The sequence below is a fragment of the Tunturiibacter psychrotolerans genome (assembly GCF_051013365.1).
Lineage (GTDB): Bacteria > Acidobacteriota > Terriglobia > Terriglobales > Acidobacteriaceae > Edaphobacter > Edaphobacter psychrotolerans_A.
The window spans coordinates 5,413,587-5,644,272 of sequence record NZ_CP132941.1 but is presented as its reverse complement, the minus strand read 5'-3'; the positions used below and the strand labels follow the sequence as shown (position 1 = coordinate 5,644,272).

The window sequence follows — 230,686 nt, the reverse complement described above, 5'->3', positions numbered from 1 at the left end:
TGGTTCCTATACATTGTGCGTGTCTTGAGCGGAATGGTGACGGGCTGCTAATAGCTGGCATGTCAGGTGCGGGAAAATCCACTTTATCTGTTGCCCTTGCGCAAAATGGATTCAGCTACGTCTCCGATGATTGGACCTATATGTCACGGCATCAGAGTTCTCTGGTAGCGTTCGGCACATCAGCTCCGGTCAAGCTGTTGCCAGATGCTACTAATCACTTTCCTAGTTTGGCGAACTATCGCGTACAGAAGTCAATGAATGGAGAGTTAGCCTACGAGGTGGACATCGCCGAAGCATTTACAGTCCGAGTTAAAAAAGCGTGCGAACCGCGATGGCTGATTTTTTTGGAGCGAATACCGAATTGCGAGGTTGAGTTTACTTCTGTGGCATCGAGCAAAGCCAGAAGCTATCTCAATTCTAGCGTAGAGAGATTGCCGACGGAGCTGTATGAAGCTTCTGCGATGCGGGATCTCACACTCGAAATGGTATCAAGACTGCCATGTTGGTTCCTCCGGTATGGAGGTGCTCCCCAGGTCGCCGCGGAATATCTTGTTGAGTTTGTCGCTAATCAAGCGCGGGAGATATTTGCGTGAAGCTCGATGCGATACCGTCTCCAGATCTTTTGCGAAGGTTCGTGGCAACGCCATATGTATTCACCGATAACGTCGGCCCCAGTCGACATTCTGTCCGATCAAATGAGTTGGGAATAGCATTGGCCGTTCGGCGCTCCTGGAGCACTCGTAGAGCTGAGAATTTGCCTACTGTGGTTTCGTGGCACCTTATTCGAGACGGGTTTGCGGCCAATACTAGTACCGAAATGACCCTTGTCTCCGCGGGAAACCTACGAACATTGATTGTTGGAACGGAAACTATCCTATGCTATGACGCGCAAAGATCGGAATGTCTGGGATTTGTCTCCTCTAGGACTACAATCCCACGCTTGTTCTCAGAATTAATCCCCGTCTTGCTGAAGATCTGAAGCTACCCATGTGACCGGCAAGCCTTTTACAAATAAGTGACAAATAGCACATTACGCAGTGACAACTAAACTAAGTGAGTCAAATAAGGTCAAGAGCGTTGGATATGTATGCGCTCCATTCTCGACATGAATAGCGGAAGTACCTTTGATGATCTTCCTAAACCCAGAAAAAAGTGGTGAGGTGAAATGAAAAGCCAGATTTCAGCAAAAGCAATTCTAGTGAGTATTTTGTCTGTGGGCTCATTTGTTGCGCCCGGATTTGCTTCAACCTCTGATGCTCCCGTTACGATCAATGTTTCGGTGAAGCGTTTCGCCTACGAGCCGTCAGAAATCACCCTGAAAAAAGGCGAACCAGTAGTAATCAAGTTGACAACCGAAGATGTTGCTCATGGTTTGAAATTCAAGGAATTGAACCTTAACACCAAGATCGAAAAGGGAAAAACAGCGGAACTCGCATTCACGCCCACACAAACCGGAGACTTTGTAGGACACTGCTCAGTATTCTGTGGATCCGGTCACGGCTCAATGACATTAACCCTTCACGTTACAGAGTGACAATGCGCAAGACTACTCCAATCTTGTTGCTCTCTCTAGTAGGAATGACTGGATGTAAGTCTGCTCCTCCCGGCCGAATAGAGGACAATGTTTTGACGTGGAGCAAGCACGCCTTATTCATTCGCAACCGCGCGCAACGTAACCCGCTCCAGCGTTCCGACGCAAACATCACTGCGGGGCGGGAAGCTTTTACACACTATTGCGTCGCATGTCATGGAATGGATGGTCGAAACACCGGTGTCCCGTTCGCAGACGCCATGTCGCCTCCCGTACCTCCGCTTAGCTCAAGCAAGATTCAGTCCTACACGGATGGGCAACTGAAATGGGTGATCGACTATGGTATTGCACCATCCGGCATGCCGGCTTCGAGGGGTATTCTGAGCGATGACGAGATATGGTCGATTGTTTTGTTTATTCGAAACCTGCCGCCCGCAGGTAGTCTCGGTGATCCAGCTCTTTATGACAAGTAATCAGTCATAAAAAAGCGCCAACATGAAAGAGTATGCGGCGAATGAATTATCAATTGGCAGAGGCAGTGATTGCCACATTTCGGAAAGAGTGCCCGAGCGGCCACTATGAGGCACTTTCCAAGTTTAATTGCCGGGCGTGGCAAGGGACTTACAGATGGTTGGATGCCAGTGGCCTCGCGCTTTATTTGTTGGATCGCCTCCAGGTGTTGGGCATTCAAGCAGCGATTCCTGAGCCTGTTTTGCTTCGCCTCCAGGAGAATGCGGAGGATAATCAGGCGAAGACCAAGGAGCTGTTTGAAGAGTTTATAGTGATTAATAGAGAGTTCAGGCAAGCGGGTCTGCGCTACGCCAACCTCAAAGGCTTTACTTTGGCTCCCGATGCGTTCAGAGAAGCCGGACAACGTCTTCAGCTTGACCTTGATTTCTTGGTAGATCGCTCTCATGTCTCTCGGTGCCAAAAGACGTTAGAGCAACAGGGGTATTTATTAACTGGGGAGGGATCCAACGTAAAGGAGTTTAAAGCCGGCGATGGACGGTTGCCCATCTTGAAAGATCTCTATAAACCGAAACTTCAACGTTGCGTAGAAATCCACTTTGACGATGTTAAGGAACCAGATGAAAGGGCGCGCCAGGACGATAGGTTAGTCAGAGCGGGCGTGAGGCGCTGGGAAGACTTAGAGCTACCAATCCTTGCTGATGGGGATCGATTTATTGCGCTTGCGCACCACTTATTCAAACACCTCAAAAGTGAATGGACGCGTGCATCATGGCTTCTCGAATACGCTAACTTCGTCAATTTTAACGAGGAGAATGATGCACTGTGGGCCGAGGTTCGGCGGTGCGCTTCGGAAAGCGAAGAAACCAAGCTGGCCATCGGGGTTGCGACTCGGGTTTCGCAGCAGATCTTTAGCATACGGCGGATGCCAGATACGCTGGCGTGGACAATTCAGCAACTGCCTCAAACGGTCAGTCTTTGGCTAGATCGGTATGGAAAGAGAGTCGTCTTTGCGACGTTCCCTGGAACAAAGATCTATCTATTGCTTCATCAGGCCATAGCTCGCGATGGAATTATGGGATCCCGAGAGGCTAAAAGACCATTTCCTTTACATAGGCCCGCAAGAATCACCGTTAGTAGTCAGAATACGAGTTTACTAGCCGATCTGCCCAAGGAACTCGAGGAATGCCGGTTCTTCCTGTTTAGGTTGTACTTCCATCTTGGGCAGGGCTGCTGTTACATGATCGAAGCGACCCGCTGGAGGAGGGAAGTCGCGCATTTACGAAAGACAGGTTTACACCAGGGTGATCTACAGATAAGAAGTCTCGATACTTAGAAGCAGGATTAAGGTGAAAGCTCTCCAGATGAGTGTGATCAAACAATTGAAATGGAGTGTGATCGCTCTTGGCTGTCTGGTTTTATCAACAGCCGCAGTGCATCCGCAGCAACTGCAGGTACCGAGTTTACCGACTGGACTACCTTCTGCGTCGCCTTCGACTACTACGACTCCTCTGTCACCGGACGCAAACACTTCCGACGATGGCGAGAGTGACCGGACAAAGGAGGGCACTGCAGGGAATAGTGCCAATCCAAACAGCGTTTTAACGGCCAGCCAAATTCTGATGATTGTTCAGACTCGTCCAGAGTTGGTCGTAGATCTGAAGCAAGTGATGGCCGACTACCTGCAACAAGGAGGAACGACTGTTCAAGTAGATTCCATTACCGACGACATGTTGTATCAGGGCATATCTTCGAATGCGGGACTGCGTGGAGCAATCAGCGTGTGGCTGCGGGCGCGCGGATACCTAGATGATCTCGATTTAGAAGGACAGAGCCTAGGCACACAAGCAATCGACGACACTACCCGCTCTCCATCATTGTCGGGGTCAGGAGCCATAGACTCTTCTGGAGGGATTGGTCTAACAGGTACGAACACAGCTGACTCCGGAAGACTAGAGACTCCTAACTCAGATGTGATGACAAGAAAAAATTCGCCGGTGTCGCGGGATGACGTAGGCCGTTCGTCTCAAAACAGGTCAGACCGGAATAGTGGCAGTACTACGGAAATCATTCATCAGACAACCCCCTACAATCTTCAGTCACTTCGCGATCTCTACTCCCAGGTTCCTGAGCAGACTTCGAAACTTAGACGATTTGGTTCGGACGTGTTCCTTGAACGTGGCTTGGCTACCACACAGATGTCGATTGATGTGGCCATCGGACCAGACTATATTTTGGGCGCTGGCGATGGCCTGATTGTCAATTTCTGGGGAGGTATCTCGCAGAGTCTTCCGAGAACTATTGATCGCGAAGGAAAGATCGTCCTCCCTGAAGCGGGTGCAGTTTCAGTAGCTGGATTGTCGATCCAAAGGGCTCAGGAGGTGGTCCAACAGGAGCTAAGTAAGCAGTTCAGGGATGCGAAGGTAGCCATCACCATTTCGCGATTAAGGACCATACGCGTCTACGTAGTTGGCGACGTGCAACGGCCGGGGGCGTACGACATCAGTTCATTGTCGACCCCTCTCAACGCACTCTATGCAGCTGGCGGCCCGACTCGGTTCGGCTCGTTGCGCATAGCTCGTCAGTACCGTGGACAAAAGCTGGTGCGCGAAGTCGATCTCTACGATTTTCTTCTCCACGGTATTCGATCTGAAGAAGATCGGCTCGAAGCGGGCGATACGATTCTAATTCCCCCCGTTGGCAAGCAGGTTGCAATCACTGGAATGGTCAAACGTCCGGCTGTCTATGAACTAAAGGATGAGAAAAAGCTGTCCGAAGTCTTAGACGACGCCGGAGGGCTGCTTGTGGCTGCTGCGGTGACCCGCACTAAGATTGAAAGAATCGATCCACAGGGTCATCGAGTGACGCTGAGTCTGGATCTGCCTGAAGGAACTACAAGGGAAGGATCGCAAGTAACAATAGATGGGTTTGTGGTCCAGGACGGCGATCGGGTTACCGTGGAACCGATTCTCCCGTATAGCGAGAAGGCCATTTACGTAGAGGGACATGTTGTCAGACCTGGAAAATTCTCGTATCACGATGGTATGAAACTAACCGACGTTCTTCGTTCTTACCAAGACCTTCTTCCGGAACCAGCCGATCGCGGAGAAATTATTCGGTTACTCCCCCCTGATCTACGCGCGGAGGCTATTTCGTTTAACGTTCCCGACGTCTTGTCTGGTAATGAAGAGATTAGCCTGCGGCCTTTCGACACGATTCGTATAGTAGGTCGCTATGAGGCTGATGCTCCAAAGGTTCAGATACATGGAGAAGTAATTCATCCAGGGGAATACGCCCTATCTCAAGGAATGACGGCTGCACAACTAGTTCGTATGGCAGGTGGATTCAAGCGTAGTGCGCTGCTTGATAACGCAGACCTCGCTAGTTATGACGTAAAGGACGGAAGAGAGGTCGTAAGCCGGAGACAGGCGGTGCGGATTGGAGCAGCAGTAAACAACTTTGATTCGAACTCCGATGCAACGTTGAAAGTTGGAGATGTGCTCACAGTCCACCAAATATCTGGGTGGAACGATATTGGAGCTTCAGTAAGCCTCACCGGGGAGGTCACTTACCCCGGGTCCTATGGGCTACAGGAAGGGGAACGGTTGAGCTCAGTGATAAAACGAGCTGGTGGCTTCCGATCAACCGCCTACCCCTCGGGGGCCGTTTTGATCAGACTCCAGGTGAAAGAGCTTGAAGATAAGAGCCGAAATGAATTGATACGTCAAATCGAGACAACGTCGGCGGGTGCGAGGCTGGCGCCTAGTCTCTCTGCGCAAGACGACGCCGCAACATTGCAGTTGCTTGTTCAACAGCAGAAAGAGGTAGTATCCCGGTTGCGCAATCAACCTGCGATAGGACGCCTCGTCATCAAAATAAGCACCGACATCGCAAGCTGGGAAGGCACACCTGCAGATATTGAAATGCGGAACGGAGATGTTCTGACTATACCTAAGAAGCCAGGTTTTGTCCTAGTTACTGGCCAGGTCTATAACGCTTCGGCTATTACTTTTGTTCCTGGGAAGACCGCGGGGTGGTATCTCCAGCACGCAGGGGGTAGTACAGAAGGCGGCAATAGAAAAGAGATTCTTGTCATTCGAGCGAATGGTCTAGTGGTCGGAAGGGGCTCAAACAATTGGCACGAGCCGGGAGTGCTTGACTCAAAGTTAGGCCCGGGTGATGTTGTTGTCGTCCCCCAAAAAGTGTTTGGTGGATCAGCGTTGTGGCGAAATCTTTTCGCTTCGGCACAGGTATTCTCTTCGATTGGATTCGCAGCTGCACTAGCACTGCATTAAAACTATCAATGCTCAACCTGCAGGTTACAACGATTCGTGTTACGTGTGGCTTGCAGCTTTTGGTAGTTATTTGACGACGAATCTACGAGCTACTACTGAGGTGTGAGCGATGCAAAATCTATTAGAGCCAACATCTCGAGCATTTCCACTAAGCCACGACATGAGTCCTACAGATGTTGTAAAGAGACAAACCTGGATTACGAACGCGTCGCTGTTTTGGAATAACCGGCATCTCATTCTCCGTGTGGCTGGGGCCGCCTTCGCACTTAGTATGGTAGTAGCGTTCATTTTACCCAAAGAGTACGAATCAGGGGCGCGACTTATGCCTCCCGAACAAGGTGGTGGCAACGGCGCGGCGATGCTTGCCGCACTAGTCGGTAAGAGTTCGGCGAGCGGCCTCGCAGGTCTAGCAGGAAGCCTCATCGGAGCGAAAAACAATAGTGCTTTGTTCGTTGCTCTATTGCACAGCGGAACGATATCTGGACATCTCATTGATAAGTTCGATCTGCAGCGTGTATATCACACACGATATCGAGACAGTACTGCTAAACGACTCGCACGTTTGACTAAAATAACCGAGGATCCCAAGAATGGTGTCATCACGATCGTTGTGACAGACGAAGATCGCAACCGAGCAAAAGAGCTAGCACAGGCCTACCTCGATGAGTTAAATGGACTAGTCGCTAGAGTCAACACTTCATCTGCTCATCGTGAACGTGAGTTTATTGAGCAGCGACTCAACACCGTCCAAGCAGAACTACAACGTGCACAGTTAGAACTCAGTGACTTCTCCAGCAAGAACACTACGATTGATTTAAAAGAACAGACCAAGGCTACCGTAGACGCCGGAGCGAAGCTTGAAGGTCAGCTAATAGCAGGCGAATCTGAACTCAGCTCGTTGCGTCAGATTTATGGCGATCAGAATGTTCGAGTTCGTGCGGCGGAGGCAAGGGACGCGATTCTGCGACGCGAGCTACAGCGTGCGAACGAACAGAGTATCCAGGGAACGGAAGGTCAGAATCTCGATGAGACTCATCCATACCCCGGGTTAAGAGAACTTCCTCGGCTGGGCGTGCAGTGGGCGAATCTCTATAGAACTGTCCGGATTCACGAGACGGTATTTGACCTGCTTTCAGAAGAATATGAGACGGCTCGCATTGATGAAGCCAAGTCGATCCCAACGGTCGGGATTATAGATTTCCCCAATCTTCCTGAGCGAAAGTCTGGTCCCCATCGATTGTTAATAGTTTTGATCTCGACCGTGCTGTCAATAATTCTGACGGCAATATACCTTTTGGCGAAGCGGTCCTGGCGGGAACTGGATGCGTTCGATCCTCGGCGTGAACTAGCGACACAGATCAGGTCGACAATTACCGGAAAATGGGGTCGAGGTAGAAATTGACGAATTATTGTTAGCTTCGCATTGGATTGCACCCTTAGAAGGGCTAAATCATATGACCAAAACATTATCCATCTCGATTGTGACGCCATCACTCAATCAGGCAAGCTTCATTAACGACGCTCTGGACAGTGTTGTTATACAGAACTATCCGAACTGCGAGCATTTAGTGATCGACGGGATGTCAACCGATGGAACTCTAGAGTTATTGCGGAACTTTCGGACTTCATCACCGGGCATAACATGGGTTTCCGAGCCTGATAGTGGTCAGAGTGAGGCCTTAAACAAGGGATTTCGACAGGCGACAGGAGATATTATTGGCTGGCTCAACGCGGATGACCGCTACCGGATGGGGTGTTTTGCGCGCGTGGCAAAAATGTTTGAGGAGGATCCGGAGCTCGACATTTTGTATGGAGATTATCGTGTCGTAGACGAATTTGGCGGGCTCGTTCGGATTAAACCAGAGATTGCATTCAGTGCCTTTGTTCTCTTTTATCACCGGGTGTTGTATATCCCGACCACCACCACGTTTTTTCGCCGTCGAGTGTTTGATGAAGGAAATTGGATAAATGAAGAACTCCAATATGTGATGGATCTAGAGTTTTTTATACGTTTGGCCATAAGGGGATACCGGTTCAAACACATTCCGGAGCTTCTTGCCGATTTTCGATTACAACCTGCCAGCAAAACCTGCCGCGAGCCAGACAAGCAGCGGTGTGAGCACAGACGTGTAATTTTCGCCACCGTGCCGTTGCTTCGTCGATTGAAATCTGAGCGACTTAAGAGAGCCGCGCTGCTTTTCTGTCGGCCTATCGCTGGCTTAAGAAGATACGGAGAAAAAGCAATCCGCGGCTCCTATTGGGCACAGTTACAAGCGAGCTCGTTCGACAAATTCGGATCGTAAGAGCAGAGTTATGAATATTCTCATCACAGCACTCTCATCATCAACTGGTCCATCCGGCATCTGCAGGCACGCGTATAGCCTCGTGTGCTGTGCGGCTAGCCGGAGAGAGATCTCAGAAGTCACCTTGGTCATCGGGAAATGGCAAGAGGAATATTTCAGGCATTCATTTCGGATAGAAGGCGCTAAGGTAAACATCATAGTAATTGACACTCGCAATGATGCGTTTACGCGTAATTGCTGGTATCTATGGGAGCTGCCAAAACTCTTAGATGCTGTGGCTGCAGACATTCTTCATCTTTCCTTTCCTGTGCCGATTCGCCGGAATGCGTTGAATTGTCCTGTGGTCGTATCGCTACATGATCTGTATCCTTACGATGAGCCGCATAATTTCGGCTTTCCGAAGGTGTTTTTCAATAGAGTCTTCTTGCAACGTTGCCTCGAGGAAGCTGATCTGGTCGCCTGTGTTTCTGAGACCACGTTGTCCCGATTGACGACACGATTTCCTCAGATTGCCCAACGGAAGAGCGTAGTAGTCCACAATTGCGTCAACATTAACTCCGATAGGCCAAGTGCTCCTGTTATTCAAGGGCAGCCATTTTTTTTAATGGTGGCTCAACACCGGGCGAACAAAAATATATCCCTGGCGCTTAGAGCATTCGGATCGCTATTGGAAAAGGGTAGGATCGAAAGAGGTACGTTGCTGGTTATATTAGGAAACCACGGTCCAGAGACAGCCGCGATCAAAGCCGTCATAGAGCGAGAAGTCTTGGAAGATCGCGTAAAGATGATGGACAGTGTGAGTGATGAGGAATTGTCATGGCTCTACAAGAGCTGTGACTTGTTATTAGCTCCGTCTTTGACGGAGGGGTTCGGTCTCCCTGTAGTTGAAGGGCTGCTTTGCGGAAGTCGTGTTGTATGCTCCGATATTCCGACGTTCCGTGAGATAGGAGGAGAGGCCTGTCACTACTTTGACCTCAACGCTGGGAAAGATGTGTCAGCCTTGGCCGCGGTTATTTGTGATGCGCTCGAGACGCCTAGGAGAATCTCAGAGAATCTGGATAGATTTTCGCTGGGAGAAATTGCCAACAAGCTCATGGTTGTTTATGTCGATCTTCGAGAAGGATCGATGCAGGCGGCGAAGAGAAATGAGACGGTGGCGCTTCACCCAGCTGGTTCTTGATTCGGCATGCCACCAGGGACATTTGGAAGCAGCCTCTGTCAGTTCGGTCCGGAATGTCTCTAACATGTCAGGGCTTTGTCATTTGATGATACGAATGAGATACTTGTGCGGATAACCGCCAAAGAAACCTCGCGATCCCGATAAAATAAAAGAAGTTGGGAGTCAGATCCGATTGAGATTCCTGAGGAGCAAAAAACGTGAGCTTGATTCTGGTTATTGAAGACGATCCTCGGATACAGAAAGCGCTTCATCGGCAATTCACCACTGAAGGTTATGACGTGCATGTGACCGGTGATGGCGCGCAGGGCTTAGCGACCTGTAAGAGCCTAAAACCTGCCGGTGTCGTTCTCGACCTCATGCTACCGAGCATGTCTGGCCTTGAGGTCTGCAAAGGCATCAAGAGCTGGTCCGCGACTACTCCAGTTGTTGTTCTTAGCGCAGTTTCTGAGGTTGCGGATAAAGTTTTGTTGTTGGAGTTGGGCGCAGACGACTATGTCACAAAACCCTTTAGTCCGCGCGAGCTCATGGCACGGGTACAGGCAGCAATTCGAAGAACTCGCAAGCCGGCAGCGATCAGCCGGGTTAGTTTTGGAAACGTGACAGCGGATTTTTCCGGGATGGAGGTTTTCAAAGACGGTACTCCAGTGGTCCTTACAGCGCACGAGATCAAGTTGCTCCAATATTTTGTCGAACATGCTGAGCGGGTCATTACGCGGGAAGAGCTGCTCAATGATGTCTGGAACTACACGTCATACCCGACAACGCGCACAGTAGACAACCACATTATGAAGTTAAGGCAGAAGTTGGAGGTGGATCCAGGAAAGCCTGTATACTTCCGCACTATCCATGGCATTGGCTACAAATTCGTCCGCGGAAACTGATCTCGCTGCCGCTCATGGGAGAACGAAGTTAATGGATAGGCTACGGATGAGAACGACGTTGCTTATCCCACTGGTCGTCCTTTCATTTGGTTGCACGCTACTCAGTCTTCTCGTAATCCGAACAATCGTTCAACAACAGACCAAGGCGGACCTCGCATCCGACCTCCGGCACTCAGTAAAGACCTACCAGAATATTCAACGTCAGCAGCGTGAACTGCTTGCGCGTGAATCTGCCCTTCTAGCCGACTTGCCTAGCCTAAAGTCACTGATGACCACCTACGATCCGAGAACGATCGCGGATGGTGGGATAGAGTTCTGGCAGGTGAGCGGATGCGATTTCTTCGCGTTGCTTGATCAGAACGGGAAGCTCATTGTGTCCTACAATCGAGGTGCGGCGCTAGATCGTTCAGGCGTGGCACATGGGCTTGAGGCAGACCGCCACAAACCAGGCGAGCCAATTCTGCTCTCTCTTGGCGACCGTATCTACGAGATAGCGACCCAGCCACTCTACTTTGGCCCAAAAGAGCACGGGACTTTTCTCGGATCCGTGGCTGTGGGATACCCCATTGACGAGTATGTTGCCCGCGAGGTAAGTGAAGCAGCTGCGGCGCAGGTTGCGTTCGCAGTTAACGGCAGAGTAGTAGTCAGCACGCTAGGTCCGGGATTACAACAACAGCTCATTGCGCGGGGTGGGGATCTGCTGCAGATACCGACCCAGGACAAGAAGATTCAACTTGGGAAGATGGAATATCTGGCGGCATCCGAACGACTCACGACTTCCGTTAGAGAGGAGAGTCCAACGGAGATTCCTCAGCTTGTTGTGCTTAAGTCCTTTGAACAGGCAACGCAATTGCTGAACCGAGTGAACCGTTGGGTGTTGGCGCTTGCTCTTGCAGCACTGGTTGTGGGGTCCGGAATGATGGCCTCGATTTTACGCAATCTGACGCGGCCTATCGGCACGCTGGTCGAAGGGACTCGGGCTCTCGCTCAAGGCAACTTTGACTATAAACTCAGTGAAGACGGTGCCTCGGAGATAAGGGAGTTAAGCAGGGCTTTTGAACGCATGCGTATTCAGTTACGCCGCACTCAGCGGGAACTTCTGGACTCGGAGAGACTTGCGACGATCGGAAGAATGGCAAGTTCCATCTCACATGATCTAAGGCACTATCTTTCCGCAATGTATGCGAACGCCGAATTTATGAGCGGCGTCAATATCTCTCAGTCGGAACGAGAAGAGCTGATGCTCGAAGTACAGACGGCCGTTCAGGGAATGACCGATCTTCTCGATTCGCTCCTTCTCTTTACTCAAACCGGCAGGGCACTCCATCCGGAATGCGAATCGATTACGCTCATGATCCAGAGAGCGGTTAATATGGTCCGCTCCCATCCTGCGGGCCGGGACGTCAAAATAACTTTGAACGGCCTATCTTCGCTCGAAGTGTGGGTCGACGCAAAAAAACTGGGACGTGCGGTTTACAATCTGCTCCTTAACGCATGTCAGGCCGCAAAGCGTGGTCAAGGTCCAGCTGCCGTGACTCTGACTCTCATCGAAAGTGAGCGGTCGATTCAGATCAGAATTGCCGACAATGGTCCAGGTGTACCGGTTCTTGTTCGTCAAAAGATATTCTTGCCGTTTGTAAGCGAGAGCAGGGAGAGCGGCACCGGGCTTGGTTTAACCCTTGCCCAACAAATTGCGCAAGAGCATGGCGGCGGGATTGAACTCGAGGAGACCACGGCAGGTAATACCGTTTTCACGATTAGCTTGCCAAGAGCTGCGTTACAAGCGCTTGGCGTCGCGGTTGAGAAGAAGACCTCGGTTGCACACATCCCCGTCCATGAAAAAGGTTGAAGAATGAGAGAGATCAGTTTCTTACTTCTCACTTGTCTGATACTAGTTGGAGTGTGCGCTTCATCGCCCGCGCAATCGACAATACTTGCTCAAGCTCCAGTACCTTCGTCCCCTTCACCAGCAAATGATTCCTCTTCAAAACTGGAGGAGAGACTGCAAGCAATATCGTTATCACTCGATGAAGCTAATCAGCAGCTCGAACAGTCTCGAAAGGAAATTCAACAGCTGCGACAAGAGCTCTCCCAGATCAAAGGGCAGCTCGCTGCAACCAAACCGGTTTCTGAAGAGTCGATCCACGGAAATGAAGTCGACACGGCAAGGACGACGGCTTCGACGATCGAAGATCTACAAGAGAGGCAGCAAACTCTGGAAGAGCAAGTCAAGCTTCATGAGCAGACGAAGGTCGAAAGCGGCTCGAAGTATCCCGTTCGCGTTACTGGTCTGATCCTTTTCAACTCTTTTATTAATAAGGGTATTGTCGATAATATCGATCTACCTGAGGTTGCCCTCGCCGGAAGCAACGACTCGGGCGATGGCAGTGCTGGGGCAAGTTTTCGTCAAACCATTCTAGGGCTGCAGGGTTTTGGACCTAGGGTCGCCGGCGCAAGAACTTCTGCCGACGTGAATCTGGATTTCTTTGGTGGACTCGCTTATGGCAGCTCTGCAACCTCAACCGGCATCGTCCGCATGAGGACTGCTAGCATCAATTTCGATTGGGATCACGATTCGATTCAGGCAGGGATGGTAGGGCCTTTGATCTCTCCTTTGTCGCCCACCTCTTATGCAACTGTTGCCGAGCCCAGCCTGGCTGGTGCGGGAAACTTGTGGACCTGGTCGCCTCAATTGCGCTATGCGCACCAGATCCCGCTCCATTCGACCAGGCAGCTGCAATTCGAGTTAGGTTTGTGGGATCCGCCGACCGCCGGTTACAGCACAAATCTGCTAGCTCGTGCTCCCAGCCCTGGGGAATATTCCAAACAACCGGCTTATGAATCGCGCATATCCTATGGGACTGCGACCAAAAACTCTTACGGGGATTCTTTCAACGAACATCCTTTTCAGATCGGACTGAGCGGATATTACAGCCGAGAGAATTATCCTTACGGAGAGAATCTGGACACATGGGCGGTTACAACGGACTGGCGAGTACCGCTCGGCGACCATTTTGAAGTTAGTGGAGAGGGATACCGTGGCTTGGGTCTGGGCGGGTTGGGCGGCGGGGTTTACAAAGACATTCTCATCGGTGTCAATCCTGTCACTGGAGGAAACTCGTATCGAGGCTTGAACGCAATTGGCGGTTGGACTCAGTTCAAAACGCGCTTCGGCCGGTCGCTCGAGGCGAACGCGAGTATTGGTCTGGATGACGGCTTCGCAGGAGATTTTCACAGCCTCCAATTTCCAGCGACTGCCACAGAAGTGCAACTGCGCGCACGTAACAAGATGGTCGTCGCCAACCTGATTTTCAAGCCCAAGACCTACATTATCTTCTCCCCTGAGTATCGAAGAATATGGACCTGGCCTATTTATGGTGCTAGTAACTCGGCGGACATCTTCTCACTTTCGGCGGGATATCAGTTCTAGGAGATTGAGAGAGTGCGTAAGTTGCCAAGGTCGAGAACCATCCCACTCTGGTGCCTTCTGGCGGCGCTTGCAGTGCCTCAGCTACGAGCCCAGGGCGTGGAGGTGTCAACAAAGATCCTCGTGCGTGCATCGTCGTCTCCAAGTACGAGGAAGGATCACGAGACACCTAGCGTCAGCAATGTAGTCATATGGCTATCCCCGTTGAAGCCAATGACTACGATATCCCCGTCTCCAGTGAGTCAACCGGTATACCGTCTCGTCCAGAAGCACAAAATGTTCACGCCTCATCTGCTGGTCGTCGCCACCGGAACCTCGGTGCAATTTCCTAATGAAGATCCCTTCTTTCACAATGTTTTTTCACTTTTCAACGGCAAGCGGTTCGATCTAGGCCTCTATGAATCGGGCACGACCCGTTCCGTGCGTTTCGATCGCGAAGGTGTCTCCTATATCTTCTGTAATATTCATCCGGAGATGGGAGCGGTAATTCTGGCGCTGAGCACTCCCTACTATGGGATCTCAGGAGAGAGCGGCACGGTTTCCATCCACAATGTGCCGCCTGGAAGCTACCGGCTGAATGTGTGGAGCGAAAGCGGTCAACCGGTCGATAAGACTATGGCTGAACGCATCGTCCAGGTTACATCTCAACCTTTACGACTCGACGACATCACGCTACAAGCCACAGCCGACGCGCTAGCAAACCATAAAAACAAATTTGGCGAGGAATATAAACCCAATCAGGAGACTCGATATTAGTGATCGGGTCTAGAACCGCTGCGCTGGTAATGTCCGCAAAATTATCAGGCTCTTCTAGCGAATGCTTCTTGTGAGGTTGTAGTAGATCACTGGCGTTACGACGAGACTGAGAAAGATAGAGAGTAGCAGACCGCCTATCACAGCTATAGCAAGAGGTTGAAGCATCTGCGAACCTGCACCAAGTGCGAATGCGAGGGGAAGCATTCCGCAGATAGCCGCAATGGCAGTCATGAAAATTGGCCGGAGGCGGCGCTGGGCGGCATGCAACATGGCTTCGCTAGCAAGATCGGTATCGGTCTGGCCGGCATTGCTCAACACTCCATCCGTGCGGTCGGAGAGAGTATTGCGGCCATGAGATTTTCTCTCAGTGCGATATCTATCGTCCGCATCGAGCAGCAAAATGCCATTTTTTGCAACGATACCAATGACCATAATAAGCCCCATGAAGCTGGCGACATTAAAGATGGTGCCAGTGACAAGGAGCGCAACCACGACACCGGTCATAGATAGGATTGAACTGGAAAGTATAGCGACGGGAGCAGCGAAGTTGCGGAACTCTGCCAGGAGAACGCCGAAAACGAGAGCGAGAGCCAGAACCAGCACTCGGGCAAGGTCACCGAAGGACTTCTGCTGCTCCTGGTAGGTCCCTCCATACTCTACTCGCACGGAGGGCGGCAGGTTGAGGGACTGAACGGTAGAGCGAACACGCGTCATGGCAGTGCCGAGATCGGAGCCTTCGAGGCGACCACTCACGAGAACAAGCTGTTGTAAGTTCTCGCGGCGGATCTCATTTTGCGGCGGAAGTTGACTAACTTGAGCGAGGGACCCGAGACTTGCCGTGCGGCCGCTACTTGAGTTGAAGACCGTGTTCTGAATGGAATCGAGCGAAATTCGTGAGTCGTCGGGAAGGCGAACTCGTATTGTATAGGGCCGGCCGTTGACGATCATTGGGTTGTTGGTGGGAAGACCATCGAGGATCGCAGTCGCGTCTTCAGAAACTTCTGTTGGTGTAAATCCGAGTCTTCCAGTTAATATTGGGTCGATCTGAAAGCTGGTCGCCGGGCCTGAGATTGTATTGTCGACACCGTTCTGGGTGTCAACTACGCCGGGAATCTTTGAGATAGCATCTGCAACCTTTGGCCCGATTTCGTGGAGAAGATTTGCGTCGGATGCAAAGAGCTTGACCTGAATGGGTTCGGGTGAGTTCGAGAGATCGCCAATCATATCTTGAAGGACTTGTGTGAATTCGACGTCAAGGGCTGGTTCCGTTTTCTTGATCTCCGCGCGAACGTCTGCGATCACCTCGTCGATTGAGCGTGAGCGGTGCTTCTTAAGTCGAACGGTGAAGTCGCCGGAGTTAGCTTCGGTGACGGCCGCAAGCCCCATCTGCAGACCGGTCCGGCGAGATGTTATTTCTACCTCTGGCGTATTATGCAGAATCTGCTCCACATGAAGCAGAATGCGATTCGTTTCAGAGAGTGAGGTGCCGGCTGGCGTCAGGTAGTCGAGGACGAAGGCACCCTCGTCCATCTCCGGTAACAAGTCTGTTCCAAGTGCACGATAGCTGAAATATCCAATGATGACGACGATAAGACAAGCCAGTCCAAGAAGAAATGGCCGCGCCAGAGCCCACATTAACAAGCGGCTATGGAGACGGAAGATTTTGCGCATGACCGGGCCAACTTCATGATCTTGAATTTGATCATTAACGACGGAGCGTGAAGCCGCGTTGGGAGACGCAACGTTTTGGTTGCTTCGCAGGAGATGCAACGAAAGAGCAGGAGTCCACGTGAGTGCCAGAGCCAACGAAGTGAGCAAAGCCGCCGTCATAGTGACGGCGAGCGCACGAAAGAAACTTCCAGTGACGCCGGTGACGGCTATGAGCGGAAGAAAGACCACGACCGGCGTGATGGTGGAGAAGACGAGGGGTGTTGTGATCTCGTGAAGAGCTTTCCGAATGGCCTCGATCCGGGGCTCTCCGCGGTCCCGGTGTACGACAATGTTTTCTACGACAACGATTGCGTCATCAATGACAAGGCCAATCGCCGCGGCAAGACCACCCAAGGTCATCAGGTTGAACGATTGGCCGATCAGCCAAAGGAACAGAATGGTAACCGCGATCGTGACTGGAATTACAAGCCCGGCTACTAACGAAGAGCTCCAGTCTCGCAGGAACAAAAAAAGGATGACGCACGCCAAAATCAGACCGACAAGGATCGCGTCGCGAACACTGGCAATTGCTTCCCGGACGAGTTCGGACTGATCATAAAACGGAACCAAGTGAACCCCGCGAGGAAGTCTCGTCTGCAACAACGCGATCTCCTGAGCGACCGCGTCTGCGACTTTAACTGTGTTCGATAAAGGTTGACGGGCGATGTTCAGGAGGACGGCCGGTTTGCCGTTTGAGGTGACGATTGTATAGACCGGCATTGTTGCAGGCTGCACTGCGGCTACATCTGCGACACGGATGGGAGCGCCGTTGAGCGTCGTTTTGATGACAAGGCTGGACAACTCGGAGCTGTTGTGGGCCTGCGCACCAATGAGGCCCAGGATCAGTTGGTGGTTCGCCTCGTAAAGTCCAGGTGAGTCAATGATATTCGATGCCTGAATACCATTGACGAGGTCGAGGAGAGTCACCCCGGCCGATTGCATACGGGCGAGGTTTGGAATGACGTGAAACTCCGGAACGTTACCTCCTTGGACGACGACAGTACTCACGCCATTGACGCGATTCAGAGGCGGTTTGAGATCGTAGGTGGCGATCTCCCACAGTTGAGTCTGCGATACCAAATCTCTTCCTGAAGCGTCGGCGTCTGTGGTTAGGGCATATCCGAGGATGGGAAAGGTAGCAAAAGTGAGACGGTTGGTGCTGATCCGTGCGGTTGTGGGCAGCGACTGTTGGACCTTAGAGAGAGCCGCATCGGTAAGTTGAAGCGTGCGGTACATGTCGACGCTCCAGTCGAAGAAAAGGCTGATCTCGGCTGAGCCTCGGCTGGTAGTGCTACGAACGGTGACCAGACCGGGGACGCTATTGATTGCATCTTCGATCGGCTTAGTTATTGTGACCTGCATCTGTTCGACAGGCATCACACCGTTGTCGACACCTATGACGACGCGAGGAAAGTTGGTATCGGGGAAAACGGAGATTGGAACCTGAATGGCTCCGTATATACCAGCGACTGTAAGGACGATCAGAAAAAAAAAGATAGGTTTCGAAGCGTAAGAGAGCCAGAAGTCTTTGGTAGGTTGGCGAAGAGCGGGAGTGACTTCGATCATTGGCGTCACTGTTCGTCCTTCTTTCCGGCCCCGGGCTTCGTGTCCGCGTCGGTAGTGTCAGGCTTGTCGGTAGCAGTTGCTCCGATCTTTACTTTTGTTCCATCATCTAGCCCATAGGCCCCCGTTGTTATTACAGTGTCGGCAGCGGTGATGCCGCTGAGGACCTGAACGGTCTCGGGAGTTTGGATGCCAAGTACGACTGTGTGTCTGCGCGCTGATCCGTCTGCAGCAACAACCACCATGACTGACTTTGTCGTACCGTCGGCTGCTGTTTGAACGGCTTCCGAAGGAATCAGCAAAGCGTTAGACATGGCACGGCCTGTGATGACAGCATGCACGGCTGTGCCTGCCTTAAAATAGTTCTTCGGATTTTCGACGCGAAGCCACACTTCAACAGTCGTGCTCCCCGGGTCGAGAGCGGGACTAATCAGGGAAATCTTGGCTGCTATGTGGTCGGCAACCCCCGGAATTGTGACTTCGGCAGGGGCTCCCTGGGTCAGTTGCTGCGATTGTATTTGGGAGATGTGCAGCTTGGCCAACAACGCCGATGTGTCCATGATGGTAATAACTGGTGTTCCGGCCGCAGCAGTCTCGCCTTCGAAAAGAGGACGGTCTGTGACGACACCACTGATCGGGCTTCGTATCTCCGTATAGCTCAGCTGAGCCTGGGCCCCCAAGTACTTTCCTTGAGCAGAGGCGAGTTGGCCTTGTGCGTTCTCCAACATGGCCTTGTGACTCACCTCCTGAACAGCTTCAAAATGTTGTTTAGCGATGTCATAGGCAGCTTGTGATTGCACGAGAGTCGCCTTCGCCGTATCGAGATCACGCCCCGGGATAGCTCCCTGGGCGAATAGTTGACTCCGGGCCGACACGATACTCTGATTGAGGTCGAGCGCGCCCTTAGCTTGGGTTAGATCGAGTTGCGCTTTTGTGTAGTCCTCTGGTGCGGTAGCACGAGTCGCCGTTTCGTAGGCTGCTTGTGCGGCTGTGTATGCGCCTTTGTTGTCGAGTGCAGCCGCCTCGAGATCCCTGTTTTCCAGAGTTGCCAACAATTGACCTGCTTTGACAATCGATCCTCGTTGCACATAAAACTTCCGAACAGGAGCTGTGATCTTGGGCGAGAGAGCTGCCTGCGCAAACGGTGCGAGCGTGGCGTCAGCCGGGATCTGTTCGGAGATACTTCCAAGCCGGGGATGAACAACCTTGACGGTAACTTCCGGAGCAATCGATTGCTCAGCTTTCTTGCATCCGGTTATTAGAAACGAGAGGGCGCCAAGAAGCATGGTAGTCAACGCATAATTGACTCTATATGTTCGGATAACTGCCATGGTTAGATTGTTCCTGTGAGGATCTGTAGATTGGCGAGTGCGGTCTCGTACCGGACGGTTCCGTCTTCACGCGCGAGCTCGGCGCTGGTTAGCGAGTTTTGCGCGTCTACGACTTCGAGAACGGTAGCCTCGCCAGCGGTATATCGCAAGCGCGTGAGCCGAAGGCTTTCTTGCGCCGTCTGAGCGCTGACTTGGAGCGATTGCAGTTGATCTCGTGCGACCGACGCTTCGGCGTAAAATTCATCAAGTTGCGCTATGAGACGGCGCTGCGTTGCCGTAAGTGCGGTCTTGGCAGCGTCACGCAAGATCTGAGCTTGCCGCACCCTATGTTGCGTCGAGAGCCAATCCCAGACCGGAATATCAAGAGTCGCCGTAGCAGAGTAGCCCAGATTACGGACGCCGTCCCTGCCGTTGGCAGCGAACTGTGCCGCGTCGATACCGTAGGTAAAGCTGAGGCCCAGATCCGGCAGATACGCCGCGCGCGCCGAGTTCACGTCAAGACTGCTGACGCGGAGAGAACTCATAGCACTTTGTAGCTCTGGGTTTGATCGAGTGGCGGCCGCCTCAACCTCGGTCCGGCTAGCGAGAGGCGCCGGAACAGGAGATATCGTGAGGGTGAACGGTGATCGCGGATCCGGGAAAAGCAAAACGCCTAGCTCAAGTCTTGTCTTTTGCACCTGCAGCGCAGCGTCGGCGAGATCTCTTTCGCGCTGCTGCTGTTGTAGTTGCGCTTTGACGACGTCCGCATGAGCTGCTTCTCGGGCGTTCTCCCTTAATTCCGTGAGCGCGGTAAAGCTTGAGGCCTCTTGCGAAGCGCGTTGAGCGACGAGCAACCTACGGTCGGCCGCCAGAGAGTTATAAAAGAGCCCAACAACTGCAGCCACTAATCCTCGTCGAGCTATCTCCAACTCGGCCGACGCTACTGCTGCTGTAGCCGCGGCGCGGGATACTGCGGTAATTTGCTGAAGGCCGACGGTCTCAGAGATGATTCCTTGGCTTGTGTACTCATGCACCGCGTTGTTGGCGATAAAACGTGGCGCAGAACCGATAGAAGGAGAGTCGATACTGGCGTTGTTTGATCCGGTGGGTCCGTTGGCGGGCTGCGTATAAATGAACTGATTATGGTAAGTAGCATTCGGCAGCAGGGACGCACGGGCAATTGAATGGTCGAGACTGCTGATCTGACTTGCTGCAACTGCTGCGGCAAACGCGGGTTCGTTGTTTCGAGCACGTAAGATGGCCTCGTCAAGCGTGATGTGCACGGATGGGTTTCCCTGTGGTGGGGCGCTGAGAGACTGCGTAGATGCAAGCACCGTCTCTTGCCCATAGAGGAGGACAGGGGCTTGAAACAGCAACAAAACGACCACTGTTAGTGGCCTGTTCTTGTTACTACGATCTCTTTCATGTAGACGATCTGCCCCTAAACGATTGATCATAACTAATTGCGCTCGACCACCAGCACGATAAAGGACTCCGGCACAACAGTGGGACGTGGGTGCGGGTTTTCCGGCGTTACGGCAGGCCTGGGGCCGAACTCTGCGCTGACAAGATAAATTCGCCCGCTTCTCGGATCGAACGCCATGGTGCGAGCGCCTTTTTTTGTCGGGAGCGATTGCAGTATCGGATAGTCGCTCTTACCGGCGTCAACTATAGTCAGAGTTCCATCTCCGTTCGATGAAAACGCTAGCTTGTGAACGGCATCGTAGGCAGCCGCATCCGGTCCGTCTCCGATGGCTGGTGTAGCAAGGCTCTTGCCAGATTTCGAATCGGTTACGGCCATCTTATTGCCATCGCAGACCGAAAAGAGACGATGTCCAGCGACATCAATTGCCATACCTGATGGGGAATCGCAGCCGGTAAGTTGCCAAGTCGCTGTTGTCGTAGTTGTCGCAGCGTCCAGCCGAACGATGTCGTTCTTGTCCTCGATATTTACAAAAACTGTGCCATCACCATCGACAGTAGGAAACTCAGGTTTTCCGGGAAGAGGAATAGTGGCGACAACGGTGCGTTGAGCTGTATTTATGACAGTTACATTTTTACTGCGACCGTTGAAAGCCCACACCGTCTTGGAGCGGGGTTCGAAAACTATGCCATCCGGATTCGTGCCGGCGGGAATTGATGCCACTTTTTCAAAAGATGCACGGTCAAAGACAACGACAGCATTCGCGCCACCATCGGAGATATAACCAAATTTACCTGTGTCGTCAAATGTAACGCCATGAGTCCCTTTTAGGCCGGAGATGTTGCCAACGAGCTTTCCGGTATTTGTATCTAGAATTTCGACGCGAGTACCATGCGTGAGATAAAGGCGGGGCATGGTTGGATCCACAGCGAGGTAGTCCCAGCCTCCCTCCCCTCCCACGGCCCATTTAGCCTGAAGCTGGAATGGCTTTTGAGCTATTGCCTGTTCGTGAGTTGAAGGGATCAAGGTTGCTGTGGTCAGGACCAGCTTTCCAAAAGTTGCCCAGATTTTCTGTCTGATCATAGGTCTCCGTATTTTGCTCTGCGACCAAGTTACGGCCGGTACGCTCACTGTCGCAGATGAACCTTAAGACATCCTGAAGAATAGGGAAGTGAAGAAATTTTTATCTAACAACTAGAGGATTCGGTCTCGTTTGGCGGCTTTTACGGAGCGATTCCGGTCGGAGTAGACAAAGAGCGATCAAGAGGTAGTCGGACAACTACCGTAGTTCCTGAGCCCGGTTTGCTTCGAATTTCGATTGTTCCTTTTGCTTTATTAGTAATAGCTCTGCAAATGGTAAGTCCAAGACCGGTACCACCAGTTCGTCGACTGCGCGAGGAATCATTCCGGTAGAAGCGGTCGAAGACGTATGGAAGAAATTCTTTTTCTATACCACTACCTTCATCGGCGATAACCAATTCAAGCCAACCGCCGGCCGATCTCCCTATCACGCGTATAACATCTCCTGCTTCGCTGTGCTGTAGCGCGTTCATCAGCAGATTGGAGCAGAGTAATTCCAACTCGTCTCCCTCTATGTCCAAGGTAAGAGCATTGGGAACCGAAATCTCGATGCCAACCCTGTTTAGCTCGGCGAATGTCTCGAGCTGCGTGGCCACATTCTTTACGGTCTGGGCTAGGTTTGTCGGATGAATACTTGAATGATCTACCGTGCTTGTCGTGTTGCTTTCAACGCGGGCAAGGGTGAGCATCCTCACTACGATCTCTTCCATACGCCGACAGTCGATCTGACACCGTTCGAGCCCGGCCTGATACTCACTCGCGGCTCTTGGTTTCATCGAGAGCAGTTGAAGAGACGACTTAATAACTGCGACTGCCGTCTTCAACTCGTGCGTGGCATCGCTGACAAATTGATGTTGCTGTTTGAAGGATCGTTCAAGTCCCTGCATTGCAGTCTCTAGCGCCGTCGCGAGTGGAGCCAACTCCGTTGTTTCACGAATTCGATCCGAAGGTGCAAAACGCCACGAGTAAACAGAAAGGCCGGATGCTTGTGCCGCAAGCTCGTTGAGAGGGGCGAGCCCCCTGCGAAGCAACCAGAACATGACCACTCCTGTAAGAATGACAAGAATCAAGCTCGTCGCTCCATAAAATAAAACAGCATTCCACACCGCTTGCCATACAGGACTTATCGGAGAACCGTAAACGATCGTCACGCGCCGCCGCACTCCTCCGTTTTTATCTCCTGGATCTACTACCCGTAAACCGTCCATTCGAATTGTTCGATAGCGCGCGCCATGCACGCGGATCTCTTCGAACTGCTTTGACGATGTGGCCAAAACGTTGGACCCGCTTGGAATCTTCCATGCCGGAGAGTGGCCCAGGATGCGTCCGTTTTCATCCCAGACTTCATAGATGTCGACATTCGGTAGATTGATCTCGCTGCCGTCGAGCATAACGCTATCTTGAGCGTCCTCGGCATCCTGAACAGCCCCAAGAAGCGAATCAGCACGGCCGCGCAGCATGATATCGAAGGTGCGAAATCGGGCGTGTCGTTCGTACAGAACTACGAGGGCGGTTCCTAAAACTGCCGAAGCGAGTTCAACGAGAAGGACCGAAACGATGAGCTGTGTTTTTATGGACCGAAACCTCATCCGCGTGGCTGCTCTCTTAGAGATAATCTGTATCCACGGCCTCGAAGTGTTTCAATGCTCGGCTCTGTGGCGTCCCAGTCCAGTTTCCGGCGCAGATTGGAAACGTGTGCCTCAATCACGTTCGAATGATGCTCCCAGTTGTAGTCGTAGAGATGCTCAAGGAGTTCCCGCTTGGAAACGATTACCTTCGGTCGATGCATCAGATATTCGAGGATGTGGTATTCCATCGGTGTTAGATCGATCACGTGCCCCGCTCGAGTGACCGATTGCTGAAGCGTGTCGAGTTCAACGTCCGAGAGTCTCAGTAGAGGATGTGCAACACCTTTGCCTCGTCTAATCAGCGCCTTGGAACGTGCGATTAGCTCGCCGAGATCAAAGGGTTTAGCCAGGTAGTCGTCGGCGCCTGTATTAAGGAGTTCGATGATCGATGTTGCCTCTCCGCGCGCAGTCAAGATCAGCACCGGCGTTAGGTCGCGGTCGGCACGAAGCTTCCTGAGGACCCCCTGACCGTCTAGCAAAGGAAGCATCAAATCCAGAATGATGAGATCGTAACAACGATTACTTGCCAACGACGAACCCATCTGACCATCCGAGGCACAGTCAACAGCGTAACCAGGAATCTCGCGAAGAGCTGCCGCCACGTTCTCCGCTAACCTGACCTCATCTTCGACAAGAAGAATACGCATGGAGAGAGTATCGCCGATGGATGCTTAAGCCAACCTTAAGGATAGGCTTCAGCGATGGATATAAGATGACTGCTTCCCGTCATACTCTGGAGCAATGCGAGCTTTTGTGAGCCGAGCTTCCCACGCCCCACTGCAACGTAGATACTGTCAGGATGCGATCACCAACAGCAGCTAAACTCGGAGAAATCGGCTTGCCCGCACCGATACGCGAACTGGCCTTACGCAGGTGGGACGTAATCGTAGTTGGGGCAGGCCACAACGGGCTTGCCTGTGCAGCCTATCTGTCAAAGGCAGGCAAGCGCGTGCTCGTGCTTGAGAGCCGTGACCGAGTAGGCGGTGCCTGCACGATTGAAGAACCTTTTCCCGGGGTGCGCATGTCTCCATGCGCCTATCTCGCGGGCCTGCTGCATCCACTGGTTGTCTCAGAGTTGGATCTGCCCGGACGGGGTTTTCAGTGGACTCCCGCGATCAATGGGCTCTTCGTTCCGTTCCTCGATGGCACTAGCGTTCAACTGTGGGACGATGATCAGCGGTGCGAGGAAGAGATTCGCAACTTTGCTCCCAGAGACGTAGAGGGTTGGCGTGCGATGAACGACGTCATTCGCAGGTTGCGCGATGCTTTGCGTCCTGAGGGCGACAGGGACATGTGGATCGGCGAACCTCCCACTCGCGAACAAATCGAAGAGAGACTTAACGATGACCAGGAGGCGAAACATGTCCTCTTCGACTGGTCGATGGCCGAATTCGTCGAACGCTATCTGAGTGATGAACGTCTACAGACTGCATACCTGGGTCAAGGAGTAATCGGTACGAATGCGAGCCCGTTCACTCCTGGCACGGCTTCCATCCGATTTCATCATTCTTCAGGCCGGCTCAGCGGAATGCCTGGCATGTGGGGCTACGTCAAAGGCGGCATGGGCATGGTCTCGTTCTACTTCTGCGACGCCGCACGTGAAGCAGGAGCAATCGTAGCGACTGGCGTTCCCGTCGGGCAGATCATACCTGGACAAGGTGTCGTCCTCGAGGGTGGTGAGCGTATCTTTGCTCCAATTGTGATCTCGAATGCTGATCCGCGGCGAACGCAGAAGCTGCTCGGAACGGCGGCGGATCTTCTGTGGAGCAAGTGTGTCGAGAAGGTTCCAATTGAGGGTTGCACTGTGAAACTGAATGTCCTGCTGCGTGAGCTGCCTGACTTTACAGCCCGTCCGGGACAGAATCAACCACACCATTACGGGCAGATAAATGCACCACTTACCAAAGCTGAATGGAAGGCCGGGTTTGTCGCCTCGCAACTAGGCGAACTACCAGACTACTTATGGTGCGAGCTGTACTTTCAGAGCATCCACGATGCGACGGTTACCCCAGAAGGGCTGCACACTATGAGCATCTTTGCGCAATACGTTCCCTACGCATTTTCGCGTGGTACGTGGGATGAACGACGCGAAGAAGTTCGCCAACTTGCACTTGGATCGCTCTCACGCTTCTGTTCCAATATCAACAATGCGGTGCTGGACTCTCAGGTCCTAGGCCCTCCGGATATCGAACGCAAGGTGGGTCTCACGGGCGGTCATATATTCCAAGGCGAATGTCTGCCCCCTTATATGTGGTCTAATCGACTGTCCGTACGGACGCCGATGCAAGGCGTCTACCTCTGCGGAGCGTGCACACACCCAGGCGGCAGCGTTATTGGAATTAACGGACGTAACGCTGCAATGGTTGTATTGAAGGACACCGGAACATCCGACGACAGGCTTTCACGTTTCTGACGCGTGAGGTGTGTCGCAATGTGATTTAAGCCCTCAGAAAACGTCTTTGGAATGCGGAAAGTACGGGTTCGATTCCCCTTGGCGATACCACACCCTCCCCGACCTCACCTTTCGGCTGTTGCCAACTCAGGTTCTTTTAGTGCGTGCTCTCTGCGCCGCTGAAAGCGATCAAGATATAGGTACACCACTGGCGTTACGTAGAGAGTGAGGGACTGGGAGAGCAGTAAACCACCGACGACTGCGATCCCTAGTGGGCGTCGCGCCTCTCCCCCGACGCCGTGACCCCACGCAATTGGAGCAGCGCCCAGTAGAGCTGCCATGGTCGTCATCATGATCGGACGGAAGCGCTGCAAACAGCCTTTATAAATTGCCTCCGCGGGTAGCATTCCTCTTTCGCGCTCGGCAACTAGCGCAAAGTCCACGATCATAATCGCGTTCTTCTTCACGATGCCGATCAGCAGAATGATCCCCAGGAACGAGTAGAGATTCAGGTCTTGTCTGAATGCAAGGAGCGTCAACAACGCGCCGATTGCTGCGGGCGGCAGCCCCGATAAAATCGTAATGGGGTGGATGAAGCTCTCGTACAACACGCCTAGCACGATGTAGATCACCATCACTGCGATTATTAAGAGAAGTCCCAGACCGTCCAGCGAGCTCTGAAACTGCGCTGCCGTCCCACGAAAAGTAAAGTTCATCGACGCGGGGAGTCCCGACCGGGCTGTTGCTCGCCTTACTGCATCTGTTGCTGCACCGAGGGACACGCCCGGGCGAAGGTCAAAGTGAAACGTCACTGAAGGGAACTGTCCCAGATGATTCACCGTTAGCGGAGCCACCGTCTGGTTTAGAGTGGTTATTGTCGACAACGGCACCAGTCGCCCCGTATTGGACGCCACGTAAATGCTCCCTAGCGACGCAGGATCGCCCTGATACTCGGGCGCCACCTCTAGCACGACATCGTACTGCTGCGAGGCTACGGTGATCGTATTCGCACGCCGGTTACCATATGCGTCGTACAAGGTATTTGCGATCTTTTCCGGATCTACATTCAATGACATTGCAAGGTCGCGACGGATATCCACGTTTATGCGTGGCGCGCTCATCTGCAGATCTGTCGAGACATTCGTCAGCTCTTTTACCCCTTCCAGCGTCTGTTTTAGCCGCGGTGCCCAACGATAGATATCTTCTGCATTTGGCCCCGAGAGTGCTACAGAGTACTGCGATCGCGTCTCGTTCTCGCCGAGGTCAACAAGATCCGCCGGCTGCAGATACACTTTCAGCCCTGGTATTCGATCAAGTCTCTTCTGCAGATCCGCGATGATTGTCTTCACGTTTGGACGGTGTGGATCAGTCTTCAGATTCACCCATAGCCATCCCTGGTTTTGAGCGAAGACGCCAGATAGATTGCTGTCCATCCACGGCGTTTTAGCCAACTCGCGATTCACTTGTTCCCCATACGCGATCATCTGAGCAAACGAGTTGTCCTCGGCAGACTCCATCGTTCCCGAGAACCCCCCGATATCCACCGCAGGCATAAAGCTTTTCGGCACTATTATGAATAGCCATATAGTCATCGCTGTCATTGCAAAACTTAAAGCTAACACTGCTCTTGCATGCTTCAGTACCCAGTCGAGCGACCGTCGATAGCCAGTCTCTAGTGCTCCGTAGTTGCGCTCCGACCAGCGATGAAACCAGTGGTCGTCATTCTTTTCCGTATTTAGAAAGCGGCTGCAAAGCATCGGAGTCAGCGTAAGCGCCGAGATGCCGGACAACAGAACCGACACGGAAATTGTCACTGCAAACTCGCGCAGCAGGCGCCCAAGTACACCGTTCAAAAAGAGAATTGGGACAAATACAGCGACCAATGACACGGTCATTGACAGGATGGTGAACCCGACCTCATTTGCGCCGCCGAGCGCCGCCATCATCTTCGATTTGCCCATCTCGCGATGACGCACGACGTTCTCGATCATCACGATCGCATCATCAACGATGAAGCCTACCGATAAGGTCACCGCCATCATCGAGAACATGTCCACCGTATAGTTCAATAACCTCATCACAATGAACGATCCTAGAATCGAGATCGGGATTGTCGCGCTTGCAATCAGGGTCGACGAGAGCGTGCCAAGGAACGTAAAAATCACCAGGACTACCAGTACGATCGTCAATAGGAGGGTGCGGTTTACCTCAGCGATCGAATCGCGCACAATTCTTGAGTCATCTGAGACGCGTCCAAAGGCCACTCCCGGCGGGAGGGTATCAATCAATCCACGCACTGCGGCTTTGACCGCATCCGCCACCTCCACCGTATTCGCGCCGGGCTGCTTACGCACCGCCAGAATCACGCTGCGCTGCCCGTTGATCCAGAAGGTCCGCTTGTCGTTGCTCGTGCTGGTGAGGACCGTTGCCACCTGGTTCAGACGCAACGGCATACCTTGCCTATAGGCGACTACCAGATCAGAAAACTCGCTCGCTGTCGTCATCTGGCTCTTGGCTTCGAGCGAGTAGTCGCGCGTTGCGCCGTACAGTGTGCCCGTCGGCAGACTTGCGCTGTTTGATGTCAGCGCTGTACGAACCTGTTCAAGATCAAGCCCATAAGCGGCAAGTCGAGCAGGATCGGCCTGAACTCGGATCGCGGGCCGCTCCGGGCCATATACCTCTACCTGCGAGACGCCGTTCACCATCGAGATCTGCTTTGAGACGATTTGCGTTGCGTAACGCGAAAACTCCTCGTAAGCCATCGTTTGCGAGTGGAGTTCAAGCCAGACAATCGGGTTGTCCGTCGGGTTGACCTTGGAGTACGACGGTGGTGCCGGCATCCCCGTGGGAAGAACTCCTCCTGCGCGCGAGATTGCCGCCTGCACGTCTTGAGCGGCCGCATCGATGCTGCGATTCAGCGCAAAGTGCACCGTGATGTTCGTACTACCAAAGGTGCTCGATGAGGTCATTCCTTCGATGCCGGGGATGCGGGAAAATTCACTCTCGAGAGGGGTCGCTACCGTCGCGGCCATCGCATCTGGATTAGCCCCCGGTAGCTCCGCCGAGACATAGATCGTCGGATATTCAACCTCCGGCAGATTGCTGACTGGCAACGACAGATAACTTAACAGTCCGAACCCCGCGATTGCGGCGATAAGGAGCGTCGTCGTAGTTGCACGCCGGATGAAGAATTCGGAAGATCGCATGTCAACCCTCGTTGAACGGCTAAGAGAAAATACGTGGTCGGCGGGTCGATTCGTCAAGGAGAGAGATCATTGCCTGTCTCCGATCGTGGTTACTCGTGCGCCCGGGGTGAGACGAAGTTGGCCCTCCGTTACTACCGCGTCATCTGGTCGCAGACTACCGCGCCCCAGCACGGCAAGTGAAGTTACACTGCCGTTTGCAGCCTGCTGCTTGTAGCTTCGTTCTACTGTTACGGGCACCATCGTCGCGACGTTCGCCTCCACTCGCCACGCATATCGTCCATCGACACCTTGCTGCACCGCCGACTCCGGCACGACAAGTTTTCCGTTCTCCACTCGAAGCCGCAGCCGCACATTGACGAACTCCCCCGGCCACAACTCACCGTCGGCGTTCGCGAAGCTCGCCTTGAGCCGAATTGTCCCGGTCGCCCCATCCACTGTGTTGTCGATAAAGTCGAGATGACCCTTCGCCATTGTCCCCGTCCCCGTACCCGCTTCCACCTCGAGCGGTCCCTGCGCGCTTAAGCGTTGGATATCTACCAGTGCCTGCTCTGGAATCCCAAAAGTCACGTGAATCGGGGCAAGCTGCAGGAGCGTCACCAGTGTTGTGTCGTTCTCCCGTATTACGTTGCCAGCCTTTACCATCGCGGCCCCAGCACGGCCGGAGATCGGCGCTACCACATTGGCAAAGTTCATCTGTAACTGGGTCTGGGCCAGTCGCGCTCGATCAGCGTTGACGGCGCCCGCTTCGGCCGCCACGGCCGCCTTGTCCGCGTGCAGACCCGCGCTCGCCGAATCACTTGTCGAAACAGCCTCGCTGACACTCTGGCCTGAGAGGACGCCCAGCTCGCCCAGCTTCTTCGCAGTTTCTGCTTCGGACCTGCGCTGCTTCTCTGAAGCCGCGTCCCGCGCCGCCACCGCTTCCGCCTGCTGCTCCATCGCCGAGTCACGATCCAGCTCTGCCTGCTGCTGCGCCTGCTGACGATATAACGTGTCGCGATCGACGGTGAACAGAAGCTGTCCCTTCGTGACCTGTTGGCCTTCGGTGAAGGCGACCGTCTTAATCTGGCCTCCAATACGCGGCTTCACCTCCACGCTCTCGATCGCCTCCACGTTCCCTACGGCTGCGATTTCAAGCGGTACATCTTCAAGCACAGCCCGCGTCGTACGTATTGGCACGCCTTCAGAAGGCGTCGTGTTCGCGTGCGCTACCACACGAGAGCACGACGTGACCGGCAAGATGAGCAGCGTGCACAAAGTCGTCCAGAAATACTCTCTACGCATTGTGGTAGCACCTCAGCTTCAGCATCCCGCAAGCTGCGCTACATCGAAATCGATATGCAGCCAATGATGCAGAATTTGCAGGGAGCGCACGACGCTCCTAGCAGGTGAATACGGTAGATCTTCAAAAAAACCAGTTGCGGACAGGGACGAAATTTAGCGCCTTGGGCGGGTATGTCAAACCCCAGAACGCCATAAGCTGCGCATTGGCTGCAAATTGGCGTCGTTCGCTGCAAATCAGTTGTTCACAGCGATGAGAACAGCCGATCCTGATCTTTGAGTAAACTGGCGCGATGATCCATAGGCGGCGTAGATTCAACTTCAGCAGCACTCGCCAAGATCACACGAGAACAAGAGGAGGCACATGGACGCTTTGACAACTACTCCCGCTGATTTGCCTCCAATCGCGCTGTCCAACCGCGAGACGCGGCGGTCATCCACACCGCAAGCTCCTCGAGCTTTCAACGGGTACTTTGTCATTATTCCTCTCGCGACCGCGCTCGCGCTGCTGACGGCGCTGGAGTGTGGCGGCTCCCTTATGCATCCCGCTTCGCTCGTTTATGGTGCGTTGCTCTGGGGTTGGTGGGCGATCTTCGCCTGCGTTTTGGGGAGACTCGCGCCACATCTTCCGCTCGTCTCGAACCTCTCAGTTAGAGGAGTGCTCACTCATCTGGCCATAGGCTCTGCGCTCGCCCTTTCGCATCTTTACTTTTTGTGGGCGATAGGATTTCCCCTGGGCTGGGGTCCCGAGGGCTCAAAGTTCATGTGGGGATACCTCTTCAACATCAACCGTTTCGGTATCGAGTTCCTTATATACGGGTTCATCATAGGCATCACCGGAGTTCTTCAATACCAGTTGCGTGCGCAGCGCGAGAGTATGCGCTCACTTGAACTTGAGAGGCAACTCTCTACCGCACACCTTCGTGCACTCCAGGCACAGCTCGAACCGCACTTCCTTTTCAATACGCTCAACGCGATTACAACCCTCGTGGAGTTCGGCCGCCAACAGCAGGCTGTCGAGGTACTCTCTCACCTCAATGCGATCCTCAAGAGCACGCTTAAGCGCTCGACTCCGGAGAAGGTGCCACTCGCGCAGGAACTTGAGATGATCGACAACTACCTGGCTATTGAGCAGGTTCGCTTCGCAGACCGCTTGCGGGTGGAGATCAAGGTCGATCCCGGCGCGCTCGATGGACTTGTTCCTTGCTTTCTCCTCCAGCCCATCGTCGAAAACGCTATCCGCCACGGAATTGCGCCGTCCATCAACGAGGGAGTCGTCGTGGCGTCGGCCCGCCGCGAAGGTTCGACACTTCACCTACGGGTACGCGACACGGGCTCGGGCGCAGGTGGGTCGGATACCGGAATGCCGACCGATACCGATTCTGCATCAATACTGGTTCGCCCTCACGATGGCCACGGTATCGGTTTACAGAACACTCGCGAGCGCCTCGTTCACTTCTATCAGGAAGACTTCCAAATGCGCGCTGAGCCGCACAGCGAGGGCGGATTCGAAGTCGCCATCTCAATCCCTTATGAGCCAGTAGCACGATGAAAATTCGCGCTCTGATCGCAGGCGACGAGCCGCTTGCCCGCGAGCGCCTGCGCTTCCAGCTCGGTAGCGACCCTGACGTCGAAATCGTGGGTGAATGCAGGAATGGTGACGAAGTCGTCTCCTTCCTTCGTGTCCGGCCCGACTCTATGCATGTCGACGTTCTATTTCTTGATATCCAGATGCCCGGACGAGGAGGCTTCGAGGCGATCGTGCAGATACGACGGGCCTTGCAGAGCGAGCAAAACAACGCGAAGCAGATACCAATTGTGGTATTTGTAACCGCACACGACCAGTATGCAATCCGTGCATTTGAGGTTCATGCGCTTGACTACCTCACCAAACCCGTCGAGCCAGAGCGTCTCACCGCTACCCTCGCGTGCGTTAGAGAACGCATCGCATCGAATCATGCGCTCCACAACCAGGAGCGCCTGCTAAAAGTTTTATCGGATCTCTATCTTCACCCGGCCTCAGCTTCCAGTGCGCCTGCAAGAGACGTCCAGACCGGATCTCAGTCGGTAGCTTTAGCAAAGTCCAGAACGCCTGAGTATCCTAAACGTCTGCTGATCCCCAATGGCCAGAAGGACGCGGTCGTCAACATCCATGAGATCGAGTGGATTGAGGCCGCTGATTATTACGCGTGCCTGCATGTTGGGGCGAAGAGCTTCATGCTGCGTGAGAGCGTCAAGCAACTCGCCATCATTCTCCGTCCCGGGCAGTTTGTTCGCATCCATCGTTCTACGATCGTCAATATGGACTACGTCCGCGAGATCGCTCGCGAGGGCCGTAGTGAAGGCGCTGTCATTCTGACCAGCGGGTTACGCCTCCGAATGAGCAAAACCGGATGGCAAAACCTTGTCGCCGCCAGTCGCACTCGTTAGACCGCACCACAGATTATTTGTTATTTGCTTCCGCCGGGGATCACGCAGGAGAAGCTTGAGCTATCGTCTGGGTTTCCGTGGCCTGCGTATTTGGCGACCTGTGGATAGGGACACAACGGCCGTGTCATCTGCACCTTTTTGTCCGTTGTGTATTTCGTGGCGACCAACTCCGTAGGTGCTTTCCCAGTTTCAACCCAGTCCTCGAGCAGGTTCAGCGCTCCGGCACCTTTAGCAGTCGGAATTCCCAACTGACCGAATGCACTCGGCCCAGGACCGCCCGCACAATGGGCCATTCCTGGCACCATGTACAGCCTCACCGAACTCTCCGCCTGAGCCGGGCCTAGCTTGGCAACGACACTGTCATAGTAGGCAATTGTATTCAGAGGTGAGATCGCGGGATCATTCCAACCGTGATACAGGATCAGCTTGCCCCCACGCGCCGTGAATCGGCTGAGGTCGGGGTCCGTTGCATTGAGCGGTTCGGCCATCTTCTCGTTTGCCGCGCGTAGCGATGCATCGACGTTGGCTGTTAGTCCGCTCCAGGTTGGGTCGTCATAGACCATGTAGCGGAAAAAATTCTGCACGTAGTTGCTTTCGCTCGGGGCATTCCCAATTGCCCAGGCCTTCCAGCTGGACTCGTCGCCGGGCATCAGTCCGGGAAAGATCAGCCTACCTTCGCTGTCGTTGCCTCCCGCGTAGAGCTTTCGCAGTGCGCTGACCTGCGGCGCGGTGAGGCAACTCAGATCATCGCCCGACTTGCACAGCAGAGTACCCGGGTCAAAGTGGCATGCACGCGGATCGTTCAAGATCCCGTCCTTCAGCCCATCCTGAGCGTCGCATGCCGCGAGGACAGCAGCGGTAATCGCGGGCAGCTTGAGAGACGAAATATAAGCGGCCGGATCTGCCACAAGGGAATGCCCAACGTCGAGACCCGAGGTTACTAGATGGGTCCAATCGTTCGCAGGAGCACCTGCCAGAATGCCGTCGTAGTCCTCGGGATAGCGCTGCGCTTCCATCAAGGCCTCACGGCCACCATCCGAGCAAGCGTCGAAGTAAACCTTCTTGGGCGCCGTCTCGTAGAATGCTGCGACGATGGTCTTCGCTCGTTCGGTTGTGAGGTGCAGTCCGCGAAATCCGAAATCCTTGATCTTTTCAGGATGCCGGTAGGCCCAGCTTGCATCCTCCGCGTCGGCCTGGTGGCCAGTATCTGTACCGGCCGTTGCGTAACCCTTTCGAAGATTGCCCGCCATTCCTTCGTAGTAGATTGTGCCGGCGAAGCCCCCATTGCCCACATCGAGTAGCCTTTGGTTCCAGCTCTGCTGCCCCTTTGCTGCCTGCTTTTCGGGCAGCCATACCTCGAACAGGATGTGAGAGTCGGAGGTTGGGTGTAAAACGCCTGTTACTCGGCAGAAGGCTGGGAGGTCCGAGAGGGTTGGGCCATAGGGCGGTTTAAGCGAGCCCGGAGCCATAGCTTCTGCCCGGGTGATCGTCGTATCCGGCATGTTCAACGACGCAAGACTCGCGCAGGTCGCAGCGCGTCCGATGGCAGAAGATACGAGGAGGGTCAAGGAACAGAACAGGATACGTCGCATAATTTCAGCGAGTCTATCACTGGCGTGTACCAGCGACGCAAACGAGCCGCTGGTACACCGTCTGTTTCATCCCAACCATGCTTAGGCGTAGCGCATTCGTTCCAGATCGGCGATCAACCCGGGGCCGGTTGGGTCCCAGCCCAGCTGTTTCTTCGTTTGCGCGCTTGAGGCTGGCATATCCCAAGCGGCGAACGGCGCCAGCCATCCGAAATGAGCTGCTGCCTCGTCTGGAGACAGACCAACCACCGGCACCTTCAGGCCTCGGCCAACAACTTCGGCGATGTCCCGGACTGGTACTCCTTCTTCTGCGACCGCGTGGTATCTGGCTCCTGCTTGCCGCTTCTCCAAGGCGAGCCTGTAGAGACGGGCCGTGTCGAGGACGTGAGCTGCGGGCCAGCGGTTGCGCCCGTCGCCTACGTACGCGGAGACGCCTTTTTCGCGAGCCACCGCTACTGCATAGGTGATAAGGCCCTGCTTGATCGTGTCGTGAACTTGAGGAAGGCGCACAACCGACACGTTGACACCACGCGCTGCAACGGAAGCTCCCGCTAATTCCGAAGATTTACGGGGATTGGGGTGGTTGGGATCGAAGTGATCTTCGGTCGCGGGTTGACCCGGCACAGCGTTTCCCATTCCTGTTCCAGAGGTGATAACCAAGGGGCGGTCAGATCCGACGAGCGCGTCGCCGAGAGCCTCGATGGCGCGCCTATCCTTCTCACAAATCGCCACAAAATTCGAGAAGTCGTGGTCGAAGGCCAGGTGAATCACTCCATCCGACTTGGCAGCCCCTTCGCGCAGGCTCTCCGGGTCTTCGAGATTCCCTCGATGAACCTCGGCACCGGCGGCGATGAGGGACTGGGCTCCCGCATCCGACCGTGTCAGTCCAATTACTTGATGGCCGGCGTTGATGAGTTCCGGAACGACGGCTGAACCGATAAAACCTGTGGCGCCCGTGACAAAAATCCGCATTTCGCAATCTCCCTTGTTTCGTTAACTTAGGCGCATACGCGTCCTGTACTAAGCAAAGATGAGGATGATAGCGGTACGATCTATGCTGTCAGTCCGTAATACTGGCTTGATCGTCCGGAGGGGCTATGGATCCACTTTCAGATGTGCTGTCGCTGTTGAAACCACGCAGTTATCGGTCAGGTGGTTTTGACGTTGGCGGAGATCTGGCGATTAAATTTCCAAAGCATGCAGGGATCAAATGCTATGCCGTGGTCTCGGGCCAATGCTGGCTGTCCGTGGAAGGGCTCCCCGACGCGGTGCGTCTAACGACCGGAGACTGCTTCCTTTTGCCACGTGGGTTACCTTTCAGCCTTGCTACCGATCTAACGCTGACACCTGTAGACTTCCTCACATTTCTTTCTACGCGGCCCAACGGCAGCATCACCTCGCACGGTGGGGGCGGGAGTTGCTTTCTTGTGGGCGGACACTTCGTCCTTAGCGGCAGTCATGCGGACATTCTGTTAGGAGTACTTCCGCCCATCGTGCATATCCGGAAGGAATCGGACAAAGCGGCGATGCGCTGGTCTTTAGAGCGGATGATGCAGGAGTTGCGCGAGCCGCAGCCGGGCGGCTTTCTGATTGCACAACAGCTCGCAACCATGATGCTGGTGCAGGCCTTGCGACTCCATATTGCGGAAGGGCAGCGAGGAGGGGTCGGGTGGCTCTTCGCGCTCGCAGATAAACAGATGAACGCGGCGATCACCTCTATGCACGATGATCCGGCGCATCGCTGGACATTGCAGAAGCTGGCGGAGCGTGCCGGGATGTCGCGATCGATCTTTGCGCTCAAGTTCAAAGCTACTGTGGGGATATCTCCGATGGAATACCTGACACGTTGGCGGATGTTGCTGGCTGGGGACAAACTGACGAATTCTGATGATCCCATCTCCATCATCGCCCTTTCGCTCGGTTACGAATCGGAGAGCGCTTTCAGCAAAGCCTTCAGGAGAGCCATGGGTTGTTCACCGCGGCAACATCGACGTGGGCAGAATTTGGTTTCACCTTCTTATAGCGAGGCCGAACGTGCCCAGTCGAATCAGCTTGCACCGATCGCAGTTTGATAAACGCGATGCAGGACCATGGGCGATATACTGGTTGTGTGAGTAAGACTTTTTATATAGAGACGTTTGGCTGCCAGATGAATGCTCATGACTCGGAGAAGGTCATCGGTACGCTGGAGCAGCAGGGCTATGCCCGTGTTCAGGATGAAGATGCTGCTGGGCTTATTTTGTATAACACCTGCTCGATTCGCGACAAGGCGGAGCAGAAGGTGTTTCATCGGCTGAATGAGTACAAGAAGTTGCAGGGCGAGGGGAAGAAGTTCGCCGTGCTGGGGTGTGTTGCGCAGCAGGAGGGCGAGAAGATCTTTGAGAAGGCTCCCTATGTGTCGATGGTGGCGGGGTCGGCGTCGTATCGGAATCTGCCGGAGATGTTGCGGAGGCTCGAGGCTGGGGAAGAGCGGATTACCGGGCTCGATGACCGCCAGACAGAGCTGACATTTGAGACGGAGTTTACGGCGCGGTCGAATCCGCATCGCGGGTATATCACGATCATCGAGGGTTGCGACAAGTTCTGCGCTTACTGCGTGGTGCCTTATACGCGTGGCAAGGAGCGTAGCCGGACTGCTGCTTCCGTGCTAGTGGAGGCTAAGAAGATGGTGGACCTGGGGTTCACCGAGATTCAGTTCCTGGGACAGAACGTGAACTCCTATCGTGACCCTTCGGGGCGGATGTCGTTTGCGGAGTTACTGGTTGCCGTGGGAGAGCTGCCGGGGATTCGGCGTGTGCGGTTTACGACGTCGCATCCGCGCGACTTTACGCGGGATATTGTGCAAGCGATCGACGATACGCTAACGCTTTGTGACCATATTCATCTTCCGGTGCAGTCGGGTTCGACTGCGGTGCTGAAGGCGATGTCGCGGGAGTATACGCGGGAGTGGTATCTGGAACGGATGAGCTGGATCAAGGCTGCTAAGCGCGACATCAGCATTACGAGTGACATGATCGTAGGCTTTCCGGGCGAGACGGATGCCGATTTCGAGGAGACGATTACGCTGGTTGGCGAAGTGCAGTATGACGCTGTGTTTGCGTTCAAGTTTTCGCCGCGGCCAAATACGCCGGCGGTGACGATGGCCGACAGCATTCCGGATGAAGTGAAGTCGGAGCGGCTGAAAATTCTGATGGACCGCCAGCGGGAGATTCAGCGGAAGCACTACGGACGGCATCTGGGTGAGGTTCAAGAGGTAATGGTGGAGAGCTACAATCCTTCACGTAGTCAGGTTGTTGGCCGTAGTTCGCAGAACAAGACGGTGAACTTCTCGACGGCTCAGATTGTGCAAGCTCAACCTCCGATTGGAAGTTATCTGCCGGTTCGGATTACACAGACTTTGCCCAATTGCCTGGTGGGTGAAGCGATAGCGGATGCCGAGGTGCTGCCGCTGATTTCTTTGCAACGTGTTTCGGATTTTGTGGTGCTGAACTAATGAATCCTTCTACGGTTCAACCCGTCGTGCAGGCTCCTGATGAAGTGGAGATGCAGATTCGCGGGCTCATGATGGACCCTGTGACGAATATGCCGATCATCGTACTGAAAGACGTAGCGAGCGATCTGGTGCTTCCGATCTGGGTTGGAATATTTGAGGCGAATGCAATTGCGCTGGAGTTGGAGAAGACAGCTACGCCGCGGCCGATGACGCATGATCTGTTGCAGAACATGGCTCGTGGGCTGAATGCGGTGGTGCGCAAGGTTGTGGTGTCTGAGTTGCGCGACGATACGTTCTACGCGGTTATCTGGATGGATCACGCCGGTGAGACCGTGACGATGGATGCGCGGCCGTCGGATGCGATTGCGCTGGCGCTGCGGTGGGATTGCCCGATCTACGTCAATCGCGAGGTGCTCGAGAGCTCGAAGCAGGCTACCAGTAGTTCACCGAATGTGAACGCTGAGGAGATGCGGCGCTGGCTTGAGAATCTGAACGACGACGATATGGGCCGCTACAAGATGTAACTGTGGGAGTTACAACCAATTGCAGAGCGTAGCAACACGTTCGGCCCACTCATCTTCTGTGGGAAGGTGGGGCTGTAGGACGGTGTAATGTCTGCCCTGGAGGATGCTTTCAATTGCTGATCGGAGAGCAGGAGCCATGTTTTCTTCTCCTCCAGTGAGAACGGTGGCCCAGGGGGTGTCGAGCAAGATGTCGCTGACGCCTGATTCGCGATGGAGCAGGACAGGTATTCCGCGCTGAAGCGATTCGATGGCGGGTATTCCGTAGCCCTGAACGGCGGGCATGAGGAACAAATGGGCTTGCGCGAAGAGCTGCTCGAGATCTTCGTCGCGGACGAAGCCGTGAAAGTGGATGCGGTCGCCAATGCCGAGGTCCTGAGCCATGCCGCGTAGTGACGGGATGAGAGAGCCCTTGCCGGCAAGGTCGAGTCTCCAGTCGACGGTGGCGGAAAGAGGTTTGTCGGCGCGCTCGAGTTCGGCGAGGGCACGGATTATCCAGTCGATTCGTTTGTTTGGCTCAATGCGGCAGACGGAGAACATTCGGAGCTTGTCGCTTACCGGCTGGGCAGGTGGGATGGATACAGTGGTCTCGAGGCCGCCCATACGGGCGATCTTGGCGTTGATGTTGAAGTCTTTGCGGCATTCGCTGCGGAGAAATTCGCTGGTAACGATGGTGTTTCCACCTGAGCGCAGACCATAGCCAATGATGTGATTCGAGACAGCGATACGCAGCTTAGTAGAGAGGCCGCGGGAGTCCTGGTCGCCGAAGAGCGAGGGCGTGTCATGCATGAGGGTGTGAAAGCCACGCTGTCCGGCAAGGGTTGCGTGCAGTGCGGGTTGGTAGCCGGAGGCAAGCGGTTTGGGTGAGTTGGCGGGCTGTTGGTTGAAGTACGCGCGGAGCGACGCGATCTTTTTTCGTGCACCAGCTCCGGGCTTTAGTTCGACAACCTGCAAAGGGTGGGTGGTGTATTGAGCTAGATTGCAGCGGTCGAAGTAGGTGACGACGTGATTCGGCAGGTCGCGTTGATAGAGCCAACGGGAGAGTGCGGCGACGCTGCGTTCGGCACCGCCGAACTGCTCGATCTCCGTGATGATGATTGGGCGTGAGGCGCCTGGGGGTGTCTGCATGGACCAGTTGGAAGGTTCGAAATCAGCTTAGCAAGTGCGGCGGCGAGGGGCCAAATTAGCGTTGGCAAAGGTCGTTGAGGTGGGTGAAGAACTCGGGAAAGCTGATGGAAGCGGATTCGGCGCCCTGGATCACCGTGTCGCCGGTAGCGCGAAGGGCTGCGATGGAGAAGGCCATGGCGATGCGATGATCGGTACCTGAGTCGATCTCTGCTCCGTGAAGTTTCTGGTTGCCGGGTATCACGAGACCGTCTTCGTGTTCGGTGAGTTCGGCGCCCATGGCGCGGAGGTTTTTGGCGACCAGGGCGATGCGGTCGGACTCTTTGACGCGGAGTTCGCGAGCATCGCGAATGGTGATGCCGTCGCTGGTGTAAGGGGCGATGGCGGCGAGGACGGGCAACTCGTCGATGATCTGCGCGGCGAGGGCTCCTTCGATGTGCATACCGCGGAGACCGTTGGGGGAGACGTTGACCTGAAGGGTGCCTACGAGTTCGCCGTGATGTTCCTCGACGTTAAGGACCTTGATCTTGCCACCGAGGGACGTGATGACGTCGAGCAGGGAGGCCCGGGTCGGGTTCATTCCGACTCCGTCGAGGATGAGATTGGAGTCGGGGAAGAGGAGCGCGGCGCAGAGGAAGAAGGCTGCGGAGGAGATATCGCCGGGGATCGTAGCGTCGATTGCTTTGAGGGTTTGGTTGCCGGGGATGCTGAGCTTTGCAACATCACCTGACGCGGCGGTTGTGCGGTTGAGTGTGGCGCCGAAAGCTTTGAGTGCTTGCTCTGAGTGGTCGCGCGTGCGGATGGATTCGGTGAGGCTCGTTGTGCCGTTGGCCTGGAGGCCGGCGAAGAGGACGGCGGTTTTGACCTGAGCGCTGGGGATGGGGGTGTCGAAATCGATGGCTTGAAGCGTGGTGCCGTGAATGGTGATGGGCGCGTGGCCTTCGACGAGGTCGATTTTTGCGCCCATCAGGCTCAGCGGTTTGCGGATGCGCTCCATGGGGCGGTGGGTGAGGGAGTGGTCGCCGATGAGGGTGAAGGTGTGAGGATGGGGGGCGATGAGGCCGGCGAGCATGCGCATGGTAGAGCCGGAGTTGCCACAGTCGAGACGCGCGGAGGGTTGCTGAAATTTGCCGGCGGTGCCGGTTATCTCGATGGTCTTGTCTTCTTTTTGGACGACCGTTGCGCCGAGGGCCTCCATGCAGGCGAGCGAGGAGTGGGGATCGGCACCAGTTGAAAAGTTGGATAGGCGGGTGGTGCCCTCTGCGAGGCCTGCCAGCATGGCATAGCGGTGCGAGATGGATTTGTCGCCGGGGAGGGTCAGCGAGCCTTGCAGAGTAAGGGCGGGGCGGATTATCTGCGTGCTTGATTTGGAGGACATTTGCTACCAGCTTAAATGCTTTTAGGATTTGTGGGAGATGAGGCTGGGCAATTGTGGAGAGAACATGCGGGTGGCTCGAGTGCCTATACTTGAATCATGAAGGCTCCCATGGGGGAAGAGATCAGGTTTCTTTGGAACGCTACGCGTGGGAATAGATTGCGGCCTTGGCGAAGCCCCTATTTGCGATGGAGGCTGGAGACCTACTCTGGTCAACGCGCGGAGTCTGTGCGAGCGCGCGACTTCTGGAACCTGTTTTGGAAGGAAAAGAGACAGCTGGCTCGGTTTTTGCGGTGGACAAGGGAGATCAGAAGCTACTCCGAATCCGGAGAAAAATAGGAAGAAGGTGCCTTCCGGGCGTCTGAAATTCGTCCTCATTAAAAAACCGGACGATTTTACTTTTATTTGACACCTTACGTCGGCAAAGTTATTCCGTGTATCGCTATGATTGACGTATGAGCGAGTGGATCAAACTAAAGGCAAACGACGGTCATGAGCTAAGTGCGTATGTTGCACGGCCCACGGGAGTAACAGTTGGAGTTCTGATTCTTGTACAGGAGATATTCGGTGTCAACGCGCATATCCGCAGAGTGGCGGATGGGTATGCGAAGGACGGATTTCTTGTTGTGGCGCCTGCGATATTTGACCGGTTTGAGCCCGGCATACAGCTGACGTACCAGCCCGATGATATGAAGCGGGCATATGAGTTCTATGGCATGCTAAAACCCGAGACGACGCTGTTGGACGTGGCGGCGGCGTACGAGTGGGCGAATAAGGCTGGGAAGGGAATCGGTGTGATCGGCTACTGCTACGGCGGTCTGACGAGCTGGCTGGTTGCGACCCGCGGTGAGAGCTACAAGATGCACCCTGCCTGCTGTGTCGGCTACTATGCTGGCGGGATTGGGTCTGTTGCGAAAGAGAACCCGACCTGCCCGGTTATGTTGCACTTCGGGGCGAATGACAGCCATATCGGACAGGATCAGATTGAGGCGGTTCGGTCGGCTCATCCGGAAGTGGAAATCTCCATCTATGAAGGTGCGGGGCATGCCTTCAACCGCGACGTCGACCCGAACAGTTACCATGCTGCCTCGGCGAAGCTGGCGCGGGAGCGGTCGCTCGAGTTTTTGAAGAAGCATCTGACCTAAAAATCGTCCTAAATCCTTAGCACTGCTGGCTGCCCACGATTGCCGGGTTTGGCCAGCGGTGCTATCCTTATTGGGACACTAAGAGTGAACTAGAAAGAAGACTAGGAGTAGAAATAGCTGTGTTGGCATCCGCTAAAAAGACAGACATTATTGAGAAGTTCCGCACGCATGACTCAGACACCGGGAGTCCTGAGGTTCAGATCGCCATTTTGAGCGAGCGTATCGGCGAGTTGACGGAACACTTCAAGGCACACAAGAAGGACCACGGATCGCGCCGCGGGCTTCTGATGCTTGTGAGCAAGCGCCGCCGCTTGCTTGATTACCTGAAGAAGTGTGACGCAGACCGTTATCGCGAGGTCATCGGCAAACTCGGAATCCGCAAGTAACCGTACCGTCCCGGAGAAACCGTACAAACTATGGGAGCATATACGGCCTGTTCTCAGTCGGCTGCTAACTTCGTGCAAGGTCGGGTAAGACCTTGTCGCCGGGGTTGCTGACAGTGGGAGCCCGAGGCGTTGTCTCCATGGTTTTCAACCCCGGCGAAGGTCGGTTCATAAAGGACCTACTCCAGCGCAGCTCGCTGGCGGCTCAATAACCGCCAGTGTCGAGCTGCGCTTTTTCGCGCCCGATCAACGGATGACGCGATTCAAGCTTAATCGACAGAAAACGAGAGAAGAGAGGCAACATGAAACAGGATGTGATAGTTGAGCTTGCCGGCGGCAAGCAAATTAAATTCGAAACCGGACGCATGGCGAAGCAAGCCCCCGGCGCGGCACTTACTTCAAGCGGCGACAACGTAGTTCTGGCTACGGCAACTGCATCGCCCGATCCGAAAGAAGGGATCGATTTCTTCCCACTTACCGTCGAATATCGTGAATTTACCTATGCTGGCGGTCGTATCCCCGGTGGATTCATCAAGCGTGAGGGACGTCCGAGCGAGAAGGAGATTCTGACGAGTCGTCAGATCGATCGTCCTATTCGCCCCTTGTTTCCTGAAGCGTTTCGGAACGAGACCCAGGTCGTTGCGTTTGTCTACTCTGCCGACAAAGAAAACGATCCGGATGTGCTTGGCATCAATGGCGCCAGTTGTGCTTTGGCTTTGAGTGACATTCCTTTTCACGGACCAGTTGGTGCTGTTCGAATTGGATTGGTTGACGATCAGTTTGTTGTGAATCCGACATATGCCGAGCGCGCGCATAGCAAATTGAACATCATGGTCGTCGGTACGAAGGACGGAATCGTGATGATCGAGTCCGGTGCCAAAGAAATTGCTGAGAACCGTGTAGTCGATGCGATTGAGTTTGCTCATGAGCAGATCAAGAAGATTTGTTCGGCGATTGAAGATCTCGTCGCGCGCGCGGGTAAAGCGAAGCGTATTGTCAGCGCTGTGGAGATCGATCATGAGTATCTGAATGAATTGAATGCAAAGATCGGTTCGCAGTTGAAAGACGCTCTTGATACCGAGAAGCATCCGAAGTTCGAAAGCTATGCACTGGTCAAGTCGATCAAGGATGAATTGAAGAAGGGTTTGCCTGAGGACGATGGGGCTGCTGCGAAGAAGCTTAGCAAATACTATGAGCTCTTGCGGGAGAAGATCTTCCGCGACCAGGTTTTGAACGACCGTATCCGTCCGGATCACCGGGCTTTTGATAAGATTCGTGACTTGGGCATAGAGGTTGGTGTGCTGCCCCGTGTTCATGGGTCCGCGCTCTTTACACGTGGGGAGACTCAGGCGCTTGTGAGCGCGACCCTTGGTACAACGGATGATGCTCAGCGACTTGAGAGTTATGAGGGAGAGCAGAAGCGTCGCTTCATGCTGCATTACAACTTCCCGCCGTTCTCGGTTGGTGAGGTCGGACGTATGTCTGGCGTAGGTCGGCGAGAGATCGGTCACGGTGCGTTGGCTTCGCGAGCGATAGAAGCTGTGCTGCCCGCGGAAGATGAGTCGCCTTACACTTTGCGAGTGGTCTCGGACATTCTTGAGTCGAATGGATCGTCCTCCATGGCTACTGTGTGTGGTGCGTCGCTCGCGCTCATGCAGGCTGGAATTGCGATCAAAGGATCGGTTGCGGGTGTCGCGATGGGTCTGGTGAAAGAAGGCGATAACTACGCCATCCTGACCGATATTGCCGGTGCGGAAGATCATTATGGCGATATGGACTTCAAGGTCGCAGGTACGCGTAACGGAATCACCGCGCTGCAGATGGATATCAAGATCATGGGCATTACGCCGCAGATCATGCGGGAGGCTTTGGAGCAGGCTCGGAAGGGTCGGCTGTTCCTGCTCGATACGATGGATGCTGTGATCTCGGGTGCAAACCAGGAGAAGTCGCAGTTCGCTCCGCGGATTCATGCGCTGCAGATTCCTACTGATAAGATCCGTGATCTCATCGGACCGGGAGGCAAAGTCATTCGCGGCATCATTGATGCTACTGGTGTGAAGATTGACGTCGACGATTCAGGGCGTGTCAATGTTGCCTCGAGCGATGCTGATGGCCTTGCTCGTGCGATTCAGATGATCAGCGATTTGACTGCTGTTCCTGAGATTGGGAAGACTTATCTTGGTAAAGTAGTTCGGCTTGCTGAGTTCGGTGCGTTTGTCGAGATCTTCCCTGGAACTGATGGGCTTCTGCATGTTTCAGAGATTGCGGAACATCGCGTGAAGGAAGTGAAAGACGAGCTTCGCGAAGGTGATCAAATCCTGGTGAAGGTTCTGGCTATTGAAGGGAACCGCATCAAGCTTTCGAGAAAAGCTGTTTTGCGTGAGCAGCGCGCTAAGCTTGGTCTACCGGAGCCGGGTCAGATTGGTACGGATGGCGCGAGCGTCGCGGCTGGCGGCGCGGGTGGCCATGGTCATCAGGAGGTGGCCGGCGATGAGCTTGCCGGAGGCGATGATGACGCTGAGGACTTCGACGATGATGGTGACGAGTCTACAGAAGAACCTAACTTCAACCGCGCCGAGGGTGCTGTTCCTGTTCAAGCGGGCGGGGTTCCAGGGCCGAATGGGCCTGGTGGGCAGAGGCGGCCGGGTGGAGGAAGGCGTCGTCGCGGTGGTCGTCGGCCGGGTTCGGGTTCCGGTGCGCCTTCGGGCGGCGGCAATCGGTAAGGTAGCTTGATGTCCAGTGAGACCGCGCACTATGCGCGGTCTTTCTGTCTCTGGGGTGAGTCGTAATGATGAGACGCGCGGTGTGGATTGCGTTTGCGGCGGTTTGTGTCCTGTCCGCTACGTCCTGGATTGTTCCTCGTTCGGAGGGATTGCCTGCGTTGGAGTTGCAGGGGATTCGTTATGGGTTGATTGGGGTGTTTGCGTTTTTCGAGGCTCGCGGGCGGGTGCGATTCGGGAGCGTGGGGCTGCGGGTGGCGGCGGCCGGCACGGGGTTCTTTGGGGTGCCGATGGTAGTTGGGGAGTGGGCGCGGTTTGGTGTGCCTGAGATCAGCAGGTCGGCTCTGTTCGCTATGGTTCCTGTGGTTGTGGTGATCGTGGTTGCGGCTGGAGATGAAGAGCGTGGGGTTCGGCGGTTCCTGGTTCCGGCTTTGGTGGGACTTGGTGGGCTGCTGCTGTTGTTGCCGCTTCAGTTCTCGGGGTCGGCTCGCGGGCGGTTGATGCAGGCTGCGGTGTGTCTTGCAGTGGTTCTGGTCGGGTTGTCGAGTGTGTGGCTGCACCGGCTGCTGCGTGGATGGACTCTTTCGGAGGCATTGGCGGTTGTGTGTTTGAGCAATGCGTTGTTTCTGCTGGTCTCGATCGCGGTACGGGGCGAGTTGGTTTGGCCATGGAGCGAGTTGGCTTCGGTGGTGTCGCTTTCGTCGTTGGTAGATCTGCTTGAGGTGGTTTTGCTGATGTGGCTGTTGCGGGCGATGGTGCCTGTCCGTTTTGCCTCGCGATACCTGTTGATTCCGTTACTGACTCTATTCGAGGGTTATGGGCTGATTCGGCCTGGGCTTACGGTTCGGGTCGTTAGCGGAATGGTGCTGCTTGCGGCTGGTGCAGGAATGCTTTTGTTTTTGAAGGCTGGTGAAGAAGAGACGTTGCTGTCTCTTCGGTGATACTTTTCTGCGATGATTTTGCAGGGTACACTTCGGTCAATGGCTGCTTCCATGTACATTGTGGTCGAGGGCGAGGACCCTGGATTCGACATTTTTGTGAATGGACGTTTTCTGGCACGGCATGAGGATGCGCTGGAGCGTCTGGCTCTGAGGCTTGGGGTGCGTCCCCTGATTGAGTTCTTTTCGGCTGATGAGAACTCGATGTCGCTCCTCATTGAAGAGGGTGCGGGGAACCAGGAGCTGATGCGCCGTCTGCCTCCGCCCCAGTGGTATTCGCCAGCAGACGGTCTGAAGACGGTGCGCGCTCTTCTGAGGACGTTGGAGGCTGATCCGCAGCAACTGGGGACCGAGGGGGAGCAGGTGCTCTCGGAGTTGCTGGAGTATGCGTGCGTGCTCGAGAAGACGATGGACCGGAAGATGCGCTGGCATCTGGCGGTTAGCTGGCGGTAGTTTCGGCACATCTTCTTTATCAAATATACCCCCACCCCGGCTCAATGCGGTTAAGTTACTTTGTTTCAAATATATACGGAGAAGTTGGGCTGCAAAGTATTCAATCCAAACAACTTATACGTAAAGTATTCTTTCTAAATCGGTTATGGGCTTAACGTAGAAGACCCCGGTGGAATGCCGGGGTCTTTGCTATGTCCTGGATCAATTATAAGGACTTGGGTCTAACTCATACGCCACATGAATGTTCTGGATTGGAGCGGGTTTTCGTGATGTAGGGGCTTGACAGGATTCAGCCGGACCGAACCCTCCCTTCAGTGGGCCAACGAGTGCGGTCGAAATCCGGGCAGAGTCTCCGCAGGGATACAGTTGCCCACGAAGAGGAAATTCAGGGTGTCATGCCCGTTGGCAGGGAAGAGTTCGCGGTCGCTCTCGTTGAGCCAGAACAGGATTGCATCGGCCATGTCGTGAGCTTGTCTCGCGACTGTGCCAAGACTGCGTGCGATGGCTGGCTCGAAGGTATCTTCTTCGTCGGTGACCTGATGGGCAGACTCGTTCCTGCTCTCGAAGACGAACTCGCACCGCCGCCATACTGCCTGACTCTGAAGAACTGTCTCGGCGTATCGAGCTTCTTGTTTGAACAGAGCAACGATGCACAGCCTCACCAGGGAGTTCACGAGATCTCCGAGATTGCACAGTGCAGCGTGTTTGGGCATGCGGCTGATTTCGAAGAATGACGGTGTGTCTTGTGCGATCTGGATTGCTGCGCGGGAGGTGGTGCGGAGAGCGCTGCTGAGACGCATCGCAATCAGAACGAAACGGCAGTCTGCAGAATCGGTTACCTCGTGGGTTGCGAGTTTGCGGCAGATATCCTTGATTCGCTGGTGATGCTGTTCCAATTCGCGCTCAGCGCTGCGTACGGAGCGGCTGAACTCCGGAGATCCTAGCTGGTACCCTTTGATGGAATAATCGAGAGCGCGTTGTGACAAGCGTGACATCTCAACAAGCTGGACCCGCAAGACGTTGATGGGTTGATAGAGTTTCATTTCTTCAATCCTTCGACTTAGTCATTTGACTCCTTGGTCCTGGGCAATGCTGCAGAATTCAAAGCAATTGAGCTGATGCGGCAGTAGTGCGAAAACCCAAATACGAGTTACGTAAAGAGATGTTTCGAGGTGACGATGCTCTGCATTTAGTCTTTCAAAGCCATTGCGGACACTTGCGATGCCGTTGTGGGATCGATTGTTTTGCCGATCTCTGTGATTTTGGAAGCAGGGAAGCCACTTAGTTCTGCGTGGCGATGAATGACGGCTTCATCTTTGGCGAGATAGATGCAGAAGGTCTTGTCCGCAGCGACGAAGGATTCTACCCATTGAATATCCGGAGCGAGCTTGCGCAGTGCGTCGTTTGATTTGGCAGCGGCTTCCTTTAGTTGTTGCCGCTCGAGTGTTCCAACCTTTGGAATATCGCGTTCGATGACGTAACGTTTCATGCTTCCCTCCGTTGGTCCTCGGCATTGAGTTGCCTTGGATGTTCTCAAAGTACTGGGGAATGTGCCTTGCTACAAGGCGGCATATATGCCATTCTGCGTAGGTGATTCGGCCATCGGAGAGGAGGTTGCAAATGACTGGTCTCAAAGATGTCACGGTTTTGTTTCTCGACGAAACTTTCTCCTCCACAGCTACGGGTCCGATGGAGGTCTTTCGTCACGCGGGCACGTTGTGGAATGCATTCGCGGGGCAAAAACCTGTCTCTCGCTTTCGAGTGACGACAGCGTCGGTGGATGGACGCGCGGTGCGTTGCGATGGGCCGATTCATATCACTCCTGCAACATCTCTCAAACGGATCCGCAAGACCGATCTCATCTTCATTCCGTCGACGGGGTTGAGTGTAGAGGACGTAGTTGAGCGCAACGCAGAGGTGGTGCCGTGGCTGGAGCGCTGGCACAAACGTGGAGCTGCGATTGCGAGTGTGTGTTCGGGTGTGGGTTTGGTGGCTGCGACGGGGCTGCTCGATGAGAAGCGGGCCACGACGCACTGGAGCCTTGCGGAACGGTTTCGCGTGAAGTATCCCAAGGTACGATGGATGCCCGAGTTGATGGTCACGGAGGATCACAACTTTTACTGCGGCGGAGGTCTGAATGCTGCGCTCGATCTTAGCCTTTATCTGGTGGAGCGATTCTGCGGACATGAGGTCGCGGTCCAGAGTGCGAAGGCGATGTTGATCGAGACACCAAGGGCGTGGCAGTCAGGCTATGCGATCGTTCACTTGAAGACCGAACACTCCGATGGAACGATCTCAAGTGCACAGGACTGGTTCCATCAAAACTTCAATAAGGACTTTCCGCTTGAGGAACCGGCGAAGAAAGTAGGGATGAGCTTGCGCAACTTCGTTCGGCGATTTAAGCAAGCGACGGGAGATACACCTTTGATCTACCTGCAGAAGCTGCGAATTGCCGCCGCCAAGCGCCTGCTTGAGGGCGGCCATCGCTCGATGCAAGAGATCGGTGATGCTGTGGGGTATCAGGATTTGGCTTTCTTCCGCGAAGTATTCCAGCGACACACGGGGGTTTCCCCTAGTGCGTATCGGCAGAGGTTCGGGCTGTAGCCGGTTAGTGGCGGGTTTCGGTGGAGGCGGTGGTCTGTGTGGTCTGGTCGCCTTCGCCTAGTTTGCGGTGGAAGAAGTTGAAGACGAGGCCGTAGAGGGTGTGGGCGAGTTCGGGGTCGTAGCGGACTCCTTCGTCGCGCATGAAGGCGTGGGCTCCGTTGACCTCGTGCCAGCTGAACTTCTTTTCGAGTTCGTTGAGGCGGGCGAGGACGGCCATGCGGCCTTCGAGGGGGATGTGCGGGTCCTGGCGTCCCCAGATCATGAGGAGTTCGCCCTTGATGTCTGCGGCGCGTTTGAGGGAGTCGTCTCCGCCTTTGCTGAGAGAGCCTTTGTGAATGTCGGTGGCGTAGAAGCAGGCGGTGGCGAGGACGTCGGGGTTCATGGCGGCGCGGAAGGCGAGGTGACCGCCGATGCAGATGCCCATGGCTCCGAGGTGTCCGGTGCAGTCGGGGCGGGATTTGAGGTGGTCGAGTGCGGCGCGGGCGTCGGCGTCGTAGCTGGAGAGTTCTTTGGTGGTCTTGAGGACGTTTCCGCGGTCGGAGCCGGCCTGATCGTAGGCGAAGACGGTGCCGGCGGGTTCGAACTCGTGGTAGATCTCGGGCATGGCGACGATGTAGCCGTGACCGGCGAGCATGGCGGCGGTGCGGCGGATGGGCGCGGTGATCTGGAAGATTTCGGAGTAGAAGACGATGCCGGGATAGCGGCCGGGAGCGGCGGGGCGGACGATGTGGGTCCGCATTGGGCCGTTGGGGGTGTCGAGCGTGACGTATTCGTCGTTGACGATGATCATGTTTCCTCGGATGTTCGGTGGTTAGGTTTGGGGTTCAATGATCGTCCGTGGGTCTGCGGAGATAAGGGTAGCAAGGAATTGTTGATCGGGATTAAACAGTATGTCCGGCAGAGGAGCCTGCCGGACACGTTTGTTTGAGGCTGCGGAGTCTAGTGGTGGTGATCTCCGCCGTGTTCTTCGTAGTGGGCGTGGCTCTCTACGCGTGCAGATGCTGGGTGTACGTAGGGATGTGCGTAGGGGTGAACGTAAACGTTGCGGTTGTAGTAGGTACGGGTCCAGGGGTGGTGGTCGATGATGATGGCATGACCTCCCCAGCCGAAGCCTGCACCGTACCAACCGTAGACGCCGAAGGCAGGGCCGATGGTGACGGCGGGGCCGAAGCGTATTCCTGTGGTGATGATGAAACCGGGGCGTGGACGATAGAAGACGACCGCGGGACTGTAGACGGGTACGTAGAAGTAGGCGGGGTTGATAGGCTGGATTTCGATGTAGCCGCCGTTGTCGGCGACGGTGTCGTAGGCGTTGGGAACGAGGTAGCCGTAGTCGTGGGCGAGACGGCGCTGGCGTTGGACTGCGTCCATGACGTCGGGGCGTTGGCTGAGGACGGCGTTGCCGAGGGTGCCGGTCCATTGGGGGTCGCGGGCCATCATGTCGAGGACATTGGGGAAGGGCAGGAGGGCGAGGACGCTGGGGTCCCAGGGGAGATTGTCGGACTGGATGGCCTGGGCGAGGGGGTCGCCGGTCATGAAGCTGTGTTGCTGGGCCCAGGTGGCGGCGTCGGGGATCTCGTTCCAGAAGGTGGAGGCGGTGAGAACCTGCGCGAGAAGCGGGTCGGGATAGAGGGCGATGCGCTGGACTAGCTGGTCGAGCTGCTGGGGGGGCACTGGTGGTGGCGGTGCCTGCTGTTGTTGCTGATCGGGCGGGCCGGGTTGTTGTTGGTATTGGGGCTGGTCTTGTTGCGGGTAGGCTGGTGGATTCTGCTGGTAGGGCTGGGCCTGTTGCTGGTCGGGTGGAGGCGGTGGTGGCGCCTGACGTTCAATGGGGGCCTGGGCAAGGGAGACGACGCTGAAGGTCAGGAGAATCAAAGCTGGCAGCGTTTTGTGAATGGTCTTCATATCTTCGTTTATACCTGCGTTCCTTTGGCGCTTTGCGCACTCTTCCTAGACTCCATTTTGGAGAGGAAGTTGCTTATGACGCCTTGGTTTCGGCTGGCCTCCGCGAAGAACATTCAGGTCTTGTTAGTGGATACCCCTCCTGGGGTACTTTCTTGCGCAAAGTCTTGTGGTGAAAAGGCTTAAGTCTGGACTTCGGTATGTTGTGATATGTACCTGGTCTGGACTTGAGCCTTTTTGTCGGTTTAAATGCGAAAGCCCGGCGGGTGGCCGGGGTCGATCCTTATTCTTATGGGTTAAGTGTATCTGGATGAGTCAAGCTTTTGGTTGTGGAAATCGTTGCAAGTAATTGGTGAGGAGGGAGTAAGGGGGCCGAACATCTGATGCTGAAGTTAGAGTCCGTGAAGCTTTGGTGTTTGTGGTGGGTTGAAGAAAGCAATTCAGTCGTTCCGGCTACGCCTCCACTCCGGCCTTCGGCAGAGCGGAAGCGTCTGCGACGCGGCTTTGTCGTCACAACGTAGGCCCGTTGCCTTGGCGTGGCGCTTGTTCCGCGTAATTTCTCGCTTTTGGGATTCGCGAGCAGTGCGAAACCATATCTCAGGAGCGGGATGCGGAGCGTTTGGCTTTGTCGATTTCGCCGACGAGGAAGCGGAGGGGGCGGTCGGCGGCTTTGCTGATGCCGATGCGTGGGGTGGTTAGGATTTCGGTGGGATGGTGGCCGTCGTCGGCGATGTGGATGGCGGAGGTGGGTGAGGTTACGTCGAGGCCGTTGGAGTTTTGGCGGGTGATGTCGAGCGCCTGACAAAGACGGCCGGGGCCTCCGGTGAGGAGTTTGGGTTTTGTGTTGTGGGGAAGGCCGCGGAGATCGGCCATGGTTTCGAGGCCGTCGATTGGATCGAGGGCTCGGATGAGGACTCCTCCGGCTTCGCCGGGAAGATGCGCGGCGACGTTGAGGCAGTAGTACATGCCGTAGATGAAGTAGACGTATACGTGTCCTGATGGGCCGAAGAGAATTGCGTTGCTGGGAGTGAGACCGCGGGCGGCGTGGGATGCCGGGTCGATGAGGCCGAGGTAGGCTTCGACTTCGGTGATGCGGGCGGTGAGGCGCTCGCCTTGGAGGTCGCGGATGAGGAGCTTGCCGAGGAGGGCTCGGGCTACGATCTCGGGGGAGCGGGAATAGAAGGTTCTTGGAAGGAGCTTAGCGGTATGACGGTTATGTGGGGGTTGGCTCATCTTAGGCGTGAACGAGTTTGGATTAGGTGTTCCAAAGCATTCGCCCCATAAGTTTTTGCAAGTCGCTGAAGGAATAAAGGCTCGACCGACCTGATAAACGAGAGCATTCCTGCCAACTCAGCTATCTCCGCTCCGCTAAGCTGCCCTAGCATATATCTGTGGAATCTGGCTCGGATCGCCCTTTTTCGCTCCCTTCCAAGTGATACGAGTCCGTCATTCGTGAGAACGAGGCCAGTCACTCGTCTAAGACCTCTCTTGGAGGCATGAACAGTCTTCCCCTCGTTCAACATGAGTTTAGGTGATCGGATCTCCTTACATATCTCCATGACGCGCTCTTCCATTTGGCTCAACGCACCTTGTGTATTCGTTGAAAAGGACAGGTCGTCTGCGTACCGAGTATATGTAATGTCTGCTCCTGAGCAAAAAGCATTCATTGCAACGTCGAAGGCGTAGAGCAAGATATTCGATAAAAGCGGCGAGCTAGGTGCTCCAATTGAAAGCTGGAGAACATTTCCTCGCTTTTTACGCCAGAATAGAATTCTCGACAAATGTCCGATTTCTTCTTTAGTCCATACGCTGGCAAGAGGATTAAAGTGCATGAATTTTTCAAAATCGGAAGATTTGATTGATGGGAAGAAGTTTTTGAAGTCGAGCTTACAGAGGAAAGCATGGGCCGCGTGCGGCGCTGCATTGTCAAGAATGCTCTTCCCCTTACGGTAAGCGACTGCAGAGGGATGAATGGGGAAAGCTGCCAAGACGTTTTTCATTACCCAGTATTGGAGCGGCTTCACTTCCCGAGCAGGCTGGGCAATAGTTCGCTTTTTGCCAGGGGCTTTCTTTGCAATTTCGTAGACTTTATAGCGGTAAGGGGCAGACTTAATTAAGTACAGCAAGTCTGTAGGTGGCAAAGCAAGATCATTCGATAATCTATCCAGAAGACGACTCACCGTACACCCCCGGTAGGCCGCTTTGTGAATGCCTTCAACGCTTTGCTTTTTTCCGGCGTTAGCGGCAGATCTTGGCGAAGAAGTGCCCGGAGCCGCAATCTATCTGTCGGGTTCTTTGAGGCGTAAGAGACGTATTCGGGAGAGCCCGTCGAATTGATGTAGTAATCGACGTTTCCGTATCGAAATGGGGTAATGAGTTGGAGTTGCTCGAGTAGAAATAAATATTTCTTCAAGTCTTGCGGCATTACTTGTAAGCCAAGATCAGTAAGAAGCGTTTGGATCTCGTGTTGCAAAATTACTACGTTTAAAATGACGAGGTCCGCGATCAACAGCATGAGATGGCCATGGTCGCCACTTTGGAAAAGAGTCTTTTTTGGTTTTTTCGCCAGAAGGCTTCGGAGTGTTGTTTCGACCTCATCTAGTGTGTCTTTTGCTGTAACGAGGTCTATTTCGCCACGATCGCTGCCAGCGAATGAAAGCCACGGATATGACAGCACACTATCTGGTCTGATCTGCTTAAGGTGCGCTACCAGGCCATGATTAATGAATGATTGCTGCCCAGAGTAGGAATCTTCAATTACGACGACGAGCTTATCTTGGAGAAGTGCCATCTGAGAGAATGCGCCAAATTCGGCTATGGCGCCGGGGCTCTCCACGAACAGTAGAATGCAGGCCGAAAGTCCTGCCAAGTACTGTTCTAGCTCTAATAGGTCGTCAAATAATTTTCGAGACTGATACCACAGGTCAGCATTCTCCGCGAGTTGGATCCGCTTAAGGAGGGTAGGATCCTTTTTCGCCTTCTCTTCGAAAAAGTGTGCCCGTAGAGAATGTTTTAGGTCCGTTAGCGGACCACCGCACAGGAAGATATAGTCCGGTTGATTTTGGATTGTGAATGCGTTTGGTTCAACCGAGTCTGTAAACGTACTCACTAAGCGTCGCAGCTTTCCAATCGATACGTTGCTCTCTACCTCGAGATAAGCGCGGCAAGGGAAAATTTCTCAGCGCGTTTTGTCCCTACTTATACATCCAGTGGCGGCACCAGCGGTGAGGAAGTTTGCCTTGCTGCGCTGGTAAATGCTGCCAATCGTTACCAGTCCGGCGAAACGCCAGACTTTCCCCAAATCGATAAATCAATCTTTGAGGCTGTACACGTAAAGAGCAACTTCATTGTCGAGGACAATCAAATCTATGTCAATGGTGATCATCATTACCTAGCTAAACAGGAATTCTTTGGTGCGGAGTTCCTTTACGGTGTCGCGGAGTTTGGCGGCTTTTTCGAATTCGAATTTTTTGGCGGCTTCGCGCATGTCGGATTCCAGTTTGCCGATGTAGGTGTCTAGTTCTTGCTGGGTAGAGAAGTCGGGCATGCCTTCGGCTTCGTCGGTGAGGTCGGCGTAGTCGGCTTTGAGGATGCCGGCGAGGCCCATCTCTATTGGGCGGATGATGCTGGCGGGAGTGATGCCGTTTTCTTCGTTGTAGGCGACTTGCTTTTCGCGGCGGCGGTCGGTCTCGTTGATGGCGCGCTGCATGGAGTCGGTCATCTTGTCGGCGTAGAGGATGGCGCGGCCTTCGACGTGGCGGGCGGCACGGCCGATGGTTTGGATGAGAGAGCCTTGGGAGCGGAGGAAGCCTTCTTTGTCTGCATCGAGAATGGCGACGAGCGAGACTTCGGGGAGGTCGAGTCCTTCGCGGAGGAGGTTGATGCCGATGAGGACGTCGTACTCGCCTTTGCGGAGGTCGCGGAGGAGCTTGATGCGTTCGAGGGTTTCGATCTCGGAGTGCATGTAGCGGCAGCGGACGCCGACTTCGGTGTAGTAGCTGGCGAGGTCTTCGGACATGCGCTTGGTGAGGGTGGTGACGAGGACGCGCTGGTTTTTTGCGGTGCGGTCGCGGATCTCGGCGAGGAGGTCGTCGATCTGGCCTTTGATGGGGCGGATTTCGACCTGAGGATCGATGAGGCCGGTGGGGCGAATGATTTGCTCGACGACTACGCCTGCGGATTTTGTTAGCTCGTAGGCGCCGGGTGTCGCGGAGACGTAGATGATCTGGCCGGTGCGGGATTCGAACTCTTCGAAACGCAGGGGGCGGTTGTCCATTGCGGAGGGGAGTCGGAAGCCGTAGTCGACGAGGTTTTGTTTGCGGCTGCGATCGCCGTGCCACATGCCGTGGAGTTGGGGGACGGTGACGTGGGACTCGTCGATGAAGAGGAGATAGTCTTGCGGGAAGTAGTCGAGGAGCGTGGGTGGGGGTTCGCCGGGGAGGCGGCCGGAGAAGTGGCGCGAGTAGTTTTCGATGCCGTGGCAGTAGCCAACGGATTTGATCATCTCGAGATCGAAGCGGGTGCGTTGGTGGATGCGCTGGGATTCGACGAGGCGGCCCTGGTTTTCTAGTTCTTTTTCCCACCACTCCATCTCTTCGAGGATGGTGGCGACGGCGGTGGCTTTGCGCTCGGGTTGGACGACGTAGTGGGATTTGGGATAGATGGGGAGACGGGAGTACTTCTGCTTGACGGTGCCGAAGAGGGGATCGATCTGGGAGAGGGAATCGATTTCGTCGCCGAAGAGCTCTATACGATAGGCGTTTTCGTCGTAGGTGGGGTAGACCTCGATGATGTCGCCGCGGACGCGGAAGGTGCCGCGACGGAAGTCGACGTCGTTGCGATCGTAGAGGATTTCGACGAGACGGCGGGTGATGTCTTCGCGCTTTATTTTCTGGCCTTTTTCGAGCATCATCAGCATGCCGTAGTAGGCTTCGGGCGAGCCGAGGCCGTAGATGCAGGAGACAGAGGAGACGATGATGGCGTCGCGGCGCTCGAAGAGGCTGCGGGTGGCGGCGAGGCGAAGTTTATCCAACTCTTCATTGATGGTTGATTCCTTCTCAATGAAGAGATCGCCGGCGGGGATGTAGGCTTCTGGCTGGTAGTAGTCGTAGTAGGAGACGAAGTATTCGACGGCGTTGTTGGGGAAGAAGGTTTTGAACTCGTGATAGAGCTGGGCGGCGAGGGTTTTGTTGTGCGCGAGGATGAGGGCGGGACGCTGCAGGTCTTCGATGACCTTGGCCATGGTGAAAGTTTTGCCGGAGCCGGTGACGCCGAGAAGGACTTGATCTTTTTCTCCGGCGTGGATGCCGGAGACGAGCTCGGAGATGGCGCGGGGCTGGTCGCCCTGGGGCTTGTAGGTGGTCGAGAGCTGAAAGTCCATCTTTATAGGATAGTTTATGGAGAGGGTTGGATGCGAAGAGTGGCGCGATGCAGAGAGCAAATACAGGGATCCTTCGCTGCCCTCAGGATGACGGCATTTTTTTTGACAACACGGATTAGGAGGCTGGGATGAGTGTGGGAACGGAGTTGTGGCTGGTGCGGCATGGAGAGACGGAGTGGAGTTTGAGTGGGGCGCATACGAGCCGGACAGATATTCCGCTGACCGACCATGGGCGGAAGCGGGCAGAGGAGTTGCGGGATTATTTGAAGGGCACGAAGTTCGATGCGGTGTTTGAAAGCCCGATGCAGAGGGCTCGGGAGACCTGTGCCATTGCGGGGTTTGGGGATCAGGCTGTGGTGGAGAAGGGTCTGATGGAGTGGGATTACGGCGTGTATGAGGGGAAGACGACGAAGGAGATTCAGGCGCAGATTCCGGGATGGTCGGTGTGGAAGAACGAGATTGTTGACGGTGAGACGGTGGAGCATGTGGGGGAGCGCGCGGATGGGGTGATCGCTCGTGCGCTGGCGGCTGCTCCGCAGGGAGGGAAGGTGGCGCTGTTTGCGCATGCACATATTTTGCGGATATTGGCGGCGCGGTGGATTGGGTTGGACGCGACTGGGGGGAGTTTGCTGGCGCTGGGAACGGGGAGCGTGAGCCTGATGGGATGGGAACGGGAGACGCGAGTGATTTCGAGCTGGAATCGCGGGTTTGAGTGAAGCAGGCGAAACAAAAACATGCAACGGCAAGGGCAAATACAGGGATCCTTCGCTCCGCTCAGGATGACGACGAGAAGGAACAATGTCAAATGTAGTAGGAGCGATTCGTGGGGCTCTAGAAGTTTTTGATGTGCTGTGGTTGGAGGCCTACTCCTACGAAGCGGGCGGGTAGATTTTGGAAGCCGGGGATGTGGGTGAGGATGCGCAGGGCGAGCGGTGGTTTGATGGGTCCCTCGTCGCGGAGGACGCGGTCGAGGATGCGGTGGGCGAAGACCTGAACGCGTTGGGTGTTGCGGACGGCGGGTTCGCGATAGTCCTGTACCTGGCGAAGATGGTGTTGGGTGAGGGAGTTTGAGAGCAGAGCTTCGGTGAGGATGTTGGCGGTGGCTACGGCGTCCTGAAGGGCGATGTTGATGCCGATGCCGCCGACGGGAGACATGGCGTGGGCAGCGTCGCCGATGCAGAGCAGGCCTGGTGAGGACCACTCCTGGAGACGGTTGACCTGGATGGTGAGAAGTTTGACCTTGTCCCAGGAGTCGATCTCGGCGGTGCGACCGGCGAGGAAGGGAACGATGCGCTCGATGCTCTGCTGGAAGGCGGGGATGCCGGCTTGCTGGATCTGGGGGAAGGTGCCTTTGGCGATGATGTAGCCGATCTGGAAGTAGTCGTTGCGGTTGATGAGGATGATGAGGCGACCGAAGTTGATGTAGCCGAGGGCGTTCTCGGGGTCAGAGGGTTGGCGCGCGATTTTTAGCCAGAGGACGTCGATGGGAACGCCTTCGTCGTTGAGCGGGAGGTGTCCTGCGTCGCGGGAGATCGCGTGACGACCGTCGCAGCCGATGGTTATGGTGGCGGGGATCTCGACGGGGCCGTCGGGAGTCTTGGCGCGGACTCCTGTGGTGACTCCGTTTTCATTGATGAGGCCGGTGGCCTCCCAGCCCATGCGGAGGGTGAAGGGCGGATAGCGGGCGGCTTCGGAGGCGAGGAAGTCGAGGAAGTCCCACTGCGGCATGAGGGCGATGAACTTGCAGTAGGTGGGGACGTGGGAAAAATTGGCTATGGCGAAGCGTTCGCCGCCTACGATAGCGGAGAGCGCCGCGACCTGGGAGTGCGGGATGGTGAGGAACTTTTCGAGGAGGCCGAGCTCGTGGAGGAGATCGAGCGTGGAGGGGTGGATGGTGTCGCCGCGGAAATCGCGGAAGAAGTCTTTGTGTTTCTCGAGGACTGTAACCTTGACGCCGGCGCGGGCGAGGAGGAAGCCTAGCATGATGCCCGCCGGGCCTCCGCCGATGATGCAGCAGGTTGTGGCGAGCGGGTTGGGGTTGTTGGCCATTTGCTGATGAGGGTAGCAAGCGACCGGGAGGGCGTCAAAAGATTTGCGGCGGATTGGCGGCGATGAGGGAGGGCCAGTCGGTTGGGGAGTTGGCCAGGTGGTCGGGCGGGGCGTCGGCGAGGGAGTGGGGTTTGAGGCCGAAGGCACAGCCGATGCTGCGGGCGCCGCAGTTGCGGGCGGTGAGGACGTCGATGTCGGTGTCGCCGACCATGATGGTTTCGGTGGGGGTAATGGTGCTGCCGGCGAGGGCGGAGGCTTCCTTGATGAGGGCTTCTAAGCCGTGGGGGTCAGGCTTTTTGGTGTGGAAGCTGTTGCCGCCGTAGTTCTGAAAGAAGAAGCGGGAGAGGCCGAAATGAGCGCAGATGTCGCGGGAGGGGTGAACGGGCTTATTGGTGAGGACGGCCATGAGGGTTTCTGGATGTGTGGTGCGGATGGCTTCGAGGGCTTCGAGGACGCCTGGATAGACGTAGGTGTAGTCGAGTTTATGGACGCGGTAGTAGTTGAGGAAAAATGTGAGTGCTTCGGTTACATATTGCTCGTCAGTGGAGTCGCCTTCCGGGTCGCCGATGGCGCGTCGGACGAGCATGGAGGCTCCGTCGCCGATGTAGCCGGAGATGACAGCTTCGGGGAGGGTAGGCTTGCCGAGGTGAGCCAGCGTTGCGTTGACGGAGTTGCAGAGATCGACGCGGGAGTCGATGAGGGTGCCGTCGAGATCGAAGACGATGAGGCGGGGAGGGAAGGCAAGCGACATGGTTTAAGGGTAAACGATGGGCTCACAGACAAAAAAGGCGCTGCGGATGCGTTCGCAGCGCCAGTTACTGTTTGGGGTGGGCTATTTGATCTGGATATCGCCCGAGCCGGTGCCTACGCGGATGGTGGGGCCTCCGCCGCCTACGACCGCGCTGACGTGGTGCCGATTGAGGCTGCCCTGCATGGTCATGGGTTGGGCGACGCTGATGTTGCCGGAGCCGGTGTCGGCGTCGAGAGTGAAGTGGGCATTGCCGACGGAGAGCCGAACGCTTCCACTGCCGGTTGAGACCTTCCAGTCGCTGGTGGGTTGGCCTTCGGCTTCGATGTCGCCGGAGCCAGTGCTGGCCTTGAGGCCTCCGGAGATGCCGTGGAGGCGGATACTGCCGCTGCCGGTTTCGGCTTTGACGTCACCGGGGCCGGTTTGCTGAAGTTCGATGTCTCCGGAGCCGGTACCGAGATTGGTCATGCCCTGGACGCCGTGGACACGGACGCTGCCGGAGCCGCTCTGAGCTTTGACTGAGGCACCGACGTCCTGAATTTCGACGTCGCCGGAGCCTGTGGTGGAGTTGATGGCGGATCCGCGGGGGAGGGTGACCTCGTAGTCGATGCTGATGTTGTGGAAGAGGTCGTTGTTGTGACGTTCCCCGATGGTGATGTCGTTACCATTCTGGACGATCGGCGGGTTGCTGACGATCTGTTGAACGCGGCTGTCGGCGTCGCTGCCACCACTCATCCAGCCATGGCTGGAGTGGACGTGGCCGACGATGTGGATTTGATCTCCGGAGCCGGGATGGAGGCGGATGTAACCAGAGCCGGTGGAGATCGAGACGTTCGGAGAGCTGCCGGCGCTGAGGGTGCGCTCGAAGGTGCTGTCTGCTGCGAAGGCGGAGGCTGCGGCCAGGGAGAGAATTGCGACGGTGGAGGTGAGTAGTTTGATCGTCATGATGGTTCCTTATGTCGACTCTGGGGACTGCGGTTTAGATGTTAGCTCAACAGATATTAGTTGCGATCTTTGTTCGCTCAGACGGCGAATTTGAGTAGTGTCACTGGCCCTGCATGCTATTACTGAAGAATGACGGTGTCCCCGGGATTGAGGCCGGCGAGAATCTCGGTTTTTGTGCCGTTAGAGATGCCGGCTTTGATATCGACCTTTCTACGGCCGGTCTTTTGTTTGGGGTCGGGGATTTCGACGGAGGCATTGCGATCTTTGTCGTAGAGGACGGCCTGCTCTGGAACGGTGAGGACGTTTTTGTGTTCTTCGAGGAGGATCTCCGCGTTCGCGGTCATGTTGGCTTTGAGTTCGCCGCCCGGGTTGTCGATGGAGACGCGAACTTCGAAGGTGGTGACGTTATCTTTTTCAACGCCGAGTGGAGCGATCTTGGTGACCTTGCCCAGGAAGGTCTTGTCCTTGAAAGACTCTACTTTGATGCGGGCCGCTTGTCCGAGGTAAACCTTGCCGATGTCGGACTCGTCGACCTTGCCCTGCACGTAGACCTGATTTATGTCGCCGATGGTCATGACGAGGGTAGCGGTGGAGCCGAGGACGAGGATGGAGCTGACGGCGTCACCGATCTCGACGTCGCGGGAGAGGATGACGCCATCCATGGGCGAGGTGATGGTGGTGTAGCCGAGCTGCTCTTCGAGCTGCTTTAGGGAGGCCTTGTTCTGGGCTACCTGGGCCTCGGCCTGGCGTAGCTTCGAGGTATCCACGGTGATTTGGGCTACTGCTTTGTCGCGTGTGTTCACGTCGGCGAGGTACTTTTGCTGGGCGTCATCAAGCGCCTGCTGGGAGACGACTCCCTCCTTGGACATCTGGAGGTTCCGCTCGTAGGTGTGCTTGTACATGGGGAGATCGGGGGCTTCGGCGTTGACCTTGTCGTATTCGATGGAGGCTGCTGCGGCGCGGGCGTTGGACTCCGCTGCTGCGAGCTGGGCCTTCTGGGCAGCTACCTGATCGAGGATCTCCTGCTGGTCGAGTTGGGCGAGTACCTGGCCTTGCTTAACTTGGGCGTTGATGTCGGTGTCGAGACGAGTGACGATGCCGGAGGCTTTGGATTTGACTTCGACCTTGGTGATGGGCTGGACCTTGCCGGTGGCAACTACTGAGCGGGCGATATCTCCTCGCTCTGCTTTGGCAAGTTGGGAGGGCTCGAACTTTGTCGTGTTGCCGCGGGCGGCTGCGACGACGCCAAGAACGACAATAACGACAAGGGCGGTGAGGCCCGCCCAGAGCCAGGTCTTCCGTTTATTTTTACGCTGCGTGGCCAATGGTTGCTCCCGGTGTTGCTGGTGAGATGACTCTTCGAAGTGTGGTTACGCAGGAAGGCGCTGCGCGGTTCCGTTAGCTTGGAAAAAGTTTACGGTAAAGACGTGGCGATGTTGCTGAATCGACGTTTAGACGCGGAGACGTGGGAGGGAGAGAGCAGTGGGGCAGGGGAGGCGTATATGAATTTTATGCGTATTTGCGGAGGACACCCAGGACCTTGCCCTGAATGCTAACGTTCGCGGCAGGGGCGTAGATGGGAGACATTTCGGTGTTCGAGGGTTGAAGGCGAATCATGCTGCCTTCGCGGTAGAAGCGCTTGAGGGTTGCGTCGGAGCCATCGATGAGAGCGACGATGATCTCGCCTTCGCGTGCGGTGCGGGTGCGTTCGACCAGAACGTAGTCGCCGGAGACGATGTGCTCGTCGCGCATGGAGTCGCCTCGTACTTCGAGGGCGAAGACTTCGCGGTTGCCAATAATGTCAGAGAGAGAGATGCTCTCTGCGCTTTCGATGGCCTCGACAGGCTTGCCGGCGGCGATGCGACCGAGCAAGGGGAGACGGTCGGAGCCTTTTTTACCGCTGCGAACGGGGAGTACGTCAATAGAGCGGCTGCGGTTGTGCGCGCGCTGGAGCAGGCCTTTGTTTTGGAGATTGGTGATGTGTTTGTGCACGGTGGCGAGAGAGCTCAGTCCCAGACCGCTGGCGATTTCCTCGTAGGAGGGAGAGTAGCCGTTCTTCTGGGTGAAGCTGGAGAGGAAGTCGATAACCTCTTTTTGCCGCCGTGTTATAGCCATGCGGAGATTGTAGCGAATAAAAAGCGAATTGCAAGGAGCTTCTGAAAGATTTATTTGAGGGAGGTATTCAAGAGGGCTACAGGAGTTGGCTCGTAGGCGAGGGATATGCTGATTTCATGAAAATCATGGGGAACTGGCTTCGGATTTTTGGGTTGGGTGTGATCTGGGTGTTGGCGGTTTCGGTTGGGCGGGCGGAAGAGGGTGCGCAGAAGATTGCCGAGTTGGGAGAGTGCCCGTTGGCGAGCGGGGAGGTGGTGCTGGATTGCAGGGTTGGGTATCGGACCTTTGGTGTGATGAACGCTGATGGAACGAATGTTGTTGTTGTGCCTTCGTGGCTGAATGGGCGAAGTGACGAGCTGATTCCGTTTTTTGGCGAGAAGGAGACCGGGCATCGGTTGGTGGATACGTCTCGGCTTTTTGGCGTGGCGTTCGATGCGTTTGGGGATGGAGTGTCTTCGTCGCCTTCGAACAGCAAGCGGCAGCACGGGCCGGAATTTCCGGCATTCACCATGGAGGATATGGTGCGGGCGCAGTATCGCGTGCTGACGGAGGTGCTCCATGTCCGACATGTGCACGCGGCAGTGGGGCTGTCGATGGGCGGAGAGCAGGTGTTCGCGTGGGCCGTTTTGTATCCGAAGTTTTTGGATATGGCAGTGCCGATTGTGGGGACGCCGCAGGTGACGAGTTTCGATCTGTTGTCGAAGCAGGTTTTGGTCGAGGCGATTGAGTCGGATCCTGGATATATGGGTGGTCGGTATGTGACGGAGCCGGAGTTAAAGCTTGCCAATGCGATCGGGACGCTGATTGTGAGTGCGCCACAGTATCGAAATGCGGAGGTGCCGAGGGAACGGTTTGCGGAGTGGATGAAGTTGGTAGAGTCGCCACAACGACAGGACGCGAACGACAGAATGTGGCAAGCGAAGGCGATTATGCATCACGATGTGCTGCATGGAAGAACGTTGGAAGAGGTTGCGCGGGGAGTGCCGGTGAAGTTTCTGGTAATCGTGGCTGCGGAGGATCGGATGGTGACTCCGCAGCCTGCGCTGGAGTGGGCGAAGGCTGTTGGGGCAGAGACTTATATTTCGGCTGGAAGCTGCGCGCACTTGATCATGCAGTGCGATGCTGAAGCGGTGTCGTCGCGTGTGGAGCGGTTTTTGGCGCGATGACGCAGGGATTCCCGTTTTGAAATTCGCACGCAAAAGTTTGCGAAAGATCTCTTGTCAGGATCAAGTGAATGCACCAAGGTAATAAGACACCACGCCGTTGAGTAACGTGACTTCGGTTGGCGCGGATGACCTGAACATCTTGACTGTGCTTTGGGAGACGAAATGCGAGTTTTGATCGTGGAAGATGATGTAGCACTGGGATTGTTTCTTCAGAAGGGTTTGAAGCTGGAGGGGCACCAGGTGGATTGGGTGACTGATGGCGAGGCTGGACTGCGATATGCGGAAGAACATCGTCCGGACCTGATTGTGCTGGATCTGAGTCTTCCGCGGAAAGATGGAACCGAAGTGCTGGCTGAGATGAGCGGGCGTTTCGATGAGACCTCTGTATTGGTGTTGACAGGCCGTAGCCAGGTGGAGGAGCGGGTGAAGTGCCTGAACCTTGGCGCGGATGATTGCCTGCTGAAGCCTTTCAGCTTTCATGAACTGACGGCGCGGTGCCGCGCGCTGATGCGGCGACGGGAGCAGTTTGCCGATCCGGTGCTGCGGCATGGCGACGTGGAGTTGAACCGGATGGAGCGCAAGGTGATGCGCAACGGACAGCTGGTGGATCTGACGGTGAAAGAGTTTAGCCTGCTGGAGTTTTTGCTGAAGCGGGGTGGGCAGTGCTGCAGCCGGAGTGAGTTGCTGCGGGATGTGTGGCAGATGTCTCCCGATGCCGGGACAAATGTGGTGGATGTGTACATCAACTATCTGCGGCGAAAGCTGGCGGCGGCGAGTGCGGATGGCGACCTGGGGAACTCCGTGATCGAGACGGTGCGGGGAGAGGGTTACCGCATGAGCGCTGTGCGTAAACCGGTGGGACGAGTTGGGATGCTTCCCGCAAGTGCGGCGTTTGCCGGTGCGTGAGCTTGCGCAACAAAGTGGTCGCGCTGAGTTTGTGGAGCGCCTGGACATGGCCCTGCATGGTCTCTGCCAGCCTTTGACGGTGCTGCAGTGCAGACTGGCGATGGGCGAGCTGATTGGGGAACCAGATGCCATGCTGGAAGCGATTCGAGAGGCTTTGAAAGAGTGCGTGCGATTGAACCAAACCGTTGGAACGATGCGGACGATGTTGCAACAGGTGAAGGCGGATACGAATAACGAGAGGATAGGGTGACGAAGATGGGCATGGGACGGGAGTCAGTGCTAAACATGGAGACGGGCGAGGTGGCTGCCGCACGAACGGTGGTATTGGCGAGTGCGGATGCGGCACTGAGGCAGCGGCTGCGTACCTCTTTGACGGGACTGCGGTGGCAGGTGCGAGAGGCCAGTGGGGGAGCCGAGGCGATGGCACAGCTTGAGGACGCGCGGTCGGAGGCTTTGCTGGTGGATAGCTGGCTGCCAGACCTGGAGGTCGGTGAGTTTGCGAGTGTGATTCGGATGATGTACCCGGCGATGGAGCTACTTCGGGTGGATGGCGGCGTGGATGGCGGGGCGCGGAGCCCGCGACGTAATGAGTTGCTGCATGCGTTGCGCGAGGCCCAGAACGCTCCGCTGAACGATACGGCGGCCTGGGCGGCAGCTCCGGCTTCGGTGCCAGAGCCTTCTCCAGCAGCGGCCGGTGCGGGAACGAGGGCGCCGGTTCGGATGCCGTCTCCAGCGAGAAAAGATGTTGACCAGGATGGGGAGCGGGAGAGAGAAGAACAGATACGGCTGGAGTCGACGCGGCAGGCGCTGGCGGTCCTGTTGGGCCGCGAAGAAGCGGGACGGCCTGCGGCAAAGCACGAGGCGATGTTGCCAGAGATGATTGGCGCGAGTGAGCCGATGCGCGAACTGACACGGTTAATTCGGCTGGTCGCTCCGCGGTCGACGACTGTGTTGATCGAAGGGGAGACGGGAACCGGAAAAGAAGTTGTGGCGCGGGCGCTGCATCGCTTGAGTGAGCGAGCGGGCAAACCGTTCGCAGTGTTGAACTGCGCAGCGATTCCTGAGGCTTTGCTTGAGGCTGAGTTGTTTGGACATACACGTGGAGCTTTTACCGGGGCGGTGCAGTCGCGAACGGGAAGGATCGAAGCGGCGCATGGGGGAACTCTGTTTCTGGATGAGATCGGCGAGATGCCGTTGGCCTTGCAGGCGAAGATGCTGCGGTTTTTGGAGTGTGGCGAGTTGCAGCGGGTGGGGGATAACGAGACGATGCGCGTCGATGTAAGAGTGATCGCGGCGACGCATCAGCCGTTGGAGAAACTTGCTACCAGCGTCGGTGCGGAGAGGACCTTCCGACTCGATCTTTATCATCGGCTGGCTGTTTTTCCAATTGAGGTGCCTGCACTACGGGAACGGATGGACGATCTCGGGTTGCTTGCGGAGCACATCCTCGAGCAGATGGGCCAGGAGATGCCGAGAAAGCGGTTGACCCTTGATGCGGAGGCGAAGTTGTATGAACACTCATGGCCAGGCAACGTGCGAGAGCTAATGCATGTGCTGGAGCGTGGTGCGATTCTGGCTGGGGACAAAATGGAGATCGGAGAGGACGAGATTCGTTTCGGGCGAGCTACGCGAGGGTAGATCGCATTTTCGATACGATACCCGCGATTTCGAACCGCTTGTTTTAGCAAATCCAAAATTGAAGTTGATAAGAGCGCTCTCATTTGAGAGCGCTTTTGTTTGGTCGTACGACTGCATATGTCATGGCGTGGAGGTGCAGGACATGCAGACGACGACAGCGATGAGTGATGCGTTAGGACGATATCTGGATTTGACCAGTCAGCAGATGCAAACGACTGCGAGAAACATGGCGAATGTTGATACGCCTGGCTTCAAGACGCAGGGGTTCGACTTCGAAGCGGTGTTCGCTCAGCAGTTGAATGATAGCGCCGGCGCGGCGGGCCTTGAAGGCGTGCAAGCCCCGATGGAGGACGTCGATGGATTGGTGTCGCGGCCGGATGGCAACAACGTTTCGATGGACCGCGAGGGTTTGCAACTGGCGAAGGCACAAATGCAGTTCAAGCTGGGAACGCAGCTCTTGAAGGGTGAGTTCTCAACCGTGATGAGTGCAATTCATATGGATTCGAAATAGGCCATGAATATCTTTGGAGTGATGGATATAAGCGGTTCGGCGTTGAAGGCCGAGCGAGTGCGCGCCGAGGTTGTGGCTTCGAATATGGCCAACGCTGAGACGACGCGAACGACGGAAGGTGGGCCGTATCAACGCCACCATGTAGTGTTCCAAGCTCAAGATGGTGGGACGTTTCAGGATTCGATGGTGAACCAGTTGAGTGGCGGCTCGAGCATTAGTTCGGGGACAGGTTTCAAAAATATCTATAGCGGCGGGGTTATCGGTGGCTTGAGCGGTGATGTGACTGCCGCCGATCTTACGCCGGGCGGGGTTGAAGTAACTGGTGTGATCGCAGATGCAAGTAAGCCGCTGCAACGGTATGACCCATCGCACCCAGATGCGGGGCCGGATGGATTTGTGGCGTATCCGGATATCAATCCGCTGACGGAGATGGTGGATCTGATGGGGGCGACGCGGTCGTACGGGATGAACGCCTCGGCGATCACGGCGGAGAAGGGCATGTTCAACTCTTCGCTTGACCTTCTGAAGTAAGGCGATAGGCGCGGGGCGCGAAGACAAAAGAAACGTAAAGGAGGAATTGTGGTCGGATTGCCTGTTGGTCCTGGAGTGATGAGCGGAGTAGGGATGGGGGGCCTCGATGATGGCTTCCTGAGTGATGCGGGTGTCGCGGCGTCGAATGCGGGTGGTGCGGGCAGTGTGCCGTTTGCGGGAGTGTTGCAGTCGATGGTGAAGGAGACCAATTCCTTGAGTCAGAAGGCCTCTGACGCGGTGACCGGATTGTTAAACGGCTCAGGTGTCGAGGTCCACGACGCATTAATCGCGGGCCAGAAAGCGAATATGGCGTTTGAACTGGCGCTACAGGTGCGGAACAAGGCAGTAGGCGCTTATCAGCAGATGATGGGCATGCAGTTCTAAGAACTTAGGGTTCAGAGAGACGCTGGGGCGAGATGGCAGAGACAGAACAGGTTGGCGGGGCGGGGATTCAAAGAGCGGGACTGGCCGGCGCTGGTGTCGTTGGTGGGACTCCACTCGAGAAGGCGCAGGCGATGGTCTCGGCGATGCGCGAGCGGTTGATGGCGATGCCGGCGGCGAAAAGAACGTGGCTGATTGCAGCTGCGGTTTTTCTGGCTGCGGTGTGTGCCGCAATGGTTTGGTTTGCAGGCCGGCCGGATTGGCGTGTGCTCTTCAACGGGCTCGATGCAAAGGATGTGCAGCAGGTTTCGCAGGAGCTTGCGGCGGCGGGAATTCCTTACGAGACGACGGCGGATGGCGCCGGAGTGCAGGTGCCGGCAGATATGTTGGATAAGGCTCGGATGGAAGTGGCGGCGAAGGGGATGCCGCAGACCGGGCGCCTTGGTTTTGAGTTATTCGATAAACCGAACTGGGTGGGCAGTGAGTTTGATGAGCGTGTGAACTATCAGCGCGCTCTTGAGGGCGAGCTTGAGCACACGATTGGAACTTTGGGCGTGGTCAAGTCGGCTCGTGTGCATCTGGTGCTGCCGCAGCCCTCGTTGTTCACCGCAGAAGAGAGGGTGGCGAAAGCTTCGGTCGTATTGAAGCTGAAGCGGGATGCACTCGATCCGGAGCAAGCGGACGCGATCCGAAGTTTGGTGGCGGGGTCGGTGGAGAATCTCAGCACGGATCAGGTGACGCTGGTGGATGCTGATGGGCGAGTGAACTTCAAGCCGCGTTCGAGCAACGCGGCTGAGGCTGACGCTGAGCAGGCGATGGAAGCAAAGTTGGTCGCGATGCTCGAGCCGCTGGCGGGGCGCGACAACGTGCGCGCCACCGTGAACGTGAGCTACGACGAGGGCAGCGAAGAACGGACCGACGAGGTCTATGACCCAACCGAAGTGGCGACATTGAGTATGCAGAAGAGCGAACAGATATCGACCGGACGGGGAGGGCCTTCGGGCGTTCCGGGGACGGCTAGCAATTCGCCTGGTGCGTCGGCTGAGGGGGCAGTGGCGGGATCGCAGGCGGCGGCTGCACCAGGAACTCCTCCCTTGCTGCAGAAACAGGCTCAGGCTTTGCCGGTGTATCCGCAACAGAATGGAGCGCAAGGGCAGAGCATTCATCAGGAAAATGGCACCTACGGAGTTACAAAACATCTAGTGCATACGGAGCAGGGGCCGGGCCGGGTGCGGCGTGTGTCGGCTGCGGTGGTGGTGAACGATCGAAGTATGACCGAGGGTGCGGGCAAGCTGGAACATGTAGTGTGGAAGCCGCGTAGCGCGGAGGAGATGCATCGGCTGGAGGAGCTTGCGCAGGCTGCAGTTGGCTATGATGCGAGGCGCGGTGACCAGGTGGTGATGCAAAACGTGAGCTTCAGCACGAATGCTCCTGAGGTAAAGCCACCGGCCATGGACAGGCTGATGGAAGAGGTGCGCGGGCTGTTGCATACGCAACCGGGACTCGTCCGAACGGCGGTGATTGGTCTCTGCGGTGTGCTGCTGGTGCTGTTTGTGTTGCGGCCGGTTGCAAGCCAGATGAGTGCGACGTTACGCGAGCCAATGATGTTGCCGGCGGCGAGTGGCGAAGTGGGAGTGATCGGCGCGGGGGGAGAACAGTTGTTGCCGTTGCCCGAGGAATCGGCTGAAGAGATGCCGCGGTCGAGAAATAAGACCTATCAGTTGCAGCAGGGAATCTTCGAGCAGGTGTCGGAGCACATTCGTCGTGAGCCGGCGCAGAGCACGCGGTTGATCGAGGCATGGATTGGAACGTCTGAGGAGAGGTCGTAATGGGGACAGCGATGCAGTTTTCAGGTGCGGAGACGATGCGGCAGAATCCGCTGCTGTTGACACCAGAATCGGGGTTTGTGCCGGCTGACATTCCAGGGCTGCGCAAGGCCGCGATCCTGATGGTCGCGATTGGAGATGAACTGGCGAAGACGCTCTTTCAGAGTCTCTCGGAGAACGATGTACGTCGGGTGACCGAGGAGATCACGCGGCTGGGAGATGTTCCGGCAGCGCAGTTGACCCAGGTTCTGACCGAGTTTTACGGATTGCTGGAGACACAGCAGTACATGGTTCGCGGCGGACCGGAGTATGCGCTGAAGCTTTTGACGGAGGCATTCGGCGCTTCGCGGGCGGAAGAGTTGCTGCTGCAGGTAAAGAAGATTCGCGAACGTACGAATGGCGACATGGCGATGTTGCAGAATATGGACGCGCAACATCTGAGCAAGTTTCTCGAGAATGAACACTCGCAGACTGTCGCGCTGGTCCTGGCACATCTCGATGCGAAGCGAGGTTCGACGGTGCTGATGAATCTGCAGGGTGCGATGCGGGTGGATGTAGTGCGGCGCCTCGCGGAGATGCGGCAGTTCTCGCCGGAGATGGCGCAGACAGTTGCGATGGCGCTGCACAAGCGAATGGAGAAGATGGGTTCGAGCGGGAGGAAGTCGTACTCGGGCTTCAAGGCAGTCGCCGAACTGCTGAATCGACTGGATCAGGGCGAGAGTCGCGGGATCCTGGAGGAGATCGAACAGAGCGAACCGAAGGTGGCTATCGGGATACGCGAGCTGATGTTTGTGTTCGAAGACCTATGCACGGTGCCTGCCGAGAGTATTCGCGAGTTTGTCAGCGAAGTCGACAAGAAGACGTTGGCGATTGCGCTGAAGGGCGGCAAGGACAACGTGAAGGCTCACTTGTTCAAGGCAATGAGCTCACGTGCGGTCGAGATGCTGAAGGAGGACATGGAGGTAATGGGACCGGTCCGGATGAGAGACGTCAATGCGGCTCAGCAGGAGTTGCTTGCTCTGGCGAGGCAGCTTGAGAGCGAGGGACGGATGATCTTGAAGATGGAGGTGGAAGATGATCTCGCCGTTTGAGAGCGCAGGTGCAGATGCCAACGGCAGGGCCGCGGTGCGATTGCACGAGAGGCTCATGAAGTCGGGTACGAAGAACATATCGCGGCTTGAGTTTTATCCGTTGGATCGACCGACGCCCATCACTGATAGCGAAGGCGAGAACGAGATCGACGGCGCAGAGGTTTTTCCGCAAGAGAAAGAGCCAGTAGAGGGGCCGCTCCAGTCGCAGAGTGAACAGATGTTGGAGCGAATCGAGATAACGCGGACTGAGGCGATGGCCGAGGCTCGTCTTCTATGGCAGGCGGAGCTTGAAGAGGCGATCGCGGAGGAGCGGTCTCGGCTTCAAAGAGTTGAAGAAGAGTTTCGCGAACAGCGCACGAAATACTTTGCCGCTGTAGAGAGTGAGATTGTTCGGTTGGCACTAGCCATCGCGACCCGAGTGCTTCATCGTGAGGCTGAACTCGATCCGCTGTTGTTGACTGGCGTGGTAAAAGTGGCGCTAGAGAAGGTTGCAAAGGATAGTAGCGTACTGCTGCGAGTGCCAGCTAGCGAGGTTGAGAGGTGGCGGGAGGCATTTGCCGCGAATCAAGAATCCGCTCTGAAGCTGGTGGGAGATGAGCGGCTGGGAGTCAGCGAATGTGTGCTTGAAACAAACGTTGGCCGAGTGGAACTGGGTGTGAGCGCGCAGTTGGAGGAGATTGAACGAGGCTTCTTTGATCTGCTGCAGCAGAGGCCCGCATGAGAGGTGACACTCAGAGCGCCGTGGATACGGGTTCGAATCGTCTGGGCGTTTACATGACCCAGCTGGCGAATCGGCCAGCCTGGCGGTGGAGCGGGCGTGTGGTGGAGGCGAATGGGCAGACGGTCGAAGCCGAGGGCCCTTTATGTTCAGTGGGAGAGTGTTGCGAGATCGTCGATAGCGAGGGTCAAAGACATCGGGCGGAGGTTATCGGATTTCGCGGCAGGCATGTGCTGGCAATGCCTTTGAAGGAGACCCAGGGAATTCGCTATGGAGATGCGGTGCTCGCCATGGGTGTGACGCCGCAGATCGCGGTAGGGACGGAGATGGAAGGGCGAATCGTAGATGCTTTGGGGACGCCGCTTGACGGGCTGCCGACGCCGCGGGCGGCAGCGATGTGGCCGCTTGATGGGACTATACCGCACCCAATGGAGCGTGAGCCGATCCGAGAGCCCTTGCAGACTGGGCTTCGTGTGTTGGACGGAATGCTGACGGTTGGACGCGGGCAGCGAGTGGGGATCTTTGGTGGTTCGGGTGTGGGTAAGAGCACGTTGATCGGGATGATGACCCGGAATACAGCCGCAGATCTTACGGTGGTTGGGTTGGTGGGTGAGCGTGGGCGCGAGGTGCGCGAGTTTGTCGAGGATTCGCTGGGGGAAGAGGGGCGCAAACGATCGGTGGTGTTGGTTTCAACTTCGGATCAGAGTCCGCTGCTGCGGATGCGAGCGGCAATGGCGGCGACCTCGGTGGCGGAGTTTTATGCGGCACGGGGGAAACATGTTTTGCTGGTGCTCGATTCGTTGACGCGATACGCGATGGCGGCGCGAGAGTTGGGGCTTGCGGCGGGTGAGCCCCCAGCCAGCAAGGGGTATACGCCCTCGGTGTTTGCAAAGCTGGCGAAGCTGGTGGAGCGCGCGGGAAACTTTCGCAATGGAAGCATCACGGCTTTTTATACGGTACTGATGGAAGGCGATGATCAGCAGGATCCAGTAGTGGATGCGGTGCGATCGCTGCTGGATGGGCATGTGGTGTTGTCTCGGGCGATGGCCGCGAGCGGATGGTATCCACCGGTGAATGTCCTGGATTCGCTGAGCCGGTTGATGCCTGCGGTCACGGCGCCCGAGCATCGGGCGCAAGCCTCCACAGTGCGGAGACTGCTGGCGGCTTATGCGCGGTCAGAGGATTTGATTCGCATTGGAGCTTACAAAGCGGGGACCGATGAAGATCTTGACCGGGCGATGCAGGCGATGCCTATGTTGCGTCAGTTTCTTGAACAGAGAAGCGATGAGCGCGTGACGATGCAGGAGAGTGTGGCACGGCTAAACGGGATGGAGATTTAAAAGAATGTCGACACGGCTGGAGACCTTGCAACGATTGATGAATTTGTATGCTGCTGTGGAGCAGATGCATTCGACCGAACTGCAGAGGATAACAATCGCGGTTCATGAGGCACAGCGGGCGATTGAGATGGAGCAGAGTGTCGCACAGGCGGCGCGTGCAGATGGTCGCGAAGCGCTTTCGGCCGGAGATCGCGCTGGTTGGATGATTTCAGAAACCCAGCAGGAGACCGCAGGGTGGCGAACACAGAGATTGGAGAAGATTCGCCTGGAGCGCCAAGAGCTGAGCGATGCAGCCAGAGAGCAGTATGTCGCAAGCCGCTTGAAAAAAGAACAGATGAAACGAGTCTTCGAGGAGATGGAGAGGCGAGCGGCGGTGGAAGAGGGCCGAAGGGCGCAATCAACCTCCGATGATCTCTTCCTGTCGCGAAGGCGATGGACCGACGCGACAGAGATGGTGGAGGAGAAGCAGCAGATGAAGGCTTCCTAATAGTTTCGGGATGGGTTTGGTCAGTGGATTGCAATTGCATCGGCTGCACGAGATGGGCGAGGGACAGAGATGATGAGCACAGCGATTCTGATGTCGATGGGTGCGGAAGAGAATACGAAGCGCCCGGTTGCTCAGGAGTTAGATCGGTCAGAGGGAACCTCGTTCGCGCAGGCTCTTGATGCTCGCGTGGGTATCTCTTCGGAGACGGTGGGCAAGGGCCCTGCTGCAGGAGCGCCGCCTGAGTTTTGGAGTGCAAAAGCGGAGGCGACGGCCAAGAATCTGGTTGGCGTGCCTGAGGCGACGGCTGGTACAAATGCGTGGAATCTGGAGGCTTCAGTAGGAGGCTCTGCGGCGTTAGTGGAGAAGGTATCTGTCGCTGGAACACCGCACGAGGAGAGTACTCCCAGGCCGGAGTTGGTCACGAAGAATCTGATTGGCGTGCCTGAGTTGACGGCTGAGGGGAAGGCAAAAACGCTTACGGACCAGGTGGCCCCAAATGGAGGTGCAAGCAAAGAGATCGCAGCCGGCAAGAGTCGCCACTCGCAGACTGACGCTGTCGTCGAGCCGCAGGTTCGTGGGGAGACGGAAGATTCAGGAACGCAAGTTGCTGAACTGTCCGGGGACACGGAAGAGATCCCAGGGGAGACGCTCACGGGGCTGACCGTTGCTGCGGCCTTGAGCACACAGCTTGGAGAGGTAAATCCGGCGGAGGGGCAGAGGGACGAGAATCAGATTCTGATACCCGGTATCGAGACGCCTGTGACAGCGAAGGGAATTGCGACGACAGGCCCAGCACCGGAGAATGTCACCGCAAAAAAGACAATCAAAACGCAAGGAACTGACGCATCTGCGACGGTTGCTTCGAAGGATGGCACGACTGTCGTCCATGCGATGACAGGTGAGGCTAAGCCGGCACACGGCGTTGTCATACAGACTCTCGCTCCAGTGTCTGGTCAGATAGAGGCGCCTGTCGCGCTGATCGTCGCCCCGACTTTTTCACATAACGCTGTGAGTTCTGGCGTTGCAGATGGAGCGGCGCTCGTGAGTGCGACCGCGAGCAACACAACGGCGACTGCCGCAACTGCAGATGGCTCGAGTCACAAAAACTTTGTGCAGAGCATGAAGACTCCCGCGTCGAATAGTGAGACGGCACCCGTGGCTTCAGCGGATCCGACCGGAACCGCGAAGATTGACGTGAGAGCAGAGAGGGCATCGGCAGTAGCGGGGAGTCAAGCCGGCGATGGCGATGGTAAGGGACGAACTGCAGGCGAGTCTCCGGTGATCTTGATTCATTCGGTGGCTTCAGGGAGCGAACTTACGAGTGCGCCCGTGCCGCCTGGTGTGACAGGGTTAGTGAAGCTGCCAAATGGAGGGTCTGACGCTCAGACTTCGGGATTGAGTACTGGACTCAGAGAGCAGGATGGTTCAGGTGCGGCAGCGCGGTCTATGGAACCCATGCCACGAACTTTGTCGGCGACTCCAACGGCGCTTGAGGTGGGGATTCCTGATGGCACACACGGATGGCTGAAGGTTCGGGCCGAGATGACAGATGGGGGTGTCGTAAATGCTTCGGTGTCGGCGGCGTCATCGGCGAGCCAGGAGATGCTGCATCGGGAGCTGCCCTCGCTGACGGCCTATCTCCAAATGGAGAAGGTTGCGGTGAATTCGGTTGTTGTTCATCCGACGGCGGGCACAGGAACTGATTCGCTAGGCTACTCAGCCGGAACAGGAGGCGGAGCAAGTGGCCAAACGCCACAGGGAAATAACGAAGGAGGAGGGCAACGACAGAGTTCTGTGAATGCGGCCACGGAGGCCACAGAGGATGTCTCGAGCTATCAGGAGTTGCGGGGAGTTGGAGAGGATGGGACGCTACCGCTGACTGTCTATGAAGGCGGCGGAAGCTGGTTGAGCGTTAGGGCATAACGTGCAGATCAAATTTCAACAACTACATGAGATGAGGAGATAGAAGGATGGATTGGTCACAACTGAATTCGTTTGTAACATCGGGAGCGTCGTCGGCAGGAACGGTGGCTTCGGCCCTGGCTCCGAAGCAGGCGGCGGTTCATGCGACGCCGAAGGCGTCGTCGACCAACGGAACATCTAACAGCGGGTCAGCCAGCAGCAGTGCAGCGAGCGATCCATCGGATATTACGTCGGATGATTTTCTGACGTTGCTGGTGAGTGAGCTCCAGAACCAGGATCCTACGCAGCCGACGGACCCAAATCAATACATTACGCAGCTGGCACAGGTAAACAGCCTTGAACAGTTGATTTCGATTAATCAGGGGATTACGACTCTTGATGGCGCAGTGTCAGCTCCCAGCTCGGGCTCTGGTTCCGGCTCTAGTTCAGGGGCGAGCTCGGATGCAGTGTCTGCAGCTACGAGCGCCAACGCTGCGTCGGGTTTGCAGTCGATTCCGGGACAGAATGCGATATGGGGCGGCTCGACGGCGAGCTAAGACGCGATGGACAGCCCGTAGCGCCCGTTTAACGGGGTTCAGCGCGGTCAAACCGAACTACAACCAGAAAGAACAGGGAGAAAAAGATGGGAAATTTTTCGATTGCACTGTCAGGGCTTGAGGCTGACACGACGGCGTTGAACACGATTGGAAACAATCTGGCAAACCTAAACACAACGGCTTATAAGGGACAGACGACTTCGTTCGAAGATCTCTTTCATCAACAGCTTGGAGAGTCCGGCGCGGGCGATCCGATTCAGGTTGGGTCAGGAACCAAGGTTGGCTCGACTACGACGGACTTCAGCGAAGGAACACTTTTGCCGGATGCCAATGGGAACACGAGCGATATGGCTCTGGATGGAAATGGCTTTTTCATCGTGGAGCAAAACGGCCAGCAGTCTCTGACCAGGGCCGGTAACTTTACGGTTGCTAACAACGGCAGTCTGACGACCCAGGACGGTCAGTTTGTACTGGGTTATCCGGCTACAAATGGGGTAGTGAACACGAACACTAATCCCGCGCCGATCACGCTGCCAGTGGGCGCGACCGAAGGAGCTCAGGCAACACAGAATATTTCGGTGACCGCGAACCTGAACTCGGGGGCGACAGTTGGCACAACGTTTACGACGCCGATAAAGATCTATGACTCGCTCGGTCAGAGCCATCAGGCGACGATTACTTATAGCAAGACCGCCACGAACACGTGGAGTTACTCTGTGGCGCTTCCCGCCGGCGATGCAACCGGATCGGCGAATGCCACTGGCACTCTAAGCTTCGATACGTCGGGGAATCTGATTCCGCCGCAAACATCACCGACCTGGCCGACATCGAGTGCGGTGACCGTTGGAACTACTGTCGTTGACTCGAACGGCAATGTGGAGAAGGTGACCTCCATCTCGGGTACCGGCACTACTGGAGCTGCAGCCCCGGCTTGGGGCACTGCGCAGGGAGCAACTACCACCGATAACACTGGAGCCAATCAAGTTGTCTGGACGAACCTGGGGCCGGCGAGCACAGTCCCAGGGCCTATTACGTTTACGGGATTGGCAGATGGAGCCAGCAATCTCAGCTTCAACTGGAACCTGGATGGCGGCGGTACAACCCCGCTTATCAGCCAGTTGGCCTCTGCGAACAGCAACGGCGCGACTCCGCAGGATGGGTTTACAAGTGGTAACTACACGGGATTCACCGTGGATCCAAGCGGCGTGATTGAGGCTCAGTTCAGCAACGGCAATTCAGAGACGATCGGCCAGGTTGCAGTGGCGAACGTTGCCAACGTGCAGGGATTGGTCTCCGTGGGAGGCAATAACTTCCAGACGACCGAGGCCTCGGGGCAGTTCGTTGCCGGAGTGGCGGGAACCGGTGGGCGCGGAACGGTGGACGATAGTACGCTCGAGCAGTCCAACGTCAATATCTCAACAGAGTTTTCTAATCTGATTGTTGCGCAGAGGGCGTTCGAGGCCAATTCGAAGACGGTGACGACCTTCGATACGATCTCGCAGGATGTGATTGCGATGGTTCGGTAACATCTCCTGAAGCTGGTTGAGGCGGCTTAGCGGGTGCGGGACTGGAAGATCGGTCCTACCGGCTGGCCGCCTCGGCTGCTCTTTCCTCTTTGAGATCGAGCCTTACAACGCAACCTGAAAATTCGCTAATGTTCGCGGACTCTGAACTGGCCACCCGCTTGCAATCTCTTCAGGCATCATGGCTACTTCACCTACAGTTCTTGCTGGCGCCTCTTCTACGGTTCCTCCGGATTTCCCTCCTGCTGCAGCGGCAGCTCCGGTGGCGGCTAAGTTTCCACTCATTCCTTTGTTGATTGCTGTGGTGTTGGGAGTTGTTGTCGCCACGTTGGGTGTTGGCGGCGTTGTGTACTACCTGGTGCGGACTGGTCGGCTGCCTGGACGAGAAGGGGCAGCTCACAGGGCGGAAGCTGCAGCCCCGGCTGCGACCCATGCCATGGTGCTGGATCCATTACTGGTGAACCTCGCGGATGCAGGTGGGAACTCGTACCTCCGCATCGCGATGACTTTGCGTGTGGCAGATCCCGCGGAAGGGAAAGACGCGAGGCCCAAGGAAGAAAAGCCCAAAGATGGCAAGGAGAACAGTGATGCCGTCGCCTCGGTGCGCGACACGATGTTGACGGTGCTTGGGCAACAGACTGCGGACCGTCTACTGGCCGTTGATGGCAAAGAAAAGCTGAAGACAGAGTTGAAGACTGCGTTGGCCGAACATAATGCTGATCTGAAGGTGATGGATGTGTTTTTCACTGACTTTCTGGTTCAGCGCTAACACGAGATTTGACTCGCAGAAGAGACGAACGGACAGGGAGAGATGATGACGGGGACAGAGCTTGCGGTGGCCGGTATGGGAAGTGTTGGGACGAAGAGTCTGGATCTGGTGAAGACCTCGCCCGGTGCTCCGTGGATGACGCGGATTGAAGAACATCCATCTTGGGAGACACTGTCGCAGCTGCGGATCACGATGCGGGTAGGAGTTCCGTTGACTGGGTTCAGGGTGCGCGACGTGCTGACGTTGAAGGTAGGCCAGGTGTTTGAAAGCGGCTCACCTGAAACCGAAGATGTGCCGCTGATGGTCGGTCAGGTGCAGTTGGGTTGGAGTGAGTTTGAGGTGGTGGATCAGCGGTTGGGACTTCGGTTGACGCGTCTGGGGTAGGGGTGCAGGGAAAGTCGACAAAGTGTGTTGAGCGAGGAGCTGAGATGCGGTTTATGCAGGGTGTGAGACCACGAAATGTGAACGAAGCCGCGGCGTCCGAGGTACAGGGACTTGCGGGATGGGTGTTAGGTCTGGCGCAGAGTTGGCGTGAGCCTCGTGTCTCTCAGAAGAAACAGCTCCAGTTGGTGGAGACACTGCCGCTTGGCGGGAAACGGCAACTCATGCTGGTGACGTGCGCGGGGGAGAGTTTTCTGGTTGGGGGCAGCTTCGAGAGCGTGGAGACAATTGTTCGGCTGAGAGCTGAGTCTTCGACGAGCCTCACGGCGGATAGGGTGGATGCCCCATGCCGGTGAGAACTGCACTTCACCGGCTAGTGCTGGCGCTGACAGTGTTGGCGATGGCTTTGCCCGTGGCTTATGCACGGGCGGAGAGCAGGATGATGGCTGCAGCGGTGATGGCGCCGGAGTCATTCTGGGTTAGGAAGCCCGCAGGAAGCTCTATTGGGGTTCACGGTCAGGCTACGTCAAAGAGCAGCAAGTCCGGTGTTAAGGCGCATGGGGCTGTGGCGGACGAGAACACTTCGACTGCGGGGGCGAAGAAAAACAATTCGATCGCATCCGAGCTGGCGGGGAGCAAGAGCGTTCCATGGTCGATCGTCGTTGGGCTGACGCTGTTGACTCTGCTGCCGGCGTTGTTGCTGTCGATGACCCCGATGGTGCGACTCCTGGTGGTCTTTCATTTTTTGCGGCAGGCACTGGGGACGCAGACTGCTCCGTCCAACCAGATTTTGATGGGGCTTGCGTTGATGATGACGTGGTTCCTGATGCAGCCAGTTCTGCTGGAGGTCGAGCATACCGCGGTCGCTCCGTACAGCGCGGGGACGATAACGGGTGAGCAGGCACTGGACCTCGGAGTGGCACCTGTAAAGAGATACATGCTGCGCTATGCGCGGGAGAAGGACCTTGCTGTGTTTGCGTCGGCGGGCATGGCTGTGCGGCCGAACAAGAGAGAGGACCTGCCGATTCAGGTCGTAGTTCCGGCATACATCCTGAGCGAGTTGAAGGCAGGGTTTCAGATTGGCGCGATCTTGTTTCTGCCGTTTCTGCTGGTGGATTTGGTTGTAGCAAGTATTACGACCTCGATTGGCATGATGCAGCTGCCGCCGGTCGTAATTTCGACACCGTTGAAGATTCTGCTCTTCGTGATGATCGACGGGTGGAGCTTGTTGGCAGATCAGCTGATCAAGAGTTTCTAGAGCGGCGAGTTAGTGGCGATGGGAGCAGGGATGGGACCGGATCAGACGGTAGAGATTATGCGGCGAGTGTTGATTGAGGCGATGCTTTTGAGCGCACCTTTGCTGGTGGCGGCGGCCCTGGTGAGTCTTGCGGTGAGTTTACTGCAGACCCTTACCAGTGTGCAGGAGCAGACGCTGACGGCAGTTCCGAGGTTGGTGGTGGTCTTTGTCATCACTGTAGCGGTGCTGCCATGGATGGTGCATCGGCTGGTTGGCTTCACGGTGCGTTTGTTCACTGACTTTCACAAGTACCTGGGATAGAGGCGCAATGAATGGCGAAGTGAGTGGATTGCTGACAAACTGGCCTCAATACCTGACGGCAGCGGTGCTGGTGATGGTGCGGCTGAGCGGATTGATGGTGTTCGCTCCGGTCTTCTCTTCTTCGGCGATTGCCCCGCGGATTAAAGCCGGGTTTGTGTTTGCGATGACGATTCTGTTGGCGCCTGCGGTTGCGACGGTGCCTGGGGCGCGAGCGGTGCTTGACGGGAGGGCGTTGCTGGGCGAGTTGAGCGTTGGTCTACTGTTTGGACTTTCGCTGATGTTGTTGAATGAGGCGCTGACTTTTGCTGGGACTCTATTGGGGTTGCAGTTCAGCTTTTCGCTGGTGAACCTGCTGGACCCGAATTCAATGATCGAGACGGCGGTGTTGGGGCAGATGCTGAGCTGGCTGGGTGTGCTGGTGATCATCGGCTCGGGATTGGATCGTAGCTTGTTGGCTGCGGTGGTGAGGAGCTTTTCTGCTGTGCCAGTAGGGCAGGCGGTGATGCAGGCGAAGACTGGCGTGGCGCTGGCCATGATGGCGGGCGGGATCTTTCTGGCGGGAGTGCAGTTGGCTGCTCCTGTGATGGCGGCTGCATTGGCGGTGGAGGTGACGGTTGCGCTGGTGGCACGGTTGTCGCCTCAGTTGCCTTCGCTTGTGATTAGTGTCCCGGCTAAGACGATGGTGTCGTACGTGGTGTTGATAGCGAGTTTGGCTGTGTGGCCTGGATGGATTGAGCGGCACTTCACGACGTTGTTGGATGCTGCGGCAAAGCTGTTGGTGCGGGCATGAGACTGGCGATGGGGAGTGAAGCCGAACAGTCGGCGGCGTCTGAGATTTTGTGGGGAAACGTAATCGTGCTGGTGGGCTGTTGCTGCTTGAGAGGGCCACGTGGCAGATAAAGGCACAGAGCAGGCAACTCCACTACGAAAGAAGAAGGCGAAGGAGAAGGGCGATAGCGTTCATAGCCGCGAGTTGTTGTCGGCGATGGCAATGCTCGGCGGCATCATGATGCTTGGTGCGATGTCGAATGGGTTTGTGGCTGACTGGGGCAAGGTGTACCAGGAGAGTCTCCGGTCGGCTACGACAAATGTGAGCGGCTTGAATGGACAGAGCGGAGAACAGCTTTTCAATGTGGCTGTCCGCCGGATTCTCGTTCCCGCGCTTATGCCTGTGGGATTGGTCATGGCGGCCAGCTTTGCCGGGGCCTTGGTGTCGGGAGTGGCGCAAAGCGGTGGGGTGCAGATTTATCCGAGTGCAGTGGAGCTTAAGTTTTCAAAGCTGAATCCAGTCACAAACTTGGGAAACCTGTTCAGCTTGCGATCGGCGACGCGACTGGTGAAGTCGCTGGTCCCGGCGGCGGTCATGGTCGTGTTGGGATGGGGCGCTCTTAAGGCGTTGATGATTCCGATGCCGGTGATGAGTCTGCTGCGACTGCCTGCGACGTTTTCTGCGGCGTACGGGCTGGCGCTCGATGCGGCGTGGGTGACGCTGGTGTGGTCTGCGCTCGACTATGCGATCGAGTGGAGGAGCTGGAATCAACGGCTGAAGATGAGCAAGCAGGAGCTGCGCGAAGAGATGCGCGATGCGATGGGCAATCCGCAGATCAAGGCGAAGATCCGTCAGGCTCAGCGTGCGATGCGCAAGCGCAAGGTGAAGGCGGATATGTCGCGGGCGAGCGTGGTGATTACAAATCCCACACATTATGCGGTCGCGCTGGAGTTCAGCTTCGAGACGATGTCGGCGCCAACGGTGCTGGCCAAGGGGCGCGATCTGCTGGCCGCGGAGATTCGTGAAGAGGCGCGATGGGCTGGGGTTCCGATTATTGAGAATCCACCGCTGGCGCGGAGCTTGTACAAGATGGTCGAGCCGGGGCAATCGATTCCATTTGATCTGTACGCAGCGGTAGCGGGAATTCTGGCATTCCTCTATCGGCAGAAGGTAGAGGAGCGTGTGCGAAGGGATCGTCAGGCGAAAGAGAGAGAGCAGAAAGCGCAGTTGGCAAGCCGATTGTTCGATGGAAGAGGCAATGTTGGAGCGACGGGAATGGTTGGAATGCGTGGTTTTGGAGGTGGGATGTGAGTCAAACAGCGATAAAGAAGAGTGGTGGTTTTCACATGGCGAAGCTACAGACGTTGATGTTGCCTATCGCGGCTATCAGCATGGTGTTCGTCATGATTATTCCGGTGCCGAGTGTGGTGCTGGATATTTTGCTGGCGGCCTCCATTACGGCGTCGGTGATTGTGTTTTTGACGGCGGTACAGGTGCGGCGCGCGGTCGATTTCTCCGTGTTTCCGACGCTGCTTTTGCTGCTGACGCTTTTTCGGCTTTCGTTGAATCTGGCCTCGAGCCGGAGGATTTTGCTGCATGGACAGGAGGGAACGCATGCTGCCGGCGCGGTGATTGAAGCGTTCGGGCAGTTTGTGGTGGGCGGGAATTATGTGGTCGGGCTGGTTCTGTTTCTTGCGCTGATCGCGATTCAGTTTCTTGTGGTGAGCCATGGTGCAGTGAGAACGGCTGAGGTCACGGCGAGATTTACTCTCGATGCTCTGCCGGGTAAGCAGATGGCGATCGACGCGGATATGAACGCGGGTCTGATCGACGAGCAGGGCGCAAGGAAGAGACGACAGGCAATCGCGCGCGAGGCCGAGTTCTACGGCGCGATGGATGGCGCGGCGAAGTTCAATCAACGAGATTCGCTGGCGACGATTTTGATTACGGCGATCAATATCGTGGCCGGGTTGTTGATCGGTGTGTTACAGCATGGCACGGATCTGGCTACTGCGGTAAAGACCTACACGATTTTAACGGTCGGCGATGGTCTTGTGACGATGATCCCCAGTCTGCTGGTTTCGATCGCGGGCGGAATGGTGTTGACGCGGGCTTCGTCTGCGGGGTCGCTCGATGAAGAGCTGGGCACGCAGCTTCTGAAGGGGCGCAATACGCTTTGGATTGCTTGTGGTGTGTTGCTTGGATTGGCTTTGATTCCTGGATTGCCGAAGCTGTCGTTTGTATTGCTGGCAGTTGGCGTTGGATTGATCGCGCGGCGGCTTCCCGCGGCGAAGGACGCTTCTCTGCTGTTGGCGGAGGAGACCTCAGGAGTTACTGCGAAGGGCGATAAGGCGAAGGCGGCGGATGCAGCGAAGGGTGAGAATCTGGCCTCGTTGCTGAAGATGGACGAGCTGACGTTGGAGATCGGATTCCAGCTGATTCCCATGGTGGACGAGAAGCAGGGTGGACAGATGCTCAATCGCGTTCGCGCGTTGCGGAGACACCTGGCGACCGAGCTTGGGTTTATCGTTCCGCCGATTCATATTACGGACAACCTGCGGCTGAAGCCGCGAGAGTATGTTGTGAGTCTTCGTGGGATCGAGATTGCGCGTTGGCAGACAGAACAGAACTGGTTGCTGGCTGTGAACGCGGATCCAAAGGCGCGGGTGCTGCCTGGCGTGGAGACGAAGGAGCCGGCGTTTGGCGTGCAGGCCCGATGGATTCAACCGGGCTTGGAGGAGCAGGCTCTGGCTGCAGGTTATTCGGTAGTGGACCAGACGACCGTGATTGGAACGCACCTTGGAGAGTTGATTCGGAGGCATGCCCATGAGCTGCTTGGCCGGCATGAGGTGAAGCGTCTGCTGGACAGCTTGAATGACAGTCATCCGAAGTTGGTGGAAGAGCTGGTGCCGAAGCTGATGACGCTTGGCGAGGTCCAGCGCGTGTTGCAGCAGCTACTGCGGGAACAGGTTTCGATTCGCGACCTGGGGGCGATCCTCGAGGTTCTGGTGGAAGCGGCGCAGCAATCGAAGAACGTGGTGCACCTGGTGGAGAGTGTGCGGCAGTCGCTGGGTAGGGGCCTGGTGCATTCGCTGCTGGATGGTGAGGGCGGCCTAAAGGTGTTGGTTCTGGAGCCCGAACTTGAGAGCGAACTGCAGCAGACTTTCGACCCGCAGGGCGCCGGGTTGCTGCTGGGCGATGGAACACGGCCAGCGGGCATGCGTTCGGACTTTTTGAAGCGGTTGGTGGAATCTGTGAAACGCCTAACCGGAGGAGCGGCCACCTCGGCACTCCCCGTGCTTCTATGTCCGAGTCCAGCCCGTTATCACGTGCGACGTTGGCTGGAGCCGTTTCTGCCGAAGGTAACGGTGCTGGCGCCAGGAGAGATTCCTCCTGAGATTCGAGTACGGAGCATTGGCACGGTTGGGTAGAGATGGGCTGAAGAGAGATTTCGGGACGGTTCGGGGCAGATCAGGAATGGAGGAAGTATGAACACAGGGGGTTCGATGCCGATACAGATTGGACAAAGGTTGCCGAAGGGGAAGCTCTCCGGAGAGCAATGGGCTTCGTTGGAGGCTGCAGAGTTTGATGAGATGGCGGGTCTGAAGGAGACGGCCATATTCGCTCCGTTCACCGCAGAGGGTGTGACTGCGCCGGAGGGCGGCAGTGCAACGGAACGTGACCTCCTTTTGATGGAGCACTTGCCGACAGTACGCTATCTCGCGCGACGTATCCACGAACGGCTGCCTCAACATGTGGAGTTGGATGATCTGGTTTCGGCTGGGGTAGTTGGGTTGATCGATGCCTTCTCGAAGTTTGACCATAAGAAGAAGGTTCAGTTCAAGAGCTATGCGCAGTTCAGGATTCGTGGGGCGATCCTTGATTCGTTGCGGACTCTGGACTGGAGCCCGAGAGAGTTGCGACGTAAGGGAAGGGCCGTCGAAGAGGCGATTCGTGCGGTGACACAGCGGGTAGGACGAGCGCCGTCTGAGCAGGAGATTGCCCGTGAGATGGAGCTGACGCTGGCGGAGTATCAGGCACTGCTGGGTGACCTGAAGGGACTTGAGATCGGCAGTCTCCACATGGAACGGTCGGAGGACTCGGGCGACGAAGAGCTTGCTTACGTGCCTGGAGCACCGGAGGATGATCCGCTGTTTCGTTGCTTGAAGGGGGAGATGAAGCAGCGACTGGCGGATGCGATCGACGAGCTTCCGGAGAAAGAACGAATGGTGTTGACGCTTTACTACTACGAAGAGCTGACGATGAAAGAGATCGGACTGACTTTGGGCGTAGTGGAGTCGCGGGTCTCGCAGATCCACTCCTCGGCGGTGCTGCGACTGAGGGCGTCTCTTGCGAGTCTGCGGCCGGGAGATTCCGTCGGGGTTGTGAAGGCGAAGGCTTCGAAGCGCAAGACTGGAACACGGTGACGCTCGGATCGAGTTGTTGTGAGAGATCTCTAACCAGAGAAAGGGATACATGGGAAAGCAGCTTGGGCAGGGAGATATCGATGCACTGTTTGCGGCGGCTGGGGCGGCGAATGCTTCTGAGCAGGTAGAGGGGGCTGAGGCCGAAGTGCCTTTGGAGCAGTACGACTTTAGCAGTGCGGGCCAGATTAGTAACGATCAGATGCGTGCGATCAGTTCGGTGAATGATCTGTTTGCGAGGAACCTGATGCATACGCTGGGCGCATGGCTGAGGACTCCGTTCAAGATGAAGCTAGTGGCGGGTGAGCAGCTTCCCTTCAGCGAATTTCTGGAGCGGCTCTCGTCACCGAATTACATCTGCTCGATTCGGTTGGAGCCACTTGGCGCGGTTGGGTTGCTGGAACTGGAGCTTGCGCTGGCGTCGCCCATTGTTGATGTATTGCTTGGTGGCGTGGGACGGGCGTGGCCAGCGCGGGAGTTGACGGATATCGAAGATGCAATTCTGACGTCGGTCGTGCAGATGACGGTGAAGGAGTTGAACCTGGCATGGCAGTCGGTCGGGCTGGAGTTTGTCTTTGAGAAGCGAGAGACTGACGCAGCGGTGGCCCGGTTGTTGACCTCCGGGGAAAAAACGCTGTGTGTCAGCTTCGAGGCGCGTATGCCTGAGGCTCAGGGTGCGATGAACATCTGCCTGCCGGCAGTTGTCTTGAATGCAATTCTGCGACGGTTGATCTCTGAGGGGGATCGTCCCAAGAGACGATCGAAGGAGGCCCAGGCCAGGATGCGCGAGCTGTTGGCTGAGGTAAAGTTCGGCACCGCGCTGCAGTTTCCGTCAATGCGTCTAAAGGCGAGTGAGTTGGCGGCCTTGGAACCGGGCACGGTGTTGCGTCTTCCGTTAGCGAAACACTCGATCTCGGAGCTGCGTGTTGGCGGGCTGCAGCTTGGGAGAGCGCACCCGGTGCGGACTGGTGAGCATCGCGGGGCACAGCTAGAGGGGGACATCGACGGCGAAATCTTGAACGATGCCCTGGAGAGTCAGGGCGTGGTTGAAACCATGAGTGTGAACTAGGAGAGAACGGGTTATGGACAAGGTGATTGGCTCGGATGAGTTGGCTGGGATTGATCCAGGGATCGGGTTGTTGTGTGACATTGAACTGGATGCGACGCTGCAGTTCGGTTCCCGCGATATGCCGTTGCGAGAGGTGTTGCAGTTGGGGCCGGGGGATGTGGTGGAGTTGGACCGCCACGTATCGGAACCGGTCGACCTGATAGTGGGTGACAGAATTGTGGCTCGGGGTGAGGTGGTCGTTGTCAGTGGCAACTTCGCTCTGCGCATTACCGAGGTGGCGACGCCGCAACTGAGACTGGAGAGCATTCGATGCCTTTTCTAACGAAGAAGACGGGAGCGATGAGGGTGAGCGCACTGATGCCGAGTGCGTTGAGGGTAGGGAATGGAGTGGCCTGGCAGGAGGATGAGTATAGGCCGTCCAACGAGTTCGGAAGTTTTGCGGGATATGGGTTTCCTTCTCCTCAGGAAAAAACATCGCAGCGAAGGGTCTGCGGAAACTTGGAGTGTGAGAGCGGTTGGACGATGCCGTGGCGAAATCGGCGGAGGCCGATCTTCGAAGGACAGTGGGGATGCAGCGGACGTTGTGTGCTTGCAATGGTTCGGGCTGCGGTGCGTCGTGAACTTGGTGATACAGGAACGTCCGCAGCTTTGTCTCCGCATCGGCATAGAGTGCCGCTCGGCCTGCTCATGCTGGCGCAGGGATGGATTACACATCCGCAACTCCAAAAGGCGTTGGCGGCGCAGCGAGAGAGTGGGACTGGAAAGATTGGAGAGTGGCTCTTGAGCGAGTGCGGCGTGGAGGCTGAGCAGATCACGCGTGGGTTGAGCATGCAGTGGGGGTGCCCGGTGCTAACGACCGAAGGGTTTTCCCCGGAGTCGATGGCCCTGGTGATGCCAAGAATATTTATTGAGAAGTTCGGTTTGCTACCTCTGCGGGTCGCGGGCTCGCGAATTCTGTATCTCGGGTTTGCGGATAGGCTGGATGCTTCTTTAGCACTTGCGATGGAACAAATGACAGAGTTGAAGGTTGAGAGTGGAGTTGTGGAGGGTGCTCAGTTTGTGGCTGCTCAAAGTAAGCTTCTTGCTTGTGAAGGAGTTGATGCGAAGCTGGAGACTGTGGAAGATAAGGACTTCATGGCGGCGCGAATTACCGCAGTGCTGGAGCAGAAACAGCCGGTTGCGGCTCGCCTGGTTAGAGTTCATCAGGACTACTGGTTGAGGATGTGGCTAGAGAGTGGCACGGTCGGAAAGACGGGTAGTTTGCCCGTCTCGCATGAAGATGTGAAAGACCATGTCTTTACCATCCGGGGCCAATAGAACGGCGGGATTCTGATCTCATTGAAATAAAAAAGAGGGCCGGTTGGCCCTCTTTTGTGCGCGGCGAAATGTCTATCGTTGCATGAAACCCGGAGCTGGCGACATGGAAGGCGCGGCCATTGCGGAGGATGTGCCAGCGCTCATCTTGGACTCCTGCTGCGAATCCTGCTGGGGGCCTAGACCGAGCTTGATGATCGCTCTGGAATCGGGAATCAGCTTTGTCTGCCAGCCATTATCTTCCTGAAACTTCTGCATGGCTGATTCGGTCTGGGAGTCCCAGTGGCCTGAGGCTTCTCCGGAGAGATAGCCTGACTTGATGAGCGACGCCTGGATCTGAGTTGCTCGTGCGTCGTCAATGCCCCGTTGGCCTGCTGGCTTCGTTGCGGATTTGGAGTGTTTATTCGATAACCTGGGGGATGTAGGCCCGCGACGCGCGTGAGTGAATGCCAGGCATGGCATAGCGGCTGCGAGCAACAACGTCGAGGTTAGGAGTAGTTTGCCAAACTGCATAGTGAAACCATTACCTTGGGTTAAATATCGGACAGAGAGTGCAGGATCTGTCGTCAATGCTGAGGTTAGAGTATCCCGTTAGTAACGTGCGATGCAACAAAAAGGTTGACATGCGGGAATACATCTTTTGGGTGGTTTAGGCGCGTATTCCTCTGAAGAAGAGAAGGAGTAATGGTGGGACTGACCCAGTCACTCCTTCTCTGGTTCGCTTTCTACGGGAGAGTGCCACCTACGTAGGAGTTGAGGTTCTTCTGAGTTGCGGACTGAATGACAAAGACGACGTCGTCTTTGGATTTCAAAGTGGAAACGATGGCCCGATAACTGGCCTCGTCTGTTACCGGTTTGCGATTGATGGCGGTGATGATCGTTCCTTTGCCAAGTCCGATCTCGTCGGCAAAAGAACCAGGCCGCACGTTCGTAACGATGACTCCGCCTCTAATGCCGACCTTGGCCGACAGCGATGCGGGGATTGCCGATACAGTGATGCCGAGTTTGCCTTCGCCTGCATCGGTTTCCTGAGGAGTGGAGGTGTCATCCGGCTGGCCGGTGATATCCGCGTATGTCTTAGCGCGATCTCCGATAACGACGTTGGCGCTATTCTGCTTGCCGTCGCGAAGGTACCCGAGCTTTACGGTCGAGCCAACGTGGCGAGCAGAGATATCGTTGACCAGATCGTCGCCATCTTTGATGTTGCGACCGTCAATGGAGACGATAACGTCACCCGCCTGAATGCCAGCCTTTGCTGCGCCTCCGTTCGGTGTGACAACGCCAACGATTACGCCGCTTGAGAAGCCATATACGCGGTTGACAGCGGAGGATTGCGCGACCTGGAACTGAATGCCGATGGAGCCGCGAACTACCTTATGCTCTGGTCCGATGAGCATGTTGTAGACGCTTGCGATGATGTTGGCAGGCATTGCGAATCCAACGCCTTGAGAGCCCATGGACTGGGTGTAGATGGCGGTGTTCATGCCGACGACCTGACCAGCCATATCGACCAGCGGGCCGCCAGAGTTGCCTGGATTGATCGCAGCGTCAGTCTGGATGAAGCGCTGGAACTGGGTTTGTGAAACGCCGTTGGGGCTGGGCTCGTCAATGCTGCGGTTCTTGGCAGAGATGATGCCGGCGGTGACCGTTTTAGAGAGGGCGAACGGGCTGCCGATGGCGAGGACCCAGTCTCCGACCTGTGCGCCGTCGGAGTTGCCAAGTTTGACGGTAGGGAGAGGCTCCTTGGTATCGATTTTGATGACGGCGATGTCGGTGTCTTTATCGACGCCGATCACTGTGGCGGGACGTCCTTCATCACCGGGACCACCGTCAGGATCGGTGGAGAGCTTCACGTAGATCTTGTCGGCTTTGTCGACGACGTGGTTGTTGGTGATGATGTAGCCGCGCGAGTCCACGATAAAGCCGGAGCCGAGAGCGCGGCGTTCACCTGCAGCACCACCGTCGCCATCGTCGCCGCCCTGCCCACCGAAGAAGCGATTGAAGAAGTCCTGCATGTCGCCGGGGGACTGCTGGCTGTCGTCATCACTGTTTGGGTCATTGGGCTGGGGTAGACGTTGACCGCCGCGCCTACGTTTGTTGGCGGATGGCTTGGGTAGCTCTTCGGTGTTGATATTGACGACGGCTGGTCCTACTTGTTTGACGATCTGAGAGAAGCCATTGGAGAGCGCAACGGGAGATGGAATGACGAGTGGCTTCGCGTCGGTGGAGTTGACCTCGGACTGCTCTTTACCGCTGACGTTGCGCGTAAGAATGGAACCGGCCAGAATGCCAACGGACAAAGTCGCAAGCAGGGTGAACGTCGTGGTGAGGCGATGTGTGCGAATGCGTTCGAGCAGAGTGTTTTTCGGTGTGTCCATTAGTAGATCTTGACCTCAGTGTTATGTGTTGCTGTGCGCCGGACGTATGCGCGGCATGAAGTTTAAGTATAGTCGCTGCCTTAGGCTATCGTTTTGTGCGAGTCGGGGCGGGTTTCACTCTCTATTTAGACGCAAAAAAAAGACGAAAGTCTTCTTGGAGTTCAGATCGGATATATCGGGATTGGCGCGTCGGAGGGAAAAATCTCAATTGTGACGATTCCGATGAGGATGAGGGCAGCTCCAAAAAGCGAGCGGTGGCCCAGGTGTTCATGCAGAACCAGGAACGACGTGATGCAAGCGAAGACTGGTTCCAAGCTAAGGAGGATAGCGGTGTGGGTGGGAGGGAGATACTGTTGGGCCCAGCTTTGGATGGTGAAGGCCGCAGCTGTGGCCAGAAGACTGGTGACGGCAAGTGCTGTGATCAGACGTGGCGTGAAGGTTAGATGGGGTCTTCCGCCTAAGGGAAGGGTGATCGCCATCAGTAGCGCAGCCGATCCGATTTGAACAGTGGCGAGTTGGGCCGTTGGGATGCCTTTCGAGACATGGGCTAAGGAGAGAAGATGGGCGGCAAAGGCTACTGCGCAGAACAGGGTAAGGATGTCTCCCGGGCCGATGGTGCGGAAGAGGTTTTGCCAGGAGGTGCCTGCGGGTGTTGTGAGGAGGAGGAGACCGGAGAAGGCGAAGACGGCGCCAAGGGCGCTGGTCCAGCGGGGAGGTGGCGTTCCTGACGGACGAAGCGCGGGGAAGATAGTGAACAGAGGGACGAAGACAACGACTAGACCCGTGATGAGGGCGGATTTCGCTGCGGTAGTGTGCGCAAGGCCGGTGGTTTGGAATTGATATCCGGCGGCCAGGAAGAGGCCGACCATGAATCCGGAGATTATGCTCTGGCGTTTGATGGCGAGGAGTTGACGATGATTTATGATAGCCAGCGCGACGAAGGCCAGAGCCATTCTGAGCAGATTGAAGAGGAGCGGCGAGGTGTCTTGAAGGGCGTCTTTAACGAGGACGAAGGTCGCTCCCCAGATGATGACGACCGCCAGGAGCAGGAGATGAGCCAAGGTGGTGGGGCTTAATCGACGGGGCAACTAATTAGCCGTCCCGGTCGTGGGTTTGGCGGAGCGATTCGCGGTCGAGGTATAGACGGTTTCGCCGTTCACGATGGTGCGAAGGGGTTTTGTGTGGAGGAGTTGTTGGGGAGTGGCGGTGGTGATGTCGCGATCGAGAACGATGAGGTCCGCTAGATAGCCGGGTTCTAGGCGGCCCTTCTGGTGTTCGCGGAACTCTGCGAAGGCAGAGGCCTGGGTGTAGGCGTAGATGGCCTCGTTGAGTGAGATTTTTTCCTGCGGTTGAAAGGTCTGGGTGCCGGCCTCGTTCTGACGGGTTATGGCGGCGTAGAGGCCTCGGAAGGGATTGATGGACTCAACCGGGTAGTCGGTGCCGAACGCCAGAGTGACGTTGTGGTCTAGGAAGCTCTTCCAGGCGTAGGCGTATTTGGCCCGCTCGGTGCCGAGGCGGTCGGTGGCCCATTTCATGTCGGTGAGGAGGTGGGAGGGTTGCATGGAGGCGATGACCCCCTCGCTGGAGAAGCGGGCGAAGTCGTCAGGCAGGAGGACCTGGGCGTGTTCTACGCGGAAGCGGAGGGCCGCGGGGGTGGGGTCGGATGGGGACGGGGTGGTGACGATGTGGGCGTCGGAGTTGTTGGGGTTGGTGGGAGGAGGAGGCAGGGTTGCGACTTGGTCGGCAGCTCCGAAGGCGTTGAGGGCCATGTCGTTGGCGCGGTCGCCGATGGCGTGGAAGCCGAGTTGGAAGCCTGCGGCGGCGCGCTCGGAGGCTAGCTGGGTCAGATTGTCCTGCTGGTAGCGGGGGAGGCCGGAGTTGTTGGGGTCGTCGGAGTAGGGTTCGTCCATGGCGGCGGTGCGGGAGCCGAGCGAGCCGTCCATGAAGCCCTTGAGCATCGTGAGGTGGAGGAGCGGATCGTCAGAGGGATGGCTGGCGCGGCGCTCCTTGAGGATCGTCAGGGGCTTGTCGAAGGGCATCCACTCGGCGAAGCGGAGGTGGAGTTTGTGTGCGTCCTCAAGCTCTTCGAGGGCGAGGAAGTCCTCCCATTCGGAGTTGTCCTGGACGCTGGTGACGCCGTGGGCGAGGGCGTCGTTAATGGCTAGATTGAGGGCTTTGGTGCGCTCTTCGGGGCCGAGTGAAGGGATTTTGTTGAAGACGAGGTTGGTGGCGGCGGTTTCCCGGAGGATTCCGGTGGGGTTGCCGGAGGAGTCGCGGTCGATTTTGGCGCCGCCGGGGTCGGGGGTGTCGGCGGTGATGTTGGCGGCGGCTAGGGCGGCGGAGTTGGCGAGCGCCATGTGGCCGTCGACCCGGTCGAGTATGCAGGGGTGGCCGGCGGTGACCTGGTCGATGTCCTCGCGGGTGGGGAGTTTGGCGCCGGGCCAGAGGGTGTGGTCCCAGCCGCCGCCCTGAAGCCAGGAGCCGGGTTTGGCCTTGGCGGCGTAGATGCGGATGCGCTGTTGCATCTCGGCCAGGGATTTGATTCCGTCGAGGTTGATGGAGAGTTGTTGCTGGCCTGCGGCGGCCATGTGGGTGTGGGCGTCGTTGAAGCCGGGCATTGCGAAGGCGCCGTGGAGGTCGATGATTTTAGTCTTTGGGCCTTTTAGTTTGAGGATGGTGGCATCTGGGCCGACGGCCAGGATTTTTCCGTTGGCGATGGCCAGGGCCTGGACTTTCGCGGGGGTGGGGGAGGGATCGTCGGGGCGGAGGTGGGCGCCGGTGAGGATGTTGCCGTGGAGGTAGATGGTGTCAGGCGGCGTGTTCTGCGCGTGCGCGAGGGTGGTGAGGAGGAGGGTTGCGATGAGAGGGAAGGGTTTCACGAGTGGAGTGTATCGCGGAGTTGGACCTACTGGGGTTGTGAAGTGTTCGGGATTTCGGTTTGGGGACCCTCCCCCCTCCCCTTGAGGGGTATCTTGCAGGGAAGTCTCTTTGTTTCAACAACTTGCAGCCTGGGTGTGTCTGTAAAATATAGAAAGTAAGACGGTTACGCGCAAAATACTTGTTTTGTTGTAGATGCGTGGGCTACTTCGTGTCAATTTGTAAGTTAGAGACGCGGTTGTACTCTCGACAGGGTGTGTTTACCGGTTACTTCCATTATAGAAGATTGGCGGTAACTGATACGCCACGGGAATGTCCTCGTCTGGCGCGGGTTTTGTGAGTTTAGGGGCTTGACAGGTTTTGCGCTGGTCCATACCCCTACGGCACTCCGTGAGAACGAATCTCAGATTCAGAGTCGCAGTACGACAATTGTCATGTCATCGTGCTGCGGCGCGCCGGCGGCAAAGGCGTCAGCTGCACGAAACAAGTGTTGCAGCAACTCCTTGGCGTTCAGGTGCGCATGCGCTTGCGCCTCGGCGATCATTCGGTCTTCCCCCCACTCGTCTTCTGAGGAGTTCATGGCTTCGCTGATGCCGTCAGTGAACGCCAGCAGAATATCGCCGGGGAGGAGGTGAAGTATCTGCTCCTTGTAGAGCGCGCCGGCGAGCAGCCCGATGACGGGGCCGCCGTCTCCGAGGCGAAGCACCTGTAAAGCGCCGTCTTCTTTGCGCAGGACTGCGGGGGGATTGTGTCCGCCATTGACGTAGTGCAAGGTGCGCGATGCGCAGTCCAGTTCGGCGTAGAAGAACGTGGCATAGCGGTTGGAGTCGGACGCGTTGTAGAGAAGGCGGTTGACATTGGCCATCTTGGTTCCCAGATCGCCAGTGCCGCTCAGCACTTGACCGCGCAGGCTGGCGTGAAGGCTTGCCATCAACAGGGCGGCGGACATGCCCTTGCCACTAACGTCGCCAATCGCGATACCCAGTCGGTCGCAGCTGTGCGCCGTTGTTCCGCTGGCGGAAGAGATGTTTTCGCCGGACGCATGCCCTGCTTCGGCCAGCGAGCCATCACGGATGTCGATGAGGTCGTAGTAGTCGCCGCCTACTGCCTGGGCGGGCCTGCAGTGCGCGGCCATTTCTACGCCCGCAACGTTGGGGAGCGTCTGCGGGAACAAGCGCTCCTGCACCTCGCGGGCAATCTCGAATTCGCGTTCCAGCTTGGCGCGCGACAGGGCCTCCTCGGCCAGCGTGGGAATAAGCTTGTAGACGTTGACGAGTATGCCTGACGGCAAAGCCATGGTGCTGCCCATAGCAAATCCGCGTGGCAGTGATCCGCCCTCGAAAAAGCGTTTGCCTTTGCCCAGCACAATAGGATTTACCAGCAGAACCACCTCGTCCGCCAGTCCGTGATCGAGCAGCACGGAAATCAGGGACGAGCTGCCTGGGACAACCAGGTCCGGGCCGTTCCTGGATTTAATGCGTCGAACGCTATCCACGAGGTCCGATCCAATTGCCTCGAATGGACCCCATTCCAGACTCTCCGGTCGGTGGGTTACGACGTACTTGGTCGCCGCATTCAAGCGGTCCGCCATCGGACTTTTCGGTGCTTTCGGCCAGAAATTCGTCAGTATGTCGTAGGTTCGACGGCCAAGCAGCACGTCGCAGGTCTTGCCGTACAGCTCGTTCACTATCTGTAACCCAGCAGGGGAGCGATACGGCGCGGTCCAGTCGCCGTATGGAAAGTCGTCCTCCGGACCGCTGCTCGTCTGGATGACGCCATCGAGCGAGATATGCTCAATGATTTTGAGTTTACGCATATCGATCTCCTATAAATGCTCGGTTTGCACCTTCGTGAGGGACTACCCAGGACCGAATGAACGAAGAGCAAGAGCCGGCGGACAACAGTTCGACGAGGCTTTCACCGCCGAACGCGGCAAGTGACAGACTGTGTGAACTGTATTCAGCGAACAACGAGACAGCAGCTTCGAACAGTAACTAAGTATCGTATTGCCTTGCAACCAACATACTCGCCATCTGATTTCTGGACTGATGTACATGGTCAGCGGAACAGGAGGATACGAACTCCCAGAGCGATGAAGACGAAGGGGACCAGGATGGTCCCGGCGCGGTTCACTGCGTTGAGGATCATGGGGTGGTTGCCGAGCCACTTCCCAATGATGCACCACAGGGCGACAAGAGACGCATACGAGGTCAGGATCAAGAAAATGTGTTGGCGATTTACGCTGAAGAACGGAATATAAACCGCTACGTTATCTGCCCCGTTCGACAGTGTGACCAGAGCAATGGAGATGAGGCTTTGTCGATCCGGTTGTGTTGCTTCCGTTCCGTGTGGTCTAAAGAGCAGGACGAGGTGCTTTAGCCCTAACGCCAGAGGGACCAGACCTAATGCGCGAGTCCATGGATGAGGAATTGCCAGAGTCGCGAGAAGCCCAGCACAGCTGAGAAGGATGATCGCCAGGAAACCGAGATATTGGCCTGCCACGATGTTCCGCGTCGGCACGCGGCGCGCAAAAAAGAGTGTGAGGAGCACGATGTCATCGATGTTGGTCGCCGCGAATGTGGTGACGCTGGCGGTTGCGACTGCTGCAGTGGCGTTCACTCTTTCCGAGGCTAGCATATGAATCGCATTGCTCTGAAGAGAGCCGGGGAAGTTCAGACGTGTGTTAACAACATGAAAGCCTGTGACTGATAGATTAGGGTCGCCACGGCAAACTTCGAAGATCGTACGGCAGGATGGTTTGCGTTCGGTCCGTCAACTCCTTCTCCATTTTGTTCACCAGCGTATAGACACCTTCGACTTTCAGAAAGACGGGAGAAAAATCATGGCATTGCACGATACCGAAGAACTCAAAGCCGCCCCGAGCAATCAGGTCGAGTCCGATGTTCTGGACCATGAGACCCAGACTTACGTGTTCCCGGAAGGGAAGCAGAACCCGCAGACTGTCTACCAGACGATCCACGATCAGCTCATCCTCGATGGCAACTCGCAGCAAAATCTTGCTACCTTCTGCACGACCTGGATCGAACCGGAGGTAAAGCAGCTGATGGACGAGTCCGCGGATAAGAACATGATCGACAAAGATGAATATCCGCAGACCGCGGCGATTGAAGAGCGCTGCATTCACATGCTCGCCGATCTGTGGAACTCTCCTGAGGCCGCGAGCACCATTGGCTGCTCGACTACGGGATCAAGCGAGGCGGCGATGCTCGGTGGGCTTGCCCTGAAGTGGAAGTGGCGCAAACGCCGGCGTGCTCAGGGACAATCAATCGATGCGCCGAATCTTGTTATGGGGCCGGTTCAGGTCTGCTGGCACAAGTTCTGTCGCTACTTCGATGTCGAAATCCGCGAAGTTCCCATGGAAGGCGATCGTCTCCTGCTTACGCCCGAGGAGGTTCTGAAACGTTGCGACGAAAATACTATTGGCGTTGTCGTCACACTGGGCGTTACGTTTACTCTGCAGTACGAGCCGGTGCACGAGATCAGCCTTGCGCTCGACAAGTTGCAGGCTGAGACGGGACTCGACATCCCTATCCATGTGGACGGAGCGAGCGGCGGCTTTCTTGCGCCGTTTATCCAGCCGGGTCTTCTTTGGGACTTTCGCCTGCCGCGGGTGAAATCCATCAATGCTTCGGGTCACAAATTTGGTCTCGCGCCGCTTGGCGTGGGCTGGGCGCTGTGGCGCGAGAAGCAGGACCTGCCCACAGAGCTGATCTTCGACGTCAATTATCTTGGCGGCAATATGCCAACGTTTGCGCTCAACTTCTCGCGGCCAGGCGGCGATATTATCTGCCAGTACTACAATTTTCTGCGCCTGGGCAAAGAGGGCTATCGTGAGATCCAGACGGAATGCAGTGCGTTGGGGCGCTATCTTGCGGGCAAGATCGCCGAATTTGGCCCCTTCAAGATTATTTACGATGGGGAGGGCGGGATCCCCGGACTGTGCTGGGAGCTGAAGGATCCGTCTACTTCAAACTTCACTCTGTACGATTTCGCTGATCAATTGCGTGAGCGAGGGTGGCTGGTTCCTGCGTATTCGATGCCGCCCAACCGCGAAGATCTGGTGATCCAGCGGATTCTCATACGCCACGGCTTCACGCTGGAGATGGCGCGGGAGCTTCTTATTCAGATGCAGGTCGTTCTGGACGAATTCGCCCATCATCCACCAGAAGAAGTGCTGACCGTTTCGCTGGCGAGCGCCGAATCGAGCGCGCATGACCATTCCGGGCGTTAGTGTCTGTTCTTCCCGAAACGCCAAAGCCTCGATCGTTAGATGATCCGATCGAGGCTTTGGCGCTGGAGGGAGATTGTGTTCAGGCGACTAGTAGGGGCGGTAGTAGCCGTAGGGGGTTGGGTAGTAGCCGTACGGGGGCGGTGGCGGCGGGTAGCCGTAGACGACGGGGCGTGGTTGTTGCACGATGACGGGAGCAGGTTGTTGGATGTAGGTTGGGGCGGGAGCCTGGGCCTGGACTACGACTACCGAGGGGTTTTGCTGGGGGTACGCAGGCGCGTAGGACTGCTGGACCGGCTGAGGGTAGGATCGTTCGACCGGTGCGGGCTGCTGCTGGACGGCGGGGGTTGGATCCGCGTAGTTGAAGCGGGAGATCATCTCGGGCTGGTGTTGGACCTCAGACTTGGTGGGGATGCCTACGTCGTCGAGGAGTTTGACGGTGAGACGGGTCTCAGGCTTCAGGACCGGATAGGGGCCGCGGCGCGGGAGGTTGATGAGGTCGAGGGGCCAGAGGACGGGGATGAGCCACTCGACGGTGTCGCGGGTTGCGTGTCCGGTTCCGACGATTCTGCCGTTGGAATCGACTGGATTTTTTCCTGAGGATGCGATGACGCGGGTCGAGATGGGAATGACGGTGTCGTTTCCGACGACGATGCGGTCAAATCTGAGCTCCATCCAGCCTTTGCCGACGAAGTGGCCGGGGTCTTTGTAGTCTTCGAAGTGGCCTACGAGGTAGCTTCCGTAGGGGAAGACGGAGCGGCCGTACATCTCGACGTGGCTGACCTGGCAGAGGATGGCGTCACCGAGGTGAACGGTTTTGGAAGAGATTTTGTCGGAGACCATGCATTGCATGGAGGATCCGGCTGGAATGAGCTGCTCCGCCCCTGCGATGGAGATGGGCAGAATAAGCAGCAACGAGGCAAGGATGCGTTTCATGGGGGGCCTCCTCATCACACGGGATGGATTCCGTGTGCCTTACATCTTCGGTTCGCCGGATCGCGGGGGTTGATCTCGAGACGTGCCAGAATGTAGAGCGAGTTTGTTGCCGAAGATGTTAGCTTAATTTCTGGCGTATGCGTCTTAATTTTCTGGTGACTGAAATTGACACACCTCCTGTGGACTGAACCGAGTGTGCATGCCGATTTGCACCCCTCCGGGGTGTTAAATCGGCTATCGACGTTATCGGCACAAAGAGTGAATCTCATGAGTGCGTTATAAGACGAGCGTGAGAAATTCTGCGGTGTTTGCGGTGGAAACCCGGCGAGGTTCGAAAAGTTGCTTAGAAATTTGGATTGGGTTGAAACGCGACGAACGTGGGGGGTGTCCGCTTCGCTGCTCGTGGTGAGCTGTGACCAGCTTGGGTGGAAGTGGGAGTCAGTTCTTCGATTTGGTGATGGGGTAGCCCTGCCATAGGTACTCGAGAGCTTCGGGCAGCGTTTGTTGTTTTACGGCGTGGTCAACGTGGCCGGCGTCTTTGGCAAAGACAAATTGATAGTGATATCCCCTGGCCGCCAGCACTTTGGCCATGCGTTCGTTGGCAAGAACCCAGTCGTGCATGTCGTCGCGCATGATGTTGGGGTTGAAGAGGTCGCGGTCGCCTACCTCCATCCAGATTCTGATGGGTTTGGGTGGAGTGTTCGGGATCAGGTGTTCGTGGAACTCCCATGCGCCGTGGGGGGTGTCCGGGTTGGATGGCCACTGCTGATTGATGTAGGTGGCGGAGTAAGTGAGGACGCGGTGGTAGAGCTCGGGGCGATACCAGGCCATGATGAGAGCGCATGAGCCTCCGGAGCTGCCGCCCATGGTTGCGCGACCGTCGGGATCTTTGGTGAGTTTGACGTGATATTGCTTCTCGACGAGAGGGAGGACTTCGGTCTCAACAAACTCGGCGTAGCGGCCGGACATGGTGTCGTATTCGAGGCCGCGTTCGCTGCCTTGTGCGTCGCCGCTGCCGTTGCCGATGGAGATGGCGATCATGACGGGAATGCGGTGCTGTGCGATGAGGTTATTGATGGTGGTGAAGAGGGTGCTGTCGGGTCCGTCGGCGCCGACGATAAACGGTGCGGTGGTGCCGGGTACATATTGTTGCGGGACGTAGACGGCTACGTGCCGGGTGTAGGGCGCGGGGCGGCTGGTGGTGACGATGAGTTTGGCTGGGTCTTTGGGGTCGGGAGTGCCGAAGGTGCCGGGGTCGCGGGCGATGCCGGGGTAGAGCTTGCTGTCGGCGGAGCTCATGGTGAACTCGTAGATGTTTCCTTGCGGGACGTTCGGCTGGGGAGAAGTCTCGGGCGCGGGGGTGTGGGTTGGCCCGAGGATGAAGTTGCCGTCCGCGTGGGGTGAGGGTATGGCACCGTCGGGCAGCTCGGTTGCTGCGACGTATCCGCTGGTGTGAGGGTCGCGGGTGGGTGGGGTTGGGCGCTGGGCGATTGCAGCGGTGATATGGGTTGTGAGGAAGGCGGCGAGTGCCGTTGTACGGAGGATGCGAGGGGCGGTGGTGTTTCGAAGCTGAGTCTTCAACTTAGTCCTCGTGAACAGGGAGTTGGTCGGCGGTGGTTTGGAGGGTGTCGAGGAGGGTGAGGAGGATGCGGCGGAGGGCGGCTTCGCGGCCGGTGGGGTCGTACCACTCCTGCAGGGTGTGGATGCCGCCGCCGGTGCCGCCGCTGCCTAGGGCGAGGGCGGGGATGCCGCGGTAGAGGGGGATGTTGGCGTCGGTGGAGCCGAGGCGGAGTTCGGTGCGGAGGACGAGGTGGCGGTCGACGGCGCGGAGGGTGTGGAGGATGGGGGAGTCGTCGGGGAGGGTAGCGGCGGGACGGTTTCCTATGGTCTCGATGTGGAGTTTTAGTGGTGTGTTGGTGGTGGAATGTGTGGTGACGATGTCGTCGAAGATCTGGTGGACTTCGGTGGCGGCGGAGACGAGTTGGGTGGGGTCGGTGGAGCGGAGGTCGAGGAGGGCGGAGGCGGACTCGGGGATGGAGTTGATGGAGGTGCCGCCGGAGATGTGGCCGACGTTGAGGGTGAGGAGGGGGTCGGTGGGGAGGTTCATATTGGAGATCTGGGCGAGGGCGCGGCTGAGGAGGAGGATGGGGTTGGGGGTGCCGGCGTCGGCCCAGGAGTGGCCGCCGGGGCCGGTGATGGTGACACGGAAGCGCAGGCTTCCGAGGGCTCGGGTGATGGCGGCGGAGGTGCCTCCGCCTTCGAGGACGAGGGCGGCGGCGATTCGGGTGCGGTAGGGGCCGCGCTCGAAGAGATGACGCATGCCGCGAAGGTCGCCTTCGCCTTCTTCGCCTACGTTGGCGGCGAAGAGGATGGGGATGGGTGGGGTGATGTTGGCGTGGCGGAGGGCGGCGGCGATGGCGAGGAGAGCGGTGAGGCCGGCGGCGTTGTCGCAGATGCCGGGGGCGAAGATGCGGGGGGAGTCGGGGGCTTCGATGGGATCGATGGGGGTGTCGGCGGGGAAGACGGTGTCGAGGTGGGCGGAGAGGAGAATGCAGGGACGGGTTTCGCCGGGTTGGCTGTTTGATGAGGCGATGGCGGGTTGAGCGAAATACGGGGGTCTCTCCACTTCGCGGCGGACGGTGAGACTGTCCGCCGCTTCGGCCGAGATGACGTTATTGATGGGAGGTGAAGCAGGAGTTGCGTCGGGTTGGAGTTCGGCCAGGGCGTTGCCGGCGTCGTCGAGGTGGATGTTGGTGAGGCCGAGGTCGCGGAAGCGGTCGAGAAACCAGGCGGCGCGGGCGGATTCGCCGAAGGGTGGGGCGGGGATGCGGACTAGTTCGAGTTGCCACTGGCGAAGCTGCGGCTGGTGGAGGTGCAGCCAGTGAAAGGCTCGGTGGACTGCGGTTAGAGTGGCTAGGCGAGCGATGCGGCGCTGGGCGTTGACTGTGGCGGGCATCAGTACTCGACCTCGACGAGGAAGAGGCCGCGGGCGGGGGCGGTGGGGCCGGCGGCGGAGCGGTTGCGGGCAGCGAGGATTTTAGGGATGACGTTGGGGTCGAGGCGGGTGGCGGTTTCGACGAAGGTGCCGACGAGGTTGCGGACCATGTGGTGGAGGAAGCCGGAGCCGGTGACGCGATAGATGAGGAGGTCTTCGCGTTGATGCCAGGCGGAGTGGAAGATGGTGCGGGTGTTGTCGGTGGGGATGGGAGTGAGAGAAGCGGGTTTCTCCACTTCGTCGGCAAGTTCGCCGACTACGGTCGAAATGACAGTACTTTTTTTAGCGGAAGCGGAAAGGTCGTTCGTGACGACGCTCTTCGGGACGACGCGTTCCGGAACGGGCGTGTGGGTGAAGATGCCTTTGGGAGCGGGTGTGTGCGTGCTGGTTGATTCTGCCGGTGCGGTTTCCTGCTGCGATCTGGTTCGGGTGGTGAGGTCGGGGTCGACGGCGGCGAAGGAGGTGAAGTCATGCGTGCCGAGGATGTGGGCGGCGGCTTTTTGGAGAGGGGCAAGTTCAAGAGGGAAGCGGTAGGCCCAGACGTAGGGAGCGAGCATCGGTGGGCAGATACGGTCTTCGGGATGGGATTTGCAGGGGAGGATGCGGTACTCGTAAGTTTTGCGACGTGCGCTGTGGCGGGCGTGGAAGTCTTCGGAGACGGGCTCGACGGAGAGGATGCGGATGCTGGGGGGAAGGGCGCGGTTGAGGGCGCGATGAAGGTTGGCGGCGGGGATGGGTGCGGTGAGGGAGAAGGTGGCGACCTGGGCTAGGGCGTGGACTCCGGTGTCGGTGCGGCCTGAGCCCTGGGGGAGGACGGTTTCGCCTGTGATGCGGTGGATTGCCTGAGCGAGTGTTCCCTGAACGGTGGGGAGGGCTGGTTGAATCTGCCAGCCGTTGTAGGGGCTTCCGTCGTAAGTGAGGATTGTCTTCCAGTGAGGCATGGGCTGCTTTGGACGGTATCACGGTTGGTGGGTGGGGATGAGGTTATCAAGTTCAGCTGGCGGAAATGGCAGGGCCAAGTGCAGAACGACAAAGGCAACGACGAATACGAGATGGGGTGGTTTCTCCACTGCGCCGTTCACGATGGGACCGTGAGCGGCTCCGGTCGAAATGACGGCTTTGTTATCGGTTCGAAGACGACAACGACCGCAGATTTTCTGGGTGCGGAATGACTTCGGAGAATGGGAACGGCAGAGACAAGGACAACCGCAGATCCCCTGCGGGGATGACAACAAAAAAAGGCAAAGGCAGACAGAAGCGAGTGCGAGATTCCAACGACCGAGGTCGCGGGCTAGGGGTAAGGGTATGGGGTTGATATACTTGGCGCATCGTATCCGGAATGAACATTTGCCGCAGATGTTGGGAACGAAGCGAGCGATGAGTGCGTATCTGTGCTCAACCTAAGCAGAGCTTTTGAAAAGCGATGCCTGGTCAGCAGGATTTTTCCAGGTAGGTTTACGTGTCCGTTGTCTTTAAGAGTCGTTGGGAAGGTGCTGCGCGTCTGAGTAGAACTGCAAAATCTTAGCGAGACTGCAAAATCTGGTTGCGAGACTGACCCTCGCGTTTTGGTGCGGGGTTGGGAAGGCTGTGAGTCCGGTGAAGCGCCGGGCATTGCCGGTAAAACATCGAGAGGTTTCAGGAAAGAGTTGGAGAGCGAATCGTGAGATCAAAGAATATGCAGGGGGCGGCGAGCATTTCGTTGCTGCTGATGAGTCTGTGCACACAGCCGGGATGGTCCCAGCAGACGCAGAGTAGTCCGACGACGCCAGCCCAGCCGCAGGCGGTGGTGAATGACACGACGGGAACGCCAGGGCTGCCGCAGGCTCCGCAGCCGAAGCCAACCGAGCCGCTGTTTATGCGTCCAACGGCCGTCGACTACACGAAGCCGAAGAGCCATATCTGGAATCCGATTGCTCCGTACACGCCGATTAATGTTCCTACCTTCTCGATGGGGAACACGACGTTGGGCAATTTGTTGAGGGATGGGAAGATTTATCTGAGCCTGGCGGATGCGGTGACGCTGACGCTGCAGAATAACTACGATATTGCGATCTCGCGGATCAATCTGGATATTGCGGATACGGACCTGCTGCGTGCGAAGGCGGGATCGTCGCTTCGCGGTGTGTCGACGGGTCTGTTGACGAATACGATTGGCGGAACGACGACGACGATTACGACGGGCGGCGGACCGGGTGCGACGTCGGCGGGCGTGGGTGGCGGTGGTACAGGTGTGGGTGGAATCGTTGTGAGCACCAACGGCGGCGGACCGTTGCCGGAGAATCTGGACCCGGTGCTTACGGGACAACTGGAGTACGAGGCGTCGACGGCGCCACAGCTGAACACGCTGTTCAGCGGTGGATTGAATGTGTTGACTACGGATACGGCGACGTACAACTTTAATTATGCTCAGGGGTTTTTGACCGGCACGCAGTTGACGGTGGGCTTCAACAATACTCGCGTGACGACGGACAATCCGTTTAGCAACTATAGCCCTTCGTTGACGACGAGCTTTCGCGCTACGGCGACGCAGCATCTGTTGCAGGGGTTCGGCTGGGGCGTGAACGGACGTTTTATCGTGCAGGCCAAGAATGACCGGCGGATTACTGACTCGGCATTTCGGCAGCAGGTGCTGTATACGATCAACCAGGTGGAGAACATCTACTGGGCGCTGGTGAGCGCGTACGAAGATGAGCAGGCGAAAGAGCGTCAGTTGGCGCAGTCGTCGCAGTTGACCTCGGACAACCGGAAGCAGTTGGAGATTGGTACGCTGGCTCCGCTGGATGTGGTTAACTCGGATAGCGCGGTGGCGAGCGACAAACAGGCTCTTGTGGCTTCGAAGACGAACCTTGAGTATCAGCAGTTGTTGATGAAGCAGGCGATTGTGCGGAACCTGAACGATCCGGCACTGTCGCAGGCGCCGGTGATTCCGACTGACCGCGTGGCTCTGGACAGACTGCCGGAAGAGGACCTGCAGGTTGAGGATCTGGTGAAGGTGGCTTATGCCAACAACCCGCAGATTGAGCAGGCGGTGTTGAACATGAAGAACAACGAGATCACGATCAAGGCGTTCAAGAACGGATTGCTGCCGATCGTCGATGCGTATGCGTTCTATGGTGGCAGCGCGTTGGGGGGTGCTCAGAATCCAAATGCGATTAATTTCAATACGAATGCGCCTTATGCTCCAGGAACGTTTCCTTCGGTTGGTTATGGCGACGTTTTTCAAAATACGTTCAACAACAACGCGCCGGATAAGGGTGTTGGTGTGAATATGACGATTCCAATACGAAACCGAACCGCGCAGGCTGACCAGGCACGGTCGCAGATGGAGTATCGGCAGTCGGAGATGCGGTTGCAGCAGCTTTATACGCTGATTCGCATCCAGGTGACGAACCAGCAGTACGCGTTGACGAACGACCGGGCGCAGGTACAGGCGGCACAGGCGGCGCGTGACTTCGCGGCGCAGAGCCTGGATGCTGAGCAGAAGAAGTACAGGCTGGGCGCGTCAACGACTGCGAATGTGTTGCAGCAGGCGAGGAACCTGGCAACGGCGGAGAACAATTCGATCTCTGCAACGGCGGCGTATGCACGAGACCGGGCGCAGCTGTTTCAGCTGCTGGCCAATACGCTGGACCGGTATGGAATCAGTATCGAATCTGCCGTGCAGGCGGCTGGAGGTGGAGCGGGAATGCCAGCACCTGTGATTCCGGGGTTGACGGCTCCAAAGGGTCCTGAGGCACCGAAACCGATTGATGTGGCTCCGCCACAGTAGAGGACGGTGGATGGTAGAAGAGAGGGTTCGGGCTGCGGCTCGGGCCCTTTCGCTTTTCATGAGGCGATTGCGGTGAGGTGGGCACAGTTTGGATTTACGGGGGAAGCTAGAGGCGGCGGAATCTTCTGCGGGCTATTGCTGCGAGGCTCAGGATGCCGATGCCGAGCATCATGAGACTGGATGGTTCGGGAATTGCGATGGGGGTGATGCGCGAGACGCCAATGGTGAATGGGGTGTGCGGGTCAAAGACCTTCGCGGGGTAGCCGTCATTGTCATAGAGATGAGCGGGGCTGATTCCGAAGGAGCTGTCGAGATAGAGAAGGTCTTTCTCGGAGTCGATATGCTGCGCGTTCGGATGAATGTCGAGAAGATCGTTGTGGGCGTTGGTGTGGTGGTCGATCTCGAGGAGAATGACGCCCTCTAATCCATAGTCCTGACCCGAAGTTGTGACGCTGGTGAGATCGATGGCAGATGGGATGCGTGGATCTGGCTTGCCAGTGGGCGTTCCGATGTTGAAGGTGGGTTCTTGGGTGGTGGGGGTTGCTGCGGCTATGAGGATGAAGTTGTAGGTGTCAGCGTGGCCCGTAATGTTTGATGCGACCAGGGTGGAGGAGAGCATCAACAGACCGATCTTTGTACGCATGCATGGCCCTCGGTGACACAAACTGCCGTGCTCCGTAGGATGCGGTTTGTTATCGCGACCAAGCAGATTGGCTTAGTTCGTTTTTCGCTCGGTCAAAAAACATTCCCGAGCGAGCAAATCGGTGCTGATAACACGGGAGCAGAGAAGGTGCTTGAGGAGGCGTTCGCGATCTTGAGCGATGCACCGGAGTTCGTTGCGCGATGGTATCGACTGGCCGGAGTCTCGATTCATATCGAATTGGAAGTTCGACTAGACTAATGTTCTATGGGTCATGAGAGTTCTGAAGAGATCAGTGTGTACTTGAATGCGTTGGCGAAGGCTGCTTCGGCGTATCTGCGGTCTGCGATGCATCAGCCGGTGGAGTGGCAGGAGTGGGGCGAGGCCGCATTTGAGAAGGCCAAGGCTGCGGATAAACCGATTCTGCTGGATATTGGTGCGGTTTGGTGTCACTGGTGTCATGTGATGGATCGCGAGTCGTATGAGAGTGCAGCTACGGCGAAGATCATCAACGATCACTTTATTGCGGTGAAGGTGGATCGCGATGAGAGGCCGGATGTGGATACGCGGTATCAGGCGGCGGTGTCTGCGATCAGTGGGCAGGGTGGGTGGCCGTTGACTGCGTTTTTGACTCCTGAGGGGAAGCCTTACTTTGGAGGGACGTATTTTCCTCCGGCGGATCAGCATGGCCGGCCGGGATTTCAGCGGGTACTGCTGACGATGGCGGAGGCGTTTCAGAATCGGCGCGATGAAGTGAATGAATCGGCCGGAAGCGTGATGGCGGCGATTGAGCATAACGAATCGTTTATGGGAAGGAGTGGGAATCCGGGGCCGGAATTGGTGGCGAAGCTGGTCGCGTCGACGTTGAAGCAGTTTGATTCGCGGTCGGGTGGGTTTGGATCGCAGCCGAAGTTTCCGCATTCGGGGGCGATCGATCTTTTGCTGGATGTGGCGTCGCGGGTGTCGACGGTAGGAGCGGAGGATGGGCGTGAAGCGGCGAAGACGGCGGCGATGGTGACGTTGCAGAAGATGTCACGGGGTGGCATCTATGACCATCTGGCGGGGGGATTTCATCGCTACTCGGTGGATGAGCGGTGGGTGGTGCCGCACTTCGAGAAGATGTCGTATGACAACAGCGAGCTGCTGAAGAACTATGTACACGCGTTTCAGACGTTTGTTGAGCCGGACGCGGCGCGGGTGGCGCGGGAGATGATTCAGTGGATTGATGAGTGGCTGAGCGACCGCGAGCGGGGAGGATTCTATGCTTCGCAGGATGCAGACTACTCGCTGGAAGATGATGGCGACTACTTTACGTGGACTCGCGATGAGGCTGCTGCGGTGCTGACCGATGAAGAGATTGCCGTTGCGAGTGCGTATTACGACATCGGTGAGATAGGCGATATGCATCACAACCCGGCGAAGAATGTTCTGCATGTGCGGGGCACGCTGGAGGGTGTGGCTAAGGCGAATGCGATTACGCTCGAGGTGGCGAAGGAGCGTCTGGATGCGGCGAAGGCGAAGTTGTATGCCGCTCGGCTGAAGCGGCCTACGCCGTTTGTGGATAAGACGATCTATGTGGGCTGGAATGGAATGATGATCTCGGCCTATGTGGAGGCGGGGCGCGTGCTCGACATGCCGGAGGTGCGGGCGTTCGCGTTGAAGTCGCTGGACCGCGTGCTGGCGGAGGCCTGGGATGCGAAGGCTGGTCTGGCGCATGTGGTCGCGTATGGAGAGCAGGGTGGGAGTGGGGCACGGGTGGCTGGGGTGCTGGATGACTATGTGTTTTTGGGGCATGCGGCACTCGATGCGTGGGAGCTGACTGGGGAGTTGCGGTACTACACGGCGGCTGAGGCGATTATGGAGAGCGCGCTGATGAAGTTTTATGATCCGGTCGGGTGCGCGTTCTTCGATACGGAGAGTGCGGCTGAGGGTGAGACGAGGTTGGGGGCACTTGTGACGCGCAGGAAGCCGCTGCAGGACTCGCCTACGCCTGCGGGGAATCCTGTGGGAGCGGCGCTGCTGTTGCGGCTGGAGGCGTTGAATGGGCGGGCAGATTATGCGGTGAAGGCACTGGAGACGCTCGAGACTTTTGCTGGTGTTGTGGAGCACTTTGGGTTGTATGCGGCGAGCTATGGTCTGGCGCTGCAGAGGATGGTGCTGCGGGCCGTGGAGGTCTGTGTGATTGGGGACGATGCTGCGGCGAGAAGGCTTGAGGCCGTGGCGTTGGCGCGGTATGCGGTGAATAAGAGTGTGATTCGGCTGCGGAGGGATCAGCTTGCTGCGCTGCCTCCCTCGCTAGCGGAGACGCTGCCGCATCTGCCGGGGTTGGGTGGCGAGGGTAGCTTTGCTGTGGTTTGCACGGCGAAGGGATGTCAGCCGCCGGTGTCTGGGGTGGATGAGTTGATTGAGGCTATGAATAAGGCTTTGTGAGTTGTCTCTCCGATATCACTGCTTCGCTTGTGATATCGGAGAGGTGTCCTGCCGGACGGGCCCACTGCGCGTGGGGCGGTCACTTCGTGACTTGTGTACCTTGTTTGGGTGGTGCTTGTTTATGGGGTGCTCCCGTTGGTCGCAATCAAAAAGTGAATTTTGCTGCGCCTTGCAGGATGCGGGGAGGAGCTGCGCTGATGGCGTCGCCAAAGGTTGAGCTGCCGATGTCGCCGTCGACTGATGAAGGACCGCTGAACTGGGTGTGGTTGAAGACGTTGAAGGCCTCTACGCGGAAGAGCAACGCCTTAGATTCGGTGATGGCGGTTCTTTTGCCGATCGCCATATCGAAGTTGTCGGTGCCGGGACCGTAGAAGAAGCGGCGCTTTGCAGTGCCTGGTGTGCCGAGCGCGTTCATGCTGAAGGTGGTGGTGTCGAAGTAGCTGTTGCCGTTGCGGGGATTGTGGTTGAGCTTCAGGGAGCCGCCGTTGAAGTCGGGCTCGTCGATGCTGCTGTTGTTAATGCCGTTGGGATTGGTTCCGATGAGCGAGTTGTCGCCGTTGTTGATGACGGTGATGGGGAAGCCGGTGGCGAAGTGGGTGATGCCGGAGAGCGACCAGCCATTGGTGAGGCGGTTGGGATGAAGGAGCTGATCGAAGGGGAGTTGATATTCGTAGCTGATGACGAAGTTATGCTTCACGTCGAAGGATGAGATGGAGTAGCTGAGCGAGGGGTTGAAGGGGTTGACCTCTTCGCCGAGGTTCGAGGACTGGTCGAGCGATTTGCCGTAGGTGTAGGCGACGGAGAACTCGAGACGGCCGCTGGTGTGGCGGGCGCTGAGTTCGAGCGCGTTGTAGTTGGCGTGGCCGATGGTGGACTGGAGAGCGTTGCTGCCAAAGTTCGAACCGAGGGGGCCGCGGGTTCCGTTGACTTGGCCGCCGCCGATGGGGAAGTAGACGGTGTCTTCGCCGAGGGGGCCGCAGGTTGGGGTGCCGGGTTGGACCTGGCTGGGTTGGCTGAGGCTGAGGCAGAGTGCGGGGTTGCCGGGGTTGGGTTCGATGAGGACGAGCTGGCGGTGGCTGGAGGTGCCGAGATAGCTGGCGCTGAAGACGGTGTTGGGGCCAAGCTGACGTTCGATGGAGAGAACCCACTCCTCGGTGTAGGGGATCTTGTTGTGGATGTCGTAGCCGGGGATGCCTTCGATGGGTGTGAAGGCGCTCCAGTTGATGTTGGGGTCGGGGTTGCTGCGCGAGGAGTTGAGCGGGGCAAAGGTGTAGGGGAAGGGCTGGCCGTTGTTCTGGCCGCTGGCTGCGGTGGTGAACGGGGTTGCGAACAATGGCGGCGCGGGGCTGGTGTAGGTGGTGCCGTAGGGTGCGTTGGCGGCGAGGACGCCGATGGAGAGCGCGGGGATCGCGGTGTAGAAGTTGCCATAGCTGGCGCGGATGCTGGTGGATCCGGGGGCGCCGAGGATTTTTTGGAGGAAGCTTGAATCAGATTGTGGAGACCATGCGAGACCTACGCGCGGGGCGAAGCTGCGGTTGCTGATGGGAGCGAGAGTGTCGGGGATTCCGGGGTCACCGGGGTAGAGGATTCCTGGAGGCGCGCCGGGGAAGACGGTGGATTGCGCGCCGGCGACGAAAGTGGAGATCTGGTTGTAGCGCTCGCTCCATGGTGTGACGCGGTCCCAACGGAGGCCGTAGTTGAAGGTGAGGTTCGGGAGGACGTGGAAGCTATCCTGCGCGAAGAGGCCTGCGTATTTGTTGCGGGCGTAGAAGGGATTGAGCTGGCTCTGGTTGTACTGGCTGGGAACGCCGATGAGGAAGTCGGCGAAGTCGACTCCGGTTTCAGTGCCGGTGAAGACGAAGTTTCCGTTGAACTGTGCGATGGGAGTGCCGTTGACCTGGTCGGCGTGGAACTCGCCGCCGAATTTGAGGGTGTGCCGGCCGATGACCTTCGAGAAGACGTCGGAGACCTGGTAGGTGTTGTTGGTCTGGATGAGTTGATTGGCGGCGGCACCGGTGGAGTAGCCGTTGAAGTTGAGGTTCATGACGCTCTGGCCTTTGGGGTCGAGCGGGACGATGCTGGTGCTGCCGTCGGGGTTGACGAAGCCCTGGGAGGCGAGGCTTACGTTGCGACCGCCGATGGGCTGGCCGAGGTTGGTGAGGTTGCGCATAAAGCTGAGGTGAAATTCGTTGACCGACGAGGCGCTGAAGGTCTTGGTGTCGCCGAGAGAGAAGAGTTGGGCGCGGCCGGTGGTGAGTGCGTCGAAGCCGGGGACGCTGGCGCCGCTTTGCGCGACGGGGTAGGGGTCGTCGAGATTGAAGTCATCGATGAAGTAGTAGGCAGAGATGAGTCCGATGCGGGTGTTGACGTCGAAGCGTGCTCCGGCTTTGTCATCACGGACGGTTTGGTTGAAAGATGAGGTGGCGAAGGTGCCGGAGGCGGTGTTGGGTGCGGGAATGTATTGGAGGAGTCTTTGCGCGGGCACTGACCAGGCGCGTTGCGGGATGACGGCGTTGGGGAAGACGCATTGCACGGAGCTGGTGCAGCCTGGGACGTAGTAGGGCTCGCCTGAGGTTACGCCGTAGCCTAGTTTTTGGGTGAGGAGGTTTGCGAAGTAGGGGCCGCCTACCGCTCCGCTCAACATATTTCCACCGGGACCGTTGGTGAAGTCTGAGAGATTGCCGGTGCGGTCGGCGGTGGAGGGGACGCTGATGTTTCCTGTGTCGACGCCCTGGGTTTGACGTGTGCCTTGATAGTCGATGAAGAAGAAGGCTTTGTCCTTGTGAACTGGGCCGCCGAAGGTTCCACCGAACTGGTTTTGGCGAAAGGCGCCGCGCGTGGGGGAGAAGTAGTTGCGGGCGTCGAGGTCGGTGTTGCGGAGGAACTCGAAGGCGCTGCCGTGAAAGGCGTTAGTGCCGGACTTGGTGATGACGCTGATCTGACCACCGCTGAATTCGCCGTACTCGGCGTCGAAGTTGCTGGTGATGATGCGGAACTCGGAGATGGCGTCGAGGTTGGGGACGATGGCGGTGCCGCCGTTGACGTCTTCTTCGACGTCGCTGCCGTTGACGCTGAAGTAGTTGGCGAATTCGTTCTGGCCGTTGACGGAGACGGTGCCGGGGTTGAGGGTGCCGGAGGGATTGAGGATGGTGGCGCCTACGTCCTGCACGGTGCTGGAGGTGATGGAGGTGGCGGGAGCGACGCCAGCCTGGAGGGAGAGGAGGTCGGTGTAGCTGCGGCCGTTGAGCGGGACCGCTGTCATCTGGCGGCCTGTGATGACCTCGCCCATTTGTGTGCTGATGGTTTCGACGTGGACGGTGTCGTCGGTGACGCTGACGGTTTCCTTGACGCTGCCTAGCTCGAAGGCGACGTCGATGGTGAGGGATGCGTCGGTGTCGAGGACGATGTCTTTGCGCTGGTAGCTGCGGAAGCCGGGGGATTGGGCTTCGAGTTCGTAATGGCCGACGGGCAGGACGGGAAGGGTGTAATAGCCTTTGCTGTTGGCGGTGGCGTGGTAGGAGAGGCCTGTGCTGGTCTCGAGGATTGTGATCTCGGCCTTGGGAACGACTCTGCCGGAGGGGTCTTTGACGGTGCCGGAGACGCTTCCTGCGACGCTGGCCCAGGCGATGGAGGCACAGAGAACGGCAACGATGCAGAAAGCCTTGCTGATACCGAAACCGAGACGACCGAACTTGCTCAACATTACTTCTCTCCTGATCTTTCTAACCGCGCAATGAGTGAATGCGTCTACTGGATGGTGACGGGTACGTTGACTGTGGTCTGGATTGCTGAGGCTCCGGTGCCTGAAGTGCCGGTGACTACGACGGTGTAAGTTCCTTTTGCTGTGCCGGGGTCAGTTCCTGCGGAGCCGCTGCATCCGATGGCCATGAAGAGTGCGGCGGTGAGAGCTGCTGTTGTGATGAAGGCGAGCATGGCCTGAGAGCGGGTTCTGCGACGTGGCAGGGCTAGCAGGAAGAGACAGGCGAAGGTACTACCGCCGCCTGCGGCGAGCCAGCCGGGAGTCTTCGGTCTCGAGCTGCTTAGCGGGTGAGAGGGAGTGGTGTTGACGGTGAGAGAGGCTTGGCCGGTGCCGGTCATCGAGTTGGGATTGACGAAGCAGGCGGACTCGGTGAGGGTCGATGGCATGGTGCAGGTGAAGGCGATGGGTGCGGTGTAGTTGGTGGCGACGTCGACGTTGATGGGAGCGATGGCGGCAGAGCCAAGGGGAGCTGTGGTGCCGGGTGACGACAGGGCGAAGGTGGCGATGGTGATCGGGATGGCTGCGGAGAGCGATTCGGTGTATGTGGCGTCGCCTTGGTAGAAGGCGGTTAGGTTGCTGGTGCCCACGACTCCGTTGATCGGAGTAGAGAGGACGGCCTTTCCGTTGACGAGCGGCACGGGATTGCCGACGTTGAGGCCGTTGAGCTCGAACTGTACGAGGCCGGTTGGCTTTGCGGCGCCGGTGGCTGCATCGGCTACGTTGGCGGTGAGGGTGATGTTTCCGTTGGGGCTAACGCTGGTTGCCGATGCGGCGGCTGAGGTGGTGGAGGCTGAGCCGCCGGGCAGGACGAGGATCTCGCCCATCATGCCGCCGTCTTCGTGCTCGAGAATGTGGCAGTGGTAGACGAAGGTTCCGATGATGTTGGGGTCGCGGAAGTCCATGCGGACCTTGACGCTGGGATAGGGGCCGCTGCCGTTCCAGTAGGGAATGTCGACGGTGTCGCGGATGGCGGGGTCGTTGACGGGCTGGCCATTGACCTCAAGAACCTGGAAGTGGATTTGATGGATGTGGAAGATGTGATCTTCCTGGGCGCGGTTCTCGACGACCCAGTCTTCGACGGTGCCGGAGTGGACGGTGATGTTGGGTGGATGGTCCATGGTGAAGACGGTGGGGGTCTGGCCTACTTCGGTGATGAAGAAGGTGGTAGGGCTGAGCGGGTTGGTTGGGTCGAGGAGCGTCTCGGAGAAGTAGAGATTGCGTTGTGCGATGGGGGTTGCGCTGGCGAGTGCGGCGAAGCGGGTTACTTTGGCTGCTACGGACTTTGAGGGGAGATGCTTTGCGGCTGGAGTGACGGAAGAGCTTTCGACGCCGGTCTGGCTGACGATGTTTGCGATGGGGCGCGCGGGATCGAAGTCACCGTCTGGCCCGGTATTCCAGTACTGCGTGACCAGCTGTGCTTTGTCGCCGAGATTCGGCGTGGTGATGACGAACTCAGCGCGTGAGCCTGGAGGGAGGAGGATGCTGGTTTCGCTTTCGGATTGCTGGCCGCTGCTGCCTGCGGCGATGGGGTAGCCGTCGATGGCGACGATCTGGACTGGCTGGGGTGTTCCGTTGACGAGGTACTGCAGGTTGAAGATGGTGTCTGCGCCGGTGTTGGCTACGCGCCATAGCTCCTGCTGGCCGGGGTTGGTTTGTATGACCGCGGGGCTGTAGCCGGGATAGGTGACGGGGACGTAGTTAATCGAGAGGTCCCATGCGGGAATGTTGGCGTCGTCGAGCTCGGAGTTGGGGAGAAGCTGATCGCGCAGGACGAAGGTGCGCTCGGTCAGGCCGGCGAGGGAGGGGTTGACGTTCTGCAGGCCTTCGACGATGAGTGCGCCGGTGGCGCCGCCCTGGACCTGGCCTTCGCTGAAGCCGTGCGGATGAGGGTGGTACCAGTAGAGGCCGGGGGGCTCGTTGGCTGGGATCTGGACGTTGTAGTCGAAGGATTGGCCCGGCGCGACGAGGGTGTGGATTACTTCGTCCTGCCCGCATACGGGAGCAACATTGGTGCCGTGGAAGTGGATGTTGGTGGCCGCGGGGGACATGGCTCCGTTGCAGGCGCTGCTGGTGCTGATGGCTGGCGTCGCCTTCGCGGAGAGGGTCATGTTCATGCCGGCCATGTTGGCGGGGGTGGGGGGAGTCAGGTTTGCGGGTAGGTTGTTCTGGAAGTGAATGATGAGCTGATCGCCGGGATTCACGCGGAGAGTCGGGGCTTCAAGGCCTGTGCTGGTGACGTAGCAGTAGCGGAGGAGGCCCTGCGAGTCAGTCGTGGCGAGGAACTGCATGGTGACTTCGAGGACGCCATTCTGGCTTTTTAACTCAGGCGGCGCGGAGACGACGGAGCCCGTAGAGAAGCGTGCGCAGACCTGGTCGGCGGTGTCGGAGCCGGTCGCGGCAGGAGTGGAGCGCTTTGCGAGGTCTTGTGCTGATATTGCGCCATGCGTCGGGCGAGATTGCTGTGCGTCCGCGCTCGGGACGAGTGCGGAGAGCAGTATCAGGAGCAGAGAACAGAGGATATGGTTGGATCTCGGTAAAAGGTTTGTTGCAGCGTTCATTGACCAAGCCTCGAAAAAAGTGCAAGTTTCGTCTTTTGGCTGGGCGGAGAGAACCGTTCGCCATCGTGACGGTTAAATCTTTGCGGACAAGGGGGCCTTCAGCGGAGGAGCCCGTAGTTTAGCCGGGAGTGGTTCTTAGGTCCTCGCGGTCTCCGCCAAGAGTCCGCCGTGAGGATCCGATTTTATGCATGCTCAACCTTTTACCCGCGCAAACGTGGAGTCTTGAGGTTCATTCGGCTATGCCTTGTGAACTCCGACTGTAAGAGTCCGCAATCTGGTATAGCCGAAATATACGACAACATCGGTCGTAGATACAAGAGGCGTTTGTAAAATGATGGTGACGAGCGGTCCTGCGTGGTGGGCACAGGAAGGCGCTCGAGCCGGCTTGGTTTGCCTGGCGTGAGATCTTGGTCTAGGGTTAGCCGGTTAGTGGCTGTTGGGCGGGTGGGGCCGTCGGGTTGGGTGCGCGGAGGATGAGCATGTTGGCGGGATCGTTGCCGAGGGGGATTCCGTCCTTTTCGAAGGCGAGGATGATGCGGCGGCGGAGTTCGCGGAGGACGCCGTCGCGCTGATTGGCTCGGACGCGGATCTGGACGGGGTAGGTGACGGCGCGGCCTTCGATCTTGTCGACGCCGAGGATGACGGGGTCGGCGATGGCGATGTCTTTGAAGACAGAGTCGTGGCGGACGTCGTTGGCGACCTTGCCAAGGAGGGCGATGACCTTGTCGGGATTGGCGCTGGCGTCGACGGAGACCTGGAGAGTGGCGACGGCGTAGTCGCGGGAGAGGTTGGAGACGGTGGCGATCTGGCTGTTGGGGATGATGTAGAGGGTGCCGTCGGAGTCGCGGAGGGTGGTGCGGCGGAGGGAGAGGTCTTCGACCGTTCCTTTGAGACCGGCGAGCAGGACGACCTCGCCGACGTTGTACTGGTCTTCAATGAGGATGAAGATTCCGTTGAGCATGTCTTTGAAGATGGATTGGGCGCCGAGGCCTACGCCGACACCGACGATGCCGGCGGAGGCGAGGATGGGCTGGTAGGGGATATCGAAGATATTGAGAATCTGGAGAAAAGCGATGAACCCCAGGACGCCAATGGAGGTGGCGCGCAGGATGGAGGCCATGGTGCGGAGCTGTGCGGCGCGGTGGAAGTTGGCTACCTGATGGTCAGCACGCGTACGCATCTTTTTGACGAAGAAGAGAACGACGCGCTGCAAGATGAAGATGACCAGAAGAACGACGGCGATCTTGGGGAGTTTGTATTGAAGAAAGGAGATGATGTCGTTGTGCCAGTCGCGTTCGATGGTCTGGACGATACGCTCGTCTTGCGGGGCCATGGCCAGAAGGAGCATGATTACGGCGTCTCGCTTTCGGGAAAGAATACTGTGAACAGAATGCGTCAGCTGTTTGTAAGATGCAATTCAGGCAGGAATGGGCCGCGGTGGGATGGATGGAGGGCTGCTATGAGGGTGCTTCGATTGTCTGTGGTTGGAGCGGTTTTGATGGCGATGGCTTCAGCAAACGTGAGTGGGGGACAGCTTCAGCAGGTACAGAGCCAGCATTATCCTGGCCAGGTGCACCAGCCGGCCGATCTTGATCCAACCACCGATCCGCGCCGGTTGGAACAGCAGGAAGAGGTTCGAAGCACGGAGCGACAGAAGCGGCTGGTGGCGGATACCGATAAGTTGTTGGCGTTGGCGACGGATCTGAAACAGCAGGTCGATAAGACGAACAAAAATATTCTGTCAGTGGATGTGATCAAGAAGGCGGATGAGATCGAAAAGCTGGCTCATAGCGTCAAGGAGCGGATGAAAGGTTAGGGAGTAAGTAAAAGAAGCCTCTTACTTTATATGGAGTTTTGTGGCGGCGGTTTATTGGGGGTTGGGCTGGGTGAGAGCCGCCGCGGCGTTGATTAGCGGGATAGAGAGGCCGGGGAGGGTGACGGCCGAGTTTCGCATGGCGGTGACGACGGTTGCTGCGCTCCAGCCTGGATGCGCGGCGCGGAGCAGAGCGGCGACTCCGGCAGCGAGCGGGGCGGAGGCACTGGTTCCCATGGCCTGGACGTAGGGAGTGTGGCCGAGATTGAAGCAGCCATAACTGTGGGCAGAGTCGGCGGGGAGGCCGTCGGCGGTGTTGGGGAGGCCTGAGCTGCAGGCGCCCTGAATCCACCCGCTGACGCCAGTGTCGGGACCGTCGGGGTAGCTGCCGCCGGGTGCGGCGAGGGCGTTGAGCGGAGCTCCGTAGTTGCTGTAGTAGGCGAGTGAAACCGGGCCTGGGGTGCAGGTGGCGTTGGGTGTGGTGTTTTGGGCGCAGGCGGGGTTGGTGGAGGCAGCGATGGCCAGGACGCCGCGTGACTGGGCGGGAAGCTCGACGTAGCGGGTATTGGAGAGGTCGATACCGTCGTTGCCGCCGGAAGCGATGAGGACGATATTGGCCTGGGCGGCGGCGTAGGTGATCTGGTTGAACGCGGCGAGGAGGCCGGCTCCGTCTCCGGTGGTGAGGTCGGCGACGGCGCCGACGGAGAGGGAGATGACGTCGGCGCGGTTGGTGATGGCGTCTTCGATGCCCTGCATAACCCAGCTGAGGAGGCCGCTGGCTTCGCCCGCTTCGCACTGGTCGTTGGGATTGGTGTCGCCGGTGATGGAGGCGGGCATGCGCTGGAGCGCTTTGATGTTGAGGATGGTCGCCTGGGGGGCGACGCCGACGATCTTGCCGGTTCCGGGACCGATGGCTCCGGCGGCAAGCGAGGCGGTCCACGTGCCGTGACCCTGCTGGTCCTGGGGACTGCCGTCGTCGCAGACGCTGGGGTAGGCGGTCTGATCGACTTCAGTGAGATTGAGACCTATGTTGGGGGCTATGTCGGGATGGGATTGGTCGACGCCGCTGTCGATGACGGCAATGCGAATGCCTTTGCCCATGGTGGTGTCCCAGGGACCGTGCGCCGGGGCGCCGGGGGTGTTGTTTCCGTAGCCGCCGACCTGCTGGACGGCCCAACCCTGTGGGGTGGAAGTGTAGTAGGTATCGTAGGACGGCGGTGGGGGTGGGGGTGGCGGCGGGACAGTAATCGGAGCGGTCGAGACGATGGGGCCGTGGGTGGGGAGTCTACCGATGACCGGAGAGGTTGGGGTGAGAGGTTGTGCTCCGCTGTTGACGTCGGCGGCTTTGATCGCGACGGGTTTGAGGCGTAGACGAAGGGCGGAGATGATCCGGTCGTGGAGGACGTAGCTTACGTTGGGTTGGGCGGAGAGGTTGCGGAGAGTGGTGGCGTCGTCCTGCGACAGGGGAGACTGTACGGCGGCGATGCCGAGGTGTTCGTTGCGTTGGGTGAGGCGAGCGCCGGCAGACAGGACGTGGGCTTCCGCGTCGGCGGGGATGGTTGCATTGCGATAGAGGACGATGTAGCGGTGGGGAGCGACGCTGGTGGTGTCGATTTGCGCGGCGGCGAGTGGGGGAAGAAGTGGGAGAAAGAGAGCGGCCAGGCGCGAGATGATTCGGTAGAGCGGACGTGTGCCGACCGTTCGGAGACTCGGCTTTGCGAGAGCGGATTGGATGAGAACGGACACGCTGCACCTCGTTGTTGCGCTGAGTTATGCATCGGCGCCGCGAGAATTTGCATTAGTGCCAGTACAGTTGTGTGCTATTACTTTGGTCTGTCACTTGAGTGAAATCTGACTGATCCTGCTCGATTAACGGATAGATTGACCCTGTTTGATCGCACGTGCTCTAATTGCCGCCTTTGTGAAGCTAGTTGAAAGTTTGCGTTCTAAGGAGACCTTTGCATGGTTGGAGTAAGTTTTTTGGCGATGGCCGTTCAGCAGGTTCCCTATGCCCCTGCGGTTGTCGACGGTAGCGATGGACGAGTCTATCTGTGGATTGCTTTGGGCGTTGGGGTGCTGGCGCTGGTGGCAGCGTTGATGCTGGCACGGGCCGTGATTGCTTCCGATACGGGGACGCCGGAGATGCGGGCGATCTCGGATGCGATTCGCGAAGGGGCAGAGGCGTTTTTGCGGCGGCAGTACAAGACGATTGGGGCGATTGCCCTGGTTCTGGCGGTGGTTGTGTTTGTGGGGTATCGGCTTTCGCCGAGGACTTCACCCTATGCGCTGAAGACGGTGGTGAGTTTCCTGGTCGGGGCGGTGTGCTCGGGGTTGGCGGGCTTTACGGGAATGTATTGCTCGATTCGGGCGAACATACGGACGGCTTCGGCGGCGCGGACTAGCTTGAATAAAGCGCTGCAGATGGCTTTGCGTGGCGGTGCGGTGACGGGCTTGGTGGTGGTGGCGCTTTCGTTGCTGGGCGTGGGTGTGTTGTTCCTGTTCTTTGGGGGATTGGAACATCCGCAGGCGGTACCGTATCAGTTGGTGGGGTTTGGGTTTGGAGCTTCGCTGGTGGCGCTGTTCGCACAGCTTGGCGGAGGAATTTATACGAAGGCCGCGGATGTTGGGGCGGATTTGGTGGGGAAGGTGGAGGCGGGCATTCCGGAAGATGATCCGCGGAACCCGGCTGTGATCGCTGATTTGGTGGGAGACAATGTTGGCGACTGCGCGGGTCGTGGCGCTGATCTATTTGAGTCGACGGCAGCGGAGAATGTGGGCGCGATGATTCTGGGCGCGGCGCTGTATCCGGTGTTTGGCGTGAAGGGAATTCTGTTTCCGCTCATCGTGCATGCTATCAATTTGATCGCGAGCATTGTTGGTGTGTTTGTGGTGAGCACGCGTGAGGATGAGGATCCGATGCACGCGTTGAATAAGGGATTTTATGTAACCTCCGCGCTGGCGCTGGCGGGGTTTGCGGGTGCGGTTTATACGATGTTGAACGGGCCGCAGGTGCAGCCGATCTGGTTGCTTGGTTGCGGCGTGATTGGGCTGGTGACGGCGTTTCTGTTTGTCTGGATTACGGAGTACTACACGGAGGCGATCTATCGCCCGGTGAAGTCGATTGTCGAGGCTTCGGTGACGGGGCCGGCCACGAACATCATCAGCGGACTGGCTGTAGGCATGGAGACCCCGGCGATGCCGGTGGTGGTGATCTCGGCGGCGTTGCTGCTGAGCTACTACTTCGGTGTGCAGGGGCTGGCTGGTGTGGCGGGGATCAGCGACTATGCGAAGGGAATCTATGGCACGGCGATCGCCACGATGGGAATGTTGAGTTGCGCGGCATACATTCTGGCGATGGATACGTTTGGACCGATTACGGATAATGCCGGCGGGATTATCGAGATGTCGAATCAGCCGCATGAGATTCGCGACCGTACGGACAAGCTGGACTCGGCGGGGAATACGACGAAGGCGCTGACGAAGGGATATGCAATCGGGTCGGCTTCGCTTGCTGCGTTTCTTCTGTTCTCGGCTTACTTGGAGGAGATTAAAACAATTGTGACCGATAAGGTTGCACTTGCTGGCGGGTACATGCCGCCGGGATGGAGCTTTACGAATATCAACCTGGCACAGGTGCCGGTATTTGTGGGCGCGCTGCTGGGTGCGATGTTGACGTATCTGTTCAGTTCGCTGGCGATCAAGGCTGTGGGGCGGACGGCGCAGATGGTGGTGAAAGATGTGCGTGATCAGTTCAAGGAGAATCCGGGGATTATGCTGGGGACTTCGAAGCCGGACTATGCGCGCTGCGTGAATATTGTGACTGGTGCGGCGTTGAAGGAGATGGTGGTGCCAGGACTGCTTGCGGTGGGTTTGCCAGTGGCGGTGGGGTTGATCTTCCGGCACTTGAGTTCGAGCTATCAGGCTAACTCTGCGTTGTATGCACCGGGAGCGATTTTGCCAGTGCCGGCGATTGGCGGAGTGCCGGTGAATCTGGCCGGTGCTGAGGCGGTGGCTGGGTTGCTAATGGTCGGAACAATTTCTGGCGTGTTGCTGGCGATGCTGATGAACAATGGCGGCGGCGCATGGGACAACGCAAAGAAGTTTATTGAGACGGGACAGTATGGCGGAAAGAAGTCGGAGGCGCATAAGGCGGCAGTGGTGGGCGATACGGTTGGAGATCCATTCAAGGATACTGCCGGACCGAGCCTGCATGTGCTGATCAAGTTGCTGGCGACGATTACGCTGGTGCTTGCTCCGTTGTTTGTCTAAGCTGCGATGAGGATGGAGACGGGTGGCCTTTGGGTTGCCCGTTTTTCTGTGGATTTTTCTTGTGGCTGCGGGGCTGGAAAGGATCGCGGAGCAGAGCCAGGGATGGCGGCTTCCCGGTACAATCTTGTCTGCAGTTGTATTGCGCGGCGACTACTGAAGATGGTCTCAACGTAAAGGATGGGCGTATGGCAAGACAGTCTGGATCGAGTGTGCAGGAGAACAAAAAGGCGGCAGCAAGCGTGGCGGAGAGTTCGCTGACGCGTGAGCAGTTGGTGGAGTTCTATCGACTGATGTATCTGTCGCGGCGCACGGATGATCGTGAGATTGTTTTGAAGCGACAGCAGAAGATCTTCTTTCAGATCTCTTGCGCGGGGCATGAGGCGTTGTTGGTGGCGGCGGGAATGGCGCTGAAGCCTGGGTATGACTGGTTTTTTCCTTACTATCGGGATCGGGCGATTTGCTTGACGCTGGGCAATACGGTGGAGGAGCAGTTGCTGCAGGCTGTGGGTGCGGCAGATGACGTGGCGAGCGGCGGGCGACAGATGCCTTCGCACTGGTCGAGTAGCAAGTTGAATATTGTTTCGCCGTCTTCGTCGACGGCTACACAGTGTCTGCATGCGGTTGGGTGTGCGGAGGCGGGGAGATTTTTCACGAAGCATCCCGAGGCTGCGAAGAAGCATGAGGGGGACTATCGCGAATTTAAGGATGTGAAGTTTCATGGCGATGAGGTTGTTTATGTCTCGATCGGGGAGGGGTCGACGAGCCAGGGGGAGTTCTGGGAGTCGCTGAATACGGCTTCGAATGGAAAGCTGCCGGTGTTGTATGTGGTCGAGGATAACGGGTATGCGATTTCGACACCGGTGGAGGTGAATACGCCGGGGGGAAATATTTCGAAGCTGGTGGCGAACTTTCCTAACTTTCACTTTGCGGAGATTGATGGGACCGATCCGATTGCAAGTTATAAGGCGATGGTGGAGGCGGTGGCTTATTGCCGGTCGGGTAAGGGGCCTGCGCTGGTGCATGGGCATGTGATTCGGCCTTACTCGCACTCGCTGAGCGATGATGAGAGGCTGTACCGGTCGGTGGAGGAGTTGGACGCGGATGCGGCGCGGGACCCGATCTCGCGGATGCAGATGTGGCTGCTGCGTGAGGGGATTCTGGATGCGGACGGGATCAACAAGCTGGAGCGGCAGGTGGATGAAGAGGTGCAGCGGGCTGCGGATCGTGCTGTGATGGCGACGCTGCCGACTGTGGCTTCGATTACGAAGCATGTTTACTCCGAGGATTTGAGTTCGCTGGATGCGCGATTTGCGACGGAGCCGATGCCGACTGCGGACGCGACGGAGCGTACGATGGCGGATCTGATCAACTGCTGCCTGAAGGACGAGATGCGGCGGGACGAGAGGGTGGTGGTGTTCGGCGAAGATGTGGCCGATGCTACGCGGGATGGAGCGCTGCGCGCAGGGAAGATCAAGGGCAAAGGTGGTGTGTTCAAGCTGACGGCGGGTCTGCAGACGGAGTTTGGCAGTGATCGTTGCTGGAATTCGCCGCTGGCTGAGGCGAATATTACGGGCCGTGCGATTGGAATGGCGGTACGTGGGATGAAGCCGGTGGTGGAGATTCAGTTCTTCGACTACATCTGGCCGGCGATGCACCAGATGCGCAATGAGCTTTCCTTGGTGCGGTGGCGGTCGAATGGCGATTTCAGTTGCCCGCTGGTAATGCGCGTGCCTATTGGCGGTTATCTGACGGGTGGATCGATCTATCATTCGCAGTCGGGTGAGAGCATCTTTACGCATACGCCGGGGGTTCGTGTGGTGATGCCGTCAAATGCTCTGGACGCAATAGGGCTGTTAAGGACGGCGATTCGTTGCGATGATCCTGTGTTATTCCTTGAGCACAAGCGGCTGTATCGCGAGACGTTTGGGCGGGCGGCTTATCCGGGGCCGGACTATTGCATTCCGTTTGGGAAGGCGAAGACTGTGCGGCCGGGGAAGGATGTGACGGTGCTGACGTATGGCGCGGTGGTGCCTCGCGCGCTGCAGGCGGCGCAGAAGCTGCATCGCGATAAAGGCGTGGATGTTGAGTTGATCGATCTGCGGAGTTTGACTCCTTATGACTGGGAGGCGATTGCGGAGAGTGTGAAGAAGACCAATCGTGTGATCGTGGCGCATGAGGATATGTTGAGCTGGGGCTATGGTGCGGAGATCGCGGCGCGAATTGGGGATGAGTTGTTTCATGATCTCGATGCACCGGTAAAGCGCGTGGCAGCGATGGATACGTTTGTTGCGTACCAGCCGTTGCTCGAGGATGCGATTTTGCCGCAGCCGGAAGATCTGTATCGGGCGATGGCGGAGTTGGCTGCGTTTTAGCGTTCCTGACTTGGTGATACGAGTGCGGTCATTTGAGATTTTTTCGCAACTGCCGGGTGGGGTTGGTGTCTTTGATTGCAGACGTCAATCTGTGACTGGCTGCGCCGTGTGATTTCGGTGCAGCACAGTGAGGAGTTGTGATGCGATCTGGACGGAGATTTGCCGGGGTATTTTTCGGTGGCGCGCGGGTCTTAGTTTCGGGGTTGTTGTGTGTGTTGATGGTGGAGCAGCCGATGGTGGCGGCTGCTGCTTCAAAGAAGGCTGTGGTGCCTTCGGTGCAGCAGATCCAGGCGGAGCAGCGAGTACTGCACGCGCTAAACCGATTTACATTTGGGCCTCGGCCGGGAGATGTGGTGGCGGTGCAGGCGGTTGGGGTGAAGGCTTGGTTCGAGCGGCAGTTGAATCCTTTGAGCATCGATGATTCGGCGCTGGAGGCGCGGCTGGAGATGTTTCCGGCGATGCAGATGGAGCAGTCGGAGTTGATGCAGCGGTATCCGAGCCCGGCGGTGCTGCGGCAGATGATTGCGAAGGATGAGCCGCTGCCGAGCGATCCTGTGGAACATGCGATCTATGCGGATCAGATTGCGTTTTATAAGGCTGCGAAGGCGAAGAAGGAGGCTGAGCAGGCTGCGGCGTCTAAAGACGACGGTGGGGCGATGCTGATGTCGGATGGCTCGGTGGGCAAGGGTGCGGAGGAGATCAAGAGCAACGCCGCGCTGCCGGGGGATGGGGTGGATCCGGCTACGCCGGCGATGGCTACGCATGAGGAGCAGTTTTATTCAGGGTTGGATGCGGTGAAGGTAATCAACCTGCCGCCGGACCAGAGGATGCAACGGATTCTGGCGATGCCTCCTGACGAATTGGTGCGGTTTCGCAAGAGTTTGAGCAAGAGTGAGCTGCTGGCGGCGGCGCAGGGTCTATCGCCGATGCAGCGGGAGACGCTGGTTGCGCTGCAGGGCTCTCCGCGAATGATTGGGGCGGAGTTGCTCGAGACGCGGATGCTTCGGGACATCTATAGCGAGCGGCAGCTGGAGGCGGTGATGACTGACTTCTGGCTGAATCACTTCAATGTGTATATCAAAAAGAATCAGAATGAGCCGTTTTTGTTGCCGGCTTATGAGCGGGAAGTGATTCGCCCGCATGCGTTGGGTAAGTTTGAAGATCTGTTGGTGGTGACGGCTAAGAGCCCGGCGATGCTGATGTATCTGGATAACTGGCAGAGCGTCGGCCCGGATTCGCAGGCGGCGAAGAATGGTGGGCGGTTTGCGATGCTTGCAAAGAATCCGCAGGTGAAGCAGGCGCTGAAGGATCGCGGCCTGAATGAGAACTACGCAAGGGAGTTGATGGAACTGCATACGCTGGGTGTGCAGTGTGAGGTGAGCGCGGATCGTCCGGTGAGCATGCTGGATAAGACATGTGGGCGCGGGTATACGCAACAGGATGTGACGCAGGTCGCTGAGGTGTTGACGGGTTGGACGATCGATCAGCCGAATCGGAGTGGGACGTACCGGTTTGAAGAGCGGCGGCATGAACCGGGTTCGAAGATGGTGCTGGGGAAGAAGATTGGGGAGAAGGGTGAGGCTGAGGGGCTGGAGGTGCTGCATCTGCTGGCGACCAGTCCGGCTACGGCGCAGTTTATTTCAACGAAGCTTGCCGTGCGGTTTGTAAGCGATGCACCTCCGCAGGCTTTGGTGGATCGGATGGCTAAGGCGTATATCGCGAGTGGAGGAGATATCACTACGGTGCTGCGGACGATGTTCGATTCGCCGGAGTTCTGGTCGCCGGAGGTTTACAGGGCGAAGGTGAAGACGCCGGAGGAGTTTGTGGTTTCGGCGGTGCGTGCGGGCGGGGCGGAGGTGACGACGGCGATTCCGCTGTTCCAGGCACTGGAGAAGCTGGGGATGCCGTTGTATGGGATGCAGACGCCGAATGGATATAGCTGGATGGCAGAGCCGTGGGTGAACTCGGGCGATCTGGTGAACCGGATGAACTTCGCGGTGTCGTTGAGTAATGACCGCGTTGTTGGGGTGGAGACGGATTGGACGCGGTTGCTGGGAGGACCGAGTGCGTTGGCCGCTGGTGGTTCCGTTGAGAAAGAGAGGAAGCTGGAAGCAGTGCTTCTTGGGCAGGCGGTGAGCGATCGCACGAGAGAGACGGTACTGGCGCAGTTTCAGGATCAGACGGCGCAGCAGCAGGCGGAGAAGAGTTTTGGGATCAGAGCGAATGAGCAGGAGCCGATGGCTCAGGTGTTGAATGTAAGCTCGCCGAAGCGGGTGCGACCGCCGTTTGATAGAGAGGCTGCGGGGATTGCCGGTTTGTTGCTGGGTTCACCGGAGTTTCAACGGCGTTAGAAGCTGGAGTTGGTGTTCTCGCTCGGTGCTTTAGCAAATAAGTTGACGTTGTACCGATTTGGCAACTTCTCGTACGCGAATGCGTTTGTAACTACAGACGGCGGGAGCCGCTGAAGCGAAGAGGGGTCTAAGATGGCGAACATGAAGAATATGGCGGATCAGAGCGATTGGGGATGCGATCTTCATGGGCGGGACGCAGCGCGACGTGGAGTGACGCGGCGTGGGTTTATGAAGGGTGGTGCGCTGGCGCTGATCGGGACTTCGACGATTCCTGCGTTTTTGTCGCGGAGCGTTCTGGCCGAGGTGACGACGGCGGCGGCGAATAAGAAGAAGCTGGTGGTTCTGTTCCAGCGGGGTGCGGTGGATGGGTTGAACGTCGTGGTGCCCTACAAGGAGAAGAACTACTATGCGATGCGGCCTTCGATCGCGATTCAGGAGAAGGACGTTCTGGATTTGAATGGATTTTTTGGTCTGCATCCAGCGATGACCGTGTTCAAGCCTCTGTACGAGCAAGGTCATCTCGCGATTGTGCAGGCGGCGGGATCGCCTGATACGACTCGGTCGCACTTCGATGCGCAGGATTATATGGAGAGCGGGACGCCTGGGGTGAAGGCTACCGCGGATGGTTGGTTGAATCGCGCGTTGCAGGCGGAGATTTTGACAGGGAAACCGTCGGCGTTTCGTGCGGTGGCGCTGGGGACGCAGGTGCCAAGGACGCTGCAGGGAAAGATTTCGGCGATTGCGGTGAATAATCTGGCGGATTTTTCTGTCGCTGGAAAGGGACCTCAGACCTCGCCGATCAGCAACGCGTTTCAGGCGATGTACGACGAGAGCTCGGATGCGGTGCTCCACGGGACGGGACAGGAGACCTTTGAGGCGGTGAAGATGTTGAAGTCGGCGGATCCGTCGAGGTATCAGCCGGCGGCTGGGGTGGTTTACCCGAATACTCCGTTTGGAAATAGTTTGAAACAAGTGGCGCAGTTGATGAAGGCGAACCTCGGGGTGGAGGCGGCGTTCTCCGATATCGGCGGGTGGGATACGCATCAGAACCAGGGGAACGTGAATGGGCAGCTGGCGAATCGTCTGAAGGAGTTCTCGGAGACGATTGCTGCGTTCTGGAAGGATATGGGAGACGATGCTGAGAATGTGACGCTGGTGACGATGTCGGAGTTTGGGAGAACGGCTCGGCAGAACGGAACCGGTGGTACCGATCATGGACATGCGAACGTGATGTTTGTGCTGGGCGGCAGGGTGAAGGGCGGCAAGGTCTATGGGAAGTGGCCCGGGCTTGCGGAGGAGCAATTGAACGAAGGAAGGGATCTGGCTGTGACGACGGACTTCCGTCGGGTGTTGGGTGAGGCGGCGTACAAAACTCTTGGTGCGAAGAATCTTGAGTTGGTATTTCCAGGAGCGCAGGTTCGTCCGAGTGAGTTTTTGAACTACTCGCAGGCGTGAAAGGCGCAAATGTATCCGGCGCGTCAGTCTTCTGTTTATGGAATGTAAAAATAAACGAGATACAAGATAATGGAAAAAAGGCGGCAACTTTTCTTTAGATAGTGCGTCTTATTGGGTGTACCACATAAACAGTCGGGCTTGCAGTTCCCACAGTTCCGGCTTCCAATATCCGCAACAAAAGAACTCCCCCACCACAATGTAAGGCTCCCAGAATACCGGGAGCCTTCTCTCCTTTCACTTTCCTGTTGAGGTGTTGATCAGGCGAATCCGATCTTGCGGTCGAGGGCCATCGCTCCGGCTCCGTAAAAGAAGAGCATGATGGCGAGGACGGCCAAGGCGAGGATGTAGCCGTAGAAATCGAAGTCATGATGGATGCCGACGGTGGCGAAGGCTACCAGCATATTGACTCCAACCAGAAACGCAATCAAGCGGGTGAATAGGCCTACGACGAGGAGAATGCCGCCGATGAATTCGGTGTAGGCGGAGACGTATCCGAGCCAGTAAGGCATGCCGAGAGTTGTGACGTAGTGAGCGTAGTGGTGAAGGGCGCTCATTGGGTGAACCTTCTCATACCCGTACACCGTCATTGAGACGCCGAGAATCAGACGCATGAGAAGCGCGCCAATAGGTTGCAGGCTGTTAAGCCATTTCGTCATAGAAAAATCCTTTTGAAAAAGGGTATCGCGGAGGAGTGGCGGGCGAGATGGATCTTAGGGGACGGGTGCCGCGGAAGGTACGAGTTGGGGAGCGGGCGACGGAGGGAGGTATTGGTCGAGAAAGCGGGTGAGGCTTTGGCTGTAGAGGGGGTCGGATGGGGAAGGGAGTTCGACGGTTAGTTTGGGATCGGCTGCGGTGTGGAAGCTCGGGGCTGGCAAGGTGCTGCGGGAGAGGAGAAGCTTTGGGGTTTTGAGGGTGGAGAGTTGCGTGGCGAGGGGGAATTGCTCGTGAAATAGAAGGCCGAGCGGAATGAGTCGGGAGCGGGGGTCGCGTTGGGCTGCTTCGAGGAGATCGGCATCGGGGGCGTCCAGGATGAGTGCCGGGATGGCAGGGTGGTTGGCTGCTAGTTGAGTGGCGAGAGAGGCTCCGACGCCGGTTCCGTAGGGGATGATCTGTTGTTCGGAGATGGCGCGAGAGTTGGTGAGGTACTGCCAGGCGGAGTCAACGTCATGGGCCATGTTTTGTTGGCTGGGACGGGTTGGGGCGCTTTGGCCGTAGCCGCGGTAGTCGAAGGCGAAGACGTTAAGGCCCAGGTTGTGGAGCGCGGCGATGGTGGGGATGGCGTTGGCGAGGGAGCCGTCTCCGCTGGGGAGGAAGAGGGCGGTGGTGTTAGCGTAGCGGGCCCCGGGAGATGCGGGGATCCACCATCCGGTGAGCTGGGGAGTTGCGGATTCGTCGGGGCCAAAGTGGATGAGTTGGTAAGGGGCGCCGGCGATGGAGACGGGAGCGGCTGAAGTTCGCGTGGGGTGCAGGACGAGCTGCCATTGGCCTTGATAGAAGAGCAGGCAGAAGGTGAGATAGCCGCAGAAGAGAGCCACGACGATGGTGATGGCGATGGCTTTCACGAGCCAGAGTGGGCTGACGGCTTCAGGTGGAGCGCTAGTTGGCGGGGCGTGCTTGCTTGGTTTCGGAGTGGGGCGGGGCATGAGTGAGGCTTCTCTATCGACTTTAGCATTCGCGTTTGAGGTGGTGAGTCCTTTGAGTGGGAGTGAACCTCTAAGATGGAGATAGCGGAGGATTTCGAGTGGCGCAGTGGGTGAGATTGTGTGGTTTGGCGGAGGCTCCGCCGGTGGGACGAGTGATGGAGGCTGAGGTAGAAGGTGTTGCGGTCTGCCTGGCGAATGTGAATGGAGAGTTGTCGGCGCTGGATAACGTGTGTCCGCATCGGCAGGGACCGCTGGGGCAGGGCTGGATTGAGGGTGAGGCGGTGGTTTGTCCGTGGCATTCGTGGGCATTCAATGTGAAGACAGGGTTGGCGGAGTATCCGTCGCATGAGCGGGTGGAGGTGTTTCCGCTGCGGCTGGAGGGTGGAGATGTTTTTGTGGATATCGAATAGTGACCCGTTTGGGGAATCAAGGTCGGAACATCGACTTGATTGAGGAAAACTTTGTCTGTCAGGCGAGAGAGAACGGGTTACGCTGCATTTTAGAGACACGCCATTCGAAAGGGTGGCTCATCGAGAGGGAGTTCTGCCATGAAGTTGCGTTCGCTGTTCCTTGCTGTCGTTGCTTTTGTCGTTCTTGCCGGTGCCGTTGTACCTGCTAATGCGTCCACCTACCGTCATCATCATCGTCATCATCACCATCATCATCACAGCTAGAGTTTGAATAGAATGTGAAAGAGCTCGGCCATGGTGCCGGGCTTTTTTGCGTGCGAAGTGATTTGCCCTGTGATCAGCGTTTTGCAGCGTAAATGCTGATAGAATCTATTAAATCCACTCCAGACAGGAGAGGCAATGCAGGCAATACTGGCGCTAGAAGATGGGCGCGTTTTTCGGGGTAAGAGTTTTGGCGCGCGAGTGGAACGCTCGGGCGAGGTGGTCTTCAATACATCACTAACCGGCTATCAGGAGATCTTCACCGATCCCTCTTATGCGGGTCAGATCGTGGTTTTGACAAATCCACATATTGGAAACTATGGGACGACGCCCAGCGATGCGGAGTCGAAGAAGCCGTTTATTGAAGGCCTGGTGACGCGTGAGTTTTCGCCGATGAGCTCGAACTGGCGTTCGACGCAGGTGGCGGATGAGTATCTGGAGCGTTATGGGGTTCCGGTGATTGCGGAGATCGATACTCGGGCTGTGGTGCGGCATCTTCGCGCGAATGGCGTGATGCGCGGGGTGATTGCGTCGGGGGAGAATCTTTACGTGGATGCGCTGGTGGCGAAGGCGCGGTCGATCAAGAAGATGGAAGGCACTGATCTTGCGAGCATTGTGAGCACGAAGGTGGCTTACGAGTGGGACGCGAATGAGCCTAAGAATCAGACGGGCGATACGCTGCTGACTCCTGCGGTTGAGGGCGATGCGAAGCAGATGCATGTGGTCGCATATGACTTCGGGATCAAGGAAAATATTCTTCGGATGCTGACGAGAGAGAACTGCCGCGTGACGGTGGTTCCGGCGAAGACCTCGGCTGCGGATGTGATGGCGATGGAGCCGGATGGAGTGTTCTTTTCAAATGGACCGGGGGACCCGGAGCCGCTGGAGTATGCGCAGGAGAATATTCGCGAACTGCAGGGAAAGACGCCGATGTTCGGGATTTGCCTGGGGCATCAGCTGTTTGGACTGGCGCTTGGCGGGAAGACTTATAAGTTGAAGTTCGGTCACCACGGCGGAAACCACCCGATTATGAATCATCAGACGGGGAAGGTTGAGATTACTGCGCAGAATCATAACTTCAACGTTGATCCTGATTCGCTTCCAGACGATGTCGAGAAGACGCACACGAATCTAAATGATCAGACGCTGGCGGGTTTGAAGCACAAGACCGACCCGATGTTCAGTGTGCAATATCACCCGGAGGCTAGCCCCGGGCCGCATGACTCGCATTATCTCTTCAAGGATTTTCGGAAGATGATGGAAGAGTTCAAAAAATAGAGATTAAATAGCGCGGCTTTGGTCGCGCATTTTTTCGGCACAAAGAGATTGAGTTAGAGGAAGAAGAGAAGCCATGCCGCGTAGGAATGACATTGCGAAGATTTTGGTGATCGGCTCGGGGCCGATTGTGATTGGGCAGTCTGCGGAGTTCGACTACTCCGGAACGCAGGCTTGTAAGGCGCTGAAGGCCGAAGGGTATGAGGTGGTGCTGGTGAACTCGAACCCGGCGTCGATCATGACCGATCCTGAGGTTGCGGATAGGACTTACATTGAGCCGTTGAATACCGCATATTTAGAGGAGATTCTTCGCATTGAGAAGGAGATGCTCGATCCGGATGGGTTGGGCGTGAACGGTAAGTTCGCGCTGCTACCTACGGTGGGTGGACAGACTGCGCTGAATCTTGCTGTGGATCTGGCGGATTCGGGTGTGCTGGATAAGCTGGGGATCGAATTGATTGGGGCAAAGCTGGAGGCGATCAAGAAGGCGGAGGATCGGCTGCTCTTCAAAGACGCGATGACGAAGATCGGGTTGGATATGCCGCGGTCTGCGCTGATCAATAATCTTCGCGATGGGTTGGAGTTTGCGGCGAAGATTGGATTTCCTGTTGTGATTCGACCGTCGTTTACGTTGGGTGGTTCGGGTGGTGGAATTGCTTACAACCGCGAGGAGTTGATGGAGATTCTTTCGCGTGGGCTCGATCTTTCTCCGGTGCATGAGTGTTTGCTGGAAGAGAGTGTGCTGGGTTGGAAGGAGTATGAGCTGGAGGTGGTGCGGGACCTGAAGGATAACGTCATTATCATCTGCTCGATTGAGAACTTTGACCCGATGGGTGTGCATACGGGCGACTCGATTACGGTGGCGCCGGCGCAGACGTTGACCGATCGTGAGTACCAGGCGATGAGGGATGCGGCGATTCGTGTGATCCGTGAGATTGGCGTGGAGACGGGCGGGAGCAATGTGCAGTTTGCGGTGAATCCGCTGAATGGACGCATGACCGTGATCGAGATGAATCCGCGGGTGTCGCGGTCGTCGGCACTGGCGAGTAAGGCTACGGGATTTCCGATTGCGAAGATCGCGGCGCGGTTGGCGGTGGGCTATACGCTGGACGAGATTCAGAATGACATCACGAAGGCTACGCCAGCTTGCTTTGAGCCGACGATTGATTATGTTGTTGTGAAGATTCCGAAGTGGCAGTTTGAGAAGTTCCCTGGTGCGGATGAGGTTTTGGGGCCGCAGATGAAGTCTGTCGGCGAGGTGATGGCGATCGGCAGGACCTTCAAGGAAGCGATGATGAAGGCGGTGCGGTCGCTGGAGACTGGCAAGAAGGCTACGGCCGATGACATTGAGCCGCGCCGGTTGACGCAGCGGCTGGTAACTCCTCATCCCGAACGGCTGAGCTATGTTCGGTATGCGTTTGAGCGAGGGATGACGGTGCGTGAGGTCGCGCGCATGACTTCCATGGATCCATGGTTCTTGTACCAGATCAAGCAGATTACGGACGAGATCAAGGCTGTTGGCGGCGTGCCGATGGCTGAGGTGACGGCGGAGCAACTGCGTGCGGCGAAGCGGATGGGGATCTCGGATGAGAGGCTTGCGGCGAGCTGGGGTTTGACGGGCGCGGAGGGTACGGTGGCTGTGCGGGCGTTGCGGAAGAAGCTGAACGTGATGCCGGTGTACAAGATGGTGGATACGTGCGCGGGCGAGTTTGAGAGCTATACGCCCTATCTGTATAGCTGCTATGACGAAGAGGATGAGGCACCGCCGACGAAGAAGAAAAAGATTCTGATTTTGGGGAGCGGGCCGAACCGGATCGGGCAGGGAATCGAGTTTGATTACTGCTGTTGCCATGCGGCGTTTGCGCTGCGTGAGGATGGGTACGAGACCATCATGGTGAACTGCAATCCTGAGACGGTGTCGACCGACTATGACACGAGCGACCGGCTGTACTTCGAACCGCTGACGCTGGAGGACGTGCTTGGGGTGTATGAGCATGAGGCTTCTTCAGGTGCCGAGATTGGGATGATTGTGCAGTTTGGTGGACAGACTCCGCTGAACTTGTCGCTGCCGCTGAAGAAGGCGGGCGTGCCGATTATTGGGACATCTCCGGAGTCGATCGATCTCGCGGAGGATCGCAAGCGGTTTGGAAAGTTAATTGAGGAGTTGAAGATTCCGCAGCCTGAGGGCGCGATGGCGACGAGCGTCGAAGAGGCTGTAGCTGGCGCGAATCGAGTGGGGTATCCGGTGTTGGTGCGGCCTTCGTATGTGCTGGGCGGACGCGCGATGGTCATTGCCTATGACGATGAGGCGATTGTGCGGTACATGTCGACTGCGATTGAGTATTCGCAGGAGCGGCCGGTGCTGATTGATCACTTTCTGGAAGACGCGGTTGAGTGTGATGTGGATGCGTTGTGCGATGGCGAGGATGTGGTGATCGCGGGGATCATGCAGCATATCGAAGAGGCGGGAATTCACTCGGGGGACTCGTCGTGCGTGCTACCGGCGGTTGATTTGAGTGAGGATGTATTGCGCACAATTCGGGAGTACACGCGCAAGCTGGCGATGGCGTTGAGCGTGCGGGGCCTGGTGAATATTCAGTTTGCAATTCAGCGGGGCACTGTGTATGTGATTGAAGTGAATCCTCGGGCTTCGCGAACGGTGCCTTATGTTTCGAAGGCGACGGGAATTCCTCTGGCGAAGGTTGCTTCGCGGATCATGGTGGGGCGGAAGCTGAAGGATTTGCTTCCGGAGCAGGTAGCGAGTGGGAAAGACCTGGAGACGGGATCTCACTATTTCGTGAAATCACCGGTGTTTCCGTGGGGTAAGTTTCCGGGAGTCGACACGGTGCTTGGACCGGAGATGAAGTCTACGGGTGAAGTGATGGGAGTCGCTGATAACTTTGGTGAAGCGTTTGCGAAGGCACAGATTGCGGCCGGGCAAGTGCTTCCGCTGCAGGGGACGGTGTTCCTGAGCGTGAACGATCATGACAAGGAAGGCGCGGTTTCGCTGGCGCGGGAGTTTGTGGAGATGGGATTCCACGTGGTGGCGACGCATGGGACAGCGATTGTGCTGGAGCAGGCGGGACTGCAGCCGGAGCGCGTCTATAAGGTGAAGGAAGGTCGGCCGAATGTGGTTGATCTGATCAAGGGCGACCGGATTCAGCTAATCGTAAATACGCCGCATGGGCAGGATACTTTCTTCGACGAGAAAGCAATCCGAAGGGCTGCGGTGATGGCGAGGATTCCGACGATTACGACGCTGGCGGCTGCGCGCGCGGCGGCTGATGGGATCTCCGCACTGCAGGAAGGTACTTTGAGTGTCGTTGCGCTGCAGACGCTTCACGCGAACAGAATTGCGGGTGAGGTCAAAACTGCTGTTGCGGCGAAGTAAACGTCGGTGGCTAGCCTAGACATATGCTAGTAGGGGTCGTGGGCTAGCCTTGCGCCGATGGCGTAGCCGATTGTGGAGAGGGGGAGCCAGGTGCCGATGAGGAGGCCGTCCCCGCCCATGAGACCGCTGCCGTGGCGGAAGGTGAAGAAGGTGCGCCAGAGTTTGTCGACCGCTCCGCAGTTTTCGCAGAGGCCCTTGCCGGTGGGCAGATCGAGTACCCAGACGCAGACGATGGAAAATATGACCAGGCCTGAGATCCAGGTGTAGGGTGCGATGTCATTTCGCTGTACACGAGCTATGATTGCGCCGCCCAGCATCGGGATGAGGGCAGCCAGAAATGTTGTGAGTGCCTTGGGCGTTGTTGAGTCGGGATCTGGATGATTGAGGGAGACGGCTACGATGACGCCCACGAGCAAAACAATGGCGATGAGGGTGTGGGTGAGAAACCAAAAGGCTTCGCGGCCCAGGTCACCGAGAGATTTGCCCTGCGAGATGTCTCGTCCGTTTGTCATGGATACCAAAAGCTAGATTACTTCAATGGATGTTGTGGTGAGACGGCCTGTTGTTACGTCTTTCGGGTGATGGGATCGATGGCTTGAGCGCATGGTTGAGCAATTCGCTTTTAGAATAGAGGGATGCTTCTCGATGGTCTTCAACTACCGCTGACTACACCGTTTTATCCGGACGGGCGCCTCAATCTTCATAAGCTGGAACACAATGTAGCTCGTTATTCGAAGACGCCGGTAGCTGGACTGGTTGCGCTGGGTGAGACGGGAGAGCCGACGCTGTTGTCGGAGGAAGAGACGCGGCATGTGTTGCGGAGCTGCGCTGGGGCGGCTGCGGCGGAGAAGGTGCTGATTGCCGGCGTGTCGCGCGATAGCGTGGTGGGGACGTTGGAGCTGGCGGAGTCGGCCGCTGAGTTTGGGTATGACGTGGTTCTGGTGAAGCGACCGTCGATGCTTCGGGACAAGGGTCCAGAGCAACGGAAGGAACTGCTTGCTTATTTTCAGGCGGTGGCTGATCGGTCAGCGCTGCCAGTGCTGTTGTATAGCTCGGCTGCGGAGGATGGCGCGTGGTTGCCCGCGGAGGTTGTGATTGAGCTTGCGGGGCATTCCAAGATTCTCGGGATGGTTGAGGATGCAGGGGACCGCGAACGGATAGAGACGATCAAAAGAGGTACTGCAAATTTTAAGCGCGATGTAACTGTTACGTCTGTATTCGCTGCCGTTACAGGCAGGATGGTGAATCGCAGTGAGGACGCAGAGGCAAAGGACCTGATCTTGGCGACTTCGTTGACGGATGGTGGATCTGCTGTGGCCACGCCATCGAAGACAATACCAAAGACGCGAACAAAGGTGGTGGGATTTCAGATATTGGCTGGGACGACGGATGGGATGTTGGAATCGTTGCGAGGCGGCGGAGTGGGGGCGATGCCTGCGTTTGCCGCGGCTGCTCCCCAGGCCTGCTATGAGGTGCTGGCGGCGTGGAAGGATGGAGACGAGGGGCTGGCGCAGGAGAAGCAAGAGCGGTTGCGGGATGTGGCAGCGAGGATTGAGCGACAGCTGGGGGTCGCGGGGATCAAATTCGGATGTGATTTGAATGGGTACTACGGAGGGATGCCGCGTCTGCCGTTGTTGCCGCTAAGTGGGGAGGAACGGGGTGAGATTGAGGCTTTGATGCAGGGGATGCGGAATTAAGGCTTAGTGTTTTGGGGTGACGGGGATTCCCATGCCGCTAAGTTTGCTGCGGGCCTGCATGGCTTCGGGCGAGTTGGGGAAGCGCTGGATGAGGGTGCGGAGTTCGCGGGTGCCGGCTTCGTTCTCTTTTAAGCTGAAGAGCGCCATGCCCTTGTGGAGATGGGAGACGGGGACCTTGTTGCTGTCCGGGTACTGTTCGAGTACCGCGTCGTAGGCCTTGATGGCTGCGGGGTATTTGCCATCCTTGAACTCGATCTCGGCCTGGTAGTAGAAGGAGTTTCCAGAGAGTGGGTTGTCGGGATAGTACTTTACGACGTCGCCGAACTCGGAGGATGCGAGGGGATATTTGGCGGCCATATAGTCGCCGAGTGCGGTCTTGTAGAGCTCATCGGCGGGTGGGACGGCGGGGCCGGGGGCTTCGGCTGCCTGTGGGATGCCGGCTGAGGGTTTGCCCTTTTTCCCCGTGGGAGCTGCGGTTGTTGGAGGCGCTGCTGTGGTCGGGGTGGGTGGGAGTGTCGCGGAGCTAGTCGGCTGCGGCATGCCGGCACTCATGGACTGTTGTTGACTTTGAACGTCCTGCATCAGCTTTTGGAGGGTTGCGATGCGGGCCTTGATCTCGTCGACGGAGTCGTTGAGAGACTGGATCTGGCCGGAGACCTGATCTACCTTTCCGCCTTGCGCTTCCTGCTGGGTCTGGAGTTGCTTGCGCATCGCGTCGACGTTTGCTCCCATCTTGTTGATGGAGTCGGCGCTCTGTTGAATGAGGTCTTTCATGGCGCCCATGCGCTCGTCGTTCGACTGTTGAAGGCGAGCTACGGCGTCCTGCAGGGCCTGGATTTGGGTCTGCAGCTGCACCATGTCTTTGCTGACGGCGAATGCGGATGGCGCCGAGGAGAAGGTGACAGCTACGAAGAGAGCGGCAGACGCGAGGTGGAGTCTCGACATAGCGAATTTACGGTGGAGAGTTTGCTCGGGTTTGATCATGGTAGAGCGCTCGGCTTTCTGTCTTCCGTCGACCCCCGCGCTGGGATTGCGCGAGGACTAAAGAGTTGGGGTCAGGTTAGCAGAAACCCCTGTCCTTGAATCAGGACAGGGGAAGGGTAGTCTCGGGTTATGTTTCGGTTGGGTTAGCGGTCGAGGGAGAACTGGGCGCGGCGGTTTTGCTGCCAGCAGCTTTCGTTGTCCTCCGTGCAGAACTGTTTCTCTTTGCCATAGCTGATGACGCGCAGGCGGCTGGCCTGAACGCCAGCTGAGACGAGTGCGGTACGAGCGGCATTGGCGCGGTTTTCGCCGAGGGCCAGGTTGTACTCGGCCGAACCACGATCGTCGCAGTAACCGCCGATGACGACTCGAATGGCAGGATGAGCGGTGAGATAGGCGGCAGCTTTGGATGCGGCGGCGGTGGCGTCGGGGCGCAGATCGTAGCTGTCGTAGTCGAAGAAGACGTCCTGAACGTTCTCATGGAAGGCGGCATCAGTACCCATGTCATTATCTGCGGGTGGCGGTGCTGTTGGGGCGACCGGGACGCGCACGGTTACCCGAACGTTGGCTTCGGTGCTGCCGCCGTCGCCTTTGGCAGTGAGGTGGAAGTTCGTGGAGGTAGATGGGGCAACGGTTTGGGTGCCATTGGTGCTGACGTCGCCGATACCATCGATGGTGACGGAGGTCGCGTTTTGCGTACGCCAGTTGAGGACGACAGACTGACCGAGATCGATGGCAAGCGGGTCAGCAGTGATTGTGGCGGTGGGTGCAGCGGCAGGCGGAGCGGGTGCAGGACCGAGAGCATTTGGGTCAATGCCACTGGCTTTCTTATGGCACCCAGTAACGGCGCCAATGGAAATGAGAGTTGCTGCGATTACCAAGGTCTTGCGAATTCCTAGGTGCATTACGTTCATTTTGATATCTCCTGCTAGCGGTAATGTTTCAAAGATCTAGTTGCCTGCGAAGTTTTTCCGCAGAGACGATAAACTTTACTTCCAACTCCAGTTGGGCATGTCTGCGCCAGCACCGGTGAGTTCGTGTTTCTGTGTGCCGTCGGCAAGCATGGTCATGATCTTCATGTGGGTGGCTTTGCCGTCGGGTGAGTTTGCATAGACGATGTGACGGCCGTCGGGTGACCATGAGGGGAAGTCGCAGCGGCCGCCATCGTGAGTGAGCTGGATCCAGCGTTTCGTGGCGATCTCCATGACGTAGATATCTTGTCCGCCGGGAGCCCCGGGGCCGTATTTGCGATCCCAGGCGAAGGTAAGGAACTGCCCGTTGGGTGACCAGGAGGGCGAGGTTGCGTAGCCACCGTCGGTCATACGCTGGACGTTGGAGCCGTCGATGTCCATGACGTAAAGCTGAGGAAGATTGGTGCGGCCGCTGATCCAGGCGATCTGCGATCCGGTGCGTGGATTGAAGACGGGGGAGACATCGGGACCGCGAAAGTTGGTGATGCGGCGAGGGGAGTTTCCGCTGGTGTCAGAGATCCAGATCTCGGGATCGCCGCTGCGTGAGGAGGAGTAAGCGATGTCCTTACCGTTAGGCGACCATGCGGGAGAGAGGTTGGTTCCACCCACAGAGGCGAAGTTGACCATGCGATTCAGGACGAGAGAAAACATCCGGATCTGAAAGCCGTCGTGGCCAAGCGATGAAAAGGCGAGGCGTGAGTTGTCCGGCGAGATGCGTGGGGAGATCGAGACGGTACCGAGATGAGTGATAGGGTGCTGGTTGGCGCCGTCGTAGTCCATCTGCCAGATCTCTTTGTTCGCGCCTGCGAGCTTGACGTAGTAGATCTTCGATTCGGCGATGCCCTGGCTGCCTCCGCTGAGGCGGAAGATGATCTCGTCGGCGAGCCGATGAGCGATCTGGCGCGCAGAATCGTCGCTTGCGTCCTCGTTGTACTGCTTGGCGAGTACTTGTGGATATTGGAGGTTTTTGGCGTCGAAGAGGAAGCCGTTGCAGATGATCTTGCTGCCCTGAACGCTGAAGTTGCCGAAGGCGACCATCGCGGCGGATGTTGGCGCGTCTGCCCACTGTTGGATCTTGATTTCGGCGGGCGCGCCTGGATCGGCTTGCGGCAGGAGACTTTTGGAGACGATGTCGAAGATGCCTGCGTTGCCGAGGTCTGCGAATAAGGTCGTGTCGAAGGTGTGTTTGAAGGCCGCGGTTTGGGGATCAACGGATGCGGGCTTGAAGTCGGCGACAGCGATGCGAATGTTAGAGACACCGCTGGACGTCTCGGTCTTGAAGCCTTCTTGCGCATGCAAAGCTGAGGCGCCTGCAATTAGGAGGAGAAGAGTTTCAAGACATCCAACGTAAGCGCGCCAAAGCAGGGTCGTTCGTTTCAGTCTATGCATTCTGTTCCATGTTAGACGCAAAGTCGTCTATCTGGGGTGTCTTGTCGCAGATGTAGAGGGGAATCAAAGAAAATACTCGGCGTAAACAAAGATATTTTCATTGCGGATGCAGGTGAAAGGTGTATTCGACGGTGATGTGATCGCCCTGCGGCAGCGGGCCGAAGCCGTCGACACGCTGGACGGCGCGCATGGCGGAGAGGTCGAGAGTAGGGGAGCCGCTGGAGGTTTCGACGCGCGCGTTTGAGGGAACACCTTCGCGGTTGATGTCGAAGATGATGGTGGTGCTCTTGCCGATGGAGGTGCGTGGATCGGCCTCTGCGGTGTACCAGTTTTGGGCGACTTTACTGTTGACGATGTTGACGTAGTAGGCGAAGCGCTGGCCGAATGTGCGGTCTTCTACCGAGACGCTGGCGGTGCCGTTTTTTACCTCCAGCGTTGATTGAGCGATGCGAACGCCTGCTGTCTCTCCTGTGACTGCCTTTGTTGGTGGGGGAGTGACGGGCTGGATGTGTTTGGGCGGCGCGGGTGTGGGCTTATCGGCTGTCTTGATTGGCTTGGTGATTTTTTCCGAGATCGCGACTTCGTTGGGCGCCGGTGGAGGCTCGGTTCTTTCTTTGGTGATGACGGGGGCGGGACTTGGAGCCTCGGAGGTGAGGACGCCTGTATCGAGCGTGCGCTGTGTGGGCGGAAGAGGCAGCGAGGAGACCATGGTGGCCTGGATGGCTCCGGCGTTGGAGGCGTTCTCGCCCCAGTTGTGGCCACTGGTGTGGAAGAGAAAGGCCCAGCCGAGGATGGCGGCAGCGATGAGACCGTGAAACACGATCGAGCCGACGAAGTTTGCGCCAAGCTTGTCGTCGGTGTCGCTGTGGCGGTCGAATGTGAGAGTCGTAGCTATGTCACCCTCACTTTTGGATCGGCTGGGTGACGATGCTGATGTTGGTAATGCCGGCTTGCTTCACGGCGTCCATGACGGAGGCGAAGGCGCCGAAGGGTACGCGCTCATCGGCTCGCAGGTAGATGATGCGCTTGGAGGGATCGGCTTTGCCGGTGGATCTTAGGAGGGTGGGGAGTTCGTTGACGTTGACAGGCTTGTCCTGCAGGAAGACGTTTTGCTCGCGGTCGATGGTGACGACCATGCGTTCCTCGGTCAGCTGATTCACGGAGCGTGTTTTGGGAATCGCGACTTCGACGCCGGACTGCAAGACGGGTGCGGTCAGCATGAAGATCAGCAGGAGCACGAGAACGACGTCGACCAGCGGAGTGATGTTGATCTCGGCGAGCGCGGTCTGGGTGTGCCCTTTTGTAGAGAAGGCCATCGTTAGAAGGTCCTCCTACGCACTTCTTCCGGTTGTTGCTGCTGTTGCGACGGGCTAGGCGGACTCACCATGGCGGCGTTTTCGATGGCGTTGAGAAGCTCGCGGCCGAAGTCGTCCATGCGGGCGGCGAATTCGCGCAGGCGTGCGGTGAGTTGGTTGTAGCCGACGACGGCCGGGATGGCGACGACGAGGCCAGCTGCGGTGGTGATAAGGGCCTCTGAGATGCCCGGGGCGACGGCACGAAGGGTTGCTGCGCCTGCAGTGCCGAGGCCGTGGAAGGCATCGATGATGCCCATGACGGTGCCGAAGAGGCCGATGAACGGAGCGATAGCGGCGATGGTGGCGAGCCATGTCATGCGGCTCTCCATGGAGGTGAGAGCTTCGCTGGAGGCGGTTTGGGCGGCGCGTTCAAGTGCAACGGGGTTGCGGGGAAGACCGCGTCCTCCGTTCTGACGCTGGTATTCATCGTGAATCTCGGTGAAGACGGCGACCAGCGGGCTGGGTTTGAACTGGTCTGCTACGGCCGCGATCTCGCTGAGACGAGTCGATTTGCGAAAGGCGCGGAGGAAGCGCTGGCTCTGCGTATGAGCTCTGCTGAAGCTAGACCATTTTGAGAACATGATGGTCCAGGACAGGATGCTGGCGAGAAGCAGAATGACCAGGACGGCGAAGGCGACTGGGCCGCTGTTGTGAATCATCTCCACGAGAGCGCTGCTGTTTGCGGCCACGGGGGGCGCGGCAGAGGGGTCTTCCTGGAGGAAGTACATTGCAAAAGCGAGGGTACAAACCATAGTTGTTGTCCACCAGAGGTTAGTGTAAATCGTGGTTGGGGGAAATGAGGCAGGGAATCGAGCTGGGGCATCCGTTGTGGTGCGGCGTTGTGGCCAATTTGGACGTGTAAGTGATGGTTCACGGAGAGGTTTGCTATTCTCGCGATACGTGGTTGCCTGAGGGCCTTATGCTGCTGGAATTGCGCGCGGAAAACTATGCTGTGATCGACCGTGCGGTTGCTACGTTCGGAACCGGCCTTAATTTGCTGACCGGTGAGACGGGCGCAGGGAAGTCGATTTTGATCGATGCTCTGGCGCTGCTGCTGGGTGGAAAGGCGTCGACGGACTTCGTTCGTCACGGAGAAGAGAAGGCGGTGGTTGGGTGCGTCTTCGAGCTAACGCCGGGTGCGGCAGGGATTCTTGAGGCGAATGGGATCGATTCCGAGTCGGATCATCTTTTGTTGCGGCGAGAGATATTGGCCAACGGCAAAGGACGGGTGTTTGTTAACAATCAGCCGGCAACGGTAGGGGTTTTGCGGCAGCTCGCACCAGAGCTTGCGCTGGTTCACTCGCAAGGGGAGACGATGGGCTCGTTCGACCAGGCACAGCAGCGGACTTTGCTGGATCGCTTTGGCGGAGTGAATGTCGACGGTGTGGCGGAGGCTTTTGCCGCCTGGCGAGCGACCACTGACAAATTAGACGAATTGCAGTCGGCCGAACAGGATCGTCTCAGGATGGCGGATCTTTGGCGATTTCAGAGTAGGGAGATCGATGCCGCTGGGCTGAGTGCAGAGGATGAAGATGCTCAGCTTGAGGCTGAGAAACGGGTGTTGGGGAATGCGGAGAAGCTGTACACCGCTGCGATGAGCGCGCATGAGCTGTTGTATGAGTCGGAGAACTCTGCGGAGAGTACGTTGGGCGCGGCGTTGAAGCATGTGGAGGAGTTAGCGCGGTACGACGCGCGGTTTCAGGAGCCTGCGCAACAATTAGCCGCGGCAAAGGCGATTGTTGAAGATGTCGATACTGAGGTGCGTGATTTTGCGGATAATGTTCACGCTGCGCCGGGGCGATTGGAAGAGATTGAAGATCGGCTGGCGGCGCTCGATCGGCTGAAGCGGAAGTACGGACAGACGTTGAAGGAGGTCATCGACTTTGGTGCGGAGGCGGCGCGACAGCTGGCTGAGGTTGAGAATCGCGATGCGCTGCTGATTGAATTGAAGGCTCAGCAAGAGCGGGATGCGAAGGCTTATGAAGCTGTTGCGACCAAGCTTAGTGCGAGTCGTGCGGAGGCGGCGAAGCGGTTGGAAAGACTGGCCGAGGCGCAGATCAATGACCTTGCGATGAGCACTCGGTTTCATGTTCGGGTGACGGCGGAAAAGGGCTCGGAGAGCTGGACAGGACATGGGTGGGATCAGGTGGAGTGTTTGATTGCGACCAATGCCGGAGAGCCTATGAAGCCGTTGCATGAGATCGCTTCGGGCGGGGAGATGTCGCGGGTGATGCTGGCGCTGAAGGTGACCGTAGAGGAAGCGGGGTCTGGTGGAGCGGGGCGCAAGAAGAAGACGGTGCTTCCGCGGACGCTGGTCTTTGACGAGATCGATATCGGTATAGGCGGACGGGCGGCCGAGGCGGTTGGGCGCAAGTTGAAGACGTTGTCCAAAGGACAGCAAGTGCTGTGCATCACGCATCTACCTCAGATTGCGGCGTTTGGAGATCAGCACTTCCTGATCGAAAAGACTGAGAGAAAGGGGCGTACACAGACCGAAGTGCGCAGGATGGAGGATTCGGAGAGGACGCAGGAGATTGCGCGGATGTTGAGTGGAGCGAAGTTGACGGAGACGAGCCTGAAACATGCGGAACATCTGCTGGAGAGCAGTCGATAGATCTCTTGCACACATCCTGAAGACGCAGATCGGCATCCGAAGAGGCTGAAGCAGAAGGTAACTTTGGGAGATGTGAACATGCCGAATACCAACAAGTGCGCTATGAAGGATTGTCTTTGTAATGTAGCCGACGGTCAGAAGTATTGTTCTGCCTACTGTGAGGCTGCGAAGGGTGAGACTAAGCTTCAATGTGACTGCGGACATCCGGCTTGCGCCGCTCAGAAACTTTAGTCTGCCCGGGGTCAGGGACGCGTTGTGGGATGCTTGAGGTTACAAAAAGACTCCACTATTTGTGCGGGATTTGTGGCTTTGATGCCCCAGAATGTTGCACCTAGGATGGTTCAATTCTGTTCCGATACAGGTTTGAACGCGGTATACTGGGAGACGTGACTACAACCACCCTTGACCACGCTGCTGTAGCCGGAAGCGGCACCGAAACGAAAACTAAACGAGTTCTCCTTCTCAAGCCACGCGGCTTCTGTGCTGGGGTTGTGCGTGCAATCGACATTGTTCAGATTGCGCTGGAGACTTTTGGCGCACCTATCTACGTTCGCAAAGAGATTGTTCATAACAGCTACGTTGTGACTGACCTTGCCAAGAAGGGCGCAATCTTTGTTAACGAGTTGGACGAGGTGCCGGAAGGTGCGCGAGTGATTTACTCGGCTCATGGGGTTTCACCAGCTGTCCGTGACCGGGCGAAGGAACGCGGCCTGAAAGTCGTCGATGCGACTTGCCCGTTGGTGACAAAGGTTCACGTAGAAGCTATCAAGTTTGCCAAACAGGGGTATTCGCTGGTGCTGATCGGTCATCGCGACCATGATGAGATTGAGGGCACTCAAGGTGAAGCGCCCGATGTGACGCAGGTAGTGTCGACAGTTCAGGAGGTTGCCGATCTGGTTGTGCCGGATCCGAATCGTGTGGCGTATCTGACGCAGACGACCTTGTCGCTTGATGAGGCCAGGGACATGATTCAGGCGCTCAAGAACAAGTTTCCGAATATCGTGGGACCTCACTCGCAAGATATTTGCTACGCGACGGAGAATCGCCAGGTTGCGGTGAAGAACGTAGCTCACGGAGCAGATCTGGTGCTCGTCGTCGGATCGACGAACAGCTCTAACTCCAATCGCCTAGTGGAAGTTTCAAAGAATCTGGACACGAATTCGTACCTCATCGATACGGCAGATGCTATTCGTCCGGAGTGGCTTAATGGTGTCGATACGGTCGCTGTAACGGCAGGTGCTTCTGCCCCTGAGGTTCTGGTGAAGGATGTGGTCGAGTATCTCCAGTCGATGGGCTATGGTTCGGTCGATGAAGTTGAAGTGATGCCAGAGAACGTGCGTTTTGGCCTGCCGCCAGAGATTGTTCAGGCGATTGCATCTGCTCCACCGGTAAATCGGTAACGAGAGTCGTAGAACAGAGAGTCTGTTTTTCATGGGAATAACTGCAAGAAATCCGAAGGGCATCGATCAGCCAGCACAGCCTCGCTTTGGCCGGATGGACGTTGGCCTGGAATATATTACGCAGGGCATCTCGCGAGCGAAGGATTGGTTGTTCGACCAGCAACACCCCGATGGGTACTGGTGCGGCGAGCTCGAAGCCGACAGCATGCTGGAGTCGGACTACATCTTCATGCATACGTTGCTGGGCACTGGCGAGCCGGGGCGGATGGAACGCGCAATCAACGAAATTCTGCGCCATCAGAACGAGGATGGAGGCTGGGGTCTGTTTCCTGGTGGTCCGTCCAATATTAGCTATGGGGTCAAGGCGTATCTTGCTCTGAAGTTGATGGGATGGTCGAAGGATCATCCAGTGTTGGTGAAAGCCCGTGAGTGGGTCCTGGCTCATGGTGGCGTTGTAGAGTGCAATACGTTTACGAAGATTTACCTGTGCGCGCTTGGCCAGTATGACTATGATGCGGTACCTGCGATTCCGCCGGAGATCGTTCTCTTTCCAAACTGGTGCTATTTCAATATCTACGAGATCTCTTCGTGGTCGCGCGGGATTCTTGTTCCGCTGTCGATCATCTATGCGAAGAAGCCGTTCAAGAAGCTCGCTCCGGAACAGGGAATTGAGGAGCTTTTTGTAGGCGGACGCAAGAATGCAAACATGCATTTGCGCTGGGATAAGAAGAAGCCGCTGGGTTGGCGGAACTTCTTCCTGGCTCTCGATCGGATGATGCATTTGGCGGAGCGCGTGCATATTCGGCCGTTGCGCAAGGTTGCTCTGAAACGCGCCGAGGCGTGGATGCTGGAGCGGTTCGAGAAGTCGGATGGCCTGGGTGCGATCTATCCGGCGATGTTGAATTCTATTGTCGCGTTGCGGTGCCTGGGTCGGTCGGTGGACGATCCTCAGTTGATCCGTGCGTTGGATGAGTTCGAAAAGCTCGGTATTGATTGTCCTGATGGCACACCAGACTATGCGACGCCGACTTTCCGCATGCAGCCTTGCTTCCCTCCAGTGTGGGATACGGCGCAGGCGATGTACGCACTTGGAGAAGCAGGCGTTCGCAAGGATGACCCTCGAATGCTGAAGGCTGCGGACTGGATTTTGTCCAAAGAAGTGCGCCAGAAGGGCGACTGGGCTGAGAAGGTTAAGAATGTTGAACCGGGCGGTTGGTACTTCGAGTTCAACAATGAGTTTTACCCAGATGTCGATGATACGGGGCAGGTTCTGCTTGCGCTTAATTGCGTGGATAATCCACGCGAGCGGTATCAATACGATGCATGTCAGCGCGCTCTGAATTGGATTTGGGCCATGCAGTGCAAGAGCGGTGGTTGGGCGAGCTTTGACCGCGACAACACGAAGATGATCTTCCAGTACATCCCGTTTGCCGACCATAACGCGATGCTCGATCCACCGACGGTCGACATTACGGGCCGCATGTTGGAGATGTTGGCCCTGTATGGCGTGACAAGAAGCGATCCGCGCGTTGAAAAAGCTATTCAGTTCATCCTGAAAGAGCAGGAGCCTGACGGCAGCTGGTTTGGACGCTGGGGCGTTAATTATCTGTACGGGACGTTCCTGGTTCTACGGGGTCTTGAGGCGATGGGCTTCTGGAACCACGAGCCGGCGGTCCAACAGGCAGCCGAGTGGATTCGGATGGTGCAGAACGCGGACGGCGGCTGGGGCGAGACCTGCGGCACCTACGACGATCCAAATCAGCGTGGCATCGGACCAAGTACGCCATCGCAGACGGCGTGGGCAGTGCTTGGATTGCTGGCAGCCGGGGATACGCGTTCGGACTCGGTGGCGAAGGGTATTCGCTGGCTGGTGGATCGTCAGCATGAGGATGGGAGCTGGGATGAACTTGTTCCTGGCCGCAATGGCGAGAGCTACTACACCGGCACAGGATTTCCGCGCGTGTTCTATCTCGGATACCACCTTTACAAACAGTACTTCCCGCTGTTGGCTTTGACGACTTACGAGCGTGCAATGAAGAGCGGAGCGTCGCACTAAACCGCACGTCAAGAATTTCTCTGGAGGAGACACCTAATGGCAGTGCCAGTCTCGCAAGCCTGGACGGTTGCAACTTATGTTTTGAAGCAGAAGCTGATGGGTCGGAAGAAGTATCCGCTTGTGCTGATGCTGGAGCCGTTGTTTCGCTGCAACCTGGCCTGCGCCGGTTGTGGGAAGATCCAGTATCCCGCGCATATCCTGAAGGCGGAGTTGTCGCCTGAGGAATGCTTCAAAGCGGTCGAGGAGTGTGGCACTCCGATGGTTGCGATTCCTGGTGGGGAGCCGCTGTTGCACCCGCAGATGCCGGAGATTGTTGCGGGTCTGGTCGCGCGCAAGAAGTACGTCTATATGTGCACCAATGCTCTGCTACTGAAAGAAAAGCTGCACCTGTTCAAGCCGAGCAAGTATCTTTCGTTTTCGGTTCACGTGGATGGGCAGAGGGAGCATCACGACTTTTCAGTCTGCCGCGAAGGTGGGTACGACATCGCGATGGAGGGAGTCCGGGTTGCGGTAGAAGCGGGCTTCCGCGTTACGACGAACACCACATTGTTTGATGGTGCCGATCCTAATAGCGTGCGTGCACACTTCGATGAGTTGATGGTGGCCGGTGTGGAGAGCATGATGGTTTCGCCCGGATACACCTATGACAAAGCTCCGGACCAGAAGCACTTTCTTGGGCGTGCGCGGTCGAAGAAGTTGTTTCGGTCGATCCTTTCGAATCGCAAGAAGACATGGCGCTTCAATGCATCGCCCATCTTTATGGAGTTTTTGATGGGCAAGAAGGACCTGACCTGCACACCTTGGGGGATGCCAACGTTCAGCATCTTCGGTTGGCAGAAGCCGTGCTACCTGTTGCAGGACGGATATGCGGACAGCTTCAAGGAGTTGATGGAGACAGTGCAGTGGTCGAACTATGGGACCGAGAGCGGGAATCCACAATGCGCGAACTGCATGGTGCACTCTGGCTATGAGGCCAGTGGTGTGAACTACACCTTCAGTTCACTGAAAGGCCTCTTGCAGACTGCGAAGGGGATCTTCTTCAGCAAGTACGAAGATGAAGGCGCTATGAAGCTGCTGAATGAGTGGAAGCCAGCGACCCATGGGCCATTGGTGCAGATTGGTTCGCCTGTGACTAAGAGCACGACTGAACTTCAAGAGGTCTCAGGAGACTAACGATGGCGACCGAGACACAGGAATCTGCAAAGCTTGCGCAGTTGGCGCATGAGAATCCAGATGAGATCGAAGTAGCAGCGGGACGTGAGCGGGAACAGCTTGAGGGTTGGATTCCTGAACTGGCGAGCGACGCTGAGATCCACGAGGCACTCGAAAAGGCTTTTGATTACCGCGGCGATATTACGATTACGAAGAAGGATGGATCACAAGTGGTGGGCTATCTTTTCGATCGTCGGCGCGGAGAGTCTCTAGCGGACTCGTTTGTTCGTCTGATTCCAACCAACGAAAAGATACGGGTGAGCATCGCCTATGCGGAGATCGCGGCCATTGCATTCAGCGGTCGCGATACGGCGGCGGGTAAGACCTTCGAAGCCTGGGTGAAGAAGTACTGGGAGAAGAAGGCAGCCGGCGAACGGAACATCCAGATCGAGCCAGAGAAGCTGGACTAAGACTGCTGTCGGGCGTAGAGTTTGCCGGATACAGTTGCTGCTACCAGAATTGTCTGCCAGTTGGCTGGAAAGAGCGAGAGTGCGCGTATTTATTACGGGAGCGACGGGCTTCGTCGGAGGCCATGTGGCCAGGAGTTATGCAGCAGAGGGTGCAAGCCTTCGGTTGCTGACTCGGCAAACTAGTCGACTGGACTCGCTTGCTGACATTGATGCAGAGATGGTGACTGGGGATCTGCGCGAACCGGAGAAGTTGCGGTCTGCGTTAGTCGGTTGCGATGCCTTAGTGCATGTTGCAGCGGACTATCGCCTATGGGTGCGGGATCCTGATCAGATGTATGCGGCCAACGTGGCCGGCACGCGTGAACTTCTCAAGCTGGCATGCGAGGTTGGGGTGCAGCGTGTTGTGTATACCTCAAGCGTAGCTACGATGGGCTTCAAGAGCGACGGCACGATTGTTGACGAGGAGTCGCCTGTCTCGTTGGGGGAGATGATTGGCCATTACAAGCGATCCAAGTTTCTTGGGGAGTTGGAAGCGATTAAGGCCGCGAAGGCTGGCCAGCATGTCATGATCCTGAATCCAACCACGCCGATTGGACCGGGTGATTCGAAGCCTACTCCGACGGGGAGGATTATCGTCGATTTTCTCAATAGGAATTTTCCCGCGTATGTGGATACGGGACTTAATCTGGTGGATGTTGCCGAGGTGGCGCGCATGCATGTGGTTGCGCTGGAACGCGGGACACCGGGAGAGCGGTACATCCTGGGTGGCGAGAATCTTACCCTAAAACAGATTCTGGATCGCATGTCGGCGATTACGGGGCTGCCTTCTCCGACGATGAAAGTGCCGCATGCTGTTGCGATGGCATTTGCCTTTTTTGATGAAAACTTTACCGGCAAGTTGAGGGGCAAAGAGCCACGCGCAACCGTAGAGGCTGTGCGAATGGGAAAGAAGATGATGTTTGCTTCTTCGTCAAAGGCGGAGAGAGAGCTCGGATTTCAGGTGGTACCTATCTATAACGCACTGAGAGCGGCAATCGAGTGGTTCGTGACTCATGGGTACGCGCCGCCACTAGATGGACATGCCGCATGAAGGGAAACATCGCGATTGTTGCAGCACTGGAAGGTGAACTAAAGCCCTTTGTTCGTGGATGGGGCGCAGGAAAGTGGAAGAGAAGAGAGTCACGTGAAGGGTGTTCGGTGTGGGAGTATCGCCATACGAACGGGTGTTGGATAGCAGCGTGTGCAGGTATGGGTGGAGTGAGGGCGGCATTAGCCTTTGCTGAGACTGAGAAGGTTGCTGCAATTGATGCGGTTTGCTCCGTAGGGTGGGCGGGCGCGTTGGATGGAGCAATCAAGGCTCAATCCGTTTCGAGCGCGTCTCTGGTGGTCGATACCAGGACGGGAGAGCGGTTTCGGCCGGCTGACTCGCGACCTGAGTGGCCTGTACTGGCGACTACTACGCGGGTGGCTGATGAGCGCGAAAAGCAGCGCTTAGCTGCGAGTTATGGAGCTGGGCTAGTGGATATGGAAGCAGCGGCTATCGCCCGGATTGCGTTGGGGAAGGGCATTCCGTTCTATTGTTTCAAAGCAGTATCGGATGATGCCGCGGCGCGGTTGCCGAACTTGAATCCCTTTATTGCAGAGAGTGGACGGTTGAAGATGATTCCATTTCTGGCGCATGTTGCGGTGCGCCCTAGCTCTTGGCCGGGTTTGATGAAGCTGGGACGACATAGTTCTGCGGCGGCAAAGAATCTTGCTGAGGCGCTCTATGAATGGCTGGACCCGAGTGGTTCAGTGCGCAGCTCTAACGACGATTACACTGAGAAAAGAAATAGGTAAGGATCGGTTCATGTCACAAATAGTTCCAGAGACGATGCGTGCTGCGGTTTATCGCGGCATAAATGATGTTCAAGTTGAAACGATTGGAGTGCCCGAGATCGGCGCCGGCGAGGTGTTGGTGAAGATCCACACCTGCGGGATTTGCGGGACGGATTTGAAGAAGATTCATACGGGGTCGCATGATGCGCCACGTGTCTTCGGACATGAGATGGCAGGGACAATTGTGCGGGTAGGCGCGGGGGTTGAGGGGTTCGCTGTTGGAGATCGGGTTATGGCGTACCACCATATTCCCTGTGGCGAATGCTACTATTGCCGGAAAAAGACGTTTGCTCAGTGTCAGGTTTATAAGAAGGTCGGTTGCACGGCGGGCTTTGCGCCTGCGGGTGGTGGGTTTGCCGAATACATTCGTGTGATGGATTGGATAGTGCAGCGAGGGTTGGTAACGATTCCGGATGATGTGCCGTTTGAACAGGCCGCGTTTCTGGAGCCAGTCAACACTTGTTATAAGGCGATTCAGCTGCTTGATTTGCAGGCGGATGAGACGGTGCTGGTAGTCGGGCAGGGTCCGATTGGAATTTTGCTGGCTGCATTGGCTCGGCGAAGGGGAGCTACCGTGTTGACTAGTGATCTATATGCGGAGCGGCATGCGGTGGCGGCGAAGTTTGGGCTGGATCGGTCCATCGATGCTCGTGGCGACGTAGTTGCGGCGACGAAGGCGGCTACCGAAGGGCGTGGAGCGGATGTGGCGCTGCTGGCAGTTGGCAGCGATGCGCTGATCAAGGTTGCCATGGAGGCGATTCGACCAGGGGGGCGGGTGATGTTGTTTGCCTCGACGCAACATGGTGAGGCGCCATTCGATCCTGCGGCTGTCTGTATGGACGAGAAGACTTTGATGGGATCTTACAGCGCGTCAGTGGCGATTCAGGATGATGTGACACGAATGGTGTTTGAGGGGTATCGCAATGGGTTTGACCTGACCAACTTGATCTCGCACCGGTTTTCGCTGGAGGATGCTGTTGCTGCGATTGACCTAGCTTCGCATCCTCAGGCTGATTCCATGAAGATCGTGATTCAACCTAAGAGCTAGTCGCGGGTTCGCTTCTTGACCTCTACGTTGAGGCGCTTGATCTTTTGATTGAGAGTAGAGAGCGGGATCTTGAAGTATTCGGCGGCTTCGGTCTGGTTCCAGTGGCAGCGTTCGAGACGATCTGAGATGATGCGGCGCTCGATCTCCTCCATCAAATCGAAGAGGCTGGCGTTGGGCTGGTGATCGAGAAGGCTGGCGGAGTAAGTGCTGCCGGTGAGTTGTGTAGGCAGCAGGTCCGGGCTGATGGTGCGGGAAGTGGAGAGAACAACGCCGCGCTCCATGGCATTTTCGAGCTCGCGAACGTTGCCGGGCCACTCGTAGTCCATGATGATGCGCATCGCCTCGGGGGAGAGAGAGCGAATCTCGGTGCCATTCTCGTCGGCGTAAAACTTGAGGAAGTGGGCTGCGAGGAGGGGAATGTCTTCGCGGCGGGAGCGAAGTGGGGGAAGCTCGAGGCTGATGACATTGAGACGGTAGAAGAGGTCTTCGCGGAACCGCCCTGCGCGGACAGCGTCGTGCAGGTTGACGTTGGTGGCTGCGATGATGCGGACGTCGACCTGAATCTCCTGTACACCGCCAAGGTGCATGAAGCGGCGGTCCTGCAGAACACGAAGTATCTTGGCCTGCATGTCCATCCCCATGGTGCCGATCTCGTCGAGGAAGAGCGTGCCTCCGTTGGCGACTTCGAAGAGGCCTTTTTTCGCTGTGACCGCGGAGGTAAAGGCGCCTTTGACGTGGCCAAAGAGGGTCGATTCGAGGAGTTCGGACGGCACGGCACCCGTGTTGACCGGAACGAAGGGGCGATCTTTGCGCGGCGAGTTGGCATGGATAGCCTTCGCGATGAGTTCTTTCCCGGTGCCACTTTCGCCTTGGATAAGAACGGTGGAGCGGCTGGGGGAGACCTGCGCGATGAGATCGAAGAGGCGAAGCATCGGCTCGCTTTTGCCGACGATGTTCTCAAAGTTATAACGCTGCTTGAGGGTGCGCTTGAGTTGAACGACTTCTTCTTCAGCGCGATGACGGGCTACTGCGGCCCGAATGTCGGCGAGCAGCTTCTCGTTGTCCCATGGCTTCTGGACAAAGTTTTCCGCTCCGGCACGAATGGCATCAACGACGTTGCCTACCGTGCCGTAGGCCGTGATCATGATGACGGGAAGATTAGGCTGCATCTCGATGATGCGGGGCAGGAGATCGAGGCCGCTTTCGCCCGGTAGTGCGAGGTCGAGAAGAAGCAGATCGTATTCGTTGCGTGAGAGAAGTTCGAGGCCGGAGGGTCCGTCGCTCGCTGCGCTGACGGTGAAGCCCTCCAGGGTGAGAAGGGTATCGAGCGATTCGCGGATGGCTGCTTCGTCATCGATGATGAGAATACGCGGATCTCCAACGACTCGGGCCGTGCGTTGCAGGTGGAGGGTCTCGGCGGCGAGCTCTGTAGTCTCAGACATGCATCGCCTTTCTTTCTACAACCTCGGACTCACTCTTTGGCAGTTCTGCTGAAGAGGCAGGGCGTGTGCCGGAGGAGGGGAACTCCAACTGGAAGGCAGTACCGATGCCGATTTCGCTTTCGACGTGGATCTTGCCTGCGTGCTCCTGCATGATGCCGTAGCTGACAGCGAGGCCAAGCCCAGTGCCTTTATGCTCGCCCTCCTGGGGTTTCGTCTTGGTGGTGAAGAAGGGATCGTAGATCCGGTGGAGGTGCTCCTTCTCGATGCCATTACCGGAGTCCTGAATGCGGACCATGACGCGACCTGCGCCGTTGAAGGTTGCTATCTTGAGCGTTGCATTGGTGGTTCCAAACATTGCGTCTTTAGCGTTCAACATGAGGTTCAGGATCACCTGTTGCAGCTTGCCCTGATTGCCGTGAATGCGGGCAAGGTGTGGGTCGAAGTTGGTTTCGACTCGAATCTGTGCGGTCTTGAACTGATGCTCGAGTAGGGTGACGGTATCGCGAAGGAGTTCGTTTAGATTGAGGCTGGCAAACTCTGCTCCGCTGGTGCGAGAGAAGTTGAGGAGCCCGTTGACGATCTCGGAGGCGCGGAAGGTTTGCTGGGTAATCTTTTCGAGTACCGGGGCGAGCCGTTCATCATCGCGCATGTGCTTGGTGAGCATCTGGGTGTAGCTGGAGATGACAGCGAGCGGCGTGTTGACCTCGTGCGCGACTCCAGCGGCAAGTAGTCCGATGGAGGAGAGCTTTTCAGCCTGGGTAAGCTGAGCCTCAAGTTGGATGCGGTCGGTGATGTCGTCAACCAGAATGATTCGGCCTACGGCGACGAAGTTCCGGGTAACTAGAGGGGCGATGGCGATGTTGGCGACGCGCACGTTCCCATTGGGAAGCATGAGGCGGAACTTATAAAGAGTGTGGGTGCCATGCTCGTCACGCACACTGTTGAAGCGGGCAACGAAGTCAGGCGGAAGAACGGCTGAGATCGGTTGACGGAGGACTTCGGTGCGGGACTTCGAGTACATGCCCTCCATCTGAGTGTTCCAGCTTTCAATGCGGTCCTCGAGATCGACGGCGAAGACGCCGATGTTGATGGATTCGACGATATTTTCGTGGAATTCTTTGAGGCTTTCAAACTCGGTGATCTTTTGCTCGAGGCGGCGGTAGAGTTGCGCGTTCTGGATGGCGATCCCGATGTAACCGGCTAGAGATTCGAGCAGCTCCATGTCTTCACTGGAGAGGAAGTCTCCGTCGTCAGTGCGGCCCAGTCCAATGACGGCTACGGTGCGAGTGCCCGCGCCTTCGCGGTTGGCAACGCGGCAGGGGAGATAGTAGTTGAGGTCGAGGCGGCCCGCGCTTTGACGCTGCGCCTCCGGAAGACGAAGGACCTGCTGGGGATTCTCAAGGAAGATGTGGCTATTGGCACCGGGTCGATCAAAGTCCAGGAAGCGAACATCGAGGCTATGGAGTTCGGCAGACTTGAGGTTGGTGAGACCGTGAGAGGCGGCCAGATCGAAGTGTCTCGGGGTGAAGCTGCCTCCTTCGCTTTCGGAGGCGAGGAAGACAGCCACGCGAGTGACGAGCAGGGTCTGGGGGAGACGTTCAACGATAGAGTCGAGCAGGGCGCGGAGATCGGTTTGGGCGTTGATGCCGCGACCGAACTCGACGAGCGTCTCGCGGTAGTCGAAGCGTTTTTGATCGAAGACGCGGTCTACCCGTGCCTGAATAGCGCGCTTGAGTGGATCGAAGACGATTCCTGCGATGATGATGGCCGCGAGCAGTCCCCATACGCCGAGATTGGAGAGTCGGGTGTGAACGATCTCACCGGTGAGAGCGATGATGCCGAAGTAAACTCCGACCAGCGAGGCGGTAGCAAGGGTATAGGTGACTCCTCTCTTGAAGATGAGGTCCACGTCCATGAGTCGATAACGGACGATCGCCCAGCTGAAAGTGAGGGGAAGGACAACCAGAGAGAGACCGGCCAGCTTCGCTACCTGGCTATTGACGGACCAGTCGGCGAGGTAAGGAATGACGTAGAGCAGGGTGAACGGAGTGACGGCGATGAGGGTGCCGCGGGTGAGCCACTTGAGTTGCTGACGCTCCAAAGCAGACTCGGCCCAACGATATCGGTAGCGGAAGACTATAGCTGCGATGACGTAGTAGAGGGCGAGGTATCCGAGAGCAATTTGATCGAGTCGATGAAGGAGGACCTCAGTTGCAGACCAGAAGCGAATGGCCGTGTACTGGAGACCGATAAGGAAGACCCCGGGGAGATAGAGCAGCATACACCCGATGCGCCGGGCCATCCGTTTGCGTTGGTCTGAGGCGAAGTTGTCGGAGAAGCTGACCGCAAAGTGCAGGAAGAGGGCCGGCTGAAGTGCCTGCGCGGCCATGTTTCCCCAATAGATGAACCAGTCGAAGGTGCCTGGTTCCCCTGTCGATCGGAAGCTGTAGAGAACGAAGGAAGCAAGGCAGAAGACGTAGAAGTGGACGGACTTGGGGGCGGTCCAGCGCCGGAACAGAACGTAGATGCCAATGCACAGGTAAACGAGGGCGATGAAGCGAAGGCCTTGGTTGATGGAACGATCTTTGGGTTCGAGAATGACCTGGATGTCAAGCTTGGTTGCGCCGTGGAGGTCGATCGATTGGGGAACCGGACGAAGGATCGCGTAAGTCGCGTGTGCCCAGATGCCGCTGCGAAACATCTCCCGCGTGAGCGAGGCGACGCGGGGGGTAGGTTCTTCGTTGACGGCGACGAGTATATCCCCCGCGCGAATGCCGGCGCGGTGGCCCGGAGAGAGGGCTGGTACTCGCTCAGCCCGGAGACCGGCGGCGGCCTCGACCCACCAGATTCCATCGGTTGGGACGTCGAAGCCGCTCTCCCGATCAAAGTTCAGTGCTGCGAGAACACAGGCGGCAACCGTCGCGACTGCGAGGACGACAGCCAGAATTCGGGTTTGAGAGGCGTTATTCATCAAGAAAACCGACGATCTGGAAGATGGTCAGCACATCGAGGACCAAACCGATTTAGGCCTCGTTGCACAGTAAGGGAGGCATTTTCTCTCTTTGCGCCTACAGAAAATCATAACCTATTCCGTAATAATCGAGATGTCCCCAGAACTACGTCGCGATCAAGAATTTGTTCAATTCAATGTTCTGTGAACAAGGGATTTATCTCCAGATTCAAACCAACCCTGTGGAATATGTAAATTATGGCGAATGATTGTCGGCAGCAAATATTAACACTCTTGTAATATGAAAGATTATGCGACCGGTTAGTCCTTCGCGCTTAGATGAGGCCGTAGAAAAGTGACACGAAAAGAGAGTGGTCAGATTACTGAAGGTTTCGTTGTAGTTGGCGGGGTTAAGGTCCACTATCAGCGCGCGGGTTCGGGGCGGCCTCTTCTGCTGCTTCATGGTCTGGTGGGGTCGGCGAAAAACTGGCGCCTGAACATCGACTTCCTGTCGCAAGATTCTGACGTTTACGCGATCGATTTGTTCAATATGGGCGAATCGGAGCGGGTTCCCGGGCTCGACGCCGGACTTGAAGCCACGGCGGACCGGTTGGCGGCCTATATGGACTCGCTGGATCTGGATGAGGCCGATATAGCCGCCCATTCCCATGGCGGAGCGGTGGCCATGATGTTTGCGGCTCGGCATCCTGATCGAGTGCGCAGGCTTATCCTGTTTGCTCCGGCTAATCCGTTCTGCGATCTGGGACATCAGCTGATCCGGTTCTATCAGACAAGGTTTGGCATGTGGTTCGCGCGGCAGATTCCTTCTTTGCCCAGAATGTTGAAGGCGACCGCGCTCAGCCGAATGTACGGTGATCCTTCTCGGGTCTCGGTCGGAGCTCTAGAAGGGTATATCGAAGGGTTGCATATTCCCGGAACCATGGATCACGTCCTGCAGATTGTGCAGCGTTGGTTTGTGGACATGGGGTTGCTGCGTTCTGCTCTTGAACATCTGGTAGCCAAGCCTACGCTGCTGATATGGGGAGATCGCGACAGAGCGGTTGGCTTGAGTTCTGCGCAAGAGCTGCAGCGGATGCTTCCCCAGTCGAGCCTTATGGTGCTTCCTGGTGTGGGACACATCGCCTTTGAAGAGATGCCAGAGATTTGCAATGCGGCGATGCGGGACTGGCTGTCGAAGCCTTTAGCCTCTGAAGCGCGCGTAACGTCGGCCGTCATCAGGATTCGGTTGCGTTTGAAAATCGTTTGAACGAACGAGGCGCGGCTTAGCTCTTTAGGTCAGGCTGTATACGCTTTGCAACCAGAGACGGATCTCCTGCTGCATGAGGTCGAGCTTGGGGTTGGGTGACTCGGTCGTGCCTTGAAAGAAATGGTCTGCGTCTGCGATCCACACCAGACGCTTTGGTTCGGGGGCTCTTTCGAAGACGCCTTCAAGAACGTCGCGTGGGCCATATTGATCGTGATCCCCGCTGATGAATAGCTTCGGCTGCGTGCACTCAGGCAAAAATCTATAAGTGTAATCGCGGCCTTCGGCACGGACTGGAACGCCGAGTCCGATGAGACCCTTGACTCTCGGATCTCCACAACAGGCTCGGAGGCCAACGTTTGAGCCGAAGGAGAATCCGGCGAAGAGGATCGGCCTGTTGAGGTTGTGCTGGATCCAATCCAGAGCTGCGCGGACGTCATCCTGTTCGCCGTGGCCTTCGTCGTGGACACCCTCGCTGAGGCCTACACCGCGAAAGTTGAACCGCAGGACGGGAAGGCCGAAGGAAGATAGGGCCTTCATGGCGTGGTAGACGACTTTGTTGTGCATGGTGCCACCACCGGCCGGGTGTGGATGGCAGACGACTGCCGCGTAGGGAGCGTCTTCGCGGCCGGTATTGAGGAGGGCTTCAAGGCGGCCAGCGGGGCCGCGAAGATCGTCGATCGATCGTATTTGCGAGGTAGTGATTTGTGTCATCTTCTTCAGTTTATCGGGTGCGCACATTATCCGTTCTTTATGGACGATGCCGTATGCTGAAGGACATGGCGATTGACCCGATTGAACTTACTAAAAAGCTCGTAGACATTGAGTCCACTACGTACCACGAGGGTCTTGCCGGCGCTTTTCTTTACGAATATCTAGGGGCCCAACGCTACGAGGTTGAGCGGACGGAAGTCGAACAGCCGGACGTCGCCAATACTCCGGGAGCAGGCAGTGGAGAGCGCTTCAATGTGTACGCGGCCATGCACGGTGTCACTCCGGATGTAGTGTTGTCTACGCACATGGATACCGTACCTCCGTTCTTCGGTTGTACAGAGGACGATGAGTTTTTATATGGCCGTGGGACCTGCGATGCAAAGGGAATTATCGCGGCGCAGGTTGCGGCGGCGGATCGACTGCGTGAGGGGGGCGTGAAGGTTGGACTGCTGTTCGTGGTGGGGGAGGAGCGAGATTCTGCGGGCGCTGCTGTCGCTAATCTGTCTCCGAAGGGTTCGCGCTTTTTGATCAATGGGGAACCGACGGACAATCGTCTGGCCCTGGCGTCCAAGGGTGCGTTGCGGGTTGAACTAAGGGCGAAGGGCCGCATGGCTCATTCTGCGTATCCTGAGTTGGGAGAGTCGGCGATCGATAAATTGGTCGAGGCACTTCATGATGTTCTGGCGATGGCGCTGCCGGTCGAGCCGGAGATTGGCCCTTCCACTTTGAACATCGGCTTGATCGATGGCGGGCGTGCTCCGAATGTGATTGCGGATAAAGCTGAGGCGCATATTCTGGTGCGACTGGTGGGACCATCGGATGAGGTGAGGAGGTCAATTGTCGCGGCGGTGGGTGATCGGGCGGATGTTGAGTTCAGTCTTGATCTACCGTTCGTAAGAATGAGGAGGGTGGGGAGTTTGCCGACGATGATCGCAAAGTTTACGACCGATATTCCTAAGCTGACGGCATGGGGTGAGCCGTTCCTGTTGGGCCCGGGCTCAATTCATGTCGCGCATACACCACAGGAGAAGATTGCGAAACGAGAGCTGCTCGAGGCAGTCGATCACTATGTGGAACTCGCCACCAGTCTTGTTCAGAACGGATAGTTTGAGGACAAATGCAGTCACTTCGAAAGGTTTTGACCGTCTTACTGGGGTTGGGTTTAGTTGTATTTGTCGCCACCGTATTTGTGTATCGGAATATACCGAACCACAACACCGACCTTACTCACTTTGACACCCTCATCGTTCTGGGAAATCCTGCCGAGGCTAATGGAGCACCTTCACCGGAGCAGCGGGAGCGCACTCTGGAAGGAGTTCGCGAGTATAGGGCGGGCGTTGCTCCTCACCTGATCTTTACCGGAGGAGCTGCGCACAATCGGTTTGTCGAGGCCGACGTGATGAAGGATTTGGCGGTTGCACAGGGCGTACCAGCCAGCGACATCACGGTAGAAGATCAGGCCCAGAATACGATTCAGAATATCTACTATAGTGAGCAAATCATGGAGGCTCATCATTGGAAGAGTGCGGAGGTCATCAGTTCGCCGAGCCATCTTCCTCGTGCTGGACTAATCCTTGCGCACTACTCCTTTGCGTGGCGGACCTCTGCGGCCCCGTGGCCTGAAGAGTACTCGATGCTGCAGAAGATGTTGCATTTTGCAGTCGAGGCGGAATATTGCCTGAGACTGCGGATATTTGGCTTTCCATCTTCGCGCTTTCTGCCACAGCGAGCGTAATCCCTCCCTTGGCGGGCTATTGTCAGCCGGAGATGATGCGGAAGGGCAGGTTGTCTGGGTTGTCTTCGGCGAATACTGCGGTTTCGTCCGGATTGGCGGGATTGTAGTGAATGTTTACCAGCGGGTTGCCAGCGGCCTTTGACTCTGCTTCGCGATGGGTGAGGGCGACGCTGCGAAGGTAGCCGCCGTAGTACTCGCCATTTAGCTTGAAATGGAAGCCGGCTTCGATCTGATGCGGAGCACCTGTGGTGGCAATCTCCTCGTCGGCGTTCAGGATCTGCCAATGATTGATCTCGGCCTCAGTGTGTGGCCAATTGGCGGCAAGACGCAGCTTTTTGTCGCGGTTTCGGCGGCGAATCCGGCGGCTGATCGCTTCGATGAAAAAGATGCTGGCCATTGGTTATGCACTCTGATGCGGCAATTTGGGACCGCGTTTTCCTACGGGGCGTAGGGTTCTAAACTAGAACAATGGCAGCAGAGTTTACCCACCTTCATCTTCATACTGACTACTCCCTTCTCGATGGCGCCTGTGACGTAGATAAGCTCGCCGGGCATTTGAGCAAAATTGGCCAGACCGCGGCTGCGATGACCGACCATGGAAATATCTATGGTGCCGTGCACTTCTTTGACGCGATGCAGAAGAAGGGAATCAAGCCGATACTCGGTTGTGAACTCTATATCTGCAAGAACGACGATCATCGCGCTGCACCTGAAGGCGACAAGTATAACCATTTGCTTGTGCTTGCGGAAAACCAGGAAGGCTATCGCAATCTGGTCCGACTGACGAGCGAGGCGGCGCTCCACGGGTTTTATCGGAAGCCGAGGGTGTCGAAGGATTTTCTTGCTCGGCACTCCGAGGGGCTGATTGGTTTCTCGGGCTGTCTTGCGGGTGAAGTGAATCAGTTCCTGATGGAGGACAAGTACGATGAGGCCAAACGTACGGCGGGCTTCTATCAGGATCTGTTTGGGAAGGGGAATTACTTTCTCGAGATTCAGGATCATGGACTCGCGCCGGACAAGGCTGTTTGCGATGCATTGTTCAAGATGGAACGGGAACTTGATATTCCTCTGATCGCGACCAACGACAGCCACTATGTTGCCGCTGATGATTCACGCGCACATGAAATTCTGCTCTGCGTGCAGACCGCGGGCAGCATGAACGACCCGAAGCGTTTTAAGTTCGACACGCAGGAGTTTTACATCAAGAGCGCGGAGGAGATGCTGCGCACCTTCTCACAGAACCCAGAGGTTTGCACCCGGACGATGCAGTTTATCGAGCGGTGCAACGTCAAGATGGTGAAGGTCGATAATCCATTTCCGGACTTTGTCGTGCCGGAAGGTGAGACCCTGGACAGTTACTTTGAACAGGTGTGTCGTAAGGGTTTGGAGATGCGGCTCGAAACGGCGGTGGCGCATCTTCGTGACCGCGGCCACTTGAAGAAGACGATTCCTGAGTACCATGCACGATTGGATCGAGAGCTAAACATCATCAAACAGATGAAGTTTCCTGGCTATTTCATGATTGTCTGGGACTTTATCAAATATGCGCGCGAGCAGAATATTCCTGTGGGGCCTGGCCGTGGATCAGCTGCGGGTTCGCTGGTCGCTTACGTGATGCAGATTACGGATATAGACCCATTGCAGAATGAGCTTCTGTTTGAGCGTTTTTTGAATCCGGAACGTGTGTCGATGCCGGATATCGATATCGACTTCTGTATGAACCGGCGCGGTGAAGTGATTGAGTACGTCAATCGGAAGTACGGACGTGATCAGGTTGCGCAGATCATCACGTTCAACACGATGGCCGCAAAGGCGGCTATCAAGGACGTTGGACGGGCTCTGGATATGCCGTACGGCGAAGTCGACCGGATTGCGAAGATGATTCCGCCTACGATCGGCATCACGATTGATCAGGCTCTGAAGGATTCGCCCACGCTGGCGGGCGCGTATGAAGGCGATCCGAAGATTAAAGAATTGATCGATGCGGCGCTGCGACTGGAAGGGCTGGTGCGTGGTGCAGGCGTGCATGCTGCGGGTGTCGTGATTGCGCCGAAGCCGCTGACGGAGCTGGTTCCGGTGACGCGGGCAAAGAACGACGATATCGTTACAGCGTATGACATGAAGGCCGTCGAGAAGATGGGACTTCTCAAGATGGACTTCCTCGGTCTGACGACGCTGACGGTCATCGATGATGCGCTAAAGCTGATCAAATCGACGACCGGCAAAGTTGTCGATATGTCGACAGTGCCGCTTGACGATGTGACGACCTATGAGCAGATCTATCACCGAGCGCTGACGTCGGGGGTGTTTCAGTTTGAGTCGGGCGGAATGCGAGATGTGCTGCGGCGGTATAAGCCGAACACAGTGGAGGACCTGACGGCGTTGAATGCGCTTTATCGTCCGGGGCCTATTCAAGGTGGCATGATCGATGACTTCATCGAACGCAAATGGGGCCGGCGGGCGGTGAGCTACGAGTTGCCAGAGCTTGAGATGATTCTGCGCGAGACTTTGGGAGTGATCGTGTATCAGGAGCAGGTCATGCAGATCTCGAATGTGCTGGCGGGTTACTCGCTGGGTGATTCGGACCTGCTGCGACGTGCCATGGGCAAGAAAGATCCTGCGGAGATGGCAAAGCAGCGCGACCGCTTTATGAGCGGCGCGGCAGCGAACAAGCATCCGAAGGATACAGCCGGAAAGATCTTCGATTTGATGGCGCAGTTTGCCGGATATGGATTCAACAAATCTCACTCAGCGGCATACGCGCTGCTGGCGTATCACACGGCTTGGCTAAAGACGCACTATCCAGTGGAGTTTATGGCTGCGTTGCTGACGAGCGAAACGTCGAAGCCAGAGAACGTAGTGAAGTACATCTCTGAGTGTCGCGAGATGAACATCTCCGTGGTGCCGCCGAATGTGCAGGTTTCGGATGCAAACTTTACGCCGATTAATGGGGCGATTGGGTTTGGGTTGGCAGCGATCAAGAACGTGGGGCATAACGCTATTGAGTCGATTATATCGGCTCGGACGGCACTGCAGGCAGCAGGGAAGAAGGGTTTCTCGAGCCTTTGGGAGTTCTGCGAGAAGGTTGATCTGCGGTTGCTGAATAAACGGGTGCTCGAGTCGCTGATTAAAGCCGGCGCGATGGATGCGTTTGGTGGTCGGGCTGCGCTGTGCGCTGCTCTCGATAAGGCGATGGAGCGGGCACAGAAGTCGCAGCGGGATGAAGCGGCTGGTCAGCATGGACTGTTTGGAATCTTCGATGCTGACCTGCATCCGTCTTCCTCGAACAACGGGGAAGAGGCGCTACCCAGCGTAGCGGAGTGGGATGAACATACTCGCTTGCAGAACGAAAAAGAAGTGCTGGGATTCTTTGTTTCGGGACACCCGATGGACAAGTACCGCGAGAAGTTGCGGAACATGAAGGTGGTCGATACAGCAACTGCCTGCGAGATGAAGCCCGAGCCTCAGGTGTTTCGCCGAGGACGTAGTGAGGAGCCGCAAAACGAGATTTCGATTGCCGGTGTCATTACAGGGTTGAAAGTGGCGAAGTCCAAGCGCTCCGGGGAGATGTATGCACAGGCTTCGCTTGAGGATACGGTCGGGAAGATCGAGTTGATCGCATTTCCGCAGTCGTATGAGAAATTGGCAGAGAAATTGAAGATCGATGTGCCAGTGGTGGTCCGGGGCGTGCTGCGCGGCGAGGAGGATTCCGCGCCGAAGTTGGCGGTTTCCAGCATACAGGCGCTGGAGGACGTGAAAATTAAGCTGCCGGATTCGCTGCGGATCAAGGTGCCGCTGCACAATCCGGACGTCGCGCTGCTGGAGAAGCTGCATGCCATCCTGGTTGGTGCTCCGGGTAAGGGGAAGCTTCTGCTTGATCTTGAGGAGCCAGGGGAGTTTTGCGCGGTGCTTGAGCCTCACAACTGCCTGGTTGCCGCAGACCGACTTTTCATCGATCAGGTTGAGGAGTTGGTTGGCCGCGGAGGGGTTCGCATCATCGACTAGCGGGTGATGCCATACAATCGTTATAGGAAATCAGCGAAGCATACCTAGACAATGGCAGAACACGAGACCGGAAGAACAGCGCATTCCCAGGCAGTATCCGCACCAACTCCCGAAGCGTGGAAAAAGACGGAGCTGGCGCGGCACCCCCAGCGCCCCTACCCGATGGACTTCATCGCAGCATTGTTTACCGACTTCAGCGAGATCCATGGCGACCGTGCCTTTGGCGATGACGCGGCGATGAGCTGTGGCATGGCGCTGTTTCATGGCGAACCGGTGATGGTGATCGGAAATCTGAAGGGGCGCACATTAAAGGAGCGGGTCGCACGAAAGTTTGGCAGCCCTGATCCTGAGGGATACCGCAAGGCTCTGCGGGCAATGAAGATTGCAGAGAAATTTGGACGGCCAGTCTTTACCTTTATGGACCTTGCGGGGGCCTATCCCGGAATTGGAGCGGAAGAACGCGGCCAGGCCGAAGCGATTGCGCGAAACCTGCTGGAGATGTCGAGGTTGAGAGTTCCTACGATAGCGACCATCACAGGGGAAGGCGGCTCTGGCGGAGCTTTGGCGCTGGCCGTTGCCGATCGGGTGCTGATGCTCGAAAATGCGATCTATTCGGTCATCTCACCAGAGGCCTGTGCGTCGATCATGTGGAAAGACGCAAGCAAGAAGCAGCAGGCTGCTGCGGCTTTGAAATATACAGCAGTAGACGTCAAACTTCTTGGCTGTGTCGACGAAGTACTGCCGGAGCCATGGGGGGGGACCCAGAACGATCCCGAGGCTGCGATGGTATTAGTCGACGAAAGACTGCAGGATCATCTTACGACTCTTCGTGATCTACCGCTCGATACGCTATTGGAGCAGCGCTACACCAAGTTTCGTAATATCGCGCAGTTTTACACCACCGCTTAGCGGTGTACGACCGTTTCTGGAGTAGCCAGCGTTGCAAGCCATCAATTCGACACATTCAGGCCGCTCTGAGCGCACCTTGCAGCTGGCGCTCTTCTTAACATCTGCGACCTGGTTTCTCGCCTCGGATGTGCTGGCGGGGCGCGCAGCGCGTGGTATTTCGGGGCGGCTCAATATCGACGCCGCACGGCCATTGCTTGAAGCGTTTTTTCTTATCTTTTTGCTGGCGGTCGGATTCTCAATCTTACAGGCGATTGCACATCGAAGCTCCAGTCTCCGCGACGTCCTTGGTCTGCCAAAGCGAGCGACTTCGCTGCGAGAGTGGATTTTTGGGGTAGCTTTGGGTTGGGGCTGTGTCGTGTTGGCCGTTCTTCCGATGGCCTTGATGGGGAAGTTGGATGTCGAGTTGTGGGTGCAACCGCGAGCGGTCTGGCTGCTGGTTTTGAATCTTGGAACCCTCGTGATCGGAGCTCTGGCTGAGGAGATCGCATTTCGGGGCTACCCTTTCCGTCGTTTGATTGAAGCGGTTGGACCGGTCGCGGCGACCATCGGGATGTCGCTTCTGTTTGGGCTCGGACACGCTCTGAATCCTGGCGCGACCTGGACAAGTGTTTTCGTGACGATGTTGGCTGGTCTGCTTCTCTCAGTAGCTTGGCTGCGGACACATGGGCTCTGGCTCCCCTGGGGGTTGCATTTCGCCTGGAATGCGAGCATTGGGATATTGTTTGGCCTTCCAATCAGCGGAATCAATGACTTCGCGAGTGTGGTGCAGACGCGGGCCGTGGGCCCTCATTGGCTGACTGGCGGTGGTTACGGACCCGAAGGCGCGGGATTCACCGCGATTGTGCTGCTGGTTGGAGTTGTGGTCCTGGTGAGGATCACACGCGATTACGCATGGGATTACACACATAAGCCGATTGTTGCGCGTGGATATGCCTTGGAGGTTCAGCCACCTCCGGCTCATGTGGCGATGGAGCAACAGGCACCGTCAGCTGCTGCAACTTCGTTGGTCCAGATTTTGCCGGTGACGTCGCAGACTCGTTCGGCTGGGGATGAGCCTAAGCTTTAACTAAATCGACCACTGTTTTTCATTCCGGGACACTTTTGCCGATTTCAAGTGGTCTGGTCGAAATTTCGTAAAGCAGCTCTTGTCAAAAGGGGAAGAGAAGGCGCAAGCTGTTGTTATCTGAGGTGCTTCAATGGCACTCTTTCAACACAGATCGGCCCTCCTCATAGGTCTCCTAGCGTTGTCGTTGAAGACGGCTCATAGTCAGGTCTTTGTCGTCGGGGAAGGTACTGCGACTGCTGACATCTCCACGGATTTTTCTCCTACGCATGTCTCGCTTCCAGATACTGTGATGACTGAGCGTGGGCGCCGGGAATTGGTTAGAAACCTCGAGGCAGAACAGGGATTCGCTCATCGCGCACTGCCCGTGAGCGCGGCCGTGACGCTTCGCGCGAATGGACCGATTAGCCCTGGGGGCGCCGACTACAGGAAGCTGATCTACCAGAAGGGCGAGGCTGCGGCATTAGGCGACCGCGTGATCATTACGTCGCTGGAGATCAAACCGGATCGAATTGTGCTCGATCTTAATGGCGGACCATATGCGAAACACCGCTTTCTAAGCCATGTTCAGATCAATGACGCGCCGGTGACGCAAACGAACGGGCAGGCGGCTACCGGCTCGCGAATTACGCTGATCTTCGAAGGACATGTCCCAGAAATCTCCGCGCCTGAGGTAAAAGCGCTGTTGGAGCCGGTGATCGATTTCGGAGTGAAGACCTCGGAGCAGGCTTATGCGGATACACTGCCGTCTGCGTTGAAAGAAGCAATCGCTGCACATGAAGTTTTGGTGGGAATGAATCATCGGATGGTGCTGGCTGCGTTGGGCGCTCCCGAAAACAAAGTGCGTGAACAGCCCAGCGGCGATGCGAACGGAGCCCGATACGAAGAGTGGATCTACGGGCACGTTCCGCAGACGATTCGATTTGTGCGGTTTGTGGGAGATCGCGTGACCGTTGTGGAGATTGCGGCGTTAGGTAAGCCTGTCGAGATTCACGACAAAGACGAGATGGGTGGATACAACTCGACGGAGACTCGTGAGGTCGCGATGGGGGACAATCCCAAGGATGGAGAGGGAAAGAAAAGTTCACCGCCTACGCTCCTGAAGCCTGGAGAAGCGGCGTCAACTGGCAGCTCGAATAATAAAGTTCAGTTCCCTGATGACAACAAGGGGGGATCGTCGCAGCCAACTTCCTCCGGTCAGCCGCCTTCGAATAATCTCGCCTTGGCGCAACATTCACTCTAAGGCCTGCGTCGTGTAGACTTGTAGGAGAGCTTTAATCGCAGTTCTTCTCCTCCGATTCCCGCCGTGGTTCGTCCCGGACAATCATTACGAGAAGTACCGGATGATGAGGTTTTGCTTGCCCGCAAGGGGAAAAGCCAATCGAAACATCCGACGCGTGAGCCGAGATATTCGAGAACGTTCGTATTAGGGAGAGCATGCATTATGGCGAAGATTGCCAAGACCGGCGACCGAAAGAAGGTCATGGATACTAACAAGAGCACGGATTGCCCGAAGTGCTCCAAACCAACTCGCATCGTGAAGCGCGTGAAGGACCGTGAACGCGGTACTCCTGGCGGGGTGTATATTTCCTGCTCGGCGTGCGATTTCTTTGAGAAACTCTAAGCGAGTAATTTCGCAAACTATACAGGACGAAGAGCCCCGCGTGGGCTCTTCGTCGTGTCTGGGCCTGTATTTTGTGTTGCTTGCGGACGTGTTGAAAATTGCGACCAGCTTTGCACCAAAGTTGTACCTAGAATTTACCCGCGAAGACTTGACGATTGCTGCTTGAGACGGGCAGACTCGACGCTGGAAAGTAGGAACCCCGTTTTATGATGACCAGCTCGTCTGCACTTACCTCCTCTGCCTTTGCACCTCTCCCACATTTCAATCGCCCAACATTTCTCATGTGTCCGCCTGAGTTCTATGACGTGAACTACGTCATAAACCCATGGATGGCGGGGAATCTGCATCAGCCGTCCCGGGATGCTGCGTTTATGCAGTGGAAGAATCTGTACCGGCAGCTGCAGCGGGTGGCGGATGTGCGGCTTTTGCATGCGCGGGAAGGGTCGCCGGATATGGTGTTTGTGGCGCATGCAGCGGTGGTGCAGCACGGAGTTGCGGCAGTGTCGAGCTTCACTCATCCGCAGCGGCAGACGGAGGAGCGGCATCTGCGGAAGTGGTTGCAGGACGCGGGTTTTCTGCTGTGGGATACGCCGCGGGAGACCTGCTTCGAAGGGGAAGGCGATGCGCTTTTCGACGCTAATGGCGGCCATCTATGGGCTGCGCATGGGGTTAGGACCTGCCGGCATAGCCACAAGCATGTGGCGGATGCGTGGCATACGCGTGTGACTTCGCTGCACCTGGTGGACCCGCGGTTTTATCACCTGGATTTGTGCTTTGCTCCGCTGGCTGGAGGGTATCTGCTGTACTTTCCGGGGGCGTTTGATGCAGCATCGCTCAAGAAGATCGAAGCGGCGTATGGGGTAGATAAAAGGATTGTTCTCAGTGAGTTAGAAGCTACTCAGTTTGGCTGCAATGTTATCAATGTCGGGCGAGAGATCTTGATGGGGTTGGTGGAGACGGATCTGGCTAAGCGATTGATGGAGCGCGGCTTCGATGTGACAGAGATGCCGCTGAGCGAGTTTCAGCGGGGCGGTGGGTCGGCGAAGTCGCTGGCGCTGCGGTTGAGTGATTCGGAGCTGGCTTCGGGAACGGTTGGGGTGGAGTCGGCTACCTAAATTTTGGTTTTCGCCGGAGTTTTTTTTCTGACGTGGTGCCACAGCGTTTTTGCTGGGGGTTTCGCAGAAAAACGCGTTTTCGGCGTGGTGTTTTGGTGGTGTGATCGTGGTGATTTGTGTGGCTGACGTGGTGTTTTGACAGCGCACTTTTTGTCGACTAAAAATACGCCAACTTTCCCAACTATTTTTTCAGTGAGGTTTCGGACTGGGCTATCTCGCTGAGGATATCCTCGGCGGCTGCTGCCGGGTCTTTGGCCTGCGTGATGGGGCGGCCTATGACCAACATGGAGGCTCCCTGAGCGATGGCCTGGGCTGGGGTGGCGATGCGCTTCTGATCGTCGATGGCGGCGCCTGCGGGGCGGATTCCGGGGATTACCAGGAGGGTTTGAGGGCCTGTGGCTGCGCGGACCGCGGCGACCTCTTCGGCGGAGCAGACGAAGCCGTCGATGCCGGATTGTCTGGCAAGCTTTGCGAGCTTGAGTACCTGTTCGGCGGGGGAGGCTGTGATGCCTGTGGCTGCGAGTTGGGCGTCGTCCATGCTGGTGAGGACCGTGACGGCGAGGAGGCGAGGGGATCCGGGGGCTTTGGCGGCTTCGGCGGCGGCGGTCATCATGGCGGGGCCTCCGCTGGCGTGGATGGTCAGGAGGCTTGCTCCGGCTTTCGTAGCAGACCGGACTGCACCGGCTACAGTGTTGGGGATATCGTGGAGTTTCAGGTCGAGGAAGACGTCGAAGCCACGATCTCGTAGTTGGCGGATGATGTCGTTGCCGGCTGCGTAGTAGAGTTCCATGCCGACTTTGAACCATTGGCAGGTTTGGCCGAGGGAGTCGACTAGTTTCATGGCTTGATAGGCGTCTGGGTGGTCGAGGGCTACGGCGAGGCGGTCTTTGGGGTCGAGCATCAAACTAGTTTAACTTTTGTGCCCTTTTGATGGGGGAATAAAGTTGGAGTGTGATTGGGTGTGCGTCGCGGTTGCGTGCGCCGAGTTCGATTAGCGAATGCCATTGATGTAACGGAGCTGCATGAATGGGCATACAGCTCCGAGAAGCCGCACTCAACTTCTTCATCGTTTCTCGATGAGTTATTTTGGCGGGCATTTTACGATACGGTCGATGTGCACCCTAACTGACCAGCACTTGGAATGTCCCTCTATGGAGCATTAGTCGGCTTTCGATACGTTGCACATAGCGGAGCAATCCCTCGCCGCAGGTCCAATCCGTACTTCTCTACGAGCTTCTCCTGGAATTCTCCACATATTGCGTGGCCCAACTCATGCGTGACCGCGTAATCGAGGATGCTTCCGGGTGGCAGTCCAAATCTGCGCGCGACCATTGCCTGTCGAGAGTCCACTGTTTCAAAGAGTTCCTCTTCGAAGACGGTGACGCGAGCGCCCAGCTCGCTAAATGCGGGCGATTCAGGATCGCCGCCCAATTGTTTTATCGTCTGCCTCCAGTGTGCTGAACCTGCGAGCACGAATGTCCACTGGCCAATTCTTTCGGTTGGATATCTTTCGAGAACCTTTGCCAGCAAAGCGGCGCCAGTCAGACAGCGTGATGGGTCGTAGTCCGTTGTGCAGGAGAAAGAGAGGGCGGGCGAAAGAGAGGGAGGACGGTTCGGAAGGTCTATCGGCTGAATCTTGATTGAGGTCGTTTGTGCATTGAGCAAAGAGGCCCAGAGAAAAATCAAGGCAGAGAAGAGCTTCATGGCGGATCCTCGTCGGTACCCGCCTACGTTGCTCGCTTCGACCTGCTACCTCAATGCAAGGCAGGTCAAATGTGTGTCATTCAATAAAGTTTGTCTTATTACTGAGATAGCGGTGTTGTGATGTCTCGGCAGGGTCGACAACTTCTCTAAGTGCGTGACCCTATCCTCAGGAGAAGCTCAAAATGATAAACTTCGCTCGACAGGTGAGCCATGGCCGACCGCGCAGAGGTCTCGGGCTCAATACGGTTCGCTCCATTTGAGCTGGTGCTCGAACCGGAAGAGTTGCGCAGGAATGGAATACGGGTCAAGGTGTCTGGGCAGGCACTTCAGGTCCTTATTGTTCTGGCCTCGGAACCTGGACGACTCGTCACTCGGGAACACCTTCATAAGGTACTCTGGCCGGCGACGTCATTCGGCGATTTCGAGCACGGCCTGAACGCTGCCGTGAATCGACTGCGAGAGATTCTTGGCGACTCCGCCGTGAATCCTAAATACATCGAGACAATCCCGCGGCAAGGCTATCGATTTATCGCTGCGACGAATGTCGAAGGCGATCAGGTGACGTCACTTCCGCCTGTTGCTTCGACTGAACCTCCGAGACCGCCTGCAAAGCAACCTCTTCGAAGGTGGTGGATTGCGTTGGGCATCGCGGCATGTATCCTTATGGGCCTGGTAGGCCTTCGACTTAAGACCAGGTTTGAGGAAGCGTCACGCCTGTTGAGGATTCAGCGTCTCGCAATTGTTCCGTTTACATCACTGCCAGGGAATGTGACCTCGCCTGCCTTTTCTCCGGATGGAAGCGAGGTCGCATTCGGGTGGGACGGTGAGACGAATGGTGCCGGATACGATCTCTATGTGAAGGTGATTGGTTCCGAGAACCCATTGCGCATCACTCGGCATCCGTCGGAAAAACTATCGGTAGCATGGTCGCCGGCTGGGCACGCCATCGCGATCAGCCGCGTTTCAAAAGAGGGGGCTTCGGGTATCTTCCTCGTTCCACCGACCGGCGGGCCGGAACGGAAGATTTATTCTCGAAGCTCGACGTACTGGGGTGGGAATGAACTCAGCTGGTCTTCTGACGGCAAGTATCTCGCTTTCACGGATCACCCGGAAACCACCTACCAATCGATCATCCTTTATCTGCTTTCGATGAGCACATTGCAGGCGACGCCAGTGAAGACGGACTGCAAGGTTTCCGCCGTACCTTCCTTTGCCCCAAAAGGTGAACTGCTGGCATGGGTTTGTTTGGATAAGTGGGGAAGCGATTCTTTACGTCTACTGAATTTGGGCGATGGAACCACCACAGAGCTACTGAAGGGACATGAATTGATCAACGGCATCGCCTGGTCGAGAGGTGGCGACAGCATCCTTTTCAGTTCCCCCGCGATTGGAGGGGGTCTTTGGGAAGTTGGCCTGACTCACCCGGAGCGAGCGCAAAGACTACCGATTGGACATGACGTTTCGGATGTAGCCGTCAGTTCGTCCGGCCACCGGCTTGTCTATTTGCAAAGCTCGACCAATACCAATATCTGGCAGCTTGATCTTCAAGGATCTCCAGCGCATGCGCACAAGCTAATAGCCTCCTCGGCGGAACAGGAATCAGCCAGCATCTCGCCGGATGGCAGAAGAATAACGTTCGAGTCTGACCGCAGCGGAGCACTTGAAATTTGGGTCTGCGATGCTGACGGATCCAACGTCCTCCAACTGACCTCCTTCGGTGTTATTTCGACTGGCACGCCACGCTGGTCTCCCGACGGAGGTTTAATCGCTTTTGACTCACGACTAGGTGGCGAATCGAACCTCTACACAGTCGATCCGGCGGGAGGCATTCCAGCCAAACTCAACATCGATGTATCCGACAACTCTATGCCAAGCTGGTCACCAGATGGTAAGTGGATCTATTTCATGCAGGGTGATGACACTGGCCAACCTTCCGTCTGGAGGGTACCGTCGCAGGGCGGTCATGCTGTGCAGCTTGCGAGCGCTCCAGCAGCCACGCCTCTGGTGTCACCTGACGGTCAATATGTCTACTTCTTCCGAAACAAGAAGCTCTGGCGCATGATGCCAGATGGCTCTTCGCCCGAAGAGGTAAAAGGCATGCCGGAGCTAAGCTTTCAAGGTACTGAATGGTTTCCATCCAAAGCGGGAATCTATTTCATGTCGCACGAGAACGGCAAGACGACGATCGAGCTGTACGACACCAGAACTCAAAGGATCAGCCCTATCTTCTCTCTCGAGAAGCCCCCTCCGTATTGGATCGGCGCAATGCCGGTTTCTCCGGATGGTAAGTGGTTGCTGTTCCCACAAGTCGACGGGCATTCCAGCAATCTGATGATGGTTGAAAACATGCAGTAGAGACCGGGCTATGCTGTGCTGTCTGCCACCCCTCGTCTTTGGCTGTGGTTTTGGCGATAATAGAGTTCTATGTCGAAACGTGAATTTCAAACTGAAGTTAGTCAGCTGCTGCAACTGATCATCCACTCGCTTTACTCTCACCCTGAGATTTTTCTTCGTGAACTGGTGTCGAACTCGTCCGATGCGCTGGATAAGCTGCGTCATTTGACGCTGACCGATGACGCGTATAAGTCGCTGCCGTTTAACCCGCGCATTGATCTTGAGCTTGATGAGGAGAAGAAGACTCTGACGATCAGCGATACGGGGATCGGGATGAATGAGGAGGATCTGACTTCGAACCTGGGTACGATTGCGCGGTCGGGGACGAAGAACTTTTTGTCTCAACTGTCGGGCGATGCGAAGAAAGATTCGAATCTGATTGGGCAGTTTGGGGTTGGGTTCTATAGCGTGTTTATGGTCGCGGACAAGGTTGAGGTGGTATCGCGCAAAGCTGGAGAAGATCGGGCCTGGCGTTGGGTTAGCGATGGGAAGTCCGGATTTGATATTGAACCTGCGGAGCGGCCGGTTGCCGGGACTACGGTGGTGATTCACTTCAACGAGGAAGGGAAGCAGTACGCGAATAGCTGGCGGTTGCAGGAGATTGTGAAGAAGTACTCCAACCACATCGCGTTTCCGATCTTTCTGACTTACGACAAGAGTGAGTGGAACGAAGCGGAGAAGAAGTCGAATAAGGTTCGGACTACGGAGCAGGTGAATGCTGCCAGTGCGCTGTGGCGACGTCCGAAGAGTGAGTTGACGGATGAGGATTACAAGGAGCTCTACAAGTCGGTTTCGGGGGGATGGGATGATCCGCTGTTCTGGTTCCATACCAAGGCCGAGGGGAGTCTCGAGTACACGACGCTGTTTTACATTCCGGCGAAGGCTCCGTTGGATCTGTACCACGCTGAATATAAGGTTGGCGTGAAGCTGTATGTGAAGCGCGTCTTCATCATGGATGATGCGAAGGAGTTGCTGCCGACGTACCTGCGGTTTGTGCGGGGAATTATCGACAGCGAAGATCTTCCGCTCAACGTGAGCCGTGAGATTCTGCAGCAGAATAAGGTGCTGACGAGTATTCGCACGGCTAGCGTGAAGAAGATTCTTTCTGAGTTGAAGAATGTTGCTACGAATCAGCCGGAGAAGTACCTGGAGTTTATTACGGAATATAACCGTCCATTGAAAGAAGGGATCTACGGGGACTTTGCGAATCGCGACGCTTTGTTAGAGCTGGTTCGTTTCAAGTCGACGAAGGTGGAAGGATTAACCAGTCTCGCCGATGTGAAGTCGCGGATGAAGGAAGATCAGAAGAGCATCTACTACATCACGGGCGGAGCGGAGACGCTGCTGCGGACTTCTCCTTTGCTTGAGATTTATAAGAAGAAGGACGTTGAGGTTCTGATTCTCGATGATGACTTCGATGAGGTCATCTTCTCTGGTGTGGAGAAGTATGGAGAGATCGATCTGAAGGCTGTGAATAAATCTTCGACGAGTGAGGATTTGAAGAGCGAGGAAGAGCCTGGTAAAGCGGAGGATTTGAAGCCGTTGCTGGAGATGTTGAAGAAGACGCTTGGCGATCGCGTGAAGGATGTGCGGGCGTCGGTGCGGCTTGCGGATAGTCCTTCGTGCATTGTCTCGGATGAAGAGGAACCGTCGCTGAAGATGCAGCAGATGATGCGGGCGATGGGGCAGAAGGATATTCCTGCGCTGAAGCCTACGCTGGAGATTAATCCGGATCACGAGATTGTGAAGAAGCTGCTGGCGCGGTCGGATGACTCGGTGGCACAGGATGCGGCTTGGTTGCTGTTTGATCAGGCGCTGCTGATGGAGGGGGTTGCGATTCCTGATCCGGCGGCGTTTGTTCAGCGGCTTAATCGTGTGCTGAATCTTTCTGTTTAGTTCGGGTGGCGGTTGTTTGTATATGCAACCGCCACTGTTACTTATCGATTGCTGCAACGCTCTTAGGTGTTTGCCTGCTTGAGTGATTGTGCGAGTCTTTCGATTTCGGTTGCGTCTACGTCACCGATGACGAGGAATCGCAGGCCGTTAGACTGCCAGGTTTCGACGGTGAAGGCGTTGTGAGCGCTGGCTTCGGTGGAAGCAGGGAAGGGCAGAGTCTGGCCGGGCGATGCCTGGAAGATCAGAACAGAGATCTTGTGCTGACGCATGGCGACGATGAGTTGTGCGCCCGGTTGCTGATGAAGATAGACGACACGGCCGCCTAGCAGGGTGAACTCTGTCCCGGCCAGCTCTGGCACGTTGAAGGAGAATGGGATTCTACCCTGAAACCAGGGTTTTACGGTGTGGCGGTCGGTTGAGATGACGTCGAGAGGATTGGTGCTGGCGAGGGCGTTGACGTGGAGATCGGCGACTTCGCTGAACGCGTCCTGGCGACGGGAGTGTTGGGTCCAGGTGAAGGCTAGGAGAAGCGTTGCTGCGAGTGCGAGAGCCGCTGGGATGAAGCGAAGCACGTTTAGATGAGGGCGGCGGGGTGGAGCGACCTGCTGTTGCAGCTTTTTCCTGAACTCGAGTGTGGGAGCGTGGTGGCCGCGGGCTGCGCGAAGACCGTTTTTCAGCCTCGTCAGTTCGGCTATCTCGATGGCACACTGGGGGCAGGTCGCGATGTGTTCGTGCATTGCTGGGATCTGATCGGGCGCGAGTTCGCCGTCGAGGTAAGAGGCCAGGGTGATGGGGTTTTGATCACAGGGTACGGGCATTGATAGGCCTCCCCAACGGATTTGTTTTCTGTGGTTGTCGCAGGGCAGTGCGAGCGCGCGAGAGACGTGACATCACTGTTCCGATGGGCACGTCCAGGACTTGCGCGATCTCTCGGTAGGAGAGTTCCTCAACTTCGCAGAGGAGGATGATCTCGCGGTACGAGACGGGGAGCGCGGCGAGGGCATTCAGGACGGTCTGTTGATCCTCCTGCTTGAGGAGTAGAAGTTCGGGGGTGATGGTGTGTGCGGTCACGTCATTGCCCTGCGCCTCCTCCTCTTCGAGCGAAGAGGTGTTTTGCGCGGCCAATCCGGTGCGCGAGGTGTGGAATGTGTTTCGGAGGATGCGATACATCCAGGCTCTCAGATTGGTGCCTTGCTGGAAAGAACGGAATCCCTTGAGGGCTTTCGCGTAGGTCTCCTGTACCAGGTCCTCGGCGTCTGCGCGGTCGCCGGTGAGCCAGTGAGCGAAGTTATAAAGCTGATCGAACAGCGGCATTGCGAGCTGCTCGAAGAACTCAGGATTCATCCCTCTCCTTCTTTGCGGGCCGTGTTGACATTCTATTTGCCTGAGGCTGCTTTGAGGAAGCGGATGATGTCAGCGCGTTCGTCAGGTTTTGGGACTTGAAATTCCATGTCGTTATCGGAGACGAGAGAGTCGGGATCGGTGAGCCATTTGTTGAGCCTCTCGTCGGTCCATGTGATTTGTGAGGATTTGAGTGCTGATGAGTATTTGAATGTGGGAGTGCTTCCGGCTTTGGCTGCGTAGGCGTGGGGGCCTTCGCGGTCCTAATCGAGGGAATGACAGCCTGCGCAGCGCTTTTCGGCGATCAATGCCATCAGGGCTGATCGAACCCTGCTGAGAGTTGGATTGTGACTGAACTTGATCGTAGTGTATTGATGTTCTGCTCATGACAGCTCCTGGGACACAGCGATGTACACCTTGGGAACTGAGCGGAGCGATTTTTATTCCACTTAAAGTTTTCGAGGATGGCGTGAGTTTTTCTTCGTCTTCGATCCCGGGGAGCAAAGACGAAATGCTGGGGGCTCCGCTGCGCTGTTCACGATGAGACTGTCGAAATGACGATGTTTTTTTTGGTGGGAAAGAGGAAAAGCAAGAGCACAGACGAAATGGGTGGGGGGGCTTACGGCTGGAGTCCGTCCCATGACCAGCGTGGGATGCGGAGGCCATTCGGTACGTCGGCGGCGGAGTGGTGATAGCGGGACATCGTTGTTGTGGTGGCCCAGGCGAAGTAGTCGTGCAGCACCTGCCGCAAAGCATCGTCGCTGTCTAGTCCGACGTCGGTCAGGGCCAGGTCGAAACAGGCAATTGCGCGGAGATCCATTTCATCGTGTTCGCCGTTGCCGCTGTGCATCTTGACGACGGTGGTTTCGTCACCGTAGGAGTCGGAATACTCGGTTGGGCCGCCGAGCGCCTCGGCCCAGTAGGCGGCAAGTCGTTCAGTATGCTGGGGGTGGAAGCCGTGACTGAATGCATGAGCGACGACCTCGTCGGCCATCACGCGACGATGCCAGGCATCGGCAAGGCGGTGAAGACCGTCGTTACCACCCGCTGCCTCGAAGACAGTTTGCATTCGTCAATGATCGCAAGCCTTCCGTGTGTGTGCAAGACTGTTTGCGAGGAAATAAGTACCGTTGGAGTTTGAAGCTGTTCCTCGGGAGTGTTCATGTCCATTGCGTTCCGTATTGATCCCGCTCACACTGCTGTGCTCAGCATGGATTGTCAGGCCGGCATCGTCTCCATCTATACACAGGGTGATCAGGCGGCATTTCTTGCGCGTGCTGCTGGCGTCCTGAAGCATGCGCGCGCGTCTCGCGTTACCGTTATCCATGTTAAGGTTGGTTTTCGCCCAGGTCTTCCGGAGGTCAGTTCGGAGAACCAGCTATTTGGTGCGATCAAGGCTTCCCCACAACATCAAAAACTTTTTCAGGAGCCGCTGGGCAGCATCGACCCTGCGCTCGGTCCCGTGGAAGACGAGATTGTTATCACCAAGCATCGCGTTAGCGCCTTCACCGGCACCGATCTCGCTATGATTCTCCGCGCCAACGATCTCGACACGCTGGTCCTCTTTGGCATCTCTACCAGTGGCGTTGTCCTCTCAACGCTTCTTGAGGCCAGCGATGCCGATTTTCGCATCGCCGTTATCAAGGATTGTTGCGCTGACCGCGACGCGGATCTGCACAGTGCGCTCATGGAAAAGCTGTTTCCGTCGCGCGCCACTGTTCTCTCAGCCGCTGACTTTCTCAAGCTCCAGCCTGGTGAGTAAGTTTCGCGGCGTTATCAATGGGTTCGCGTTCGCCAGTGATGCGTTTTTTCGACTCGTTGCTGCGCCGGGTCGCATCGTATAGTCGGAGAGGGATCCTTGGGAAGGCGATGAAGAAGAAAGCGACGAGCAAACGGGTGAGCCTGTCGGAAGAGCAGTTTTACGCGATCGCGCGCGTGCTGGGTGATGCGCGGAGGCTTGGGATTGTGCAGCAGGTTGCGGCTTCGGAGGGGATGGAGTGCAGCGCGTTGCATGTGCATGAGGAGCTCAGCCCGGCGACTGTGTCCCATCATATGAAGGAGTTGAGCGAGGTGGGGCTGGTGGAGATTCGACGGTCCGGGCGGGAGGCGTATCTCTTTTTGTGCCGATCGGTGTTTGATGCTTACGTGAGGCGTCTCGCGTCTCTTTAGTTTTCGATGAATTGGGGAATCTCTGCGGCTCGTCGTGCATCTATTCGGTAGCTGTTGAATAGTTCGATAGATATCGAAATGAGGATTACGAAATGGGAAAGCTTACAGGTAAGGTTGCGGTTGTAACCGGAGCGTCGAAGGGAATTGGCGCAGCCATTGCGAAGGAGTTGGGGGCGCAGGGCGCCTCGGTTGTGGTGAATTACGCATCGAGCAAAGACGGCGCTGACAAGGTTGTTGCCGAGATTACCAAGGCCGGGGGCAAGGCGATCGCTGTGGGCGGCAGCGTTGCGAAGGCCGCAGAGATCGAGTCGCTTTTTGCTGAGACGAAGAAGGCTTATGGCAAGCTGGATATTTTGGTGAACAACGCCGGCGTGTATGAGTTCGCTCCGCTGGAGGGGATCACCGAAGAGGCGATCGAAAAGATGTATGGCATCAATGTCAGGGGGTTGCTGCTTGCCACTAAGGCGGGTGTGGCTCTGTTTCCACCAGAGGGCGGCAACGTGATCAATATCGGATCGGTCGCGAGTGACCAGACGCCTCCGATGTCGGCTGCGTACAGTGGCACGAAAGGCGCAGTCGATGCGATCACGCGTGTGCTGGCCAAAGAACTGGGGCCGAAGAAGATTCGCGTCAACGCAGTGAATCCTGGGCCTATCGTCACTGAGGGGTTCAAGTCGGCGGGAGTTGAGGGAAGCGACTTCGAGAAGGCGATGCTGCAGAGCACACCGCTCGGCCGTATTGGCCTGCCGGACGATGTCGCCAAGGTGGTTGCATTTATCGCTTCCGACGATGCGGGTTGGGTGACCGGTTCGCTGCTGCAAACTGCAGGCGGGTTGCGATAACGTCGACTTGTTAGAGGCGCTCCTAGCCAGTTATCTGGTTGGGAGCGCTTTTGTTTTTCGGTGTGCGGGATGTGCTTCCTTTATGCTGGGAGGCGACGATGCAGACAGTTTTGACGATTGCCGGGTTCGATCCCTCTTCGGGCGCTGGTGTGACGGCCGACCTGATGGTGTTTGCAGCGCATGGGCTGTTTGGGACTTCGTGCATTACGAGCCTTACAGTGCAGTCGACAGTGGGGGTGCAGGCGAGTACGCCGGTGGCGGCGGAGACGGTGCGGGCTACACTCGACTGTCTGGAGAGCGACCTGCCGGCGGAGGGGATCAAGATTGGGATGCTGGCTACGGCGGGGAACGTGGCCGCGGTGGCGGAGTTTCTGGAAAGGCTGCGGGGACACGGGGTGCGGATTCCGGTGGTGCTCGATCCGGTGATGAGGTCGAGCTCGGGCAGGGAACTGCTGGATGCCGAGGGAGTGGGTGTGCTGCGGGAGAGACTGCTGCCGCTGGTGGATTGGGTGACGCCGAATCTGGAGGAGTTGGGGATTCTGGCGGGGCGGATCGTGATGCAGCGTGGGGATATGCCGGAGGCGGCGAGGGATCTGCAGGCGATGGGGAAGGAGTTGAATGTGGTGGCGACGGGAGGGCACCTGAACCCGCCGGACGATCTGCTGATGCGGGCTGGTGGGGAGATGGATTGGCTGCCGGGGGAGCAGATAGTGAGCCGCTCGACGCATGGGACCGGATGTGCGTTTTCGAGTGCGCTGCTGAGCCGTCTGGTGTTTGGGGATGCACCGCTGGACGCGGCGGGGATGGCGAAGCGATATGTGGCGGAGGCGATTCGGACGGCAGAGCCGATGGGCAAGGGGCTGGGGCCTTTGAATCTTCTTTTTCCGTTGCGGGGTAGATAGCGGGCTGAGTGCATTGCGGCGGCGTGCTGAATTGGGAACGGCGGGGGCGTTTGGGTTTTGGGGTGGGTGGTGGAATGAATCAGCCGAGTTAAGTGCTGGATCTACATCGATCGGGTCATTGCGGGGTTCTGTCTGGGCTGTTTCGATAACCCAGAGGGTTCGTGTGTTGAGTCGCGTTGATGGGATATTCCGGATAATGCCGAGGCGGAGGTTCGCCGATAGGGATTAGGACGGAGGATTTGGTTCATGTCCACAGTACCGTTTCCCGGGGTCTTTCGACCCGAACTCGTAGACCGGAGCGCGTCGAGCGTTCCAACTCTTTCGCCGGGGAACCCCGCGCCGAAGAATGCAGACCTGACGATTCATCGGATCACCAGGACACATCATGGTCGTACGCTGCTGACGCTGGGACATGCGGCGGAGTATCTTGCGAACTCTCGGCGGTATTCCATTCAGGCGTTTGACAATAAATCGGACGATGAGGCAATACACATCCTGATGGGGCTGAGCCGCACGGTGTTTGAGGACTTTGCCCAACATCCGGCGTGGACTCGCCGTTTTTGGAATTGGGTTGTCGAGCAGGTAGTGCGGCTGTTGGATTAGCCAAGAGTGCTGCTAGGCTGGAAGGGTATGGCACTTACTCTGATTTTGAACGGCCAGTCCCGCGACTTCGAAGCGCTTCCTGAGTCCGCTAACCTTGAACAACTTGTGGTCGAGCTTGGACTGAAGGGCGACAGGGTGGCGATTGAACATAATGGCGCGATTGCGCCGCGCTCGAACTGGGCTCAGACGGTCTTGAGCGGCGGGGATCGGCTCGAGGTAGTTCATTTTGTCGGTGGTGGGGTGTGAGGGGTTACTTCGTTCGGTGCTTTATTCGCCACGAGGTGCTTTAGGAGGAATTCCCAGCGATCGCCGTAGTCGTCCCAACCGCCGAGAAGCCGGACTCGGCGCAGGGCGGCTTCGCTCATCTGTGATTGAAGGGCGGGATCGTCGGCGAGTCGCTGCATGCGGTCGGTGAGGGCGGCGACATCGCGCACGGGGACTACGAAACCTTCGACGCCACTGGTGAAGAGGTCTTCGCCGCCGGTGTTGGTGGAGCAGAGAACGGGGCAGCCGCAGGCGAGGGCCTGTCCCTGGACGAGTGCGAGACCCTCTTCAATACTGGGAAGGACCATGACGTGACTGGTGCTCATGAGGTGGGCAAGTTGCTCTTGCGGGAGGGCGCCGAGGAACTCGACGTTTTGTTGTGGGAGGCGGTCGAGAACAGTCTTCATGTCGGGGTGGATGGGGCCGGCGAGGCGCAGGCGCTTTGCGGGATGACGAAGCTGGGCGAAGGCCTCGAGGAGGTAGGGAACTCCCTTGCGGAGGGTGACCGAGCCGGCGAAGAGTACCTCGAAGCGATCCCGGGGAGGCTCTCCGGTGCGGGTGAACTTTTCGAGCCGAACGCCGTAGGGGATGACGTGCATCTTGCCGGTGGGTACGCCCATTTCGATGAAAGAGCGGGCGGCGAAGCTGGAGGGGACCGAGATGGCGTCGGAGGAGGCGTAGATCTTTTCTTCGCGGAGGATGTCGCGGATGTCGGTGACTGGGCGGTCGACGTTCCAGCGTTGATATTCCTCGGAGACGATGGTTTCCTGGTATCGCTGATGAGAGGATCCGCGGTCGCAGATGAGGAGGCCTCCGCGGGACTGGACTTCGAGGCCGGTTTTAAGGCTGGAGCCGGAGATGGCGATGACGGCGTCGGGTGTTTCGGCGGTCCGGATTCGGCGGAGGGTCCACTCGTCGAAGGCGAGCGCGTTAGCGTAACTTATTTGATCCATGACCCATGGATGGTGAATGCCAAAGCGTTGCATGAGGATTTCCGGGGTGTGAACCCAAGGGAAGGTTTCGACGATTTCGTGGGGTAGGCCTTCGCGTTTGAGACGTGTCCAGGGAAAGGTGGAATAGATGCGCTGGAGATGGCCACGGCGGTGAAGCTCGCGTGCAAGTTCGAAGTGGTGAAAGACCCCAAAGACCGTTTGGACGATTCTCATAGCGCCGGACGGCGATTGACCTCAGGCTCATCGTAACAAAAGGTCATAGCCTTGCTTGATTCGCTAACAATCTTAAGAATTGTTAAGACGATATTGGCCTCTATAGCGCCCTCCATATAATGGCATGCTACATGCCAAACATCCGAATACTCGTCTCCGTATTTTTCCTGTCTTACTTGCTCTGTGCTCAAGAACTGGTCACTCGATATTGGGCAGGAACGTTGCAGAATCAGGTTGGCGAGGCGATTAAAGGCGCAACGATCCGCCTGGTTGGAAAAGACGGCACTCTCGTCTCAAATACAGGGGCTGATGGACATTTTCAATTTCCTAATTTAACGCCGGGCGAGTACAGACTGGAAGTAACGATCGATGGAAATGTTCGCCGGTTCACCGAGCCGCTGAAACTCAAAGCGGATTCGTTGCCTGCTGTCGTCACCATCACGTCGGAGAACGTCGTTGCTGTCGCCTTTCGTTCGGATGAGGCTGCTAAGACGGGCGGGGAGAAGCTTTCGAGCCAGACTGTGAGCGCTATTCCACTGAACAAGCGCGACTTCAGCCAGTTGCTGTTGCTCGCGGCCGGGACCATGACCGATTCGAATGGCCAGACGAATTTCACCCAGCAGTTCGCGATCAATGGGCAACGGGGCGTTGAGGCTGTCTTCGCAATGGACGGCGCGGACACGAGCGATCCTGAGATGGGAGGTGCGACGTTCAGCAATTTTAACGTCGATGCTGTTGAAGAGATCAAGTCGGTCTCTGGGTGGATGCCGGCCGAGATCGGTCGCGGCGCGGCAGGCTTTACGAATATCACTACGCGTTCCGGAAGCGGTGGATTTCACGGTTCCGTCTTTGAGTTCTTGCGGAACTCTGCGCTGGATGCGCGGAACTACTTTGATCATCCGTCGATTGCAGAACCGGGGCGGATTCCGCCATTCCGAAGGAATGAGTTTGGCTTCACCAATGGCGGACCGATCATATTGCCTCATATCTATGACGGGAGCGGAAAGACGTTTTATTTTGGGCAATATCAGGGGTTTCGCCAGGTGCTGGGGACTACGCAGGTTTTGCCGGTGCCTACCGCTGAACAGCGTCTTGGCTTCGATACGACTGCGTTTCCAGGCGACACGCTCCAGATCACACCAACGCCTGAGATCGCGAAGATCCTGGCGCGCTATCCGTTGCCGAATAATCCAACGGGCTCCTATGGCATTAATACGTATGCGGCGTCTTCCAAGGTGGTCACGAACGCGAACCAGTTTTCTGTGCGCATCGATCAGGTACTTTCTCCAAAGGCGCACCTTACTGCAAGGTTCAACTTCAACAATCTCTTCGGGCCGACTACGAATCCGGACCAGACTGCGGTCGATCCCAGTTTTGGTGTGGTGTATGTCGATCATCAGCGCAACGGAGTTCTTACCTACAACCAGACTGTCTCGCCGCGCTTCGCCTTCGAAAGTTCTGTCAGCTTCACCAGAACTACGCCGCAGTTCGCTACTTCGAATCACACGGACCCGGCTGTGAAGTTCAACGATGGACTCTTTGAGGCTTTCAATTCGGCGGCGGGATCGGTTGCCTCCGCTTACGGCAATCTCTTTCAGGTAAGGCAGAACTTCATAGTTACTGCGGGGCGCCACCTTATCAAGGCTGGCGGCGAGTTTCGCGCCAATCGCGATACGACCTACTTTGGTACGAGCCCTAATGGGGAATACGATTTCGGCGGAGGGACCTCTTACTCACCTGTAAATATCACTTCGCAAAGTGGGATGCATACTATTAATGTTGGCGATCCTCTTCCGGATACACTGAGCGCTCTGCTTACCGGTAGCGCGTTCGTCTACACCACGGCGGTTGCGGCGCCATATGTTTCGGGAGGGAATCACATTGGGCCCGCTGCCATCTCGCGGTACGGCGGAGCGATCTATGCACAAGATACCTTCAAGATCTCCGATCGCTTTGTTCTCGACTATGGGATTCGCTACGAGCTCTACACTCCTATCACAGAACGCGCGCACCGAACGTCGGGGTTCCTGACAAACGGACTTCAGCAGGAGTATCTCGATAACCCGTACCCGGGATATCGATTCGATTGGGGTGGAGTTGCTCCTCGGGTTCAGCTCGATTGGAAGGTCAAGGACACCCTTCACATTCATGCTGGAGGAGGTCTGACGACGATTCCACCCAACATCTGGCAAGACAACTTTCTTACTGGAGCTGTGCCATTTGTTATTTATCCGCACATCACTGCTGCTGTGGGCTCGCCTCTTCTTTACGGCTTTAGGATTACCTCTGCGCAGCTTCCGACTTTCTACACACCCTCTGGACAGGATGTATTTGCCAGTGGCAACCCTAAGAGTGTCCCGTCTAACACGGTTCTCGACGTGGAGCGATATCAGCGGGATCTCGCCGCGCTCTCTCCGGGCTCTCAGTTCACGCCGTTGAACCTGACGGGGATCGATCGCAACTTCGGCAATGCGTATCTCCAGACGTGGACGCTCGGGGCAGAGCGCCAGATCGGAAAGCTTACAGCAGACGCGGCCTATGTCGGTACCGCATCGGTGAAACTGCCACGTTCGACATTTACGAATGGCTACTCGGGGGCTTCGCCAGGGTTCGCGCCCTATACCCAATTCGATAGCACCGGGATCGCAATCGGAGGGTTCGGGACTGAGCAGTTGATCACCGCTACGGCACACTCGACCTATCACTCGTTGCAGACGTCGCTCACGGGCACGCTTTTTCAGGGCGGTCCGGGCGTGCAGATAAGCTATACGTGGTCGAAGGCCATCGACGACACGAGCGGGGTGGTAGCAAACGGGAATACCACCGGCGCAATCTCCAGTCCGTATCCGCAAAATCCTTTTAATACTCATGCCGAAAAGGGTCCTGCCAGTTTCGATGTCACCCATGGATTTACGATGAGTCTTGCTCAGGATCTGCAGTTGGAGAAGGTTGAATGGCTGCAGCCGGTCAATCGAAAAGTGACGGCCGGATGGGAGTTGTTGAGTATCTCAACGATCAGCAGCGGCCTTCCGTTCACGGTTTACTCCGGCGTACAACAGACTGGCGCAGGTTCCAATGGCGTGGACCGGCCGAATCAGATCGCTAAGGCGCATCTTTCGACAGCCAGAAAGGTGCGCGAAGATTACTTTGGACAAGGCGCAAACAATGCCAGCATCTTCTCAATCCCTATCAATCAAATTGGCGGCAGCGGACCGAATCAGGGGTTCTTCGGATCTCTTGGGAGAGATACCTTTCGCGGGCCCGCGTTTTATGATTTTGACTTTTCACTCATCAAAGACACGCCGGTTGGAAGTCGAGCGGGCGGCGGGGAACTGTTCGATGTGCAGTTTCGTTCGGAGTTTTTCAACTTGTTCAATATTGTGGATATGGGACTGCCAGCGAACACCATTCGAGGGTCAGGCTTTGGCGTAATAAGTAAAACCGCGGGCACCTCACGGCAGATTCAGTTTTCGCTGAAGTTGCTTTTCTGAACTGCGGTTACGTGCGCGATTCGACCATGTTGTTACGCAGGACGCCACTGTACATAATATGTGTTATCGGACTTTATAGTAGTTGGACAGGTGTTGCGTATAAATCCCTCCAACTACCACCGACCCCGGGAAGTTTTGCCTGAGGCGTCCCGGGATGTTCGCGAAGGTAGTTGAAGACGCGAAGGCTCATTGAGGATGATCACGTCTGCCGATTGCAACGAGTCCATCTGTTTGCTGAGTTCTTCGTCCGTCGGCTTCTTTGTGTCCTTTCCCGTCGCAACCTCACTATGCACTTTGGCAAGGAAGGCCTTCTTGTCGGTCATTAGGAGCTTTATATCGTCGAGTTCTAGTCCCCTCTCAATATTCCATTGCACAAGTCGCAGACTGGGACCCGTGCCATTGAGATCGGGGCGAAGAGGCTTCATGCCGCCGAAGTACGCCTCATTGTTCACAAACGGGGTCGTCAATAATGTGTTCAGTTTGGCGCCCAAAGCAGGCTCAATCACTTCTTGCTCGCTAAGAGCCAGAAGTTCCGGGTAAGTTAAGAGGCTTGGTTGCGAATTGTGTATGTACTCCGGATTTCCATTCTGTGCCGACGCCGTCGGACAAGAGACTAACGTTAGGAGCAGGAAAAGATGAGCAACGACTGCAGAAAGGAAGACATTGTCTATCGGTAGGTGAGGCGCGCTCTTCCGATACGCGTTAGGTAAATTGTCAAATTTCGCCACAGATTCCTCCGATTCAAGGCCTACTTCGGCTCTTCATCCCATTCCGTGTGACATCAAACCATCACCGATGGCTAGAACAATGGTCAGCGCAAGTCGCAGGACATAAGTTGTCAAGTGCTCTTGTCGCTGAATGTTCTGTTCAAATATGAATGCCGGGGCAAGCGTCTTTTTGTGCCAAGGTCCTTGCAAAATTTCACAGAAATATCGGAGAGATGAATTGTTGACCAAGGATTATGTACTTGAGAGCAATTTAGCCAGTCGGGACCATTGCCCTCACTGCCGTTAGGCAGCCTGGTCGAGGCTCATCTTTTAGACTTCGAAATGTGCTTTACCTGAGAAATCCGAGACCTCTCAGGTCAATTGTTGCAGACAGGAGTCATGACGCCCGGATCATGTGAGGTCTGTTCCCTGCTGCGCCGCAAAACCAGGCTGATCAACGCGGCCGCAAAGGCTACGCAGGCCAGATACACAATAAAACGAGGTTGATAGGAGCCTGCGCTATCGTACCAGCGTCCGATCGCCATGGGACCTGTTGCGCCGCCGATGGCATATGCGGTCCAAGTCAAACCGTATAGTACCGAAAAATGACGACGGCCAAAGTAGTGCGCGAGCAGATACGGCGCGACGTCGGCTTCGCTGCCCAGACCCACGCCTAAAATCGCGGCTCCTACTAGCGCGACGGCCGATGTACCCGCGTGAGCAAGGATGAGAGCTCCCGTTGCCGAAAGCAGAAGGACATCCGAGACCTCTCAGGTCAATTGTTGCAGACAGGAGTCATGACGCCCGGATCATGTGAGGTCTGTTCCCTGCTGCGCCGCAAAACCAGGCTGATCAACGCGGCCGCAAAGGCTACGCAGGCCAGATACACAATAAAACGAGGTTGATAGGAGCCTGCGCTATCGTACCAGCGTCCGATCGCCATGGGACCTGTTGCGCCGCCGATGGCATATGCGGTCCAAGTCAAACCGTATAGTACCGAAAAATGACGACGGCCAAAGTAGTGCGCGAGCAGATACGGCGCGACGTCGGCTTCGCTGCCCAGACCCACGCCTAAAATCGCGGCTCCTACTAGCGCGACGGCCGATGTACCCGCGTAAGCAAGGATGAGAGCTCCCGTTGCCGAAAGCAGAAGGACAAATGTTTGAATCCGCTGCGGCGAGAAGCGGTCGATGAGAAATCCGATACATAGGCGGCCAATGATGCCAGCGCCGCCGCGCACAGACAGTGCGAGAGCAGCGCTCTGGGCCGCGATCCTGTGGTCTGTGAGAATCGCTGCCAGATTTGTCACCAGCCCATTTTCGCTGAACGCCGAGAGCATGATGATGCAGGCCAATATCCAAAAGGGTCCAGTACGAAGTGCTGCGGCGACGGTCATGCCGTCGGCGGTTGAGTGGTCTTCATGCGCCACGCCCGTATCGGGCCGATTGCGCACCAGCAATGCAGTTAGAGGCAAGCCCAACAGAGCGATGCCGCCCAGCAGCACATAAGCGCTTCGCCAGCCATGATTCAAGATCATCCATTGGGTAAGTGGTGGGATGATGATCGAGCCAACTCCACTGCCTGTAAGAACCATCGCAAGGGCGAATCCTCTGTGCTTGTGAAACCACGAGAGCACAGTGCGCGCATACGCAAATTGCGCGGTTCCGTTTGCCACCAGTCCTAGCACAAAAAATGTGAAATAGAACTGCCTGATGTCTGGTCCGAGTCGGCTGAGCGAGGCGAGCGCCAACGCAAAGATCAGGATCGACGGCAGGATGATGCGTCGAGGTGGAAAGCGATCAAGCAGAAGTCCAATGAAGGGCGAAACTACTGCGACGGTGATCGCCGCCAGAGCGAATGTGCCACCGATGGCTTCACGCTTCCAGCCAAACGCAGCGTGGAGCGGATTCAGGAAGAGGCTGAAGGTGTACGGGACGATGGGGGCGAAGCTTACCATCACCCCTGTAAATGCGGCAACCACCACGGCCCAGCCAATATAGTTACGAGAACTCTCGTTCACTGCTCGCGGGGTGATTGTCTCATTCATCGTTTGGCCGTATCCTCCGGCTAGCTGACCTTATTTCGTCTTGCTCAGAAACGAGATTTACTGATTCAATCGGCGTGTCATCGTAGTAAGCAGCTTCGGGCGCACATCGGGCCGCGTCCATGGGCATTCCGCGATGCAGATTCCGCAGGAGGCCGCCTCCGTGAAATAGGGAATGCACTTATCGAAGTCAACATACCACCGCTCAACGCCACGTACCATTTGCTTTTGCGGTCCAATCGCGCTGGGTGGACACGCAGCTGTGCAGATCTGACACGTAGCGCAGAACTCATCCGCTCCGAAGCGATCGGGACCGGTGGCGAGGAGTGGCATGTCAGTTGTGATTCCGGCGAGACGGACACCGGATCCAAAGTTTCGATTAATCAGCGATCCGTGCTTGCCCAGTTCTCCTAGCCCCGCAGCGATTGCCGGAGGAATTAGCGCTAGAGCGTTGGCAGAGGGGCCAGGATATGGTTTGGCGTTATAACCCTGCGAGCGAATCCAGTTCACCAACGCATACGAAGAGCGCGTTCCTTTTGCGTATTGGTCGCCAACGTCGCAGACACCCACGCCATTTGTCTCGTCGGAAGGGACTTCCTTGAGCCGCTCGTAGTTGTGAGCGAGGGCGAGCACGACAACCCACGGCTCGTTGATCTCATATCCCTCGAAGACATAGAGAGGATCCATGGCGGTGATACCTACGCCATCCGCCTCGTGGGCAAGTGCAAAACTAGTCAACTCTGCAGCGAGTTGCTCAGCTGGAGCTTCGTTGCGAGTGTCGGCGACAGGAACCAACTCCGGATAGGTGTAGGCCGCCTGAAATGCCTCGGCTGAACCAGGACATTTACGGGAGTTTTCGCGCGCTACGATCTGCAATGCCCCCCAGGGGTGCTGATCCGGCGGATGCCAGAAGAACGGGGAGGGTCTGCGAGGCGTGAACTCTCCCACGCCGTTGATTGGGTTGCCCGAAGTCTTAAGCAGCGCCAGGGTCTCCGGCTTGGGTCTATAGCTGCCACGTTTTGGCCGCCTTGGATTGGCTTGATTGTTCACTCGGCTCCTCGGAGAAAGAGAGTATAAGACCGATGGGTGCTGAACGGCATCGATCAAAGGATGGAGAGGGCCCGACGTGCCGGGCAATGTCAGCAGAGATACTGTCCTAGGCGCTGGTTTCGATAAGATGGAGATCGCGGGAAGCAGGTCTCTATGCCCTTTGCGATCTGTTCCACCACGCGCTATTCCCTGCTGGCATCTCAACCTCTATTAGTTCGGCCATGCTAATACATAAACTTCAACGCAAACTGCACTTGGCGTGGAGTACCCGCCGCAAGGATATAGTTGAATGTTGGCGAACTGATGTCGCTGTCGGGCAACCGGAAGTTCGTGCGGTTCAAGATGTTAAACAGCTCCGCGCGGAACTGTATATGCGTTGATTCTGTCACCTTGAAGTTCTTAAGAGCACCGAAATCCCAATCGGCAAACGCCGGGCCGACATTCACGTTGCGACCTTCTGTGCCAAACTGCCCCGCGTTGGCTGTGAGATCGAGTCGCTGGAAAGCGTTGTGATTGAGCCATGAATTAACCGTGCGCGGCCCATTATTGGGATTTCCGACGAGATTGGGTCGCTGCGCGGAAAATCCGGTGATCTCCGGCGCGGTACCTTGCGCTGCGACGTCGTTCGAGTCGAACACAGTGAACGGCGTGCCGCTCATCAATGTTCCTATGCCATCCAACTGCCAACCGCCTAATCCCCACTGGTACCAGTTCTGCGGATGGTTCCAGAACGGAAGCGCCCATACATAGCTCCCAACGAATCGGTTGCGCGCGTCGAACAGTGAGAGCCCACGCTCTGCTGCGAGATTGAACGGATCCTGAGCGAGATCGTTTTCGCCGGCGACTGGCTTCGCCGCCGATCCAGTTATGTTGAACGACGACACATCGTCGATCGTCTTCGACCACGTGTACGACACGAGAAATGACAGCCCATGGCTGAACCGCTTGCGCATCGACGCTTGCAACGCGTTGTACGACGAATTGGCAATGCTTGTGATTTCGCCGGTGGATGAAATCTTGCAACTGCTCGGCGAATCCGCGAGTGTGCAGCCTGAATAGAGCCGCCGTTGATCAGCATTGCTGGAATTCGAGATAGGCTGGCCGTTCACGGTTCCGGGGACGAATACCGCCGGGTTCGCTTCTACAAAGCGCGGCAGGCGCGTGCCCTTTGTGCCCACATATCCAATCTCGAACAGAAAATCGGAGCCGAACGACTGCTGCAGGTTTAAGTCCCAATCCTGCGCGTAAGGGAGTGTCAACGTCGGCGATAGAGTCAGGTTCGTGAGCGGCGTAGAAAACGTTCCTACGGCAGGAGGATGGCCGTTGAACGGATCCGCGAAGTCCGGCAGGCTTACCTGTGGCGTTCCGAGGAACGGAGGCGCACTGATTGGTGCCTGCAATGGACCGCCCTGTCCGGTGTAATAAGGCTCATAGAAAATACCGTATGTCGAAGTGATCAGCGACTTGCCACTACCGTTCGGGTCCCACGCAATGCCAAGCCGCGGCGCGAATGCCTTCAGATCGGTTTGGATCAGGCCTGCGGGGACACCGGGATCGCCGGGATATAACAGTCCCAACGGCGCATTCGGCATGACCTGGGATTTCTTCCCCGGCTCAAACAACGATACTCGGTTATGAATTTCTGTATAGGGGATGGGCAACTCGTAACGCAGTCCGGCATTGATGGTTACTCGCGGCGTGACCTTATACGTATCCTGCACGTACAGGTTTGCATTGTTGCCGCGAATACCACGCGAGAAATCGCCAATGCCCTGCAGGAAGACGACCGCCTGACCGGTGAGGAAGCTGGCGAACGCGTCCGTAACTGGGAATGGCGCGAATACGAAGAAGCCGTTGGTCGCAATTCCTTGCAGCACGTTAATTTGCTGATGCTGATATCCTCCGCCGAATTTCATTGTGTGCTTGCCGCGCACCCAACTCACCGATCCGGAGTAATCAAAGACGTTTTCGTAGGTGTTGCGAGGGCCCGTGATCGGATCACCAATCGTGGAATAGCCATTCACTTGGATGAATGGAGGTCCAGTAGCGATAGCGAGACTCGGTTGGTATTGGAATCCAAAGTCTGAGGGCGGCTGATGATCTTCGTGCTCGCCGTAGAGGAACTTATTGCGGAGAAACGAGAATCGCGCGACAGCGATAAGGTTCGGCGAAAAGGTGTGCGTCTCTTGTGCGACAAAGATCTGCGCCCGCTGGTTTTCGCCTATTGGGAAGCCTGGCACGCTGGCGCCGCCCGGCGATAGCGGATCCACCTGGGAGAGCTGGTTGAACATGTAATTGAAGTTCAGCATGTCCCTTTGAGTGAGATAGTCATCAACTTTGATTCCGAACTGATCGGTATTGTTGGTTAAAACTTGGGTGGTGGAGAAGAGGTTGGTGCCGTCGTTCGGGAGCGGGAAGAACTTCAGCAGATTTTTTGAAATCGGGTCGAACTGGTCTTGCGGCACCTGGTTATTAAGGTAGGGCGCATTGGCGAAGACGTTGAAAAGCTGGTTCTCAGGGTTATTGCAGAAGCCGTGCGAGAAGCCCTCCGGGCAGAGTTCGGAGAAGTCGCCTGTACGCTGCTTCAGCGACGGCACTGGGGTAAGTCCTGTTTCCCCTTGGCGATTGCGGAAGCCTTCATAGAAGCCGAAAATGAAGGCTTTATCCTTTTTGATGGGCCCACCGATTGTCGCACCGAACTGGTTTTGCTTCAGCGGCTCCTTAGACGGCCCCGAGTAAAAGTAATTGTTGGCGTCGACTGCGTCGTTGCGCAAGAACTCCCACAACGCCCCGTGAACATGGTTTGTGCCCGACCGGGTGATGATGTTTGTCGTCGATCCTAGCGCGTTCCCGAACTCTGCGCTGGCGCTATGGGTGATTATGCGGAACTCGCTGATCGCATCCACTGGAGGCTTGAGGACGAATCCGCCGTCGACACCATTGAAGTTGTTCGCGCCGTCGATGAGAAAGTTGTTCGATTCAGGCCGTTGGCCATTGACAGCATATGCCTGTCCGTTGCGCAGCGATCCGCCAGCTTCGGCTATCCCGGGCGTCAAGGGAACGACTCCAGGCTGCAACAGGCCAAGTTGCGAAAAGTTGCGGCCATTCAGCGGTAGATCTTCCAACTCGCGCTGTTGCACTACCTTGCCCATGCTGGTGACGGTTGGTTCAATCAGGTCAGCATCGGCGCTCACCAGCACTTGTGTCCTTTCCGATCCAACCGCGAGACGTGGCGAGACTGATGCCGTCTCGTTCACGTTGAGCGTGATGCCGTCCTGCACATATTGCTGGAAACCTTTCGCTGCGACCTGCAGGCGGTAATGTCCGACCGGGAGTTCCAGAAGAACGTAATTACCGTTGCGATCGGTGGTCGTGCTGCGCGAAAGGCCCGTTTCCACCTGCCGTGCCGTAACCGGGGAGCCCTGAATGACAGCGCCGGTTGGATCTGAAACTGTTCCGCGAATGTTTCCCGTGATTTGCTGAGCAGACAAACTGAGACAAGCAAAGACCACAAATACCAGTACGTTGCAAACGATTTTCATGTTGCTTTCGAGCCTCCCAGCAGACTTGGAACTACAAACAGAGTGACGCCGGTGCTTCGCGTGAAACCCGTTACATGAATCGTCGTTACACGTGCGCCAAGAACGTACCGCATAGCTAGAAGTTCCGTAAGCCAGAGAATCCTAGCGGAAATACCAGTGTTAGGGCACCTATGTTCAAGGGAAAGAAATTACTTGGCGGATTACATGGATGAACGTACTAGTTAAGTCGTTGTACTGTCTTCCCCTACGCGATGGATATTTTTCTCAACCCTTGGGTGGACCCTTCACCGTAATCGGCCGATGCATTTGCGTAAGACCGCGCGACTTATCCTGAGCGAGAGATCAGCATTTGCCTCCGGCTCCCGATACGAGCAAGTGCCCCATCGTCGTGCAGATTCTAGTAGCCATGCTCGTCCAGATGCTGACCCATTTGCGCGTACATGCCGGCATTGCGGGGCTGCCAGCTATCAAGGCTGTCCACATAACGGTTGTACACGCAGAAGGCCGCCGCGATGAGTACCGTATCGTGAATCTCCAGGTCGGACGCGCCCTCACGCCGCGCTCGCTCTCTTTCTTCCGCAGTTACGAGCTTGTCATCGCGCTGCACTTTTTACCCGCTCCGAAGCGAAAGCGCTGCTTGCGATTCCGATCGGTGAGTTTCGAAATCGGTCTTCACGCGTTGCACCGTATCGTCTCCGGCCACATGACCGGATGGAACCGCCACGCGGCTGGGTCTGGCAAAAATAGCAGTCGTTTTACGAAGAAACGTAGGTCGGAGTGAGGCTGTTGGGCTCGTGCAGCAGGACATGCGCCAGCGCGCATGGGCTTGGCAGTCTCCGGACGAAAGGCGAACGGGCCGCTGCTATTGGGCAGATCTCAGGAAGTGCGATATGCGCCATGGTGCCACATCTTACCGCACTCCCGACACATGGCTTCATCGCGTCGCTGTATGGTTGCCAAGCCGTCCACATAACGGTGGTACATGCAGAAGCCTCCACGGTGCACCTTGCTTGCAATGAAAGCAAGCATTTCAGCTTTGCAGATATCGCAGCGGCCTGAAAATCAGCCTTGACGCGGCGCACGAGTTCCTCATCTCCATCCAGATGTGCTGCGGCAATGGCACCGTGGATCGAGTGGCAGTACATAGTCGTTCAGATAGGACACGTAGGTCGCGATCAGTAACGAATAGTTGAACAAGCTTTGAATTTCGATGATGGACTAACCCGGGCGTGCCGGGCTACTCCAAGTTGGAGTGAGGTACTGCTTCCATCTTCCGAGCGATGTTACCGGAATGGTGTCATTTCCGTTGCCTCGAAGTGCACGAAATCCTGACCATTCGATTGCGTGTTCGTGTTAAGCGAGGTGTCTCTTTAATCCGAACTTGATAAGCTTACTCGAATGAACAGCCAGCGCCGCAGCCTGCTCAAATTCGCGCCAGTTGCCCTTGCCGGTTTCACCAAGCCGGTTTTTAGCCAGAGCGACTCAACCAATCCTGTGATGACTCCTTTGTTCTTCGACGTGCGGGCTTATGGAGCGACCGGATCGGGCAGAACTTTGGATTCCCCGGGCGTTAACAAAGCGATTGACGCCGCTGCGGCTGCCGGAGGCGGGACGGTCGTTTTTCCAGCTGGGACCTATCTCTGTTTTTCCATACGCCTCCGCAGCCAGGTGCACCTATATATCTCGCAAGGGGCGACTATCCTCGCTGCCGGTTCCCCACTGCCAAGTCAGACGACCGGTGAAATGGGCGGAACGTACGATGCCGCGGAGCCGAAGACCACATACGACGCCTACCAGGACTACGGCCATAACCACTGGCATAATTCACTGATCTGGGGAGAGGATCTTCACAACGTCGGTATTAGTGGTCCTGGCCTCATCTACGGCAAAGGGCTTTCGTTCGGCGGATGGATCAAGGGTGAACGCCGCGGCGACTACCCGATCTACGAAGCAGAACAACGCGGCGTTGGCAACAAAGCCATTGCATTGAAGAACTGTCGCAACGTCATTTTTCGTGATTTCAGTATCCTTAAGGGTGGTCACTTTGGCCTGTTGCTTACTGGCGTGGACAATCTAACCATCGACAACCTTACAATCGACACCGATCGCGATGGGATCGATCTGGATTGTTGTAAGAACGTGCACGTCTCGAACTGCACAGTGAACTCGCCCTGGGATGACGGCATCTGCCCCAAGTCGAGCTATGCGCTTGGTTATGCTCGACCGACGGAAAACGTCACCATCACTGGGTGCACTGTCACCGGCTACTACCAATTAGGCAGCGTACTCGACGGAAGCTACAAGATCTTCCCGTCGGGCGAGAACATCTATAGGACCGGGCGTATCAAATGCGGGACCGAATCGAATGGCGGATTCAGAAACATCACGATCACAAACTGCGTCTTCGAGGGTTGCAATAGCCTCTCGCTTGAGAGTGAAGATGGAGCCTTGTGTGAAGACATCACCATCTCCAACATCAGCATGCGCAACCTGATCTACGGGCCTTTGTTCTTTCGCCTCGGTGCGCGCCTTCGTGGGCCGAAAGATTCAACGAGAGTGGGATCGCTACGTCGCATCCTCGTCTCTAACGTCGTGTCCTACAACTCAGACGCGAGCATCGGGAACATCCTCTCAGGAATTCCGGGCTACCCGATAGAAGACATCAAGATCGCGAACTTCTACATGCAGCACAAGGGCGGAATAGGCTCCGAGCAGGCAAAGATCGTGCCGCCTGAGGGGGTGGACAAGTATCCGGATCCGGGTGTATTCGGTCCCATGCCAGCGCATGGATTTTTCCTGCGACACCTGCGCCACCTTGAGATGAGCCATGTGGAGATCGCTCCTATGGCGATGGATGGGCGGCCCGCGTTTGTTCTCGAAGATGTGGAGCGTGCGGACTTTTTAGCAATCACCGCTCCAACTTCACCGCCTGCATTCGCATTACGTCACGCTGGAGATATACGCGTCAATCTGAGCCGTGCCGCCAAAGACACGGTTCTGGGCACGGCAGTCAATCAAACGCTCTAGGTGCGACAGATCTGTTACCCGCTCGTAAGTTGTTCTGCTTCCGCCCACATCTGAATGGGCGCCTGAAAACATACCTGCCGGAAATCTTGCGTGGGGGCAGATTCGTCCCACAGGTTATCGCGGTAAAAACAGCGCCTCTCCTCAGTGGAAATCGCGTGTCGGCCGATATCAATGATGGGATTCGAGCCCAGAGAAGGCAGTTCGATACGGCCGCAACCACCCATAAGAGCTATCGGTATGCCGAGACACCGGACGGAGTTCAATCTCCCATAACCACGTTTCCGGGAACCGTGTCGACATTGTGGATCAAATCACGGGAGCCGCTCCAGGATTAAAGCGGTGCTGTCATAATCGCCCTCGAGCTTCAGGTTCACACCGTCGCCCATCAGCACGGAGCCCGATACGACCTCCTCCCCCGTGTACTTCTCCGGGTCCAATGGACGAAGGCGGTACATCGCGTCGGGGTCAATCCCGCGCAGGCGAACGGTGGGGTACGGGAGCCGCAGTCGCTGGCTATGCTGAAGTGCCAGCAGCACGGCCTGTGAGCCATCCTGTGCAACATATTCCATCTGCGATGGATCGCCTGTCAGCGGCGATGCAAGCCGATACAGCTTGCCTTGTTGGACCGTAGTACGAATGGTCTTGTAAAACTTTGTGAGCTTTGCCGAGAGCGCCAGGTCGGCATCGGAAAACTTCGTGAGGTTTGCGCCAATACCGAGCGCGCCCTGCATGGCCACAACAAAGCGATACTGAAGCGGAACCATGCGGTGATCCATGCTTGGCACGTCCGTCACCCACGCCACCATGGTCTGTGGCGTGTACGCCTGCGTGTAGCCAAACTGAATGTCCTGCCGGTCGAGCGCGTCAGTATTATCACTCGGCCAAACCTCATCCGTGCGCTCAAGAATACCGAGGTCCACGCGTCCGCCACCGCTTGAGCAGGACTCGATCTCGAGCTTCGGATGCTTCGCGCGAAGTTGGTCGATCACGTCATATAGATTACGCACAGCTTCCAGATAAATTGCCTTTTCCGCATCCGGATTGGGGTGTTCCGGCGAGGAACCTGGCGCCATGTTCCAGCCCGGTTCCGACCAGATGCGGTTATAGTCCCACTTTAGAAAAGCAATATCGTTCTCGCTCACCAGCTTGTCGAGCCAGTTGAACATCCACTCCTTCACATCCGGTCGGGCCAAGTTCAACATCAGTTGGTGGCGCTCTTCTGAGTGTTCGCGATTGGGAAACTGCATCGCCCATTCGGGATGCTGGCGGTAGAGATCGCTGTCTGGATTTACCATCTCCGGTTCTACCCAGATGCCGAAATCCATGCCGAGCGCATGCACCCGATCGATGACCGGCCTCAACCCCTGCGGAAACTTCTTCGGCGTGACCGTCCAGTCCCCAAGTCCGGCATGGTCGTCGTCACGCTTGCCGAACCAGCCGTCATCGATCACGAACCTCTCCACACCTACCTTCGCGGCGCGTTCGGCGAGCGCGATCTGCGTGTCGCCCGTGAAGTTCATCTCGGTCGCCTCCCAGGAGTTGTAGATGATCGGACGCGGCTTGGGCTCACGCGCTTCACCCCGTTTGGGCAGAATCTCCTGCAATTGAAGTTGGCTCAGGATGCGCGACGCCTCGCCATCGCCGCCATCCGTATAACCCGCATAGAACTTCGGGGTCTCAAGTGATGTGCCGGGTGCAAGCGTCCAATGAAAGTCGAACGGGTTGTAGCCGCCGGTCACCCGCGGTTGACGCAGCGAAGTATATTCGGTGACGATCTGCCAGTTGCCGCTCCAGCCAAGCTCGCCGAACCAGACCGGACCGGCCTCTTCGGTTGTCTGCTCCTCCTTGCCGATCGAAAACCACGGGTTCGCCTCGTGCGAGGTGTGTCCAGTACGGCTCTCTTGCACGCTCTTTCCGGTCTTCAGCGGTTCCTCGTTCAACTGGAATTCACCGCCCCACATTCCCGTCAGCCAGCGGTGCGTATAACCCGTGCCGGCAGGCAGGTTCCATGTAGCCGACGCGGCATTCTCAATGCCGAAGCTTCCTTTGCCTGTGTTTTCGATACGCGACCAGCGCGCCAGTACCCCCTCGGGAAAGGTCTGGTAGTACAGGTGTACGCGCAGAGGCTCATTCGTATCCTTCAGGACGATCTCGAGTTGCGAGCCAGTTACCTTTGCCGACTCGTATTTGAGGATCAGCGTCCGATCCCCGTTCGGCGAATTGACCTTAAGCGCTGTCTCCGGGAATATCCCTGCGCCGTATGCCGGATACTCCTGTGGCGTGGTGGCTGCCGGGGCATACTGGGAAGCGCGTTCAGGTAGGCTCTTCGCCACCGGCACGACACCGCGGTCGCTCAGCTTCGGTCCCCAGTACAGCGATTGCAGGATGCCCTGTTCATTGACGCCGACCACATAGGTCATCTTGCCGGCATTGAGATACCACTGCTGACGGTCCGGTTGGGACCGCACCGCCGTCTGGGCCGAGACAGGGCTGGGCACTAACAGACCCAACGACACGAAACTACAGCAGGCAACAGCAGCAAGCGCTTTCAGCACAAAGTCCTCCAGGCATGGAATCGTACGAGCAATCTACAACTAGAAACAACGATAATTAACTTACGTGCCTGAACCAGGAAGGGACAGGTAGCAACTGCTCCCCGTGTCGGGTTTCCGGAAGCTTTAGGCTGTAAGGTCGAAAAGGAAGAGCCATGCTTCGCCACTTAATCGTGTGGCTATCCGGTAGCCAATGAAAGCAACTGTCCAAGATCGAGGGGTGAGCTTGACTCTGTTCCTCGAGGCAAGGACGGAGAGATTGCGAGAGCATGCTTATGGCCCTCAAACCACACCAGAAATGAAGACTGTTCAGAATGCGGGAGCCGCTGCTGGTTGATCCACTGATAGTAGGCGGCCATGTCCGCGTCGATTAGGGAGCCAACAGGATCGAGTTCAAGGTTGGTTCCGCTTCCGGACAACAGCTCGTTCATCGGTCTCTGTCGTTGACGAGGAGCAAAGCGCGCGAACAAGCTAACCGGCTGAGCCCGTCGTAAGACTTCGCGCGTGGTCCATTGCACGAAGGTAGTACTGAATATCTGGGTCCCGGAGCCCTCTGTAAGCAACTTCACCTGGAAACGTTCGAGCACGTCGTCTCCTGTTTTGTCGATTCCAAGGTCTACGGAGGAGAGACGCGCCATATGCGAGCGCAGCTCCTCAGGGCCCATCCCCGGCTTTGCAGTCTCAGTCTGAATATCTTTCAGTAGCGCAGCACGTAAGGGTTCCATCTTCTGAAAGGAGACGCAGCTAAGCAACGAACTGTGATCCCCCGCGTGGCCTCCATCGATATACCAATGCCCATAGGGAACGGGATGTGCTTTTGCCCTGGCTTCGACTGCCGCGAGGAGGAGATCCACTCCATTTTCGGGCTTGATTTGATTGAAGTAGGTCCCGTGCTTTCGAAGATTGAGAAAGAGTGGCTCGTTCCATGAGGCAACACCCTGTCCGATGATCGCAATACCCAACCTGCGTACGGCTATTTGTTCGGGCGCTCCCTTTTGAAGGCGATTCCCGTAGGTTACTGCTGCCTCACGGAACGCGTCCAGTTGGTGGGTCGTCCACAGGTAGGCCGACAGCTGTTCGACAAACTGGGCTGGCTGGTTGATCCAATCAAATGTTTCAAGTTTTGGCGATAGTGACAGTTGCAAGAATGCTTGAAACCAATCTTTGAGCTGTGCGGGTGTGAGAGAGCTGAGCGTGAAAAGCTCATGATCGATTGCAGTGCGCTCTGCGGGAAACCTGAAGTCATAATCGATGACCTCCCGCAGAAAAACCGGCAAAAAGCTGAGGGGCAACTGTTGCAGCGTCCTCAGGTGAGTAACGGCGAGCTTCCGCGCCTGGGACGGATACCCAGCAAACTGTTCGGGTTTGAGATCGCTTGGCAACATACCTACAACAACTCGTGGATCGGGGTACCTTGTGAAAGCTTCGGCGAGAAGCCCATCAGAGCGCCAAGAGTGGGTACGAGATCAATCGATTGCAGTGGGCGATCATACACCATTCCCGGTCGAACACCTGCGCCAAGGCTCATCATCCAAGTTGTTCGCGAGGCTGGATCGCCCGTGCGATGGTGTTGAAATCCGTTGCCGCCGGCGTCCTCGTCAGCGTCTCGTCCAAAGTCCGGGAGGATAAACATGGTCGTATTACCGGCATATTCAGGTTCGGCCTGGACTACCTTCCAGAGCTCCGCACAGAGACGGTCCGTGCGTCGAATTGCCTCCACGTAAAGCGAGTAGGCGCCGGAGTGAGCGATGTCGATATCGTGCATCGTGATCCATAGCAGATTGGGCGACTCCTGCTGCATCAGCCGCTTCGCAACGTATACAGACAGCTCGTCCGGGCTCGAGACGGTTCGTGCATGCGCCATGAAATCGTCGACCGAGAGCTTCAGTATATTTTCCATCTGCTGGAGTTCGACTTCGCCCCCTTCAATTTGCGGGGCGTAGAGCGGGGTCTCATAGTTGTCGTGCAGCAAATGGTTATAGTCGGCTGTCGCTCCCGATGTTGCAGCGCTGAGTAGATGTTTTGGCAAAATAACTTTGGCCCCGAGGCCGGGTCCATAGGATCGATAGTCGCTCTCGCCGATTCGGTTAAAGCCATTGCTGGGGGCAATCACCCAGGTGCTTGACGCCGGACGATTGAGGTCTTTGCGAAAATACTCGAACACGGTTGGATGTTCGGGTGGAGCTGCCGAAAAGTTATTGAGTGTTTCATAGACACCAGTCGCCAGACTCGCAGTCGCCACGTAGTGGCCCAGTATTCCCTGGTTCATTACTTGTGTGAAGAAACTGGACTGCGGGGCCAGCTCCTGGAGCATGTGCGGAATGTTCTGCTGTCCATCTGGTGCGAACGTCTCCTGATCGCGAGCGCCTCCGCCAAATGTGATGACTATAATTTTTCGTTTTTTTGCCGCAGCCTCTCCATACACAAATGGGCTGGCGCTCGTGAGGGCGCTTCCAAGTGCGAGCCCGGCTGTCGTACGCAGAAATTCGCGTCTCGTGAGACCCAGATACCGGGCCACTTCGTGTCGTGCTGGAGACGCCTTGCTGAATGATGAAGCCTTCAACTGAGATCCACCTTATGACCTTTCGGTCTCTACTGTTCCCTACTTTTTCCCCGCAGAGGTACACCACTAAGGCTTATTGACAGATGCGGGCTTTGCCGAATACACAAACTGTTGCACCTCGGCCCTTTCCTTGTCGACTGCGGCCATATGTTGCGCCTGGAGTTGCTGATAGGAGGTAAATTCCTTTTGTGCCTGATCCTTCTGTCCGGCTCGGGCATAATATTGGCCGAGACGATAGTGAGCATCGGGAAGATTGGGATTGAGCTCCAGAGCTCGCTGATATTCCGGCAACGATTTGGCTGACTCGTGCTGGTCTGCGTAGAGGATACCTAACTGCAAGTGCGCGTCCGCAAGTGTTCCATCTAACGCAATGGACTTTTGCAGCAGGGACTCCACCGTGCGGTAGTCTACGCTCGTGTCTTCGAGACGTCTTCCCTTCCATAGGCTCACGGCGTAATAATACTGTGCCAACGCGTTGTTTGGCTGTAACTCCGAGTAGCGTCGGAACTTTTGGATTACATCGTCGGCATGATTTGGAGAACTAAGGTACGACTTGGAAAGAAACAGATAGCAGCGAGGATCGGTTGGATCCAGATCTGCTGCAGACAACAATGACTTGATTGACTCGTCGTACCTTCCTCGTGAGTACAGGGCCATTCCAAGCCCGATTAACAATCGCGGTGAGGTTGGGTAGCGCTTGGTTGCTTGCTGGAACACATCGATGGCTGGCTCGTATGTTCTGTGGAGAAGAAGCTCGCTTCCCCAGGTGAAAAGATTGTCTTCACTGGGATCCATCTGAGCAGCTACTTGGAACTCGTTCGCCGCCTCCAAGAATTTACCATTCTTCTCTTCGATTTGACCGAGCAGGTTATGGAGTTCGCCGGTGTTCTTCTGCTGCATTATGGTCTGAATCAGCTGCCGCGCGTCGCTGCGCCTTCCCACAAGAAAGTATGCGAGCGCGAGATCGTATCCGTTGTTATACGAGGAGGGATTGATTCGCTGAGCCTGCTCGAGAAGCGGAAGCGCCTCCGACATCCTATTTGCCTGGAGATAAAATTCGGCCAGGTTATGGTTCGCGTCGAAGTCCCGAGGCTCGAGCGCAAGGGCTTTACGAAACTGTGCCTCGGCCAATTCCAACTTCCCTGTTCCTGCAAGAGCCGTTGCCAGATTCGTTCTCGCAGCCGCTGAATCAGGTTTTAGTCGAGTGGCTATTTCAAGCTGCTCGATAGCTTTTTCGTCTTGCGATTGCGCAGCATAGGTTAAGCCCAGCAGTTCATGGACTTCAAAGCTCTTAGGTACGTGAGGTAAGAGGCTCTCTAGTTGTGTGGAGGCAGCTGCAAACTTTCCTGCACGATATTGGGCTACTGCGGACTGAAACTGTTGATCGAGTTTTTGGTCCGAATTCTCTTGGGTCCACCCGTCTTTCGCAGATAATGCTGAACAGATCAGAAGCGAGCCGCTGAGAACGACGAGTCGCAACCGGGGCCTATTGCTCACAGCTCACCTCTGTCATCGCGGCGCGAGCGACCGCCACACACGAGTAAACGTCGGGAAAAACAAATCCGGGAGGCACCTTTGCAGGCGCCTCTTCCAGATTTGTTCAACTTAGGATTAATAGTACAACTTGAGAGCAAACTGAATCTGTCGCGGATCGTATGGTGCATCGCGGGTCGATCCGATTTCACCAAAGGTGGAACTGGTGAAATTGCCTGAGTTTCCGATCGCTGTCACGCCGTTACCACCGAAGTTAGGCGAATTGAAGTTCGGATGATTCAGGATATTGAAGAACTCGGTCCGGAACTGCAGCGAGAAGCGCTCGCTGAGCTGCATGGCCTTGAATAATGAAAAGTCGAACCGATGGAATCCAGGCCCCGTGGTGGTTGACGGCCCAGCTCCCAGAATTGCACTTCCGGTTAGAGGGAAGCATCCAGCGGGTGCGACTGCTCCCAGCGGGCACGGTTGCTGGAAAGCTGCAGGATTTCCGAACCAACTGAGTTTGCCATTCGAGTCCTTGTGCAGGCCAAGCTTCTGACTCTGTCCAGGCACTTGAACATCGTTGCAATATGTTCCAGAGGTTGTGGCGGTTGGGCAAGTGAGGGTGATCGGTTGGCCGCCCTGGAGGGTTACGATCCAGTTCACGCTCCACCCACCGACAACAGCATTCCCGAGCTTGCCAGCGCCGGCCATGAACTTCTTATCTTTACCGAAGGGTAGCTGATATCCGCCGCTCAAATGGACCACATTTCGAATATCGAAGTCGGCCAACCCATAGTCGAATCTGGGGCCAAGTCCCGGAACATACGCTGCCCGGTATCCACTTGAATTACCGGTGCTGCCTCCGTTGAGGAGGTCGGCAGCATCAGATAACGTCTTCGAATAGGTATAGGTAACGAGGTAACTCAGTCCGCTTGAAAATTGTTGTTCAAGTTTGGTTTGCAGACCGCTGTAGTTGCTGAGTCCAAGAGTTTGCTGATATTGCGCATTCTGACCAAAATCTGGAAATGGAAGGAAAGGAAGCACACTGGTGTTGGCTGGTAACAACTGAGAGACATTATTATTACCGATACCAACCTGCAGGTTATTGACGTTGGTAAATACATACGCAACCTGGGCGGACATAGAGGAAGTGATCGCGTATTGGAGAGTGAAGTTAGTGCTGAGCGTAACCGGAGTGATGTATTTGAACTGAAGCCCTTGAAGACCCAAGCCTTTGGCATTCACCGCAAGAGGAGTGAAAGAGCTGCAGCTGAGACCGGCGCCAATCGGCGCGCTTCCGCCCGGACCTGCGGTCGCGCACGAGCCGTAGGGATTGGAACCACTGCTGAAGGGCGCGGAGTCAGTAGTTCCTTTGTAGTCGAAGTTGTAAACGAAGGGATAGTTCTCACCGATGTTGGGGCCGTACCCCTGATTCTCAAAGGCGTTATAAAAGAGTCCGACACCGCCACGGAAGACAAACTTCGGGGTAATTTGAAAGGCGAAACCCGCGCGCGGCGCGAAGTTGTTCTTTTGAGCCTGAGTAAGCCCCTTACCGTATCTGTTGGTTTCTCCAAGCGCAATTCCGTCTTTTGCCAACAGGTCAAGGAAGCCGTTGCCCGCGAGCAATGGATTATTTGCGGTAGAAGACAAGGACCTATCAGCCTTCCCTGACGCGGGGATTAGATATACCGGCGCTCCGTTTGGTGGACCGCTCTGAACAAAGTTAGCCTGGGCGCCATTCGATTCGGAGATGGGGCTGAAGTAGTCCCAGCGCAGGCCTAGATTGAAGGTCAGCCTTGGACTGATCTTCCAGTCATCCTGAAAGTAGAGAGCGGTGTACTTCCTGGTGTCGTAGGTTTTGCTGATATTGGAAGCATGGATCTCGTTCGCGCCTCCAACATAACCTACCCCCTGCACGTTTGGATAGTTCGAGTTTGGGTAGGTCGCTGCTGTTGGTGTCAGCAAGAACTGCGCACGGCCGGTCTGGTCGCCGGATTGGCCCGGAACACCAGCGAAATTGCCATTGAAGTCGAATTCACCTCGTGAGTAGGCGGGCTGCAGCGTGTTGAAGTGCACATTCTGGAATTCGATGCCCATCTTGAAGTTGTGCTTGCCATAGATCTTCGTGAAATCATCTGTGATCTGAAGAGTCTGACTCACCTCGTCCGAAGGTAGGAAGTCGTTGCTGCCCAACTCTTGTAGACCGCCGATGACGATCGCCGGAAGTCCACCGTTCTCGGAGTTTTGCGGAATACCCTGGATGCCGAATTTTGCAGGAATGCCCTGGGTGCTACCCTCCGGTCCGAATCGAGTGGTGTGCAGGTGGTTGAAACCAGCACGCGCCACATTGACAGTATTGGGAGTGAAGACGTGGGTCCAAGCGGCAACAGCCTGATCGGACTTCGCTGTCTGAAGGCCCTGCTGGAAGCTGCCACCGTCTGCAACACCGCCGAAAGGCCCTGGAATAAACTGCGGGTCGTCCACATAACTGAAGCGAACGAATATCTGTTCTTTTTGTGTGGGATTGTAATCACCGCGCACGTCAAAGGCGTTGCGATGCTCATACAGCCCCGGGCTTGTTACGTAGTTCGAAGTGATGCCTGAAGCGGTTGGCAGTGGATATAGATTAAGCAGACCGATTGCGTTCTGATCCAGGCGAAAGCCAGGAATCTGGTTCAGATTGCAACCCGCCAGGGTGAAGTTTTGCGTGCCTGCTCCGCACGAGCCAAACGGATCACGAACGTAGCCGGTCTGCGTAGCGACGAAACCTGAGACAGGATCGAGCACACCAGCTGTCACCGGACGCGTTGTTGCTGGGTCCATGATCGCGCCAAATGGTATTGACCGGCCTACATTGTCAATACGCGGCTGCCCCGACTGACCAGTGATGAGGTCAGAGAGATTTGTGTAGCCACTGTTCCTCTCCAAGTTGGTCGGCACAGCAAGACCGGACTGAGTATTCCCCTGGACGCGCCGGAAACCTTCATAGTCACCAAAGAAGAAGAGTTTGTTCTTGATGATTGGCCCACCAATGGTGGCTCCAAACTGATTAAACCTAAGCTCTCCTTTTTTGGTTTCGAAGTAGTCTGCCGCGTCGAGTACGTCATTGCGGAAGAACTCCCAGACCGCGCCATGGAGCCTGTTTGTGCCGGACTTGATCGTGGCGTTGAGAACGGCTCCGGCCGAACGACCGAGCTCGGCGCTAAAGTCTGCCGTCTGTACTTTGAACTCCTGGATCGCGTCCAACGGAGGGAGAATGACGAAGTTGGTTCCGTTCAGAAAGTCGACTGCGTTGGAGTTGTTGTCGATACCGTCCAACAGGTAGTTGTTCTGTGCCGGCCGCAGACCGTTTGCAGTAAAAGCTCCGGAGGCCGCGTTTCCGCGTGTGTCCGCCTGCGATGTGTTCACACCTGCACCAAGCTGGGCGAGAAACGTGAAGTTGCGTCCATTCAAAGGGAGACTATTTACGCTACGTTCGGTCATAACCTGTCCGACCGACGATTCGTCCGTCTCCAGCTGCGGTGGTGCCGTGTTTACCTCCACCGTGGTAGTCGCTTCACCGATCTTCAGTTGGACATTGACCTGCAGGTTCTGTCCGACAGCCACAGTCAGGTTTTTCTGACTGGTGGTGGAGAAACCCGGAGCCGTGACCGTCACGGTGTAGTGCCCGATCCTCACGGGAGAGAAGATATATACGCCTGTGCTGTTCGTCGTGGTCTCCAAGGTGATCCCCTGGTCCGTATTCAACAGGGTGACATGCGCATTGGCGACATTCGCATCAGCCGCATCCTGGACCGTGCCATTGATCGATCCTTCATCCACTTGGCCAAGTGAAGTTTGAGTCTGCATCAGCAAAAGACCCAAACATGTGACGGCTACGTAGCCGAGATATCTAAACCGACTCATTGTATTGCGATCAGAAGCCATCCGAATAACCTCAGTTTTTTCGTTCCATGGTCATTTGCGCGTTACCGAACTTGATTCGCTGAATGGGGGTATGGGCCGTGCGTTCTAAGGCGCGTCTCGAGGCGATGTAACCGGTTACTTCACTGCCGGGAGGAATCTAGAACAAACAAATAACTTCTGTCAATCAAAAGGTTGAAATTATCGTCGTCACGTCGATGGGCATGGTTTTGGGCTGAATCCAGCCTGGTGCTAACATTGCCGCAACACGGAACCCCTTTGAAATGACGCATTACGAAAGTGAGAATCTTCTTTTTTCCCGCCGTAGGCTCCTCAAAAGCCTAAGCGTGGCGCCGATGCTCTTCCATCCGACTCCTTTCTATGGGTCTTCCTTTTTGTTCAGCCGATCAAAGACCTTCCCAAGTTCGGATTCGAACTTCTCCTTCGCCGATATCAGGCTGACACCCCACTACCCGGCAAAATCTCCCCTGGAAGATATCCTCCGGCTGGTTGCCCCCGGTTCGGATGAGTACGTCACTGAGAAATACGCCTTTGAGATCGGAGTACAACTCAACGAGTGGAAGCGGGCACTTAAGGCATCAGCGCAAGACCTTTCATCTCTGACCCGATCGCTGGATTCTTCCATTGAAGCCTCGTCGTTAGTTCCTGTTGAGAAGAAGACCCTGCGCTCCGGACAGGGGATCGAAGTCGTACGGAGGCGGTTTGGGAATAGCGTCTTTCCGGGGCGTGCGCGATTTCTCCGGGAGGTCCAAGGCTGGCTGGGGTTGGTCTCTCTCGTGGAGACAGCGGAGTTCGAGATTACCAGCATCGAAGTGGTTGCGAACACTCCACTCACAGTCCGGCTGGAGATTCGATACGACATTGTTGGTGTTCGAAACGATCAACGTCGCGAGGAGCGGGTTGGATCGTGGCGCACTGTGTGGGCGCATGATGAATCCAGTAGTGCCCCCGAAGCCTGGAAGGCCCACCGATGGGAGGCAGGTGAGGAGACCCTGAGCGTTACGAATGGGCAGGTTTTTGTCGACGTTACGTCTCACGCTCTCGGTGGAACGGAGTCGTATAAAAGCCAGATGCTTCGAGGATCCGATTATTGGCGCACCGTCCTCGACGGCGCATGTGGAATTGATGTTTACGGCAACAACGGTGTAGCCGCGGGTGACTTCGACAACGATGGATTCGACGATCTTTATGTCAGCCAGCCGGCGGGACTGCCCAACCGGCTGTACCGCAACAGGGGCGACGGAACCTTTGAAGACGTAACAGAAAAGTCGGGCGTCGGAGTGTTGGACAATACCGCGTGCGCGCTCTTTGCCGACTTTCAGAACAACGGACTTCAGGATCTTCTGGTGGTTTGTGGCAGCGGTCCTCTGCTCTTCCTCAACAAGGGAGACGGGACGTTCGCTCTCAAGAGCGACGCATTCAAGTTTGCAAATGCTCCTCAAGGATCGTTCACACATGCGTCTGTTGCCGACTACGATGGCGACGGCCATCTTGATATCTACTTTTGTTTATACAGCTACTATTTGGGACTCGATCAGTACCACTACCCGGTTCCCTACTTCGATGCACGCAACGGACCGCCTAATTGTCTGTTGCACAACGAAGGGAATGCGACCTTTGTCGAGAAGACCGAAGCGGCCGGATTGAGCGTGGATAACAATCGTTACAGCTTCGCTTGCGCGTGGGGCAACTCTGGCGCCAGTGGCTTGCCTGACCTCTATGTGGCCAATGATTTCGGTCGGAATAATTTGTACCGCAACAATGGTGATGGAACGTTTAGCACAGTTTCGAGTTCTGCCCACGTTGAGGATGTTGGCGCCGGAATGAGTGCGAGCTGGGCGGACTTCGATGACGACGGAAAGCAGGATATTTATGTCGCCAATATGTGGTCTGCGGCGGGCCAGAGGGTTTCAACACAAAAGTATTTTCAGGAGAGAGCTCCTGAGGATATCCGGGCGCTTTATCGGCGGCATGCACGAGGCAATGCACTTTATCGAAACCTGGGGAATGGGGAGTTTCAAAACGCTAGCCAGCAAGCCGGGGTTGAAATGGGCCGCTGGGCCTGGTGTTCCGATTTTTGGGACTTCGACCACGACGGATACCCGGACCTGTACGTCGCCAATGGGTACATATCAGCGCCGGAGCAGAAGTTAGAACGGAGCGATCTGGGCAGCTTCTTCTGGCGGCAGGTAGTGGCAAAATCTCCTAATGACTCGACTCCATCTCTCGCCTACGAGAAGGGTTGGAACGCTCTCAACGAATTGATCAGGTCGGATACATCCTGGAGCGGCCACGAAAGAAATGTAGCCTTTGTGAATAATCGTGATGGCACGTTCTCCGAAGTTTCAGGCGTGCTTGGACTGGATTTTCCTGAGGACAGCCGCTCCTTCGTTCTCGCCGATCTCGACCATGACGGCCGCCTGGAACTCATTGTCAAAAATCGAAACGCACCGCAGCTACGGATTCTTCACAACGGGATGAAGGACCTCGGCGACTCGGTTGCATTTCGTTTGCGTGGGACTAAGAGCAATCGCGATGCGATCGGAACGGTTCTTACACTTGAAGCAGGAACGCTCAAGCAAACGAAGTATCTCCAAGCGGGCTCTGGGTTTCTGGCTCAGCACTCCAAAGAGGTGTTCTTCGGACTTGGAAAGCCGGAAGGGCCGATTCGGTGCACTATCCGCTGGCCTAGCGGTCTGTCTCAGAGATTCGAACACCTACCTGTAAACCATCGGCTTGAATTTGAGGAAGGTGCGGACACCTTTACCGCTAAGCCTTTCGGTCCCACAAGCTCTTCTTACGCGCAAGCGGCGCTGCCAACGGTGTTGGAACAGTTGCCATACCAGGTAGATACATGGCTGATTGAGCCCCTGTTGGCACCGGGGTTTTCCCTGCCCGATCTAACGGGCAACATGCAAAAACTCCGATCGTTGAAGGGTAGCTTCGTGTTGCTCAACTTTTGGACGACAACGGCGCCTCTCTGCCGCGACCAGTTGAGACTGCTTAATCGTCACGAGTCAGTGCTCGCCGCAGACCAAATAAAACTTCTGGGGGTAAGCATCGACGAGCTCGGCGACGTTGACAAGGCTCGCTCATTTGCAGCGCAGGAAAAATTCTCCTTTCCCGTTGTTTTTGCAACAGAAGATGTGGCAGGAATCTATAACATCATCTACCGTTACCTGTTCGATCGTCATAGGGATCTCGCAATTCCAACCTCCTTCCTGCTGGATAGAGAGGGGATGATCGTTAAGGTGTATCAGGGACCGATTAGCCCTGAGCGCCTGCTTGATGATGTAAGGACTGTCCCAACCACGACATCTGGTCGCATGCAGAAGGCGATGCCCTTGGGCGGAGTGCTCTACCGGGGAGGCTTCCAACGTAATGACTTCACGTACGGTGTAGCGCTCTATCAACACGGATACCTGGAACAGGCCGCCGAGTCATTTCAACAAGTTATTACCGCAAAACCGGATGATGCCGAGGGCTATTACAACCTGGGAACGCTCAACTTGCGGAAAAATGATTTCAAGCAGGCTCGACAATATCTTCAACAGACTTTGAAGCTGCGTCCAGATTATCCCGAGGCGTGGAACAATCTCGGAATGATGGCTGCGCAGGAGAGCCATCCAGACGAAGCCATCCAAAGCTTTCAACAGTCGTTGCTCCTGAGACCGACCTATGCAATCGCGCTGTTGAACCTGGGAAATGTCTACCGGCGGCAGGGGGCTTTTGAGAAGGCATTAGATTGCTTGAACCGTGCGCTCGCAATTGAACCCGACAATCCTGAAGTCAACTATAGCCTCGGCATGTTCTACGCCCAGCAAAGCCAGATGCAGAGTGCATCGGACTACCTGCAGAAAGCGGTTGAGCTGCGTCCGGATTATCCTGAGGCGCTGAATAATCTTGGAGTTCTCCTTGTGCGTGAGCAGGATTATGCAAAGGCAAAGGAGCGGTTCGAGACTTGCATTCGTCTCGCCCCGACATTTGATCAGTCCTATCTCAATCTTGCTCGACTCTATGTATTGCAGAATGACAAGGAAAAAGCTATTGAAGTCTTGCAGCAACTCCTGAAGATGCAGCCACAAAACGCTGGCGCGATTCAGGCAATGGAGATGTTGAACAAAACGCCTTGATGGGCGTTTCAAAGATGAGGTTGAGGGCAGGGTGTGGCTTTATAATCTCAGCCTATGAATCTTCCCCGCCGGCGTTTTCTCGGCTCATCTCTTTTTGTATTTGGCAGTACGTTGATGGAGACTTTGGCAACTCCACTTTGGCAGTGGAGAGATCCAACACTCGTAGAAGCCGCTGTTTCAAATCCCGCTCAACCTCAGGTCCAGTTTGTAAACGTCGCGCAGCAGGCAGGACTGAGTGTGCCCAATGTGTGGGGTGGTGTTGAACATAAGCGGTCCATCATTGAGGCTAAAGGAAGCGGCCTCGCGTTTTTTGACTACGACCACGACGGATGGCTGGATATCTATCTCACCAATGGAAATCGGCTCGACGCACATTGGCCGGCTGGAAAGGCGCCGACATCTCATCTCTACAAGAACAATCGAGATGGCACTTTTACTGACGTCACGGAGAAGTCAGGGCTGGGAGTCACAGGCTGGCAGACCGGCGTCTGTGTCGGCGACTACGACAACGATGGATGGGACGACCTGTTTTGCACTTTCTGGGGGCATAACATTCTCTTCCACAACAACGGAAATGGAACTTTTACGGATGTTACGCGCAAAGCCGGCCTACGCCAAGAGCAGGTTCGTTGGGGCGCGGGGTGCACCTTTCTTGATTACGATAGGGACGGTCACCTCGATCTCTTCGTATGCAATTACATTAAGCTGGATCCGGAGAAGATTGCCGCCGCAGCCGACACACACTATTGCCAATGGAAGGGGGTCCCTATCATGTGTGGCCCGCGCGGCCTTCCTGGCGACACGAACATCCTTTACCACAATAACGGAGACGGCACCTTCACTGACGTTTCGGAGAAGTCTGGCATTCTAAGACCTGGACCTCGCTACTCCATCACTTCCGTCTCATATGATTTCGATAACGATGGGTGGCCAGACATTTATGTCGCGGTAGATTCTCAGCCGAGCATTCTCTTCCAGAACAACCATGACGGCACGTTCACCGATATTGCTGTGATGGCTGGTTGCGCCTATAGCGACGGCGGCCACGAGCAGGCCGGAATGGGTGTCGCCGTCGCCGACTACGACTGCGATGGTTGGTTCGACATCTTCAAAACTAACTTTGCCGATGACACCTGCAATTTGTACCACAACAATGGCGACGGAACTTTCAACGACGTCACGTTTGCTGCAGGCGTCGGAGTCAACAATCGCTACGTCGCTTGGGGATGCGGGTTTATTGACTATGACAATGACGGTTGGCAGGACATTCTTCAAGTGAATGGACACGTGTACCCGGAGATTGATAACTACCACTTCGATCAAACTTTCAAGAATCAGCGCCTGATCTACAAGAACCTCGGCAATGGACGCTTCAAGGATGTCTCGTCGGAGATGGGACCCGGCATTACTGAACACTTCTCCAGCCGGGGCGCGGCCTTCGGAGACTATGATAACGATGGCGATATGGATGCGCTGGTCTTGAATATGAATGATCTGCCATCGCTCCTTCGCAATGACGGAGGCAACAAACAGAACTGGATCAAGATCAAGCTCGTTGGGACCAAATGTAATTGCACGGCTATCGGAGCGAGGGTGCGGGTTATCGCGGGTAAGCATATCCAGATGGACGAAGTTAATAGCGGTTCAAGCGTCATGTCACAAAATGACTTACGCCTTCACTTCGGACTCGGGAAGGTCGATACCGTAGATGCAATAGAAATTAAGTGGCCGACTACGCAAAAGATTGAACGATTCACGCAGGTCAAAGCAAATCAGATACTCACTATTCGCGAAGGGAATGGTATCGTCGGCAGCTCGAAGCCAGTTTCGCCGTAGAGTCTTTTGAAACTAAAGCTAGGCAGTCTTCGATACGTGAAGGTTCTTGTGTATTCATTGCGCTGTAGTACCAGTCGACTGCCCTTGCAGTACAACCAGGAATTGCTTGATCTCGCGCCTTTCGCTTTCAATAGCAGCAGCTTGCTTCTTTTCAATCTCATCATGACGCATGAACTCTTGTTTAGCCTTTGCCGGCTCATTCGTCCGGTCATAGGCCACTCCCAGCCGATAATGCGCCTCAGCTAATTCTGGATCCGCTTTGATTGCCTTCATGTAGAAGTCGATAGCCATTTCGTAACTACGTTGTGAAGAATAAAGAATTCCTAGTTGCAGGTAGGCTTCCGCGCAGTTGGAGTCGATCGTTACGGCCTTTGTAAGCAGGGCTTTTACTTGTTCCAAGTCTTGATTGTCTGCCGGTTGCTCCCGCCGTTTCCAAACAGCCATCGCATAGAGGTAATTTGCGAGAGGGTCTTCAGGCTGGTCGCGCACAAATCGCGCTAGCTTCTGCTCTATGCAGGGTAATCGGGTCGGCGCCGCTGTATCTATTTTGCCCATGAAGGCGTAGGGCTTCGGATCCGAAGGATCCAAATCGGAGGCATCACAGAGTCGACGGGCTGCCTCATCATAGAGTGCGCCTGCAAAGAGAGAAGTACCGAGTGCAGTTAGCATTCGAGATGATTTTGGATATGCTTCAGTTCCATCTCTGAAGACCTCTACAGCCTGCCAAACGGCCCGGTGCAGTAATAATTCCGAGCCCCATTCAAAGTAGTTTCGCTCGCTTGGATCCAGATGAACGGCCTCCTGATCTTCCCGGACGGCAGCCAACGGATCGCCAAGCTTCTCATCAAGTTCACCCATCAAGTGATGTAAGTCGGCAGAGTCCTTGTGAACTTGTAGTTTACGGACTTGTTCGCGGGCGCGCGAGAAGTCACCCGCTTCTTTGTAAGCCAGCGCCAGATCGTATGTGTTGTCATCCATCGTTGGATTGATCTGGTATGCAGCCAGCAACAACGGGATAGAGTCCTGGGGTCTGCCAGCATGGAAATAATATTCACCGAGCTGGTGATTTGCTTCGTAGCTCCCCGGAGCACTCGCCCGAGCGGCAATCAGTTTGCTCTCGGATTCATTCCCTATTTTTGCGCTGCTCGGCAGTGTCGGACCGTTCGATCTGGAACTCTCGGGTTTCAGAGTGAGAGTTTCACGCGCAAGATCTTCGCTGGTTCGCAATGCAGAGTCCGAACCGTGCCCTCCTACAGCTGTCCAGTCAACGACTCCCGCAATGGTGAAATTCGGCTTATCGGAAAACTCCAGCGCCTGAGGGGGAGGCCGCGAAGAGTCTGTTGAATTCAGCTGAATATCTCCAGGGACCTCGAGGATCAGATCGATAGTTTTCCGATCTCCCTTAGACAGCGCGAGAACGGCAGTAGCATGACTCTTTTGCCCTGATTTCTCGACACTGAGTAGATAGTGGCCCGTTGGGAGAGCGGTAAATGCAAAGGCGCCCGCAGCATTCGTTTTTGTCTCCACACGCTCGAGAACACCTTCTTGTTCAAGCCGTACCGATGCGTCACTAATCAAGTTGCCCGCTTGGTTGACGACGTTCCCTTGGATCGTGACTTCATCCGAGTGTTGCGCGTGAGCTTTCCTGGAAACTGACGTGAAAGACAATGTGCCAATCAACGCCATGATGACTGCGAAAAACCCCGGGAGACCCCTAGAGCCACCAATTTGAGAGGAGGGCCGCGATTTGTGAAAGCCATTCATGCCATTAATAATTCACTTACGTCGCTCATTCTACGGTGTCTCGCTTATTCTGTCCCCTATTGCATATTCACTAGCGGGACTGTCGGCTTTCTGAAACATGCGGTCTCCTGATGTGAACGTTGCTATCAACTAGGGACATGCTAGTCTCGCGGTTCACTCCGAATCCACGTCAGACTATCGCTTGTTGCTTGATGTGTCGATTTAAGTAAAACGCCTACCGAATCAGGACCGAATGATTAGTAGCTCTTCAAAGCTGTGGATCGACGTCTCTGACCGTTGTACCTGGCACTCAATCTTCGTACCCTATGGGACGACCGCATCCCTTTGGATGCAATCGGTTACAGAACAATCGAGATGACGTTCTAAGCTGGCGCGTTGCTTAGATTTCCAGCAAGTTTTTAGCGTCTGCAACGACAATATCGGTATGGCCTCGAACACATCTCAACCATTTTGGCGCAGGATGGATGTTCAGCGTTGGGCTATATTGACTGTGATCCCACTGAGAGGTGGAGCGTGGTTGCGATGCGTTGGTTTAGTCGAAATTGCATTTTGCCATTTAGGCGAATACAGAAAGGTGACGGATCCCCAACTTACACGTGAACATTCGAGAAGTAGCCAAAAAAGCTGGGGTCTCCACAGCCACAGTATCCCGAGTCGTTAATGGAACCGTTCCGGTCAGCGCTCAGATTGAGCGCCAAGTGCGCAGCGCAATAAAGTCTCTCGGCTATTATCCCAACACACACGCCCGTACCTTAGGTTCCGGCAGAAGCCATATGTACGGCCTCATCATCTCGGATATTGCGAATCCATTCTTCCCCGATATTGCGAAGTGTTTTGAGCGCATCGCGGTAGAGCACGGGCAGGAACTTCTGATCGCGAATACTGATTATCAACCAAAAAGAATGCAGGTATGCGTTCGCAGGATGCTAGAGCGCAAAGTGGATGGCGTCGCCATCATGACATCGGAGATGGATCCCAAACTCGTGCACTTGCTGAACAAGCGTGGCGTACCAATTGTCTTCCTCGACACCGGCCGGGTGGGACCAAATATCAGTAATATCTTCATCGACTACGCTAGCGGTATCGAACAAGCCATCGAACACCTGGTTTCATTGGGACACACTAAAATTGCTTTCGTGAGCGGCCCGTGCACCCTCTCGTCTGCCAAGATTCGCAGCAACGCCTTCACGCTTTCTCTTAAGAAGAAGGGGCTCAGGTGTAGCGCCGACTATATACAAACAGGCAACCATCGAATAGACGGGGGGCAGGTCGCGATGGCACGACTACTGAAATTGCGCGTACCTCCAACCGCCGTGATGGCTTCGAATGATCTGACGGCGATCGGGATGATGCGAGCGATTCACGCCGCGGGGCTGCGCGTGCCGGTCGATATCTCCGTGATGGGCTTCGACGATATCGAGATCAGCAATTTCCTACAGCCTCCGCTAACCACGATTCGTGTTCCACGTGTGGAGATTGCGATGAGCGCTTTCACAGCTCTCTACGCGGCCAGCCATAAACACGCGAGCAATGGGACAGAGTACCGGATCTCAACCGAACTCGTTGTGAGACAGACGACCGGTGTAGTGAAAAGTTAGATGCGCGGCCTTCGGCTTTTTGCCGGTCCAACGATATGCAATCCATCCCTTATGATCATCCACAAAAACCGATAGCGTTTGACGAGACACAGAGGCTAGCTAAGCTTTGAAACTCGGCCATGATGTGATCGTGGCTACCGGCGATCTCGCACAGTGGTCGGAAGTACGATCAAGTCGATGCTGAGAAGCTGGCACGCTACACTTACCAGGATCGCGATTCCCTAGAACGGTTCTGCTGTGACAGCGGTGAGGTTCAGATTAATGGCTTGGGAGCCAAGTCGTGGATGTGTTGCTGTTAGCCGAACTGTTCCTGCTTGTTCCTTCGCTCTTAACCAGACGGCACCAGTTCCTCCGATCAACGCAAAGGGATTGTCACCGATCAAGGTTGCTGGGCCCTCCAGTTTGAATACGACCGGATCGTTCGCATAGGTTCGCATGGCCCCGAACTCGTCCGTGACACGCATCACAACGCGTGTCGCGTCTACGCCATCAGCAAGGAGCGTTGTGTCATCCGCTAGCAAGACAAACTTCTGGTCGACGCCTAATCCAGACAGAGTCTTGGACGCAACCTGCTTTCCCTGCAGGTAGCCATCGATCCTGAGGTCACCCCAGCCATGCCGGTTGGTACGCTTTACCTGACTCCGATCGAGGATGAACGGTGGATATTTTAGGTGATCAAACTCTCCTCGGTCGGGATCGAGTTCCGCGATTAGATCCCACGGGTTGGTCGCCGCGCTGTCTGTGCGTTCATAGAACTTCAGGTGGTCACAATTCGAGCAGACGACGGCTTTGGTGAAGTTGATCGACTCGTCGCTGTTGGCCCAGTGGAAGGCTGGCTCGAGAACAATCTCCTCTGATGGGTCACACTGCGATTTGTAGAATCCCCCAGCAGGTTTCAGCTCACGGAAGATGTCCGTCACGCCGTGATAGCAGATGCGATCCCCTGCCCCGAAGTTCGCGTGCGTGTTGTAGTCAAAAGCACACCATCCGATGCCGCCCGCGTATTGCGGGTCGGATGCTAGTTGATTGTGGATGCGGGCGTGCCGCAACGTGTGTTCACGCTGGCGCTCGTCATCATCGGTCGTCTTGGTAGGAAAAGTGTGTCCAACGAACTCAGTGTTGAGATACAGGGGATGATTAGGCTTTCTCAACGGGAACCCGAAGTCGTTGATGGTGAAGACATCCTCCAAAAGCTCCGACTCCTTAAAGTTACGAATGCCACCGGTCTGGCGAGTAGTATCCAGCGCGTGGGCGAGTGCGTTGGTGCGCGTGTAAAAGCTGTGATCGTCTGGAGATTCGTTGATTCGCACGCCCCAGAGAATGATCGACGGATGGTTCCAGTCCCGTCGGACCATGCGCCCGACATTATCAATAGCGATAAGCTTCCACGGTTCGGGGCCGATGTGTTGCCAACCTGGGATCTCCTCGAGAACAAGTAGACCAATCTCGTCACAGCAGTCCAAAAAATGCCGCGACTGAGGATAATGCGAGGTTCGGACAATGTTGCAATGGAGGGTGTGGCGAAGAATCTTTGCGTCTTGGCGTTGCACGCGGGCCGGCATGGCCTGACCCACAAAGGGAAAAGTCTGGTGACGATCGAGGCCGCGCAGCTTGATAATTTTCCCGTTCAAAGAGAAGCCGTGATCGGTGAAGGTTGCGTCGCGGAAACCGATGCGGCGAGTGTCCTCGTCCATAATCTTTCCGGCATGCAGGAGGCGTACCCGAACGGTGTAGAGGTTTGGTGTTGCGATATCCCAGAGCTTTACCCCGTCAATCTCCTTGAGAGATAGCGTCTGCTTCGCGGGGTCATCGACCGTCTCCGTGCTGGAGTAAACAGCAGCACTTGTGGACGGGTCCGCTGCTGCGTTTGGATCGCCGCCAGACAATACTCGAATCGATTTGCTTGTCTTTGCGAGAATACGTTCACCATCGAGCAACTCGGCCTCAAGCACCAAATCACCGCGAGGAGACGCACCCGCGAGAAAGCAGTCCACCTCAAGTGTGGGCTTACCACTCAGCACGTTCTTCGGATGCGCAAAGATATTGTCCAGATAGAGGCTTGGAACCACGCGCAAAGAGACTTCGCGATAGATCCCACCAAAAGTCAGGTAGTCAATTTCGTTGCCGAACGGGGGAATATCGCTCCGCTCCGTGGAATCTACCTGCACGACGAGAACGTTCTCGCCGTCTTTCCGAAGATGCGGAGTCAACTCGAAAGAGAACGGCGTAAAGCCACCTTTATATTCGCCAAGCGAGACACCATTGATCCACACGGTTGAGGCCGTCATGGCACCTTCGAAGTCCACGAAGATATGTTTACCCGCAGAACCGGGTGGTGTGTTGAAGCGGCGACGATAGATCGAGATAAACTCATAATCCTTGTCGTCGAAACTGTGCCACGGAAGACTTATGTTCGTGTGCGGAAGAACAACTCGTTCGAAGGAAGAGTCATCGAACTCCGGAGTCTCGGCCCCAGCCACTTGTGCCGGGTGAAATCGCCAGCTACGGTTGATTGGCAAAATCGCTCGCCCATAGGTGGGAGGTTCATCGGCGAAAGCGGTAACGCCCGGCAGCGTCGCCGCCGCCAGCAACGTTCCCGTCCCCCGGAGAAAATCGCGTCTATCCATGAAATCAGCCATCCTAAGGTCTTTCGTCTCGCCGACAAGGCTGACTTATTCTAAAAGCTCAGCTTCAAGGCTCCCTGCATAACTCGAGGAGCTATTGGACCGATGCTGGTGATTTGGCCGAAGTTCGCACTGGTCGGGTCGTTGTTAGGCGTTGCAAAGCTAGCATGGTTGAACGCATTAAACAACTCCCAGCGGAACTGTACTCCATAACTCTCGCGCACCTTCCAGTTCTTCACGAACGCGAGGTCCGAGGTAGCGATTCCTGGACCGCGCAGGAGGTTCTTGCCCGAGTCACCGAAGGTGCCAGGCGCGTTGGTCACAAAGGCAGCAGCATTCACATAATGCGCCAGCCACTGCGCCTTGCCCCCCTGATGTACGTTCAGGGGGATCCCGGGCACAACATCCGCGCGATCACCGAATTGCAGTGACCCCGAGTTGTTGTTACCGTTGCCACCCGAAATCCCGAATGGCTGGCCAGATTGCAGGGTCACGATTCCGCTCAACTCCCACGCCCCGAGCAGCTCCCGCATCAGGACTCCATGCCCCTGCAGCTCTGGTGTCGTATAGACCAGGTGGCTCACCGAAACATAGGGGAAGTTCAACAGCGAGATGCCACGGTTGAACCTTATATTGAACGGATCCGGAACCTGCGGAGTGCCAAACGAAACATTGCCCGACCCTGCCAGGTCAATGGTCTTCGCCCAGGTGAAATTCGACTGGAACTGCAGCCCGTGCGAAAACCGCTTCTCCACTCCAACTTGCAGCGAGTTATAGGAGGCAGTGCCAATGCTCGCCAGAGTCAAAATATTGCTAAACGCTGGATAGATCGAGCGTGTACCGCCGGTTGCGAAGATGCCGGGATTCTGGTCGATCACAGTCTCCTGGTGATAGCTCTCGCTTCCGATATACGCCAAGTGGAGCGCAATGTCTCTTCCGAACTGCTGTTCGACCGACGCATTCCAGCTCTGAGTGATCCCAAGCCGGAAGTTGTTTGAGAAAATTGCTTGCACCGCTATGGGACTGGTTCCGAAGTTTGTGTTCGATGGGGGTACAAATCCTATGCTGGCAAAGGGTGGAAATGGACTTGTGGTCCCCAGGGAGCTGTATGGATCGTCGAACGATATGAAGTTTGTTGCTGTCGCGTCGAAGCCCAGTGTAGGGCTGAAAGGCGCGATGTCCGCAGCGTGGTTGTATACCGAATACGGAAGCGGGGCGGTAAAAAGTCCAAAGCCGGCGCGGAATGAAGTGCCCGGGAGAGAACGCGGCTGCCAGGCCACACCGAGACGGGGCTCGATGTAACCGTAGCTCGTCGGCATCAGAGCAGAGTTCACGCCTTTGTCACCCGGAAAGTTCAGCCCAAGCGGAGCGCCCGGAAACTTCTGGCTCTGCTGACCTGGCACGAACGCTGCACCCCGCCCTCCAGCCGAGGTCGGAGGCAGGTTGGGGTCCCATCGCACGCCTGCCGTCAGCGTCACTGTTGGACGGATACGATATTGATCCTGCGCGAAGAGGCCCAGGACGATGCCAGAGACATCGGCAATCTCACCAGCGCCCTGCGTGAACTGCGCTGCCTTGCCCAATAGAAAGTCCGCGAGGCCGAAGCCGGTGTAAGATCCGTTGAAATTAATGATCGGCTGGGTGGGGTATTGCGTAAGTTCCTTCGCATATTGATGCCAGAGGTCAACCCCAAACGACAGTGAGTGGTTGCCGATCGTCTTGGTCACCGCATCCGACACGCCGAAGCTCGTCCTTATCTCCTGCGAAGGTTCGGTGTAGGCCGTGCTGAAGCCATTGTTGACCGAGAGTCCCTCGAGATAGCACTGACCCGGCAACTCGTTTACCTTGATGTATCGCGATAGACAAACAGGTTGGCCGCTCTGATCGAATACCTGCGCCGAACTGTGTGCCGACTCCTGCGTCCAAAAACCCGAGACGACGTTCACCAGCGAAGGATTGATCGTCCAGGTATGAGTCAGGATCTGGTTGTAGTACTTGATCGGATTGTTTTGAATCGCATTGTAGGGAGTCTCCTGCAGTACGGAGAGGATGTTTCCGTTTACACTGCCCGCCGGTTGATCAAAGTTGTTGATATAGGTTCGCAACACAATATGCTGCTTGCTCGTGAGCTCCCAATCGAGACGGAATGTCCCCTCGTCAAGCGAGTTCTTGATACCGCCGCTTGCATAGTTCGTCAGGCCGCTCGCCGGGTCGCCGCCAAGCGGGAGTGCTGTCTTCGCGATCGTCACCGCAGCGGGGCTAAAGAGGGCTGGGTTTACCATGTTGTTCACGAACGGCCCCTGCAACTTGACCGGTACCGCACTGAAGTCTCCATTTAGCATTGCGGCTGTTGGAGTATAGGTAGGGTTGGTTGCTCCCTGGCTGCTCGAGCGAGTTCCCTGATAGTTCGCAAAGAAGAACAACTTGTTCTTGATTATCGGACCGCCCACATACCCGCCAAACTGATTGCGCCGTAAGGTATCCACGGTGTGAGAGAAGTAGTTGCCTGCGTTGAGGTCGCTATTGCGGATGAACTCGAAGGCCCCCCCATGCCATTGATTGCTGCCCGACTTCGTCTGAATGCTGACCACTGCGCCCGGAGAGAAGCCGTAGTGTGCGTCAAAGTTGTTTGAGATGACCCGGAACTCCTGCACCGCGTCCGAGTTCGGGAAGGGGGCCGCCAACAGCAGATAGGTATCCATGTTTTGTACGCCGTCCAGCAGATAGTACGTGCTTCCCTGTCGGCCGCCATTGGCTGAAGCGCCTGTCTCAGTGGGAAACGAGAAACCCGTTTGAAGATATCCCCCGCCGGTGTTAAGCACATTGGTCACACCTGGTGCCAGAAAGACAAGGCTCGACGGATCGCGGCCGTTCAACGGAAGTTGCGAGATCGCATGTTGGTCGACAACAGTGCTGATCTCCGCTGTCGTCGCATTGATTAGTGCTGCATCAGCTGACACCGAAATAGTCTGTTCTAAATCTCCGATCTGCAGCGGTATATTCAAAGTAGCCGACTGATTGACCGTCAACACTATGCCGGTCTCCACTGCTTTGCGAAATCCTGTCATTTCGACAGTCACGGTATAGCTACCCGGCGCCAGCTGCCCTATTGAATACACGCCCTGGTCGTTGCTCTGACCGGCTTGCGTCGCATTTGTCCCGGTGTTAACAACCGTAATGTGAGCGCCTGGTACAGCGGCTCCGGCATTGTCGAGAACAGTGCCGTTCAACGTTGCATTCTGAGCTAAGACCACGCGGCCGAAAAACAAAATACATAGAACCACGAAACTCCCAAATCCCCGAAATACTGACATACCGGTCTTCACGTTAGAGCCTCCAAAAGTGTTGCGAACAGATGCTTAAGCCGCTTTTTCGAAACGTGAGCGATGAAGAATATCCATCTGCTAATCGGACACACATTACTCTCTCGGAGCCACGGCGCGAATCAGTCGAAAGTAGGAACGGTCAACTCCAGGAGAAGATGCCGTACCACTTCCGGCCACAGGTCAAGACAACGCACACGACGATGGAGTTTGAAGTAGCCCGGCGCTGCATCGTTGAAGACGAGGCCTGCGGCACACGACGCTAAAGCCCTTCTTTGAGCTTCGACAAACCCGCGCGGGAAACCTCAACGTCATCTTCGGACTTCCCTCCACTAAACGCCGCTATCAAATAGCCCGCTCGCCCACGTGTGATCGCTCCGCCGTTCCAGCCAAACTCTCCTGTCATCGGCGATCTCACCTTGCTCACTGTCGTGCAGAGTATCTGCCATCTCAGCTGCTTTGGCATATGCAATCCCCAAGAGGTCCTACGGTCGCAACGCATGTATAACAGAACGGAAGAACGGTACGCTCTCACGCTTGCAATCCGAATCCGCCAAAAGTTGGAGTGAACCTCAATGCCATTGGACAACAGATCGTGACACCTAAGCAGGTACAGCCCGTGGGCCTACGCCGATGGAGTATTGCATGGCTTCTGGCAGCAGGAGTTCTTGTCAATTACTTTGACCGGGTTAACCTCTCGGTCTCTCATCTTGCGTTGTACTCAACCTTCGGCATCTCCGATATTGCATTTGGCTATCTCTCCGGAGCCTATAACTGGACATACGCTCTCTGTCAGCTTCCAGTCGGCTTGCTTCTGGATCGACTCGGCGTCAAACGGATCGGCCGCGTAAGTATCTTGCTCTGGAGTATGGCCTCCTTCGGAGCCGCAATCTCCCCCGGGGTCGGAAGCTTTTTAGGCGCTCGTCTTTTACTCGGCGTAGGGGAGGCTCCAACGTTTCCTGCAAATGCAAAGGCGATAGGCTATTGGTTCCCCCAATCCGAACGCGGCCTTGCAACGTCGCTCTTTGACGCCTCGGCCAAGTTCGCCTCTGCCATTGGGGTGCCCGTACTAGGCCTTCTGCTCTTACGTGTTGGATGGCGATGGAGCTTCGCCATGACCGGCGTTCTAAGCCTTCTCTACTTCGCTCTCTTCTGGAGGTTCTATCGCGACCCCAATGAAGATCCTGATCTGAGCCTTGAAGAACGAACCTACATTGCAGACGAATCGGAACAGCGCGCGGTAGCCGCCCCGCCATCCTCTTTGGGATACATGCTGCGACAACGAAAAGTTCTCGGTCTGGCTCTCGGTCTCGGATCGTATAACTATGTCTTTTACCTCCTGCTTACCTGGCTGCCTAGTTATCTTTCTTCAGCACTACACATCGATCTGCTGCATTCTTTTCTCTACACTGGAGTACCCTGGCTGATCGCAACAGGCACCGACCTCCTCGGAGGGTGGGGATCTGACGCGCTCATTCAACGGGGATGGAATGCAAGCCGCGTCCGCAAGACAGTGCTCGTCTGTGGAACCGCGTTCGGGCTCGGGATTCTGGGTGCTTCGAACGCACATACGCCGACACGGGCGCTCATCTGGATCAGCGTCTCAATCGGAGGCCTCGCCGCGGCAGCTCCGGTCGGGTGGTCGATCCCCTCCATGATCGCTCCGCTCGGCAGCGTCGGAACTGTTGGAGGTATCGTCAATTTTTCTAATCAGATCTCCGGCATTGCCGCTCCAATCATCACCGGTTATCTCGTCGCGGCGACCCACAGTTACGTCTGGGCCTTCCGCATCTCCGCCATCTACGTGGTCATTGGGGTCTTGAGTTATATCTTCCTGCTGGGAGAGATCAGGCAGATCGCTCCTGAGATCATCAGGCCCTAACGCGCGGAATATCTCTCCGTAAAGCCGGTTCTGGAATTGCGAACCTCGAAGCTCCCATCATGATCTGCACTCACTTCGAGAGAGTGCCCGTCCTCACCAGGAGGATTAGCAATATATTTTTCTGCGGTATTGAACTGTGTGCCACCTTCTTCCGAGAAGTGAAGTTCCCACAGACGTTCGAGTGCTGACGTATTCGTAATCGTCTTCAAAGTAGGGATAGAGCCGCCCTTCTTCGCACCGTTATCCATGATGGCAACGCGAGGACGGATCGCATCGATCAGCGCCGGACTATTGCTCTGATACCAGCCGTGATGGGACACAACGTCGATATCGATACGTCCAAGCCTATTGACCGGGCACATCAGTTCCCTTTCTTTATCCCAGGTCAAATCGCCGAGATCGAGAACCTTCAACTTACCGAAGCGAAGCAAAACTCCAAGCGACCGGCCGTTCTCGGTCTTATCGGCAGGACGAATCTCCGAGTCTTTACAGAACGAGTTCGCCTGACCTCCGCCCCTCACAGATTTGGAAATTAGATCGCCATCCGCGCTGACCACGATCACTTCAAGCCCATCGATCGGCAACGTATCACCCGGCCGAGCCACAATATGGTGCGCTCCCGTCGCAGCTAAAACCCTCTGATACTCAGCGTAACCATGTTCCGTAACTCCATGATCGAGCTCCCGGTTCGGACCGTGATCGATAAAAGTACCGATAGGAATCTGTGCAACCAGTTGCGGAACGCCGCCAACATGATCGTCGTGATAATGCGTGATGAGCAGGTAGTCGATTTTTTTCAGTCCCGCCTCCTTTGCCGCGGCGACAATCCTATTCGCATCTCGCCTATCGTTACCCGGCCAGCCTGTATCGATGAGCAGAGACTCCCCAGACGGCGAAACAAACAACGTAGCTTGACCGCCCTCCACATCGACAAAGAAGATTCTTAGCTTACCGTTCGTGGTGGCATGTGGAGCGTCTTGCGCCTGCACTCGCTCGCATACCGCTCCGGAGAGAAGCGCCACGGCTATCGAAATCACTGCTCCTTGTAGGAGACGGCCGACCCTTTGAATCATCTAGCTCTCCTTGATGCCGACGTCGTTCGCAGAAGGTTTGTTGATCGTGGCGCGCATGGCCCCAGTGGAGATTCCTCCGTCGACAAGAAGCGTCTGCCCTGTCACATAGCGGCTTGCCTCGGACGCGAGAAAAACAACTGCGCCGTCAAGATCGTGCGGCTCTCCCGGCCGCTTCAGCGGAATTCGGTCGACGAGATATTCAACCCACTCCTTGTTCTCGTACATCACGCGATTTTGCGCAGTCTCAAACCACCCGGGAGCAAGGCAGTTCACCGTAATCCCATACCTTCCCCAATCATCCGCCAAGCTCATCGTGAGCTGTCGGATGCCGCCGCGGCTCGCGCCATAGGGTGCAAGTCCCGCATAACCGAAGACGCTTGTGACCGACCCGATATTGATGATGCGACCGTACTGTTCCGTCTGCATCCGCTTTGCAATCTGCTGAGAGACGAAAAAGCTGCCGCGCAGATTTGTATCCAGTATCAGATTCCAATCATCCCAGGTCACCTCGAAGGCCGGCTTCCTGACATTGCATCCCGCATTATTCACGAGGATATGAATCTTCTCATAAGCGGCGAAAGCGGCCGCCGCCATCTGCTCGATGCTGCTCTGATCTCTCACATCCAACGCCAGTGGAACAACACGCCTGCCCATCGCTTCAATCTCGCCGACAAAAGGTAGTAGATCCTCTCTTCGTCGGCTCGTAAGAATCAAATCAGCGCCTGCTCCGGCAAGAGCCCGCGAAAGATACTGGCCCAACCCACGGCTCGCGCCAGTTACCAATGCCACCTGCCCCGTCAGATCAAATAACTTCGCGCTCACAGTGTCACCTACGCGTCCTTCTCGTCTTTTCGTATGCGAGGATCAAGCACAATCTTCATCAGGTTCGGTTCCCGTGCGTGCAGACGCGAGAACCACGACGATCCTTCCTCGAGTGGGGCAACCGCCGTAATCAACGGCTTTACCTTGATGACGCCCTCTGCGATCAGCCTGATAGCCTCTGGATACTCACCAGCCGATGCGCACGATCCCTGCAACCGTATCTGCCTCGACACAATCTTCTGCAGCGGCAATGCCACCTGCGGAGAGATATTCCCCACCAGAGTCACCGTGCCACCCTTCCGCACGCAGTCGATTGCCGTTCGGATCGTCTCCTCTCGCCCCACCGCTTCCAGCACAACATCCACACCGTGGCCCTTGGTGACACGAGCCATCTCGTCGATCAGCGCTGCCCCGGACATACATAATGTTGCATCGGCCCCCAGCTCCTTCGCGAGGCGTAATCGCGTCTCATCAACGTCTGAAACAAAGACCCGCGCTGCTCCCGCGGCCCTGGCTGCCTGCAGTAACAGCAGTCCAATCATCCCTGCGCCGATCACCAGAACCTCTTCATCGCCCGTCATCGCCGACACCGCAACTCCATGCAGAGCGACAGACACCGCTTCCAGCATCGCCGCTTCCACGAACGAAAACCTTTCCGGCAACTTGTAAATAATTCGAGCAGGCACCACAAGGTACTCCGCAAACGCGCCCGCGCGGCGATAATCTCCGCATGACACTCCCATCACCTCCCGGTGATCGCAGAGATTTACATCGCCCTTCAGGCAAAAACTGCACGCCCCGCAATAGACAGTCGAATCGAACGTTACACGGTCTCCGACTGACAGCCCGATCACCTCCGAACCAACGCCAGCAACAATACCAGCCGCCTCATGTCCCATCACGATGGGAGGAATCCGTCTGCCACTGGAACCATCGTAACCATGCACATCGCTGCCGCAGATACCGCAGGCCGCGACCTCTACCAACACTTCATCCGCCTCTGGCACCGGGCGCTCCATCTCGGTCACCTGAAGATCGTTATATTCAGAGAGTAGCAGTGCTTTCATCAGGCAATCTCCGCTATGCGAGTAACGAGCGCCTGTATCCTAGCGCTCACTCGCAGCCACCATCATAGAGAAGCTAGGCTGATGCAGCAAAGCGAGTCTCCACACAACGTTTCAAGCAATCGTTTGATTCTTTTTTCACCGCACTCCATCCTTCGGAGGATGCACAAATTCCACCACAGATATCCAATGTCGCAGAGGTTATCGATTGCTAAACCCAAGGCAGATCATCACACTCATATTTGTCACTCTGCTCGCTCCCATCCTTTTTGCCCAGTCGACAACTATCGGCCCGATCACGGTTGACGCAACCTCTCTCTATCTCGACCCAGCGCCGTCGTCATTTCAACCAGGATCTGCTCGGAGTCCTGACGGACACACCATCGGCTTGAATCAGCGCTATCTCACCCTCGATGGAAAGCCCTGGCTTCCCGTGATGGGCGAATTCCATTTCTCCAGAGTTCCAGCCGACGAATGGGAAGATCAGATTCTCAAAATGCAGGCTGCGGGGGTCAACATTATCGCGACGTACGTTATATGGATTCATCACGAAGAGGTCGAAGGCAAGTTCAACTGGACTGGCGACCGCGATCTTCATCGCTTCGCGCAACTCTGCGCCAAACATCATATGTATCTCTATGTCCGAGTCGGGCCATGGGCACATGGCGAGGCGCGCAACGGGGGCTTCCCAGACTGGCTGGTCGCCAAGGGACCGACACGCGTCAACGATCCGACCTACCTCAAGTATGTAACCGGGTTTTATAGGGCTATTGGGCAGCAGCTCCACGACCTTCTCTGGAAAGACGGTGGTCCTGTCATCGGCATCCAGCTTGAAAATGAATACGCCAATCGCACCGCGAACGGTGGAGAAGCGCACATACTCAAGCTCAAACAACTCGCTATCGCCAGCGGCCTCGATGTGCCACTCTACAGCGTGACTGGCTGGGATAATGCGGCCATCCCCTCCGGCGCGGTCCTGCCTGTTTTCGGCGGATATCCCGATGCACCCTGGGATGCGTCGCCCGGAAATCTTTCCGCCAGCGAAGTCTATACCTTCCGTTTTGGCAGCCGCGTTGCAGGCAACATGGGCATGATCGGCGGTAGCGCAACAGCCCACACCACCTCAACCGACACTCCCTTCATCACCGCCGAGATGGGGGCAGGCATCGAAGACACGTACCATCGGCGACCCGTCATCTCGGCCAATGACGTAGCCGCCATGTTCCCTGTCATGCTCGGCTCCGGTGTCAATCTCTACGGCACCTACATGTTTCAAGGTGGCGAAAATCCCGACGGCGAATTCTCTACCCTTCAGGAGTCGCAGGCAACCGGCTACCCCACCGATGTCCCCATCAAATCCTACGACTTTCAAGCTCCCCTCAGCGAATTCGGCGAAGAACGCGAGTCCCTTCGCAAACTCAAACTCGTGAATTATTTCCTCAACGACTTCGGCGATCAACTCGCTCCCATGATTCCGCACCCACCCTCCACACTCCCGAAGACACCTGCCGATCTCTCCGTGCCACGCTTGTCCGTACGTTCCAGCGGAGAACGCGGCTTCGTCTTCGTCAACAACTACGTTCGGGGCGCCGTCATGCCCTCACGCCCCTCCTTTCAACTGAAGATCTCTCTACCAAACAGCACGCTTCTTCTTCCCGACCAGCCCGTGGATCTTCCCACCGGCTCATACTTCGTCTGGCCATTCAATCTTCAATTGGGCGACGCTCATCTGCGCTACAGCACGGCCCAACTCTTCACGCGACTCTCCAACCCCACGGGCTCTACGTTTGTCTTCTTTTGTCTCTCAGGCATCCGCTGCGAGCTCTCCTTCGTAGACCAGCCTGGCATGACCATTCACGGAACCCACGGTCGCGTCCTGCGAGCTAATGGCGTCATCACGGCCACCGATCTGCCCCCTGCCCTCGACACCACACTCTCCCTGAGGTTCGAGGGCAGATCCCCCGCTCAAATCCTCATCCTCTCTCAGCAACACGCGGAAGACGCCTGGAAGTTACGGCTCAAAGGCGAAGAACATCTCGTTATAACCAAACAACAGTTCTTCGCCAGCGACTCGCAGGTCACGCTTCAGTCCGACAAAGACCCCGCCTTCCAATTCACCGTGATCCCAACCAGCCCCGCGTGGCCTTTTCCCGCCAGTAGAACCACCGTGCGGCAACAATCCAACGGCACGACTACCGTATCTGCCCATCTACCGGTTGCTCACCCAACTCTGGTACTCACACCGATCAAGCAGGCTGGAACGGCGGCCCCAGTAAAGATCGGTCCTCCACCATCGTGGCGGCCACAAGGGGTCCCTCAAGCCCCAGAGGAAGACACCTTCGACGCTGCTGCCGCAGTATGGAAACTCTCACTCGCCAACGCCTCGCTCAGTAATCTCGGCAATCTTTATTTACGTGTCGACTACGTTGGCGACATCGCTCGCTTGAGTAACGGCCACCATCTGCTCGTCGACAACTTCTTCAACGGCGATCCCTGGAAGATCGGCTTGAAACGATTTGTGAATCGAAATCAGACCGGCGATCTACTGCTTCAGATACTCCCACTCCGAGGAGACAGCCCCGTCTTCCTCGAAGACCGCATTCGCAAGACCATCCCGACCACCGGTCAGACTGAGCAACTACGCTCGGTTCAGCTCATCCCGCAATATAACCTCACGCTACCAACAACCCATGACTGATCTGCAAGCTGCAACCACCCTACCCCCGCCACGTTGGTCGCTCCCGAACTCACTCTTTCCCTCCGTTGGCCGCCGGCTAACCCTTGGCCTCGGTCTTATCGGCATCGGAAAACCATGGGGCCATACCAACGACTCAGTTCCTGATGAAGCCAGCGTCCGGCAGCTCCTTGAAACTGCATTTTCTTTGGGCATTCGTTACTTCGACACAGCTCCCTCTTACGGCGTCAGCGAGCAGCGATTCTCCAGCTTCCTCTGCAGTCTCACGCCAACTCAACGAGCATCTCTCACCATCGCCACCAAGTTCGGTGAGCACTGGGATGCAGCCGGTCAGCAGCCCTTCGTGGATCACAGCTATGACGCTCTCTTCCGCAGCCTGGACGAAAGTCTCCAGCGCCTCGGCAAGATCGATATCCTTCAACTGCACAAAACAACCGCCGCCGCCCTCCGCAGCTCCGACCTGCAACGTGCCTTCCGGCATGCGCAGTCGCTTGGAATTCGCAATCTGGGTGCCAGCGTCAGCGATCTCGAATCCACAGCGGTCGCCCTTGATCTGCAGAGCCTCTCCGTTTTGCAGCTGCCGCTGAATCCCTCTTCGCGTCAGTTCCATGAAGTTGTCAGACAAGCCACCGATGCGGGCATTCTGGTCGTTACGAACCGCCCCTTTGCCATGGGCAGCCTGCTATACGCGGAGCAGCCCATCACCAAGCACGCCGCATTCAACTTCCTCAACCGCTCCGCCTTCGACGGAGTCGTACTCACAGGCACAAAATCCGCGGAACACCTGCATGAGAACTGGACAGCCTTCCACCAGGCTGTACTCTGTGAGCCGACGCTGTAAAGATCGTTTATATATGAACCAGCCCACGCTGCAACGCCGACACCACAGCCTGCGTTCGGTCCTCCGCGTTCAATCTCATCAGGATCGCGCTGACATGGCTCTTTACAGTCGCCTCGGTAATGCCCAGAAGCTCTCCAATGCCCTTGTTGCTCTTGCCCGCTACCAGCAGTTCGAGAACCTGCCGTTCGCGTTGACTCAGATCGGAGTCCGGCATGCGTGAGGCGAGGGCGCGCTTGATCGGCGGTGGCAGAAATCGTCCGCCGGCATGTACGCGTTCGAGCGCCTGCAGCAACAAATCGTACGGCATGCCTTTGATGATGTACCCCTGCGTTCCGACTTCAAGCGCTTGATGAATATCCTCGTCGCCCTCGTAGGTCGTTAGCACAACGAACCGCGCCTGGGGATGCCGCCGCCGGATGGTGCGTATCGCCTCCACACCGCTCATCCGCGGCAGGCGAAGATCCATCAGAGTAACGTCAGGTCGATGCTGCTCATAAAGTTCCACTGCCTCTTCGCCCGTGCCTGCCTGAGCGACCGTCATCATCGTGGCCTGCCCATCGATAATTGCAGCTACCCCAACCCGCATCAGAGGATGATCGTCGACAATTAGCACTCGAATCTTTCGCGTCTCGGACATCCGTGTACTCCAGTCGTTGAAAATTTTACGCCTGCAGATTACAAAGCGATACTCTCTCTCCCAACGTGGTCTTCCTGCGCGCTACGTGTGCCTCAACAACTTCTCTGTCGCCATCCAATCAAGAAACAACTCCGGCCAATCCGCCACCGGCTTTGGATTGCTGCTACGGATGCCGAAACCGTGGCCTGTACCCGCATATATGTGCAGCTCCGTTGGCACCTTCAGCCGCGCCAGGGCGAGGTAATACTCTGCCAGCCCCTGCGAAATCCTGGCTTGGTCCATCGCTCCGCATGCAAGAAATGCCCTCGGGGTATCAGCCGTCAGTCGGCTCTCATGCGGCAATCCCGGATAGATCAACGCTTGAAAATCAGGCCGCGAACTCACGTGATCCACCGCATCCGCAGCATCAGGCTTTCCAGAATCGGAGCGGGTGCTGGCCAGGGCCGCCAATTCCCCTCCCGCTGAAAAACCAATGACACCAATGCGAGCCGTATCCAAACCCCATTCCTCGCTCCTGCTTCGCACCGTGCGAATCGCCCGCTGAACGTCCCCGAGTTCAGTTCCTTCGACCGTATACCTGGAACCCTTCTCCCGAGCCAGCCGGTACTTCAGCACAAATGCTGCGACGCCATGGCTACTGAGATACTCCGCAACCGCATGCCCCTCATGATCGATCCACAACTCGCTATGTCCTCCGCCGGGAATCACAACCACCGCCGCACCAGTCGCCTTATCCGCATTAGGCAAATAAACCGTGATCGACGGCTGATCCACATGTGTGATGACGTGATCACCTTCCGGAGCCACACGCATCGTCTCAGGCGTCGACCCCTGCGAGTCCGGCGCGCTGTTTGCCCACAGTCGTACTGTCAAATGCCCGTTCGCACTCTGCCCCAGGGCGGTCATCGCAATCAGTCCGAACGCCATCCCACCTACTCGAACGAATCTCTTCATCCTCATCCTCATCATCGCTCCATCGTAATCTCGTACCAGGTTGTGCCGAGAGTACCTGACGAAGCGTTCCATGGGCCCCGCCCGCTTCGCACCTCCACCGGGGTGCCAGCGGCTGTCGATCTCTTGAATCTTCACGATCACCTTTGACTCTCAATGCGCGACAAGGCTACGCTCCGCATCACACCACGCGAATCCGACTTTCGTCGGATTCGCATCCTGTAGCCACACGCTAAGCTTTTACCTCCATGGTCAAAAGACCCGAAAGGCTGCCCTACTATGTCTTCCCGCCTCACACGCAGAGATTTTCTGAGCGACACGGCTTTCGTTGCAGCAGCCTCCGCGTTGGGAGTCGCCACATCCGTCACTGCAGCCTCCACCTCATCTCCCCAAAAAATTCAGTCCATCACCACCAGAAGATCGAACTTCGATCAGCAATGGCGTTTCTTCCTCGGCGATCCGCCCGATGCTGACAAAGTTGCATTCGCCGACTCTGCATGGCGCACGCTGGATCTGCCTCATGACTGGAGCATTGAAGGCTCCTTCGATGAACACGCTCCCGCAAAAGGAAATGGCGCCTATCTACCCACTGGAATTGGATGGTATCGCAAGAGTTTTGTCTTGCCTCCGTCTGCCAGGGATAAACGAATCACGCTTGAGTTCGATGGTGTCTATCAGCGTAGCGAGGTCTGGATCAACGGAATCTCCCTGGGGATGCGACCTTACGGCTTTATCGGCTTCTCCTATGATCTAACGCCGCATCTGGCTCCCATGGGTCGCCCCAACCACATTGCCCTTCGCGTCGATAACTCGCTTCAGCCTAACTGCCGCTGGTATTCGGGCTCCGGAATCTATCGCCACACATGGCTCCGTATTACTGATCCAGTCCACATCGCTCAGTGGGGCATTTGTGTG

Annotated in this window: 181 protein-coding genes (2 of these 181 only partly in view); 102 read left to right on the top strand and 79 right to left on the bottom strand. The window is 56.5% G+C overall.

The window, feature by feature from the left end; translation table 11 throughout:
* From RBB76_RS23990 to RBB76_RS23935, 12 genes are all read left to right on the top strand, one after another.
* On the top strand, positions 1-593 hold the 3' portion of the coding sequence (locus RBB76_RS23990) for a hypothetical protein (RefSeq protein WP_429630489.1). 388 nt of this gene lie to the left of the window's left edge; only the last 593 of its 981 coding nucleotides appear in the window; the start codon falls outside the window, past its left edge; it ends in the stop codon at positions 591-593.
* A gap of 572 nt (positions 594-1,165) precedes the next feature.
* Positions 1,166-1,534, top strand: coding sequence for a cupredoxin domain-containing protein (locus RBB76_RS23985; RefSeq protein ID WP_429630491.1), 369 nt, complete (start codon positions 1,166-1,168; stop codon positions 1,532-1,534).
* 2 nt (positions 1,535-1,536) lie between these two features.
* Positions 1,537-2,004, top strand: coding sequence for a c-type cytochrome (locus tag RBB76_RS23980; RefSeq protein WP_429630493.1), 468 nt, complete (start codon positions 1,537-1,539; stop codon positions 2,002-2,004).
* Between the two features lie 41 nt (positions 2,005-2,045).
* Positions 2,046-3,335 carry a nucleotidyltransferase family protein gene (locus RBB76_RS23975; protein WP_429630495.1) on the top strand — a complete coding sequence of 430 codons (1,290 nt, stop codon included), beginning with the start codon at positions 2,046-2,048 and terminating at the stop codon, positions 3,333-3,335.
* Positions 3,336-3,621: 286 nt separating this feature from the next.
* Entirely contained in the window at positions 3,622-6,294 is a 2,673-nt protein-coding gene (locus tag RBB76_RS23970) for an SLBB domain-containing protein (RefSeq protein WP_429630497.1), read from the top strand.
* Positions 6,295-6,403: 109 nt separating this feature from the next.
* Positions 6,404-7,696 (top strand): GumC family protein, encoded by a 1,293-nt coding sequence (locus RBB76_RS23965; RefSeq protein WP_429630499.1) that lies wholly within the window; start codon positions 6,404-6,406, stop codon positions 7,694-7,696.
* 52 nt (positions 7,697-7,748) lie between these two features.
* Positions 7,749-8,597, top strand: coding sequence for a glycosyltransferase family 2 protein (locus RBB76_RS23960; protein ID WP_429630501.1), 849 nt, complete (start codon positions 7,749-7,751; stop codon positions 8,595-8,597).
* A gap of 10 nt (positions 8,598-8,607) precedes the next feature.
* Positions 8,608-9,777, top strand: coding sequence for a glycosyltransferase family 4 protein (locus RBB76_RS23955; RefSeq protein ID WP_429630503.1), 1,170 nt, complete (start codon positions 8,608-8,610; stop codon positions 9,775-9,777).
* A gap of 197 nt (positions 9,778-9,974) precedes the next feature.
* Entirely contained in the window at positions 9,975-10,658 is a 684-nt protein-coding gene (locus RBB76_RS23950; RefSeq protein WP_429630505.1) for a response regulator transcription factor, read from the top strand.
* Between the two features lie 742 nt (positions 10,659-11,400).
* Positions 11,401-12,507: a sensor histidine kinase gene (locus tag RBB76_RS23945; RefSeq protein WP_433963487.1), complete on the top strand. Its 1,107-nt coding sequence runs from the start codon at positions 11,401-11,403 to the stop codon at positions 12,505-12,507.
* A gap of 3 nt (positions 12,508-12,510) precedes the next feature.
* Positions 12,511-14,088: a hypothetical protein gene (locus tag RBB76_RS23940; protein WP_429630509.1), complete on the top strand. Its 1,578-nt coding sequence runs from the start codon at positions 12,511-12,513 to the stop codon at positions 14,086-14,088.
* Between the two features lie 273 nt (positions 14,089-14,361).
* Positions 14,362-14,841 (top strand): hypothetical protein, encoded by a 480-nt coding sequence (locus tag RBB76_RS23935; protein WP_429630511.1) that lies wholly within the window; start codon positions 14,362-14,364, stop codon positions 14,839-14,841.
* A gap of 54 nt (positions 14,842-14,895) precedes the next feature.
* On the opposite strand, the gene RBB76_RS23930 is transcribed toward RBB76_RS23935, so the two are convergent.
* The 6 genes from RBB76_RS23930 to RBB76_RS23905 all read right to left on the bottom strand — a co-directional run bounded on the left by RBB76_RS23930 (position 14,896) and on the right by RBB76_RS23905 (position 24,202).
* Positions 14,896-18,117: an efflux RND transporter permease subunit gene (locus RBB76_RS23930; protein WP_429631146.1), complete on the bottom strand. Its 3,222-nt coding sequence runs from the start codon at positions 18,115-18,117 to the stop codon at positions 14,896-14,898.
* 5 nt (positions 18,118-18,122) lie between these two features.
* Complete coding sequence (locus tag RBB76_RS23925; protein WP_429630513.1) at positions 18,123-19,445, bottom strand: efflux RND transporter periplasmic adaptor subunit; 1,323 nt, start codon at positions 19,443-19,445, stop codon at positions 18,123-18,125.
* Between the two features lie 2 nt (positions 19,446-19,447).
* Positions 19,448-20,800: a TolC family protein gene (locus RBB76_RS23920; RefSeq protein WP_433963486.1), complete on the bottom strand. Its 1,353-nt coding sequence runs from the start codon at positions 20,798-20,800 to the stop codon at positions 19,448-19,450.
* Between the two features lie 83 nt (positions 20,801-20,883).
* Positions 20,884-21,930 (bottom strand): YncE family protein, encoded by a 1,047-nt coding sequence (locus RBB76_RS23915; protein WP_429630517.1) that lies wholly within the window; start codon positions 21,928-21,930, stop codon positions 20,884-20,886.
* A 140-nt stretch (positions 21,931-22,070) separates the two neighbouring features.
* Positions 22,071-23,516, bottom strand: a complete 1,446-nt coding sequence (locus tag RBB76_RS23910; protein WP_429630519.1) for a sensor histidine kinase — start codon at positions 23,514-23,516, stop codon at positions 22,071-22,073.
* On the bottom strand, positions 23,513-24,202 hold the full coding sequence (locus RBB76_RS23905; protein WP_429630521.1) for a response regulator transcription factor: 690 nt from the start codon (positions 24,200-24,202) through the stop codon (positions 23,513-23,515). The genes RBB76_RS23910 and RBB76_RS23905 overlap by 4 nt, the downstream gene beginning before the upstream one ends.
* A gap of 191 nt (positions 24,203-24,393) precedes the next feature.
* On the opposite strand from RBB76_RS23905, the gene RBB76_RS23900 reads away from it, so the two are divergent.
* A complete protein-coding gene (locus RBB76_RS23900; RefSeq protein WP_429630523.1) occupies positions 24,394-25,968 on the top strand; it encodes a phytoene desaturase family protein in 1,575 nt (524 codons plus the stop codon).
* Positions 25,969-26,072: 104 nt separating this feature from the next.
* Here the strand turns inward: RBB76_RS23900 and RBB76_RS23895 are convergent, their stop codons facing one another.
* A complete protein-coding gene (locus RBB76_RS23895; RefSeq protein ID WP_429630525.1) occupies positions 26,073-29,153 on the bottom strand; it encodes an efflux RND transporter permease subunit in 3,081 nt (1,026 codons plus the stop codon).
* A gap of 66 nt (positions 29,154-29,219) precedes the next feature.
* Positions 29,220-30,329, bottom strand: a complete 1,110-nt coding sequence (locus RBB76_RS23890) for an efflux RND transporter periplasmic adaptor subunit (RefSeq protein ID WP_429630527.1) — start codon at positions 30,327-30,329, stop codon at positions 29,220-29,222.
* A gap of 466 nt (positions 30,330-30,795) precedes the next feature.
* Between RBB76_RS23890 and RBB76_RS23885 the strand changes: the two genes are divergently transcribed.
* Positions 30,796-31,983, top strand: coding sequence for a sensor histidine kinase (locus tag RBB76_RS23885; RefSeq protein WP_429630529.1), 1,188 nt, complete (start codon positions 30,796-30,798; stop codon positions 31,981-31,983).
* Positions 31,980-32,861: a LytR/AlgR family response regulator transcription factor gene (locus tag RBB76_RS23880; protein ID WP_429630531.1), complete on the top strand. Its 882-nt coding sequence runs from the start codon at positions 31,980-31,982 to the stop codon at positions 32,859-32,861. Before RBB76_RS23885 ends, RBB76_RS23880 begins: the two co-directional genes overlap by 4 nt.
* Before the next feature lie 20 nt (positions 32,862-32,881).
* On the opposite strand, the gene RBB76_RS23875 is transcribed toward RBB76_RS23880, so the two are convergent.
* Positions 32,882-34,453 (bottom strand): tannase/feruloyl esterase family alpha/beta hydrolase, encoded by a 1,572-nt coding sequence (locus RBB76_RS23875; RefSeq protein WP_429630533.1) that lies wholly within the window; start codon positions 34,451-34,453, stop codon positions 32,882-32,884.
* An 81-nt stretch (positions 34,454-34,534) separates the two neighbouring features.
* Positions 34,535-35,422, bottom strand: a complete 888-nt coding sequence (locus tag RBB76_RS23870; protein WP_429630535.1) for an SDR family oxidoreductase — start codon at positions 35,420-35,422, stop codon at positions 34,535-34,537.
* Positions 35,423-35,547: 125 nt separating this feature from the next.
* Between RBB76_RS23870 and RBB76_RS23865 the strand changes: the two genes are divergently transcribed.
* Genes RBB76_RS23865 through RBB76_RS23855 form a run of 3 tightly spaced genes read left to right on the top strand, consistent with a single transcriptional unit; the run spans position 35,548 to position 38,467 of the window.
* Positions 35,548-36,522, top strand: a complete 975-nt coding sequence (locus RBB76_RS23865) for an AraC family transcriptional regulator (RefSeq protein ID WP_429630536.1) — start codon at positions 35,548-35,550, stop codon at positions 36,520-36,522.
* Positions 36,523-36,530: 8 nt separating this feature from the next.
* On the top strand, positions 36,531-37,943 hold the full coding sequence (miaB, locus tag RBB76_RS23860; protein WP_429630538.1) for a tRNA (N6-isopentenyl adenosine(37)-C2)-methylthiotransferase MiaB: 1,413 nt from the start codon (positions 36,531-36,533) through the stop codon (positions 37,941-37,943).
* Positions 37,943-38,467, top strand: a complete 525-nt coding sequence (locus tag RBB76_RS23855) for a bifunctional nuclease family protein (RefSeq protein WP_429630540.1) — start codon at positions 37,943-37,945, stop codon at positions 38,465-38,467. Before miaB ends, RBB76_RS23855 begins: the two co-directional genes overlap by 1 nt.
* A 9-nt stretch (positions 38,468-38,476) precedes the next feature.
* Here the strand turns inward: RBB76_RS23855 and RBB76_RS23850 are convergent, their stop codons facing one another.
* Together RBB76_RS23850 and aroA are read right to left on the bottom strand one after the other, a co-directional pair.
* A complete protein-coding gene (locus RBB76_RS23850; protein WP_429630543.1) occupies positions 38,477-39,592 on the bottom strand; it encodes a glycosyltransferase family 4 protein in 1,116 nt (371 codons plus the stop codon).
* A 55-nt stretch (positions 39,593-39,647) separates the two neighbouring features.
* Positions 39,648-40,967, bottom strand: coding sequence for a 3-phosphoshikimate 1-carboxyvinyltransferase (gene aroA, locus RBB76_RS23845; protein ID WP_429630545.1), 1,320 nt, complete (start codon positions 40,965-40,967; stop codon positions 39,648-39,650).
* 452 nt (positions 40,968-41,419) lie between these two features.
* On the opposite strand from aroA, the gene RBB76_RS23840 reads away from it, so the two are divergent.
* The 5 genes from RBB76_RS23840 (at position 41,420) to RBB76_RS23820 (ending at position 46,603) form a co-directional block, all read left to right on the top strand.
* A complete protein-coding gene (locus RBB76_RS23840) occupies positions 41,420-42,109 on the top strand; it encodes a dienelactone hydrolase family protein (protein ID WP_429630547.1) in 690 nt (229 codons plus the stop codon).
* Between the two features lie 119 nt (positions 42,110-42,228).
* Positions 42,229-42,495: a 30S ribosomal protein S15 gene (rpsO, locus tag RBB76_RS23835; RefSeq protein ID WP_158944128.1), complete on the top strand. Its 267-nt coding sequence runs from the start codon at positions 42,229-42,231 to the stop codon at positions 42,493-42,495.
* Positions 42,496-42,794: 299 nt separating this feature from the next.
* Positions 42,795-45,215, top strand: a complete 2,421-nt coding sequence (pnp, locus tag RBB76_RS23830; protein ID WP_429630549.1) for a polyribonucleotide nucleotidyltransferase — start codon at positions 42,795-42,797, stop codon at positions 45,213-45,215.
* 65 nt (positions 45,216-45,280) lie between these two features.
* On the top strand, positions 45,281-46,153 hold the full coding sequence (locus RBB76_RS23825) for a hypothetical protein (RefSeq protein WP_429630551.1): 873 nt from the start codon (positions 45,281-45,283) through the stop codon (positions 46,151-46,153).
* A gap of 39 nt (positions 46,154-46,192) precedes the next feature.
* Positions 46,193-46,603, top strand: coding sequence for a hypothetical protein (locus tag RBB76_RS23820; RefSeq protein ID WP_429630553.1), 411 nt, complete (start codon positions 46,193-46,195; stop codon positions 46,601-46,603).
* A gap of 311 nt (positions 46,604-46,914) precedes the next feature.
* On the opposite strand, the gene RBB76_RS23815 is transcribed toward RBB76_RS23820, so the two are convergent.
* Positions 46,915-47,646 (bottom strand): PhoU domain-containing protein, encoded by a 732-nt coding sequence (locus RBB76_RS23815; RefSeq protein ID WP_429630555.1) that lies wholly within the window; start codon positions 47,644-47,646, stop codon positions 46,915-46,917.
* 146 nt (positions 47,647-47,792) lie between these two features.
* A complete protein-coding gene (locus RBB76_RS23810; RefSeq protein ID WP_429630557.1) occupies positions 47,793-48,092 on the bottom strand; it encodes a DUF4242 domain-containing protein in 300 nt (99 codons plus the stop codon).
* Between the two features lie 131 nt (positions 48,093-48,223).
* Here RBB76_RS23810 and RBB76_RS23805 point away from each other — a divergent pair, with 131 nt between their 5' ends.
* Positions 48,224-49,207: a GlxA family transcriptional regulator gene (locus RBB76_RS23805; RefSeq protein WP_429630559.1), complete on the top strand. Its 984-nt coding sequence runs from the start codon at positions 48,224-48,226 to the stop codon at positions 49,205-49,207.
* Between the two features lie 4 nt (positions 49,208-49,211).
* Here RBB76_RS23805 and RBB76_RS23800 read toward each other — a convergent pair whose 3' ends face one another.
* The 6 genes from RBB76_RS23800 to uvrB all read right to left on the bottom strand — a co-directional run bounded on the left by RBB76_RS23800 (position 49,212) and on the right by uvrB (position 56,489).
* The gene (locus RBB76_RS23800; RefSeq protein ID WP_429630561.1) at positions 49,212-49,997 is read right to left on the bottom strand and encodes a dienelactone hydrolase family protein; all 786 of its coding nucleotides are present in this window, start codon (positions 49,995-49,997) and stop codon (positions 49,212-49,214) included.
* A gap of 149 nt (positions 49,998-50,146) precedes the next feature.
* The gene (locus RBB76_RS23795) at positions 50,147-51,112 is read right to left on the bottom strand and encodes a DUF3300 domain-containing protein (RefSeq protein ID WP_429630563.1); all 966 of its coding nucleotides are present in this window, start codon (positions 51,110-51,112) and stop codon (positions 50,147-50,149) included.
* A gap of 594 nt (positions 51,113-51,706) precedes the next feature.
* Positions 51,707-52,342 carry a DNA-3-methyladenine glycosylase gene (locus RBB76_RS23790; RefSeq protein WP_429630565.1) on the bottom strand — a complete coding sequence of 212 codons (636 nt, stop codon included), beginning with the start codon at positions 52,340-52,342 and terminating at the stop codon, positions 51,707-51,709.
* A complete protein-coding gene (locus RBB76_RS23785) occupies positions 52,339-53,289 on the bottom strand; it encodes a retron St85 family RNA-directed DNA polymerase (RefSeq protein WP_429630567.1) in 951 nt (316 codons plus the stop codon). The genes RBB76_RS23790 and RBB76_RS23785 overlap by 4 nt, the downstream gene beginning before the upstream one ends.
* Positions 53,286-54,218 (bottom strand): retron St85 family effector protein, encoded by a 933-nt coding sequence (locus RBB76_RS23780; protein ID WP_429630569.1) that lies wholly within the window; start codon positions 54,216-54,218, stop codon positions 53,286-53,288. Before RBB76_RS23780 ends, RBB76_RS23785 begins: the two co-directional genes overlap by 4 nt.
* A gap of 282 nt (positions 54,219-54,500) precedes the next feature.
* Positions 54,501-56,489, bottom strand: coding sequence for an excinuclease ABC subunit UvrB (uvrB, locus tag RBB76_RS23775; protein ID WP_429630571.1), 1,989 nt, complete (start codon positions 56,487-56,489; stop codon positions 54,501-54,503).
* A gap of 128 nt (positions 56,490-56,617) precedes the next feature.
* Between uvrB and RBB76_RS23770 the strand changes: the two genes are divergently transcribed.
* Positions 56,618-57,205 (top strand): histidine phosphatase family protein, encoded by a 588-nt coding sequence (locus RBB76_RS23770; protein WP_429630573.1) that lies wholly within the window; start codon positions 56,618-56,620, stop codon positions 57,203-57,205.
* Positions 57,206-57,320: 115 nt separating this feature from the next.
* Here the strand turns inward: RBB76_RS23770 and RBB76_RS23765 are convergent, their stop codons facing one another.
* The 5 genes from RBB76_RS23765 to lexA all read right to left on the bottom strand — a co-directional run bounded on the left by RBB76_RS23765 (position 57,321) and on the right by lexA (position 62,346).
* Positions 57,321-58,538, bottom strand: coding sequence for an FAD-dependent oxidoreductase (locus RBB76_RS23765; RefSeq protein WP_429630576.1), 1,218 nt, complete (start codon positions 58,536-58,538; stop codon positions 57,321-57,323).
* A gap of 34 nt (positions 58,539-58,572) precedes the next feature.
* The gene (locus RBB76_RS23760; protein ID WP_429630579.1) at positions 58,573-59,289 is read right to left on the bottom strand and encodes an HAD family hydrolase; all 717 of its coding nucleotides are present in this window, start codon (positions 59,287-59,289) and stop codon (positions 58,573-58,575) included.
* An 81-nt stretch (positions 59,290-59,370) separates the two neighbouring features.
* A complete protein-coding gene (locus RBB76_RS23755; protein ID WP_429630581.1) occupies positions 59,371-60,231 on the bottom strand; it encodes a DUF4097 family beta strand repeat-containing protein in 861 nt (286 codons plus the stop codon).
* Between the two features lie 119 nt (positions 60,232-60,350).
* Positions 60,351-61,556 carry an efflux RND transporter periplasmic adaptor subunit gene (locus RBB76_RS23750; RefSeq protein WP_429630583.1) on the bottom strand — a complete coding sequence of 402 codons (1,206 nt, stop codon included), beginning with the start codon at positions 61,554-61,556 and terminating at the stop codon, positions 60,351-60,353.
* A gap of 184 nt (positions 61,557-61,740) precedes the next feature.
* Entirely contained in the window at positions 61,741-62,346 is a 606-nt protein-coding gene (gene lexA, locus RBB76_RS23745; protein WP_183980682.1) for a transcriptional repressor LexA, read from the bottom strand.
* A gap of 116 nt (positions 62,347-62,462) precedes the next feature.
* On the opposite strand from lexA, the gene RBB76_RS23740 reads away from it, so the two are divergent.
* The 27 genes from RBB76_RS23740 to RBB76_RS23610 all read left to right on the top strand — a co-directional run bounded on the left by RBB76_RS23740 (position 62,463) and on the right by RBB76_RS23610 (position 87,210).
* The gene (locus RBB76_RS23740) at positions 62,463-63,512 is read left to right on the top strand and encodes an alpha/beta fold hydrolase (RefSeq protein ID WP_429630586.1); all 1,050 of its coding nucleotides are present in this window, start codon (positions 62,463-62,465) and stop codon (positions 63,510-63,512) included.
* A 162-nt stretch (positions 63,513-63,674) separates the two neighbouring features.
* Positions 63,675-64,418, top strand: a complete 744-nt coding sequence (locus RBB76_RS23735) for a response regulator transcription factor (protein ID WP_429630588.1) — start codon at positions 63,675-63,677, stop codon at positions 64,416-64,418.
* The gene (locus RBB76_RS23730; protein ID WP_433963485.1) at positions 64,396-64,668 is read left to right on the top strand and encodes a hypothetical protein; all 273 of its coding nucleotides are present in this window, start codon (positions 64,396-64,398) and stop codon (positions 64,666-64,668) included. The genes RBB76_RS23735 and RBB76_RS23730 overlap by 23 nt, the downstream gene beginning before the upstream one ends.
* 5 nt (positions 64,669-64,673) lie before the next feature.
* Entirely contained in the window at positions 64,674-66,056 is a 1,383-nt protein-coding gene (locus RBB76_RS23725) for a sigma-54 dependent transcriptional regulator (protein WP_429631148.1), read from the top strand.
* A gap of 142 nt (positions 66,057-66,198) precedes the next feature.
* Positions 66,199-66,567: a flagellar basal body rod protein FlgB gene (flgB, locus tag RBB76_RS23720; RefSeq protein WP_429630592.1), complete on the top strand. Its 369-nt coding sequence runs from the start codon at positions 66,199-66,201 to the stop codon at positions 66,565-66,567.
* A gap of 3 nt (positions 66,568-66,570) precedes the next feature.
* Positions 66,571-67,098 carry a flagellar basal body rod protein FlgC gene (flgC, locus tag RBB76_RS23715; RefSeq protein WP_429630594.1) on the top strand — a complete coding sequence of 176 codons (528 nt, stop codon included), beginning with the start codon at positions 66,571-66,573 and terminating at the stop codon, positions 67,096-67,098.
* Positions 67,099-67,146: 48 nt separating this feature from the next.
* A complete protein-coding gene (gene fliE / locus RBB76_RS23710; protein WP_429630596.1) occupies positions 67,147-67,482 on the top strand; it encodes a flagellar hook-basal body complex protein FliE in 336 nt (111 codons plus the stop codon).
* A gap of 32 nt (positions 67,483-67,514) precedes the next feature.
* The gene (gene fliF, locus RBB76_RS23705) at positions 67,515-69,308 is read left to right on the top strand and encodes a flagellar basal-body MS-ring/collar protein FliF (protein WP_429630598.1); all 1,794 of its coding nucleotides are present in this window, start codon (positions 67,515-67,517) and stop codon (positions 69,306-69,308) included.
* Entirely contained in the window at positions 69,308-70,396 is a 1,089-nt protein-coding gene (gene fliG / locus RBB76_RS23700) for a flagellar motor switch protein FliG (RefSeq protein WP_429630600.1), read from the top strand. The genes fliF and fliG overlap by 1 nt, the downstream gene beginning before the upstream one ends.
* Positions 70,380-71,117: a FliH/SctL family protein gene (locus RBB76_RS23695; protein ID WP_429630602.1), complete on the top strand. Its 738-nt coding sequence runs from the start codon at positions 70,380-70,382 to the stop codon at positions 71,115-71,117. The genes fliG and RBB76_RS23695 overlap by 17 nt, the downstream gene beginning before the upstream one ends.
* Positions 71,114-72,454, top strand: a complete 1,341-nt coding sequence (locus tag RBB76_RS23690) for a FliI/YscN family ATPase (RefSeq protein WP_429630604.1) — start codon at positions 71,114-71,116, stop codon at positions 72,452-72,454. Before RBB76_RS23695 ends, RBB76_RS23690 begins: the two co-directional genes overlap by 4 nt.
* 4 nt (positions 72,455-72,458) lie before the next feature.
* The gene (locus RBB76_RS23685) at positions 72,459-72,941 is read left to right on the top strand and encodes a hypothetical protein (RefSeq protein WP_429630606.1); all 483 of its coding nucleotides are present in this window, start codon (positions 72,459-72,461) and stop codon (positions 72,939-72,941) included.
* Positions 72,942-73,010: 69 nt separating this feature from the next.
* Entirely contained in the window at positions 73,011-74,864 is a 1,854-nt protein-coding gene (locus RBB76_RS23680; protein ID WP_429630607.1) for a hypothetical protein, read from the top strand.
* Between the two features lie 47 nt (positions 74,865-74,911).
* The gene (locus RBB76_RS23675; protein ID WP_429630609.1) at positions 74,912-75,400 is read left to right on the top strand and encodes a flagellar hook capping FlgD N-terminal domain-containing protein; all 489 of its coding nucleotides are present in this window, start codon (positions 74,912-74,914) and stop codon (positions 75,398-75,400) included.
* A gap of 86 nt (positions 75,401-75,486) precedes the next feature.
* A complete protein-coding gene (locus tag RBB76_RS23670; protein WP_429630611.1) occupies positions 75,487-76,926 on the top strand; it encodes a flagellar hook protein FlgE in 1,440 nt (479 codons plus the stop codon).
* A 178-nt stretch (positions 76,927-77,104) separates the two neighbouring features.
* Positions 77,105-77,692, top strand: a complete 588-nt coding sequence (locus tag RBB76_RS23665) for a flagellar basal body-associated FliL family protein (protein ID WP_429630613.1) — start codon at positions 77,105-77,107, stop codon at positions 77,690-77,692.
* A 42-nt stretch (positions 77,693-77,734) separates the two neighbouring features.
* Complete coding sequence (locus RBB76_RS23660) at positions 77,735-78,076, top strand: FliM/FliN family flagellar motor switch protein (RefSeq protein WP_429630615.1); 342 nt, start codon at positions 77,735-77,737, stop codon at positions 78,074-78,076.
* A gap of 44 nt (positions 78,077-78,120) precedes the next feature.
* Complete coding sequence (locus RBB76_RS23655) at positions 78,121-78,429, top strand: flagellar biosynthetic protein FliO (protein WP_429630618.1); 309 nt, start codon at positions 78,121-78,123, stop codon at positions 78,427-78,429.
* Entirely contained in the window at positions 78,420-79,331 is a 912-nt protein-coding gene (fliP, locus tag RBB76_RS23650) for a flagellar type III secretion system pore protein FliP (RefSeq protein ID WP_429630620.1), read from the top strand. Before RBB76_RS23655 ends, fliP begins: the two co-directional genes overlap by 10 nt.
* Positions 79,332-79,361: 30 nt before the next feature.
* Positions 79,362-79,631: a flagellar biosynthetic protein FliQ gene (locus RBB76_RS23645; RefSeq protein ID WP_353062300.1), complete on the top strand. Its 270-nt coding sequence runs from the start codon at positions 79,362-79,364 to the stop codon at positions 79,629-79,631.
* 7 nt (positions 79,632-79,638) lie between these two features.
* Positions 79,639-80,421 carry a flagellar biosynthetic protein FliR gene (locus tag RBB76_RS23640; RefSeq protein WP_429630622.1) on the top strand — a complete coding sequence of 261 codons (783 nt, stop codon included), beginning with the start codon at positions 79,639-79,641 and terminating at the stop codon, positions 80,419-80,421.
* Positions 80,422-80,520: 99 nt separating this feature from the next.
* On the top strand, positions 80,521-81,711 hold the full coding sequence (locus RBB76_RS23635) for an EscU/YscU/HrcU family type III secretion system export apparatus switch protein (protein WP_429630624.1): 1,191 nt from the start codon (positions 80,521-80,523) through the stop codon (positions 81,709-81,711).
* Positions 81,712-81,746: 35 nt separating this feature from the next.
* Positions 81,747-83,831, top strand: coding sequence for a flagellar biosynthesis protein FlhA (gene flhA, locus RBB76_RS23630; RefSeq protein ID WP_429631150.1), 2,085 nt, complete (start codon positions 81,747-81,749; stop codon positions 83,829-83,831).
* A gap of 57 nt (positions 83,832-83,888) precedes the next feature.
* A complete protein-coding gene (locus RBB76_RS23625) occupies positions 83,889-84,827 on the top strand; it encodes a sigma-70 family RNA polymerase sigma factor (protein WP_429630626.1) in 939 nt (312 codons plus the stop codon).
* Positions 84,828-84,876: 49 nt separating this feature from the next.
* The gene (locus tag RBB76_RS23620; protein WP_429630628.1) at positions 84,877-85,893 is read left to right on the top strand and encodes a flagellar motor switch protein FliM; all 1,017 of its coding nucleotides are present in this window, start codon (positions 84,877-84,879) and stop codon (positions 85,891-85,893) included.
* 13 nt (positions 85,894-85,906) lie between these two features.
* Positions 85,907-86,215: a flagellar motor switch protein FliN gene (gene fliN, locus RBB76_RS23615; protein WP_429630630.1), complete on the top strand. Its 309-nt coding sequence runs from the start codon at positions 85,907-85,909 to the stop codon at positions 86,213-86,215.
* Entirely contained in the window at positions 86,203-87,210 is a 1,008-nt protein-coding gene (locus RBB76_RS23610; RefSeq protein WP_429630632.1) for a hypothetical protein, read from the top strand. Before fliN ends, RBB76_RS23610 begins: the two co-directional genes overlap by 13 nt.
* 72 nt (positions 87,211-87,282) lie before the next feature.
* Here RBB76_RS23610 and RBB76_RS23605 read toward each other — a convergent pair whose 3' ends face one another.
* The 7 genes from RBB76_RS23605 to RBB76_RS23575 all read right to left on the bottom strand — a co-directional run bounded on the left by RBB76_RS23605 (position 87,283) and on the right by RBB76_RS23575 (position 95,475).
* Entirely contained in the window at positions 87,283-87,720 is a 438-nt protein-coding gene (locus RBB76_RS23605; protein WP_429630634.1) for a peptidoglycan-binding domain-containing protein, read from the bottom strand.
* 212 nt (positions 87,721-87,932) lie between these two features.
* Entirely contained in the window at positions 87,933-89,585 is a 1,653-nt protein-coding gene (locus RBB76_RS23600; RefSeq protein ID WP_429630636.1) for a trypsin-like peptidase domain-containing protein, read from the bottom strand.
* Between the two features lie 161 nt (positions 89,586-89,746).
* The gene (locus RBB76_RS23595) at positions 89,747-90,673 is read right to left on the bottom strand and encodes a DMT family transporter (RefSeq protein ID WP_429630638.1); all 927 of its coding nucleotides are present in this window, start codon (positions 90,671-90,673) and stop codon (positions 89,747-89,749) included.
* Positions 90,674-92,464 carry an amidohydrolase gene (locus RBB76_RS23590; RefSeq protein WP_429630640.1) on the bottom strand — a complete coding sequence of 597 codons (1,791 nt, stop codon included), beginning with the start codon at positions 92,462-92,464 and terminating at the stop codon, positions 90,674-90,676.
* Between the two features lie 407 nt (positions 92,465-92,871).
* Positions 92,872-94,278: a SpoIIE family protein phosphatase gene (locus RBB76_RS23585; protein ID WP_429630642.1), complete on the bottom strand. Its 1,407-nt coding sequence runs from the start codon at positions 94,276-94,278 to the stop codon at positions 92,872-92,874.
* Positions 94,279-94,520: 242 nt separating this feature from the next.
* Complete coding sequence (locus RBB76_RS23580; protein WP_433963484.1) at positions 94,521-95,099, bottom strand: cadmium resistance transporter; 579 nt, start codon at positions 95,097-95,099, stop codon at positions 94,521-94,523.
* 76 nt (positions 95,100-95,175) lie between these two features.
* A complete protein-coding gene (locus RBB76_RS23575) occupies positions 95,176-95,475 on the bottom strand; it encodes a hypothetical protein (protein WP_429631164.1) in 300 nt (99 codons plus the stop codon).
* Here RBB76_RS23575 and RBB76_RS23570 point away from each other — a divergent pair.
* Positions 95,392-96,714 carry a glutamate decarboxylase gene (locus RBB76_RS23570; protein WP_429631152.1) on the top strand — a complete coding sequence of 441 codons (1,323 nt, stop codon included), beginning with the start codon at positions 95,392-95,394 and terminating at the stop codon, positions 96,712-96,714. The two genes, RBB76_RS23575 and RBB76_RS23570, sit on opposite strands and share 84 nt — an antisense overlap.
* An 87-nt stretch (positions 96,715-96,801) precedes the next feature.
* Here the strand turns inward: RBB76_RS23570 and RBB76_RS23565 are convergent, their stop codons facing one another.
* The 4 genes from RBB76_RS23565 to RBB76_RS23550 form a co-directional block, all read right to left on the bottom strand.
* Positions 96,802-97,647, bottom strand: a complete 846-nt coding sequence (locus RBB76_RS23565; RefSeq protein WP_429630646.1) for a hypothetical protein — start codon at positions 97,645-97,647, stop codon at positions 96,802-96,804.
* 438 nt (positions 97,648-98,085) lie between these two features.
* Positions 98,086-99,228: an alpha/beta hydrolase gene (locus tag RBB76_RS23560; protein ID WP_429630648.1), complete on the bottom strand. Its 1,143-nt coding sequence runs from the start codon at positions 99,226-99,228 to the stop codon at positions 98,086-98,088.
* 1 nt (position 99,229) lies between these two features.
* Positions 99,230-100,603, bottom strand: coding sequence for a M20/M25/M40 family metallo-hydrolase (locus RBB76_RS23555; RefSeq protein ID WP_429630650.1), 1,374 nt, complete (start codon positions 100,601-100,603; stop codon positions 99,230-99,232).
* Positions 100,603-101,583 carry a tRNA pseudouridine synthase A gene (locus tag RBB76_RS23550; RefSeq protein ID WP_429630652.1) on the bottom strand — a complete coding sequence of 327 codons (981 nt, stop codon included), beginning with the start codon at positions 101,581-101,583 and terminating at the stop codon, positions 100,603-100,605. The genes RBB76_RS23555 and RBB76_RS23550 overlap by 1 nt, the downstream gene beginning before the upstream one ends.
* On the opposite strand from RBB76_RS23550, the gene RBB76_RS23545 reads away from it, so the two are divergent.
* Together RBB76_RS23545 and RBB76_RS23540 are read left to right on the top strand one after the other, a co-directional pair.
* Positions 101,575-101,814 (top strand): hypothetical protein, encoded by a 240-nt coding sequence (locus tag RBB76_RS23545; protein WP_429630654.1) that lies wholly within the window; start codon positions 101,575-101,577, stop codon positions 101,812-101,814. The two genes, RBB76_RS23550 and RBB76_RS23545, sit on opposite strands and share 9 nt — an antisense overlap.
* Before the next feature lie 503 nt (positions 101,815-102,317).
* Complete coding sequence (locus RBB76_RS23540) at positions 102,318-104,411, top strand: TolC family protein (RefSeq protein ID WP_429631154.1); 2,094 nt, start codon at positions 102,318-102,320, stop codon at positions 104,409-104,411.
* A gap of 106 nt (positions 104,412-104,517) precedes the next feature.
* On the opposite strand, the gene RBB76_RS23535 is transcribed toward RBB76_RS23540, so the two are convergent.
* Positions 104,518-105,054 carry a PEP-CTERM sorting domain-containing protein gene (locus tag RBB76_RS23535; protein WP_429630656.1) on the bottom strand — a complete coding sequence of 179 codons (537 nt, stop codon included), beginning with the start codon at positions 105,052-105,054 and terminating at the stop codon, positions 104,518-104,520.
* 39 nt (positions 105,055-105,093) lie between these two features.
* Between RBB76_RS23535 and RBB76_RS23530 the strand changes: the two genes are divergently transcribed.
* Together RBB76_RS23530 and RBB76_RS23525 are read left to right on the top strand one after the other, a co-directional pair.
* On the top strand, positions 105,094-105,312 hold the full coding sequence (locus tag RBB76_RS23530; protein ID WP_429630658.1) for a hypothetical protein: 219 nt from the start codon (positions 105,094-105,096) through the stop codon (positions 105,310-105,312).
* Between the two features lie 6 nt (positions 105,313-105,318).
* Positions 105,319-107,481, top strand: coding sequence for a thioredoxin domain-containing protein (locus RBB76_RS23525; RefSeq protein ID WP_429630659.1), 2,163 nt, complete (start codon positions 105,319-105,321; stop codon positions 107,479-107,481).
* Positions 107,482-107,626: 145 nt separating this feature from the next.
* Here the strand turns inward: RBB76_RS23525 and RBB76_RS23520 are convergent, their stop codons facing one another.
* From RBB76_RS23520 to RBB76_RS23510, 3 genes are all read right to left on the bottom strand, one after another.
* Positions 107,627-111,184 carry a carboxypeptidase regulatory-like domain-containing protein gene (locus RBB76_RS23520; protein WP_429630661.1) on the bottom strand — a complete coding sequence of 1,186 codons (3,558 nt, stop codon included), beginning with the start codon at positions 111,182-111,184 and terminating at the stop codon, positions 107,627-107,629.
* 44 nt (positions 111,185-111,228) lie between these two features.
* Positions 111,229-113,799, bottom strand: a complete 2,571-nt coding sequence (locus RBB76_RS23515) for a multicopper oxidase domain-containing protein (protein WP_429630663.1) — start codon at positions 113,797-113,799, stop codon at positions 111,229-111,231.
* A gap of 418 nt (positions 113,800-114,217) precedes the next feature.
* Positions 114,218-115,147 carry a mechanosensitive ion channel family protein gene (locus RBB76_RS23510; protein WP_429630665.1) on the bottom strand — a complete coding sequence of 310 codons (930 nt, stop codon included), beginning with the start codon at positions 115,145-115,147 and terminating at the stop codon, positions 114,218-114,220.
* A gap of 111 nt (positions 115,148-115,258) precedes the next feature.
* Between RBB76_RS23510 and RBB76_RS23505 the strand changes: the two genes are divergently transcribed.
* Positions 115,259-115,615: a hypothetical protein gene (locus tag RBB76_RS23505; protein WP_429630667.1), complete on the top strand. Its 357-nt coding sequence runs from the start codon at positions 115,259-115,261 to the stop codon at positions 115,613-115,615.
* Between the two features lie 51 nt (positions 115,616-115,666).
* On the opposite strand, the gene RBB76_RS23500 is transcribed toward RBB76_RS23505, so the two are convergent.
* Positions 115,667-117,358, bottom strand: coding sequence for a S8 family peptidase (locus RBB76_RS23500; protein WP_429630669.1), 1,692 nt, complete (start codon positions 117,356-117,358; stop codon positions 115,667-115,669).
* Between the two features lie 216 nt (positions 117,359-117,574).
* On the opposite strand from RBB76_RS23500, the gene RBB76_RS23495 reads away from it, so the two are divergent.
* The 4 genes from RBB76_RS23495 (at position 117,575) to RBB76_RS23480 (ending at position 126,059) form a co-directional block, all read left to right on the top strand.
* On the top strand, positions 117,575-119,881 hold the full coding sequence (locus tag RBB76_RS23495) for a sodium-translocating pyrophosphatase (protein WP_429630671.1): 2,307 nt from the start codon (positions 117,575-117,577) through the stop codon (positions 119,879-119,881).
* Between the two features lie 185 nt (positions 119,882-120,066).
* Positions 120,067-122,253 carry an alpha-ketoacid dehydrogenase subunit alpha/beta gene (locus RBB76_RS23490; RefSeq protein ID WP_429630673.1) on the top strand — a complete coding sequence of 729 codons (2,187 nt, stop codon included), beginning with the start codon at positions 120,067-120,069 and terminating at the stop codon, positions 122,251-122,253.
* A gap of 140 nt (positions 122,254-122,393) precedes the next feature.
* Positions 122,394-124,604, top strand: a complete 2,211-nt coding sequence (locus tag RBB76_RS23485; RefSeq protein ID WP_429630675.1) for a DUF1800 domain-containing protein — start codon at positions 122,394-122,396, stop codon at positions 124,602-124,604.
* 132 nt (positions 124,605-124,736) lie between these two features.
* Positions 124,737-126,059, top strand: coding sequence for a DUF1501 domain-containing protein (locus tag RBB76_RS23480; protein ID WP_429630677.1), 1,323 nt, complete (start codon positions 124,737-124,739; stop codon positions 126,057-126,059).
* A 257-nt stretch (positions 126,060-126,316) separates the two neighbouring features.
* Here the strand turns inward: RBB76_RS23480 and RBB76_RS23475 are convergent, their stop codons facing one another.
* Positions 126,317-126,715, bottom strand: a complete 399-nt coding sequence (locus RBB76_RS23475) for a DoxX family protein (protein ID WP_429630678.1) — start codon at positions 126,713-126,715, stop codon at positions 126,317-126,319.
* A 54-nt stretch (positions 126,716-126,769) separates the two neighbouring features.
* Positions 126,770-127,702 (bottom strand): alpha/beta hydrolase, encoded by a 933-nt coding sequence (locus RBB76_RS23470; protein ID WP_429630680.1) that lies wholly within the window; start codon positions 127,700-127,702, stop codon positions 126,770-126,772.
* A 98-nt stretch (positions 127,703-127,800) separates the two neighbouring features.
* On the opposite strand from RBB76_RS23470, the gene RBB76_RS23465 reads away from it, so the two are divergent.
* The 4 genes from RBB76_RS23465 to carB all read left to right on the top strand — a co-directional run bounded on the left by RBB76_RS23465 (position 127,801) and on the right by carB (position 133,039).
* On the top strand, positions 127,801-128,112 hold the full coding sequence (locus RBB76_RS23465; protein WP_429630682.1) for a Rieske (2Fe-2S) protein: 312 nt from the start codon (positions 127,801-127,803) through the stop codon (positions 128,110-128,112).
* A 138-nt stretch (positions 128,113-128,250) separates the two neighbouring features.
* Positions 128,251-128,376, top strand: coding sequence for a hypothetical protein (locus RBB76_RS23460; protein ID WP_429630684.1), 126 nt, complete (start codon positions 128,251-128,253; stop codon positions 128,374-128,376).
* A gap of 135 nt (positions 128,377-128,511) precedes the next feature.
* Positions 128,512-129,651 (top strand): glutamine-hydrolyzing carbamoyl-phosphate synthase small subunit, encoded by a 1,140-nt coding sequence (gene carA / locus RBB76_RS23455; protein ID WP_429630686.1) that lies wholly within the window; start codon positions 128,512-128,514, stop codon positions 129,649-129,651.
* A gap of 73 nt (positions 129,652-129,724) precedes the next feature.
* Positions 129,725-133,039: a carbamoyl-phosphate synthase large subunit gene (carB, locus tag RBB76_RS23450; protein WP_429630687.1), complete on the top strand. Its 3,315-nt coding sequence runs from the start codon at positions 129,725-129,727 to the stop codon at positions 133,037-133,039.
* Positions 133,040-133,065: 26 nt separating this feature from the next.
* Here the strand turns inward: carB and RBB76_RS23445 are convergent, their stop codons facing one another.
* The gene (locus RBB76_RS23445; protein WP_429630688.1) at positions 133,066-133,551 is read right to left on the bottom strand and encodes a hypothetical protein; all 486 of its coding nucleotides are present in this window, start codon (positions 133,549-133,551) and stop codon (positions 133,066-133,068) included.
* Between the two features lie 123 nt (positions 133,552-133,674).
* On the opposite strand from RBB76_RS23445, the gene RBB76_RS23440 reads away from it, so the two are divergent.
* Positions 133,675-134,736, top strand: coding sequence for a dihydrodipicolinate synthase family protein (locus tag RBB76_RS23440; protein ID WP_429630689.1), 1,062 nt, complete (start codon positions 133,675-133,677; stop codon positions 134,734-134,736).
* A 3-nt stretch (positions 134,737-134,739) separates the two neighbouring features.
* Here the strand turns inward: RBB76_RS23440 and RBB76_RS23435 are convergent, their stop codons facing one another.
* From RBB76_RS23435 to RBB76_RS23410, 6 genes are all read right to left on the bottom strand, one after another.
* Positions 134,740-135,720, bottom strand: coding sequence for a tetratricopeptide repeat protein (locus tag RBB76_RS23435; RefSeq protein WP_429630690.1), 981 nt, complete (start codon positions 135,718-135,720; stop codon positions 134,740-134,742).
* Between the two features lie 143 nt (positions 135,721-135,863).
* Positions 135,864-136,622, bottom strand: a complete 759-nt coding sequence (locus RBB76_RS23430) for an OmpA family protein (protein ID WP_429631156.1) — start codon at positions 136,620-136,622, stop codon at positions 135,864-135,866.
* Between the two features lie 84 nt (positions 136,623-136,706).
* Positions 136,707-138,077 (bottom strand): translocation protein TolB, encoded by a 1,371-nt coding sequence (locus tag RBB76_RS23425; RefSeq protein ID WP_429630692.1) that lies wholly within the window; start codon positions 138,075-138,077, stop codon positions 136,707-136,709.
* A 97-nt stretch (positions 138,078-138,174) separates the two neighbouring features.
* Positions 138,175-138,897: a TonB family protein gene (locus RBB76_RS23420; RefSeq protein ID WP_429630694.1), complete on the bottom strand. Its 723-nt coding sequence runs from the start codon at positions 138,895-138,897 to the stop codon at positions 138,175-138,177.
* An 82-nt stretch (positions 138,898-138,979) separates the two neighbouring features.
* Positions 138,980-139,393 carry an ExbD/TolR family protein gene (locus RBB76_RS23415; RefSeq protein WP_183977595.1) on the bottom strand — a complete coding sequence of 138 codons (414 nt, stop codon included), beginning with the start codon at positions 139,391-139,393 and terminating at the stop codon, positions 138,980-138,982.
* Positions 139,394-139,395: 2 nt separating this feature from the next.
* Positions 139,396-140,184, bottom strand: coding sequence for a MotA/TolQ/ExbB proton channel family protein (locus tag RBB76_RS23410; protein ID WP_429630696.1), 789 nt, complete (start codon positions 140,182-140,184; stop codon positions 139,396-139,398).
* 167 nt (positions 140,185-140,351) lie between these two features.
* Between RBB76_RS23410 and recN the strand changes: the two genes are divergently transcribed.
* The 8 genes from recN (at position 140,352) to RBB76_RS23370 (ending at position 150,050) form a co-directional block, all read left to right on the top strand.
* The gene (recN, locus tag RBB76_RS23405) at positions 140,352-142,046 is read left to right on the top strand and encodes a DNA repair protein RecN (RefSeq protein WP_429630698.1); all 1,695 of its coding nucleotides are present in this window, start codon (positions 140,352-140,354) and stop codon (positions 142,044-142,046) included.
* Between the two features lie 386 nt (positions 142,047-142,432).
* Positions 142,433-143,446, top strand: a complete 1,014-nt coding sequence (locus RBB76_RS23400; RefSeq protein ID WP_353062342.1) for a 4-hydroxy-3-methylbut-2-enyl diphosphate reductase — start codon at positions 142,433-142,435, stop codon at positions 143,444-143,446.
* 31 nt (positions 143,447-143,477) lie between these two features.
* Positions 143,478-145,502, top strand: a complete 2,025-nt coding sequence (gene shc / locus RBB76_RS23395; RefSeq protein ID WP_429630699.1) for a squalene--hopene cyclase — start codon at positions 143,478-143,480, stop codon at positions 145,500-145,502.
* Between the two features lie 36 nt (positions 145,503-145,538).
* Positions 145,539-146,675, top strand: coding sequence for an adenosyl-hopene transferase HpnH (hpnH, locus tag RBB76_RS23390; protein WP_429630700.1), 1,137 nt, complete (start codon positions 145,539-145,541; stop codon positions 146,673-146,675).
* A 2-nt stretch (positions 146,676-146,677) separates the two neighbouring features.
* Complete coding sequence (locus tag RBB76_RS23385) at positions 146,678-147,124, top strand: hypothetical protein (protein ID WP_429630701.1); 447 nt, start codon at positions 146,678-146,680, stop codon at positions 147,122-147,124.
* Positions 147,125-147,203: 79 nt separating this feature from the next.
* Positions 147,204-148,214 (top strand): hopanoid-associated sugar epimerase, encoded by a 1,011-nt coding sequence (hpnA, locus tag RBB76_RS23380; protein ID WP_429630702.1) that lies wholly within the window; start codon positions 147,204-147,206, stop codon positions 148,212-148,214.
* Positions 148,211-148,963, top strand: a complete 753-nt coding sequence (locus RBB76_RS23375) for a nucleoside phosphorylase (protein ID WP_429630703.1) — start codon at positions 148,211-148,213, stop codon at positions 148,961-148,963. The genes hpnA and RBB76_RS23375 overlap by 4 nt, the downstream gene beginning before the upstream one ends.
* A gap of 10 nt (positions 148,964-148,973) precedes the next feature.
* Entirely contained in the window at positions 148,974-150,050 is a 1,077-nt protein-coding gene (locus RBB76_RS23370) for a zinc-dependent dehydrogenase (RefSeq protein ID WP_429630704.1), read from the top strand.
* Here the strand turns inward: RBB76_RS23370 and RBB76_RS23365 are convergent.
* Positions 150,047-151,492 (bottom strand): sigma-54-dependent transcriptional regulator, encoded by a 1,446-nt coding sequence (locus tag RBB76_RS23365; protein WP_429630706.1) that lies wholly within the window; start codon positions 151,490-151,492, stop codon positions 150,047-150,049. The genes RBB76_RS23370 and RBB76_RS23365 overlap by 4 nt on opposite strands.
* Complete coding sequence (locus RBB76_RS23360) at positions 151,485-154,463, bottom strand: ATP-binding protein (protein ID WP_429630708.1); 2,979 nt, start codon at positions 154,461-154,463, stop codon at positions 151,485-151,487. The genes RBB76_RS23365 and RBB76_RS23360 overlap by 8 nt, the downstream gene beginning before the upstream one ends.
* Positions 154,464-154,797: 334 nt before the next feature.
* On the opposite strand from RBB76_RS23360, the gene RBB76_RS23355 reads away from it, so the two are divergent.
* Positions 154,798-155,709, top strand: coding sequence for an alpha/beta fold hydrolase (locus RBB76_RS23355; RefSeq protein ID WP_429630710.1), 912 nt, complete (start codon positions 154,798-154,800; stop codon positions 155,707-155,709).
* Positions 155,710-155,733: 24 nt separating this feature from the next.
* On the opposite strand, the gene RBB76_RS23350 is transcribed toward RBB76_RS23355, so the two are convergent.
* Positions 155,734-156,420: an alpha/beta hydrolase gene (locus RBB76_RS23350; protein WP_429630711.1), complete on the bottom strand. Its 687-nt coding sequence runs from the start codon at positions 156,418-156,420 to the stop codon at positions 155,734-155,736.
* 65 nt (positions 156,421-156,485) lie between these two features.
* On the opposite strand from RBB76_RS23350, the gene RBB76_RS23345 reads away from it, so the two are divergent.
* Together RBB76_RS23345 and RBB76_RS23340 are read left to right on the top strand one after the other, a co-directional pair.
* Entirely contained in the window at positions 156,486-157,526 is a 1,041-nt protein-coding gene (locus RBB76_RS23345; RefSeq protein WP_429631158.1) for a M20/M25/M40 family metallo-hydrolase, read from the top strand.
* Positions 157,527-157,537: 11 nt separating this feature from the next.
* Positions 157,538-158,155, top strand: a complete 618-nt coding sequence (locus RBB76_RS23340; RefSeq protein WP_429630713.1) for a YdcF family protein — start codon at positions 157,538-157,540, stop codon at positions 158,153-158,155.
* Positions 158,156-158,177: 22 nt separating this feature from the next.
* Here the strand turns inward: RBB76_RS23340 and RBB76_RS23335 are convergent, their stop codons facing one another.
* Positions 158,178-158,552, bottom strand: coding sequence for a hypothetical protein (locus RBB76_RS23335; RefSeq protein WP_429630715.1), 375 nt, complete (start codon positions 158,550-158,552; stop codon positions 158,178-158,180).
* 71 nt (positions 158,553-158,623) lie between these two features.
* On the opposite strand from RBB76_RS23335, the gene dnaE reads away from it, so the two are divergent.
* The 6 genes from dnaE to RBB76_RS23305 all read left to right on the top strand — a co-directional run bounded on the left by dnaE (position 158,624) and on the right by RBB76_RS23305 (position 166,871).
* Positions 158,624-162,160: a DNA polymerase III subunit alpha gene (dnaE, locus tag RBB76_RS23330; RefSeq protein WP_429630717.1), complete on the top strand. Its 3,537-nt coding sequence runs from the start codon at positions 158,624-158,626 to the stop codon at positions 162,158-162,160.
* Between the two features lie 51 nt (positions 162,161-162,211).
* Entirely contained in the window at positions 162,212-163,069 is an 858-nt protein-coding gene (locus RBB76_RS23325; protein WP_429630719.1) for an acetyl-CoA carboxylase carboxyltransferase subunit alpha, read from the top strand.
* A 31-nt stretch (positions 163,070-163,100) separates the two neighbouring features.
* Positions 163,101-164,135 carry a CPBP family intramembrane glutamic endopeptidase gene (locus RBB76_RS23320; protein ID WP_429630721.1) on the top strand — a complete coding sequence of 345 codons (1,035 nt, stop codon included), beginning with the start codon at positions 163,101-163,103 and terminating at the stop codon, positions 164,133-164,135.
* Positions 164,136-164,265: 130 nt separating this feature from the next.
* Positions 164,266-165,375 carry a hypothetical protein gene (locus RBB76_RS23315; protein ID WP_429630723.1) on the top strand — a complete coding sequence of 370 codons (1,110 nt, stop codon included), beginning with the start codon at positions 164,266-164,268 and terminating at the stop codon, positions 165,373-165,375.
* Positions 165,376-165,576: 201 nt separating this feature from the next.
* The gene (locus RBB76_RS23310; RefSeq protein WP_020713649.1) at positions 165,577-165,756 is read left to right on the top strand and encodes a hypothetical protein; all 180 of its coding nucleotides are present in this window, start codon (positions 165,577-165,579) and stop codon (positions 165,754-165,756) included.
* Between the two features lie 206 nt (positions 165,757-165,962).
* Positions 165,963-166,871: a dimethylarginine dimethylaminohydrolase family protein gene (locus RBB76_RS23305; RefSeq protein WP_429630725.1), complete on the top strand. Its 909-nt coding sequence runs from the start codon at positions 165,963-165,965 to the stop codon at positions 166,869-166,871.
* 181 nt (positions 166,872-167,052) lie between these two features.
* Here the strand turns inward: RBB76_RS23305 and pyrF are convergent, their stop codons facing one another.
* Both pyrF and RBB76_RS23295 read right to left on the bottom strand, forming a co-directional pair.
* Positions 167,053-167,772, bottom strand: coding sequence for an orotidine-5'-phosphate decarboxylase (gene pyrF / locus RBB76_RS23300; RefSeq protein ID WP_429630727.1), 720 nt, complete (start codon positions 167,770-167,772; stop codon positions 167,053-167,055).
* A gap of 248 nt (positions 167,773-168,020) precedes the next feature.
* Positions 168,021-168,575 (bottom strand): hypothetical protein, encoded by a 555-nt coding sequence (locus RBB76_RS23295; protein WP_429630729.1) that lies wholly within the window; start codon positions 168,573-168,575, stop codon positions 168,021-168,023.
* Positions 168,576-168,785: 210 nt separating this feature from the next.
* Between RBB76_RS23295 and RBB76_RS23290 the strand changes: the two genes are divergently transcribed.
* Positions 168,786-170,930, top strand: a complete 2,145-nt coding sequence (locus tag RBB76_RS23290) for a winged helix-turn-helix domain-containing protein (protein WP_429630731.1) — start codon at positions 168,786-168,788, stop codon at positions 170,928-170,930.
* 69 nt (positions 170,931-170,999) lie between these two features.
* A complete protein-coding gene (gene htpG, locus RBB76_RS23285) occupies positions 171,000-172,865 on the top strand; it encodes a molecular chaperone HtpG (RefSeq protein ID WP_429630733.1) in 1,866 nt (621 codons plus the stop codon).
* A 62-nt stretch (positions 172,866-172,927) separates the two neighbouring features.
* Here htpG and RBB76_RS23280 read toward each other — a convergent pair whose 3' ends face one another.
* The 3 genes from RBB76_RS23280 to RBB76_RS23270 all read right to left on the bottom strand — a co-directional run bounded on the left by RBB76_RS23280 (position 172,928) and on the right by RBB76_RS23270 (position 175,275).
* Complete coding sequence (locus tag RBB76_RS23280) at positions 172,928-173,683, bottom strand: anti-sigma factor family protein (RefSeq protein WP_429630735.1); 756 nt, start codon at positions 173,681-173,683, stop codon at positions 172,928-172,930.
* Entirely contained in the window at positions 173,667-174,209 is a 543-nt protein-coding gene (locus tag RBB76_RS23275) for a sigma-70 family RNA polymerase sigma factor (RefSeq protein WP_429630737.1), read from the bottom strand. Before RBB76_RS23275 ends, RBB76_RS23280 begins: the two co-directional genes overlap by 17 nt.
* 616 nt (positions 174,210-174,825) lie before the next feature.
* Complete coding sequence (locus RBB76_RS23270) at positions 174,826-175,275, bottom strand: group II truncated hemoglobin (RefSeq protein WP_429630739.1); 450 nt, start codon at positions 175,273-175,275, stop codon at positions 174,826-174,828.
* 93 nt (positions 175,276-175,368) lie between these two features.
* On the opposite strand from RBB76_RS23270, the gene RBB76_RS23265 reads away from it, so the two are divergent.
* The 6 genes from RBB76_RS23265 (at position 175,369) to thiS (ending at position 178,968) form a co-directional block, all read left to right on the top strand.
* Entirely contained in the window at positions 175,369-175,968 is a 600-nt protein-coding gene (locus RBB76_RS23265) for an isochorismatase family cysteine hydrolase (RefSeq protein WP_429630740.1), read from the top strand.
* A gap of 107 nt (positions 175,969-176,075) precedes the next feature.
* On the top strand, positions 176,076-176,375 hold the full coding sequence (locus RBB76_RS23260) for an ArsR/SmtB family transcription factor (protein WP_429630742.1): 300 nt from the start codon (positions 176,076-176,078) through the stop codon (positions 176,373-176,375).
* 92 nt (positions 176,376-176,467) lie between these two features.
* Positions 176,468-177,217, top strand: coding sequence for an SDR family NAD(P)-dependent oxidoreductase (locus RBB76_RS23255; protein WP_429630744.1), 750 nt, complete (start codon positions 176,468-176,470; stop codon positions 177,215-177,217).
* A gap of 98 nt (positions 177,218-177,315) precedes the next feature.
* Positions 177,316-178,119, top strand: coding sequence for a bifunctional hydroxymethylpyrimidine kinase/phosphomethylpyrimidine kinase (thiD, locus tag RBB76_RS23250; RefSeq protein ID WP_429630746.1), 804 nt, complete (start codon positions 177,316-177,318; stop codon positions 178,117-178,119).
* Positions 178,120-178,365: 246 nt separating this feature from the next.
* Positions 178,366-178,722, top strand: coding sequence for a hypothetical protein (locus RBB76_RS23245; protein WP_429630748.1), 357 nt, complete (start codon positions 178,366-178,368; stop codon positions 178,720-178,722).
* A 27-nt stretch (positions 178,723-178,749) separates the two neighbouring features.
* On the top strand, positions 178,750-178,968 hold the full coding sequence (thiS, locus tag RBB76_RS23240; protein ID WP_429630750.1) for a sulfur carrier protein ThiS: 219 nt from the start codon (positions 178,750-178,752) through the stop codon (positions 178,966-178,968).
* Here the strand turns inward: thiS and RBB76_RS23235 are convergent.
* A complete protein-coding gene (locus RBB76_RS23235; protein ID WP_429630752.1) occupies positions 178,944-180,152 on the bottom strand; it encodes a glycosyltransferase family 4 protein in 1,209 nt (402 codons plus the stop codon). The two genes, thiS and RBB76_RS23235, sit on opposite strands and share 25 nt — an antisense overlap.
* Positions 180,153-180,373: 221 nt before the next feature.
* Between RBB76_RS23235 and RBB76_RS23230 the strand changes: the two genes are divergently transcribed.
* Positions 180,374-183,643 (top strand): hypothetical protein, encoded by a 3,270-nt coding sequence (locus RBB76_RS23230; RefSeq protein WP_429630754.1) that lies wholly within the window; start codon positions 180,374-180,376, stop codon positions 183,641-183,643.
* 113 nt (positions 183,644-183,756) lie between these two features.
* On the opposite strand, the gene RBB76_RS23225 is transcribed toward RBB76_RS23230, so the two are convergent.
* The 5 genes from RBB76_RS23225 to RBB76_RS23205 form a co-directional block, all read right to left on the bottom strand.
* The gene (locus RBB76_RS23225; protein WP_429630756.1) at positions 183,757-184,149 is read right to left on the bottom strand and encodes a hypothetical protein; all 393 of its coding nucleotides are present in this window, start codon (positions 184,147-184,149) and stop codon (positions 183,757-183,759) included.
* A 578-nt stretch (positions 184,150-184,727) separates the two neighbouring features.
* Positions 184,728-185,021 carry a hypothetical protein gene (locus RBB76_RS23220; RefSeq protein WP_429630758.1) on the bottom strand — a complete coding sequence of 98 codons (294 nt, stop codon included), beginning with the start codon at positions 185,019-185,021 and terminating at the stop codon, positions 184,728-184,730.
* 104 nt (positions 185,022-185,125) lie between these two features.
* Positions 185,126-186,397 (bottom strand): MFS transporter, encoded by a 1,272-nt coding sequence (locus RBB76_RS23215; protein WP_429630760.1) that lies wholly within the window; start codon positions 186,395-186,397, stop codon positions 185,126-185,128.
* Between the two features lie 57 nt (positions 186,398-186,454).
* The gene (locus RBB76_RS23210; protein WP_429630762.1) at positions 186,455-187,444 is read right to left on the bottom strand and encodes a 4Fe-4S dicluster domain-containing protein; all 990 of its coding nucleotides are present in this window, start codon (positions 187,442-187,444) and stop codon (positions 186,455-186,457) included.
* Positions 187,445-187,668: 224 nt separating this feature from the next.
* The gene (locus tag RBB76_RS23205; protein WP_429630764.1) at positions 187,669-190,986 is read right to left on the bottom strand and encodes a carboxypeptidase regulatory-like domain-containing protein; all 3,318 of its coding nucleotides are present in this window, start codon (positions 190,984-190,986) and stop codon (positions 187,669-187,671) included.
* A gap of 388 nt (positions 190,987-191,374) precedes the next feature.
* On the opposite strand from RBB76_RS23205, the gene RBB76_RS23200 reads away from it, so the two are divergent.
* Both RBB76_RS23200 and RBB76_RS23195 read left to right on the top strand, forming a co-directional pair.
* On the top strand, positions 191,375-191,767 hold the full coding sequence (locus tag RBB76_RS23200) for a hypothetical protein (RefSeq protein ID WP_429630766.1): 393 nt from the start codon (positions 191,375-191,377) through the stop codon (positions 191,765-191,767).
* A gap of 617 nt (positions 191,768-192,384) precedes the next feature.
* A complete protein-coding gene (locus RBB76_RS23195; protein ID WP_429630768.1) occupies positions 192,385-194,013 on the top strand; it encodes a rhamnogalacturonidase in 1,629 nt (542 codons plus the stop codon).
* A 311-nt stretch (positions 194,014-194,324) separates the two neighbouring features.
* Here RBB76_RS23195 and RBB76_RS23190 read toward each other — a convergent pair whose 3' ends face one another.
* The 5 genes from RBB76_RS23190 to RBB76_RS23170 form a co-directional block, all read right to left on the bottom strand.
* Positions 194,325-196,568, bottom strand: a complete 2,244-nt coding sequence (locus tag RBB76_RS23190; RefSeq protein WP_429630770.1) for an alpha-galactosidase — start codon at positions 196,566-196,568, stop codon at positions 194,325-194,327.
* A 176-nt stretch (positions 196,569-196,744) separates the two neighbouring features.
* Positions 196,745-197,950, bottom strand: coding sequence for a hypothetical protein (locus tag RBB76_RS23185; protein WP_429630772.1), 1,206 nt, complete (start codon positions 197,948-197,950; stop codon positions 196,745-196,747).
* A 2-nt stretch (positions 197,951-197,952) separates the two neighbouring features.
* Complete coding sequence (locus RBB76_RS23180; protein WP_429630774.1) at positions 197,953-199,083, bottom strand: hypothetical protein; 1,131 nt, start codon at positions 199,081-199,083, stop codon at positions 197,953-197,955.
* Positions 199,084-199,194: 111 nt separating this feature from the next.
* Positions 199,195-200,625, bottom strand: a complete 1,431-nt coding sequence (locus RBB76_RS23175) for a tetratricopeptide repeat protein (protein ID WP_429630776.1) — start codon at positions 200,623-200,625, stop codon at positions 199,195-199,197.
* 114 nt (positions 200,626-200,739) lie between these two features.
* Positions 200,740-204,510 (bottom strand): carboxypeptidase regulatory-like domain-containing protein, encoded by a 3,771-nt coding sequence (locus tag RBB76_RS23170; RefSeq protein WP_429630778.1) that lies wholly within the window; start codon positions 204,508-204,510, stop codon positions 200,740-200,742.
* 281 nt (positions 204,511-204,791) lie between these two features.
* Here RBB76_RS23170 and RBB76_RS23165 point away from each other — a divergent pair, with 281 nt between their 5' ends.
* Complete coding sequence (locus RBB76_RS23165; protein ID WP_429630780.1) at positions 204,792-208,661, top strand: tetratricopeptide repeat protein; 3,870 nt, start codon at positions 204,792-204,794, stop codon at positions 208,659-208,661.
* Positions 208,662-208,715: 54 nt separating this feature from the next.
* Positions 208,716-210,497, top strand: coding sequence for a CRTAC1 family protein (locus tag RBB76_RS23160; protein WP_429630782.1), 1,782 nt, complete (start codon positions 208,716-208,718; stop codon positions 210,495-210,497).
* Between the two features lie 54 nt (positions 210,498-210,551).
* Here RBB76_RS23160 and RBB76_RS23155 read toward each other — a convergent pair whose 3' ends face one another.
* Positions 210,552-212,183 (bottom strand): tetratricopeptide repeat protein, encoded by a 1,632-nt coding sequence (locus RBB76_RS23155; protein ID WP_429630784.1) that lies wholly within the window; start codon positions 212,181-212,183, stop codon positions 210,552-210,554.
* A gap of 674 nt (positions 212,184-212,857) precedes the next feature.
* Between RBB76_RS23155 and RBB76_RS23150 the strand changes: the two genes are divergently transcribed.
* Positions 212,858-213,859, top strand: coding sequence for a LacI family DNA-binding transcriptional regulator (locus tag RBB76_RS23150; RefSeq protein ID WP_429630786.1), 1,002 nt, complete (start codon positions 212,858-212,860; stop codon positions 213,857-213,859).
* Positions 213,860-214,080: 221 nt separating this feature from the next.
* Here RBB76_RS23150 and RBB76_RS23145 read toward each other — a convergent pair whose 3' ends face one another.
* The 3 genes from RBB76_RS23145 to RBB76_RS23135 form a co-directional block, all read right to left on the bottom strand.
* Entirely contained in the window at positions 214,081-216,486 is a 2,406-nt protein-coding gene (locus tag RBB76_RS23145; protein ID WP_429630788.1) for a glycoside hydrolase family 2 TIM barrel-domain containing protein, read from the bottom strand.
* A gap of 50 nt (positions 216,487-216,536) precedes the next feature.
* Complete coding sequence (locus RBB76_RS23140) at positions 216,537-219,797, bottom strand: carboxypeptidase regulatory-like domain-containing protein (protein WP_429630790.1); 3,261 nt, start codon at positions 219,795-219,797, stop codon at positions 216,537-216,539.
* 271 nt (positions 219,798-220,068) lie between these two features.
* Positions 220,069-220,272, bottom strand: a complete 204-nt coding sequence (locus tag RBB76_RS23135; RefSeq protein ID WP_429630792.1) for a hypothetical protein — start codon at positions 220,270-220,272, stop codon at positions 220,069-220,071.
* Positions 220,273-220,425: 153 nt separating this feature from the next.
* On the opposite strand from RBB76_RS23135, the gene RBB76_RS23130 reads away from it, so the two are divergent.
* Positions 220,426-221,688 carry an MFS transporter gene (locus RBB76_RS23130; protein WP_429631160.1) on the top strand — a complete coding sequence of 421 codons (1,263 nt, stop codon included), beginning with the start codon at positions 220,426-220,428 and terminating at the stop codon, positions 221,686-221,688.
* Here RBB76_RS23130 and RBB76_RS23125 read toward each other — a convergent pair.
* Genes RBB76_RS23125 through RBB76_RS23115 form a run of 3 tightly spaced genes read right to left on the bottom strand, consistent with a single transcriptional unit; the run spans position 221,685 to position 224,650 of the window.
* On the bottom strand, positions 221,685-222,761 hold the full coding sequence (locus RBB76_RS23125) for a ComEC/Rec2 family competence protein (protein WP_429630794.1): 1,077 nt from the start codon (positions 222,759-222,761) through the stop codon (positions 221,685-221,687). The two genes, RBB76_RS23130 and RBB76_RS23125, sit on opposite strands and share 4 nt — an antisense overlap.
* Positions 222,762-223,583 carry an SDR family NAD(P)-dependent oxidoreductase gene (locus tag RBB76_RS23120; protein WP_429630796.1) on the bottom strand — a complete coding sequence of 274 codons (822 nt, stop codon included), beginning with the start codon at positions 223,581-223,583 and terminating at the stop codon, positions 222,762-222,764.
* A gap of 8 nt (positions 223,584-223,591) precedes the next feature.
* Positions 223,592-224,650 carry a galactitol-1-phosphate 5-dehydrogenase gene (locus RBB76_RS23115; protein ID WP_429630798.1) on the bottom strand — a complete coding sequence of 353 codons (1,059 nt, stop codon included), beginning with the start codon at positions 224,648-224,650 and terminating at the stop codon, positions 223,592-223,594.
* A 205-nt stretch (positions 224,651-224,855) separates the two neighbouring features.
* Between RBB76_RS23115 and RBB76_RS23110 the strand changes: the two genes are divergently transcribed.
* Both RBB76_RS23110 and RBB76_RS23105 read left to right on the top strand, forming a co-directional pair.
* Positions 224,856-227,345 (top strand): beta-galactosidase, encoded by a 2,490-nt coding sequence (locus RBB76_RS23110; RefSeq protein WP_429630800.1) that lies wholly within the window; start codon positions 224,856-224,858, stop codon positions 227,343-227,345.
* Positions 227,338-228,183 carry an aldo/keto reductase gene (locus tag RBB76_RS23105; protein WP_429630802.1) on the top strand — a complete coding sequence of 282 codons (846 nt, stop codon included), beginning with the start codon at positions 227,338-227,340 and terminating at the stop codon, positions 228,181-228,183. Before RBB76_RS23110 ends, RBB76_RS23105 begins: the two co-directional genes overlap by 8 nt.
* 7 nt (positions 228,184-228,190) lie before the next feature.
* Here RBB76_RS23105 and RBB76_RS23100 read toward each other — a convergent pair whose 3' ends face one another.
* Positions 228,191-228,820 (bottom strand): response regulator, encoded by a 630-nt coding sequence (locus RBB76_RS23100; protein WP_429630804.1) that lies wholly within the window; start codon positions 228,818-228,820, stop codon positions 228,191-228,193.
* A gap of 81 nt (positions 228,821-228,901) precedes the next feature.
* Positions 228,902-229,774: an alpha/beta hydrolase gene (locus tag RBB76_RS23095; protein ID WP_429630806.1), complete on the bottom strand. Its 873-nt coding sequence runs from the start codon at positions 229,772-229,774 to the stop codon at positions 228,902-228,904.
* A gap of 276 nt (positions 229,775-230,050) precedes the next feature.
* Here RBB76_RS23095 and RBB76_RS23090 point away from each other — a divergent pair, with 276 nt between their 5' ends.
* Positions 230,051-230,686 carry the 5' end (the start) of a glycoside hydrolase family 2 TIM barrel-domain containing protein gene (locus tag RBB76_RS23090; protein ID WP_429630808.1) on the top strand. It continues 1,875 nt past the right edge of the window, so the window shows 636 of its 2,511 coding nt (coding positions 1-636); the start codon lies at positions 230,051-230,053; the stop codon falls past the right edge of the window.

Bases quoted from the DNA above. Each gene is read 5' to 3' on its own strand.
- RBB76_RS23985 (WP_429630491.1), top strand. From the start codon at position 1,166: ATGAAAAGCCAGATTTCAGCAAAAGCAATTCTAGTGAGTATTTTGTCT.
- RBB76_RS23980 (WP_429630493.1), top strand. From the start codon at position 1,537: ATGCGCAAGACTACTCCAATCTTGTTGCTCTCTCTAGTAGGAATGACT.
- RBB76_RS23975 (WP_429630495.1), top strand. From the start codon at position 2,046: ATGAATTATCAATTGGCAGAGGCAGTGATTGCCACATTTCGGAAAGAG.
- RBB76_RS23970 (WP_429630497.1), top strand. From the start codon at position 3,622: ATGATTGTTCAGACTCGTCCAGAGTTGGTCGTAGATCTGAAGCAAGTG.
- RBB76_RS23965 (WP_429630499.1), top strand. From the start codon at position 6,404: ATGCAAAATCTATTAGAGCCAACATCTCGAGCATTTCCACTAAGCCAC.
- RBB76_RS23960 (WP_429630501.1), top strand. From the start codon at position 7,749: ATGACCAAAACATTATCCATCTCGATTGTGACGCCATCACTCAATCAG.
- RBB76_RS23955 (WP_429630503.1), top strand. From the start codon at position 8,608: ATGAATATTCTCATCACAGCACTCTCATCATCAACTGGTCCATCCGGC.
- RBB76_RS23945 (WP_433963487.1), top strand. From the start codon at position 11,401: ATGGAATATCTGGCGGCATCCGAACGACTCACGACTTCCGTTAGAGAG.
- RBB76_RS23940 (WP_429630509.1), top strand. From the start codon at position 12,511: ATGAGAGAGATCAGTTTCTTACTTCTCACTTGTCTGATACTAGTTGGA.
- RBB76_RS23935 (WP_429630511.1), top strand. From the start codon at position 14,362: ATGTTCACGCCTCATCTGCTGGTCGTCGCCACCGGAACCTCGGTGCAA.
- RBB76_RS23930 (WP_429631146.1), bottom strand. From the start codon at position 18,117: ATGATCGAAGTCACTCCCGCTCTTCGCCAACCTACCAAAGACTTCTGG.
- RBB76_RS23925 (WP_429630513.1), bottom strand. From the start codon at position 19,445: ATGGCAGTTATCCGAACATATAGAGTCAATTATGCGTTGACTACCATG.
- RBB76_RS23915 (WP_429630517.1), bottom strand. From the start codon at position 21,930: ATGATCAGACAGAAAATCTGGGCAACTTTTGGAAAGCTGGTCCTGACC.
- RBB76_RS23910 (WP_429630519.1), bottom strand. From the start codon at position 23,516: ATGAGGTTTCGGTCCATAAAAACACAGCTCATCGTTTCGGTCCTTCTC.
- RBB76_RS23905 (WP_429630521.1), bottom strand. From the start codon at position 24,202: ATGCGTATTCTTCTTGTCGAAGATGAGGTCAGGTTAGCGGAGAACGTG.
- RBB76_RS23895 (WP_429630525.1), bottom strand. From the start codon at position 29,153: ATGCGATCTTCCGAATTCTTCATCCGGCGTGCAACTACGACGACGCTC.
- RBB76_RS23885 (WP_429630529.1), top strand. From the start codon at position 30,796: ATGGACGCTTTGACAACTACTCCCGCTGATTTGCCTCCAATCGCGCTG.
- RBB76_RS23880 (WP_429630531.1), top strand. From the start codon at position 31,980: ATGAAAATTCGCGCTCTGATCGCAGGCGACGAGCCGCTTGCCCGCGAG.
- RBB76_RS23875 (WP_429630533.1), bottom strand. From the start codon at position 34,453: ATGCGACGTATCCTGTTCTGTTCCTTGACCCTCCTCGTATCTTCTGCC.
- RBB76_RS23870 (WP_429630535.1), bottom strand. From the start codon at position 35,422: ATGCGGATTTTTGTCACGGGCGCCACAGGTTTTATCGGTTCAGCCGTC.
- RBB76_RS23865 (WP_429630536.1), top strand. From the start codon at position 35,548: ATGGATCCACTTTCAGATGTGCTGTCGCTGTTGAAACCACGCAGTTAT.
- miaB (WP_429630538.1), top strand. From the start codon at position 36,531: ATGCAGGACCATGGGCGATATACTGGTTGTGTGAGTAAGACTTTTTAT.
- RBB76_RS23855 (WP_429630540.1), top strand. From the start codon at position 37,943: ATGAATCCTTCTACGGTTCAACCCGTCGTGCAGGCTCCTGATGAAGTG.
- RBB76_RS23850 (WP_429630543.1), bottom strand. From the start codon at position 39,592: ATGCAGACACCCCCAGGCGCCTCACGCCCAATCATCATCACGGAGATC.
- aroA (WP_429630545.1), bottom strand. From the start codon at position 40,967: ATGTCCTCCAAATCAAGCACGCAGATAATCCGCCCCGCCCTTACTCTG.
- RBB76_RS23840 (WP_429630547.1), top strand. From the start codon at position 41,420: ATGAGCGAGTGGATCAAACTAAAGGCAAACGACGGTCATGAGCTAAGT.
- pnp (WP_429630549.1), top strand. From the start codon at position 42,795: ATGAAACAGGATGTGATAGTTGAGCTTGCCGGCGGCAAGCAAATTAAA.
- RBB76_RS23825 (WP_429630551.1), top strand. From the start codon at position 45,281: ATGATGAGACGCGCGGTGTGGATTGCGTTTGCGGCGGTTTGTGTCCTG.
- RBB76_RS23820 (WP_429630553.1), top strand. From the start codon at position 46,193: ATGGCTGCTTCCATGTACATTGTGGTCGAGGGCGAGGACCCTGGATTC.
- RBB76_RS23815 (WP_429630555.1), bottom strand. From the start codon at position 47,646: ATGAAACTCTATCAACCCATCAACGTCTTGCGGGTCCAGCTTGTTGAG.
- RBB76_RS23810 (WP_429630557.1), bottom strand. From the start codon at position 48,092: ATGAAACGTTACGTCATCGAACGCGATATTCCAAAGGTTGGAACACTC.
- RBB76_RS23805 (WP_429630559.1), top strand. From the start codon at position 48,224: ATGACTGGTCTCAAAGATGTCACGGTTTTGTTTCTCGACGAAACTTTC.
- RBB76_RS23800 (WP_429630561.1), bottom strand. From the start codon at position 49,997: ATGATCATCGTCAACGACGAATACGTCACGCTCGACACCCCCAACGGC.
- RBB76_RS23795 (WP_429630563.1), bottom strand. From the start codon at position 51,112: ATGAAGACCATTCACAAAACGCTGCCAGCTTTGATTCTCCTGACCTTC.
- RBB76_RS23790 (WP_429630565.1), bottom strand. From the start codon at position 52,342: ATGAGCCAACCCCCACATAACCGTCATACCGCTAAGCTCCTTCCAAGA.
- uvrB (WP_429630571.1), bottom strand. From the start codon at position 56,489: ATGGACTTTCAGCTCTCGACCACCTACAAGCCCCAGGGCGACCAGCCC.
- RBB76_RS23770 (WP_429630573.1), top strand. From the start codon at position 56,618: ATGAGTGTGGGAACGGAGTTGTGGCTGGTGCGGCATGGAGAGACGGAG.
- RBB76_RS23765 (WP_429630576.1), bottom strand. From the start codon at position 58,538: ATGGCCAACAACCCCAACCCGCTCGCCACAACCTGCTGCATCATCGGC.
- RBB76_RS23760 (WP_429630579.1), bottom strand. From the start codon at position 59,289: ATGTCGCTTGCCTTCCCTCCCCGCCTCATCGTCTTCGATCTCGACGGC.
- RBB76_RS23755 (WP_429630581.1), bottom strand. From the start codon at position 60,231: ATGACGATCAAACTACTCACCTCCACCGTCGCAATTCTCTCCCTGGCC.
- lexA (WP_183980682.1), bottom strand. From the start codon at position 62,346: ATGGCTATAACACGGCGGCAAAAAGAGGTTATCGACTTCCTCTCCAGC.
- RBB76_RS23740 (WP_429630586.1), top strand. From the start codon at position 62,463: ATGAAAATCATGGGGAACTGGCTTCGGATTTTTGGGTTGGGTGTGATC.
- RBB76_RS23735 (WP_429630588.1), top strand. From the start codon at position 63,675: ATGCGAGTTTTGATCGTGGAAGATGATGTAGCACTGGGATTGTTTCTT.
- RBB76_RS23725 (WP_429631148.1), top strand. From the start codon at position 64,674: ATGGGCATGGGACGGGAGTCAGTGCTAAACATGGAGACGGGCGAGGTG.
- flgB (WP_429630592.1), top strand. From the start codon at position 66,199: ATGCAGACGACGACAGCGATGAGTGATGCGTTAGGACGATATCTGGAT.
- flgC (WP_429630594.1), top strand. From the start codon at position 66,571: ATGAATATCTTTGGAGTGATGGATATAAGCGGTTCGGCGTTGAAGGCC.
- fliF (WP_429630598.1), top strand. From the start codon at position 67,515: ATGGCAGAGACAGAACAGGTTGGCGGGGCGGGGATTCAAAGAGCGGGA.
- fliG (WP_429630600.1), top strand. From the start codon at position 69,308: ATGGGGACAGCGATGCAGTTTTCAGGTGCGGAGACGATGCGGCAGAAT.
- RBB76_RS23695 (WP_429630602.1), top strand. From the start codon at position 70,380: ATGATCTCGCCGTTTGAGAGCGCAGGTGCAGATGCCAACGGCAGGGCC.
- RBB76_RS23690 (WP_429630604.1), top strand. From the start codon at position 71,114: ATGAGAGGTGACACTCAGAGCGCCGTGGATACGGGTTCGAATCGTCTG.
- RBB76_RS23685 (WP_429630606.1), top strand. From the start codon at position 72,459: ATGTCGACACGGCTGGAGACCTTGCAACGATTGATGAATTTGTATGCT.
- RBB76_RS23680 (WP_429630607.1), top strand. From the start codon at position 73,011: ATGATGAGCACAGCGATTCTGATGTCGATGGGTGCGGAAGAGAATACG.
- RBB76_RS23675 (WP_429630609.1), top strand. From the start codon at position 74,912: ATGGATTGGTCACAACTGAATTCGTTTGTAACATCGGGAGCGTCGTCG.
- RBB76_RS23670 (WP_429630611.1), top strand. From the start codon at position 75,487: ATGGGAAATTTTTCGATTGCACTGTCAGGGCTTGAGGCTGACACGACG.
- RBB76_RS23665 (WP_429630613.1), top strand. From the start codon at position 77,105: ATGGCTACTTCACCTACAGTTCTTGCTGGCGCCTCTTCTACGGTTCCT.
- RBB76_RS23660 (WP_429630615.1), top strand. From the start codon at position 77,735: ATGATGACGGGGACAGAGCTTGCGGTGGCCGGTATGGGAAGTGTTGGG.
- RBB76_RS23655 (WP_429630618.1), top strand. From the start codon at position 78,121: ATGCGGTTTATGCAGGGTGTGAGACCACGAAATGTGAACGAAGCCGCG.
- fliP (WP_429630620.1), top strand. From the start codon at position 78,420: ATGCCGGTGAGAACTGCACTTCACCGGCTAGTGCTGGCGCTGACAGTG.
- RBB76_RS23645 (WP_353062300.1), top strand. From the start codon at position 79,362: ATGGGACCGGATCAGACGGTAGAGATTATGCGGCGAGTGTTGATTGAG.
- RBB76_RS23640 (WP_429630622.1), top strand. From the start codon at position 79,639: ATGAATGGCGAAGTGAGTGGATTGCTGACAAACTGGCCTCAATACCTG.
- flhA (WP_429631150.1), top strand. From the start codon at position 81,747: ATGGCGAAGCTACAGACGTTGATGTTGCCTATCGCGGCTATCAGCATG.
- RBB76_RS23625 (WP_429630626.1), top strand. From the start codon at position 83,889: ATGAACACAGGGGGTTCGATGCCGATACAGATTGGACAAAGGTTGCCG.
- RBB76_RS23620 (WP_429630628.1), top strand. From the start codon at position 84,877: ATGGGAAAGCAGCTTGGGCAGGGAGATATCGATGCACTGTTTGCGGCG.
- fliN (WP_429630630.1), top strand. From the start codon at position 85,907: ATGGACAAGGTGATTGGCTCGGATGAGTTGGCTGGGATTGATCCAGGG.
- RBB76_RS23610 (WP_429630632.1), top strand. From the start codon at position 86,203: ATGCCTTTTCTAACGAAGAAGACGGGAGCGATGAGGGTGAGCGCACTG.
- RBB76_RS23605 (WP_429630634.1), bottom strand. From the start codon at position 87,720: ATGCAGTTTGGCAAACTACTCCTAACCTCGACGTTGTTGCTCGCAGCC.
- RBB76_RS23600 (WP_429630636.1), bottom strand. From the start codon at position 89,585: ATGGACACACCGAAAAACACTCTGCTCGAACGCATTCGCACACATCGC.
- RBB76_RS23585 (WP_429630642.1), bottom strand. From the start codon at position 94,278: ATGCGTAAACTCAAAATCATTGAGCATATCTCGCTCGATGGCGTCATC.
- RBB76_RS23580 (WP_433963484.1), bottom strand. From the start codon at position 95,099: ATGCTAGCCTCGGAAAGAGTGAACGCCACTGCAGCAGTCGCAACCGCC.
- RBB76_RS23565 (WP_429630646.1), bottom strand. From the start codon at position 97,647: ATGAAACGCATCCTTGCCTCGTTGCTGCTTATTCTGCCCATCTCCATC.
- RBB76_RS23555 (WP_429630650.1), bottom strand. From the start codon at position 100,603: ATGCCCGCCACAGTCAACGCCCAGCGCCGCATCGCTCGCCTAGCCACT.
- RBB76_RS23550 (WP_429630652.1), bottom strand. From the start codon at position 101,583: ATGCCTCACTGGAAGACAATCCTCACTTACGACGGAAGCCCCTACAAC.
- RBB76_RS23540 (WP_429631154.1), top strand. From the start codon at position 102,318: ATGCAGGGGGCGGCGAGCATTTCGTTGCTGCTGATGAGTCTGTGCACA.
- RBB76_RS23535 (WP_429630656.1), bottom strand. From the start codon at position 105,054: ATGCGTACAAAGATCGGTCTGTTGATGCTCTCCTCCACCCTGGTCGCA.
- RBB76_RS23530 (WP_429630658.1), top strand. From the start codon at position 105,094: ATGCGGTTTGTTATCGCGACCAAGCAGATTGGCTTAGTTCGTTTTTCG.
- RBB76_RS23525 (WP_429630659.1), top strand. From the start codon at position 105,319: ATGGGTCATGAGAGTTCTGAAGAGATCAGTGTGTACTTGAATGCGTTG.
- RBB76_RS23520 (WP_429630661.1), bottom strand. From the start codon at position 111,184: ATGTTGAGCAAGTTCGGTCGTCTCGGTTTCGGTATCAGCAAGGCTTTC.
- RBB76_RS23515 (WP_429630663.1), bottom strand. From the start codon at position 113,799: ATGAACGCTGCAACAAACCTTTTACCGAGATCCAACCATATCCTCTGT.
- RBB76_RS23510 (WP_429630665.1), bottom strand. From the start codon at position 115,147: ATGCTCCTTCTGGCCATGGCCCCGCAAGACGAGCGTATCGTCCAGACC.
- RBB76_RS23505 (WP_429630667.1), top strand. From the start codon at position 115,259: ATGAGGGTGCTTCGATTGTCTGTGGTTGGAGCGGTTTTGATGGCGATG.
- RBB76_RS23495 (WP_429630671.1), top strand. From the start codon at position 117,575: ATGGTTGGAGTAAGTTTTTTGGCGATGGCCGTTCAGCAGGTTCCCTAT.
- RBB76_RS23490 (WP_429630673.1), top strand. From the start codon at position 120,067: ATGGCAAGACAGTCTGGATCGAGTGTGCAGGAGAACAAAAAGGCGGCA.
- RBB76_RS23485 (WP_429630675.1), top strand. From the start codon at position 122,394: ATGCGATCTGGACGGAGATTTGCCGGGGTATTTTTCGGTGGCGCGCGG.
- RBB76_RS23480 (WP_429630677.1), top strand. From the start codon at position 124,737: ATGGCGAACATGAAGAATATGGCGGATCAGAGCGATTGGGGATGCGAT.
- RBB76_RS23475 (WP_429630678.1), bottom strand. From the start codon at position 126,715: ATGACGAAATGGCTTAACAGCCTGCAACCTATTGGCGCGCTTCTCATG.
- RBB76_RS23470 (WP_429630680.1), bottom strand. From the start codon at position 127,702: ATGCCCCGCCCCACTCCGAAACCAAGCAAGCACGCCCCGCCAACTAGC.
- RBB76_RS23460 (WP_429630684.1), top strand. From the start codon at position 128,251: ATGAAGTTGCGTTCGCTGTTCCTTGCTGTCGTTGCTTTTGTCGTTCTT.
- carA (WP_429630686.1), top strand. From the start codon at position 128,512: ATGCAGGCAATACTGGCGCTAGAAGATGGGCGCGTTTTTCGGGGTAAG.
- carB (WP_429630687.1), top strand. From the start codon at position 129,725: ATGCCGCGTAGGAATGACATTGCGAAGATTTTGGTGATCGGCTCGGGG.
- RBB76_RS23445 (WP_429630688.1), bottom strand. From the start codon at position 133,551: ATGACAAACGGACGAGACATCTCGCAGGGCAAATCTCTCGGTGACCTG.
- RBB76_RS23440 (WP_429630689.1), top strand. From the start codon at position 133,675: ATGCTTCTCGATGGTCTTCAACTACCGCTGACTACACCGTTTTATCCG.
- RBB76_RS23435 (WP_429630690.1), bottom strand. From the start codon at position 135,720: ATGATCAAACCCGAGCAAACTCTCCACCGTAAATTCGCTATGTCGAGA.
- RBB76_RS23430 (WP_429631156.1), bottom strand. From the start codon at position 136,622: ATGCACCTAGGAATTCGCAAGACCTTGGTAATCGCAGCAACTCTCATT.
- RBB76_RS23425 (WP_429630692.1), bottom strand. From the start codon at position 138,077: ATGCATAGACTGAAACGAACGACCCTGCTTTGGCGCGCTTACGTTGGA.
- RBB76_RS23415 (WP_183977595.1), bottom strand. From the start codon at position 139,393: ATGGCCTTCTCTACAAAAGGGCACACCCAGACCGCGCTCGCCGAGATC.
- RBB76_RS23410 (WP_429630696.1), bottom strand. From the start codon at position 140,184: ATGGTTTGTACCCTCGCTTTTGCAATGTACTTCCTCCAGGAAGACCCC.
- recN (WP_429630698.1), top strand. From the start codon at position 140,352: ATGCTGCTGGAATTGCGCGCGGAAAACTATGCTGTGATCGACCGTGCG.
- shc (WP_429630699.1), top strand. From the start codon at position 143,478: ATGGGAATAACTGCAAGAAATCCGAAGGGCATCGATCAGCCAGCACAG.
- hpnH (WP_429630700.1), top strand. From the start codon at position 145,539: ATGGCAGTGCCAGTCTCGCAAGCCTGGACGGTTGCAACTTATGTTTTG.
- RBB76_RS23385 (WP_429630701.1), top strand. From the start codon at position 146,678: ATGGCGACCGAGACACAGGAATCTGCAAAGCTTGCGCAGTTGGCGCAT.
- RBB76_RS23375 (WP_429630703.1), top strand. From the start codon at position 148,211: ATGAAGGGAAACATCGCGATTGTTGCAGCACTGGAAGGTGAACTAAAG.
- RBB76_RS23370 (WP_429630704.1), top strand. From the start codon at position 148,974: ATGTCACAAATAGTTCCAGAGACGATGCGTGCTGCGGTTTATCGCGGC.
- RBB76_RS23365 (WP_429630706.1), bottom strand. From the start codon at position 151,492: ATGTCTGAGACTACAGAGCTCGCCGCCGAGACCCTCCACCTGCAACGC.
- RBB76_RS23360 (WP_429630708.1), bottom strand. From the start codon at position 154,463: ATGAATAACGCCTCTCAAACCCGAATTCTGGCTGTCGTCCTCGCAGTC.
- RBB76_RS23350 (WP_429630711.1), bottom strand. From the start codon at position 156,420: ATGACACAAATCACTACCTCGCAAATACGATCGATCGACGATCTTCGC.
- RBB76_RS23345 (WP_429631158.1), top strand. From the start codon at position 156,486: ATGGCGATTGACCCGATTGAACTTACTAAAAAGCTCGTAGACATTGAG.
- RBB76_RS23340 (WP_429630713.1), top strand. From the start codon at position 157,538: ATGCAGTCACTTCGAAAGGTTTTGACCGTCTTACTGGGGTTGGGTTTA.
- RBB76_RS23335 (WP_429630715.1), bottom strand. From the start codon at position 158,552: ATGGCCAGCATCTTTTTCATCGAAGCGATCAGCCGCCGGATTCGCCGC.
- dnaE (WP_429630717.1), top strand. From the start codon at position 158,624: ATGGCAGCAGAGTTTACCCACCTTCATCTTCATACTGACTACTCCCTT.
- RBB76_RS23325 (WP_429630719.1), top strand. From the start codon at position 162,212: ATGGCAGAACACGAGACCGGAAGAACAGCGCATTCCCAGGCAGTATCC.
- RBB76_RS23315 (WP_429630723.1), top strand. From the start codon at position 164,266: ATGGCACTCTTTCAACACAGATCGGCCCTCCTCATAGGTCTCCTAGCG.
- RBB76_RS23310 (WP_020713649.1), top strand. From the start codon at position 165,577: ATGGCGAAGATTGCCAAGACCGGCGACCGAAAGAAGGTCATGGATACT.
- RBB76_RS23305 (WP_429630725.1), top strand. From the start codon at position 165,963: ATGATGACCAGCTCGTCTGCACTTACCTCCTCTGCCTTTGCACCTCTC.
- pyrF (WP_429630727.1), bottom strand. From the start codon at position 167,772: ATGCTCGACCCCAAAGACCGCCTCGCCGTAGCCCTCGACCACCCAGAC.
- RBB76_RS23295 (WP_429630729.1), bottom strand. From the start codon at position 168,575: ATGAAGCTCTTCTCTGCCTTGATTTTTCTCTGGGCCTCTTTGCTCAAT.
- RBB76_RS23290 (WP_429630731.1), top strand. From the start codon at position 168,786: ATGGCCGACCGCGCAGAGGTCTCGGGCTCAATACGGTTCGCTCCATTT.
- htpG (WP_429630733.1), top strand. From the start codon at position 171,000: ATGTCGAAACGTGAATTTCAAACTGAAGTTAGTCAGCTGCTGCAACTG.
- RBB76_RS23280 (WP_429630735.1), bottom strand. From the start codon at position 173,683: ATGCCCGTACCCTGTGATCAAAACCCCATCACCCTGGCCTCTTACCTC.
- RBB76_RS23275 (WP_429630737.1), bottom strand. From the start codon at position 174,209: ATGAATCCTGAGTTCTTCGAGCAGCTCGCAATGCCGCTGTTCGATCAG.
- RBB76_RS23270 (WP_429630739.1), bottom strand. From the start codon at position 175,275: ATGCAAACTGTCTTCGAGGCAGCGGGTGGTAACGACGGTCTTCACCGC.
- RBB76_RS23265 (WP_429630740.1), top strand. From the start codon at position 175,369: ATGTCCATTGCGTTCCGTATTGATCCCGCTCACACTGCTGTGCTCAGC.
- RBB76_RS23260 (WP_429630742.1), top strand. From the start codon at position 176,076: ATGAAGAAGAAAGCGACGAGCAAACGGGTGAGCCTGTCGGAAGAGCAG.
- RBB76_RS23255 (WP_429630744.1), top strand. From the start codon at position 176,468: ATGGGAAAGCTTACAGGTAAGGTTGCGGTTGTAACCGGAGCGTCGAAG.
- thiD (WP_429630746.1), top strand. From the start codon at position 177,316: ATGCAGACAGTTTTGACGATTGCCGGGTTCGATCCCTCTTCGGGCGCT.
- RBB76_RS23245 (WP_429630748.1), top strand. From the start codon at position 178,366: ATGTCCACAGTACCGTTTCCCGGGGTCTTTCGACCCGAACTCGTAGAC.
- thiS (WP_429630750.1), top strand. From the start codon at position 178,750: ATGGCACTTACTCTGATTTTGAACGGCCAGTCCCGCGACTTCGAAGCG.
- RBB76_RS23235 (WP_429630752.1), bottom strand. From the start codon at position 180,152: ATGAGAATCGTCCAAACGGTCTTTGGGGTCTTTCACCACTTCGAACTT.
- RBB76_RS23215 (WP_429630760.1), bottom strand. From the start codon at position 186,397: ATGAATGAGACAATCACCCCGCGAGCAGTGAACGAGAGTTCTCGTAAC.
- RBB76_RS23205 (WP_429630764.1), bottom strand. From the start codon at position 190,986: ATGAAAATCGTTTGCAACGTACTGGTATTTGTGGTCTTTGCTTGTCTC.
- RBB76_RS23195 (WP_429630768.1), top strand. From the start codon at position 192,385: ATGAACAGCCAGCGCCGCAGCCTGCTCAAATTCGCGCCAGTTGCCCTT.
- RBB76_RS23185 (WP_429630772.1), bottom strand. From the start codon at position 197,950: ATGTTGCCAAGCGATCTCAAACCCGAACAGTTTGCTGGGTATCCGTCC.
- RBB76_RS23170 (WP_429630778.1), bottom strand. From the start codon at position 204,510: ATGAGTCGGTTTAGATATCTCGGCTACGTAGCCGTCACATGTTTGGGT.
- RBB76_RS23165 (WP_429630780.1), top strand. From the start codon at position 204,792: ATGACGCATTACGAAAGTGAGAATCTTCTTTTTTCCCGCCGTAGGCTC.
- RBB76_RS23160 (WP_429630782.1), top strand. From the start codon at position 208,716: ATGAATCTTCCCCGCCGGCGTTTTCTCGGCTCATCTCTTTTTGTATTT.
- RBB76_RS23155 (WP_429630784.1), bottom strand. From the start codon at position 212,183: ATGGCGTTGATTGGCACATTGTCTTTCACGTCAGTTTCCAGGAAAGCT.
- RBB76_RS23145 (WP_429630788.1), bottom strand. From the start codon at position 216,486: ATGGATAGACGCGATTTTCTCCGGGGGACGGGAACGTTGCTGGCGGCG.
- RBB76_RS23140 (WP_429630790.1), bottom strand. From the start codon at position 219,797: ATGTCAGTATTTCGGGGATTTGGGAGTTTCGTGGTTCTATGTATTTTG.
- RBB76_RS23135 (WP_429630792.1), bottom strand. From the start codon at position 220,272: ATGCCAAAGCAGCTGAGATGGCAGATACTCTGCACGACAGTGAGCAAG.
- RBB76_RS23125 (WP_429630794.1), bottom strand. From the start codon at position 222,761: ATGATTCAAAGGGTCGGCCGTCTCCTACAAGGAGCAGTGATTTCGATA.
- RBB76_RS23115 (WP_429630798.1), bottom strand. From the start codon at position 224,650: ATGAAAGCACTGCTACTCTCTGAATATAACGATCTTCAGGTGACCGAG.
- RBB76_RS23105 (WP_429630802.1), top strand. From the start codon at position 227,338: ATGACTGATCTGCAAGCTGCAACCACCCTACCCCCGCCACGTTGGTCG.
- RBB76_RS23100 (WP_429630804.1), bottom strand. From the start codon at position 228,820: ATGTCCGAGACGCGAAAGATTCGAGTGCTAATTGTCGACGATCATCCT.
- RBB76_RS23095 (WP_429630806.1), bottom strand. From the start codon at position 229,774: ATGAAGAGATTCGTTCGAGTAGGTGGGATGGCGTTCGGACTGATTGCG.